Source organism: Granulicella rosea (assembly GCF_900188085.1).
GTDB classification, from domain to species: Bacteria; Acidobacteriota; Terriglobia; order Terriglobales; family Acidobacteriaceae; genus Edaphobacter; species Edaphobacter rosea.
This window is the reverse complement of sequence record NZ_FZOU01000001.1, coordinates 678,719-909,404: the sequence shown is the minus strand read 5'-3', so window position 1 is coordinate 909,404 and position 230,686 is coordinate 678,719. Positions and strand designations below refer to the sequence as shown.

191 protein-coding genes and 1 tRNA gene (2 of these 192 cut by a window edge) are annotated in these 230,686 nt (G+C 64.0%); 95 read left to right on the top strand and 97 right to left on the bottom strand.

Annotated elements, in window-relative coordinates:
- The 5 genes in view from CHB87_RS04090 to CHB87_RS21790 are tightly spaced (at most 14 nt apart) and all read right to left on the bottom strand, a layout consistent with a single transcriptional unit that may run on beyond the window.
- Window positions 1-142: the 5' portion of a hypothetical protein gene (locus CHB87_RS04090; protein ID WP_089407089.1), read on the bottom strand. The gene continues 1,175 nt to the left of window position 1, outside the view; 142 of the gene's 1,317 nt are visible here — the first part of the coding sequence; the start codon lies at window positions 140-142; its stop codon lies off the left edge, out of view.
- 14 nt (window positions 143-156) lie between these two features.
- Window positions 157-1,101, bottom strand: a complete 945-nt coding sequence (locus CHB87_RS04085) for a hypothetical protein (protein ID WP_089407088.1) — start codon at window positions 1,099-1,101, stop codon at window positions 157-159.
- A complete protein-coding gene (locus CHB87_RS04080; RefSeq protein WP_089407087.1) occupies window positions 1,098-1,577 on the bottom strand; it encodes a lytic transglycosylase domain-containing protein in 480 nt (159 codons plus the stop codon). Before CHB87_RS04080 ends, CHB87_RS04085 begins: the two co-directional genes overlap by 4 nt.
- The gene (locus CHB87_RS04075) at window positions 1,577-2,494 is read right to left on the bottom strand and encodes an AAA family ATPase (RefSeq protein WP_176441568.1); all 918 of its coding nucleotides are present in this window, start codon (window positions 2,492-2,494) and stop codon (window positions 1,577-1,579) included. The genes CHB87_RS04080 and CHB87_RS04075 overlap by 1 nt, the downstream gene beginning before the upstream one ends.
- Window positions 2,487-2,741, bottom strand: coding sequence for a hypothetical protein (locus CHB87_RS21790; protein WP_142988200.1), 255 nt, complete (start codon window positions 2,739-2,741; stop codon window positions 2,487-2,489). Before CHB87_RS21790 ends, CHB87_RS04075 begins: the two co-directional genes overlap by 8 nt.
- A 302-nt stretch (window positions 2,742-3,043) precedes the next feature.
- Between CHB87_RS21790 and CHB87_RS21785 the strand changes: the two genes are divergently transcribed.
- Both CHB87_RS21785 and CHB87_RS04065 read left to right on the top strand, forming a co-directional pair.
- Complete coding sequence (locus tag CHB87_RS21785; RefSeq protein ID WP_142988199.1) at window positions 3,044-3,361, top strand: helix-turn-helix transcriptional regulator; 318 nt, start codon at window positions 3,044-3,046, stop codon at window positions 3,359-3,361.
- Window positions 3,362-3,546: 185 nt separating this feature from the next.
- Entirely contained in the window at window positions 3,547-4,557 is a 1,011-nt protein-coding gene (locus CHB87_RS04065) for a tyrosine-type recombinase/integrase (protein WP_245817799.1), read from the top strand.
- 90 nt (window positions 4,558-4,647) lie between these two features.
- Here the strand turns inward: CHB87_RS04065 and CHB87_RS04060 are convergent.
- Window positions 4,648-4,722, bottom strand: a tRNA-Val gene (locus tag CHB87_RS04060).
- Between the two features lie 349 nt (window positions 4,723-5,071).
- On the opposite strand from CHB87_RS04060, the gene CHB87_RS04055 reads away from it, so the two are divergent.
- The 5 genes from CHB87_RS04055 to CHB87_RS04035 all read left to right on the top strand — a co-directional run bounded on the left by CHB87_RS04055 (window position 5,072) and on the right by CHB87_RS04035 (window position 9,027).
- Window positions 5,072-5,728 carry an RNA polymerase sigma factor gene (locus CHB87_RS04055; RefSeq protein WP_245817798.1) on the top strand — a complete coding sequence of 219 codons (657 nt, stop codon included), beginning with the start codon at window positions 5,072-5,074 and terminating at the stop codon, window positions 5,726-5,728.
- 62 nt (window positions 5,729-5,790) lie between these two features.
- Window positions 5,791-6,333, top strand: a complete 543-nt coding sequence (locus CHB87_RS04050) for an anti-sigma factor (protein ID WP_089407082.1) — start codon at window positions 5,791-5,793, stop codon at window positions 6,331-6,333.
- Between the two features lie 77 nt (window positions 6,334-6,410).
- The gene (locus CHB87_RS04045) at window positions 6,411-7,019 is read left to right on the top strand and encodes a DUF3106 domain-containing protein (protein ID WP_089407081.1); all 609 of its coding nucleotides are present in this window, start codon (window positions 6,411-6,413) and stop codon (window positions 7,017-7,019) included.
- A gap of 199 nt (window positions 7,020-7,218) precedes the next feature.
- Window positions 7,219-8,469 (top strand): TlpA disulfide reductase family protein, encoded by a 1,251-nt coding sequence (locus tag CHB87_RS04040; RefSeq protein WP_089407080.1) that lies wholly within the window; start codon window positions 7,219-7,221, stop codon window positions 8,467-8,469.
- A 75-nt stretch (window positions 8,470-8,544) separates the two neighbouring features.
- Entirely contained in the window at window positions 8,545-9,027 is a 483-nt protein-coding gene (locus CHB87_RS04035) for a DUF4188 domain-containing protein (RefSeq protein WP_089407079.1), read from the top strand.
- A gap of 56 nt (window positions 9,028-9,083) precedes the next feature.
- On the opposite strand, the gene CHB87_RS04030 is transcribed toward CHB87_RS04035, so the two are convergent.
- Window positions 9,084-9,902, bottom strand: coding sequence for a dolichyl-phosphate beta-glucosyltransferase (locus CHB87_RS04030; RefSeq protein WP_089407078.1), 819 nt, complete (start codon window positions 9,900-9,902; stop codon window positions 9,084-9,086).
- A 256-nt stretch (window positions 9,903-10,158) separates the two neighbouring features.
- Between CHB87_RS04030 and sppA the strand changes: the two genes are divergently transcribed.
- From sppA to CHB87_RS04000, 6 genes are all read left to right on the top strand, one after another.
- A complete protein-coding gene (gene sppA / locus CHB87_RS04025) occupies window positions 10,159-11,208 on the top strand; it encodes a signal peptide peptidase SppA (protein ID WP_089407077.1) in 1,050 nt (349 codons plus the stop codon).
- A 199-nt stretch (window positions 11,209-11,407) separates the two neighbouring features.
- Window positions 11,408-11,701 (top strand): HU family DNA-binding protein, encoded by a 294-nt coding sequence (locus tag CHB87_RS04020; protein WP_089407076.1) that lies wholly within the window; start codon window positions 11,408-11,410, stop codon window positions 11,699-11,701.
- Between the two features lie 68 nt (window positions 11,702-11,769).
- Window positions 11,770-12,216 carry a hypothetical protein gene (locus tag CHB87_RS04015; protein ID WP_142988198.1) on the top strand — a complete coding sequence of 149 codons (447 nt, stop codon included), beginning with the start codon at window positions 11,770-11,772 and terminating at the stop codon, window positions 12,214-12,216.
- Between the two features lie 204 nt (window positions 12,217-12,420).
- Window positions 12,421-13,575, top strand: a complete 1,155-nt coding sequence (locus CHB87_RS04010) for an efflux RND transporter periplasmic adaptor subunit (protein ID WP_089407074.1) — start codon at window positions 12,421-12,423, stop codon at window positions 13,573-13,575.
- Window positions 13,575-16,811, top strand: a complete 3,237-nt coding sequence (locus CHB87_RS04005; RefSeq protein WP_089407073.1) for an efflux RND transporter permease subunit — start codon at window positions 13,575-13,577, stop codon at window positions 16,809-16,811. The genes CHB87_RS04010 and CHB87_RS04005 overlap by 1 nt, the downstream gene beginning before the upstream one ends.
- Window positions 16,808-18,232, top strand: a complete 1,425-nt coding sequence (locus tag CHB87_RS04000; RefSeq protein WP_245817797.1) for a TolC family protein — start codon at window positions 16,808-16,810, stop codon at window positions 18,230-18,232. Before CHB87_RS04005 ends, CHB87_RS04000 begins: the two co-directional genes overlap by 4 nt.
- Before the next feature lie 27 nt (window positions 18,233-18,259).
- On the opposite strand, the gene CHB87_RS03995 is transcribed toward CHB87_RS04000, so the two are convergent.
- The gene (locus tag CHB87_RS03995; RefSeq protein WP_176441566.1) at window positions 18,260-20,170 is read right to left on the bottom strand and encodes an alpha-amylase domain-containing protein; all 1,911 of its coding nucleotides are present in this window, start codon (window positions 20,168-20,170) and stop codon (window positions 18,260-18,262) included.
- A 178-nt stretch (window positions 20,171-20,348) separates the two neighbouring features.
- Here CHB87_RS03995 and CHB87_RS03990 point away from each other — a divergent pair, with 178 nt between their 5' ends.
- From CHB87_RS03990 to CHB87_RS03980, 3 genes are read left to right on the top strand one after another with little or no spacing between them, the layout of a single operon-like run.
- Entirely contained in the window at window positions 20,349-22,157 is a 1,809-nt protein-coding gene (locus CHB87_RS03990; RefSeq protein WP_089407071.1) for a hypothetical protein, read from the top strand.
- Window positions 22,158-22,182: 25 nt separating this feature from the next.
- Entirely contained in the window at window positions 22,183-22,992 is an 810-nt protein-coding gene (locus tag CHB87_RS03985; protein ID WP_089407070.1) for an ABC transporter ATP-binding protein, read from the top strand.
- Window positions 22,980-24,701, top strand: a complete 1,722-nt coding sequence (locus tag CHB87_RS03980; RefSeq protein WP_089407069.1) for a hypothetical protein — start codon at window positions 22,980-22,982, stop codon at window positions 24,699-24,701. The genes CHB87_RS03985 and CHB87_RS03980 overlap by 13 nt, the downstream gene beginning before the upstream one ends.
- On the opposite strand, the gene CHB87_RS03975 is transcribed toward CHB87_RS03980, so the two are convergent.
- Entirely contained in the window at window positions 24,627-25,709 is a 1,083-nt protein-coding gene (locus CHB87_RS03975) for a hypothetical protein (RefSeq protein ID WP_142988197.1), read from the bottom strand. The genes CHB87_RS03980 and CHB87_RS03975 overlap by 75 nt on opposite strands.
- 208 nt (window positions 25,710-25,917) lie before the next feature.
- On the opposite strand from CHB87_RS03975, the gene CHB87_RS03970 reads away from it, so the two are divergent.
- Both CHB87_RS03970 and CHB87_RS03965 read left to right on the top strand, forming a co-directional pair.
- A complete protein-coding gene (locus tag CHB87_RS03970; protein ID WP_089407067.1) occupies window positions 25,918-26,853 on the top strand; it encodes a hypothetical protein in 936 nt (311 codons plus the stop codon).
- Window positions 26,850-28,160: a methyltransferase family protein gene (locus CHB87_RS03965; protein ID WP_089407066.1), complete on the top strand. Its 1,311-nt coding sequence runs from the start codon at window positions 26,850-26,852 to the stop codon at window positions 28,158-28,160. Before CHB87_RS03970 ends, CHB87_RS03965 begins: the two co-directional genes overlap by 4 nt.
- Here the strand turns inward: CHB87_RS03965 and pgeF are convergent.
- Entirely contained in the window at window positions 28,114-28,836 is a 723-nt protein-coding gene (pgeF, locus tag CHB87_RS03960) for a peptidoglycan editing factor PgeF (RefSeq protein WP_245817796.1), read from the bottom strand. The two genes, CHB87_RS03965 and pgeF, sit on opposite strands and share 47 nt — an antisense overlap.
- A 247-nt stretch (window positions 28,837-29,083) precedes the next feature.
- On the opposite strand from pgeF, the gene aroE reads away from it, so the two are divergent.
- Complete coding sequence (aroE, locus tag CHB87_RS03955) at window positions 29,084-30,676, top strand: shikimate dehydrogenase (protein WP_089407064.1); 1,593 nt, start codon at window positions 29,084-29,086, stop codon at window positions 30,674-30,676.
- A gap of 64 nt (window positions 30,677-30,740) precedes the next feature.
- Here the strand turns inward: aroE and CHB87_RS03950 are convergent, their stop codons facing one another.
- The 9 genes from CHB87_RS03950 to hfq all read right to left on the bottom strand — a co-directional run bounded on the left by CHB87_RS03950 (window position 30,741) and on the right by hfq (window position 38,534).
- On the bottom strand, window positions 30,741-31,181 hold the full coding sequence (locus CHB87_RS03950; RefSeq protein WP_089407063.1) for a TonB family protein: 441 nt from the start codon (window positions 31,179-31,181) through the stop codon (window positions 30,741-30,743).
- Window positions 31,182-31,525: 344 nt separating this feature from the next.
- Complete coding sequence (atpC, locus tag CHB87_RS03945; protein ID WP_342743538.1) at window positions 31,526-31,933, bottom strand: ATP synthase F1 subunit epsilon; 408 nt, start codon at window positions 31,931-31,933, stop codon at window positions 31,526-31,528.
- A 93-nt stretch (window positions 31,934-32,026) separates the two neighbouring features.
- The gene (gene atpD / locus CHB87_RS03940; protein WP_089407061.1) at window positions 32,027-33,460 is read right to left on the bottom strand and encodes a F0F1 ATP synthase subunit beta; all 1,434 of its coding nucleotides are present in this window, start codon (window positions 33,458-33,460) and stop codon (window positions 32,027-32,029) included.
- A 27-nt stretch (window positions 33,461-33,487) separates the two neighbouring features.
- Entirely contained in the window at window positions 33,488-34,579 is a 1,092-nt protein-coding gene (locus tag CHB87_RS03935; RefSeq protein WP_089407060.1) for a F0F1 ATP synthase subunit gamma, read from the bottom strand.
- Window positions 34,580-34,582: 3 nt separating this feature from the next.
- The gene (gene atpA, locus CHB87_RS03930) at window positions 34,583-36,130 is read right to left on the bottom strand and encodes a F0F1 ATP synthase subunit alpha (RefSeq protein WP_089407059.1); all 1,548 of its coding nucleotides are present in this window, start codon (window positions 36,128-36,130) and stop codon (window positions 34,583-34,585) included.
- A 63-nt stretch (window positions 36,131-36,193) separates the two neighbouring features.
- Window positions 36,194-36,736, bottom strand: coding sequence for an ATP synthase F1 subunit delta (gene atpH / locus CHB87_RS03925; protein ID WP_089407058.1), 543 nt, complete (start codon window positions 36,734-36,736; stop codon window positions 36,194-36,196).
- Complete coding sequence (locus CHB87_RS03920; RefSeq protein WP_089407057.1) at window positions 36,736-37,434, bottom strand: F0F1 ATP synthase subunit B; 699 nt, start codon at window positions 37,432-37,434, stop codon at window positions 36,736-36,738. The genes atpH and CHB87_RS03920 overlap by 1 nt, the downstream gene beginning before the upstream one ends.
- Window positions 37,431-37,898 carry a F0F1 ATP synthase subunit B gene (locus CHB87_RS03915; RefSeq protein WP_089407056.1) on the bottom strand — a complete coding sequence of 156 codons (468 nt, stop codon included), beginning with the start codon at window positions 37,896-37,898 and terminating at the stop codon, window positions 37,431-37,433. The genes CHB87_RS03920 and CHB87_RS03915 overlap by 4 nt, the downstream gene beginning before the upstream one ends.
- Before the next feature lie 333 nt (window positions 37,899-38,231).
- Window positions 38,232-38,534, bottom strand: a complete 303-nt coding sequence (gene hfq, locus CHB87_RS03910) for an RNA chaperone Hfq (protein ID WP_089407055.1) — start codon at window positions 38,532-38,534, stop codon at window positions 38,232-38,234.
- Window positions 38,535-38,801: 267 nt separating this feature from the next.
- Between hfq and CHB87_RS03905 the strand changes: the two genes are divergently transcribed.
- Window positions 38,802-39,923, top strand: coding sequence for a DegT/DnrJ/EryC1/StrS family aminotransferase (locus CHB87_RS03905; protein ID WP_089407054.1), 1,122 nt, complete (start codon window positions 38,802-38,804; stop codon window positions 39,921-39,923).
- Between the two features lie 28 nt (window positions 39,924-39,951).
- Entirely contained in the window at window positions 39,952-40,449 is a 498-nt protein-coding gene (locus CHB87_RS03900) for a hypothetical protein (RefSeq protein WP_142988196.1), read from the top strand.
- 2 nt (window positions 40,450-40,451) lie between these two features.
- Here the strand turns inward: CHB87_RS03900 and CHB87_RS03895 are convergent, their stop codons facing one another.
- The 4 genes from CHB87_RS03895 to nadA form a co-directional block, all read right to left on the bottom strand.
- Entirely contained in the window at window positions 40,452-41,729 is a 1,278-nt protein-coding gene (locus CHB87_RS03895; protein WP_245817795.1) for an SH3 domain-containing protein, read from the bottom strand.
- Between the two features lie 50 nt (window positions 41,730-41,779).
- On the bottom strand, window positions 41,780-42,934 hold the full coding sequence (locus tag CHB87_RS03890; protein WP_089407051.1) for a lactonase family protein: 1,155 nt from the start codon (window positions 42,932-42,934) through the stop codon (window positions 41,780-41,782).
- A 213-nt stretch (window positions 42,935-43,147) separates the two neighbouring features.
- Window positions 43,148-43,579, bottom strand: a complete 432-nt coding sequence (locus CHB87_RS03885) for a DUF2203 domain-containing protein (RefSeq protein WP_089407050.1) — start codon at window positions 43,577-43,579, stop codon at window positions 43,148-43,150.
- A 12-nt stretch (window positions 43,580-43,591) separates the two neighbouring features.
- Window positions 43,592-44,758 (bottom strand): quinolinate synthase NadA, encoded by a 1,167-nt coding sequence (gene nadA, locus CHB87_RS03880; protein WP_089407049.1) that lies wholly within the window; start codon window positions 44,756-44,758, stop codon window positions 43,592-43,594.
- 342 nt (window positions 44,759-45,100) lie between these two features.
- Here nadA and CHB87_RS22710 point away from each other — a divergent pair, with 342 nt between their 5' ends.
- The 5 genes from CHB87_RS22710 to CHB87_RS03855 are packed head-to-tail and all read left to right on the top strand — an operon-like array spanning window position 45,101 to window position 48,914.
- A complete protein-coding gene (locus CHB87_RS22710) occupies window positions 45,101-45,643 on the top strand; it encodes a Sec-independent protein translocase subunit TatA/TatB (protein ID WP_089407048.1) in 543 nt (180 codons plus the stop codon).
- Window positions 45,636-46,418 (top strand): twin-arginine translocase subunit TatC, encoded by a 783-nt coding sequence (gene tatC / locus CHB87_RS03870; protein WP_089407047.1) that lies wholly within the window; start codon window positions 45,636-45,638, stop codon window positions 46,416-46,418. The genes CHB87_RS22710 and tatC overlap by 8 nt, the downstream gene beginning before the upstream one ends.
- Window positions 46,418-47,410, top strand: a complete 993-nt coding sequence (locus CHB87_RS03865; protein ID WP_089407046.1) for a M28 family peptidase — start codon at window positions 46,418-46,420, stop codon at window positions 47,408-47,410. Before tatC ends, CHB87_RS03865 begins: the two co-directional genes overlap by 1 nt.
- Before the next feature lie 26 nt (window positions 47,411-47,436).
- Window positions 47,437-48,363, top strand: coding sequence for a TerC/Alx family metal homeostasis membrane protein (locus CHB87_RS03860; protein ID WP_089407045.1), 927 nt, complete (start codon window positions 47,437-47,439; stop codon window positions 48,361-48,363).
- 59 nt (window positions 48,364-48,422) lie between these two features.
- Window positions 48,423-48,914 (top strand): hypothetical protein, encoded by a 492-nt coding sequence (locus CHB87_RS03855; protein ID WP_089407044.1) that lies wholly within the window; start codon window positions 48,423-48,425, stop codon window positions 48,912-48,914.
- A gap of 2 nt (window positions 48,915-48,916) precedes the next feature.
- On the opposite strand, the gene nadB is transcribed toward CHB87_RS03855, so the two are convergent.
- The 3 genes from nadB to CHB87_RS03840 form a co-directional block, all read right to left on the bottom strand.
- On the bottom strand, window positions 48,917-50,452 hold the full coding sequence (nadB, locus tag CHB87_RS03850) for an L-aspartate oxidase (protein ID WP_089407043.1): 1,536 nt from the start codon (window positions 50,450-50,452) through the stop codon (window positions 48,917-48,919).
- A gap of 220 nt (window positions 50,453-50,672) precedes the next feature.
- Window positions 50,673-52,784: a glycine--tRNA ligase subunit beta gene (gene glyS, locus CHB87_RS03845; RefSeq protein ID WP_089407042.1), complete on the bottom strand. Its 2,112-nt coding sequence runs from the start codon at window positions 52,782-52,784 to the stop codon at window positions 50,673-50,675.
- 129 nt (window positions 52,785-52,913) lie between these two features.
- Complete coding sequence (locus CHB87_RS03840; protein ID WP_089407041.1) at window positions 52,914-53,873, bottom strand: glycine--tRNA ligase subunit alpha; 960 nt, start codon at window positions 53,871-53,873, stop codon at window positions 52,914-52,916.
- A gap of 92 nt (window positions 53,874-53,965) precedes the next feature.
- Between CHB87_RS03840 and CHB87_RS03835 the strand changes: the two genes are divergently transcribed.
- Window positions 53,966-54,307, top strand: a complete 342-nt coding sequence (locus CHB87_RS03835; protein WP_089407040.1) for a hypothetical protein — start codon at window positions 53,966-53,968, stop codon at window positions 54,305-54,307.
- A gap of 1 nt (window position 54,308) precedes the next feature.
- Here CHB87_RS03835 and recO read toward each other — a convergent pair whose 3' ends face one another.
- The 6 genes from recO to CHB87_RS03805 all read right to left on the bottom strand — a co-directional run bounded on the left by recO (window position 54,309) and on the right by CHB87_RS03805 (window position 57,555).
- On the bottom strand, window positions 54,309-55,070 hold the full coding sequence (gene recO, locus CHB87_RS03830; protein WP_089407039.1) for a DNA repair protein RecO: 762 nt from the start codon (window positions 55,068-55,070) through the stop codon (window positions 54,309-54,311).
- 3 nt (window positions 55,071-55,073) lie between these two features.
- Window positions 55,074-55,523, bottom strand: a complete 450-nt coding sequence (locus CHB87_RS03825) for a DUF1569 domain-containing protein (RefSeq protein ID WP_176441564.1) — start codon at window positions 55,521-55,523, stop codon at window positions 55,074-55,076.
- Window positions 55,524-55,668: 145 nt separating this feature from the next.
- A complete protein-coding gene (locus tag CHB87_RS03820) occupies window positions 55,669-55,929 on the bottom strand; it encodes a 4Fe-4S dicluster domain-containing protein (protein ID WP_089407037.1) in 261 nt (86 codons plus the stop codon).
- A gap of 117 nt (window positions 55,930-56,046) precedes the next feature.
- The gene (locus CHB87_RS03815; protein WP_089407036.1) at window positions 56,047-56,499 is read right to left on the bottom strand and encodes an NUDIX hydrolase; all 453 of its coding nucleotides are present in this window, start codon (window positions 56,497-56,499) and stop codon (window positions 56,047-56,049) included.
- Window positions 56,492-56,680: a hypothetical protein gene (locus tag CHB87_RS03810; RefSeq protein ID WP_089407035.1), complete on the bottom strand. Its 189-nt coding sequence runs from the start codon at window positions 56,678-56,680 to the stop codon at window positions 56,492-56,494. Before CHB87_RS03810 ends, CHB87_RS03815 begins: the two co-directional genes overlap by 8 nt.
- Entirely contained in the window at window positions 56,677-57,555 is an 879-nt protein-coding gene (locus tag CHB87_RS03805) for an inositol monophosphatase family protein (RefSeq protein ID WP_089407034.1), read from the bottom strand. The genes CHB87_RS03810 and CHB87_RS03805 overlap by 4 nt, the downstream gene beginning before the upstream one ends.
- 63 nt (window positions 57,556-57,618) lie before the next feature.
- On the opposite strand from CHB87_RS03805, the gene CHB87_RS03800 reads away from it, so the two are divergent.
- Complete coding sequence (locus tag CHB87_RS03800) at window positions 57,619-58,269, top strand: YdeI/OmpD-associated family protein (RefSeq protein ID WP_089407033.1); 651 nt, start codon at window positions 57,619-57,621, stop codon at window positions 58,267-58,269.
- Window positions 58,270-58,277: 8 nt separating this feature from the next.
- Here CHB87_RS03800 and CHB87_RS03795 read toward each other — a convergent pair whose 3' ends face one another.
- The 5 genes from CHB87_RS03795 to pheA all read right to left on the bottom strand — a co-directional run bounded on the left by CHB87_RS03795 (window position 58,278) and on the right by pheA (window position 63,551).
- Entirely contained in the window at window positions 58,278-59,207 is a 930-nt protein-coding gene (locus tag CHB87_RS03795) for a VWA domain-containing protein (protein WP_245817794.1), read from the bottom strand.
- Between the two features lie 102 nt (window positions 59,208-59,309).
- Window positions 59,310-59,756, bottom strand: coding sequence for a molybdenum cofactor biosynthesis protein MoaE (locus CHB87_RS03790; protein WP_089407031.1), 447 nt, complete (start codon window positions 59,754-59,756; stop codon window positions 59,310-59,312).
- Complete coding sequence (gene moaD / locus CHB87_RS03785) at window positions 59,747-60,004, bottom strand: molybdopterin converting factor subunit 1 (protein WP_089407030.1); 258 nt, start codon at window positions 60,002-60,004, stop codon at window positions 59,747-59,749. Before moaD ends, CHB87_RS03790 begins: the two co-directional genes overlap by 10 nt.
- 89 nt (window positions 60,005-60,093) lie before the next feature.
- The gene (gene lon, locus CHB87_RS03780; protein ID WP_089407029.1) at window positions 60,094-62,541 is read right to left on the bottom strand and encodes an endopeptidase La; all 2,448 of its coding nucleotides are present in this window, start codon (window positions 62,539-62,541) and stop codon (window positions 60,094-60,096) included.
- Window positions 62,542-62,723: 182 nt separating this feature from the next.
- Window positions 62,724-63,551: a prephenate dehydratase gene (pheA, locus tag CHB87_RS03775; protein WP_089407028.1), complete on the bottom strand. Its 828-nt coding sequence runs from the start codon at window positions 63,549-63,551 to the stop codon at window positions 62,724-62,726.
- 174 nt (window positions 63,552-63,725) lie between these two features.
- Here pheA and CHB87_RS21780 point away from each other — a divergent pair, with 174 nt between their 5' ends.
- Complete coding sequence (locus CHB87_RS21780; RefSeq protein WP_142988195.1) at window positions 63,726-63,875, top strand: lmo0937 family membrane protein; 150 nt, start codon at window positions 63,726-63,728, stop codon at window positions 63,873-63,875.
- An 86-nt stretch (window positions 63,876-63,961) separates the two neighbouring features.
- Window positions 63,962-64,297 (top strand): CsbD family protein, encoded by a 336-nt coding sequence (locus CHB87_RS03770; protein ID WP_089407027.1) that lies wholly within the window; start codon window positions 63,962-63,964, stop codon window positions 64,295-64,297.
- A gap of 45 nt (window positions 64,298-64,342) precedes the next feature.
- On the opposite strand, the gene CHB87_RS03765 is transcribed toward CHB87_RS03770, so the two are convergent.
- Window positions 64,343-65,212 carry a UbiA-like polyprenyltransferase gene (locus tag CHB87_RS03765; RefSeq protein ID WP_089407026.1) on the bottom strand — a complete coding sequence of 290 codons (870 nt, stop codon included), beginning with the start codon at window positions 65,210-65,212 and terminating at the stop codon, window positions 64,343-64,345.
- Between the two features lie 47 nt (window positions 65,213-65,259).
- Here CHB87_RS03765 and CHB87_RS03760 point away from each other — a divergent pair, with 47 nt between their 5' ends.
- Window positions 65,260-65,805 (top strand): RDD family protein, encoded by a 546-nt coding sequence (locus tag CHB87_RS03760; RefSeq protein ID WP_089407025.1) that lies wholly within the window; start codon window positions 65,260-65,262, stop codon window positions 65,803-65,805.
- 53 nt (window positions 65,806-65,858) lie between these two features.
- On the opposite strand, the gene CHB87_RS03755 is transcribed toward CHB87_RS03760, so the two are convergent.
- The 4 genes from CHB87_RS03755 to CHB87_RS03740 form a co-directional block, all read right to left on the bottom strand.
- On the bottom strand, window positions 65,859-66,629 hold the full coding sequence (locus CHB87_RS03755) for a BON domain-containing protein (RefSeq protein WP_089407024.1): 771 nt from the start codon (window positions 66,627-66,629) through the stop codon (window positions 65,859-65,861).
- Window positions 66,630-66,729: 100 nt separating this feature from the next.
- On the bottom strand, window positions 66,730-71,238 hold the full coding sequence (locus CHB87_RS03750; protein ID WP_089407023.1) for a translocation/assembly module TamB domain-containing protein: 4,509 nt from the start codon (window positions 71,236-71,238) through the stop codon (window positions 66,730-66,732).
- Complete coding sequence (locus CHB87_RS03745; RefSeq protein ID WP_089407022.1) at window positions 71,235-71,975, bottom strand: peptidylprolyl isomerase; 741 nt, start codon at window positions 71,973-71,975, stop codon at window positions 71,235-71,237. The genes CHB87_RS03750 and CHB87_RS03745 overlap by 4 nt, the downstream gene beginning before the upstream one ends.
- Window positions 71,976-75,257 carry a POTRA domain-containing protein gene (locus CHB87_RS03740; RefSeq protein ID WP_089407021.1) on the bottom strand — a complete coding sequence of 1,094 codons (3,282 nt, stop codon included), beginning with the start codon at window positions 75,255-75,257 and terminating at the stop codon, window positions 71,976-71,978.
- Between the two features lie 208 nt (window positions 75,258-75,465).
- Between CHB87_RS03740 and CHB87_RS03735 the strand changes: the two genes are divergently transcribed.
- From CHB87_RS03735 to CHB87_RS03725, 3 genes are all read left to right on the top strand, one after another.
- On the top strand, window positions 75,466-76,578 hold the full coding sequence (locus tag CHB87_RS03735; RefSeq protein WP_089407020.1) for a ThiF family adenylyltransferase: 1,113 nt from the start codon (window positions 75,466-75,468) through the stop codon (window positions 76,576-76,578).
- Between the two features lie 186 nt (window positions 76,579-76,764).
- Complete coding sequence (locus CHB87_RS03730; protein WP_245817793.1) at window positions 76,765-77,463, top strand: RNA polymerase sigma factor; 699 nt, start codon at window positions 76,765-76,767, stop codon at window positions 77,461-77,463.
- Window positions 77,460-77,759 (top strand): hypothetical protein, encoded by a 300-nt coding sequence (locus CHB87_RS03725; RefSeq protein ID WP_089407019.1) that lies wholly within the window; start codon window positions 77,460-77,462, stop codon window positions 77,757-77,759. The genes CHB87_RS03730 and CHB87_RS03725 overlap by 4 nt, the downstream gene beginning before the upstream one ends.
- A gap of 88 nt (window positions 77,760-77,847) precedes the next feature.
- Here CHB87_RS03725 and bshC read toward each other — a convergent pair whose 3' ends face one another.
- Window positions 77,848-79,452, bottom strand: a complete 1,605-nt coding sequence (gene bshC, locus CHB87_RS03720) for a bacillithiol biosynthesis cysteine-adding enzyme BshC (protein ID WP_089407018.1) — start codon at window positions 79,450-79,452, stop codon at window positions 77,848-77,850.
- Between the two features lie 78 nt (window positions 79,453-79,530).
- Here bshC and CHB87_RS03715 point away from each other — a divergent pair, with 78 nt between their 5' ends.
- The 5 genes from CHB87_RS03715 to CHB87_RS03695 all read left to right on the top strand — a co-directional run bounded on the left by CHB87_RS03715 (window position 79,531) and on the right by CHB87_RS03695 (window position 85,992).
- A complete protein-coding gene (locus tag CHB87_RS03715) occupies window positions 79,531-80,148 on the top strand; it encodes an NUDIX hydrolase (RefSeq protein WP_089407017.1) in 618 nt (205 codons plus the stop codon).
- Window positions 80,149-80,324: 176 nt separating this feature from the next.
- Window positions 80,325-80,543, top strand: coding sequence for a cold shock domain-containing protein (locus tag CHB87_RS03710; protein ID WP_089407016.1), 219 nt, complete (start codon window positions 80,325-80,327; stop codon window positions 80,541-80,543).
- Between the two features lie 115 nt (window positions 80,544-80,658).
- Complete coding sequence (locus CHB87_RS03705; RefSeq protein ID WP_089407015.1) at window positions 80,659-82,521, top strand: DNA polymerase/3'-5' exonuclease PolX; 1,863 nt, start codon at window positions 80,659-80,661, stop codon at window positions 82,519-82,521.
- A gap of 264 nt (window positions 82,522-82,785) precedes the next feature.
- Window positions 82,786-84,261 (top strand): GGDEF domain-containing protein, encoded by a 1,476-nt coding sequence (locus CHB87_RS03700; RefSeq protein ID WP_217897000.1) that lies wholly within the window; start codon window positions 82,786-82,788, stop codon window positions 84,259-84,261.
- A 21-nt stretch (window positions 84,262-84,282) separates the two neighbouring features.
- Window positions 84,283-85,992: a M1 family metallopeptidase gene (locus CHB87_RS03695; protein WP_245817792.1), complete on the top strand. Its 1,710-nt coding sequence runs from the start codon at window positions 84,283-84,285 to the stop codon at window positions 85,990-85,992.
- 6 nt (window positions 85,993-85,998) lie between these two features.
- Here CHB87_RS03695 and CHB87_RS03690 read toward each other — a convergent pair whose 3' ends face one another.
- The gene (locus CHB87_RS03690) at window positions 85,999-86,604 is read right to left on the bottom strand and encodes an HD domain-containing protein (RefSeq protein ID WP_089407013.1); all 606 of its coding nucleotides are present in this window, start codon (window positions 86,602-86,604) and stop codon (window positions 85,999-86,001) included.
- 238 nt (window positions 86,605-86,842) lie between these two features.
- Here CHB87_RS03690 and CHB87_RS03685 point away from each other — a divergent pair, with 238 nt between their 5' ends.
- From CHB87_RS03685 to CHB87_RS03675, 3 genes are all read left to right on the top strand, one after another.
- Entirely contained in the window at window positions 86,843-87,376 is a 534-nt protein-coding gene (locus CHB87_RS03685; RefSeq protein WP_089407012.1) for a helix-turn-helix domain-containing protein, read from the top strand.
- A gap of 97 nt (window positions 87,377-87,473) precedes the next feature.
- Complete coding sequence (gene uppS, locus CHB87_RS03680) at window positions 87,474-88,406, top strand: polyprenyl diphosphate synthase (protein ID WP_089407011.1); 933 nt, start codon at window positions 87,474-87,476, stop codon at window positions 88,404-88,406.
- Window positions 88,407-88,454: 48 nt separating this feature from the next.
- A complete protein-coding gene (locus CHB87_RS03675) occupies window positions 88,455-89,288 on the top strand; it encodes a phosphatidate cytidylyltransferase (RefSeq protein ID WP_089407010.1) in 834 nt (277 codons plus the stop codon).
- Between the two features lie 63 nt (window positions 89,289-89,351).
- On the opposite strand, the gene CHB87_RS03670 is transcribed toward CHB87_RS03675, so the two are convergent.
- Window positions 89,352-90,611: a glycosyl hydrolase family 28 protein gene (locus tag CHB87_RS03670; protein ID WP_089407009.1), complete on the bottom strand. Its 1,260-nt coding sequence runs from the start codon at window positions 90,609-90,611 to the stop codon at window positions 89,352-89,354.
- A gap of 371 nt (window positions 90,612-90,982) precedes the next feature.
- Between CHB87_RS03670 and CHB87_RS03665 the strand changes: the two genes are divergently transcribed.
- Window positions 90,983-92,170, top strand: a complete 1,188-nt coding sequence (locus CHB87_RS03665) for a 1-deoxy-D-xylulose-5-phosphate reductoisomerase (RefSeq protein ID WP_089407008.1) — start codon at window positions 90,983-90,985, stop codon at window positions 92,168-92,170.
- On the top strand, window positions 92,167-93,525 hold the full coding sequence (gene rseP / locus CHB87_RS03660; protein ID WP_089407007.1) for an RIP metalloprotease RseP: 1,359 nt from the start codon (window positions 92,167-92,169) through the stop codon (window positions 93,523-93,525). Before CHB87_RS03665 ends, rseP begins: the two co-directional genes overlap by 4 nt.
- Before the next feature lie 58 nt (window positions 93,526-93,583).
- On the opposite strand, the gene CHB87_RS03655 is transcribed toward rseP, so the two are convergent.
- A complete protein-coding gene (locus CHB87_RS03655; protein WP_089407006.1) occupies window positions 93,584-94,561 on the bottom strand; it encodes a phosphoesterase in 978 nt (325 codons plus the stop codon).
- A 70-nt stretch (window positions 94,562-94,631) separates the two neighbouring features.
- On the opposite strand from CHB87_RS03655, the gene CHB87_RS03650 reads away from it, so the two are divergent.
- Genes CHB87_RS03650 through CHB87_RS03625 form a run of 6 tightly spaced genes read left to right on the top strand, consistent with a single transcriptional unit; the run spans window position 94,632 to window position 102,256 of the window.
- On the top strand, window positions 94,632-95,609 hold the full coding sequence (locus tag CHB87_RS03650) for a CPBP family intramembrane glutamic endopeptidase (RefSeq protein ID WP_089407005.1): 978 nt from the start codon (window positions 94,632-94,634) through the stop codon (window positions 95,607-95,609).
- A 3-nt stretch (window positions 95,610-95,612) separates the two neighbouring features.
- Window positions 95,613-98,387: a penicillin acylase family protein gene (locus tag CHB87_RS03645; protein ID WP_089407004.1), complete on the top strand. Its 2,775-nt coding sequence runs from the start codon at window positions 95,613-95,615 to the stop codon at window positions 98,385-98,387.
- 32 nt (window positions 98,388-98,419) lie between these two features.
- A complete protein-coding gene (locus CHB87_RS03640) occupies window positions 98,420-100,117 on the top strand; it encodes a hypothetical protein (protein ID WP_089407003.1) in 1,698 nt (565 codons plus the stop codon).
- Between the two features lie 11 nt (window positions 100,118-100,128).
- Window positions 100,129-101,061: a polyprenyl synthetase family protein gene (locus CHB87_RS03635; RefSeq protein WP_089407002.1), complete on the top strand. Its 933-nt coding sequence runs from the start codon at window positions 100,129-100,131 to the stop codon at window positions 101,059-101,061.
- Window positions 101,061-101,444, top strand: coding sequence for a metal-sulfur cluster assembly factor (locus CHB87_RS03630; RefSeq protein ID WP_089407001.1), 384 nt, complete (start codon window positions 101,061-101,063; stop codon window positions 101,442-101,444). The genes CHB87_RS03635 and CHB87_RS03630 overlap by 1 nt, the downstream gene beginning before the upstream one ends.
- A 20-nt stretch (window positions 101,445-101,464) precedes the next feature.
- A complete protein-coding gene (locus CHB87_RS03625) occupies window positions 101,465-102,256 on the top strand; it encodes a class I SAM-dependent methyltransferase (protein ID WP_089407000.1) in 792 nt (263 codons plus the stop codon).
- Between the two features lie 223 nt (window positions 102,257-102,479).
- Here the strand turns inward: CHB87_RS03625 and creD are convergent, their stop codons facing one another.
- From creD to CHB87_RS03605, 4 genes are all read right to left on the bottom strand, one after another.
- Window positions 102,480-103,841: a cell envelope integrity protein CreD gene (gene creD, locus CHB87_RS03620; protein WP_089406999.1), complete on the bottom strand. Its 1,362-nt coding sequence runs from the start codon at window positions 103,839-103,841 to the stop codon at window positions 102,480-102,482.
- Between the two features lie 87 nt (window positions 103,842-103,928).
- Window positions 103,929-104,318, bottom strand: coding sequence for a transcriptional regulator (locus CHB87_RS03615; RefSeq protein WP_089406998.1), 390 nt, complete (start codon window positions 104,316-104,318; stop codon window positions 103,929-103,931).
- Window positions 104,315-104,923, bottom strand: coding sequence for a hypothetical protein (locus CHB87_RS03610; protein WP_089406997.1), 609 nt, complete (start codon window positions 104,921-104,923; stop codon window positions 104,315-104,317). The genes CHB87_RS03615 and CHB87_RS03610 overlap by 4 nt, the downstream gene beginning before the upstream one ends.
- A gap of 131 nt (window positions 104,924-105,054) precedes the next feature.
- Complete coding sequence (locus CHB87_RS03605; RefSeq protein ID WP_176441562.1) at window positions 105,055-106,383, bottom strand: glycerate kinase type-2 family protein; 1,329 nt, start codon at window positions 106,381-106,383, stop codon at window positions 105,055-105,057.
- 159 nt (window positions 106,384-106,542) lie between these two features.
- Between CHB87_RS03605 and adh the strand changes: the two genes are divergently transcribed.
- From adh to CHB87_RS03580, 6 genes are all read left to right on the top strand, one after another.
- A complete protein-coding gene (gene adh, locus CHB87_RS03600; RefSeq protein WP_176441561.1) occupies window positions 106,543-108,096 on the top strand; it encodes an aldehyde dehydrogenase in 1,554 nt (517 codons plus the stop codon).
- 92 nt (window positions 108,097-108,188) lie between these two features.
- Window positions 108,189-108,560 carry a DUF779 domain-containing protein gene (locus tag CHB87_RS03595; RefSeq protein WP_089406994.1) on the top strand — a complete coding sequence of 124 codons (372 nt, stop codon included), beginning with the start codon at window positions 108,189-108,191 and terminating at the stop codon, window positions 108,558-108,560.
- Between the two features lie 84 nt (window positions 108,561-108,644).
- Complete coding sequence (locus CHB87_RS03590; RefSeq protein ID WP_089406993.1) at window positions 108,645-108,836, top strand: Thivi_2564 family membrane protein; 192 nt, start codon at window positions 108,645-108,647, stop codon at window positions 108,834-108,836.
- 132 nt (window positions 108,837-108,968) lie between these two features.
- Window positions 108,969-109,163: a hypothetical protein gene (locus CHB87_RS03585; RefSeq protein WP_142988194.1), complete on the top strand. Its 195-nt coding sequence runs from the start codon at window positions 108,969-108,971 to the stop codon at window positions 109,161-109,163.
- Between the two features lie 54 nt (window positions 109,164-109,217).
- On the top strand, window positions 109,218-109,388 hold the full coding sequence (locus CHB87_RS22145) for a hypothetical protein (RefSeq protein WP_176441560.1): 171 nt from the start codon (window positions 109,218-109,220) through the stop codon (window positions 109,386-109,388).
- A 56-nt stretch (window positions 109,389-109,444) separates the two neighbouring features.
- Window positions 109,445-110,719: an MFS transporter gene (locus CHB87_RS03580; protein WP_089406991.1), complete on the top strand. Its 1,275-nt coding sequence runs from the start codon at window positions 109,445-109,447 to the stop codon at window positions 110,717-110,719.
- Here the strand turns inward: CHB87_RS03580 and CHB87_RS03575 are convergent, their stop codons facing one another.
- The 3 genes from CHB87_RS03575 to CHB87_RS03565 form a co-directional block, all read right to left on the bottom strand.
- Complete coding sequence (locus tag CHB87_RS03575; protein ID WP_142988193.1) at window positions 110,720-111,106, bottom strand: hypothetical protein; 387 nt, start codon at window positions 111,104-111,106, stop codon at window positions 110,720-110,722.
- 145 nt (window positions 111,107-111,251) lie between these two features.
- On the bottom strand, window positions 111,252-111,710 hold the full coding sequence (gene tsaE, locus CHB87_RS03570; RefSeq protein ID WP_089406989.1) for a tRNA (adenosine(37)-N6)-threonylcarbamoyltransferase complex ATPase subunit type 1 TsaE: 459 nt from the start codon (window positions 111,708-111,710) through the stop codon (window positions 111,252-111,254).
- A 136-nt stretch (window positions 111,711-111,846) separates the two neighbouring features.
- Window positions 111,847-113,499: an NAD(P)H-hydrate dehydratase gene (locus CHB87_RS03565; RefSeq protein WP_089407500.1), complete on the bottom strand. Its 1,653-nt coding sequence runs from the start codon at window positions 113,497-113,499 to the stop codon at window positions 111,847-111,849.
- 79 nt (window positions 113,500-113,578) lie between these two features.
- On the opposite strand from CHB87_RS03565, the gene CHB87_RS03560 reads away from it, so the two are divergent.
- Together CHB87_RS03560 and CHB87_RS03555 are read left to right on the top strand one after the other, a co-directional pair.
- Window positions 113,579-114,106 (top strand): MgtC/SapB family protein, encoded by a 528-nt coding sequence (locus tag CHB87_RS03560; protein WP_245817791.1) that lies wholly within the window; start codon window positions 113,579-113,581, stop codon window positions 114,104-114,106.
- A gap of 152 nt (window positions 114,107-114,258) precedes the next feature.
- Complete coding sequence (locus CHB87_RS03555) at window positions 114,259-115,266, top strand: tagatose 1,6-diphosphate aldolase (protein ID WP_089406988.1); 1,008 nt, start codon at window positions 114,259-114,261, stop codon at window positions 115,264-115,266.
- 71 nt (window positions 115,267-115,337) lie between these two features.
- On the opposite strand, the gene CHB87_RS03550 is transcribed toward CHB87_RS03555, so the two are convergent.
- Together CHB87_RS03550 and CHB87_RS03545 are read right to left on the bottom strand one after the other, a co-directional pair.
- The gene (locus tag CHB87_RS03550; protein WP_089406987.1) at window positions 115,338-115,733 is read right to left on the bottom strand and encodes a type II toxin-antitoxin system VapC family toxin; all 396 of its coding nucleotides are present in this window, start codon (window positions 115,731-115,733) and stop codon (window positions 115,338-115,340) included.
- On the bottom strand, window positions 115,726-115,986 hold the full coding sequence (locus CHB87_RS03545) for an AbrB/MazE/SpoVT family DNA-binding domain-containing protein (RefSeq protein ID WP_089406986.1): 261 nt from the start codon (window positions 115,984-115,986) through the stop codon (window positions 115,726-115,728). Before CHB87_RS03545 ends, CHB87_RS03550 begins: the two co-directional genes overlap by 8 nt.
- 192 nt (window positions 115,987-116,178) lie before the next feature.
- Between CHB87_RS03545 and CHB87_RS03540 the strand changes: the two genes are divergently transcribed.
- Together CHB87_RS03540 and CHB87_RS03535 are read left to right on the top strand one after the other, a co-directional pair.
- Entirely contained in the window at window positions 116,179-117,453 is a 1,275-nt protein-coding gene (locus CHB87_RS03540; protein ID WP_089406985.1) for a POTRA domain-containing protein, read from the top strand.
- Window positions 117,454-117,480: 27 nt separating this feature from the next.
- Entirely contained in the window at window positions 117,481-118,725 is a 1,245-nt protein-coding gene (locus tag CHB87_RS03535; protein ID WP_142988192.1) for a BamA/TamA family outer membrane protein, read from the top strand.
- A 1-nt stretch (window position 118,726) separates the two neighbouring features.
- Here CHB87_RS03535 and guaA read toward each other — a convergent pair whose 3' ends face one another.
- The gene (guaA, locus tag CHB87_RS03530) at window positions 118,727-120,286 is read right to left on the bottom strand and encodes a glutamine-hydrolyzing GMP synthase (RefSeq protein WP_089406983.1); all 1,560 of its coding nucleotides are present in this window, start codon (window positions 120,284-120,286) and stop codon (window positions 118,727-118,729) included.
- A 63-nt stretch (window positions 120,287-120,349) separates the two neighbouring features.
- On the opposite strand from guaA, the gene CHB87_RS03525 reads away from it, so the two are divergent.
- Entirely contained in the window at window positions 120,350-120,970 is a 621-nt protein-coding gene (locus CHB87_RS03525) for a hypothetical protein (RefSeq protein ID WP_089406982.1), read from the top strand.
- Here the strand turns inward: CHB87_RS03525 and CHB87_RS22140 are convergent.
- The 5 genes from CHB87_RS22140 to CHB87_RS03505 all read right to left on the bottom strand — a co-directional run bounded on the left by CHB87_RS22140 (window position 120,967) and on the right by CHB87_RS03505 (window position 126,880).
- Complete coding sequence (locus tag CHB87_RS22140; RefSeq protein WP_176441559.1) at window positions 120,967-121,137, bottom strand: hypothetical protein; 171 nt, start codon at window positions 121,135-121,137, stop codon at window positions 120,967-120,969. The two genes, CHB87_RS03525 and CHB87_RS22140, sit on opposite strands and share 4 nt — an antisense overlap.
- Window positions 121,138-121,205: 68 nt before the next feature.
- Window positions 121,206-122,156, bottom strand: a complete 951-nt coding sequence (locus CHB87_RS03520) for a hypothetical protein (RefSeq protein ID WP_089406981.1) — start codon at window positions 122,154-122,156, stop codon at window positions 121,206-121,208.
- On the bottom strand, window positions 122,156-124,714 hold the full coding sequence (leuS, locus tag CHB87_RS03515) for a leucine--tRNA ligase (protein WP_089406980.1): 2,559 nt from the start codon (window positions 124,712-124,714) through the stop codon (window positions 122,156-122,158). The genes CHB87_RS03520 and leuS overlap by 1 nt, the downstream gene beginning before the upstream one ends.
- A gap of 45 nt (window positions 124,715-124,759) precedes the next feature.
- On the bottom strand, window positions 124,760-125,098 hold the full coding sequence (locus CHB87_RS21775) for a hypothetical protein (RefSeq protein ID WP_142988191.1): 339 nt from the start codon (window positions 125,096-125,098) through the stop codon (window positions 124,760-124,762).
- Between the two features lie 36 nt (window positions 125,099-125,134).
- Complete coding sequence (locus tag CHB87_RS03505; RefSeq protein ID WP_089406978.1) at window positions 125,135-126,880, bottom strand: bifunctional metallophosphatase/5'-nucleotidase; 1,746 nt, start codon at window positions 126,878-126,880, stop codon at window positions 125,135-125,137.
- A 104-nt stretch (window positions 126,881-126,984) separates the two neighbouring features.
- Between CHB87_RS03505 and CHB87_RS03500 the strand changes: the two genes are divergently transcribed.
- On the top strand, window positions 126,985-128,565 hold the full coding sequence (locus CHB87_RS03500) for a carboxylesterase/lipase family protein (RefSeq protein WP_089406977.1): 1,581 nt from the start codon (window positions 126,985-126,987) through the stop codon (window positions 128,563-128,565).
- Window positions 128,566-128,632: 67 nt separating this feature from the next.
- On the opposite strand, the gene CHB87_RS03495 is transcribed toward CHB87_RS03500, so the two are convergent.
- Window positions 128,633-129,508: a deoxyribonuclease IV gene (locus CHB87_RS03495; RefSeq protein WP_089406976.1), complete on the bottom strand. Its 876-nt coding sequence runs from the start codon at window positions 129,506-129,508 to the stop codon at window positions 128,633-128,635.
- A gap of 152 nt (window positions 129,509-129,660) precedes the next feature.
- Here CHB87_RS03495 and CHB87_RS03490 point away from each other — a divergent pair, with 152 nt between their 5' ends.
- The 6 genes from CHB87_RS03490 (at window position 129,661) to CHB87_RS03465 (ending at window position 138,143) form a co-directional block, all read left to right on the top strand.
- Window positions 129,661-130,020, top strand: coding sequence for a hypothetical protein (locus tag CHB87_RS03490; protein WP_089406975.1), 360 nt, complete (start codon window positions 129,661-129,663; stop codon window positions 130,018-130,020).
- Window positions 130,021-130,128: 108 nt separating this feature from the next.
- Entirely contained in the window at window positions 130,129-130,674 is a 546-nt protein-coding gene (locus CHB87_RS03485; RefSeq protein WP_142988190.1) for a hypothetical protein, read from the top strand.
- 181 nt (window positions 130,675-130,855) lie between these two features.
- Entirely contained in the window at window positions 130,856-132,919 is a 2,064-nt protein-coding gene (locus tag CHB87_RS03480; protein ID WP_089406973.1) for an NHL repeat-containing protein, read from the top strand.
- Between the two features lie 132 nt (window positions 132,920-133,051).
- Window positions 133,052-134,191 carry a diflavin oxidoreductase gene (locus CHB87_RS03475; protein ID WP_089406972.1) on the top strand — a complete coding sequence of 380 codons (1,140 nt, stop codon included), beginning with the start codon at window positions 133,052-133,054 and terminating at the stop codon, window positions 134,189-134,191.
- 261 nt (window positions 134,192-134,452) lie between these two features.
- Entirely contained in the window at window positions 134,453-137,038 is a 2,586-nt protein-coding gene (locus CHB87_RS03470) for a TonB-dependent receptor (protein ID WP_089406971.1), read from the top strand.
- 22 nt (window positions 137,039-137,060) lie between these two features.
- Entirely contained in the window at window positions 137,061-138,143 is a 1,083-nt protein-coding gene (locus tag CHB87_RS03465; protein ID WP_089406970.1) for a hypothetical protein, read from the top strand.
- Window positions 138,144-138,399: 256 nt separating this feature from the next.
- Here the strand turns inward: CHB87_RS03465 and CHB87_RS03460 are convergent, their stop codons facing one another.
- The 6 genes from CHB87_RS03460 to CHB87_RS03435 all read right to left on the bottom strand — a co-directional run bounded on the left by CHB87_RS03460 (window position 138,400) and on the right by CHB87_RS03435 (window position 148,367).
- Window positions 138,400-143,046 carry an Lhr family ATP-dependent helicase gene (locus CHB87_RS03460; RefSeq protein WP_089406969.1) on the bottom strand — a complete coding sequence of 1,549 codons (4,647 nt, stop codon included), beginning with the start codon at window positions 143,044-143,046 and terminating at the stop codon, window positions 138,400-138,402.
- A 77-nt stretch (window positions 143,047-143,123) separates the two neighbouring features.
- Window positions 143,124-143,948, bottom strand: a complete 825-nt coding sequence (locus tag CHB87_RS03455; RefSeq protein WP_089406968.1) for a CheR family methyltransferase — start codon at window positions 143,946-143,948, stop codon at window positions 143,124-143,126.
- Window positions 143,935-145,188, bottom strand: a complete 1,254-nt coding sequence (gene cheB, locus CHB87_RS03450; protein ID WP_089406967.1) for a chemotaxis-specific protein-glutamate methyltransferase CheB — start codon at window positions 145,186-145,188, stop codon at window positions 143,935-143,937. Before cheB ends, CHB87_RS03455 begins: the two co-directional genes overlap by 14 nt.
- Window positions 145,189-145,231: 43 nt before the next feature.
- Complete coding sequence (locus CHB87_RS03445) at window positions 145,232-145,606, bottom strand: response regulator (protein WP_089406966.1); 375 nt, start codon at window positions 145,604-145,606, stop codon at window positions 145,232-145,234.
- Complete coding sequence (locus CHB87_RS03440) at window positions 145,594-146,196, bottom strand: chemotaxis protein CheW (RefSeq protein WP_245817790.1); 603 nt, start codon at window positions 146,194-146,196, stop codon at window positions 145,594-145,596. Before CHB87_RS03440 ends, CHB87_RS03445 begins: the two co-directional genes overlap by 13 nt.
- Complete coding sequence (locus CHB87_RS03435; protein WP_089406965.1) at window positions 146,193-148,367, bottom strand: chemotaxis protein CheA; 2,175 nt, start codon at window positions 148,365-148,367, stop codon at window positions 146,193-146,195. The genes CHB87_RS03440 and CHB87_RS03435 overlap by 4 nt, the downstream gene beginning before the upstream one ends.
- Before the next feature lie 226 nt (window positions 148,368-148,593).
- On the opposite strand from CHB87_RS03435, the gene cdd reads away from it, so the two are divergent.
- The 4 genes from cdd (at window position 148,594) to CHB87_RS03415 (ending at window position 152,331) form a co-directional block, all read left to right on the top strand.
- Complete coding sequence (gene cdd / locus CHB87_RS03430) at window positions 148,594-149,001, top strand: cytidine deaminase (RefSeq protein WP_089406964.1); 408 nt, start codon at window positions 148,594-148,596, stop codon at window positions 148,999-149,001.
- Window positions 149,002-149,146: 145 nt separating this feature from the next.
- The gene (locus tag CHB87_RS03425) at window positions 149,147-150,496 is read left to right on the top strand and encodes a thymidine phosphorylase (protein WP_089406963.1); all 1,350 of its coding nucleotides are present in this window, start codon (window positions 149,147-149,149) and stop codon (window positions 150,494-150,496) included.
- Window positions 150,493-151,005 carry a hypothetical protein gene (locus tag CHB87_RS03420; protein ID WP_089406962.1) on the top strand — a complete coding sequence of 171 codons (513 nt, stop codon included), beginning with the start codon at window positions 150,493-150,495 and terminating at the stop codon, window positions 151,003-151,005. The genes CHB87_RS03425 and CHB87_RS03420 overlap by 4 nt, the downstream gene beginning before the upstream one ends.
- Window positions 151,006-151,095: 90 nt before the next feature.
- Window positions 151,096-152,331, top strand: coding sequence for a NupC/NupG family nucleoside CNT transporter (locus CHB87_RS03415; RefSeq protein ID WP_089406961.1), 1,236 nt, complete (start codon window positions 151,096-151,098; stop codon window positions 152,329-152,331).
- Window positions 152,332-152,456: 125 nt separating this feature from the next.
- On the opposite strand, the gene CHB87_RS03410 is transcribed toward CHB87_RS03415, so the two are convergent.
- Window positions 152,457-153,797: a pilus assembly protein TadG-related protein gene (locus CHB87_RS03410; protein ID WP_176441558.1), complete on the bottom strand. Its 1,341-nt coding sequence runs from the start codon at window positions 153,795-153,797 to the stop codon at window positions 152,457-152,459.
- A 780-nt stretch (window positions 153,798-154,577) separates the two neighbouring features.
- Here CHB87_RS03410 and pncB point away from each other — a divergent pair.
- A complete protein-coding gene (gene pncB, locus CHB87_RS03405) occupies window positions 154,578-155,909 on the top strand; it encodes a nicotinate phosphoribosyltransferase (protein WP_089406959.1) in 1,332 nt (443 codons plus the stop codon).
- Window positions 155,910-156,050: 141 nt separating this feature from the next.
- Entirely contained in the window at window positions 156,051-156,995 is a 945-nt protein-coding gene (locus CHB87_RS03400) for a S1/P1 nuclease (protein ID WP_245817789.1), read from the top strand.
- A 69-nt stretch (window positions 156,996-157,064) separates the two neighbouring features.
- Here the strand turns inward: CHB87_RS03400 and CHB87_RS03395 are convergent, their stop codons facing one another.
- Entirely contained in the window at window positions 157,065-157,529 is a 465-nt protein-coding gene (locus CHB87_RS03395) for an REP-associated tyrosine transposase (RefSeq protein WP_089406957.1), read from the bottom strand.
- A gap of 173 nt (window positions 157,530-157,702) precedes the next feature.
- Window positions 157,703-158,206: a DUF2062 domain-containing protein gene (locus tag CHB87_RS03390; RefSeq protein WP_089406956.1), complete on the bottom strand. Its 504-nt coding sequence runs from the start codon at window positions 158,204-158,206 to the stop codon at window positions 157,703-157,705.
- A 75-nt stretch (window positions 158,207-158,281) separates the two neighbouring features.
- Between CHB87_RS03390 and CHB87_RS03385 the strand changes: the two genes are divergently transcribed.
- From CHB87_RS03385 to CHB87_RS03375, 3 genes are all read left to right on the top strand, one after another.
- Complete coding sequence (locus CHB87_RS03385) at window positions 158,282-159,076, top strand: lysophospholipid acyltransferase family protein (protein ID WP_089406955.1); 795 nt, start codon at window positions 158,282-158,284, stop codon at window positions 159,074-159,076.
- A gap of 86 nt (window positions 159,077-159,162) precedes the next feature.
- Window positions 159,163-159,975: a GNAT family N-acetyltransferase gene (locus tag CHB87_RS03380; protein WP_089406954.1), complete on the top strand. Its 813-nt coding sequence runs from the start codon at window positions 159,163-159,165 to the stop codon at window positions 159,973-159,975.
- A 17-nt stretch (window positions 159,976-159,992) separates the two neighbouring features.
- Complete coding sequence (locus tag CHB87_RS03375; protein WP_176441557.1) at window positions 159,993-160,754, top strand: lysophospholipid acyltransferase family protein; 762 nt, start codon at window positions 159,993-159,995, stop codon at window positions 160,752-160,754.
- Between the two features lie 91 nt (window positions 160,755-160,845).
- Here the strand turns inward: CHB87_RS03375 and udk are convergent, their stop codons facing one another.
- Together udk and CHB87_RS03365 are read right to left on the bottom strand one after the other, a co-directional pair.
- Complete coding sequence (udk, locus tag CHB87_RS03370) at window positions 160,846-161,493, bottom strand: uridine kinase (protein WP_089406952.1); 648 nt, start codon at window positions 161,491-161,493, stop codon at window positions 160,846-160,848.
- A gap of 103 nt (window positions 161,494-161,596) precedes the next feature.
- A complete protein-coding gene (locus tag CHB87_RS03365; RefSeq protein ID WP_089406951.1) occupies window positions 161,597-162,451 on the bottom strand; it encodes a purine-nucleoside phosphorylase in 855 nt (284 codons plus the stop codon).
- A 176-nt stretch (window positions 162,452-162,627) separates the two neighbouring features.
- Between CHB87_RS03365 and CHB87_RS03360 the strand changes: the two genes are divergently transcribed.
- The 5 genes from CHB87_RS03360 to CHB87_RS03340 all read left to right on the top strand — a co-directional run bounded on the left by CHB87_RS03360 (window position 162,628) and on the right by CHB87_RS03340 (window position 167,729).
- Window positions 162,628-163,695 carry a 1,9-bis(guanidino)-5-aza-nonane synthase gene (locus tag CHB87_RS03360; protein ID WP_089406950.1) on the top strand — a complete coding sequence of 356 codons (1,068 nt, stop codon included), beginning with the start codon at window positions 162,628-162,630 and terminating at the stop codon, window positions 163,693-163,695.
- Window positions 163,696-163,953: 258 nt separating this feature from the next.
- The gene (locus tag CHB87_RS03355) at window positions 163,954-165,666 is read left to right on the top strand and encodes a hybrid sensor histidine kinase/response regulator (protein ID WP_089406949.1); all 1,713 of its coding nucleotides are present in this window, start codon (window positions 163,954-163,956) and stop codon (window positions 165,664-165,666) included.
- An 87-nt stretch (window positions 165,667-165,753) separates the two neighbouring features.
- Entirely contained in the window at window positions 165,754-166,128 is a 375-nt protein-coding gene (locus CHB87_RS03350; protein WP_089406948.1) for a response regulator, read from the top strand.
- 4 nt (window positions 166,129-166,132) lie between these two features.
- Window positions 166,133-166,423: an Hpt domain-containing protein gene (locus tag CHB87_RS03345; protein WP_142988189.1), complete on the top strand. Its 291-nt coding sequence runs from the start codon at window positions 166,133-166,135 to the stop codon at window positions 166,421-166,423.
- Window positions 166,424-166,757: 334 nt separating this feature from the next.
- A complete protein-coding gene (locus CHB87_RS03340) occupies window positions 166,758-167,729 on the top strand; it encodes an IS5 family transposase (protein WP_089406913.1) in 972 nt (323 codons plus the stop codon).
- Window positions 167,730-167,929: 200 nt separating this feature from the next.
- On the opposite strand, the gene CHB87_RS03335 is transcribed toward CHB87_RS03340, so the two are convergent.
- The 4 genes from CHB87_RS03335 to CHB87_RS03320 all read right to left on the bottom strand — a co-directional run bounded on the left by CHB87_RS03335 (window position 167,930) and on the right by CHB87_RS03320 (window position 171,369).
- Window positions 167,930-168,886: a replication protein RepA gene (locus CHB87_RS03335; RefSeq protein ID WP_089406946.1), complete on the bottom strand. Its 957-nt coding sequence runs from the start codon at window positions 168,884-168,886 to the stop codon at window positions 167,930-167,932.
- 59 nt (window positions 168,887-168,945) lie between these two features.
- Window positions 168,946-169,248, bottom strand: coding sequence for a ribbon-helix-helix domain-containing protein (locus tag CHB87_RS03330; RefSeq protein WP_142988188.1), 303 nt, complete (start codon window positions 169,246-169,248; stop codon window positions 168,946-168,948).
- A gap of 273 nt (window positions 169,249-169,521) precedes the next feature.
- Entirely contained in the window at window positions 169,522-170,151 is a 630-nt protein-coding gene (locus CHB87_RS03325; protein ID WP_089406944.1) for a nucleotide-binding protein, read from the bottom strand.
- A 243-nt stretch (window positions 170,152-170,394) separates the two neighbouring features.
- A complete protein-coding gene (locus CHB87_RS03320; RefSeq protein WP_089406943.1) occupies window positions 170,395-171,369 on the bottom strand; it encodes a quinone oxidoreductase family protein in 975 nt (324 codons plus the stop codon).
- A 111-nt stretch (window positions 171,370-171,480) separates the two neighbouring features.
- Between CHB87_RS03320 and CHB87_RS03315 the strand changes: the two genes are divergently transcribed.
- Window positions 171,481-172,134, top strand: a complete 654-nt coding sequence (locus CHB87_RS03315; RefSeq protein WP_176441556.1) for a TetR/AcrR family transcriptional regulator C-terminal domain-containing protein — start codon at window positions 171,481-171,483, stop codon at window positions 172,132-172,134.
- A 73-nt stretch (window positions 172,135-172,207) separates the two neighbouring features.
- On the opposite strand, the gene CHB87_RS03310 is transcribed toward CHB87_RS03315, so the two are convergent.
- Window positions 172,208-174,817 carry a PP2C family protein-serine/threonine phosphatase gene (locus CHB87_RS03310; RefSeq protein ID WP_089406941.1) on the bottom strand — a complete coding sequence of 870 codons (2,610 nt, stop codon included), beginning with the start codon at window positions 174,815-174,817 and terminating at the stop codon, window positions 172,208-172,210.
- Window positions 174,818-174,931: 114 nt separating this feature from the next.
- Here CHB87_RS03310 and CHB87_RS03305 point away from each other — a divergent pair, with 114 nt between their 5' ends.
- The 7 genes from CHB87_RS03305 to CHB87_RS03275 all read left to right on the top strand — a co-directional run bounded on the left by CHB87_RS03305 (window position 174,932) and on the right by CHB87_RS03275 (window position 185,839).
- Window positions 174,932-176,098 carry a PDDEXK nuclease domain-containing protein gene (locus CHB87_RS03305; RefSeq protein ID WP_089406940.1) on the top strand — a complete coding sequence of 389 codons (1,167 nt, stop codon included), beginning with the start codon at window positions 174,932-174,934 and terminating at the stop codon, window positions 176,096-176,098.
- Window positions 176,099-176,233: 135 nt separating this feature from the next.
- On the top strand, window positions 176,234-177,493 hold the full coding sequence (locus CHB87_RS03300; protein ID WP_089406939.1) for an efflux RND transporter periplasmic adaptor subunit: 1,260 nt from the start codon (window positions 176,234-176,236) through the stop codon (window positions 177,491-177,493).
- A gap of 54 nt (window positions 177,494-177,547) precedes the next feature.
- A complete protein-coding gene (locus CHB87_RS03295; protein WP_089406938.1) occupies window positions 177,548-178,300 on the top strand; it encodes an ABC transporter ATP-binding protein in 753 nt (250 codons plus the stop codon).
- A 46-nt stretch (window positions 178,301-178,346) separates the two neighbouring features.
- Complete coding sequence (locus CHB87_RS03290; RefSeq protein ID WP_089406937.1) at window positions 178,347-180,866, top strand: ABC transporter permease; 2,520 nt, start codon at window positions 178,347-178,349, stop codon at window positions 180,864-180,866.
- A 240-nt stretch (window positions 180,867-181,106) separates the two neighbouring features.
- A complete protein-coding gene (locus CHB87_RS03285) occupies window positions 181,107-183,035 on the top strand; it encodes a TolC family protein (RefSeq protein ID WP_245817788.1) in 1,929 nt (642 codons plus the stop codon).
- Window positions 183,036-183,063: 28 nt separating this feature from the next.
- Window positions 183,064-184,452 carry a sigma-54-dependent transcriptional regulator gene (locus CHB87_RS03280; RefSeq protein ID WP_245817787.1) on the top strand — a complete coding sequence of 463 codons (1,389 nt, stop codon included), beginning with the start codon at window positions 183,064-183,066 and terminating at the stop codon, window positions 184,450-184,452.
- Window positions 184,442-185,839, top strand: a complete 1,398-nt coding sequence (locus CHB87_RS03275) for a sensor histidine kinase (RefSeq protein ID WP_089406935.1) — start codon at window positions 184,442-184,444, stop codon at window positions 185,837-185,839. Before CHB87_RS03280 ends, CHB87_RS03275 begins: the two co-directional genes overlap by 11 nt.
- A 19-nt stretch (window positions 185,840-185,858) precedes the next feature.
- Here CHB87_RS03275 and CHB87_RS03270 read toward each other — a convergent pair whose 3' ends face one another.
- Entirely contained in the window at window positions 185,859-187,238 is a 1,380-nt protein-coding gene (locus CHB87_RS03270) for an FAD-containing oxidoreductase (protein ID WP_089406934.1), read from the bottom strand.
- A 184-nt stretch (window positions 187,239-187,422) separates the two neighbouring features.
- Here CHB87_RS03270 and CHB87_RS03265 point away from each other — a divergent pair, with 184 nt between their 5' ends.
- Both CHB87_RS03265 and CHB87_RS03260 read left to right on the top strand, forming a co-directional pair.
- Window positions 187,423-189,300, top strand: a complete 1,878-nt coding sequence (locus tag CHB87_RS03265; RefSeq protein ID WP_245817786.1) for a glycoside hydrolase family 35 protein — start codon at window positions 187,423-187,425, stop codon at window positions 189,298-189,300.
- Window positions 189,301-189,489: 189 nt separating this feature from the next.
- The gene (locus CHB87_RS03260; RefSeq protein WP_176441555.1) at window positions 189,490-190,233 is read left to right on the top strand and encodes a glycosyltransferase family 2 protein; all 744 of its coding nucleotides are present in this window, start codon (window positions 189,490-189,492) and stop codon (window positions 190,231-190,233) included.
- A gap of 30 nt (window positions 190,234-190,263) precedes the next feature.
- Here the strand turns inward: CHB87_RS03260 and CHB87_RS03255 are convergent, their stop codons facing one another.
- The 11 genes from CHB87_RS03255 to CHB87_RS03205 form a co-directional block, all read right to left on the bottom strand.
- A complete protein-coding gene (locus CHB87_RS03255) occupies window positions 190,264-192,180 on the bottom strand; it encodes a tetratricopeptide repeat protein (protein WP_089406931.1) in 1,917 nt (638 codons plus the stop codon).
- A gap of 141 nt (window positions 192,181-192,321) precedes the next feature.
- Window positions 192,322-193,545, bottom strand: coding sequence for a peptidylprolyl isomerase (locus CHB87_RS03250; RefSeq protein WP_176441554.1), 1,224 nt, complete (start codon window positions 193,543-193,545; stop codon window positions 192,322-192,324).
- A 43-nt stretch (window positions 193,546-193,588) separates the two neighbouring features.
- Entirely contained in the window at window positions 193,589-195,682 is a 2,094-nt protein-coding gene (locus CHB87_RS03245; protein WP_089406929.1) for a PP2C family protein-serine/threonine phosphatase, read from the bottom strand.
- A gap of 12 nt (window positions 195,683-195,694) precedes the next feature.
- On the bottom strand, window positions 195,695-196,528 hold the full coding sequence (locus tag CHB87_RS03240) for a glycoside hydrolase family 25 protein (RefSeq protein ID WP_089406928.1): 834 nt from the start codon (window positions 196,526-196,528) through the stop codon (window positions 195,695-195,697).
- Between the two features lie 163 nt (window positions 196,529-196,691).
- Entirely contained in the window at window positions 196,692-197,882 is a 1,191-nt protein-coding gene (locus CHB87_RS03235; protein ID WP_089406927.1) for an alginate lyase family protein, read from the bottom strand.
- A gap of 22 nt (window positions 197,883-197,904) precedes the next feature.
- Window positions 197,905-201,858, bottom strand: coding sequence for an Ig-like domain repeat protein (locus tag CHB87_RS03230; RefSeq protein ID WP_089406926.1), 3,954 nt, complete (start codon window positions 201,856-201,858; stop codon window positions 197,905-197,907).
- Window positions 201,859-201,885: 27 nt separating this feature from the next.
- The gene (locus tag CHB87_RS03225) at window positions 201,886-205,362 is read right to left on the bottom strand and encodes a TonB-dependent receptor (RefSeq protein ID WP_176441553.1); all 3,477 of its coding nucleotides are present in this window, start codon (window positions 205,360-205,362) and stop codon (window positions 201,886-201,888) included.
- Between the two features lie 576 nt (window positions 205,363-205,938).
- Window positions 205,939-206,799 (bottom strand): sugar phosphate isomerase/epimerase family protein, encoded by an 861-nt coding sequence (locus CHB87_RS03220; protein ID WP_089406924.1) that lies wholly within the window; start codon window positions 206,797-206,799, stop codon window positions 205,939-205,941.
- A 20-nt stretch (window positions 206,800-206,819) separates the two neighbouring features.
- Window positions 206,820-208,145, bottom strand: coding sequence for a sugar porter family MFS transporter (locus tag CHB87_RS03215; RefSeq protein ID WP_089406923.1), 1,326 nt, complete (start codon window positions 208,143-208,145; stop codon window positions 206,820-206,822).
- Between the two features lie 21 nt (window positions 208,146-208,166).
- A complete protein-coding gene (locus tag CHB87_RS03210; RefSeq protein WP_176441552.1) occupies window positions 208,167-209,672 on the bottom strand; it encodes a glycoside hydrolase family 32 protein in 1,506 nt (501 codons plus the stop codon).
- A gap of 119 nt (window positions 209,673-209,791) precedes the next feature.
- Window positions 209,792-213,301, bottom strand: coding sequence for a TonB-dependent receptor (locus CHB87_RS03205; RefSeq protein ID WP_089406921.1), 3,510 nt, complete (start codon window positions 213,299-213,301; stop codon window positions 209,792-209,794).
- Window positions 213,302-213,454: 153 nt separating this feature from the next.
- On the opposite strand from CHB87_RS03205, the gene CHB87_RS03200 reads away from it, so the two are divergent.
- Both CHB87_RS03200 and CHB87_RS03195 read left to right on the top strand, forming a co-directional pair.
- A complete protein-coding gene (locus CHB87_RS03200) occupies window positions 213,455-214,603 on the top strand; it encodes a GntR family transcriptional regulator (RefSeq protein ID WP_089406920.1) in 1,149 nt (382 codons plus the stop codon).
- Between the two features lie 161 nt (window positions 214,604-214,764).
- Window positions 214,765-215,670 (top strand): carbohydrate kinase family protein, encoded by a 906-nt coding sequence (locus CHB87_RS03195; RefSeq protein ID WP_089406919.1) that lies wholly within the window; start codon window positions 214,765-214,767, stop codon window positions 215,668-215,670.
- Window positions 215,671-215,989: 319 nt separating this feature from the next.
- On the opposite strand, the gene CHB87_RS03190 is transcribed toward CHB87_RS03195, so the two are convergent.
- The 5 genes from CHB87_RS03190 to CHB87_RS03170 all read right to left on the bottom strand — a co-directional run bounded on the left by CHB87_RS03190 (window position 215,990) and on the right by CHB87_RS03170 (window position 227,077).
- On the bottom strand, window positions 215,990-219,514 hold the full coding sequence (locus tag CHB87_RS03190) for a carboxypeptidase-like regulatory domain-containing protein (protein WP_089406918.1): 3,525 nt from the start codon (window positions 219,512-219,514) through the stop codon (window positions 215,990-215,992).
- 216 nt (window positions 219,515-219,730) lie between these two features.
- Window positions 219,731-222,208: a beta-galactosidase gene (locus CHB87_RS03185; protein WP_089406917.1), complete on the bottom strand. Its 2,478-nt coding sequence runs from the start codon at window positions 222,206-222,208 to the stop codon at window positions 219,731-219,733.
- 78 nt (window positions 222,209-222,286) lie between these two features.
- Window positions 222,287-223,354 carry a glycoside hydrolase family 53 protein gene (locus CHB87_RS03180; protein ID WP_089406916.1) on the bottom strand — a complete coding sequence of 356 codons (1,068 nt, stop codon included), beginning with the start codon at window positions 223,352-223,354 and terminating at the stop codon, window positions 222,287-222,289.
- Between the two features lie 106 nt (window positions 223,355-223,460).
- Window positions 223,461-224,093 (bottom strand): response regulator, encoded by a 633-nt coding sequence (locus CHB87_RS03175; protein ID WP_089406915.1) that lies wholly within the window; start codon window positions 224,091-224,093, stop codon window positions 223,461-223,463.
- Window positions 224,094-224,098: 5 nt separating this feature from the next.
- Window positions 224,099-227,077, bottom strand: a complete 2,979-nt coding sequence (locus CHB87_RS03170) for a sensor histidine kinase (RefSeq protein WP_089406914.1) — start codon at window positions 227,075-227,077, stop codon at window positions 224,099-224,101.
- A 1,112-nt stretch (window positions 227,078-228,189) separates the two neighbouring features.
- Between CHB87_RS03170 and CHB87_RS03165 the strand changes: the two genes are divergently transcribed.
- Complete coding sequence (locus tag CHB87_RS03165) at window positions 228,190-229,161, top strand: IS5 family transposase (RefSeq protein WP_089406913.1); 972 nt, start codon at window positions 228,190-228,192, stop codon at window positions 229,159-229,161.
- A gap of 187 nt (window positions 229,162-229,348) precedes the next feature.
- On the opposite strand, the gene ruvA is transcribed toward CHB87_RS03165, so the two are convergent.
- Both ruvA and CHB87_RS03155 read right to left on the bottom strand, forming a co-directional pair.
- On the bottom strand, window positions 229,349-229,942 hold the full coding sequence (ruvA, locus tag CHB87_RS03160; protein WP_089406912.1) for a Holliday junction branch migration protein RuvA: 594 nt from the start codon (window positions 229,940-229,942) through the stop codon (window positions 229,349-229,351).
- A 32-nt stretch (window positions 229,943-229,974) separates the two neighbouring features.
- Window positions 229,975-230,686: the 3' portion of an MSCRAMM family protein gene (locus CHB87_RS03155; RefSeq protein ID WP_089406911.1), read on the bottom strand. It continues 650 nt past the right edge of the window; 712 of the gene's 1,362 nt are visible here — the last part of the coding sequence; its start codon lies beyond the right edge, outside the window; the stop codon is at window positions 229,975-229,977.

The following is a 230,686-nucleotide window of genomic DNA, read 5'->3' as shown; positions in this document are numbered from 1 at the left end:
CTTGGATATCGTCTGGAGACGCAGCGTCTGAGTTCTCGCCTGTCGGGCCGGTTCCGAGAGGCATGCTCCCGGTGCCTTCGAAGTTCAATCTCTCAGAGTCTACGTTTGCGTTGGTTTCTTTCTGATTTCTGATCTGCGTCATCGTCTCGTCTCCTTCTATCTGCCTTCCGAGCTAACCGGTGCTGTGAACGGCAACCGAATGAGGATAGGCCGATCGACCTGATCGGCCTGGGCTATCTGCAGGAACAGCTTTTCGGTGGACTGCTTGAAATTCGGCCTGTCGAACTCGACGACACCATCGACCCGGGCACCAGGTTCCATCCGAGTCGCACTCAGTTTGAAATCGCGAATCTCCAGTTGATCCGAGATGATTCCCTTGCCCTTCTTCTGCTTCTTCTTCGCTGGTTTTAGACCGGTCATTTGTATCTGCGGAGGCACAATCTCAACGGGCTCCGCCGACGCGTTCAAAATCGAATACGAGACCGCCATCTCATTGCCTCGTTGCTCGATCGTGCCGACCGATGTCTGCACTCGCTGTTCATCCCACTTCGTCCACGAAGGGGCACTCAAATGGGATTGCTTGCGAAACTCATCTTCAAGCGCGGATGTGCTCGTTGTCTCCGAGGGACGTTCCTGTGAGGAAGCATGGCTTGGCAATGAATCGCGTAGCTTAGCCGAAGAAGCGGCCGGCTGGGTTGGAAGGAAGAGACTGCGCGAGCCGCTATATTCGATGAGAAAGTCCACCGGACCGTTCTCAGCGCTGGTACCGTCGCTGATCAATTCCAGCGAGACATGCGATCCGGATTTCGTCGTGATCAAGAGATTCGACTGCGTAGGAGAAGTCGTAATGGGCTTTACGTACACAAACCGCGGTTCGCCCTCGTTGTGTTCAGCCTTGAACGATCCTGGATCTCCCAGAACGACCGACGTGACGTCTTCGGGAAGATGGATCGTCGATTCGAACTCTGGGCGAAGGTGAAGGCGTGTGACCTCGCCTGCACTCATCCTTACGTTCGCGATACGGGCTGCGACCGTCCGATCTTCGGCATACAAATGGAACGGAAGAAGATATCCTGCGAGGGCGAACCAAATGATCTTCATGGATGTTGTCTCCTCGACGGCAGGGCCGCCGCATATTTGCGTTGCATGTAGTGGCGCCGAACGGACAGAACATAAGCAGTGACGTCAGAGTTGCGATAGTGAAGCTGTCTGCGCCCGATCCAAAAATCTCCTGCATAATAGGCAGCGGCGACGAGCCGCAGATCACCGTGAAACTCCGAGATTAGAAATGCCAGATAGCGCGTGCCCGCCGCGATGTTCTGATCGATCTCGAAGGGCTGTAGCGCACCGAATCGTCGGGCGGTCGCGGGCATGAGTTGCATGAGACCCACGGCGCCCTTGTTCGAGATCGCGCGCGGATTCCAATCCGACTCCACATCGATGATGGCCGCCACGAACTCTGCGGGAACGTGATAAAGCGAGGCATAGCGTAATAGACAGTCTCCGGCATCGGCTTGAGCGAATGCCGCGTGATCGAAGTGGGTCCACAGGAACAACAGAATGGCGAACCATCGCATCAGGAGCCTCCTTCTGAATCCGTCATTGCCTTGGCAAAGCGCGCTCCATCGTCAAGCAGGCTCTTGAAGCCTTCGCGAAGAAGCAGGTGTCTACGATCTTTTTCCGTCTTCGCGAGAAACGGGAGGAGAACGTCGCGCAACTCCGTTGTGACATGGTCGGTACCGAGCAACCGGAGAGCGTTTGCGAAATCGATCATCTCGGAGACGGAGGGCGGCTTCTCCAACGAGTAATTGCGAAACGAGAGGGCAATTCCCGCCATCTCCCGATGAAAGGAAGGAGCGGCATCGGGTGTCCGGCTCGCGATGATCTGCGCTTCACGCTCCGGAGTCGGATGCTCGACACGCAGATAGAGACTGCGACGACGGATTGGATCGCCAAGCCGACGCTCTTCATTACTGGTCAAAACGACGAACGGAATGCTCTTCGCTTCAACCGTGCCGAGTTCAGCAACGGAAAGCTGCCACGCCGAAAGTATCTCGAGCAACATCGCCTCAAATCCATCGTCGACCTTGTCCAGTTCGTCGATCAGCAACACGCATGGCCGTTCGCATTCGAGTGCTCTCATCAAAGGACCCGGACGATAGAAGTCTCGCCCTTTGAGGTTTTGCAGAATCCCTTGCCAGCTCTCGTGCTGGTCTCTTGAGAACTCAAGATAAAGACGCTGGAGCCCTTGATCGAACTGCCCAATGGCCTTTTCTTCCGTCACGCCCCGATAACATTGCAGCCGCTCGATGTGGGTATCGGCTGCTGCTGCGACGGAGAGGGCGAGTTGGGTCTTGCCGCTGCCGGCTGGGCCTTCCAGCAAGAGTGGCTTCTTCAACTTCGCTGCCAGAAAGACGACTTGGGTGACCACCGGGTCGATGAAGTAGCCTGCGGCCGCGAGTTTCTGAGAGAGATCTTCCAGAGAGTCAAACATCGTCGCTCTCCTGAAGGATGAAGCCTGTCTTGGCCGGATAGGCCGCTCGCTGTTGTCCCCTGTAGACATAGGCCCACACATCCGCCAATGACGCGAAGATGCCCGCAGCCAACAACTCCAATGACATCCGGCACCAGAGTATCCCCGCCCAGGAGCGCCAGATCATTCCGCCGCAGGACCACGCCACTGACACATCGAGAACTGTCAGCAACACGGCGATCACGAGATATTTTTTTGTGTCTTCCATGTCTACCTCCTCTAACTGCGAGGCAAGCATGGGTCGATTCGCACACTCGGTCAAATCGCGGATGAAGCGGTTGACAGATCCTCACCAGCGATCAAGGCAGAGCTGCCAGGTGTCTGAGCTTCGGATGCGCAAGAGCAACTATCTCGGGAGCTCGGTGACAACGATGCAGTCTCGGGACGGGTGACCAAGCGGATTACTCCCAGGATATGAAGATGGTCGTCTTGGAATTGGACTGAATTCGCCTTCGCCTCAATGATCCTCCGCATAGAACTTCCTGAAAACCTGATCAAACGGAGGCTCGTATGTCCCTGAAAGCATCGGTCCAGCCATTTCAAATCGCAACTCAACTCGGTTCTGCAGATGGAAGTGCAGAGCGGAAGCCGCCTCAAGCTGTCGGGAGTGTTCAAGGTCTCGCTTACGATCCCCTACTCACAGCCGACGAGGTGAGGCGGCGGCTGAACGTCAGCATCGATTGGGTGTGGGACCACTCATCACGCAAGCTTCCGCGCTTGCCGGTGATCCAAATGAGCGACGGCACCCTGAGATATCGCGCGAGCGCGATTGAAGCGTTCATCGATGAACGCGAACGGGTGTCGGCGCGGCGCTCTGGAAGGCGATAAAATGAGATCGCCCACTGTTTTCCCCTACAGAAAACGAGAAGCCAATGGGTAAATCGAACCAAACGGGATCGATCCTTCTTCGCGGTAAGCGCTGGTACGGCTACTACCGTCGAAGTGTCGTCGATCCAACAACCGATCACGTCCGAGCCGTCAGAGTGGTAGTGCGACTCGGCCTTAAATCCCAGATGACGAAGCTCGCCGCGCGTGAAGCGTTGCGCGTCGAGATCGCCAAACAGACGGGCCAGCTTGCGGATGGCAGAGCCATGATGGATGGCGCCGCTACCTTCGAGTGGTTCGTTCGAAATCGCTACTTCCCGCTCAGGCAGGGGGACTGGCGGCCGGAGACGGCCAAGGAAAAGAAGGCGCAAATCGAAATCGATCTGATCCAGAAGTTCGGCCCGGAGTCGATGGAAAGCATCGACAAGTTTACGCTCCAGACGCATGTAAATGATCTGGCCGGGAAGTACTCTCAGGACAGAGTCAAACAGGCGCGCTCTTATCTGAAATCGATCTTCGATGAGGCGATCGAGCAGGAGTTTCTGACGAAGGACCCGACCCGAAAGCTCAAGATTCCCCGGAATCTCAGGCCGAAGGATAAGCAGGTACTCACCTGGGAGCAACTGCGGGCCGTTCTGGCGATGGCGGCAAGGCGGGACCGGCTTCTGCTCATGCTGGATATGACGGAGGCTCTTCGCCCCAGCGAACTATTCGCGCTTCGCTGGTCATCCTTCGACAACGAAAATACGTTGTCGATCAACGAAACCGTCTACCGCCGGCAGCTGCGGCCGTTCGGAAAGACAACGAAGAGTCTCGGGAAGGTTCATCTACCGGATGGGCTCGCCAGGGATCTTCGACAATGGAAGCTGGAATGTTCGGATTCGACCGCGAAGGCCTTCATGTTCCCGAACGCCGATGGCGGACTGCTCGATCCGGGCAACTACCGCAACCGGGTTCTCAAACCGCTCGCCGAGGCGTTGGAGATTCCCAAGCTGACCTTCCAGGTGCTCCGCCGCACGATGGCGACCCGGGCACAGAATCTGGGATCGGTGAAGGACATTCAGGCGCACCTGCGGCACTCTCGCGCGGACACCACCGCCAACGAGTACATGCAGGAGCTTCCAGAGAGCGTGCAGCAGATGGTAGGAACGGTCTATGAGATGCTCACCGTCAGCTCGACTTCGGGACGCATCATGTGATCGAAGCGCCAAAAGTTGGTGCCAAATTCGTTGAATGGCACCAAATGGCACCAAATCACTTCGAGCACTACTCGTAAGTTGTTGATTTTATGGTGGGCCCAGCAGGATTCGAACCTACGACTTCCACCGTGTGAAGGTGGCACTCTACCGCTGAGTTATGAGCCCGGACCGAACCGCGGCAGGAACTTCGTTGCTTCCCGGCGGATCGTCTTCTGTGTTTCAGCATACCACTCTCAGGCGGGAGGCGTCCAAAACCGGAGAACCCAACATCGAAACTACTTCGCCCCCACCCCCATTGCGGGTAACGATACAATAACCGAGCACCATGCCTGGCAGAGTGACCCCAAACCGGCCTCCCCTCGACCCTGCCGCTTCCGGCGGGGATGACGATCGCGCGCCCCGGTCTAACCCTGCGGGCGATGCGTCCGCCGAGTCCCACGAGTCTGTCGACGTCTCCGAGACAGAAATCTCGGATCTCGCGCAACCAAGCGACGAGGATGGGGTTACAGAGGATATGGCAACGCTGGCGCTCAATCCGGCTCACCTCGAAGACCTCGCCAACGCACAGTCTGGGCTGCACATCAATGGCGACTTCGGACAGATGGACGACGTATCGATCATGTTGGAGCTTCGCGCTGGCAACATGGCGGCCTTCGATGTGCTCATGCAGAAGTATCGCAAGCCGATCGTTCACTTTATGTATCGCATGACGCACAACCAGGCAGTCGCCGAGGAGCTTGCTCAGGAGGTCTTTCTTCGCGTCTACCGGTCGCGCGAGACCTATCGGGCGGAGGCTCGCTTCAGCACCTGGCTTTACCGCATTGCGACGAATCTCGGCGTTAATCATGCACGCGATACGCGACACGAACGCTCGGCCTCAACCGTCTATCTGGATGAGACCGACTCCGAGACCGGCACGACGCCGGATGTCGCCGACATGACGCCCGGGGCCGACTCCCGGATGCTGCGCGACGAGCGCATGGCGGCCATCCGCGAGCATGTCATGGCGTTGCCCGAACGGCAACGCATGGCGGTGCTGATGCATAAATACGAAGGCATGGACTACAAGCAGATCGGCGATGTGCTGAAGCTGTCCGAGTCCGCAACGAAATCGCTTTTATTCCGCGCCTACCAGACTCTGCGCGAAAAGTTGAAACCGTTTCTCGAATAGGTGCGAGTTTACCGCCGTCAAACCACGGCCGCTCACACCGGAACATAACAGGGAGAATCCCCATGAACACGAAATCGGCAACCTGCAAGACCATCCAGGACGCGATGCCCGACCTGCTGCTCGACCCGAGCGCGAAGGCAAATGCTACCCTCCTGGCGCATATCGACACCTGCTCGCCCTGTAAGGTGGAGTACACCGAACTGCGGAATACATTCGCCATGCTCGACGAGTGGACCGCGCCCGAGCCTTCCCCCTACTTCGATCAGCGCCTCGCCGTCCTGCTGCGTGAAGAGCAGGCGGCGCCGAAGCGCAACTGGTTCGAGCGCCTGCAGGACCGTATCCTGTTCAACACCGGCCGTCAATTCCGTCCGGCGGTCGCGGGCGTGCTGGCCCTTGCGCTCGCCGTCAGCGGTGGAGGACTCGCCGGCTACCGTAATTACGTCGGGCAAATCGGCAATACACAGGCCGAAGCGTCGGACGCGGTGAACGAACTGCAGATCCTCGACCGCAACGATAAAGCCTTCCAGCAGATGGATCTGCTGCTGCAGGACGAAGACGCCTCGGGTCCGGACGATACGCCGACGACTGCTCCGCCCACCAGCTAAACCGGCGCGGAGCGGTCTTCCGTCCCTGGCTAAAATATGTTGAAGTCTCATCTGCTGTAATCTGGTTCCCTGCCACTATGTCTCGCCTCGCTCCAATTCGGTCGATGCTCCGCGCCGCCTCCGTGGCTGCGATGCTGTTCGCCGTGTCGGTCGTCGCGCAGCCCCCGACGAAGATTCCGCCGCGCACGATGAATGCTCATCCCAGCAAGACTCCTCAGCCTCAGCATCTGGCGGAGTGGATGGACAGCCATCGCAACCTCTCGCCCGCCGCGCAGCAGCAGGCGCTGGAGCATGAGCCAGGCTTTCAATCCATGAAGCCGGATGTGCAGCAACGCATGCGCGACCGGCTGACCGAGCTGAACAACATGCCGCCCGCCCAGCGTCAGCGCGTGCTTGCGCGCACCCAGGCCATGGAAAAGCTCACCATGCCTCAGCGCCAGCAGGTGCGCGGGGCCATGCAGCAGTTGGGCGCGCTGCCCGAGGATCGCCGCAAGGTCGTCGCGCGCACCTTCCGCGATATGCGCGACATGCCGCCCAATCAACGCGAAGCCTACATGAACTCCGAGTGGTATCGCGGTCAGTTCAACGATCAGGAACGCGCAACGCTTTCGAATCTGATGGCCGTCGAGCCGATGCTTCCGCTGACACCGGCGGTACGCACGGCTCCGCCTGTCCCGCAGCGATAAATCCCTTCAGGGAGGGTCTTTGTCCGTCGCTTTCTTCTTTCTCCCAGAGCGAAACCCTTGACCCGCTCCCACGGAAGTCCTACCATCGCTTTATGAGCTACCGTCTCACACTTTGTTGTTGCAGCCGCCCCCAGCAGGCTCCGACAGACGTGCGCAGCACCCGCTAGCCAATCCTTTAAAAACAGAATCGAGCCTCGTTATGAAGCTGCTCCGCGCGCCCTTCCTCGCCGTGTCGTCCATGCTTTTCGTCGCCGTGTCAGCGCAGGGCCAGACCGTCTGGCGTGGGTCGGCGACCGTTCACGGCCAGCAGGTGCCCATCACGCTGGAGCTGAAGGGCTCCGGCTCGAAGCTCACCGGCACGCTGATCAACGGTCCGGAGCGCTCGCCCGCCAGCACGACCACCCGCGCCGGCCAGCATATCACTCTCACCTTCGCCGACTACGCTCGCACCCTCGAGCTCGACGAGGCTGCCGGCGCCCTCACCGGCAGCTTCGGCACGAAGACCGTCCGTTACCCCCTCACGTTGGCCAGATCCCGCTCCACACCCAGGACGCCGGTCGCCACGCCGCAGATCCTCGGCGACTGGGAGATCGCCACGCACAGCGCCAAGGGCGAATCCGCCTGGCAGCTTCATGTCGACCAGTCCAGCGCCGGCCTCCACGCCGTCATCCAGCGCATCGACGGCGACACGGGCAGCCTCTTCGCCGAGTCCGCGACCGACGGCTCCGTCCTGTTCTCGCACCTCTCCCCCGCAGGCCCCGCACTCTACACCCTCACTCCGAAGGACGACGGCACGCTCCTCGTCTCGAATCTTCTCCGCGCCGACCTGGGCGCCAAGGCCGACCAGCAGAACCTCGTCGCCCGCCGTCCCGCCGCCGCCCGCGCGGCCAATCTCGCCGCCCCGACACCTCCCGCCGAGCAGACGCGCATGAAGAATCCCAACGACCGCCTGGCCTTCAGCGCGCCCGACCTCAGCGGCCATATCGTCTCGAACACCGATCCGCAGTTCGACGGCAAGGTCGTCCTCGTCACGGTCGGCGGCTCGTGGTGCCCCAACTGCCACGATGAGGCGCCGGACCTCGAAGTCCTCTATAAGAAGCTGCACAGCCGCGGACTGGAGATCGTTAATCTCAGCTTCGAGGAGGACGATCAACTGAAAGACCCCGCTCGCCTGCGCGCCTTCATCGCCAGCACCGGCATCACCTATACCGTGCTGCTCGCGGGCGTGCCCGACCAGTTGAACGAAAAGCTGCCGCAGGCCGAGAATCTCAACTGCTGGCCCACCAGCTTCCTGGTCGACCGCACCGGCCACGTCCGCGAGATCCACGCCGGCTTCTCCGGCCCCGCCACCGGCCAGGCCCACACCGACCTCGTCCGCGAGATCACCGCCGACGTCGAACACCTGCTCGCCGAACCGGTTCCGACGCAGTCTGCCTCGCTCCGCCGGTAGCTCTTTCGCCGCCTCCTCAAGAGAGAGCCGCCCTGCTATCCTCCTCCCATACCTAAAACGGAGGAGGATAGCGGTATGGCAACGATCTACCCCGGCCGTCAGACTGCCCGCATGGAAGGCTCGTTCGTCGTCTTCCTCATCGGCGTGCGCATCAACCGCCTCCTGGCAATCAAAAGGTGGACATCCGTCACGCGGTCCATGGGCCCCATGCTGCGGGAACTCTACGCCCAGCCCGACCTGGGTTTTCTCCACGCCGAGACGAGCCTCGCCTGGCGCGGGGTGACCATGATCCAGTATTGGCGCTCCTTTGAGCACCTTCACGCCTACGCTCATGCACGCGACAAAGCACATCTGCCAGCCTGGGCGGCCTTCAACCGCAACGTTGGCTCCGACGGCAGCGTCGGCATCTGGCACGAGACCTACGCGGTCAATCCCGGCCAGTTCGAAACCGTCTACGCCAACATGCCCCGCTGGGGGCTGGCCGCGGCAGGAGAACAGGTCCCCGCCACCGGCAAGCGCAACGACGCAAAAAGTCGAATGGCTGCGCCGCTCGACTAAAGCAACGCAGCCATTCGACTTCCTTATCTGCTATTGCTGAACTTTGAGCTCCGCCCCTACCGCTGCGCCGTGGGCGAAACCACCTTCACCACGTGCGGCACCGGCGCAGTCACCATGTCGCTCGTATCCTTCATCGCGGCAATGGCCTTGTCGTACCGCCCGGCAACGGAGTTATAGCGAATGACCGCCATCTCCTCCAGCATCTTCATACCATCCTTCAGATAGCTCATACGGCTGCGCTCATCGTGGCCCCAGGTCACCGGAACCTCTTCGACCTTGAACTTCAGCTTGCGTGCGATGAAGAGCAGCTCCGGGTCAAAGCCCCAGCGCTCGATCGTCTGGAGACGGAAGATCACCTGCGCGGCCGGGCGCCGGAAGGCCTTGAAGCCGCACTGCGTATCCTTAAAAGGGAGCCCCATCACAGTGCGCGTAATCCAGTTGAAGCAGCGGCCGAAGAACTGGCGATATAGCGGCTGGTGAATCGTCTGCCGCGCCCGCTCCATCCAGCGCGACCCGATCGCCACATCGGCACCCGTGTCGATCGCCGCAATCAGCCGGCTCGCCTCCTCCATCGGGGCCGAAAGGTCGGCGTCGGTAAACATCACGATGTCGCCTGCGGCCTGCAGCAACCCGTTACGAACCGAGTAGCCCTTGCCCCGGTTCCCGGGATTCTTCACCAGGTGAAGACGGGGGAACAGCTCCATCCAGCGCGTCACGATCTCCGCCGTATTGTCGCGCGATCCATCGTCGACCACCAGCACCTCGGCGTCCCAGCGCTCAGTCTCCACGCACTGCATGACGCGCTCGAGGGTCGCCTCGATACGTGCGCTTTCGTTATACGCCGGAATGACGATGCTCAACCGCGGATGCGACATCTTTCAGGTACTCCCCGTGCAATCACTCTTCTTGTTGCCCGCCAGAGACCTTCGCATACCCAACCGAATCGCATGAAAAAGGCGGCATTTGCAACGAACAGCGACGATCATACTGCATTCATTAGACGCCTGCCTACAACAAAAGACCCAACCTTTCTACCACTCCTCGATCAATCTCTCCGATTTTGCGCCAGGTGAAGCGGTCCCGCCAACAATTCGCCGTGCCCTCCCCGCCCACCCTGCTACACTCCACATCATGACGGACGAATTCAACCCCACGCCGACCCCGCAGCAGCCCCCGCCACCCCCTCCGGTCCAGCCGTTCGCGTCGGCGTCTCCGTATCCGCCAACTCCTTATCCTCCCAGCCCTTACGCCGCCATGTACGCCCCGCGGCCGCGCCGTTCGGCCGGCTTCTGGCTCGCCATCATCGGCGGCTCCCTCGCGTGCTTCGGACTCTTCATCTGGGCCATCGTCTGGTCGACGGCGCACGCCTTCTCGGCCGACACCGCCTCCACCTCGGGATTCGGAGCCACCGAGCACATCGCTGTCGTCGACCTGGACGGCGTCATTATGGATGCCGACAAGATCGACACGCAGCTCCGGAAATTCGGCGACGACAGCTCCGTCAAGGCGATCATCCTCCATATCAACTCGCCCGGTGGCGGCGCGGCGGCCTCGCAGGAGGTCTACCACGAGGTCGTCCGCATCCGGCAGGAGAAGCACAAGAAGATCATCGCCTCGGTCGAGTCGGTCGGAGCCTCCGGCGCTTACTATATCGCCAGCGGATGCGACAAGATCTATGCCAACGACGCCTCCGTCGTCGGCTCCATCGGCGTCATCATGGAGTGGACCAACTACGGCGACCTCATGCGCTGGGCCAAGCTGAAGTCGGTCGTCATCCACGCCGGCGAGTTGAAGGACGCAGGCGACCCCACCCACGACATGACGCCCAAGGAAGCGGCCTACTTCCAGTCGCTGGTCGACAATATGTACGCGCAGTTTGTTCACGACGTCGCCGACGGACGGCACTCGACCGACGATAAGATTCGCCCGCTCGCCACCGGCCAGGTCTGGACCGGCCAGCAGTCGCTTCCCCTCGGCCTGATCGACAAGGTTGGCGGCTTCCGCGTTGCCCTGATGGACACCGCCAAAGAGGTGGGAATCTCCGGCGAACCGTCCATCGTCCGCCCCGCTTCGGCGAAGAAGGGACTTGCCGGTCTGCTCAACGGCGAGTCCGACGATCTTTTTCCAAATCCATCGAAACTTTTGGATCACGCTCCGGGTTTCTACTTCATGTGGAAGTAGGCCTGCTCTCGGAGACACGAAACGAGATGGAGGTTTTCGTTCACTAAAAAACGCTAACCTCCTTGAAATCAGTATTTTTTGTCGTCAAGTCCGAGACAAATTCGAGGTTTCGCGCGTCTTCCCCAATACGCAGCTTTATCTCAAAAAATGCGGATCTACCAGCCACGTCGCTGCGAGATCACGCGCGAAGGAGTAGATTGTGACCAAAGCAGATCTGGTCGACAAAGTGACCGCCCTTGGCGATCTCACACGTCGTGACGGGGAAATCATCGTCGACACCCTGTTCGACTCCGTCATCGGAGCATTGAAGTCCGGCGACAAGATCGAGATCCGGGGGTTCGGCAGCTTCCGCACTCGCCAGCGCAACTCGCGAATCGGCCGCAACCCCAAGACCGGCGCCAGGGTCGATGTTCCCGCGAAGAAGGTTCCCTTCTTCAAGCCCTCGAAAGAACTTCGCGACCTCGTCAATCCGCGGGAGCAGGTTCCCGCCTAAGTTCGAATCCAACGGATCGATTTCATAAAAAGCAGACGAATCTTCGCAAACTTCGCTGCGTCTAACAGTTGACCGTCACTTATAATCGCCAAACATTGGAGATTTTTCTCAATATCGTGTGGTTTTGCGTCTCCGCAGGCCTCCTGGCTCGCTGGATGCGCGCTGTCCGCAAAGGTGAAAGCAAGCTGGACTGGACGACCCTCGTCGCCGTCGGGCTGCTGCTGCTTCTCCTGTTCCCCGTGATCTCCATGACCGACGACCTGGTCGCGATGAGCACGCCGGGCGAGGTAGAACACCTGATCCGCCGCCACGAAGCCCCCCTGCATCTGGCGGCGGGCATACTTTTCGGCGCCTTGGTCATCGGCGCGCTGCTGCTCATCGTGGGCCTTTGCCGGATGACGGTCAGCCGCATCCGCCGGCGCAGCTTCGCGGCCCGGCTGCTGGCAGGCTTTGTCCGTGCCCGTGGCGTGCGTCCTCCGCCCCACACCCCTTTCTCCGTCGCATTCTCCGCATAAATTTCAGCATGAATCATGCCCACCTACACCAAAGCCCGGGTGTCGCGGTGGACCCTACAACACAGCTTTTAAAGCTGCAAAGGATCGAATGAGCGAGCGCGCCACAACTTCACACGCAATTTTTATGCCTCAACGTGTCTTCTGGAAGTGCATGTCATTTTCGTCCATTCCAACCCCGTCGAACCACAGCTCCGAGGTGATCGCATGAACTACAAGCTCTTCACAGCGACCATCGCGTCGATAACCTGCCTCACGCTCGCCACCGGCTGCAAGAAGCCAGCCAGCGACCCCGCCGCCGAGGCTCCGCCCAAGGTCACCGTCGAGCACGCCGGCGACGTGAACTTCATCCACGTCGAGCACCCTGAGCAGTTTGCGCTCGTCGGCGCGACCAGCGTCCAGACGACGAACAGCCTCAACGTCACCGGCTCGGTCAACCCGGACATCTCGCAGACCATCCCGGTGATCTCGATGGCGAACGGTCGCGTCGTCGACATCCACGCGCGCCTCGGCGACCATGTCCACAAGGGGCAGTTGCTGATGGAGGTCCAGAGCACGGACGTCTCCGGCGCCTTCGCCACCTATCTCAAGGCCGTCAACGACGAGCGCCTGACGAAGATCCAGCTCGACCGCGCCACCCTGCTTTACGGCAAGGGAGCGATTCCGAAGTCGCAGCTCGAGATCGCCGAGAACGGCGAAAAGGACAACCTCAGCGACCTCACCGCCGCCGAGCAGCAGCTCAAGGTTCTGGGCATCGACAAGAACAACCCGGGCGCCTCGGTCAAGATCTACTCCCCCGCCACCGGCGTCATCATCAGCCAGAACGTAACCAACGCTGCCGCGGCCGGCGTGGGGCTTGCCGGCTCGTCGACCGCCTTCACCATCGCCGATCTCTCTCACGTCTGGGTCATCTGCGACGTGTACGAGAACGACCTCGCCTCGGTCCACCTCGGCCAGAAGGCGGACATCAAGCTGAACGCGCTGCCCGGCCAGACCATCACCGGAACCATCTCGGATATCGGCGCCGTGCTCGACCCCAGCATCCGCACCGCCAAGGTCCGCATCCAGGTGCAGAACCCCAACATGATCATGCGCATCGGCGAGTTCGTCACCGCCACGCTGCACGGCACGCAGCCGGTCCAGCATACCGTCGTGCCGGCCAACGCCGTGCTGCATCTGCAGGATAAGGATTGGGTCTATCTCCCCGCAGGCAATGAGTTCCACCGCGTCGAAGTGAAGGCTGGACCGCTCGTCCCCGGCGCCGCCGGCGGACAGACCCAGCAGGAGATCAACGCCGGCCTCGAGCCCGGACAGCAGGTCGTCGCCTCCGCCCTCGCCCTGCAGAACGCGGCGGCCCAGTAATGATCTCGAAGCTCATCGACGCAGCTCTGAACAACCGCTGGATCGTCCTGATCGGCGCCATCGTCCTCTTCGGATGGGGCATGCTCAGCTTCCACAACCTCCCCGTCGAGGCCTACCCCGACGTAGCCAACAACTACGTCACCGTGATCACCCAGTGGCCGGGCCGAGCTGCCGAAGAGGTCGAACAGCAGGTCACCATCCCCATTGAAATCCAGATGGCGGGCATCCCGCACATGACGCACCTGCGTTCGACGACCCTCGCCGGGCTATCCAGCCTGACGATGATCTTCGACGACGAGAGCGAGAACGACTGGAACCGCGAAAAGGTGCTCGAACGCCTCTCGCAGGTCACCCTGCCGCCCGGTCTGCAGCCACAGATGGGCACCGACTGGAGCCCCGTCGGTCAGATTTACTGGTACACGCTGAAGTCCACCAACCCCGCCTACGACAACACCGAGCTGAAGACGCTCGAAGACTGGACGCTCGAGAAGCAGTTCAAGTCCGTCCCCGGCGTGGTCGACGTCGCCAGCTTCGGCGGCAAGCAGCGCAACTACCAGGTCAGCGTCAATCCGGACAAGCTGATCGACTACGGCCTGACCATCGGCCAGGTCGAGACCGCCATCACGAACAACAACATCAACGCCGGCGGCAGCTTCATCGAGCAGGGCACGCAGCAGATCAACGTTCGCGAGGTCGGCCTGGTCAAGAACGTCGCCGACATCGAGAACATCGTGGTGAAGGCCTCGGGCGGCACGCCGATCCGTATCCGCGACATCGCCACCGTCGCCCAGGGCAGCGCCATCCGGCTCGGCCAGATCGGCAAGTCCTGCCGCGCCGGCGCCACGCCCATCACCGAGACCGATCCCACCTCCGCACCGACCGATCCGTGCGTCGAGAAGGTCGGCAAGGACGGCAAGCCGGTCGTCATTGCCAAGGAAGACGGCAAGATCATCGACGACGCCGACACCATCGAAGGCTGCGTGCTGCTGCTCAAGGGGCAGGACACGCAGTTCGCGCTCGACGGCATCCACAAGAAGGTGGAGGAGCTGAACAACCATCTGCTGCCGCCCGGCGTGAAGGTCGTTCCCTTCCTCGATCGCTCGGATCTGCTGCACTACACCACGCACACGGTGCTGCATAACCTGACCGAAGGCATCATCCTCGTCGTGCTCATCCTGCTCATCTTCCTGGGCAATGTGCGCGGCGCGCTGATCGTCTCGATCACCATTCCCTTCGCGCTGCTCTTCGCGTCGATCTGCCTCGACCTGCGGCATATTCCCGCCAACCTGCTCTCGCTCGGCGCGCTGGACTTCGGCATGGTCGTCGACGGCGCGGTTGTAATCGTCGAAAACATCGTGCGCCATCTCGGCCGCCCGAACCCGAACAATCGCACCAAGATGGAGATCATTCGCGAGTCCGTTCACGAGGTGCAGCGACCGGTCTTCTTCGCGATCGGCATCATCATCACGGCCTATCTGCCGATCTTCACGCTGCAGGCGGTCGAAGGCCGTCTCTTCAAGCCCATGGCCTGGACGGTAGCCTTCGCTCTGCTGGGCGCGCTTGTCTTCTCGATGATCATTGCCCCGATCATCGCCACCTTCGTCTTCCGCAGCTCGGCGCGCGAGTTCCACAATCCTCTGCTCGTGTGGCTGACCAAGCGCTACCGCACCACCGCGTCCTACTTCATCGAACACCGCAAGGTGACCTTCTCGATCGCGGGCGTGCTGCTCTGCCTCTCGGCCTTCCTGCTCTTCTCGGGCGTCCTCGGATCGGAGTTCCTGCCGCATCTCGACGAAGGCGCCATCTGGGTGCGCGGCACGCTCGCGCCCAGCGAAGGCCCGACCGACTCCGTCGCGGTCACGAACAAGGCGCGCATCATCCTCAACGCCTTCCCCGAGGTCACCAAGGTCGTCAGCCAGACGGGACGGCCCGACGACGGCACCGACACGGCAGGCTTCTTCAACACGGAGTACTTCGTCGACCTGAAGCCCAAGGACGAGTGGCGGCCGGTCTTCCACGAGAACAAGCAGGAGCTGGTCAACGCCATGGACCGCGAGCTCGAGAAGATGCCCGGCATCGTCTGGAACTTCTCGCAGCCGATCTCGGACAACGTCGAAGAGGCCGTCTCGGGCGTCAAGGGAGAGCTCGCCATCAAGATTTACGGCGACGATCTGAAGACGCTCGAAGCGCTGGGCAACCAGGTTGTCTCGACCATGAGCAGCATCCCCGGCGTCCAGGATCTCGGCCTCTTCCGCGTCATCGGTCAGCCGAACCTCAACTTCACCGTCAACCGCGACGCCGCCGCGCGCTTCGGCATCAACGTCGCCGATGTGCAGGACGCGATCCAGACCGCGGTCGGCGGCAACGCCGTCAGCCAGGTACTGAAGGGCGACGCCCACTTCGACCTGAACGTGCGCTACGACAAGCCCTTCCGCAACACGGCGGAGGCCATCGCCAACATCCGTCTCATGGCGCCTTCGGGCGAACGCGTCTCGCTCGCCCAGTTGACCGACGAGAAGACCGAGGACGGCGCCGAGGTGATCTCGCGCGAAGAGGGCCAGCGCTATGTGGCCATCAAATACTCGGTGCGCGGCCGCGACCTGGGATCCACGGTCGAAGAGGCGCAGGCCAAGGTCGAGCACGACGTGAAACTGCCGCCCGGATACAAGACCACCTGGGCGGGCGAGTACGAGAGCCAGAAACGCTCGTCCCGCCGCCTGTCGATCGTGCTGCCCATTACGGTCATCATCATCTTCCTAATCCTCTATGTCATGTTCCACTCCGGCAAGTGGGCGTCGCTCATCATGGTGAACATCTTCATGGCTCCGCTGGGCGGTCTGCTGGCGATGCTCTTCACCGGCACGCACTTCAGCGTCTCGTCCGGCGTCGGCTTCCTGGCGCTGCTCGGCGTCGCGGTGCAGACCGGCGTCATCATGCTGGAGTACATCAACCAGCTCCGCGTCCAGGGACACAGCGTGGAGGAGGCGGCCATCGAAGGCGCCGTGCTCCGCCTGCGTCCTATCATGATGACCATGCTGGTCGCTACGCTCGGCCTGCTGCCTGCGGCTACCTCGCACGGCATCGGTTCGGACTCGCAAAGGCCCTTCGCCATCGTCATCGTCGGCGGCCTGATCGGCGCGCTGGTCATCAACGTCTTCCTGCTGCCGACGATCTACGTCTGGATCGCGCGGCCAACCGACGTTCTTCCCGAACCGGAAGCCGGATTCGAAGGATGACCCAACCCATGACCCACACCTTCGAAGGAACGCCCATGCCTACCACCCATCCGGAAGCCCCACGTCTCGACGTTGAGACGTGGGCGCGTCCCAGCTCATACCGCGGAGGGACGATCGCGACCCTTGCGATCGCCTCCGTCCTGCTCATCGCTCCGCTCCAGACGCGGATGCAGGCGCAGCAGACGAACTTCACCCCGGGCGTCGCCGCCATCCCAACCCCCACCTTCGCGCCCAACGCCCTGACGCTCCAACAGGTCATCGACGCGGCGAAGACCAAGAACCTCACCCTGCTCGCCGCTTCGCGCAACGTCGAAGCCATCCGCGCGCAGGAGCTGCAGGCCGCCGTCCGCGCCAACCCGACCTTCACCATCGCCGGTCAGACCGTCACGCTTCCAAACGACGGCTCCGAGGGCAATCCCCCGTCCTACTCCGCGCAGGTCAGCCGCCTCTTCGAGCGCGGCGAGAAGCGCCGCTGGCGCATCGACAACGCCAAGGCAACCACCCAGCAGACCGAGGCCCAGTACCTCGACCAGCAGCGGCAGGTCATCTTCACCCTCAAGCAGGCCTTCACCAATATGCTGATGGCCAAGGCCGCCCTCACCCTCGCGCAGGCCAATCTGAAGGAGTTCCGCCACGAGGTCGACATCAACAACGACCGCTACAAGGCGGGCGACATCGGCAAGCTCGACTTCGAGCGGCTCGACCTGCAGCTTGCCCAGTTCGAGTCCGACGAGGCCACCGCCCGCGTCAACCTCACACAGGCCAGCTATCAGATTCAAACTCTGATCGGCATCGCCACCCCGTCGGACGACCCCAACGCCTTCGACATCCGAGGCGAGATCGTACCGCCGAACCTGACGGCCGACAACAACCTGCCCGCGCTGATCCAGACCGCGCTGACGACCCGGCCCGACTACCTCGCCAGCCAGGCCGCCGTGCGCGCGGCGGACGCCAACGTGAAGCTGCAATTCGCCAACGGGACCACCGACCCCACCATCGAAGGCGAGTACGACCGCAGCGGCAACTACAACTCCTTCGGCTTCAACGTCAGCATCCCGCTGCGCCTCTTCGACCGCAACCAGGGCAACAAATCGACCAGCAAATTCCAGGCCCAGAGCAGCGTCTTCTCCCGCGACGCAGCCGCGGCCCAGGTACGGTCCGACGTCGCCCAGGCATGGGTGGGCTACAACACCTCGAAGGCGCTGAGCGAGCGATACAGCCAGCACTACATCGACGAGTCGAAGGATGTGCTCGAGATCGCCCAGTTTGCGTACGAGCATGGCGGCATCGCGCTGATCGACTACCTCGACGCTCTGCGCGACGCACGCTCGGTCGCCAGCAACGCCCTCGCCGCCTATAGCCAGACGTGGCTGGCGATCCACCAGCTCAGCCTCTCGACGGCCACCGAGGTCGCCCCGTAGCCTGCCCCGCGTGCCCCGCCGCCGGCGCTAGAACTTCGCGCTGCGTGCGGGGCCCGTGTACGTCGCCTTGACATAAGCTCGCACCGGCTGAGCCGCCTTGTCGGTCAGCATCGCGGTCAACTGGTAGTAACCTTCGGTGGCCGCCGTAAATTTCAGGTTGAGAGGAGTGACCGGACCCGAGACCCGCGGGCCAGGAGCACTGGATTTTGCCCCCGTGACGGAGTCGGGCAGAAGAACCTGAAGCGTGGCGGTCGGCGGATTTTCCTGATCGTCCAGATAGACCCAGACCTCGACCTCCGTGCCGGCGCCGGCCCAGATGCTGCCCGCCGTTCGCGGCTCCCCCGGAGTCAGCTTGCCGCCGTATCCCGGCGTTGCGGGGTTGGAGTCGCCCAGATCGTCGTCCATCTGGAACTCCTGCGTCGTGGGCTTCCCAGCCGGCCCGAAGCCGCCCTCAATCCCCACCCTGCCCCAGACGCTGTACGAGGTTGGCGGCACGGCGATCGACACCCAGCCGTCCTGATTCGTCCAGATATTGTCCGGCCTCGATCCGCTGTAGTCGTGCAGCTCGACATTCGGCCCGAAGTCGGTCGCGACCCAGGCGTCATGCCATGCGGACCCGTCGTTGTTCACGCCGACTATGGCTCGCGCGCTGCGTTCGAGGATCAGCAGTTGCTGCGATCCCTGAAACCGCACCTTGTAGGCGCCCGCTTTGAACTCCAGCTTCTGATGACACCATACGAGATTCTCCAGCCACGGCCGCGTCGCCAGCGTCGCCGGGTTCGCCGAAGTCCGATCCGCGTTGTAGTTGACGAAGAGATCCTCGTAGAAGAGCTGAGGATTGCCGTCGACCGTCATCGCGACCGCATACGCAATCTGCGCGCGCGGGTTGTCCGGGTCGATCGTTCCGGCGAGTTCGCTGCCGTTCTTCGCCCAGTCGCCCGTGCGCTGATCGTGGTCGTTCGAGTTGTCTCCGGCCGAATCCCAGTACCGTCCATGCCACGTGTCGTGATTGTTTACGAAGGGTACGGTCTTGTACCGATTCTGCTGCTGATAGTTCGGCAGGCTGCCCATGTCGAAGTAGCCGCCGGAGTAGACCATCGAATAAAGTCCGCCGCGAAGCGGATAGTCGAAGGCGCCGGAGCGATTCTCCACCGCCGCGACCCAGCCGTCGAGGTCGCCCGTCTGATAAGAGACGAATTCGCCGACGCAGAAGTACTCCGTTCCCGGCCCCATCGCGTTGTAGAGCAGGTCCTCGACGACCTCGGGCGGAAAGCCCTTCACATCGTCGAAGCGGAAGCCGTCGACGCCGGTCTGCCTGGTGAACCAGACGAACCAGTCCCTGGCCTCGCGACGCATGTAGCAGTTCTGGTCGGCGGCGCCGCTGTCGCTACACCGGCCCTGGTAGCAGATGTCCGGGCCGAAGCTGGCAAAGGGCCAGTCGCCGGAGAGGAACCAGTGCACCGGGTTCGAATGGAAGTCCATCCACGACTTGGGCCAGCGGCCCGACGCGGCAAAGCCCGCATACTGAAACGCCTTATAACGGTCGGTCAGGTCGGCGGGCGAGCTATTGTCGAAGCCGCCGCCATCGCAGTGGTCGATCACGATGTCCGGATAGACCTCCAGACCGTTGGCGTGCGCGATGGCGACGAGGCGCAGGAAGCTGTCCAGCGTGCCGAAGCGGGTCTGCACACAACCCTGCTGCAGCTTGCTCCCCAGGTCGTAGTAGTCATAGGGCGTGTACCCCATGTTCGAGATCGAGTCCTTCCCGCCGTTGGCGTCTCCCTTGAACGGCGGCGGCGTCCATATGCCGTCGAATCCCATGGCCGCGAGCCGGGGCGCGAGCGCAGCCAGGTAGGTATACCAATCGGTATAGGCGGTGTTCCAACAGTTCCACCAGAATGCCTCGAAGACAACTTTTCCATTCCATGGGTTGGACATAGAACACCCTCCTAACGATCGCTCTGATTGGGCCCGGATGGCATCATTATGAAGAAGATCCGTGAACCGCGGCGATCTCTTTCCACGGAAGCTGTGCAACGCTCGTCCCAAATGGGAGTTGCTGTCGCAAACATGGAAACCCGGCAGTCGAACGTTCGCGCTACACTCTAGCCAACCCATGAACGACACGTCCTACTCCGCGAGCAGGCCAGCCTCGACGACCGCGAACGCTGCGCCGTCTTGGAGCGCTCAGGACCTCGTCGCCGCCATCTCGCTTTTCCTTGCAACCGCCGCGGTGGTCCTCTGGCAGGTGCATCGCGTCGGCATTCTGTGGGATCTCAGCTACATTCTGGACAGCGCCTGGCGCATCTCGCTTGGGCAGGTTCCCTATCGCGATCTTCCCTTCGCGCATGCGCCGCTGACGTTTCTCGTGCAGGCCGCGATCATCAAGCTGCTCGGCCGAAACTACATGCACCACGCGCTCTACGCCGCCATCGCGGCCGGCCTGGGCACGGTGTTGACGTGGCGCATCGTCCTCCGCATCCTGAACGATCGGGCAGTCGCGCTGCTGCTGGCGGCGTCCGTCACCGTCCTGAGCGTCTACAGCATTCTGCCGATCCCCTTCTACGACTGCGACTGCGCGCTCTCGATTCTGCTCGCTCTCTATCTGCTGCAGCGGCTCGACGCCCGCGCCTACGCCGGGCAGACCATGGCCGTCGGCGCCGCGCTGGTTCTGCCCGTGTTTTTCAAACAGAACATCGGCCTGCCCTTCCTGCTGACCGCGCTCGTTGGCATTGGCGCGGTCGTCGCCGTGCGCAGGATCACGCGGGCGAAGCCCGGTCCGGACGATCTGCCTACCGTGAGCCTCCTGCTGGTGATCGCCGGAGCGGCTGCCACGCTGGCCCTCTGCGGCCTGATCCTGCAGTTCACCGCGGGCATCGGCAACTACTACCGCTGGACGGTGCAGTTCGCCGCGCAGCGCCGCATGCCCGGCCTGCGCGACATGCTCGCCGTCTACACGGAGCCATCCCTCCGCTGGACGCTGCCCTGCATCGTTCTGGCCCTGCTCTTCGCACATCTTCCAACGCCGCGAAACCCAGGCCGAAGCGATGGTGTGTGGCGAGACCCCGAAAACTCGCTGCTCGCACGCGTCGCGCCCGGCCTCGCCATGGTCCTCATGACGCTGCCGTTCCTCGCCACGCTGCTGTCGTTGTTCCAGAGCGCCGACGCCGACGACCGTGCCTCCAGCCTGCTCGCGCTCTGGCCGCTGCTGTTGATCCTGAGCAGCGTCCACGCGCTCTACGGCCTCGTCCGCAGACGCAGTCTGCATGCGCTGCTGCCTCTGCTGGCGCTCGCCGCGATCCACGGCACGATGCTCTCGCAGCAGCTCTGGGGCTCCACCTACGCGCTCTGGCCGCTGCTGATCTACCTGCTCGCCGGCATGATCGCCGGCCTTCCCGCAGCCGTGCCGAAGATCCCGCTCGCGGCAGTCGTCGGGGTCACGCTCATCGTCTGTGGTCTGCCCTACATCGCCAGCGAGGAGCGTCTCTCCTACTCGAACGTCCTCGAAGGCCCCGTCAACCGCTCAACCCTGCCCGAGCTTCAGGGGCTCTCCGTCCATGGCCCCTGGCTGCCCGCCTTCGACCAGCTCGTCCGCTTCACCGACGCCGAGATCCCGCAGGACGACGGCATCCTGCTCCTCAACGGCGAAGACCCGTTCTTCTTCGCCACCGGCCGGACTCCGCAGTTCCCCATCCTGCTCTTCGATCCCGCCACCGATCCCTATGCGCCCGAACAGACCGTCACCGAGGTCCGCGAAAACGGTATCCACTGGCTGATCGTCAAACGTCGCCTGCAGATCAAGGCCGATCCCATGCCTGACCGCGACCGAACCCTCGATCTGCTCAGGAAAGAGTTCGCGCCTTACCGCCAGCTCGACAACTACGACATCTACCGCCGCACGCCGACCCTCGCGCCGGTTCGATAAATGCAATAGACTCAATTCCAACACCATGGCCCCTTCGACTCACGCAGCGGTTCGCACCCTCGCCCTCACCCGCCGCTTCGGAGACTTCACCGCGGTCGAAGACGTGAATCTCACCGTCGCGCCCGGCCAGTTCTTCGGCTTCCTCGGGCCCAACGGCGCGGGCAAATCCACCACCATCAAGATGCTCACCGGCCTGCTGGCGCCGACCTCCGGGACGATCGAGATCCTCGGCCAGGACTTCGCCGCGCACACGGTCGAACTGAAGCGGCAGATCGGCGTCGTGCCCGAAGGCCTCGCGCTCTTCGGCCGCCTCACCGCGCCCGAGTACCTCCGCTTCGTGGGACGCATGTACGGCCTCGACGCGGCGACCACGAAGCAACGCACCGAAGAGCTGCTCGATTTCATGTCGCTCGCCGACCAGAACAAGAAGCTCATCGCCGACTTCTCGCACGGCATGCAGAAGAAGCTCGCGCTCTCGGCCGCCGTCATCCACGCGCCGCGCGTGCTCTTCCTCGACGAGCCATTCGAGGGCGTCGACGCCATCGCCTCGAACACGCTGAAGCTGATGCTGCAGGGCATGATCGCACGCGGCGCGACCATCTTCCTCACCTCGCACGTGCTCGAGATCGTCGAACGCCTCTGCACCCACATCGCCATCATCCAGCGCGGGCATCTCGTCGCGCAGGGCTCCATCGAGGAGCTGCGCGCCGGCGTGCAGGCTCGCCAGACCGGCGAAGCTCCCGGCGAGAGGCTGACCCTCGAGGAGATCTTTCTGAACGTCCTCGGCACAACCGGCGTCGCGCCGCCCGAGCAGGAGCTCTCATGGCTGGGCTAGCCGCCATCCGCAAACGCGACCAGTTCGCGGCGATCGCCTACCTGCGCTGGCGGCTCTTCGTCAACGGCTTCCGTCGGAAGGGGTCGAACGGCGAGCTGGTGGCGCGGCTCTTTCTCTACCCCATCGCCGCGCTGATCGCGCTGATGCCGATCCTCGGCTCGGGCTTCGGCGCGTACTACGGCATCGCGTACAACACGCCGCATGCGCTCGGCGTCGTCACCTGGGGCATGCTGGTGCTGACGATCGTGCTCAGCATCAACCTCTCGCCCGCCGCGCTGGCCTTCGACCCCGCCGCGCTGATCCGCTACCCGCTCTCGTTCCCGACCTACCTGACGACGCGCCTCTTCCTCGGCGTGCTCTCGCCGTCGACCGTCGTCTGCACGATCTCGCTGATCGCCGCGACGATCGGAGTCGGCATTGCACGGCCCATGCTCATTCCCATCGCCGCCCTCGCCTTCGGCCTGTACGCCGTCACGCTGATGCTGATGACCCGCATGGCCTTCGTCTGGGTCGACCGCTGGCTCGGCACGCGGCGCGGACGCAGCATCTTCACCGGCGTCATGTTCGCCTTCGGCCTGACGGCGCAGTTCTCGAACTTCTACTTCACCTCCGAGCACAGCCGCGTCCACCTGCAGGCGCTTGCCGCCCGGCTGCATCTTGCCGCGCACCTGCCCGCGCTGATCGCCCTCGGCCACCAGATCTCGGCGCTCTCGGTCTATCTGCCGCCGGGACTCGCTTCCACCGCGATCGACGTCAGCGTATTCGCACGCAACGGCTTCTCGCCGGAGGCGTTGCCCATGCTCGCCGGCATCGTCACCTTCGGCTGTCTCTTCCTCAGCGTCTTCGCCGCGCGCATGCTCAAGGAGTTTCGCGGAGAAAACCTCAGCGAAACCGCCCAAATCCCCGCGCCTGCCACCCATGCGGGCGCACCGCGCCTCGCCTCCGAGACCTGGGCTCCTTCGCAGGCACGGACGCAGGCGCCTGCCTCGCGCTCCCAGATTCTCTACGCCAACATCGTCAAGGAGCTGCTCTACCTCAAGCGCAGCGGCCCGCTCGTCTTTATCCTGCTCTCACCCCTGATCGTCATCTATTTCATGGCCGGACACCTGGGCGCGGACCCAGGCACCGCCCCGTGGGTCTTCCCCGCCGCCGCTGTATACTCGCTGCTCGGCATCTCGGCCGGCTCCTACAACTGCTTCGGCGCGGACCTCGCCGGCACGCAGATGTACTTCCTCGCGCCGGTGCGCCTGCGCGACATCCTGCTGGCCAAGAACCTCATCACCTTCGTCACGCTGGCCGTGCAGGTGCTGCTCACCTGGTTCATCGTCACGCTGGCGCTCCAGCCGCCCAGCCCGGTCATCACCATTGCGACGACGCTCTGGTTTATCTTCGCCGTGCTGGTCAACACCATCGTCGGCAATACGCGCTCCATCACCGCGCCCAAGCGGCTCGACCCAGGCAAGTCCGTCGGCCGTCAGGCCAGCCCGCTCAGCGCGTTCATGGGTATGGGCGTCCTGGTCGGCTGCGCGGCCTTTGGCGCCGGCGCCATCTGGCTGGCGAACCGGCTTCACCAGCCGTGGCTCTCGGTCGCCGTGACGGCCCTGCTGGCCGCTGGCTCCGTCGTCGCCTACCTGCTATCGCTTGACCAGCTCGAGACCACCGCGCTCCGGCACCGGGAAGCTTTCAGCGAAGAGCTCTGCAAGGTCTGACTCCCCCGCCTGCACGGTCTCCCGCAGACCCCAGCGCCCGCTGCTCCGTCCGCCCAGCCAGCAGGCAGCGCCGACGACCAACATCGGAGTTGTTTCCACGATCGAACGACGCTCAAGCGTCGCCGCCAGCAGGCAGCGCACGACCACATAGCCGATCATCCAGCCGGCGAATGGAGTCAGACGCCGCACAAACCCCATCGCCCCCGCGACCACATACCCAAGCCCCAGCAGACCCATCGCGATCGCAACGAAGCCGTGCCCGGAGTGCGCAAACGGCAGCACGAATGTCTCCGCCCCGTGGCCCGGAATCGTAGAAGACGGCTCCAGAAGCCGCGTCGCATGGAAGGTCCGCCAGTTGCCCACCGCCCACGGAAGCAGCGGCCCGGCAATCAGCAACCCGGCCACCGCGGCCGCTCGCACGGCGCGGCCCAAACCCCAGCGCTCCCGGCCATCCCACAGGATGCCGCCCACCATCGCCGCCGGCAGCAGCACGCCGTCCGGACTGAGCAGCATCGCCAGCGCGCCGGCGGCGGCCACCGGCAGCAGCCGCCGCCATCCCGGCGCACGCGCCAGCATCATCTGCCCGTATCCCCAGATGCCCAGCATCACCGCAAAGACCGACAGGCTCTCCGGCAGCGGCGTCGCCGCATACGCAGCCGTGAAGACACACAGCGCGCCCAGAGCCAGCGCAAGATCGCCCGCACGCTCGCCCGACCATCGCCACAGGAACCGCACCAGCAACGTCACGCCCAGCAGGTCGAGCGAAGACTGGAGAACCAGAACCCACTCCACATGTCCGCCCAGCAGTTCCAGCACCAGCCCGTACCCCGGCGTCGTCGCCGGTTCAGGGACGATCGCGCCGCCGCGCAGCAGATTCCGGCTCAGCTCCGGAAAGAGCCCAGCCTCCGAATCCGCCCCGCGCGCATGCTCGATCATCGTCAGCCGCAGCAGCCCACCGGCCAGCAGCAAGCCTGTCAGCGCCCACCGGCGCCTCGTCTCTCGATCCAATCCTCACCCCTCAATTCGAAACTTCGACTTTGCTGCTCTTTTTCGGGGAACCCCATGCTAACCCGGCTTTGCGTGTCCCAACAGACAAAATTCACGAGCCCGTCACACAAAGCTCCCAAATGGATAATTTTGAACAGGTTCATATTTTCCTTGCATTCCCGCACCGGCTGACGCAAAATTTGATCATGTTCAAAAATCGGAGGACGCCATGGCCGAATACAACGAATCAGACCCAAACCCAAGCTCCAAGAGCCGCAGGCTCGAACCAGCACAGAGGAATCTCCTCCTCATCATTCTCACGGTCACGGTCGGAAGCCTAACCTACCGCGGCCTCATGAACCACGGCCTTGGGCACAGCGGAGCGATGTTCGTAGGTCTGCCTGCAATCCTCGCGATGCTGCTGGCTGTGTCGCCGAAGGCGAAGACCGTCACCGGCGGCATCGTCAAAGGCATTACGCTCTTCCTGCTCATCGTCGCGCCGCTGCTGGGCGAGGGCTATCTCTGCATCCTGGTCGCCTCGCCGCTCTTCTACCTTGTGGGCATCATCGTCGGCCTGATCGACGACGCGGCACGCAGGAAGCGCGACGCCCGGCTCCGCTGCACCTGGCTGATCCTGCTGCCGATGTCCCTTGAGGGCGTCCTTCCCGGCTTCACCATTGGCCGGTCGCAGACGGTCGAGGTCACGCGCATTCTCGCCGCGACGCCGCAGCAGGTAGAGACGGCGCTCGCCCGCAGCCCGCGCGTCGGCACGCCGATGCCCCGTTACCTGCGCATCGGCTTTCCCCGGCCTATCGCCGCCTGGGGCACGGGTCTGAGCGTGGGCTCGCCGCGCACGATCCACTTCACCGGCGCGGAGGGCGACCCTCCCGGCGACCTCCGCATGCAGGTCGCCGAGCGCCGCCCCGGCTACCTCCGGTTTACCGGCATCGACGACTCCAGCAAGCTCACCCAGTGGATCCGCTGGGAGAGCTCCGAGGTCGCGTGGAGCGCGGTCGACCCCGCCCACACCGCCGTCACCTGGCGCATCCACTTCGCGCGCCAGCTCGATCCCGCATGGTACTTCATCCCGTGGGAGCGCACCGCCGTGCATGAAGCCGCCGTCTACCTGATCGAGGCCAACGCAACGCCGCAGGCCAGGCCATGAGCCCGGCTTACCTCCGTGCCGGCTCGCTCTACCTGCCGATCGTCGCGGCGATGCTGGCTGGCGTGCGGCGGCGCCCGGAGCCTCGACAGTTCGCGGCCTGCCTGCTCAGCCTGCTCTGGACGCTGCCTGCGCTGCTGCTGTTGCAGATTGCGAACCTGCATGCGCGGTGGTGGAGCTTTGCGACCGACGGCGCCACGCTGCGGGCCATGCCGCTCGAGCTGTACCTCGGCTGGCTCGTCCTGTGGGGCGTTCTGCCGCAACTGGCGATGCCACGCCTGCCGCTCGCCGTCTGCGCGGCTGTCATGGCGGCTCTCGACCTCGCCGTGATGCCGCTCTGCCGCCCGGTCGTCCAGCTTCGGCCGCGCTGGCTCGTGGGAGAGGCCGCGGCGGTCGTGCTGGTTCTCTGCCCGGCCCTGGCCATTGCGCGCTGGACGCTGACCGATACGCGGCTCAAACTACGCGCGACGTTGCAGGTCGCCACCTCCGCTCTGCTCTTCCTCTTCTTCCTGCCGGAGCTCATCTTCGCCACTCGGCCCCACACCGCAGGCTGGCGGCCAATGCTCGAACTTACCGGCTGGCGCGCGCAGCTCGCGGTCATGAGCGTGCTGCTCGTCGCCCTGCCGGGAGTCAGCGCAGTCTTCGAGTTCGCCGAGCGCGGCCAGGGCACGCCGATCCCCTACGACCCGCCCCGGCGGCTGGTCGCCAGCGGCGTCTACCGCTACATTGCGAACCCCATGCAGCTCTCCTGCACGCTCACGATGTTGCTGTGGGCGGCGCTGCTGCACAGCGGCTGGATGCTTCTCGGCGCATGCATCACCATCGTCTACAGCGCGGGTATCGCCGAGTGGGATGAGCACGAGGATCTGAACCAGCGTTTCGCGGCGCCGTGGCGGCAATACCGCGCCGAGGTTCGCAACTGGCTCCCGCGCCTGCATCCGTACATCTCCGGCCCGCCGGCAGCCATCTACATCGCCCGCACCTGCGGCCCCTGCAGCGAGCTGCGCGCCTGGCTCGAAGCACGCCAACCCTTCGGGCTCGAACTGCGCGACGCCGAAGAGCTACCTCAAGGCAGCATACGCCGCATCCGTTACCAGCCCAGAGACGGCAGCGCCCCGGTCGAGGGCGTCCGCGCCGTGGCCCGCGCGCTTGAACACCTCCACGTGGGTTGGGCCTTCGCCGGCGCCGCGCTGCGTCTACCGCTGCTCTGGCGAGCCGTCCAGCTCGTCATGGACGCCAGCGGCTTCGGCCCCCGCACCCTGTCTACTCCTGCTCCACAACACCCACCACGCTCATCATGCGTCCGGTAAACCCGTGCTCGGCCCGATGCGAAAAATACTTCCGCCGCCCGTCGACCAGCGTGCAGACCGTACACTCCCCCACGACGTGCACCGCGCCAGGCGGCAACCCAGCCGCCAGAAGCTGACGCCGATTCGCCTCCGCCAGGTCGACATGCCGCTCCGGCGTAAACAGCTCCGCCGCGTAGTCGAACTCCGTGCCGAACCGCTCGCGGACCTCTTCGCCGACCTCGTAGCAGCAGACGCCGATCGCCGGCCCCACCGCCGCGATCAGATCCTCGGGCTTCGAGCCGTACTCCGCCGTCATCCGCGCCACGCCCTGCTCGACGATCCGCGCCACGGTCCCGCGCCAACCCGCGTGAAAGCCCGCGACCACACGCTTCGCCGTATCCACCACCAGCACCGGCACGCAGTCCGCCGTCAGCACGCCCAGCAGCAGGCCGGAGACATTCGTCATCAGGCCATCTCCCTCGCAGACCGGATCGCCGGCGTCGTCGACCCGGCGGCTGAGGCTGGAGTGAATTTGCCGCATCGTCATCAGGCTGCCGCCGCCGGTCTCCACTACCAGCCGCCGACGATTCTCCTCCACCAGCGCCCGGTCGTCGTCCTTCGTGAAGCCGAGGTTCAGGTCCGCGCCGCCATAGACCGTCGACACGCCGCCTGCCCGCGTGCTGAACCCATGACGCAACCACCCGTATCGATCCCATCCCGGCGCCCGCACAAGACTCAATTCCGCCCCCATAAACACCTCATTCAGCACCCTAACACCGCCGCATGCATCTACCACTTCAGGGAATCGCCGTGCGTCAACCTTCCGCCACGCGCACCGTCTATCTCTCCATGCGCAACCGCCGTCGGCAGCGACTTTGCGATTCCATTTGCATCCTGCCTAACCGGCCTGTAATATACGCGATTGCATCGCCTGAGAAACTACATTGCCCAATCAAACCCTCCAGTATCTCCGCAGCCGCATCGGTAAGGTCTGCGTCGCCATCGTCGGCACGACGCCGGCGGAGTTGATCGAAAAGGCCTCCGTCGCCGTCAAGGAGACGCCGTTCCTCGAGCTTCGCCTGGACTACCTCGAAAAGCCGGCTGCCGCGCTGCCAAAGATCAAGCAGTTCATCGCGGAACACTCCGCCGCGACCATCGTCGCCACCTGCCGATGTATCTCCGGCGGCGGCAAATTCCAGGGCACGGCGCAGGATGAGCTCGACATGCTCGTCAAAGCCGCCGGCGCGGGCGTCCACATGGTCGACCTCGAACTCGGCTCGGCCGAGGCGCTCAAGCCGGCAGGCATCCAGAAGCTGCGCGATACCGGAGTCGGCATCATCGTCTCGTACCACGACTTCAAGGCGACTGGGAATCTCGATGCGGTCTACGCACGCATCCTCCCCTTCGATCCGCACTTCATCAAGATCGTCCCCACGGCGCAGAAGCTGACCGACAACCTTACCCTGCTGCGCTTCCTCGAACGCGTCGACCAACCGAACATCGTCGGCATCTGCATGGGAGAGTTCGGCATCATCTCCCGCGTGCTGGGCGTGCGCACCGGTTCGGCCTTCACCTTCGCCTCGGCGACCGTGGGCGAGGAAACCGCGCCCGGTCAGATCGCCGCGCGCACTCTGATCGAAACCTACCGGCTTGAAGACATCGACGCCTCCACCAAGGTCTACGGCGTGGCCGGCGACCCCGTGGGCAAGTCCATGTCGCCGATGATGCTCAACAGCGCTTTTCGCCGCGAGACGGTCAACGCCGTTTATCTTGCGCTGCAGACCAAGAAGATCGAAGACCTCGTTGAACTCGTCCGCGAGATTCCCATCCATGGCCTCAGCGTGACGATGCCGCACAAGCAGACCATCATGGCCCACCTGGAGCATACGGACCCGCTTTCGGCCAAGATCGGCGCCTGCAACACGGTCCTCCGCGCCCAGGACGGCAAGCTCTACGGCTTCAACACCGACGTGGCCGGCATCGTGACGCCACTCGAACGGCGGCTTACGCTCAAGGGCGCGAAGATTCTCGTGCTGGGCGCCGGCGGAGCGGCGCGTGCGGCCGTCTTTGGCCTGCGGGACAAGGGCGCCGAGGTCTTCATCCTCAACCGCACGCCCGAGACGGCGCAAAAGCTGGCCAGGCAGGCTGGCGCCAAGGTCATCAAGCGCGAGGCCATCGCGAAGTCGAGCTTCGACGTCATCATCAACACCACGCCCGTCGGCATGGCGGGAACGAAGTCGCCCGCGCTGCTGACCGCCGAGGAGTTGAAGACGCGCTTCGTCTTCGACCTGGTCTACAACCCGATCGAAACGCCGCTCATCCGGCTGGCGCGGCAGAATAATATCCCCGTCATTACGGGTGTGGAGATGTTTGTACTACAGGGCGCTCGCCAGTTCGAGATCTGGACGGGTAAGCCGGCGCCGGAGGAAGAGATGCTCCGCGTCGTGCTCCATGCGCTCAAGCAGCAGGCCGAGGCTGCTGCGGCATCTACTCCTGAAGCTCCGGTGAAGAAGGCAAAGACCGCGAAGGCCACCTGATCCCCACCGCCTCTGAGCCTGGGGAAGCTGTCCCCAGACTCTACTACATATGCAGCCGCTTCAGTTAGCGAGCGAGCACGACGTTCAGCTTGACCTGGATCGCAACCGGCTGGTTGTCGAGCGTAGCAGGACGGAAGCGGTACGCGCTGACAGCGGCAACGACCGACTCGTCGACCGAGGGATTCACGGACTTCACAACCTTGATGTCCTTCGGGAGACCCTTCTCATCCACCTGCAGCGAAAGCTCAACCTTGCTGTCTGCGGGAATCGTGTCGAGCGCGTGCGGCATGTAGCGAACGTCCGTGGTCGAGATGACGACAGGAGCAGTGACGCCGGTCGAGATGCGCAGGTTCGAGGTTGCGGCGGTCGCAGCAGTCGCATTCGAAGCGGCAGTGGCGGAAGGCGAGGTCAGGTGGGCCTGAAGCAGCGCAGGCAGCAGAGCGGCGTTGGCGACGGGAAGTACAACCGAGGAGAGAACTACACCGGCAAGGAGAGACATACGCATAGTGAAAGCTCCAAATGGTTTAGAGTAACCGTTACCAATTTAAGTCATTCAAGCTACGATTGTCCAGAAAAATCTTCAAATTAAATTTTCTCCCAATAAATGCTCATTCCTACTGCCGTCAAAATCCAACTTCTCCAAGGAAGTCCGTTTTTCGCACACAAGCAAAATGCCTCCGTCATGGAGGCATTTTTGCAGCGATTCTTTTGCCGGCCAACACCCGGAAGACGCGTTGGCCGACGGCGATCACAACGAGGCGAGTCCCAACCTTGGCGCCCCGATTTCGATAGAGCTTAAACGCAGAGATGCCCGGCCGAAGCCGGGCATCTCCAAAAGGTCTTAGCTCGTTACAGGCTCTTACCCTGCGCCGAGGCGATCATCTCGTCGGCCTGACGCATCAGCGTATTCGCCTCGTCATACATCGCCTGGTTGTCGCCAGCCTCGGCGTAGGTCTTCTCCGCCTGCTTCAGCAGATCCTCGGCCTTGCCCAGATTGATCTCGTCCGGATGCATCGCGGTCTCAGCCAGGATCGTTACCCGCTCCGGCAGAACCTCGACGAAACCCCACGCGACGAAGAACTTCTGATCGGCGGATGATCCACCATGCAGACGCACCTCGCCCGCGCCCAGCTCCGCCAGCAGCGGCGCATGACCGTACAGCGCCTCCAGGTACCCCGACATCGACGGCAGCTCCACCGCGTCTGCCGTCGCGTCCAACAGCACGCGCTCCGGCGTCACCAGACGAACCTGCAACACTCCCGAATTGTTTCCACCCTCAGCCATATCACCCAAACCGGAGACAGGGACCGGCACACCGCCAGTCCCTATTCCCTATTCTCTGTTTTCTTCCTACTTCATCTTCTCGGCAGCCGCGATCACATCCTCGATACCGCCCTTGAGGTAGAACGCCTGCTCCGGAAGCGCGTCGTGCTTACCTTCGATGATCTCCTTAAAGGAGCGCACCGTGTCCGCAACCTTGACGTAAGCGCCGGGGATACCGGTGAAGATCTCGGCGACATGGAACGGCTGCGAAAGATAACGCTGCACCTTACGCGCACGCGCCACGGTCGTCTTGTCCTCTTCCGAAAGCTCGTCGATACCCAGAATCGCGATGATGTCCTGCAGGTCCTTGTAGCGCTGCAGAATCTTCTTCACGCCCTGTGCCACATCGTAGTGCTCCTGACCGACAACGCGCGGAGACAGAATGCGCGAAGTCGAAGCGAGCGGGTCGACAGCCGGATAAATTCCCAGCTCGGACAAAGGACGCGAAAGCACGGTCGTTGCATCGAGGTGGGCAAAGGTCGTCGCCGGCGCCGGGTCGGTCAAGTCGTCGGCGGGCACATAAACGGCCTGCACCGAGGTGATCGAACCCTTCTTGGTCGACGTGATGCGCTCCTGCAGCTCACCCATTTCGGTCGCCAGGTTCGGCTGGTATCCGACGGCCGAGGGCATACGGCCCAGCAGCGTCGAAACCTCGGAACCCGCCTGCGTGAAGCGGAAGATGTTGTCGATGAACAGCAGCGTGTCGGCGCCCTCTTCGTCGCGGAAGTACTCAGCGACGGTGAGACCGGTCAGCGCCACGCGCAGACGCGCCCCTGGCGGCTCGGTCATCTGGCCATAGATCAGCGAAGCCTTGGACTTCGAGAAGTCCTTCAGATCGATAACGCCCGACTCCTGGAACTCGTGCCAGAGGTCGTTTCCTTCACGGGTACGCTCTCCGACGCCGGCGAACACGGAGAAACCACCGTGCTGCTGTGCGACGTTGTTGATGAGTTCCTGGATGATAACAGTCTTGCCGACGCCGGCTCCGCCGAAGAGGCCGATCTTTCCGCCCTTGAGGAACGGCTGGATCAGGTCGATGACCTTGATGCCGGTCTCGAACATCTCTTCCGACGTCGACTGCTCGTCGAACGCAGGCGCCTGCCGGTGAATCGGCATATGCACCTTGGCGTTGACGGGTCCGAGCTCGTCCACCGGCTGACCCAGCACGTTGAGCACACGGCCCAGCGTCTCGCGGCCCACCGGCACCATGATGCCAGCGCCCGTGTCGATCGCCTTCATGCCGCGAACCATACCCTCGGTCGCAACCATGGCAATGCAGCGCACGCGGCCTTCGCCCAGATGCTGCTGCACCTCGACGATGACGTCGAGCGGCTCCGGCACATTGAAGCCCTCGCTGACGATGCGCAACGCCCCGAAGATGCCGGGCATGTGCCCGTCTTCGAACTGAACGTCAACGGCCGGGCCGCTGACTGAAATAACTTTTCCAATATTCTCTGCCATAGTTTTCTCTCGTTCGCGTTCCGGCCCCTACAGGGCGGCCGCTCCGCTCACAATCTCGATGATTTCCTTCGTAATGGCTGCCTGACGCACCCGGTTCATGGTCAAACTCAGCGAATCGATCAGATCGCCCGCATTCTTCGTCGCTGCGTCGGTCGCCGTCATACGCGCTGCATGCTCGGACGCCACACTCTCCAGAAGCGCATGGAAGATCTGCGTCGTCACATACCGCGGCATCAGGTGGCGGAAGAGCCGCTCCGGCGCCTGGTCGAAGATGTAATCCACCTCGGCGGTGCCGAACTTCTTCGCTTCCTTTTCAATCTGCGTCTCCTCGGGCTCGTTGACGCTGATGCCCTCGGATGTGGCAGCCTTCGCCGCCGCCTCCCGCTGTTCGTCCGAAAGCACCTCGGACGCCGTGATCTCATGCGAGCCGAGCTTGCGGATCGGCAGCAGCTTTTCGACTACGATGCGCTGTGAGATGACCGACTTGAACTCGTTGTAGACCAGGTAGACCGCGTCGATCTCGGCCCGTTCGTAGCGCTCGATGATCGAGTGGCTCAGCTTCGAGACCGCCTCAAACTCCGTCTTCACCAGAAAGTCCGTGTGCTCGCCGGTCACTTCAACCTGCTGTGCACGGTGACGGATGGTCTCGAAGTGGGTGGAGAGATCGTTGTCGTAGTGCTCCTCGGTGCGCTCGTAGTTCGCTGCTGCGTACTTCTTCTTGTAGAACCCGATCGCCTTCTTGCCGACCGATTCGAGGTCCACGTTCTGCCCCAGCTTGACGCGCTCATCGATGAACTTCTGCGCCGCCTTGCCGATGTTGGAGTTGAATCCGCCCGCAAAACCCTTGTCGCCCGCGATCACCACGAGAAGAACGCTCTTCTCTTCGCGCTCCACCAGTAGCGGATGCATGATCTCGCCGGTCGCCTCGTTGTAGAGGTCGGTGCGGCGCACCAGCGATTCCAGCACGTTCGACAACATCTGGGCGTACGGCCGGGCCTGCAGCGCGCGCTCCTGCGCACGGCGCAGCTTCGCGGCCGAGACCATCTTCATGGCCTTCGTGATCTGCCGCGTGTTCTTCACACTGCGGATGCGACGCCGTAGATCGAGTACGTTAGCCATGGTTTACTTCGCCGCCGCCGTTTCCTTCTTCGACTTCAGACCTTCGAGGAAGCTCGTCTTGTATTCCTTGATCGCGGCATTCAGACGCGCCTTGATATCGTCATCGAGCGCCTTCTTGGTCGCGATATCGGTCAGAATCGTGGGCGCCGAGGACTCCAGATACGGGTAGTAACCATCCTCAAATGCCCGCAGATCCTTCACTTCGACGTCGTCCAGCAGGCCGTTGACGCCGGCATAGATGATCGCCACCTGCTTCTCGGCCGAGAGCGGCTGGAACTGAGGCTGCTTGAGCAGCTCGACCAGACGCGCGCCGCGGTTCAGCTGGTTCTGCGTCACCTTATCGAGGTCCGAACCGAACTGCGAGAACGCAGCCAGCTCGCGATACTGCGCGAGGTCCAGCTTCAGCGTCGCGCCGACCTGCTTGGTCGCCTTCAGCGCAGCCGAGAATCCGACGCGCGAGACCGACAGACCGACGTTGACGGCGGGACGGATACCCGAGTTGAAGAGGTCGGTTTCGACGAAGATCTGACCGTCGGTGATCGAAATCACGTTGGTCGGAATGTACGCCGAGACGTCGCCGGCCTGGGTCTCGATGATCGGCAGAGCGGTCAGCGAACCGCCGCCCAGCTTGGCCGAAACCTTGGACGAACGCTCCAGCAGGCGCGAGTGGAGATAGAAGACGTCTCCGGGGTACGCCTCGCGGCCTGGCGGACGGCGCAGCAGCAGCGAAATTTCACGGTAGCTGGCGGCGTGCTTCGAAAGGTCGTCGTAGATGATCAGCGCGTGCATGCCGTTATCGCGGAAGTACTCACCCATGGCGGTCGCGGAGAACGGGGCCAGGTACTGCATCGGCGCCGGCTCGGAGGCAGTTGCGGCAACGACGATGGTGTAGGCCATCGCGCCATGCTCTTCGAGGGTCTGGACAACCTGGGCAACCGACGAACGCTTCTGGCCGATCGCGCAGTAAATGCAGATGAGGTTGTTCTTTGCCGAGTTGATGATCGTGTCGAGCGCAATCGCGGTCTTACCGGTCTGACGGTCGCCGATCAGCAGTTCGCGCTGGCCGCGGCCGATCGGGATCATCGTGTCGATGGCCTTGATGCCGGTCGCCATCGGCTCCTTGACGGCCTGACGGTCGATGACGCCCGGAGCGAGGCGCTCCACGGGAAGCGTCTCAGTGGTGTTGATCGGTCCCTTGTCGTCGATGGGCTGGCCGAGCGCGTTCACGACGCGACCGATCATCGCCTTGCCGACGGGCACGGACATGATCTTGCCAGTGCGCTTGACCTGGTCTCCTTCGTTCAACTCGGTGTAGTCGCCCAGCAGCACGGCGCCGACCTGATCCTCATCGAGGTTCATGGCGAGACCGGCTACACCGTGGGGGAACTCGATCAGTTCGCCAGCCATGACCTTGTCCAGGCCGTGAATGCGCGCGATACCGTCGCCGAGCGAGATGATCGTACCGACCTCATCGACCGTGACCCGCGTCTCGTAGTTCTCAATCTGCTGGCGAAGCAGCTCCGTTATCTCATCCGCTTTGATCTGTGCCATATCTTCTCTTTACCCAATCCTGTCCAAACTTTTGATAAATCCCTGCGCCTGCGCTGTTTCCTGCTAGGCGTTGATCAGCTTCTGCTTCAACTGCGCGAACTGGGCTTTCACCGACCCATCGTAGATCGTCGAACCGATCCTGACCACCGCGCCGCCGAGCAATGAAGCATCCTGACTATAAGCCACGCGAACCTTTGCGCCGCCCACCAGCTTCGAGACCTGCGCCTCCAGCTCCGCGCGATCCTCGACCGTCAGCTCATGCGCGCTGACCACGGCCGCTTCGGAGAAGCCAAGCGACTCGTCCGCAAGCTCATGATACGCGGCGAGGATTTCGCCAAGCTCATTCAGATGCTCGTGATCCATTACAACCGCGACAAAGTTGCGCACCTCGCGGAACATCCCGATGCGCGAGGCGATCGCGTCCAGCACCTTCAACTTCTGCGCAGACTTGATCGACGGATCGGTCAGTACCTCGCGCAGCTCGCGGCTGCCCGCGAACGTTCCGGCGAAGTCCTGCAACTGCTGCTGCGCGGCGGCTACATCCAGATTCTTCGAGGCAGCGACGGCGGCAAACGCGCGTGCATACCGGGGAGCAAAGACGGCCATCAGTTCTGCCCACCCTTCGAGTCGTCCGCGCCCAGCCGGCGCGCGAAGTTTTGCACGATCAACCGGTCCGTCTCGGCCGTCACGACCAGCTTTCGTGCGGCCTGCTCGATCGCCAGCTCAGCCGCATACTGCTGCAACTGGCGCTGCGCGTGAACCGTAGCCGCCGAAATCTCCTGCTCGGCTGCCGCGAGAATCTTCTTCTTATCCTCTTCCACCGACGCCTTGATGCGCAGCTCGTCGGCGGCGGAGTCCTTCTCGGCCTGCGCCTTCATCTGGGCGATCTGGCCGTCGAGCTTGCCGAGCCGCTCTTCGACCGAGTTCAGCCGGGCGCTCGCTTCGGCGGTCGCCGCGCGGGCATCCACCAGATGCTTCTGAATCGCCGAGGTGCGATTGCGGAACGTCTTCGGCAACACCTTGACCAGGCCGAAGCCCACAAGCCCGACCAGAACGACGAAGTTGCCGATCTCGAATACCGTGGCGGCCTTCTCGACATCCATGCCGAGCATTTTGCCGAAGGCCTTGACCGCGGGCGAGTGCTTATACGCCTCGTCCTCGTTCTTCTCCTGCTTGTCTTTCTTCGGCTCCCGCGCCTCGGGCGTCGAGTTGCGACCGTCATCCTGCGCACGCAGCGGAGCCGCGACCGAGAACATAACGCCCGTCAGCAGCAGGGCTGCAAAAATTGACTTGAAATTCTTCATGACTGGGCCACTCCCGTTCCGGTTGCGCCGGCGGGCAGCACCGCACGCAGAATCTGCGCGCTGAGCTCTTCGCTCATGCCTTCGATCTGCTTTTTCGCGACCGCGGCCGACTGCTCGATCTCCTGCCGCGCTGCCTGCACGCGGCTCTGGGTCGCGGTGCGAACCTCGGATAGAGCCTGATCGCGCTCCGCCGTCCACTGCTTCAGTTTCTTGTCGCGGGCCTGGAAGATCTCAGCCTTGGCCGCGCGCAGCTTGCCTTCATAAACAGCCGTCTCGGCCTCGGCCGCGCTGATCGCGCCCTTGGCCTGTTCTACCGCGCCGGAGGTGCGCGCACGGCGCTCCGCCAGCACCTTGTCCATCGGACGGCGCACAAGCAGCCCGTAGGCCACCACGAGGAGAACGAACAGGACCATCGTCGGCACGGAGCCGAGCACAAGTCCACCAAGTTGATTCAAGATATCCATGGAATGGAGACAGCCGGGGACTGCCTTAGAACCTCATTGCATAGCCGCGACAGGTCGCACACGGCAGATTTTTTAGGTTGGAACAACTTTGGGTACCTTCAATTTTTAGCAAAGGGAGGGAGGAGTGTCAATCTGGACAATGCGGTTACCGAACAGTCGATACGATAGTCGAACACGCACGATCGCGCTCTACAAACTGTTTCCAGTTTGCAAAATCATCGGTTTGGAGGAACCTCCCCGCCATCGGCCCGCGGACTCCGGAGGCAGGCGCGACAAAAGGCGGTCTGCCGCGAGTACAGACCGCCTCTTGCCGGATTCCGTGGATGCGGCTGGCTATTCTCCGGGACCGGAGCTCGACTCGTGGGCGGACGCGTGAGCGTGTGCTCCGGCGTGCCGTGCATCCGGACGCCCGTCGCCGTGTCCGCCGACGCGACCGCTGACGACCGTCGAAATCGCGTGCTTGAAGATCAGCTGCTCCTGGCTGTTGTTCTCGAGCAGAACCGAGTATTTGTCGAAGGAGCGAATCTTTCCCGTCAACTTGACGCCGCTGACCAGGTAGATCGTGATGGGGCTCTTATCCTTGCGGACCGTGTTCAGGAACGTGTCCTGAATATTCTGTGCCGGCTTTGAATCCATAGTGCCGATCTCCTTACCGGTAGACTTCTCCGGGAACTGGATGTTGCGATGTTTTGCTATCTTCGCGATAACAGAGTGCTGCAGAAGAACCGGGGCCGCCGTACCGCCCAACCCGAGCCACCCCACAATACGAGCATCGTTCACGAATTTCAAGCGGCAGCGGCGGAAAATCCGTCCCTGCCGGACGCGATGTACCATAAACCTGTGGCGAATACACTCGTACCCGCGTCCCCTGCCCCTGCTTCCGGCAAGTCCCAACCCGTTTCGATGCTGGATTTCTCCCGGCAGTTCGCCGGCATACGCGAAGAGGTGATGCAGGCCATCGAGCGTGTCTGCGTCTCGCAGCGCTTCATCCTCGGCCCGGAGGTCGAATCGTTCGAGCGCGCCGCGGCGGCAGCCTGCGCCGCGTCCCACGCCGTCGGCTGCGCCAGCGGCACGGACGCGCTCTGGCTGGCCCTGGAGGCCGCGCGGATCGGCCCCGGCGACGCGGTCGTCACCACGCCCTTCAGCTTCTTCGCCACCGCCAGCTCCATCCTGCGCTGCGGCGCGCGACCCATCTTCGCGGACATCGATCCCCTCACCTTCAATCTCTCGGCCGATGCAGTGCGCGAGGCGATGGCGGGCGAGCCGGTGAAGGCGATCCTGCCCGTCCATCTCTACGGCCAGTGCGCGGACTGGGACGCCTTCGCCCAGCTCCAGCTCGACCACCCCGGCCTGCTCCTGATCGAAGACGCCGCGCAGGCCTTCGGCGCGACCTGGAACGGCATGCCTGCCGGCGCGCTGGGCGATGCAGCCTGCTTCAGCTTCTATCCGACGAAGAATCTCAGCGCGATCGGCGACGCAGGCCTGGTGACGACGCGCTCCGGCACGCTCGACGAGCGGATGCGCATGCTGCGCGCCCACGGCATGCGGCGGCGCTACTTTCACGACGAGGTGGGCTGGAACTCGCGGCTCGACACGATCCAGGCCGCGGTGCTGGAGATCAAACTCCGCTATTTGCCGGAGTGGAATCAGCAGCGGCGCAATCTGGCCGCGAACTACAACCAGCTCTTTCTCGCTGCCGGACTCACCGGTCCTACGGTTGCGGAAGGTATCGTCCTGCCGTGGACCGACCGCCGCGCCCAGCACGTCTTCCATCAATATGTCATCCGTGCGCCGCGCCGCGATGAGCTGCGGGCTTATCTGACCGAACGCAGGATCGGCACGGAGATCTACTATCCCCTGCCGCTGCACCTGCAGGAGAGTCTGCAGTCGCTGGGCTACAAGGCAGGCGACTTTCCCGAAACGGAACGTGCCGCCGCCGAGGTGCTCGCTCTGCCGATGTATCCGGAGCTGCGTACGGACGAGCAGGAGACGGTGGTCGCAGCGATTCGAGATTTTTACGCGTAGCGATCGAAGATTTTCAGGAGAACAGTCCATGGCTGGTCACCGGCACATTCGAATGCTCGTCGCTCTTGCAGGACTGGCCATGCTCGGCCCTGTCATCTCTGCACAGCAGCTCACCATCCGGCTCGTCCACGGCAAAACCGGAAAGCCGATGACAAATCGAAATGTCACCGTCACATTTTTGTTGGAGGAGCCAGGCAAAACAGGCCGGAACAAAGCAGGGCATACCGAAGAGTCGACCGACATTGTGCTCCACATCGACGGGACGGGTTCCGCACGAGTCGACGTTCCCGCAAACGCGACAACCTTCCTGCTTCGTGGAGGTCCGAAGATGGGCAAGGAGCCGGGGAGAATCCCCTATACCGACTGCAACATGACTGGCTCTCCACTGCTGGATGTAGCCACAGTGCTGCGTCAGGGCTTCGTCCCCGGCAATGAATGCAGCACCAGGCTGAAGATTGGAGCCGCACCCGGAGAGATCGTCTACTTCGCGATGCCGCTCCCCTGGTGGAAGCCCGACTTCCAGTAGCACTACTTTTTCTTCTTCCCCTTCGCATCCTTCTTCTTATCGACGATCGGGTCGGGATGCGCCTCCATCACCGGCGGCGCGCCCGGCTGGGTGACCCGGCGGACATAGTTGTTCTCCAGCCGGAAGGTCTTGGTGATGGTCTTGCCCGGCGTAATTAAACCGGTCTCCGGGTCGGGGACGACCGGGCCGGAGTCGGCCGAGAGCACGCGGTAGCTGAAGGTCGGCGCGGGCGCGGCCTGTGGAGAGCCCGGCTTGGCCGTCGGGTCCGGAGCCACCTTGATCGACATCGGCAGGAATCCCTCGATGTTGCGCTCTCGGAAACCGGTCTCGTAGCGATGCTTCTTCACGCTCCAGGTAAAGACGCGCACCTGGTCGAAGTCGTACGGCAGGCCGGCTTTGTACGGGCTCATCACGGTTACATAGATGGGGATGTTCTTGTCCGCCTGCTCGGCGTCGGGGTCGTTCACCGTTGTGAGCACGTACGCGCCGACGATGCGCTGGCCCTCGGCGTAGCGCGTCAGCGAGTCCGGCGCATCCACATCCATCATGCGGGCGAACATCCAGCCTGTGCGCCCCTGCGAGTCGCGCACCAGCCACCAGTCCTCCATCGTCGGCGGTGGAGGTACGGGCGCGTCCTTCGCGGCCGCGGCGCCAGGCGCGGGAACCTTCGTCGTCGCGGCTTCGTCGCCCTCCTTCGGCTTGATCGCCGCGTTCGTGCCGGCCGCCTGCGGAATCGCGCGCTGCGCCCGCACGCCCGGCGACTGCCCCGGCATCAGGCGTTCGAGCGTCGCGCGCGACAGCAGCTTCAGCTTCTCGCCCTCCTGCAGCCGGTAGAACTTTTCGGTCTCGCGACCGGGCTTCAGGTGAAGATAGACCTCGTCGCGCACGACCGCGGACGCGACCGCCGGATCGTTCTTATGCGCTTCCTTCAGCGCGTCGAACTCGCCTGGCACCTCGGCCGGCGCGAGCGCTCGCTCTTCGATCCAGCCAATCTCGCCCTTGGCCGTCTGCACCTTCACGAACTTCCGCGCGTGGTCCAGCACCTTCAGCTTGTCGCCGTTCTGCACCTGCCCGGTGCGGTTCGAGACAGCCGCCACCCGGTCGCGCAGATACCCCTGCTTCGACGTCACATAGACATACACATCCGGCGGCTTCGGCTTCAGCCGCGAACAGCCCGCCAGCGCTAGCGGCAATAGTGAAACAGACAGGGCCGCGAGCGCCAGCCGACGCCGCACAGCGGTAGAAACACCCAGAACCTTCAAACCTTGCACACGCCGCATCGATTTCTTATCCGTTTGCAGACTACCATCTGCATCGACGCAGGTAGCGATCAATGGGTGGTGGCAATCTGCAATCCTGCCCCGGTATTGGCCGAAGACGTGGCCTGCGAGGCCGTGCTGACCAGCGTTCCCGTGGTCGACGAGGAGAAGTCGTACATGACCAGATCGGTCGTGACGCCGCCCAGCCCCGCCAGCAGATAACTGCCCGAGTTGTCTCGCGCCATCGTCACCACGTAGCCCGAGGAGGAGACCGACGCGGGACTCAGCGCCGTCGGCACGCTGTTTTCAAACGAGTACTGCGAGATGCTGCCCGGCGTTCCCGTGGAGGCCGTGCCATAGTTGCCCACATAAAGAAAACCGTTCGTCTTCGACAGTTCGACCGAGTAGGGCGCGGTCCCTGCCGCGACCGGCGTGGTGCTGCCCGAGACCGTGGTCGTGCCCAGGGTGTAGGTCAGGACGCCCGCGCTCGATCCGCTCTCCGCAATATAGAGCATCGTGTCGGTGCTGTTGACGGTCACCGCATTGTGGTTGATGGTCGTCGTGCTGGGATTGATCGTGTAGGCGGAGGCCAGCGCGCCGGTCGAGGTGTTGAAGGTGTACACGGCGGTGCCGGCATTACCCAGCGCCGCAATCACGTATCCGGCCAGGGGCGAGAAGCGGATGCTCGCAAGCGAAGGCGTCAGGCCCGAGGTGTAGCTGTATGCCACGGACGACACGGAGGTCAGCAAGCCGGTGGAGGTGGCGATCTGATACTCGTCCACCTGCGCGTTGGCGGAATCGAGCGCCACCAGCCAGTTGCCGTCGGGCGAACACGCGATGCGCGCGACAGCCGCGGTGGCGAGCGCGGCGCCGCTGCTGATCTGCGTCAGCGCGCCGTTCGTGCCGATCAAATAGCCGTAGATCCCGCCTGTGCCGCCGACGTAAACGATCGTGTTCAACCCGGAGACGCAAACCGATAGCGGCGCGACGGTCGAAGCCAGCGTGTACGGCGAGCCGGAGATCGCCGTCAGCGTCCCCGAGCCGACCGTGTAGGCGCTCAGCGTGCTGGTCGTCGGGTTCAACGCGTAAACATAGTCGCCCGCCGTGGCGGTCGTCGAGGTCGACGTGCTGCTGGTGGAGACGAAGAAGCCCGCGCATCCGGTCAGGGCCAACATCGCAAGTCCAGCCATGGCTGTTCCCAGCCGCTTCATTCCCTGTACCTTCATGCCGTCAAAGCCTCTCAAGTTCATCCTCTCAAGTTCGAGCCGATCCCGCGCGGTCCGCCTTCATCTTCAGGTCTGTACCGTTGCCGCGGCAGGCTCTCCCGTTCGACGTAGCCGCGCTCGAAATGGCGCTCCGCCAATATTAAAGTTCCGTCGCGGAGACATCGGGCGCCACCTTGAATGTGACTCGCGCAGGGATCCGCTCTTGCTTTCGCGTTATTGAAGCCGCTGGCCGCGTCCGAATCCGCGCGTCAGATTCCGCCGCACATCCATCTCATCGTCGATCTCGCGCCAGTGCAGAATCTCCGTCTCGCCCAGCCGCCAGCAAAGCTGCACCACACGGCCCTCGGTGGCGCACGGCAGTTCGAGCGTTCCGGCCTCGAGATCGGTGATCTCGGCGCCGATCTCGGCGATCTCCTCGATGGTCGACTTGGTCTGCTGCGCGGCCTTGTCGTGCTCGGCCCGGCGGCGCGCGGCGGCGGGAACGTCGACGTGCAGTCCGCCCGAAAGGAAGATGCGCTGGTTCAGCCGCTGCATCTCCTCGTCCAGAACGCTGCCGCGCAGCGCCGCCTCCCGCGCCCGGCGCACCAGGGCGTCGAGCACGGGCACCAGCGTCTGAGCCTCGCTCAAGGTGAAAGTCTTGCTCACGGCATCTCCAAACTAAAGCCGAATCACCGGCGTCGCGGCCTTGACCTCGAGCATCCGGTCCAGCGCCACGCGCGCCCAGTGCTTGGTCTCGTCCGACACCTTGATCTGGTTCACCACCTCGCCCGCGACGAGGTTTTCGAGCGACCAGGCCAGATGCGCCGGGCTGATCCGGTACATCGTCGTGCACAGGCAGCCTGAATCGTCGAGCGTAATGACTCGTTTGCCCAGCGGGGCGAAGCGCGCCGCCAGCCGGTTGACGAGGTGGATCTCCGTACCGATAGCGAAGCTCGAACCCTCCGGCGCCTGCTCGATGATCTCGATGATGCGCTCGGTCGAGCCGAGGTAGTCGGCCTTCTGGCAGACCTCCCAGCGGCACTCCGGGTGGCAGATGACCTGCATGCCGGGTTCTTCGCGGCGAACGCGATCGACATGCTCAGGCAGAAAGCGCTGGTGGACCGAGCAGTGGCCCTTCCACAAGATGACCTTTGCCCGCGCCAGCCGCTCGGGCGTCGTGCCGCCGTTCAACATATAGGGGTCCCAGACGACCATCTCGTCGAGCGGTATGCCCATCGCCCAGGCAGTGTTGCGGCCGAGGTGCTGATCGGGCAGGAAGAGAATCTTTTCGGCGCGCTCAAACGCCCACTCGAACGCTCCGCGAGCGTTCGACGAGGTGCAGACCAAGCCGCCGCGCTCGCCGCAGAAGGCCTTGATGTCGGCGGCGGAGTTCATATAGGTGAGCGGCATCAGATTTTTGACGCCCAGCCGCTCCAGCGAATCCCAGCAGTCTTCCACCTGCCCGATCTCGGCCATATCGGCCATCGAACAGCCGGCGTTCAGGTCCGGCAGAATCACCTGCTGCCACGGCTTCGCGAGCACGTCCGCACTCTCGGCCATAAAGTGAACGCCGCAGAACAGGATGTACCTCGCGTCGGTCGAGGCGGCGATTTTAGAAAGTTTATAGCTGTCGCCGGTGAAGTCCGCGAACCGGATCACCTCGTCGCGCTGATAGTGGTGCCCCAGCAGGACGACGTCCGTGCCCAGCTTCGCCCGCGCCGCTGCAATGCGCGCGTCCATGGTGTGATCCGGCTGCGCCAGGTAGTTCTCCAGCGCACACGCCTCACCTGAGACCGGAGCGACGGCCGTTGCCGCCAGCTCTTCCAACTCCACGAGTCCGTTCACTCTACTCCGCCTTCAGTCTCACCGAGTCGTTCGCGCAAGGCGCGCTTTCCGCTCGTGAAACGGGGATGTTGAAAGCCGTTTCCTGCAAAAGGTTGCAGTGGATGCGCTACGTTCCGCCGATATATACGTCGGAACGCCAACCCACGGGGATGTTGCAACCCGTACTGACCGCGGCCAGATGGCCGCACTCAATTAGACCCCGCATACCGAAAAACGATGCACGTTCTACGCACACGCCCCCAGGCCACGCCGAATCCCTCTACAACGTCTATTTTACATCAGCGTGAATCCAGACCCGCCATTTGTTCCGTCAACCGGTAAGCCGTATCATGGGGTCTGCGTATGCCCAGCTTTCAAGACAGTGCCGTCATCTTCGTCATCGCGCTGCTGCTCTTCGGACCGAAGAAGCTGCCCGAACTCGCGCGCCAGATCGGCAAACTGATGGCCGAGTTCCGCCGCGCCTCGAACGAATTCCGCATGCAGATGGACGAGGAGCTGCGTCTCTCCGAGCAGGCCGAACGGCAGAAGCAGATCGCCGCCATGGAGGCCGCCGCGCCCATCGCCCCGGCGCTCGACATCCCCGAGCCCGAGCATCCGCATATGCCGACGCAATCGCTCGACACGGTTGCGGACTCCGAGGCGCCCCTGAGCTCCGAGACGGTAGCCGAGGCGGAGCTCGAGAACCGCATCCACGCGGCAGCGCCGGAACCTGCGCCGCTGCCGATCGCCACCTCCGGCGACCTGAACCTGATGCCGCCGGCTACCGGCCTGCCCGTCGGACGCTCCGGCTCGTCGACCTCCCTGTCGCCTGTCTTCGACGCAATTCCCCCGGCCCACGAAGCACACGAGCAAGACCAGAACGCCGAGGCGCACCTGCATGGCTGATCTCATCGACGACGTACGGTCGAACATCTCCGACCGCGCCGAACTGCCCGGCATGAGCCTGATGGAGCATCTGGACGAGCTGCGCAAGCGGCTCATCCGCATGATTCTGTTCCTGCTCGCCGGCTTCGGCGTCGCATGGCTCTTCCGCGTGCAACTGGTCAACTATCTTCAGAAGCCGCTGACCGACATCGGCCTGAAGATGACGATGACGCACCCCACCGACGCGCTGAACCTCTATATCAAGGCCTCGGTCGTCTTCGGCGCGATCATCGCGAGCCCGTTCATCCTTTATCAGGTGTGGCTGTTCATCTCGCCCGGCATGTATGCGCACGAGAAGCGCTACGTCTGGCCGTTCATGGGCGCGACGGTGACGCTCTTCCTCTCCGGAGCCTGGTTCGGCTATCGCTGGGTGCTGCCTGGCGCGATGGTCGTGCTCATTCAGGAGATGGGCAAGAACTTCACCCACATGATTACGATCGAGGACTACACCGGCTTCTTCCTCGCGATCATCCTGGGCCTGGGCATCTGCTTCGAGCTGCCGATCCTTATCTTCTTTCTCTCGCTCTTCGGCATCGTGGACGCGAAGTTCCTGCTCAAGCACATCCGCTACGCGATCCTGATCATCTTCATCATCTCGGCGGTCATCTGCCCGCTGCCCGACCCCATCAGCATGTGCATCTTCGCCTCGCCGATGCTGGTGCTCTACCTGCTGGGCGTGGGCGTCGCGTACTTCGTCCACCCGGACCACCGCAAGCGCAAGGAGCTGAAATCGTGATGCAGACCTCAAATGATCGGGTGCCCCATCCATCGACCGGCATCATCGGACGATGGGTGGGACGTACACTGCTCACGCTCGCGACGACCTTGGCTCTTCTCCCTTCGGCTCAGGCACAAAGACCTGCCGCGGCCCCGGCAGGTCACATCAGCGGCGCAGCGACCTACAACCTCACCAAAGAGTTCCTCGCCGCCGCGCCCAAGCGCTTCAACGGCTCCCCCGGCCACCTCGCGGCAGAAAACTTCATCAAGGCGCACTTCGCACCGGAGATCGCCGCCGGCCGCTTCGAGACCGACAGCTTCTCGGCCAGCACGCCCGCCGGCCAGCAGTCGCTACGCAACTACATCGTCCGCTACCCCGGCAAGAAGGACGGCGTCATCGTCATCGCCAGCCACTACGAGACCAACTGGCCGCTGCGCGACATCAACTTCGTCGGCGCCAACGACGGCGCCTGCACCTCCGCCCTGCTGATGGAGATCGGCGCCTACCTGCGCGCGCATCCGCCGACGGGGTATAGCGTCTGGCTGGTCTTCGACGACGGCGAGGAGGCGGTCAAGAACTGGTCGAACTCCGATTCCCTCTACGGCACGCGCCATCTCGCGGCCAAGTGGTCGCAGGACGGCACGCTCGGCAAGATCAAAGCCTTCATGGTGGCCGACATGATCGGCGACCGCGACCTGAACATCGATCAGGATCAAAACTCCACGCCGTGGCTGATCGACCTGCTCTCGAAGGCCGCGAAGAACACCGGCCATACCTCCAGCGTCTTCAAGAACGTCACCGCGGTCGAGGACGACCATCTGCCGTTCCAGAAGCGCGGCGTCCCGGTGCTCGACATCATCGACATCGAGTACGGCCCGCCGACGCAGGACCACCCCGAGGGCGGCTACCACCACACCGCGCTCGACACCATCGACAAGATCAGCCCGCAATCCCTCCAGACCGCGGGCGACCTCTTCCTCGAGATGATCAAGCTGATCGACCAGCGCTAGCCGTTTGCTTGCCTTACGATAGAAGCATGCCCGCAACCCCGCTCTCCCACTGGATCGGCTTTCATATCCTGCTGATCGTGCTGCTGGCGATGGAGCTGCTCTACGCTCGACGGCCCAGCAGGCGCGAGCCGGATGCGAAGCAGCAGCGCACCTCCATCGTCGCCACCATCCTGTGGATCGCGGCGGCGCTGGCCTTTGGCGGCTGGGTCTGGCAGACGCGCGACGGAGCCCAGGCGACACAGTTTCTCGCCGGTTACGCCATCGAAGAGGCGCTTTCGATCGACAACCTCTTCGTCTTCCTGCTGCTCTTCAAGCTCTTCCAGATTCGACCCGTGCTTCAGCCGCGCGTGCTCTTCTGGGGCGTCGCCGGCGCCATCGTCATGCGCGGAGGCTTCATCGCCGCCGGCCTCGGCCTGCTCGAACACTTCCACTGGATCAGCTACGTCTTCGGCGCGATCCTGCTCTTCGCCGCCATCCGCCTTGTGATGCCCGAAAAAGAGGAAGAGGAAGCCAGAACGCCGGGCTGGGTTTCCTGGCTCTCGCGCATCCACCCCGTCTCGATGAAGCAGGACTGCTTCTTTACCGTCGAAAACGGCCGCCGCGTCGTCACCATGCTCTTCCTCTGCCTGGTCGCGATCGAGTTGACCGACGTCGTCTTCGCGCTCGACTCCATCCCCGCCGTGCTCTCGATCACCCGCGACCCGTTTCTCGCCTATACCTCGAACATCCTCGCCGTCATGGGGCTGCGCAGTCTTTTCTTCCTGCTCGCCAACCTGCTCAAACAGCTTCGCTTCCTGCACTACGGACTGGCCGCGATCCTCGGCTTCGCCGCCTTCAAGATGCTCGCCGCGCGGATGGTCGAGGTCGGCCCGCTGGTGTCGCTCGCGGTCATCGTCGGGATGCTCGCGATCACCATCGGACTCTCGCTCGCCGTGCCCAAACGAGCCGCGTAACGACGGAAGATGACCGCAAATTCAGATTCGGCAGAGCTGACGCACGTTAGACTGAACGCATGTCGACAGCCTCCGTCCTGAAAGCCATGCGCCTGACGCATCTGTACATCGGCGTCTTCGTCGCGCCGGCCATCCTCTTCTTCGCGCTCACCGGCGCGCTGCAGACCTTTTCCTTGCACGAACCCGGCAAAGGCACGCCCTATAAGCCCGCCGCAAGCTACAAGCCGGCGCAGTGGATCGTCATCCTGGGCCAGATCCACAAAAATCAGACCCCGGTGGTGAACAAGCCGAAGCCGCCCGCGCCGAAGGCAGTCGACCACGCCAACGAGAAGAGTCAGGCGCCGGTAAGCGTAGCCAGCCCTGCCCCGCCGCCGGTCGCACCGCACAACCCCATGCCGCTCAAATACTTCTTCCTGCTCGTGGCGATCAGTCTCTTCGTCTCGACCTTCAGCGGCATCTACATGGCGTACAAGTATTCGCGCAACAGGATTGCTATCACCGCGCTGCTGATCCTTGGCGCGGTCATCCCGGTTCTGATGACGGTGCTCTAGCTCTACTGGAACCGCAGCCGCCCCTTTGCCATCACGGAATGTTTCGCCACGGGCCAGTGCCCCGTGAAGTCGCTACGGTAGTGAGCGCCGCGGCTCTCCTCGCGTCCCAGCGCCGACTCCACCATCACCGACGCGACCGTCAGCAGGTTGCGCGCCTCGACCTCTCGCCGGGTCACGCCCCGCGGGCAACCCCGAATCATCCCGTCCAGCCGCCCCTGCGCCCGCCGCAGCCCATCGCCATCGCGCAGCAACCCGGCATCCTCCCACATCAGCTTGCGCAGCTTCGCAATCCAGACCTCCAGCGCCGCCGGATCGACCGGCACAGGCGGCGCCGTCTTCCCTACTCCCTTATCTTGAGTCCCTGCTCCCTGCTCTTCGGCCATCGTCTCGGCGGCCGAAGCCCCAAAGACCAGCCCCTCCAGCAGCGAATTGCTCGCCAGCCGGTTCGCGCCGTGGACGCCCGTACACGCCGCCTCACCCGCCGCAAAAAGTCCGGGAACGGAGGTGCGGCCATGCAGGTCGGTCTTGATCCCGCCCATCAGGTAGTGCGCCGCCGGACGCACCGGAATCAGGTCGCGGTTGAGCTTCAGCCCGTACTTCGCAAGAAACGCCGAGATGCCGGGAAACCGCGCCGCCAGGTCTATCTCCACATGGCGCATGTCGAGATAGACCGGCCCGGCCAGCCCTTCGCGTGTGATCGCCCGAGCCACCACGTCGCGCGGCGCAAGCTCCAACTGAGGATGATACCGGCTCATGAAACGCTCGCCCGCCGCATTCACCAGCCAGGCGCCCTCGCCGCGCAGCGCCTCGCTCATCAGGAAGCGCGGCGCGCCCTCCTTCGCGAAAGCCGTCGGGTGGAACTGGTAGAACTCCATATCCTCAAGCTCCGCGCCGGCGCGATACGCCATCGCGATGCCGTCGCCCGTCGCGACCGCCGGGTTGGTCGTGTCGGAGTAGACCTGCCCCGCGCCACCGCTCGCCAGCAGCACCGCCCGCACCCGCACGGAGAAGAGCTTGCCATCGGCCCCCAGCAGCAGCGCGCCGACGACGCGGCCCTCCTCGACCGTCAGCTCGACGGTCGTCGTATCTTCCATCAACGTGATCACCGGGATGCCGCGCGCATGCTTCAGCAGCGACCGCGCAATCTCCCGCCCGGTCGCATCGCCATTCGCATGCAGTATGCGCGAGAGGCTGTGCGCCCCTTCACGCGTGCGCAGCAACTCGCCCGCCGCGCCGCGGTCGAAGCCTGTCCCCCACGCCAGCAGCTCGTCCACGCGCTTCGGTCCCTGCTCGACCAGCATCTTCGCGGCCTGCCGGTTCACCAGCCCGTCGCCCGCCGCGACCGTGTCCGAAAGATGCAGCGAGACATCCTCATCGCCGCCCATCGCCACGGCAATTCCGCCCTGCGCGTAAGCGGTGTTGGACTCCGCCAGCGCATCCTTGGTAACCACCAGAACCCTGCCCCGCCCCGCCAACCGAATCGCCGCACTCAGACCCGCAATGCCGCCGCCCACCACGAGAAACTCAAACCCATCCATGGGTTAATCCTACGCCTTCGACCGCCCACGATGGGCCGATGCGGAGGCGCTGGTTTGATCCCGCGAGCAAGGGAAAAGCAGATTCCCTGCGGGAATGACAAACAAGAAAGGCAACGGCGATCGATTCGCCGTTGCCTTTGCTCTTGCCCTTCTTGCTCTGTCTCTCTTGTTTGTCATCCTCGAAGAGGATCTGCTTTTCGCATCTGAATCGCAACAGACGCTAACCCGCCGTGACAATCTCCGAGAACTCCGCGATCCCGGAAAAGTCGGCCAAAACTTTCTGCAACAAGGCAAGCCGGTTGGCGCGAATCTCCGGCTCCGGGGCCATGACCATCACAGCCTCGAAGAACGCATCGACCTGCGACCGCAATGTCGCGATGGCTTCGAGCGCAGCCTTAAAATCGCCGGCAGCGCGCAGCCGCTGAACATTCCCCGCAAGGATCGCGGAGTGCTCCGCAAGCGCCTTCTCGGACGGGTCCGTCAAAAGGCTATCGTCGACCGAAGCGGCAGCCGCGACGGACTTCTCCGCCGCCTGCGCAAGAATATTCTTCATGCGTTTGAAAGCCGCGCTGACTGCCGCAAAGTCGTCACTCGAACGAACGGCGCTCACCGCCTCCGCCCTCGCAACGGCATCGCGCGGATCGTCAGCGCCAACGGCGAGCACCGCCTTCACCACGTCATACGCCTGCCCCTTCGCCTCGCGCAGGAAGAAGTCCAGACGCTCCGCAAAGAATGCCTTCAGTTTCGCCGCAACCTCATCCGAAGGAGAAGCCGCGGCAATCACCTCGCTCAGCGTCAGCGGAAGCTGCGAGTCGGCGAGAATCTTCACAATCGAGTTTGCCGCACGGCGCAGCGCGAAGGGGTCCTTCGACCCCGTGGGCTCAAGCCCAAGCGAGAACATGCCAGCAATCGTGTCGATACGATCCGCGATCCCGAGCAGGCAGCCCTCGGCCGTCGATGGAATGCGGTCCTCCATCGAGGCCGGCGTGTACTGGTCATAGATCGCGGCGGCGGTAGTCTCACTCAGTCCCGCGGCACGCGCATACAGCCCGCCGATAATACCCTGAAGCTCGGTAAACTCCTTCACCAGCTCGCAGGTCAGGTCCACCTTGGCGAGCTTCGCCGCGTCGAGCAGAGCTTCGGAATGGAACGCAAATCCTTTGCCCGAAACAGCCGCGCCGAGCTTACCGGAAACCGTAACAACCCGGCTCGACTTCACTGCGTAGCTGCCAAGGTCTTTCTGGAAGGTCACGTTCTCAAGCAGATCAACCCGCTCCGCGAACGGCGTTCGCTGGTCGAACTCCCAGAAGAACCGCGCATCGTTGAACCGCGCCCGAAGCACACGCGCATTGCCATGCTGGATCGTCACCGCCGCACGCTCATCCGGCACGGTGTTTAGTACCGCGAGGAAGTGAGCCGCGAGCTTGCCTTCCTTGTCCTCGACCGCGAAGTAGTTCTGGTGGTCGCGCATCACCGTGACGAGCACCTCTTCGGGCAGGGTCAGGTACTCGGGGTCGAAGGCGCCGGCGATCACTGACGGCCACTCCGTCAGGTGCGTCAGCTTGTCGACCAGCGCGTGATCCTCGCGCCAGCGGCAGCCCGCGGGCGACTGAATCGTCCGGCAGACATGGTCGAGCGCCTTGCGGATGGTGTGGCGGCGCAGCTCCACATCGGCCATCACAAAGGCCTCGTTCAGGGTCGCGGCGTAGCTTGCGGGCGACTTGACCTGAACCGGCGCCGGCCCCTGCAGCACGCGGTGGCCGTAGGTCACGTCCGACGCCGTATAGCCGCCGAACTCCACCGGCACAATCGCATGGCCGAGCAGCGCAACCAGCCAGCGCACCGGACGCACGAAGCGGTCCGGATTCGACGGACGGCCCGGACGCCAGTGCATATTCTTCGGCCAGTAGATCGCCGAAAGCTCCTTCGGCAACTCGGCCGCAATCACCTCGGCGGCGGTACGGCCGGGCTTCACGGTTGTCGCGGCGATGTATTCGCCCTTGGGCGTCTGGATGACCTTCAGCTCTTCGACCGCGATGCCAGCCTTCTTCGCAAACGCGATGGCCGCCGGCCCCGGTGCTCCGTCCTTGAACGCAATCTTCGTCGCAGGCCCGGTAAGTTCCTCGGCGACGTCGTCCTGCCTCTCGGCAACATGGTGGATGAGTACGGCGAGACGGCGCGGGGTGGAGAAGCTCTTCGCCGCCGCTCCTGCCGGGATGAGGCGTTCGCGTTCGAGCAGTGCAACGGTGCGGCGCAGCAACTCCGCCTCGGCGGCGGCGATCATGCGCGCGGGGATCTCTTCAAGACCGATTTCAAATAAAAACTCAGACATTTGTTATTCCCAATCTCACTAATTCCGGCTTCGCCGGAGATACACGGCGACCGATGAACCGCGCCAGCGACTCGAATGCCCACCCTAGAACCACGTCACCAAACTGCTCAATCATGCATTCGAGCATCGTTACACTTCCCTGGAAGGCATAGCCAACGCTTCACCCTGTGCCGCGTAAGCCTTGGCCACACCCACGACCAGAGTACGAATCCGCGCCATCACGCCCACGCGCTCGGTCACCGAAATAGCTCCACGAGCATCCAGCAGATTGAACAGGTGCGAGCATTTCAGCGCCAGTTCGTAGGCTCCAAGCACTGGGAAGCGCAGCTTCTTCAGTTCGTCCATCTCGACAATGGATTTGGCCTGTTCGAGCAGCCCCAGGCACTCGGCCTCATAGAGATTCAGGTGCTCCCACAGCTTCGGCACGTCGGCATAGTCGAAGCCATAGGCCGAGTACTGCTGCTCCTCCGGCAGACGAATGTCGCCATACGTGACCTTGCGACCAGTATCCGGCTCGACCGCCCAGACGATGTCGTAGATCGAATCCACATCCTGCAGGAAGCCCGCGATACGCTCCAGCCCATAGGTAATCTCGCCGCAGATCGGGTCCAGATCCATGCCGCCGCACTGCTGGAAGTAGGTGAACTGCGAGATCTCGAGGCCGTCCAGCATCACCTGCCAGCCGACGCCCCAGGCGCCGCCCACCGGCCACTCCCAGTTGTCCTCTTCAAACTTCAGGTCGTGTTCGCTCAGGTCGATCCCGATGGCCTCGAGCGATTCCAAATACATCTCCTGGATGCGCACCGGTGGCGGTTTCAGGATCACCTGAAACTGCGTGTGGCGGAAGAGCCGGTTGGGGTTTTCGCCGTAACGTCCATCGGCCGGCCGCCGCGAGGGCTGCGCATAGGCGATGCGGACCGGCTTCGGCCCCAGTACGCGCAGGAAGGTGTCGGGCGACATCGTACCCGCGCCGACCTCGACGTCGTACGGCTGCTGGAGCACGCAGCCCCGCTCCGCCCAGAAGGTCTGGAGCTTGAAGAGGAGTTGCTGGAAGGTCAGGGGTGTTTGCTTTTCTGCAACGGACTGCATCGGTTCTCCAATTACTATCGTCTGGTCGATTCTAAACGGATGAAGCTGTCCTTTATCGGCTTTCGATCGCGGGGCTATACATGAAGTGCAAAGTGATTCTTTTGATCGTCTCGGTCGGAATGTACGGCGTGGGTTGCAGAAGCGCTGAACTGAGGCCATCCCATTACCCGGCGGGGGTTCCCGCTAAAGCAATTTGGGCGGGAGGCGCCGATGGTGGCGCCTACATTTACTGCTCCATCGACGACGTTCATGACGCCAACGATTGCACCGTCTGGAACGATTCGACCGGCGAAATCGTGGAACAGGGGAAATACAGGCTCGTCCGCCACAATCGGGGAGCGAAAGCAGCGGAGCTGGATTATTCATTTGCGGACTTTGGGGGGACCATCGGTTTGAAGAACAATCTCGTACTCAAGCGCACTACGCTTCCCTGAATCACGCCCGCCCCAAAGCCCGCGCGCTGCGCAGCTGCCGTTCCAGATGCCGCTCCAGCGTGTCGATGGCGAACCGCCGCAGCTCCGCCCCGCGCACCTTCGGCCAGTCTTCCTGAGCTAAACCCGCGACCGTTCCGCGGAACATCCGCTGCGCCTCCGCGACCGACGCGGCAGAGAGCGGGTGGCTGTTCGCGCGGCGGTCGTCGTAGCAGGTCACGCCGTCGGCGTTCGGAGAATACCACACCGTCTGCCCGCGCAGGTCCTCCCCGCAGACGACGCACTTGCCCAGCTCCGGCATCCAGCCCATCAGGCGGTTCATCCACAGGCAGAAGTACGTGATCGGCATCCAGACGCGGCCGATCTGAAGCTCGTCCAGCACGGCCAGCGCCAGCCGGAAGACGGCGTCCTCGGGCGCCTGCTCGGGCAACGCCTCTTCGAGGATCTCGGCGATCATCTGCAGCGCCGCCGTGCGCGCGTAGTCGATCGGCCGGGTCAGCGGCGAGGTGATGATCTCGAAGGCATCCAGCCGGACGAGATCCTGCGCGATGTGATTTCGCGGGCGCTCCGCGTAGGTCGCGCGAACGTGCGTCATCGGCTCCAGCGCGCCACCGAAGCGGCGGCGGGATTTCATCGCATGGCGCGCGACACCCTTGATGCGGCCCTGCTCGCGCGTGAAGATGCTGACCAGCAGGTCGGCCTCGAGGAACGGCCACGAACGGAGGACGATCGCCTCGCCGATATGGGGGATGGTGCGGTCGGCCATGCGTCAGCGTCCAAACTGACGCAGGTGATGGTCGGTGTGCAGATAGCCCCAGCGCATCCAGTCCTCGGTGGTCATACGTCCGAAGAACGGGTGCGGCGCGGCAATCTCCCGGCGGTCGGCAAACTGCAGCATCTTCGCCTGCACACCCACGCGGTCGTCGACGTGCGAGACCGGCGCAGGGCAGCCGGAGATCTTCAGCTCCAGCGGAGCCGGTACGATCTTGGGCCACGCCGTAGGAACCGAGAGCGCCAGCCACTTGATGAACGGGCCGGGAATCGGCGGCTTGACCGGCGCAACCGAACGCTCGCCCAGCGGCGCCGAGAATGCCTCGCGCAGATGGCATACCATCTGGCCGACCGACATCCGGCCCCAGCGTGGAGCGTCCGCCGGAGTCAACTCGGCGAGGCGGCCCTGCAATTCGCGGAGATCACGCGGTTGAGCAAGCGTTTTCATGGGCGCTCCTTCGCCGCGGACAAATCCGCGTGGGAGACATTCTACGCATGGCGCCATACGACCCGCATCCTGAATTCCTTGCACATATTCCCGGAATGGAAAACGCGCAGCCACAAAGGGCTGCGCGTCCTGGAACAAGCGAAAACTAGCGGCCGAAGTGAGCGGCGTTCTTATCCTGGAAGGCAGCCCACTTTTCCGGCAGATCGTCGCCGGCGTAGATGGCCGAGACCGGGCAGACCGGAACGCAGGCGCCGCAGTCGATGCACTCGACCGGGTCGATGAAGAGCTGTTCGGAGTCGCCGTGCCCGGACTCATCCTTCTTGGGGTGGATGCAATCCACCGGGCAGGCGTCCACACAGGCTGTGTCCTTGGTGCCGATGCAGGGTTCCGCAATCACATATGCCATCTGGTAAATCTCCCTTATTGGTTCAAATCTCGCCGACTGAAACTGTCGTTAGAAGACGATTCTAGCAGGACTCAGCAGCCCCGCCCAACCCGAATCTTACGGTATACCTCTTCCCTGTCAACCAGGGCGCTTCGCGGCCGCGATCGCGTTCAGCCAATCGTGCAAATCCTCAGGAAATACGCGCTCTTCCGCAACTTCAAGCTGCGGAGCGGACCACCACCGCAGCTCCTTCATGATCGCGATTTCGGACTCAGTCAGTCCGATAAGACGAGGCTTTTCGCGCTCACAATCGGCCTTGAAAAAGTAGTCCGTATTGGCCCGCAACTCGCCTTCGTGCTCGAAGACATTCTCCTGAATCCGGATCGGTCCTTCGACCTCGAGCGTCAGTCCAAGCTCTTCCTGAAGCTCGCGCACGGCGGCCTGCATGGGCGTCTCGCCCGGTTCGATCTCGCCACCCGGCGCAGCCCAGAAGACGAACTCGCCGCCGGGCCGCGGGATGACGAAGCGGATCAGCAGCACCTCGCCCGCCGGGTCAAGCACCAGCACGCGAGCGGTATGGCGCCTACGCACGGGTCTGCCCGTTCGGCTTCTGCGCGATCAGCCACAGCCCCAACGCCAGCATCGCGCCGGCGGCAATGTAGTGGATGACAGTTTGCGGGCCGCCGCGTGGGACCCGGGAGAACACGTTGATGCCGCCAAGCAGAAGCAGAAGGAGCCCCAGCAACCGCTGCCGTACGACCCCGGACTTCACTGGCCCTCCGCGGCTTCGCGCCTCGCCTTGAACTCCGCAGGCGTCGGGATCGGCGTCAGCTCGCGGCCTGCGAACATCTCCTCGAACAGCGTCTTCATCTCGTCGAAGATCAGCCCGTTGGTCGCGAAGACCTCCCTGCTATCGAGCGTGAACTTGCCGCCGTCGAAGTGGCTGATCGTGCCGCCGGCCTCGGTCACCAGCAGCGAACCGGCGCTCGTGTCCCACGGATTCAGCTTGAACTCCCAGTACCCGTCCAGCCGGCCGCAGGCGACGTACGCCAGATCGAGCGCAGCCGAACCGGCCCGCCGCACCCCATGCGACCGCAGCGTGAACTCCTGATAGAAGTGGATGTTCGGGCTCTCGTGCCGCTTCTTCGACGGGAAGCCCGTGCCGGTCAGCGCCTCCTGCAGGTGGCGCGTCTTCGAGACATGAATCTGCCGCCCGTTCAGCCACGCGCCCTTGCCCTTTTCGGTCACGAAGAGCTCGTCGCGCAGCGGGTCGTAGACGACTCCGGCGACGATCTCGCCGTCCGCGTCCGGCGCCAGCCCCTCCGCGCGTTGTTCCAGCCCCAGCACGACGCAGAAGGCCGGGAAGCCATGCGCGAAGTTCGTCGTGCCGTCGAGCGGATCGACGTACCAGCGAAACTCGCCGTCCAGCCGGTCGCGCGTGCCTTCTTCGCCGTAGATTCCATGTTCGGGAAACGCCTCCAGCAGCCGCGAGACGATCAGCTTTTCGCTGGCGCGGTCAGCCTCGGTGACCAGGTCGACATCGCCCTTGTACTCGGTCGCGACGCCACGTTCGTAGAAGCTCTTGAGCAGCGCGCCGGCTTCGATGGCGATCTCGGCGGCAGTATTGGCGTATTCAAACGGTCCCATGCACTTACTTTACCTTTGGCGGCGAAGTTCGCATATCCTGTTGTGAATTGCGGGGGTAGACCGATGCCGACCGAAGTCCTCAATGCCACAGCTCTGAATTCCAAGATCGACGCCTATATCGACAAGGCGCAGCCCTTCGCCATCCCCATCCTGCTGCACCTGCGCAAGCTCATCCACAAGGCGTGCCCGGAGGTGAACGAGACCATCAAGTGGAGCCGTCCGTTCTTCGAGTACAAGGGCGTCATCCTGTGCAACATCTCCGCCTTCAAGGAGCACTGCAGCTTTGGCTTCTGGGGGCAGGAGATGGCCGCCATCCTGACCGAAGCCGGCGCCCTGCAGGATGGCGCGATGGGCTCGCTCGGCCGCATTACCAGCCTGAACGACCTGCCCGCCGACAAGCTCATGCTCGGCTGGATCAGGCAGGCCGCGGCCTCCATCGAAAAGGGCGAGTACGTCAGCCCGATGGCCTCCAGCAATCGCGTCGTGAAGGCCCCCAAGGAGGCCCTCACAATACCACCCGCCTTCGACGCCGCGCTGAAGACGAACAAGAAGGCCGCCGCGGCATTCGCGGCGTTCAGCCCAAGCTGCAGACGCGAGTATATCGAGTGGATCGCCGACGCCAAGCGCGACGCCACCCGCGACAGCCGGATCGCCACCGCACTGGAATGGATCGCCGAGGGCAAGCAGAGGAACTGGAAGTATCAGAACGGCTGAGCGGGAGTTCAGCGCTTCGCGTAGTACCCCGTCCGATACCGCAGCGTGTATTTGCCGCGCAGCGCCGGGTCCTTCATCCGGATCTTGATCGTCCGCAGCGAATCGTCGTGGCCGTGATCCGGCGCGTAGTAGCCCACGGTGTACTGCGTCCGCAGGTCTTCGGAGACCTTGGCGTAGGCCGGCGCCAGGTCCTTGGCGTCCTGGACGTAGTAGTACTTGCCGCCGGTGTCGTCGGCCATCTGGATCAGCGCGTGCTCGCCGCCGGTGTTGCGGCCGGCGTCGGCCCAGATGGGCACGACGATCAGCGAGTAAACCATGACGCCCGCGCGCTGGGCGCGTTCGATGGCCTGCGGATACCGTGTGCCGTTCTTAACAGTGTCGCCGCCATCGGTGATCATCACCAGCACGCGGCGGCGGCCGGCGGCCTCGGAGGTTGTCGCGAGGCGGTCCGACGCGAGATAGATGGCGTCGAAGACGGCCGTGGCGGAACCGCGCTCCAGTTGGTTCAGACCCTCTTCAATTCGCTTCTTGTCGCCGGTGAAGGAGACGATCTCGTGCACGGTGTCGGAGAACTCCATCAGATCCAGCTCATCCTGATCGCGGAGGAGCGCGCGGACGAACTTCTTTGCCGCCTCCTTCTCCAGATGCTCGTCGCGCAGCAGGCTGCCGCTGGTGTCGATCGCCATCACGATCGAGAGCGGCGTGGTGGACTCCTTGTCGAAGAAGGCGATCTTCTGCGGCTTGCCGTCTTCGAGCACCTCGAAGTCGTCGCGGGTAAGGCCTCCTACCGGTGCGCCCTTTTCGTCGGCCACGTTCAGCGCGACGTTGACCAGGCGGGATTGCGTGCGGATGGTCTGGGTAGGCAGATCCTGATTGAGCGACGGATCGTGGCGGACGATGGGAGCCTGGGCGTGGGCGCATGTGGCAACCGCGAACAAGCCCAGGGCTAAAGCCCTTTTCCATCGGGTACGCGAGTTCATGGGGCTAAAGCCCCATGCTTCCACCTGAAGCGCTTTGTAGCCCTCATTCAGCACGGTAGCTTATTCCTGCGCTCCAATCGCAATCTGCTCGGGAAACGGCTCGCCATCCGCCCACACGGCGCCATCGACAAACGTCTCCTTCTTCCAGATCGGCACCTGCTTCTTGAGCGTGTCGATCAGCCAGCGGCAGGCGTCGAAGGCGGCGCCGCGATGCGCGCTCGCCACCACGATCAGCACGCTCGACTCGCCGATCTCGAGCCGTCCCAACCGGTGCAGCAGAGCCACATCCCGCACGGCAAACTTCGTCACAGCCTCGGCCGCGAGCGCCTGCATCTGATCGAGCGCCATCTCCCGATAGGCCTCGTAGTCGAGATAGAGCGTCTGCCGTCCGCGCGTGTTGTTGCGCACGATGCCGTCAAAGACGCACACCGCGCCGTCCGCGCCAGCCTTGATCTCCGCCAGCACCTCGTCCGTCGGCAGCACGCTGTCGAGTATCTCTACGCGCATGGGCTGCCTCCGCTTACCGGTGGCAGCAGCGCGACCTCGTCCCCATCCTGCAGCATCGTGTCCATCCCCGCGTACTCGCGATTGACCGCCACGGCGAGCGAGCGCCACGGCGACGTCTGATTAGACGTGGTTTTTTGCAAAAGATTCACCAGCTCGCCGACGTTCGCCCCGCCGGGGAGCTCGACCTGCGTCTGGCTGGTTTGGAAGAGTTCTTTCAGAACCCCGAAGTAGAGGACATCGATATGCACCTAGCTATGGTATCAACCCTTAAATGGAGAAAGCCCCACGGCAGGCGCGAGACCTCCGCGCCGATCGTGGGGCAAGCCTCCGTTACAGTTTAGGCCGTCGCGCTCAGAACCTCTTCGCGCAGCTCCTCCGCCTTGACCACCTCGATAACCGTCTTCGGCAATGCAACCGCCAGGACGTCCTCGATGTGCGTCGCATAGTGGATCGCGATGCCAGCCGTCTGCTCCGGCGTCAGATCCTCGTCCACCTGCTGCTTGCAGTCGACCGGCAGAATGACGTCGCGAACCCCGGCGCGCTTGGCCGCAAGAAACTTCTCCTTGATGCCTCCGACCGGCAGTACGTTTCCGGTCAGCGTGATCTCGCCGGTCATGGCGAGCAGCGGCCGGATCGGCTGGTCGGTCAGCAGCGACACCAGAGCCGTCGCCATGGTGACGCCGGCCGAAGGTCCATCCTTCGGAATCGCGCCGGCCGGCACGTGGATGTGCAGATCGACGTCTTTGGTGAAGTCCGCGTCGAGGCCGAGCGACTCGGCGTTCGACCGAACCCACGTCAGCGCGGCCTGCATCGACTCCTTCATCACATCGCCGATCTGACCGGTGATGGTGAAGCTGCCCTTGCCCTTCATGCGGCTCGCCTCGATGAAGAGAATGTCGCCGCCCGCTGGCGTCCAGGCCAGACCGACCGCCACGCCCGCACGCTTCGTCCGCTCGGCGATCTCCGTGTCCACACGCACCTTGATGCCGCCCAGGAACTCGTGGATGATCTCCGGCGTGATGACGATCTTTGCGCCGTGACCCTCCGCGATCTTGCGCGCCACCTTACGGCAGACCGTGCCGATTTGCTGTTCGAGCTTACGTACGCCAGCCTCGCGGGTGTAGTGCCGAGCCACCAGAGCAGCCGACTCACGCGGGAACTCGATATTCTCCACCGTGATGCCGTTCTCCTTGATCTGCCGTGGAATCAGGTACTTCTCGGCGATCGCGACCTTCTCCTCCTCGGTGTAACCGGTCAACTCGATGATCTCCATGCGGTCGAGCAGCGGACCCGGAATCGTGTCGAGCTGGTTGGCCGTGCAGATGAAGAGCACCTTCGAAAGATCGAATGGCTGGTCGAGGTAGTTGTCCCGGAAGGTTGAGTTCTGCTCCGGATCCAGCGTCTCGAGCAACGCGCTCGCGGGGTCGCCACGGAAGTCGCGGCCCAGCTTGTCGATCTCGTCCAGCATAAACACCGGGTCCTTCACCTCTACCCGCTTCAGGTGCTGGATGATCTGGCCGGGCAGCGCGCCGATGTACGTCCGGCGATGTCCGCGGATCTCCGCCTCGTCGTGCATGCCGCCGAGCGAGATGCGCGAGAACTTGCGGTCCAGCGCACGTGCGATCGAACGGCCCAGAGAGGTCTTACCGACGCCCGGAGGTCCAACAAAACATAGGATCGGCCCCTTCATGTCCGGCTTCAGACGGCGGACGGAGAGGTAGTCCAGAATGCGGTCCTTCACCTTCTTCAGACCATAGTGATCCTCGTCGAGGAACTCCTTCGCCTTCAGGATGTCGACCTCACCGGCGCTGGTCTTCGCCCACGGCAGCACGGCCAGCCACTCCACGTAGTTGCGCGTGAGTGAATAATCCGCCGCTGCGGGGTTCATCCGGCTCAGACGCGCAAGCTCCTTCAGAGCGTCCTTCTTGGTCTCCTCCGGCATGCCGGCGGCTTCGATCTTCTCCCTCAGCTCGGCGATGTCCTTCTGGGTGTCGTCGAGGTCGCCCAGCTCCTTCTGAATCGCCTTCAACTGCTCGCGCAGATAGTAGTCGCGCTGCGAGGACTGCACCGAATCCTGCACCTCGGACTGAATCTTGTTGCGTAGCTGCTGGACTTCGAGTTCCTTGGCAAGATGCTGGTTGATGCGTTCAAGGCGCGCCACAACCCCTGCCAATTCAAGCAGTTCCTGCTTGTCGACCGTGGTAAGGAAAGGCAGCGAGGAGGCGATGAAGTCCGCCAGGCGGCCCGGCTCGTCGATGTTGATCGCGATCGTCTGCAGGTCGTCCGAAAGCGTCGGCGACGAGGTGACGATGGTCTGGAACTGACTCACGACATTCCGCTGCAACGCCTCCAGCTCCGGCGACTTCTCCGGCTCCGCCTCCTCGATGACCTCATACTCGGCCATCATGAACGGCTGCATCTGATTGAACGCGCCAAGACGCACGCGCTGGTTGCCTTCGGTGAAGACGAAGAGGCTCTGATTCGGCATCTTCACGACCTTGTGAACGGTCGCACGGGTGCCGATCGCATACAAATCAGGCGGGTTAGGGGTGTCGAGCCGCGCGTCGCGCTGGGCGACGACAAGAATCGTCTTCTCCTCGCCAAGCGACTGGATGAGCTGAATGGAGCTCTCCCGGCCCACGGTGAGGGGGAGAACGGCGTGCGGAAACAGTACGGTATCGCGTACCGGAAGTACGGGTACCGCGGAGCTGCCGCCCTCGATGTGGCTGACGACCTCTCCGGTCTTTGCTGTCGGCTTGATGACGCTTACGAAATCGCTTGGCATGTTGAGTGTCCTTCTATCAAGTTATCAGCTATTCGATGCAGCAACTTTACACGAAGTCGCAAACCGATGCTTCCGCTCAATATTTAGACGCAGATGAGACCGGGCGCAGCTTATCATTTTCCCGTTATCGGCGGGAGCGGGAGCAGGCTTGAATCCATCTGAAACAGGACTTTGGTCACGGCTCACGCCGCCGGGTAGCGCCCCAGTTCCTTGAACTGCTGCGTATGCCGCCGCAGCCCCTCGAGCGCGCCCTCGAGCTGCGGGATGCTCTCGAACCGCGCGTCCACGTAAAAGACGTACTCCCACGGGCTGCCGTGGACGGGGCGGGACTCGATTCGGGTCAGGTTCAGCCCTGCGCTGCGAAACTCCTCGAGCGCCTGCATCAGCGTTCCGGGGCGGTGCTCGACCGAAAAGGCGATGGAGACCTTATCCGGATGGGCCGGAACGGGCGCGGTGTCCCGTTCGAGCAGGTAGAAGCGGGTGTAGTTTTCGGCGTGATCCTGAATGTCGGGCACGAGGATCTCCGCCCCGTACTGCCGCGCGGCGAGCGCTGGAGCGACCCCGGCCGTATCGCGGAGTCCCTGCGCCATCAGGTGCTTCACACTGCCGGCGGTGTCGTAGAAGGGTACGGCTTCGATCCGCGGCGCGTGCGCGGCCAGCCAGCGGCGGCACTGCGAGAGCGCCACCGGATGCGAGAGCACCCGGCGGATATCCGCAAGCGAAACGCCCGGCATCGCGATGACATTGTGGCGGATGTGGATCAGGCTCTCGCGTCCGATGTGGATCGGATGGTCGAGCAGCAGGTCGTAGTGCTCGGCGACCGAGCCGTGCAGGCTGTTCTCGATCGGCAGGACGGCCGCGTCCACATCGCCCGCGATCACACGTTCGAAGACCTCGGCCGAAAGCGCGCATCCGACGATCTCGATCTGGCCTCCGGCGATGCCAGGCATAGCCAGCGCCGCCATATGACTGTTCGAACCGAGTTCACCCTGAATTGCAATCCGCCGCATTCCTGCACTCTCCCTCTACAAACTCAACCTGCATTTTACAGTCCTGTACAACTCGATGTTGATACCGCGCCTCTTACCACATGGCGCGGGTTGCCGTCGAACGGATCGACAGCCTGCAACAAGTTGAAGGCTTATGGCAGATTCGATTGCCGAGCCACCCACGGGAGATACGACATGCTTTGGACGATCACGGTAATCCTCTTCATCCTTTGGCTTCTTGGAATCGTCAGCGGTTACACGCTCGGCAGCTGGATTCACGTTCTGCTGGTCCTTGCGATCATCGTGCTGATCTTCAACCTGCTCTCCGGCCGTCGCGCGTTATAGCCTCGGCCGGCAGCACGGGGTGGACGCCGGGCTTGCGTCCACCCTTCTACTTCTTACATCGGATGTAACTCTGTTGGAGGCATAACGTGGCAAAAGAAAATGTAGAAGGCGCAATCGATAAGATCGTAGGCAAGGTAAAGCAGAAGACTGGCGAGGCGATCGGCGACCAGAAGCTCGCGAACGCGGGCGCGGCCCAGCAGGTAAAGGGTAGCGCGAAAGAAGCCGCCGGAAGCGTGAAGGATGCTACAAAGCGCGTCGCGAAGCCCAAAGCGACGAAGGCCAAGATCGAAGCGGAAGAGACCGGCGCGCATCTTCGCGACAATATCGTCGCGGGCGCGGAGCGGGCCAGCGAAGCCGTCAAGCATGTCGTGCATCGCATCGAACACCCGCATGATGAGCGGGATATTCGACAGGTACAGTAGAAAATTTCAAGTATGAGAAAGGCCCACCCTCAGCGGTGGGCTTTCTTATGCGCGATGCGCCAGCACCGCCGCCGCAAACGACAGAAAGAACACCACCGAGATAATCCCGTTCAACGTGAAGAATGCCGCGTTCATCCGGCGCAGATCGTGCGGCGAGATGATGCTGTGCTCGTATGCCAGCAGCAGCGTCACGACGCCGATGCCCGCGGCCGCGGGCCATCCCAGGTGAAAGAGCACGACCAGCCAAACCATGAACACCACCGCCAGCAGGTGCATTCCGCGCGCGAGCCAGAAGGCGCCTTCGAGCCCAAAGGCCTGTGGGACGCTGTTCAGTCCGACCTTGCGGTCGTGTTCGAAGTCCTGGCAGGCATAGAGCATGTCGAAGCCGCCGACCCACAGGATGACCACCGCCGTCAGCACGACGATGCGCGGATCGAGCGAGCCCCGCACCGCGACCCAGGCCGCCGAAGGCGCGATGCCCAGCGCGAGCCCCAGCACCAGGTGCGACCAGCGTGTGATGCGCTTCATATAGCTGTAGGCCAGCACCACGATCAGCGCGATGGGCGAGAGCTTGAGCGTCAGAGGGTTGAGCATCGCCGCACCCAAGAAGAAGATCAGCGAGCAGACGACCACGAAGCCGCCGACGAACTTCGAGCTGAGAGCTCCGGCGGGGATGGCTCGCATCGCCGTGCGCGGGTTCGCGGCGTCGAGCTCCGCGTCCGCCAGCCGGTTGAAGGCCATTGCCGCCGAGCGCGCCGAGACCATGCAGACGACGATCCACAGCAGCGCGCGCAGCGTGGGAACGCCCTGCGCGGCAAGAACGGCGCCGGTCAGCGCAAAGGGCAGGGCGAAGATGGAATGCTCCCACTTGATCATCTCGAGGGTGGTCGCGGTGCTTTTCGTCAGTGAAGCCATGCTTCTATGTTAGCGGATGGGCGAAGATTCGCTAAGATGGAGCCACGATGCCCAAAACCAGGTACTTCCACGCCCACGAGACGGCGCGTGTCGATTCATTGAACGGTCTGCCGCTGGCCGGGTTCCGGCAGCGCGCGTGGGCCTTCGTCATCGACCTCACCATCGTCTACGTGATCACCGCCGTTCTCATGTTTCCCTTCCACCATCACAGCAAGAAGGTGGAGACGCATGAGGCGGTCTCGATGCTGTCGCTCGTCGTGGAGATGGCGCACAAACTTGAAGAACTGGCCGAATCGGCCCTGTACTTCGCCATCGCTCTGAAGCTCGGCAAGGGCCAGACCATCGGCAAACGCATCATGAAGCTGCGCGTTATATCGCTGACGCACCACGAAATCGGCTGGTGGCAGGCGATCGAACGCGCCCTGGGTTACGGCGCGTCATTCCTCGAAGGCGGCTTCGGCTTCGTGCAGTTCTGGATCAACCGCAATCGCATGTGCGTTCACGACCGCATCGCGGAGACCATCGTTGTGGACGTGCGCGACGGGGCGAAGCGGCTGGAACTCGCGGCTGCGGACGAGTCGGGCATCGCATAAAAACAAAGGCTCCGCGCACTGCGGAGCCTCTTCCCTTCAAGCCCAGAACGAGGTCAGTTGCCGCCCGCCGCGCTCGCCACCTGCAGGTTGTTCGTCACCTTGAACACCCCCGGTACAGCGTTCGCACGGATGTTCGCCGTGTCTCTGTCCATCTTGCTGTCGACCACGCCGTTCAACGTGACATTACCGTTGACCACCGTGATCCGGATCGGCTTCGCCGGGTCGATCGCGTAACGGTTCAGCGTCGGAAAGCCGTAGATGGAGCGAGCCTCCGCGATGCGGATGCGGTCGTCGTTCGGCGAGAGCGGCGCGACTTCGATGTTGTCCACCACATCCTTCACGCCGGGGTAGTTCGCCACCAGACTGATCGCCGAGTCCTTGTCGACCGGGCCGTAGGCCGTGCCACCCAGCGTCACCACGCCGTCCTGCACACCGATCGTGAAGGAGTTGAACGCGGTCGTGCCGTAGCCTACGCGGTCGTAGCTGATCTTCTCGGCCAGCTTGTTGCGCAGCGTCGCGTCTTCGACCTGCGGCCCGCCAACCTGAATCATGTTCTGCACGCTCGCGACCGTCTTCAGATGGTGAATGCGCTTGTCGGCATCCTCCTTCTGGGCGTACACATCGACCGTTCCGGTCAGGGTGACGATACCGTTGTGCGCCACGCCTTTGACGTTGGCGAACTGCTTCTTATCGAGCGCTTTGTTTACATCGGCCTGCACGACCGGGTCGGCATTGACCTGCGCCAGCGATGGACGCGCGGCCATCAACCCAGCAGCCATCACGGCGGCGAATGCAAGTCTTGAAATCGTTTTCGTTGTAGACATGGAGATCTCCTTTGCCCGCGTTACTTCCTGTGGGAGTAAACCCACTTTCGAGCGGTTTGATGCGGCGCGGTTCAAGGAGGATTCCCGGCAACCGCCGGCGCTAGCGATAGCGCCGGCGGATCTTGTAGACGATCGAGAAGACGCCCGTCTCGTCGCGCGTCGCGACGATCGACATGCTGGGGTTCAGTTGATACTGCAGCGAGATCAACTGCTCCGCCGAAGAGTTGACGTTGGTCGCGTAGGTGAGGGTGAGTTGCCGCGAGAGCTGCTGCTGCACCGTGATGCGCGCGCTCGAGTTGCCGAGCGTGCCGACGAACGCCGGATCGATCTTCACGCTACCCACGCCGAAGAGCTTCGAGACGCGATTCGAGACCGTGGCGTTCAACGCGCCGCCCAGCAGCGAGCTGGTCGTTGGATCGGTGCCCGACTGCACCTGCTGCTCCTGATAAATCTGCGCCTCTTCCTGGGTGCGGCCGAGCGCAAGCAGTGCGAAGATGTCGGCCTCGCTGAGCGGCGGCTCCGAACGATAGGTCGGCTTGAAGTTGCTGGCCGTGCCGTGCAGGCCGACGGTGACGTCGTAGGTCTCGACCCGCGCCGTAGCGTCGAGGTCGATCACCGGGTCGATACGCACGGGGTTGGTGAAGTAGATATCGCCGCGCTGCAGTTGATACTGCGTGCCGGCAAAGGTCGCGCTGCCGTCGGTGATCTGGATCCGGCCGAGCACCGTCGGCTCCGCGATGGTGCCGCGGATGTTCAGGTTCACCGTGCCGGCCAGCTTCGCGTAGGAGTTCTGAAAGTCGAGCTGCGGCGAACTGGTGATCTTCACATCGAGCTGAATCTTGTTCGTCGCCGCATCCGGATCAGGCGGGGCCGAGACGCCGCCGGCGCTCGAAAACGCCGCGAAGTCCACATCCGCGCCGACGCCGAAGCGCGTCAGGAGAACATTGCCGCTCAGCACCGCGCTGTTCGGCCCGCCCTGCAGCCGCAGCGTTGCGTTCGCTGTCGCGCTCAAGCCGTAGTAGCGCACGCGCACGACGTCGGCTGTCGCATTGAGGTCCGCATAAAGACCCTTGCGATAGGTGATGAAGCCGCCGATCTTCACCTGTCCGCCGCCGGTCGTGGCGACCAGGTTCTGCACATTCAGACGGTCCTCGTTGAAGACCAGCGTGCCGTTCATATTGCTCAGGCCGTTGGGGATGCCGTCCATGGCGAGGTTCACGTTCTGGAAGTCGATCTTGCCCGTCAGGGCAGGGTCCATCACCTTGTTGCCTGCGCCGACCGAGAAGACCATCTTGCCGTTCGCGGTGATGTCCGGATCGAAGGTGTGGAGCAGCGCGAGGCTGACGCTACCCAGCGCCTTCACGTCCAGCTTGCCGCCCATTGGATCGGGCTTGCCCGTCTTTGCGTCGACCGCGCCGAAGACCTGCGCCGAGCCGCTGGCGCGCATGTCCGTATCCTGCCCCGTGATGTGTACCTGGTCGAGCGTCGCAAGGCCATTGCGCAGACCGATGCGCAGGCTCTCCGCCGTCTTCAGCGTGATGTTCTGCGAGGTGATCTCGAAGTTGTCGAACTGCGCCGAACCGACCAGCGCCGTCGGCGTCTTCGCCGGACCGGAGATGGTAATCGTGCCCGAGATGTTCGACTTTGCCTTGACGCCATCGGGTTGGAAGAGCGCCAGCGGAGTGCCGATGTCGAGCCCTGCAATGGTCAGCTTCGCCTGCGTCTGGTAGTCGCCCGCGAGGCTGGTCTGGCCGTTTGCCACGATCTTCGCGCCGACCAGCGTCGAGGTCAGATCGTAATAGACGAGGTCCTTCTCGCTGTGCGCATTCACCGTGGCTTCGCCGATCGGCCTGCCTTCGACCGTCGCATTGGCAAGCCGCACATTCGCCTTCAGCCCCGGCTCTTTCAACGTGCCATCCGCGTCGGCGACGAGGCTGGCGACCGCGTCCACATCCGGCATCGCCGTCGCAACCGTCTTGAACTTCGAGAGCACAAGGTTGTCGCCCGCAAGATGCGCGTGCACCTTCTCGCTGTCGAGGTTGTAGCCGCCGTTGCCCGCGATGCCGACGCCGTGCATCACAAGCGCGATCTTCGTGGCTTCGACCTGCCTGCCCTGCACGTTCGCATCGACCGAGACAGAGTCGTACGGCTCGCCATAAGCGACGCCGTTGGTCAGCGTGATGTTGCCGCCGCCCGCGAGCGTCTTCAGCAAACCTGCGGCATGCGCGTTTACATTGACGATGCCGGTCACCGGCACCTTCTCCTGCTGGCCCGCAATCTGCAGCACATCGACGACCTGCGCGTTGGCCAGCTTCACCGTCACGTCGGTCTGCATGCCGCCGTCCCAGAAGTACTCGGGCGTCTTGCGATGCATCACCACGCGCGGCTTGAAGGAACCGGCGACGTTCAGCACCGCGCTTCCCCGCTTGATGGTCGAGCTGCCGACCGCCAGCGCCGAGGGCGTGTACTCCGCGTCGGCCACCAGCGAATCGATCTGCACGTCAATCACGCTCGGCGGAGGTGGAGGCGCGACCGGCGCGCTCGACTTCATCATCTTCGCCAGCATGTTCTTCGGCTCGGGCGGCGGAGGCGTGGCAGGCGTCACCAGCTTGAATTCGAAGTTATTCGCGACGAGGTGCCCCTTCACATCGAGCTTCGCAATCTCGCCCGACGCCGTGCCGTGGAAGGTCGCTGAACCATGCAGCACGGCGGGGATCGCGGCCGCGCCCTTCGTGCCGTTCGCTCCTGTGAGCTCGAGCGTACGCAGCAACTGGTCGAATTCACCAAAGTCGCGCACGTTCATATCCACTTGTAGAGCGGTCAGCGGATCGCCGATGTTGACGCCCAGCACGCCGTTGGCGGTCAACGTGGTCGAGCGCGTCTGCAGGTCGAGCTTCTGGATATTCACGACCTCGCGCTTGCCGTCGTAGTGGCCCAGGATCTTGCCGCTCACCGGCACGTTCGAGTAAGCCGTCTTGCGGATAATGCCGGTCGGCGTCAGGTCGAGATCCGCATCGACCAGCACGGTGTCCGAGATGTCCGTCACCGCGCCGCCCCACTCTACCTTCACTGGGCCGGTGATCGAGGTGTCGAAGCCAAGGTCGCCGTAGCCCTTCGGCGCGGTGTCGTCCATGATCGTGCGCAGCGGGATGTGGTCGACCGTGACCGTGACATAGGCATGCGCGGGCGCGACCTTCGGCACGCTTGGCGTGGTGCTGGCGGTGGGCGTCGCCCCAACGGCGACGGCGGTCTTGTTCGCGGTCGTCGCGGCGCCGGCGACGGTGGGCGAGCTGGTCGGCGTATCCGCCGGCGCCTCGCCGAGCCAGTTCATAATCTTCATCTCACCGGCGACCTTGCCGCCGCCATTGGGCAGGCTCGCGGTCAAGGCGCTGAAGAGCAGCTCCGCCGGCGTAATGTTCAGCTGCGCGCCGGCGTCGATATCGTGGAAGCGAACGTACTGGTCCACGTACGCGGCGTTGTGCAGCTTCGCACTGCCGACGAGCAGATAGCCAGCCTGGCAATCGGGATCGGGCGGCAAAACCTTCGCGCTCGGCGCGGCCGCCTTCGGATGGCTGCGTTCCCAGAACCGAGGATGCCGCTGCGCCACGACCGGCGCCGTGTTGCAGCTATGCCCGGCGACGTTCAGGTCGATCGTGCCCGCGGCCAGCCCATCCACCGCGGCCATGATGGATATCTGCTTCAACTCGAGCGTGCCCGCCAGCTTCGCCTGCCACACCGGATTGGCGAAGTGGTCGAGCGAGGCCGACGCCGTCAGGTCGGAGTCCTGGCCGGTGTGAAAGTCGAACTTCGTCAGCGCGGCCATGTCGCGGCCCACCTCGGCTTCGAGATGCAGATGCGACTTGGCCTCGGGCTGCTTCGCCATCTGCGTGCGCAGGTCGCTCAGGTCGACCATCGCGACATAGCGCTCCGGCTTGTCGCTCGTGGGCGGAACATAATGCACCTCGGCGTCCAGGTCGTTCGCCGTCAGGTTGAACGGGATCGCGCGGTCGTTCAACAGCGCGACGCCGTCGACCAGCTCCACATGCCGCGCGCGCAGATCCATCAGCGTGTCGATGACCGGCTTCGTGCTCTTGGTCACGGTCTTCGGAACGGGCTGATTGGTCTTGCCGTCCTTGTCGACGATCAGGTGAACATGCGGGTCGTCGACATGCAGCAGGTTCAGCCCGACAGGCGAACCGACGCCCTTACCCTGCGCATGCTGCAGAATGTTGTTCAACTGCACCCGCACCAGAATGCGCTTCGCCGCAAGGTACGGCGCCTCGTTCGGGCCTTCCAGTCCGTGGATGACAAGCCCGTCGACCTCGACCGCAAGGCTCCACAAGCTGAGGCTGATGTGACCCAGCTCCACCCTGCCGCCGGTCGCGTCTTCCAGCAGGCTGACGACCTTGGCGCCCACGCGCTTCTGGAAGTCGTCCGTCGTCGTGTACCAGGAGACGCCGATCAGGGCGATCAGCAAGAGCAGCACAAAGCTTGTGACCGCGAGTCCCGTGACATGCGCGAGCTTGTTCAGAAAGCTGCGACGCTTCTTCGCCGCCGGTGTCGCTTCAGGCTCGTTCGATTCAGGAGTTGGCTTTGCGTCGAATATCATGGCGCCACCTCCTCCGGCTTGATCATCCGCACCGAGCCCTGCGCCTTCAGCGACTTCAGCCATTCGTCGAGCAGCGCGCCGACCTGCTGCTGCAGCAGAATCTCCTGAATGCGGTCGGAGATCGTATCGAGCGCTGGCGCCGTGGCCTTCTGCCGCGCAAACGACGGGACCAGCGTCTTGTCGTAGTACGCCTTGATCTCCTCCGGCGTAATGCGGATGCCCATCCGGAAGCGCAGCTCGATGAACTTGAGCACCACCATGCGCTCCTTCCACCGGTCGTGCAGCTCCTGCACGGTGAAGCCGTGCTCGTTGACGAACTTCGCCCATCCGGCGTCGGTGTCGCAGTGCTGCCCGCGGCAGGCCGGCATCTCTTTGCGCAGTTGATCGAGCTGCGCATCGACCTCAGCGTCCGAGGTGTCGTCGTCCGGCTGCATGCGCGCCTGCTGCAAGATCAGCGTGCGGTCGACGAGACGCTCGATGGCCTTGTCGCGGCTGAAGGCCTCGGTGTGCGCAAACGGCTGGAAGGCCTCGAACCGGCGCTCCTCGTCGATATCGCTTTCGAGCACCAGCTCACCATTCACGACGGCGACGACGCGATCGAGCACCACGCTCTGTCCCGCGCTCGCGGGAGCCGAAGGAGCCGCTGGCAGAGTCTGGGCCGCGCAGGGCAGGCACAGCGCCGCCAGGAGGATCGCCCTCATGGTCAGCCTTGCCGGATTGGGGATCGCTGTGCGCATTTAGAAGGACTGTCCGATGCTGAAGAAGAAGTTGAAGTGGCTTGCCTGGCCCACGTACGGCGGCCGGTTGCCGAAGTCGAGAATGACGGGATAACGCGGCGGATTCAGGTTGTACGGAAAGTCCACGCGGATGGGACCAACCGGCGTCTTATACCGCGCGCCGATACCGATTGCATGCGAGAAGTAGTTGAAGTTGCAGGTGCCGAAGGTCTGGCTGACGTTCTCGCAGGTCTGCTCGTTCGGCTGGTGAAACTTGGTGAAGCTGGGGAAGACGTCCGACACATTCTGGAAGACGTTGCCCATATCGTGGAAGAGTACGAAGCTGACGCTCGAGCCCACATACGGCAGCGTCGGCGCGGGCAGACGCAACTCGAACGTATTGACGAACGCGCCCGAACCGCCCACCGGGAAGCCGGTCTGCAGGTCGCGAGGCCCGGCGCCGTTGATGGGGAAACCGCGATGCGAGGTCGCGCCGCCGGCGTACAGACGCTCGGGCAGCGGCGTGGGCTGGCAGCTCGCATTGGTCTGCAGCAGGATGCCAACGCAGGACGTGCTGGTGGCGTTCGGATTGTCGCCGAAGGAGGTAATGAAGCCGAAGCGCGTGCTACGCGCGAAGACATACTTATGCTTGCCGAAGGTGTAGTACGTGGAGTTCGTCACATCCACGCGGTTGAAGTCGGTCTGCGAGCCGAACTTCGAGCTGGCGAAGAAGTCCTGCACCGAGGTATAGGAGCCCTTGTACGCATCGAGCGCGCTCGGCGTACGCGTATCGTGAAACCACGTAATGCCAGGCCCGCCCACGCGCACCGGCTGCGAGAGCAGCGGGATCAGGTTTGCCGAGACCTGCAGGCTATCCGGGTCGACCGCCACGCGGCGATACTGGAAGTCGTAGATGAATGTATCCTTGCGCGTCAGCTTCTCCGTCACGCGGATGTCGCCCTGCAACGTGGACGAGGCGAAGGTCGTAATGTTCTGCACGTTCGAGTAGCCGCCCGAAAGCTGCAGCGCGAAGCTCTTGCTGTTGCGCAGATGCGGGTTCTGGAAGGTGACGGTCGCAACCCGCTCCAGCAGGCCGTAGGTGCCGTGGAAGGCAAGCGTCTCATCTTTTCCGCGGAAGAGCAGACGCGTGACATCGAGCGTGACGCGCGGGCTGATGCCGGGCTTTCCCTCCTGGCTGGTCTTCGCATCGCCCACCAGCGTCTCGGACGCGGCGTTCAGCGTTGAGGCAGTCGGCGTACCAGTCTGCGCCTCGAAGCCGAAGCCGTAGGTCACATCCCAGCGCTTGGCCTCGGTCAACTGCACCAGCACGTTCTTCTGCTCGGCGTCGCCGGTGGGATTCTGCACCGCGGCCACGACCTCGTTGAAGACCGCGAGGTTGTAAAGATTCCGCTGCGTCTCGAGCAGCGCGCTCTGGTCGAGCGGATCCTCCGGATGCACGCGTAACTGCTGGTTCACTACGTCGGGCTTCACATGCTTGATGCCCGAAAGCAGCGTGTGCCCGATGAAGACCTGCTTGCCCTCGGAGACATTGAAGTTCACATCCGTCTTCGATGGATCCTGCCCTTCGACCTCCTGCTTCACCTCGATGCGCGCCTGGTCAAAGCCGTTCGAAAGGTAGTAGGCGAGGATCGCGTCGCGGTCTCCCGAGAGCGTGATCAGCGAGAAGGGCTGGCCGTCGCGGGCGTTCAACAGACCGTTGACGACATCCTGCCGGCTGGGGTCGACGCCATGCAGGTCGACGCCGCCGAAGGTCTGCTGTGGACCCTCCGCGACGGTGTAGACCACGCCGATCTGCGCAATCTTCAACGGCTTGCCGTTCACGGTCTCGGTGTCTTTCACCGAAGAGGTCACCTTCGCCTGGTTGAAGCCGTTCGAGCGGTAGAGCGCCTCCATCGACTTCTCATCCGACGTCACCAGCGACTGGCTATAACGGCCGCTGCGCAGGTAGGCGTCCGCCTTCTGCACCCGCAGGCTCTCCTTCAACAGCTCCGAACCGAAGTACTTGTTTCCCTTCACCTCGACCGTCAGCACCTTGTGCTTCAGACCCTTGTCGACCGTATAGAGCACCGTTCGCGTCGGCGCCTTTTCGTCCCCGATCACCTTCACCGCGACCGTCACGTCGAAGTAGCCCTGCTGCTGCATGAAGTCCTTGATATTGTGCGTGCCTTCGTTCAGCAGATCGTTGTCGATCGTACCCTCTTCGAAGATCGGCACCAGCAGATGCAGGCGGCTCTTCGAGACCTTCGCGCCCTCGACCACCACCTTCACGATCGGCCCCTGGCTGGCCTGGAACTCGTAGTTCAGCGTCTTCGCGGAGGGGTCGTAGGTGGAGCTGCGCAGCGTCGTCGTCGCCTCCAGCCGGTTGTTCTTCTGATAGAACTTGCGCATGTTGTCGAGCGCATTGCTCGTGGTCTGTCGATTGACCTTGCTGCGCTGCTTCAGCTTGCCCTTCTTGCGAAACTGCGGCTCCGTCACGCCGGGGTCGTCGCCCGTGATCTTCACGGCGCCGATGCGCGCCTGCGGGCCAATGTCGACCGTGTAGGTGACGTTGACCTGCTGGCCCGCGTCGTCACGCTCCGTCTTCGCGACAATCTTCGGCTGGTAGTAGCCGTTCTGCTGCAGCACGCCCTTCAGCGCGTCGGTACCCGCGGACACATCGGAGTCGTTGAAGGCCACGCCCGGATTCAGCTTGCTGCCGTACTCCAGCAGCGAGGTCAACTGGTCGCTCTTTACGCCGTCGATCTGCACCCGTCCGACGTAGTAGCGCGCCACGCCGGTGAAGATCAGCGTGACGGAGTCGCCATGCCGCTCGCCGCGTACGGCGATGTTCATGTAGCGGCCCGTGGCGAAGAGGCGCCGCGTCGTCTGCTGCACCTTCTGCGGGTCCAGCGGCTGCCCGGCCTTCTGGGTCAGCTCGCCGGTCAGGCGGTCGCTCTTCTCGAAGATCACGCCGTCATATTTGATGGCATCGACAGTAAGCCCCTTCCACTGCGCGAGGTTCGTCGCCAGCGGAGGCAGGGCCGGGCCGAGACCCTCCGGTTCCGCTGGCTTGTCGGGCGCATTCGGAGTCGCGGCCTGCGATGCCTGGGGAACGGTTGCGGGGATATTCGGCTGGTCGCCGGAGGTCAGCGTGGCAGGCGACCCGACCCCGCCGGGAGTGGACTGGGCATGCGCGAATCCAGCGCATCCGCTGGCCAGAAACAGACCCACCGCAGCCCATACGCGGCGACGCGACGGGCTGAACCGGACGTCTTCCTCGGCGTTGCCAGACCCCAGACGCATTTGTCCCACTCGGTTGACCGCCAATGTCTTGAACTGCTCCCACGTTGTAAATGCGTTGGTGCTATGCGCCTTAGGATGCGGAAAGCAGCCGCGGGGTCACCCCGCCAACTCCGGTCTTCGACCGGGCCGGCGCAAGTCCTTATACTAAGACTAATCGACTCCACCGGGACAGGGCTGCGGGGGAGTAGCAAGGCAGGCCTTCGTCACCATGTCGTCTCCCGTCGCCACCGCACCGCTCCAAGAAGCTCTTCCGCGTGAACCGATCCGCGAAGGGATCACAGACGAGATCAAAGACCGGTATTCGCGCCAGATCCTCTTCCCCGGCATCGGCGCCGAGGGCCAGCAGCGGCTCGCGCGGGCTCATGTCGCCATCGTGGGCGTCGGCGCGACCGGAGCGGCGGCCGCCTCCCTGCTGGCGCGCGCGGGCGTCGGCCACCTCACGCTCATCGACCGGGATTACGTCGAGTCGTCCAACCTCCAGCGGCAGATCCTCTTCGACGAGGCCGACGCCCTCGCCGCCCTGCCCAAGGCCGAGGCCGCACGGCGCAAGATCGCGCTCTTCAACTCCTCCGTCCAGGTCGACGCGCACATCGCCGACCTCGTCCCCGCGAACATCCACGAGCTGCTCGGCCCGGCGCACCTCGTGCTGGACGCGACCGACAACTTCGAGACCCGCTACCTCGTCAACGACCTCTGCGTCGAGACCGGCAAACCCTGGATCTATGCTGCCGCTATCGGCGGATACGCGGCGACCATGAACGTCCTGCCGAAGGGTTCAGCGTATGAGCCAACCGCCTGTCTCGCCTGCCTGTTTCCCAAGCCGCCATCGGGTCCGGTCGAGACCTGCGACACGGCCGGCATCCTCTCCACTGCCGTCAACTACGCGGCCTCCATCCAGGTGACCGAAGCCCTGAAGCTGCTGACCGGCCAGCCGGAGAAGATGCGCCGCACGCTGCTCTCGCACGATCTCTGGACCAACGAGTTCTCGCAGATCTCGACCGCGAAGCCGGGCCCCGGCTGCGCCGTCTGCGGGCGCCGCGAGTTCGCGCACCTGGCCGGCGTCGGACGCCCGCACATCACGCTCTGCGGGCGCAACTCCGTGCAGATCCATGAGCATCACCGGCCGGTCGACTTCGCCCGGATGCGCGAGCGGCTCGCCCGCCACACCGACCTCGAAGACCTGCGCTCGAACGACCTGCTGCTGCGCTTCCGCCGCGGTCCGCATACGGTCACGCTCTTTCCCGACGGCCGTGCGCTGGTGCAGGGAACCACCGACATCGCCCTCGCTCGGACGCTCTACGCTCGCTTCATTGGCTCGTGAAGCGCGGACGCCCAGAAGCTCCATGCGATACAACTATTTTGCGCAAAACTCACTCTGACAGACAGATGCACCATCCCTTTCCTCCGGGATACGCTACCATCTGGGTGGGGGTCGCTCCGGCGGCCTTCGCGGAGCGGTGTCCCGGTGAGCATAAGTTTGGAGATAGCCGCTCTGAGAATCGAGTCCATGAACCCTATTGAAACGCTGCCTGTCCAGGCTGTACCCGAAGTCGCTCCGGAGCAAGCCAAGCCCAAGCCTGGCCTGTTCAAGCGCAACCCGCCCATCGCCGGTGAGGCCGAGGCCATCGAGGCCGCCAAGAACGGCGATGCCGAGGCGTTTTCGAAGCTCTACGCGCTGCACAAGCGCCGCGTGTATACGCTCTGCCTCCGCATGCTGGGCAACGTCTCCGAGGCCGAAGACATGACGCAGGAGGCCTTTCTGCATCTCTTCCGCAAGCTCGGCAGCTTTCGCGGCGAGAGCGCCTTCTCCACCTGGCTGCACCGGCTGACTGTGAATCTTGTGCTCATGCACCTGCGCAAGAAGGGTCTGAATCTGGTTTCGCTCGAAGAGACGATCAACCCGTCGGAAGAGGACGCGCCGAAGCGCGACTTCGGCAGCCGCGACCTGAACCTGACCGGCTCGGTCGACCGCGTCGCGCTCGAGCGCGCCGTCGCATCGCTGCCGCCGGGCTATCGGATGGTCTTCGTACTCCACGACGTGGAGGGATTCGAACATAACGAAATCGCTACGATGCTCGACTGTTCCACCGGGAACAGTAAGTCGCAGCTTCACAAAGCTCGTCTCAAGCTACGTGAGCTTCTTCGCCAGGCCCAGCAGCAGAGCAGCCCCCTGGCCAACTCGGCCCCCAAGGAGGTCCTGCAGTGAGCGACCTGAATAACATCGACTTCGAAAACATGACAGCCGCCGACTTCGAAACCGTCCTCCCCGACCTGTTTGCCTCGGGCGATGGACGCGTCAGCGAAGACCCCCGGCTCCAGAAGTTCCTCGCGGCCAACCCCGACGCAGCCGCGCTCGTGCGCGATCTCGAAACCATCGCGACGCATGCCCGCAGCCTCTTCGACGAGCAGCCTGAGGTCGAGCCCAGCGACGACGTCTGGCTCAATATCCAGAAGAAGCTGAACAGCGAGGATGAAGGCGGCCCGGTAGCCGCAAACGCCTGAAGCGTTCGCCAGAACGAGCAAAAGCCCTCCAGTCCGGAGGGCTTTTGCTTTTGAAAGCGTCCAGATATCGGCGCTGCGTGGGTGGCGACTACAACCGCACCACCGCATGCCCGGCGCACATCTCAGCCGCCTCCTGAACGAAGCGATCCACCAGATCCTCGCCGTTTCGGGCAAGGAACCATACCCCGGCCAGCAGACGCTCCTGAGGGTGGGCGTTCGGGAAGAGATTCAGTGTCAACGCATCGGCGTGCTTGCGCAGGCTGGCTTCCTTCTGCAGTTCGAAGGTCGCGGCCATGCGGCGCAGGCGATTCATCTGGTAGCGCATCTTCGAGCCCGAAACAGCCGCCGAGCGGCCGAGGCTTTCGTCCATCGATGCCAGATACTCCGTCAGCACAGTCAATTCCGCGTCCATCGCGTTGCCGACGGCGGCGATCTTCCGCTTGCCTTCGATCGGCATGGCGCGCGCGCCCAGCTTCTGCGCCAATGCCTCGGACGTGGTCATCACATCGGGTAGCTGAAGTTCATGCTGGGCCAGCAGCGCGCCGATGGCCGGCTCGATCAACGTCGCTGAAAGCCGCGGCAGCACCGGCGTCAGACGCCCGAGAATAGCCTGATAGAGCACCGCGCTCTGGGCAAAGTAGGCGATCTCCGCCGGTCCGCCGATATAGGCGACCGTGGGCAGGATGACGTCCTGAAAGATCGGTCGCAGCAATGCGTTCGGACTGATGCGCTCCGGGGCATCCTCAAGAATCTGCAGCAGTTCGCCAGTCGTGAACGTCTGATTCCCCGCCTTCCAGCTACCGTCCGCCAGATGCCGCAGGAGAAGCCGCTGCCTGGTCGTCGCGTCGAGCAGGAAGAGCAGCGAGGAGCCGGGCTTCACCAGCACCTGGGCGTGGTAGCCAAGCGACTCCAGCTCCGCCGTGCGGGCGAGCAGCGCAGCCTCAAGCTCGCCGGCGCGCGCGATCGCAGCGCGCAAGGCGGACGCGCCCAGTGCGTGGAAATAGTGTCCGGCGGCATCCATCACCACCAGCCCATGCCCGGCGAAGAGCCGCGTCATCAGGCGGCCGAAGGCTCCGCCCAACGTCGGCGCATAGCCTTCGCGAGGCTCGTAACACTCCCGCAGCAGATCGCAGACCGGCGCCCAGCCAAGCAGTTCGCTGGCCTGGTCGAGCACCTGCGAGATCTCAGGGCCAAGCGGCGCCTCGCCGACCGGCGAGCCATTCGAGGTCAGCCCAACTCTCAGCGTCTCAACGGCGTGCTTCGAGAGCAGCGCCACCTGGTCGACCTCGGCCAGGTCGTGGTCGTCGGTCGCGAGCCAGAAGACCGGCACATGCGGCACGCCCGTCGTGCGTTCCGCCTCCGCCGCGCGCGCGATGGCGGTAGCAGCCTTCAGCAGCGTGAACAGCGGCCCGCCGAAGAGCCCCACCTGCTGGCCCGTAACGACGGCGCGCGCACCGGCGCGAAGACGTTCGATGTTCGCCAGCGTCGCCGGCGCCGCGCCAAACTCCGCAGCCTGCAGCGCGAGCGCGTCGGCCAGCTTCGCCGGTTCGGCGACCGCGACAGCCCGGCCCATCCAGCCGGAGAGCGGCTCCGAGCCGTACCAGCCACGAACCGGTTCAGCAGCCGCCAGGTAATCTCCGTAGAGCGCGGAGAGGTGCGGCAGCACGGACATGGGGAAACACTCAGCGCTCATATCTGAACCTTACTAGAAGTCATCAGGTTTTTGGATGCGCCTGCGCATACTCCCGACGCAGAATGATACCGTAGCCCCATGAGCGCTCTGAAAAAAGCCGCAAAGTCCAGCCTTCCCGTCAAAAAGCCCGCCAAAGCCGCGAAGCCGTCCACCAAAGCCGTTGTGCTGAAGTCGAGGGTCTCCTACAAGGGTAAGGTCTTCTCCGTCACCACCGACACGGTCACCGAGCCCGGCGGCGTCACCAGCACCCGCGACGTCATCCGCCATAACGGCTCGGTCATCATCCTTGCGGTCGATACGAGCAAAAATCCCGCCGATCCGACCATCCTCATCGAGCGCCAGTACCGCCACGCCGCCGGCCAGTTCCTGCTGGAGCTTCCCGCGGGGCGCATTGAGCCGGGCGAGGCGCCGTTGGCCGCCGCCAAGCGCGAGCTGATCGAAGAGACCGGCTTCCGCGCCAGGCGCTGGTCGAAGCTCGTCCGCTACTTCGCCAGCCCCGGCTTCCTCTCCGAGACCATGCAGGTCTTCCTCGCCGAAGACATCCGCGCCGGCGTCGCCCAGCCCGAGGAAGACGAGAAGATCGACCTGCTCCACATCCCCCTCTCCGAACTGATCGGCATGATCGAGTCCGGCAAGGTGCTGGACGGCAAGACGATCCTCTCCGTCATGCTCTATGCGGCCAACCGAAAGAAGTAAAACGCACCCATTTTCCGGCCAGCCGCGCATCATACGTCATGCAGGCGACATACGATAGCGAATTTTCCGGCAAACATGACTCGCAAGCCCGTCGGAAAAACCTTCTTTCTTTTGTTCGCGTCCTAACGACATGAGCCGAAGTACAGGCGCGAAAGGCAAGGAAAAGAGGGTTTCTTATGGCGCAATATAAAGGTCAGGTCAAATGGTTCAACAACGCGAAGGGGTACGGCTTTCTCGGACGCGATGGCGGTCCTGACGTCTTTGTCCACTACAGCTCGATTCAGTTGGATGGATACAAGAGCTTGAAGGAAGGCGACGAGGTTGAGTTCGACGTGATCCAGGGCTCCAAAGGACCGCAGGCGGACCAGGTGACCCGGGTCAAGGAAGCGGTTTGAGCAGACCCGCTCCTCAACACAGACTTCTCCCTCCACGAAGCCCTGAAAGAAGATGCATATACTGAAACGGTAGCCGGATAAGCGGCTGCCGTTTGTTTTTTGCCTCACCCTTTTTATGGACAACATCACACTCGCACGTCTGCTCGATGAGACCGCCGCATTGCTGGAGATCGACGGCGCCGACCCGTTCCGCATCCGCTCCTACCGGCGCGCCGCCGAGGCGATCGAGCAGCAGACCGCGCAACTGGCGCCGCTCGCCACGCCAGACGCCGACCCCAAGCTGCTGCTCGCCATCCCCGGCATCGGCAAGGGCATGGCCGCGAACATCCGCGACCTCGTCGCCACCGGCTCCATGCCGCTGCGCGACGAGCTGATGACGAAGTACAAGCCGACCATGCTCGAGCTGCTGCGCCTGCCCGGCATGGGGCCGAAGACCGTCGCGCTGGTCTGGTCCGCGCTGCAGGTCGGCGATATCGACGCGCTCGAAGCCGCCGCCAGAGCCGGCCATCTGAATACGCTCCCTCGCATGGGCGAGAAGTTCACCGCCAAGCTGTTAAAGGGCATCGAAGACTATCGCCGCAACTCCAGCCGCTTCCGCATCGACGAGGCGAAGGAGTTCGCCGAACGCATCGCCAAGCTGATCCTCGCCTTCCCCGGCATCGACCAGGTGACGCCAGCAGGCAGCCTGCGCCGCGGACGCGAGACCGTCGGCGACCTGGACCTGCTCGCCACCGGACCGGCCTGCGAGGCGGACGTCGTCGCCGCCGCAGTCGAGCACGTCGCCACCCTGCCGCTGATCGACAAGCTGATGGCGCGCGGACAGAATAAGGTCACCTTTACCCTGCGCAACAACCTGCAGGTGGACGTACGGCTGCTTCCGCGCGCGAGCTATGGCGCTGCGCTGCAATATTTTACGGGGTCCAAGCACCACAACGTCGCGCTGCGGCAGCGAGCGCTGAAGCGCGGCCTGACGCTCTCCGAATACGCGCTGCTGCGGCTCGAAGACAACGCCATCGTCGCCGCCGCAAGCGAGGAAGAGATCTACAACGCGCTCGACCTCGACTACATTCCGCCGGAGCTGCGCGAGAACTGCGGCGAGATCGAAGCCGCCGCCGCGCACACCCTGCCGAAGCTCATCACGCTGCGCGATCTGCGCGGCGACCTGCACATGCACACCGTCGAAAGCGACGGCACGGCCACCATCCTCGACATGGCCAAGGCGGCCATCGCGCGCGGGCTCGAATACATCGCGATCACCGACCACAGCAAGAACCTCGCCATGACGAACGGCCTGGACGATGTGCGGGCGCTCGCCCACATCCGGCGCATCCGCGAGGTCGACGCGGAGCTGGCCGAGCTCTTCGCCCAGGAAAAAGGCCCGCAGTGGCTGCGCTACCGCAATGCCAAGGCCGGCGACATCCGCCTCACCCACTACGGCGAGGTCATCGAACCGCAGCCGCCCACCGCGGCCTTCCGCGTCCTGCCCGGCATCGAGGTCGACATCCTCGCCGAGGGAGAACTCGACCTCGAAGACGCGACCCTCGCCCAGATGGACATCGTCGTCGCGAGCGTCCACTCGCGCTTCGACCAGCCGATCGACGTCATGACCGCGCGGGTGCTGCGCGCGCTCGAAAACCCCTACGTCAACATCCTCGGCCACGCGACCGGCCGCAAAGTGCTCAAGCGCGAGCCCTACGCCATCGACATCACCGCCATCCTGCGCCGCGCCGCCGAGCTGGGCGTAGCCGTCGAGCACAACGCAGCCCCCGCCCGCGCCGATCTGAACGACCTGCATCTGCGGCTGGCAAAGGAGTTAGGCGTGAAACTCGTCATCAACACCGACGCCCACGCCACCGGCGAGCTCGACCAGATGCACCACGGAATCGTTCAACTGCGCCGCGCCTGGCTGACGGCGGACGACCTGCTGAACACACGCCGGGCTGTGGATTTTCTGGCACTCTTGCGGAAAAGGCCGTAGAATCTCCGTACGGAATGAGTGAGCACCTCTCTCCCCAGGGCGCAACCCACTCAACCGAAGTGCCGGGGTCGAAGAGTCCACAGGCGTGAAGCCGGACCTATCGGGCGGCCAAAAAACCTGACAATTCAGCAGCTATCACCCAATCGCGCCTTCGTGCCGATAAAGGATACGCGCCCGTCGCACGAAAGTACCATAGAGCCGCTGCGGCTCTGTCATTAGCATGATGAAAGAAGAGCTGATTCGATCGCGATGCCGAAATCCGGCTTGCATCCTTTTGACTGCCTCAACAAGAAGGGTTCGAACCCTGTGCTGAACAAGACTCCGCTTCCGATCTCGCCCAACCAGCCCGACAATCATGTGCTGTCGGTGCTCGCCTCGCTACAGCGACTGGTTATCTTCGTCGCGGCGCTGATCTCCGGCGTGACTTTGCTGGCGTGGCTCATCGCGCCGCTGGGGCGTCACATGCCCGACGGCTGGCAGCTCATGAAGGCCAACACCGCGCTGTGCGGCCTGCTCTGCGTCGCGAGCCTCCTGCTCTCGCAGCCGCTACGCCCCCGGCGAGATCTGAAACTGAGCCGCGCGCTGGCCACGCTGGTCGCCTTCATCGGCTCGCTCTGCGTGATCGAGAATCTTTACGGTATCTCCTTTCACATCGACCGCCTGCTTGCGTCCGATCCGCTCGGCGCACACCCCGGCAGAATGTCCGCGCAGACCTCGTGGGGTTTTGTACTGCTGGGCGTCGTGCTGTGCTGCCTGCGCACGCGCAAGGGCTGGGTCTCGAACCTGGCCGACGTGCTCACCATGGTGAACTCCATGCTGATGCTCATCTATATCTCCGGCTACTTCTTCGGCGCGGCCCAGCTTCTGGGGCCCGAGTCGACGCACCGCGTCTCGCCGCAGACGCTGCTGGTGCTGCTCTGCCTCACCTTCACGACCTTCAACCGGCGCGCGGAGTACGGTTCCTTCGGCATTCTGCTGGGCGTGGGCATCGCCGGCGCGACGGCCCGGCTGGCGGCGCCGTTCGCCCTGCTGATGCCCTTCGTGCTGATGTCGTTACTGCTCGGCGTCAGCCGCCTGCACCTGCTTTCGCCCGTCTACGCGATGGCGGTGGCGACGTCGGTAGTCGCGCTGCTGGCCTTCTGCCTGGTGATTGTTCTCTCGCGGCGCGTGGCCGGGCTGGAGCACGAGGTCCGCGAGCTCTCCCTGCGCGACCCCCTCACCGGCGTCTACAACCGGCGCGGCTTCTTCCTGCTGGCCGAGCAGGCGCTGCGCGTCTCGCGCCGTTCGGGCGAGCCCTTCTCGCTGCTCTTCATCGACATCGACAACCTCAAGATCATCAACGACACGCTCGGCCACGAGACCGGCTCCGAGATCCTGCAGCGCATGTCCGCCCTGCTGTTGCAGAACTTCCGCGAGACCGACATCACCGGCCGGCTGGGCGGAGACGAGTTCGTCGTCGCCGGCAAGGCCACCGCCGCCGAGATCGCCGTCGCCACCTACCGGCTGCAGAAGATGGTCGACGCCGCCAACGTAAAGGCCGAGGGCGAACGCCCGCTCAGCTTCAGCTTCGGCCACGTCACCGCGGACCACCGCGCGCCGCAGACGCTGGAGTCCATCATCGGCCGCGCCGACAAGCTGATGTACGAGGCCAAACGCAATAAACGCGACATCTCCGGCGCTCACGCGCTGCCCACCCTGGTGCAGTCGAGTCCGGTCCTGCGCCAGTTCCCCGCACGCTGATTCGTGCATAAACTTAGGTCTGTGGACATTCCTTCGATCACCCGCCTTGCGTGCTTCGCTATTCTGGCCTCGGCCACACTTCCCGCGCAGACAGTGAAGCCGCCCGTCGCGACCCCGCCGGCGACAGTCGCGGCAACCGCGAATACGCCCGCCCCGCCTCCGGCCACGCCGAACCGCGCTCAGATCCTTCGCGGCGCCTATGGCCCCTACCGCGCCAACAACGACCTGCTCTATTACCACCTCGACGTCCGCGTCGACCCCGTCGCGAAGTCCATCGCGGGTAAGAACACCATCCGCTTCCGCATGCTCGCGGACGGCAGCCGCATCCAGATCGACCTGACGCCCGGATTGAAGGTTGACCGCATCCTGATGGGCGCGACCGAGCTGAAGTACACGCGCGACGAGGGCGCCGTCTTCATCGACTTCCCCCAGACCCTGCGCAAGGGCCAGACCTACACGATCGACTTCCACTACTCCGGCAACCCCGTCGCCAAAGGCCGATTCGGTGGTATGAGCTTCGAAAAAGATCCCACCGGCTCGCCGTGGATCTTCACCGCCTGCGAGGACGACGGCGCCAGCATCTGGTGGCCCAGCAAGGATCAGTGGCGCGACGAGGTCGAGTCGATGGACATCTCCGTCGCCGTGCCCAGCACGCTGACCGATGTCTCGAACGGCCGCTTCGTCGGCAAGACCGACCTTGGCGACGGCTACACCCGTTGGGACTGGCACGTCAGCTACCCGATCAACAGCTACGACGTGGCGTTGAACATCGCCGGCTACGCGCATTTTTCGGACACGCACAACGGCCTCGACATGGACTTCTACGCGCTGCCCGCCGATCTCGACAAGGCGAAGAAGCAGTTCGCTCAGGCGAAAGGAATGCTCGACGCCTTCGAGCACTACCTCGGCGAATACCCCTTCGCGCGCGACGGCTACAAGCTGGTGCAAGTGCCGTACGCCGGCATGGAGCACCAGTCAGCCGTCGCCTACGGCAACCAGTTCGACAACGGCTATCTGCACGTCGACTGGACCCACGTCGGCATCAGCCCGCGCTTCGACTTCATCATCGTCCACGAGAGCGGCCACGAGTGGTTCGGCAACTCCATCACCGCCAACGACGAAGCCGACATGTGGATCCACGAGGCATGGGACACCTATATCGAAAGCCTCTACGTCGAGTACCACTACGGCAAGCCGGACGCGATGAAGTACATCACCGGCTGGCGCGCCAAGGTCAAAAACCGCGAACCCATCGTCACCGAACGCGGCGTGGAGGCGACTCCGCCGCAGGACATGTACTTCAAGGGCGCGCTGATGATCGCGACCCTGCGCAGCATGCTGGACGACGACAAACCCGGCGCCGACGCGCGCTGGTTCGCGCTCCTGCACGACTTCTACCAGCACTTCAAGTATCGGAACATCGACACCGAGCAGGTAGTCGCCTGGTGGAACGAGCGCACTCACCGCAACCTGACGCCGGTCTTCAACCAGTACCTGCGCCACACGGCCATCCCTTGTCTTGAGCTGAACTTCGACCCCGCCACCGGCACGGTGAACTATAAGTGGCAGGCCGAGGAGCAGGGCTTCAACCTGCCCATCCGCGTCGGGACGCCCGGCCACTGGCAGGTCATCACGCCGACGCAGCAGTGGCAGGTGCTGAAGACGCCGCTGACGAAGGAGCAGTTCAGCGTCGCGACAGACCTCTATTTCGTCAACGTCAGCAAGACCTAACCCACCTCAGACGCCCGCCAGCCCAAGCTCCGCCGCATGCTCCTGCAGCGCCCGCAGACAGACCCCGATGTGCTCGTCGATCGACACCCCCAGCAGCTCCGCGCCGAGGGTCATGTCCTCGCGCTTCACGGCGCGGGCAAAGCCCTTGTCTTTCATCTTCTTCTTCACGCCCGCGACCTCCACGTCGTGGATGGACTTCGTCGGCTTCACCAGCGCGCAGGCCGTCAGAAAACCGGAAAGCTCATCGCAGGCAAACAGCGCGCGGTCGAGATGCGTCTCCGGCTTTACGCCTGAGTAGTCGGCGTGCGCAAGAATGGCGTGCAGTATCTCCTCCGGCCAGCCGCGCTCGCGCAGGTACGCGACACCAATGAACGGATGCTCCTCCGCCGCCGGGTGCCGCTCGTAGTCGAAGTCATGCAGCAGCCCCGCGCAGGCGTAACGGTCTACAAACTCGTCCGCTTCCGAACCCGGCAGACCAAGCCGCGCAGCCTCCAGCCGGCCGTACGCCGCAGTCGAAAACGAGACCGACAGCCCATGCTTGCGCAGCGATTCGCCCGCCGTCCACTCCTCCATCAGGGCCAGCGCAGCAGCCCGTGTATGCCCTTCGCTCATGCAAAACCTCCATCCCCATCATCCCCCAAACGTGGAATGTCGCTGAAATGTCATTGCCGGGGCGAATACTGTTTACTACCCTGGTTCCCACTTCGGGTTTCTTTGGCATTTCTAGGCGTATCGACTGAGATTCCCTTGACTCATCGGGCACCCGGTGTCATTCTAGGCTCATCTCCCGGCCGTTATCGGACGTGGGCTGCGGTACCTTGCTCTGGAATCCGCCCGCAATACACAATCTATGGCTACCATGATGGCGTCAGTTGAACAACGTGAGGTCCTGCGTTGCGACCATTGCAGCCTTGTGCAGTTCCGCACCGCTACGGCGACGTGCCGGCGCTGCAAGAAGTGCCTGGAAGTCCCGGTCCCCGTACCGGCGGCAGCTCCACTGGCGCTGGTGCCGACACCTGTCGCCGAAGATGGCGGACTCCAGGTCGCACATGCCGTCCGCGACCTCCGGCACGTCCGCAATCTCTCGCAGCGTCAGCTCGCGACGCGGATGGGCGTACCTCGCACCTATATCTCGAAGATCGAGAACGGCAAGGCGATGCCGACGCTCTCTTCGCTCGACCGCCTGGCCCGAGCGCTGCAGGTCGACATCTCGACCCTGCTGCGCGACGCCAACGGCCGCCACTCCAACGAGACGGCCATGCTGATGACCGACCCGTTCCTCGCCGAGATCGCCGCCTACACCTCGCAGCTCGATACGCTGCAGCGGTCGATCTTCCTGAACCACGTCCGCGAACTGGCCGCAGGCCGCCGCCGGACCGCCTAGCTTCAAACCACCTGCAACGGCGCGCCGTTCCTCTCTCCGGGGGCGGCGCGCTGGACTGTTTAGCGGGCATGTCTCCCATTGCACGGCTCAATCCGCTATGCTAGCGTCAGTACCTGCGAGGCCGCCGTTGCGTCAGTCTGTTCCCAGCCGTGTGCATGAGCTCTCCGCCGAGGAGGCTCTCATCTACCGGCAACTCGACCCACAGAAGATTCCTCAGCACGTCGCCATCATCATGGACGGCAATGGCCGCTGGGCGGGCAAACGCGCGCTCAAGCGCTTTCTCGGCCACCAGCAGGGCGCCGAATCCGTCCAGTTCGTCGTCGAGACCGCATCGCGCATCGATCTGCCCTGGCTGACGCTCTACGCGTTCTCGCTCGAGAACAACCTGCGCCGGCCGAAGGCCGAGGTCAGCTTCCTGATGAAGCTGCTGAAGAACTACCTGGTCGGCAACGTGAAGCGGATGAACGACAACAACGTCCGCATGGCCTACATCGGCCGCACCACCGGCCTGCCCAACGAGATTCAGGACACGATGCAGTGGGCGTCCGAGGAGACGGCCAAGAACACCGGCACCACCCTCACCCTCGCGCTGAACTACGGCTCTCGCTCGGAGATCGTCGACGCGACGCGCTCGCTCGTGCAGAGCCTGATCGACGAGGCGCACACCCGCGGCTGTTCGCTCGAAGACCTGCTGCAGGTGGATTCGCTCGACTCGCGCATCGACGAGGCGCAGCTTTCGGCCAATCTCTACACCGCGCACATGCCCGACCCGGATCTCGTCGTCCGCACCTCGGGCGAGCAGCGCATCTCGAACTTCCTGCTGTGGCAGATCGCCTACGCCGAGATCTTCGTGACCGACCGCCTGTGGCCGGACTTCCGCGGCATCCACCTGCTTGAAGCGATCCAGAACTTCCAGCAGCGCGAACGTCGCTTCGGCGGTCTGGGCGAAGGCACGGACGAGCATCTCGAAGGCCGGGACGACGCGTTGGAGACGCCCGAGAGCATCGCCGCCGAACTGGCGCGGGGCTAGCACCCGTCAATCTGACGGCGGACGATACGGTATCCTGCTGGAAGCCCAATGAAACGAATCCTCACTGCCATCGTCCTGATCGCCGCCGTCGTCTCCCTCGTCTTTTACGGCCCGGTCTGGGGTATCGCGCTGGCTGCGGCCTTGGTCGCATGCCTGGCCGCAATCGAGTACCGCGCGCTGGCGCATGAGACCGGCGTCCACATTCCGATGTGGTGGATCATCTCGGCCACGCTGATCGTCTTCTACTTCACCATCAAGCTGACGGAGTTCGAGCTGCCCGTGCTGTCGCTGCTGGCATTCGTGCTGCTGGCCTGGTCCGGCTTTCGCGCGCCCCTCGAACGCGTGCTGCCGGACGCCTCGCTCGGACTCTTTTCGCTTATCTATATTGTGTATCCGCTGACGCTGCTGCCGCTGATCCGCAACCACGAGGACGGGACCGGCCTGCTCATCTTCCTCTTCGTCTGCGTCTGGTCGGGCGACATCGCGGCTCTCTACATCGGCAAAAACTTCGGCAGGCGCAAGCTCACCCGGCTGAGCCCGAACAAGACCTGGGAGGGTTCGATCGCGTCCATCGTCGGCAGCGTGGTCTTCGGCATGGGCATCTATTACCTCGGCATCCACCTCTCGAACCGCGGCTGGACCGGCCTGCACATCGACATTCCGGCGTGGCAGATGTTGCTGCTGGCGATGATCCTGAACATCGCCGCCCAGCTCGGCGACCTGCTGGAGTCGGCGATCAAGCGCGGAGCCGGCGTCAAAGATTCCGGCACGATGCTGCCCGGACACGGCGGCATCCTCGACCGCATCGACGCTTTGCTGCTCGCCGCGCCGGTGCTCTGGTACGTGCTGTTGCTGAAAGACTGGCAGGGGTTGTTCCGCTAACATTGGACGAATACGCCCGGTTCCTCCACCAACGGAGAGACCGGGCGTCTCCGCCTGTTCGGGCTAGAACGAACAGGTCGGCACGGAACCCGACGTGGTAAAGGTGGACGTCGTCACGCCCGTGCCCGACGGCGTGATGTTCGAGTTATCCAGATAGACCGTTGCGTCCTTGTCGCCCGACTGCGTCGTGACATCGAGGCTGATGTTCGCAAGATAGACCTGGGCAAGGTTGCTGGAGTTGTATCCCGCGAGCTCTGTATAGGCGCCCGAGATCGACGAGACCGACTTGACCCCATTCACGAGGATGTCCTGAAACTGGGGCGTGCCCGAGGTTCCGCTGCAGCTTCCATAGGCCGCGTTCACCACGATCAGGTGCTTCGCATTGGTGATGCAGGTGTTTTGATAGGTGACCTGCTTCACCAGCCCGCCGCACTCGCTATCCGTCTTGATATTGATCGCGTTGGCGTCGCCCGAGGCCGTGCCGCTGTGATCGTTGCCGTAGACATAGTTGCCCGTGAAAAGCACGTTTGTTACACCATCGAAGGTCTGACTGCCGATCGACAGGCCATGCGTTCCGTAAAGCTTCGTTCCCTTCACCGTGATGTTCGAGGCCGCCGAGGCGTTCGTCTTGACCGCGATGCCGTCGTCGCCGGCCTCGATCGAGGAGTTGATCACCGAGACATTGGCGATGCTATCGATGTCGATGCCATCCGCATTGGCGCGAGTGGCAGGAGTCAGGATCGTGACCCCGTAGACCGTCGCGCCGTTGCCGCCCTGGATGTACAGATTCGGGTGTGCTGCCTGCTGAAGCGTGATCTGGTAGGCGATGAAGTTATTGGCGCTGTTCGTCTGCACCAGACGCGGCGTTCCGGAGATCGCGGACAGGTCGCCACGCCCGTCGATTGCGCCGGTTCCACCCAGAAACGAGTTCGTACCCTCGATGTAGATAAGCTCCGATTGGCTGGAGTAGCTGTTGTTCCCTTCGAGCGTCACACCGCTATCCACCACCAGTCCCTCGCCGTTGACCGTAAGCTTGTCGGAGTAGAAAGCGTTATCGGAGCCAGACGAGGCCAGCACGACGCTCTTGCCCGTTCCGGCACAGGCGTTCAGCGCCGTTTGAAGACGGCTCGTGTCGTCCGACGTAGGGGGCGACGAACGCTGAGAGGTCGAGAACTGCGCCGTGAGCGTCTGGCAAACGGCAGGGTAGCTCGGCGTGCCGACCGTGCGGGAGTCGCCGGTCGCGTAGGTCTGCGCCGCGGCGCCGAGGGTAAGGAAACAGGAAACGACACTGCAGCCAAGTGCGGTCTTGATCGTACGTTGCATGCATATTCTCCAAAAAAGTGGGTGAGACGCCCGGAGGGGAGCACTCCGGGAGGATTGCGGATGAGGTGCGAGACCTGATCGAACTCCTGCCGGACGGCCAATCCGGTGAGTCCGTGGTCTAACCATCTGTTCGTCACCGCTTCGAGCCCTATGCATAAAGCGGAGAAAATCTACCGGTATTCGCACGTCGATGTCAATAAAATTGAGAATCAAGCAGATAAATGAATAAAAACAAGGATCGAGGTCGGACCAGTCGGCCATCCTCATCGCTCTCTGCGCCACCCAATTCATCAGATCGGCCGCTCAGGCGTCCATCCGCCTTCTCGCTACGCGACAGAGCACCCAAGCCTCAAATCTGCGAAAATACCAAAGTGAAGAAGATCGCGATTCTCGGCTCGACCGGCTCCATCGGCGCATCAACCCTATCTATCTGCGAGTCGTTTCCCGACCGCTACCTGCCCGTCGCGCTGGCCGCGGGCTCGAACGTCGACGCAGCCTTCGAGCAGGCGAAGCGCTGGCGGCCAACGCTTCTCTCCATCGCGACCGAGGCCCATGCCGCCGAGCTCCGGGCTCGTCTGAAAAGCGCGGACATTCCCGGCGTCGAGGTCGTCTGGGGCACGGCGGGCACCGTCGCCGTCGCCACGCACCCGGAGATCGAGTTCGTCGTTTCCGCGATTGTGGGTGTGGCCGGGTTGGAGGCGACGTACGCGGCCGTGCAGGCGGGCAAGACCATCGGCCTCGCCAACAAGGAGTGCCTCGTCGCGGCGGGTGACCTCATCATCGCGGCCGCGCGCGAAAAAGGCGTGGCCCTGCTGCCGATCGATTCCGAACACAACGCCGTGCATCAGTGCATGCGGGGCGGCGCGCCGGCGGAGGTCAAGCAGGTCTGGCTGACCGCATCCGGCGGGCCTTTCCGCAACACCCCGGCGGCGGACTTCGCCGGCATCACCCCGGCGCAGGCGCTCAAGCATCCCACCTGGGTAATGGGACAACGCATCACCATCGACTCCGCGACCATGATGAACAAGGGCTTCGAGGTCATCGAGGCCTGCCGTTTGTTCGACTTACCGGCAGCGCAGGTGCGCGTGACGGTGCATCCGCAGTCGACCGTGCACTCGTTGGTCGAGTTCATCGACGGCAGCATCCTGGCGCAGATCTCGGTTACGGACATGCGCCTGCCGATCCTCTACGCGCTGGCCTACCCCGAGCGTCCGAAGTCGGACCTGACCTTCGACCTCAGTCTGCTCTCGCATCTCGACTTCAGCCAGCCCGACCTCGCACGCTTCCCTTGCCTGCGTCTGGCGTATGAGGCCGCGGACGCCGGGCCGTCTGCCTGCATTGCATTGAACGCCGCCGACGAGATCGCCGTAGCCGCCTTTCTTTCGCACGAGATACCCTTCCTCGGCATCCCGCGTACAATCGAGCGTGTGCTGGAGCTAACCCCTGCCGCTCGCCCCGCGTCTATCTCCGAGGTGCTTGCCGCCGACCGGATGGCCCGCACCGTCGCACGCGAGGTCATCGCCAGCCACAGCATCACCGAGGCGCACGTTTCCCTATGATCATCGCCATTATTCGTCTTCTGATCGTCCTTGGCATCATGGTGCTCGTCCATGAGTTCGGCCACTTTGCGGTCGCCAAGCTCTGCGGCATCCGTGTCGAGACGTTTTCCATCGGCTTCGGCAAGCGGCTCTTCGGCTTCCGCCGCGGCGATACGGACTACCGGCTCTCGCTCCTGCCGCTCGGCGGCTATGTGAAGATGGCGGGCGACAACCCTGGCGAGGCCCCCACGGGCGACCCCGGCGAGTTCAACGCGCACCCCCGCTGGCAGCGCGTGCTGGTCGCGCTCGCAGGGCCAGTCGCGAACTTCATCCTCGCGCTGTTCATCATGACCGTCGTCTACATGAACCACCATGAGACCGACGCCTACCTGAGCGGTGCGGCGCGCAACGACTACACGCTGGTGAACACACCCGCCGCGAAGACCGGCATCCACCCCGGCGACACCATCGTCCACTACGACAACGCCGAGAATCCGGACTGGGAGACGATCGTCACGCAGTCGCTGCTGAACGTCGGCCGCACGGTTCCGTTCTCCTATACGCACGACGGCCAGCGCTTCGACACCACCATCCTCGTCGCCGGCACCAAGGATGACGCCGTCAACGGCGATATTCCGGCGCTGCTGGGCCACATCGGCCTCGCGCCGCGCTACCAGGATGCGCCCGTGAAGGTCGACCGGGTGACGCCCGATACTCCCGCAGCCGCGGCCGGTCTGCAGCCGGGAGACCTGATCGCCGGCATCGACGGCATCTCCATCCACAGCGTTCCGGCCCTGCTCGCCTATCTGCAGGACCAGAACGGCAAGCCATCCGTCCTCAGCCTCGTGCGCAACGGCCACACGCTGCAACAGCCGATCACGCCGCAAAAGATGCCCGGCGGCGACGGCACCACCGGTTACCGGCTCGGCTTCAGTTACCTGCGCCCCCCGGTGAAGGTCGACAAGCTGGCCTTCCCCGCCGCGGTCTCCGAGGCATGGGCCTACAACCTGAAGAACGCGCTTCTGATCAAATCGGTGCTCAAGGGCCTGTTCCAGCGACGCGTCTCGCCGGCGGCGCTCTCCGGTCCGATCGGCATCGGCCAGCAGGTCGACTCCGCCGCAAAGCAGGGTTACTGGACGCTGATGGAGCTGATGGCGGTCATCAGCATCAACCTCGGCATCTTCAACCTGCTGCCGATCCCGATCCTCGACGGCGGCATGATCACCTTCCTGGCGGTCGAATCCGTTATCCGGCGCGACATCAACCAGCAGATCAAGGAGCGCGTCTACCAGGTCGCCTTCGTCTGCCTGCTGATCTTCGCCGCGATGGTCATCTTCAACGACATCTCCAAGCTGCCCGGGCATTTGAAGCTGTAGCCACTCCACAAACGTCCGTCATCCTGAATGCAGTTCAGGATGACGATCTTCTTATGCTCTAGCCTCGGCGCAGCTCCGCGACAATCTCCGCCGCAGCCCTGCGCGCATCGTCCGCCTGGTCAAGCGGGAAGCTGATCGCCCCCACCCGCGCATGGCCGCCGCCGCCGTAGCGCTCGCAGATCTTCGACAGGTCGATCAGCTCCGACACAGGCCGTGTCGTCCAGGGATTGGTTCCCACCGATATTTTCGTCCGAAAGCTCGACTTACTCAGGCCCACGGTATAAGTCGCGTCGGGATGTAAGTAGTACGGGATGAACTTACTGTAACCCTCGGTCGGTTTATCCGTGATGTCGAAGAAGATCGCGCCATCGACGAGCTGCGCGCGGGACCGGATGAGTTCGATCTCGGTCCGGTGCTTGGCCAGGAGCGGCTCCACCAGCTCCTGCAGGAAGGGCTGGTCGAGCACCTGCTGCAGGCTCATCTCGGTGAGCAGCGGAATGATGCGCGGCACAAGGTCCGGATCGCTCGAACTCTCGATCACCATGGTCAGCTTCATCGCTGGCTCGCCCATCTCGACCGCGGCCTTCGCGCTCTCGTACTTCGCTCCGTCGACGATGTCCGCCCAATAGATAAGATCTTCCAACCCACTTACATCGAAGCCGAACCTCGTCTTACCAATATGCGCGATAAAGCTGGTGCAGGAGGTATAAGTCGGATCGAAGAAATGCCGCATCGACTTACTCCCGTCAGCCTGCTGCGCCTCGAACTGGGCTAACTCCTCCGGCGTCTGAAAGGCGCTGCGATGGTGATCGAACCACCACGTAATCAGCGGCGAGGGAGAGTATTTGAAGTCCACGATGGCATTCTCCTCCGGCGAAAATGCCGACTCGTCGAACAGGCCGCCGGCCTTGTGCAGCAGCCCGCGATACTCGTACCCCGCGGCCGTGCCGATGCACTGGCGATGAAACCGCGTGAACAGCGAGGCCGAGCATGCGCCGTCGAAACACTTGTCGTGATAGAAGACCCGAAGATTCAAAGCAACTCCCTTGGCCCATATGCGGGCGACTCCTCCAGCATACCGGCAGCCAAGTATGATCGAAGCACCCATGTATTCGGAATCCCCCCAACCCCGGAAGCACCCGCTGCACAACCTCTTCATCGGCGACGACGGCCTGCGCGCCGGCTGGAGCGTCCTGCTCTTCTTCGCCTTTGTCGCCGGCTTTGCGACGCTCTGGCATATGCTCGTCCGCCAGCTTCACCTCATGCGCGGCATGGGAGCCCATGCGCCGATGACCTGGACTCGCGTTCTGCTCACCGACGGAGGCAACTTCGCCATCTTCGCGCTTGCCGCATGGCTGATGTCGCTCATCGAACGCCGCCGCTTCGGCATCTACGGCCTGTCCGCGCGGCGCTGGTTGGGCGACTTTCTGGCCGGCCTCGCCTGGGGACTGGCGGCGCTCTCGCTGCTCATCGGCTGCCTGTTCGCCACGCATCTGCTGGCCTTCGACGGAGTCAGCCTGCACGGCGCGAACGCGGTCGGCCTCGGCGCGAAATGGCTGCTTGCCTTCCTGCTCGTCGGCTTCTTCGAGGAGTTCCTCACCCGCGGCTACATCCAGTACACCGCCGCGCGCGGCATCCGCAGGCTGGTGCTGCGCGTGGCGCCCGACAGCCCGCACGCCGACACGATCGCCTTCTGGATCACGGCCATCCTGCTCTCCGCCGCGCTCTTCATGTACCTGCACACCGGCAATCCGGGCGAGACCTTCATCGGTATCCTCGCCGTCGGCGTTGCGGGCCTGACCTTCGTCTTCAGCCTATGGCGCACCGGCACGCTCTGGTGGGCGATCGGCTTCCACGCCGCGTGGGACTGGGCGCAATCGTACCTCTACGGCGTCGCCGACTCCGGCGGCATGGTCGCGGGCCACCTGCTCAACACGCACCCCACCGGTTCGCCCCTGCTCTCCGGCGGCACGACCGGGCCGGAGGGCAGCATCTTCGTCATTCCCACCCTGGCGCTGGTCTGCCTCGCGATCCACATCACCCTGCCTCGCCGCGGCGGCGCGGGCATTTACACTCAGCAGTAGAGCATGAGCTTCAGCGATCCTACCCCCGCGCACGATCCAGACTCCGCGCACGATTCGGAACCACGGCTCTTTACCCGCGCCTCCGCTGCGGAGCCGGAAGATCGGCCGAGGCGCCGAGGCCCCGGCAGCCTGCTGAAGATCGGAGTCGCCGCCGCCGTCCTCATCCCGCTGCTTGCGGCTGGAGGGGCGATCGGCGGACGCCACTGGCTTCGCCGCGCCGCAACCGACGCGCTGCCCCAGATCGACGGCTCGCTCGCCGTCCCCGGCCTCACCTCGCCGGTCACGGTCCAGCGCGACGCGCATGGCGTGCCCCACCTGCGCGCCGCCAGCATGGACGACCTCGTCCTCGCGCAGGGCTACACCACCGCGCAGGATCGCCTGTGGCAGATGGACATGATCCGCCGCCACGCCGCGGGCGAGCTGGCCGCCATCCTCGGTTCGAAGCTCGTCGCGCACGACCGCACCCAGCGTACGCTGCAGATTCGCGCCTCCGCCGATCGCGCCCTGGCCGCGCTGCCTGCCGACCAGCTCCACTGGCTGACGCTCTACGCCCAGGGCGTCAACGCGGCGATGGAGACCCAGCGCGCCAGCGGGCATCTTCCGGTCGAGTTCCGCGTCCTGCACTATGAGCCCGCGCCCTGGACGCCGCGCGATTCCCTGCTGGTCTCGCTTGCCATGTTCGAAGACCTGACCAACGCCTTCCCGCAGAAGCTCGCCCGCGAGGCGCTCTCCGCGCGGCTGCCGGCGCAGCTTGCCGCCGATCTCTACCCCGTCGGCTCCTGGCGCGACCATCCGCCCGCCGCCGGCGTGCTCGACCTGACCATCGAAGGCCCGCCCATCGAGGAGGTGCCGCTCGACGAGTCGCAGAATTTGTTCGCCCGGAACCAGCCAGTCGGCGACGCGATCGACCGCCTGCGCGAGCTGCACAGCAGCCTTGGCGCAAGCTGTCCCACCTGCACCTCCGGCTCGAACGACTGGGTCGTCGCCGGCTCGCGCACTGCCTCCGGTAAACCGTTGCTTTCAGACGACATGCACCTGCACCTCGGCGTGCCAGACACCTGGTACGAGATCGGCCTTTCGGGCCCGGACGACTTCGACGTCGCGGGCGTCTCGCTGCCCGGCGTGCCCTTCGTCGTCGTCGGCCACAACCGCCATATCGCCTGGGGCATCACCTACCTCTTCGCCGATGTGCAGGATCTCTACATCGAGCAGACGCGCGGCACGGGCGCGGCGACCGAGTTCCAGACTACGGACGGCGCCTGGCAACCGGTCGCGCATCACCCCGAGACGATCCAGGTGCGCGGCGGTAAGGATGTCTCGCTCGACGTGACGGCCACCGTCCATGGCGGGATCGAAACCCCGATCCTGACTCCAATCCTGCCCGGCGAGAGCCGCGGCATCGCTCTGCGCTGGACCGCATACGACCCCGCCCTCGTGCCCATGCCGCTCTTCGCCGTCGACAGCGCGCACGACTGGCCGAGCTTCACGGCCGCGGTCAGCGGCTTCGGCGGCCCGGCGCAGAACGCCGTCTACGCCGACGACCAGGGCCACATCGGCTACCACGCCATCGGCCGCGTGCCCATTCGCGGGCCGCACCAGCCCGCGCCGGCGGTCATCCCCGCCGACATCGCGGTGCCGAAGATCGAGCCGCCCATCGGCAAGACCATTCTGCCCTCGGACGAGAGTCCGCTTTCGCCAATCGGGATTGGATCGAACGAACCGAAGCCCGCGGTCGTCCCCATCGGCGCTCCGATCAGCTCGGTCCCCGTACAGGCCACGGCGGCGAACGAGTGGTCCGGCTACATTCCATTCGACCAGATGCCGCAGGTCTTCGACCCCGCGGGCGGCGTGCTCGCCACCGCCAACGCACGCATCACGCCCGACGACTACCCCTACCGGATCGCCGACAACTGGGCCGCACCCTATCGCAACGAGCGCATCTGGCACTTTCTGACCGCGCACAACAAGCTCACCGCGACCGACATGCTGGCGCTCCAGAACGACGTCTACTCCGACTTCGACCATGTGCTGGCGCAGCGCTTCGCCTATGCGATCGACCACAGCGCCGCGCTGGCTGCCCGCCCGGCCCGCGAGCAGAAGGGTCTGCGCCAGGCCGCCGATCTGCTGCGCAAGTGGAACGGCCGCATGGATGCCGACGCCGCGGCCCCGGCCATCGTCGCCGCCGCGCACCGGGCTCTGTGGCAGATCCTGCTCAGCACGCACGTCTCCGGCGCATCGCCCAAAGACGACCTCGGCGAGCTCTACCTCTGGAACCAGAAGGACTATGCGCTCGAACAGATCGTCGCGCACACGCCCGCGCGTTGGCTGCCCCCGGCCTTCAAGACATGGGACGACCTCATGGCCTCCGCACTCGACAAGGGCCTGAACGATGCGCACGCGCCCAGCGACCTGAGCACGTGGCGCTACGGCAAGGTTCATCCCTTCGAGATCGAACACCCGGTCTTCGAGGCCTCCACATGGCTTCGCCGGCTGCTTGGCTGGCCCATCGGCAGCGGCGCGCACCCGCTCTCCGGCGACCACTCCACGGTGAAGCAGGTCGACCGCAGCTTCGGGCCGTCCGAGCGTCTGACGGTCGATTTTGCGAACCTCGACGAATCGACCCTGAACGTGGTCATGGGCGAGTCCGGCAACCCGGCCAGCCCATGGTTCGCCGACCAGTTTCCCGCCTGGTACAAGGCCGCGACCTTCAAACTGCCCTTCAGCGAGCAGGCCGTGACGGCTGCCGCAACGCATAACCTGACGCTGACTCCCCGCTGACGGGCGCCCTGTATCCTAACCTTCAACCATCGATGCCTGCCCCTCGCACCAACCCGCGCCTGCACCTGGCCCTGATCCCGCTTGCGGCGCTCGTCGCAGTCCTGCCGCTGATCCTGCATGGCTGCTCCTGCGGGCACGACTTCGACTTCCACATCCTGAGCTGGATGGAGGCCGGGCAACAGCTTCTCCACGGCCACATGCCCCAGTGGGCCGACACCCCGGCATGGAACGCCGGCGAGCCGCGCTTCGTCTTTTACCCGCCGCTCTCCTGGCTGATCGGCGCTTTGCTGGGTCTGCTCCTGCCGTGGAAGTTTGCGCCCATCGCCTACACCTGGCTGGCCCTGACCGCGAGCGGCCTGGCTCTGCACCGGCTGGCGCGCGTCTACGCCGGACCAACGGCGGCGACGCTGGCCGCGATCCTCTACCTCGCGAATCCTTACATGCTCTTCACCGCGTACGAGCGCACTGCCTATGCCGAGCTGCTGGCCGCCGCATGGATGCCGCTGCTCCTGCAGGCCATCCTCGCCGAGGAGGTTACCGCACCGGCCATCGCCCTGCCGGTCGCGCTGCTGTGGCTGACCAACGCACCCGCAGGCGTGATGGGCTGCTACGCGCTGGCATTTCTCGGCGCCATCCGGCTGGCGCAGACGCCCGCAGGCAGACGCCTCAAGCTCGCCGCCAACGGATGCGGAGGACTGATGCTCGGCCTCTGCTCCATCGCCTTCTACCTGCTGCCCGCGGCCGCCGAACAGAAGTACGTGCAGGTCGCCATGGCCGTCATCCCCGGCATGCGCATCGCTGACAACACACTCTTCCACATCACCGGCGACGGCCCGCACGACGACGTGCTTCATACGGCCTCGGTCATTGCCGTCATCCTGCTCGCAGCCGCCATCCTTTCACTTGCCTTTTCATGGCTCGCCCCAAAAGTCCGTCATCCTGAGCGAAGCGAAGGATCCCCGTATTTGTTTTTCGCAAGGAGTAACCCAGCTTTCGCGCTGGGCGCTTTAACCGGCACCATCGCCCTGCTCCTCACCCCCATCGCGCTACCCGTCTGGCAGCACGCGCCCAAGCTCGCCTTCCTGCAGTTCCCGTGGCGCATCCTCGCCATTCTGGCAGCCGTCTTCGGCCTCGCCGCCGCCAAGGCATTGAATCCACTGCGTCTGAAACCCTTGTCCCTGACCGCCGTCGCACTGGCCGGGGCAGCTGCGTTGATCCTGCCCGCCTACCGCAACTTCGCCCAGCCCTGCGACCCGGCCGACACGGTCGAGGCGCGCCTGGCGCTCTTTCACTCCCCCGCCGGAACCGATCCCACCGACGAATATACCCCCGCCCCCGCCGATAACGACTCCCTGAAGCACGCCGACCCGCCCTACTGGCTCCTGCCTCCACAGGCCGCCTACGCCCAGCCGGTGCAGACGGCGCCTGGCCCCGCTCCGCGTCAACTTACGCTCAACCTGCCGCAGCCGGAGACGCTCGTTCTGAACCTGCGCGCCTACCCCTCTTGGCGTGTGACGCGCAACGGCCAGATCTTTCCCGCGAGGGTCGAACGCGCGGACGGCCTGCTCGCCCTGCCTCTGCCCGCCGGTCCGTCCAGCATCCTCGTGAAGGAGGCAAAACCGTGGCAGATGCCCGACCGAGCGGTCGGCGACGCCATCTCGGTCGTCAGCCTCGCGCTCTTCGCCCTCTACCGCGGACGGCGGCCAGCCGCATCGCGCGCAGTCGCGTAAAATCGAATGTGATGGCCCTCAACGTGAAAGACCTCCTCAGCTCTGGCGCCGCGCTCACCGATCAGGCTCTTGAACGCCTGCTTCCCGGCCCCGACACGCTCCCGCACTCCATCCACCGCGCCATGCGCCACAGCACCTTCGCGGGCGGCAAGCGGCTGCGTCCGATCCTCTGCATCGAAGCCGCGCGCATGGTCGCGGGAACGCTGCCCGAAGGCGTGGCCGACCTCGGCGCCGCGCTCGAGATGCTGCACACCTACTCGCTGATCCACGACGATCTGCCCGCGCTCGACAACGACGACCTGCGCCGCGGTCAGCCGACCTGCCACGTCGCCTTCGGCGAGGCGACCGCCATCCTCGCCGGCGACGCGCTGCAGACGCTCGCCTTCCAGACCATCGCCAGCCTGCCCGCCGCGCCCGCGACCGTCGTCGCCGTGCTGCGCGAGGTGGCGATCGCCGTCGGAACCGGCGTCGGCCGCGTGGGAGACCTCGAAACCTCGCTCGCCCCCGGCATGATCGGCGGACAGGTGATGGACATCGAAGGCGAGGGCGTAAAGCCCACCGCCGCCATGGTCGAGGCCATCCACCGCGCCAAGACCGGCGCGCTCATCACGGTCAGCATCGTCGCCGGAGGACTCTACGGCAGCGCGCAGCCCAGCGAAGACACGATCGCCCGCCTGCGCACCTTCGGCGAAAAGGCCGGCCTCGCCTTCCAGATCGTCGACGACGTGCTGGACATGACGCAGGACTCCGCCCAATTGGGCAAGACCGCCGGCAAGGACACCGCCGCCGACAAGGCCACGTGGCCCGCCGTCTACGGCATCGAGCGGTCGATCCAGGACGCAGAACAGCTCATCGCCGACGCCTTCGACGCGCTCACGCCCTTCGGCGAGGCAGCCGCGCCGCTCAAGGCGCTCGCCCAGTACCTGACGGCGCGCAAAAACTGATGAGCTTCACGGAAGACAACGTGATCGCCGCCCTGCGCGACTGCTACGACCCCGAGATCCCGCTGAACATCGTGGACCTCGGTCTGGTTCAGCGGATCGCCCTTGCGCCGGACCTCGACGTGCCCGGCGCGGGCATCGCCGGCGTGCCCCAGCGGCATCTGCTGACGCTCGACCTGATCCCCACCGGCGACGACGAGGGCAAGCAGGCGCAACTGACCGCGCAGATCCAGAACCGGCTCGCCGGCATCTTTGAGATCTCGCGGACGACCATCCATCTGCACGAGACGCCCGTGTGGACGCCGCAGCTCATCTCCCGCGAGGGCCGCCGCATCCTGAAGCTCGACCAGCCGCAGTTTCCCATCCTGAACAACCGCATCCGGTAGTGCGGGCTAAACTGGAGACAATGCCTCCCGCGAAACCCAGAACGCCGCGCAAGCCCAAGCTCGTCCCACCGCCCGCCCCCGCCTCCGAGCACCCGATCCATCCCTTCGATACGGCCTACGGGGTCGATACCAGCGGCCTGATCCCGCAGCGCGAGCTCCTCATCGGCCACCCCAACGACGAGCACATCACCGCCTACTACGGCGTCGCGCCCAGCATCCTGGATACGCTGATCGACCTGTGGCAGTTACTCAAACCGGCGCCGCTCTATCCGCTCGAACGCTACACCTTCGTTGACTTCGGCGCGGGCAAGGGACGCGCCATGCTCGCGGCCTCGCTGCAGCCGTTCAAGGCCGTCATCGGCGTGGAGATGAACCCCGCGCTCGCCGACATCGCCGAGGCGAACCTCGAAATCTTTCCGCTGCATGCAGCACCCCTTGCGCCAGCAAGGGTAGTTCAGATAGACGCGCTGGAGTTCGACCTGCCCAAAGGCCCCGTGCTCGCCTTCATGTTCCACCCGTTCGAGGCGCCCGTCCTGCGGCGCCTGCTGCGGCGCGTCGAGCACGCCTTCCACGACCGCGCGGGCGAGTTCGACCTGCTCTACGTCAACTCCGAACACGCGCCGGTGCTCGACCACAACCCGGCCTTTACGCAGCTCTTCTTCGGCAAGGTGGCGATGAGCACCGAGGACCATATCGCCGACCTCGCCGCCATCGCCGCGCAAAAAGAGTACGGCTCGACCGGCGACGAGGAGTGCGCCGTCTACCGCTTCACCGGCCGCAAGCCGATTGAGGCCAACCCCAATCTCGGTTAGGATGGAGAAGCGGGTTTAAAAGCGGGCAAAAGGGAGATTTTCGAATGAGTGCACACTCTGAAGCATCGTTTCTGGAGCGCTGGTGGGGGCTCCTGGTCATCGCCTACGGCGTCATCTTCGTCACATGCATCTGCTCGTGGATGCCGACCTGGTAAGAGTTCTTCGATAGAGTTTGCAAGCGAAGGGCACGGCTCATAAGCCGTGCCCTTGGCTTTTGTGACGACTACCCTACAATCTTGCCCGCACCTTCCCCCACTGGCATCGGCGAAGGAGCAGGCGCAGCAGCCTTGAGCAACTCACCGCCGGCCTTGTACCAATCCACCTTGCGCGTAACGACCATCACTGCGGCCAGCACAGCGAAGAGCAGCAGCGAGCCAAGGATGAGCGCGTTGTCCTCGCTGATCAGCAGACCGTACACCGCTGCATACAGCGTCGCCAGCATCGCGCCGAAGCCGACGCCGCGCGCGACGGCTCGCAGGACATACGAGAGATAAAATGTCAGCAGTCCAATGCATGCGACGCTCGCGATCATGTACGCCAGCGCGAACGCGATATGCTCCGAGAAACTGACCAGCAGCAGGAAGAAAATTGCCAGACCGAAGCCCACCAGCAGGTACTGCACCGGGTGGATCGGCAGCTCCTTCAACATCTCGAAGAGGAAGAAACCGCCGAAGGTCAGCACAACGAACAGGATGCCGTACTTCGTCGCGCGGTCGCTCAGCTTGTAGGGATCGATCGGCGTCAGCAGGCTCACATCCATCGTATCGATCGGCTTGGCCGAGACCATCTGAACCTGCGTTCCCGTGGCCAATGACGAAACATCCCATGACGCGGTAAACCCGTCGCGACTCACTGTCCTATTCCGTGGCAAAAACTTGCCGGCAAACAACGGCGAAGGCCACGCCGAACTCAACTCCACATGGTTGGAGTCGCCAACCGGCGCCATGCTGAACATCTCCGTCCCGTTCAGCGTCAGGTCGATGGCGAACTCCAGCTTACCGCTCAACTCCTTCCGCCCATGCAATGGAATCCGCAGATTCGGCTGCCATCCGAGCCCCGCTTCCCCGCCCTGCACCATAACCTCCGGCGCACCGTTCACCATCACCGCAGGCGTCCCGACGATGCCGCGAACGTCTCCCACGGACAACGCCAGGTATGGTTCTCCCCACTCAACCGTCCCCTTCGTCTCCGGCTGAACGATCTCCATCCCGCCGCTGAGATGCCCCACGTACTCGTACACCGTCACCGAGTACAGGCCATGCCGCAGCTGGTTCGGCTTTAGCCGTCCCCGCACGTCGAGAACGCGCGGAAAGCTCGTCGCCGTCAGCTTCTCGACGTGCTCGACTCGTTTCTTCGCACCCTCATCTCCATCCTCAAACGTCACCGTCGTCTGGGTATAAGGCCGCACCAGCACCGGCCCGACAATCGTCTGCGCGCCGGCATAGCTCGCGCCAATGCTCTTCAAGGCATCATCGCGATATTGCTGGCGGTCCGTGATCGCGCCGTTGACCATCGATAACACAATCAGGATTACACCCATGACCAAGCCAGTCACCAGCAGCTTCAACGCCATTGTCTTATTCATTGCGTCTCCTCAATATTGAATTTGCTTTGCATTGCAAAGTAATTCAGCGCGTAAAACTTTGCACTGCAAAGTTCGTCTTGAAAAAAACTAAGCCTTCGAAGGCGTAAGCCCACGCATCAGCACCGGCGCAGACTCATCTTCCTGAGCCATCTTCGCCGCGTCCTTCACCACCTGCTCGAGCGTCGTCAGGTATTCGAGATACCGCAGTCGCCCGGCGGAGGTGATCTTCACCACCGTCAGCGGACGGTTGCGGTCGTGGCCTTTGACGATCTCGACCATGCCCTCTGTTTCCAGCACCTTCAGGTGGCGGCTCAGGTTGCCGTCGGTCAGCGAGCACATCTGCTTCAGGTCGTTGAACGCCACGCCCTTGGGGTTGGTTATCAGCGAGGTCAGCACGCTCAACCGTGCGCGCTCGTGGATGACGCGGTCGAGCCCCTCATAGGCAAAGCGGCCCTCGGTCAGCGATACGTCGGTCATCGAGCGTCCTCCTGCGCGGAGAGGTACAGCACCGCCGCGACCATCATCTGCCCGACGCCGAAGCCGAGGCCCATCGTCCAGGGCGCGAGCGCCCGCGCATCGCCAAGCGCCAGGATCGCCAGCCCGCTGAGCAGATACCACGCTCCGGCTGCCGCCATCGGGCGCGGCAGGAAGCGGCACGACGAGAAGATGCCCACGCTGAAGACCACCTGCCACAAACCCGGCACGATCCAGATCACGCCCGGCACGCAGTACGTGAAGACGATCGTCATCAGCAGACCGGCGCCGAGCGCGGGCAGAAACTGCTCCACCGCCATGCGCAGCATCTCGTTCGACAGACCGGAGTGCATGCGCCGCGTGCGCCGGTACATCTGCCAGCCAGTCAGCGCGACCGAGACGACCGCCGTCAGCAGCCACAGGCTGAGGTAGCGCCGCATGTGCATCGGCGGATCGGGAATCCAGATCGCCTGCGCCGCCGCGGCCAGACCGGCGAAGGCGCTGGTCGCCACCAGCGTCGCCGGGCCGTAGCCGCGAAACTGCGTGCTCTGCGCCATCTCCCGGCGGATGCTGCCGATATCGCTCAACGCCTTTTGCAGGTCATTCATAGAGAGCCACTTTACAATGCAAAGTAGAGCAGGAGTGCGCGGAGAAGTCAATCGATCTTTCACTGGAGCGCGCAGGAAAAGACGTCTTCGAGAGCTGTAAGCTGACAGATCTCAGGCTCACAGCTCATGAATCATTGTTCGTTCACCGACAGCAGAATCCGCAGGTCGCGCACGTTGTTGCCCGACGGTCCGGTGACGACGGCATCGCCCAGAGCGGCGAAGAGCGGATAGCTGTCGAAGCCCGCAAGCGCCGCCTCGACGTTGAAACCGGCGGCGGACGCACGAGCGGCAGAGGACTCATCCGCGACGGCGGCGGCCGCCGGGCTGTGGCCGTCGATGCCGTCGGATCCGGCGCTGAGCACGGTCACGCGCTCGTCCGCGGCGGCGATGCGGCGCGCGCATTCGAGGACAAAGTGCTGGTTGCGGCCTCCGCGGCCGGGCGTGCCCGAGACAGGCACGGCGATCTCGCCCGCGCTCAGCAGGCAGACCTTCGCATGCTCGAGCCTCAGCCCGGCGAGGCGCGCCAGCAGATGCTCCGCCGCCTGGTCGAAGGGCTGCTCGTCGCAGGTGTTGTCGATGACGACGTGGTAGCCCAGGCCGACGGCGATCTCCGCCGCGAAGGCGCACATCTCGTCGCTCGAAAGCACGGTCTGGAGTGTGGCGTTGCGGAAGGCAGGGTGGCCGGCCTTGGGCGTCTCCGGAAGCGCGGGATCGGCAAACCAGGCAGCGACCCTCGGCGCGAAGGGTAGCGGGTTCGCGGCGAGAATCGCCTGGCAGTCGGCGACGGTGCTGGAGTCGGGCAGCGTCGGCCCGGAGCCCACCATATCCTCCATGCCCGAGGGCACGTCCGAGACGACCAGCGTACACTTCGCCGCCTTGCCCGCAAGCACGGCCAACCGGCCACCCTTCACCGCCGAAAGATGCTTGCGCAGGATGTTCATCTCGCGGATCGGCAGGCCGGAGTGCACCAGCACGCGGTTGAAGTCCGCGACATCAGCATCGGTGAAGCCCGCAGGGAGCGGCAGCTCCAGCATCGCCGACGACCCACCGCTGACGAGGAAGAAGACGAGCGTACGCGCATCGCAGCCGCGCAGCCTCTCGATCGCCCGCAGAGCCGCCGTGCGCGCGCTCGCGTCCGGAATGGGGTGCGAGGACTTCAGATACTCGACGCCCGGCCTCTGCGATGCGGGTATCTCCGGCGCGATCACCAGCGCATCCACGCCCTCCACGCAATCGAGCGCTTGAAGCAATCCCTCGGCCATCGGCGCCGCCGCCTTCCCGACCGCCAGCGCCAGAACCCGGTCATAGGCGCCCAGGTCGAAGGTCGAATCCCACGCCTCCAGAAGCCGGCCCCGGCGGCGGATGTTCATCTCCATCACGCGACGCACGTCGAGCCGCGCCATCGTGCGGGCGTGGATCTCGAGGATGGCGGAACGTCGGACGGCGCGTGTGTCGTTCATGCGGAAAGCCCTCACGCACAATCGTACGGGAACGATCTCGACGGTCGTACCCCGGCGGGTGTAGTCTTTCGTCCGCCAGGCCCAGCCCCTACCGGCTCCGCCCAAAATTTGGCAGCCTCGGTCGAGTAGAAACCCGATCAGGCAGAAAGAGTACGCACGATGGCTACCACCCTTCCACATCCGACCGCCGTCCACAGCCGCATCTCGCCCAGGAGCTACGGGATGCCTGTGAACCTCAAGAACTTCTACGGCAACTACATCGGCGGGCAGTTCGTCGAGCCGACCGCCGGCCAGTACTTCGAGAACGTCACGCCGGTCACCGGCGAGGTGCTGTGCCTCATTCCCCGCTCGACCGCCACCGATGTCAGTCACGCCATCGACGCCGCGCACGCGGCCAAGAACGCCTGGGGCAAGACCAGCACCACCGTCCGCGCGCGCATTCTGGAGCAGATCGCGCAGCGCATCGAGGACAACCTCGAATACCTCGCCACGGTCGAGACCTGGGATAACGGCAAGCCGATCCGCGAGACGCTGGCCGCCGACCTGCCGCTCTGCGTCGACCACTTCCGCTACTTCGCCGGCTGCATTCGCGCGCAGGAAGGCGGCATCTCCGAGATCGACCACGAGACCATCGCCTACCACTTCCACGAGCCGCTGGGCGTCGTCGCGATGATCATTCCGTGGAACTTCCCGCTGCTGATGGCGACCTGGAAGCTGGCGCCCGCGCTCGCCGCCGGCAACTGCGTCGTGCTGAAGCCGGCCGAGCAGACTCCGTTGTCCATCCTCGTTCTGCTGGAGCTGATCGGCGATCTTCTGCCGCCGGGCGTGCTGAACGTCGTCAACGGCTTCGGTCTGGAGGCCGGCAAGCCGCTCGCCAGCAGCAATCGCGTGAACAAGGTCGCCTTCACCGGTGAGACCACGACCGGCCGCCTCATCATGCAGTACGCCTCGCACAACATCATCCCGGTGACGCTGGAGCTGGGCGGCAAGAGTCCGAACATCTTCTTCGCCGATGTGATGAACGAGGACGACGCCTTCTTCGACAAGGCGCTCGAGGGCTTCACCATGTTCGCGCTCAACCAGGGCGAGGTCTGCACCTGCCCGTCGCGCGCGCTCATCCAGGAGTCGATCTATGACAGATTCATGGAGCGAGCCGTCAAACGGGTGCAGGCGATCAAGCGCGGCAACCCGCTCGACCGCGACACGATGATCGGCGCCCAGGCCAGCTCGGAGCAGTTGGAGAAGATCCTCAGCTACCTCGACATCGGCCGGCAGGAGGGCGCGAAGGTGCTGACCGGCGGCCAGCGATCGGATATCGGCCCCGACTTCGCAGGAGGCTATTACGTTGAACCGACCGTCTTCGAAGGACACAACAAGATGCGCATCTTCCAGGAGGAGATCTTCGGACCGGTCGTTTCGGTAACGACCTTCAAGGACGAGGCGCAGGCCATGGAGATCGCCAACGACACGCTCTACGGCCTCGGCTCGGGCGTGTGGACGCGGGACATCAACCGCGCCTACCGCTTCGGTCGCGGCATCCAGGCCGGGCGCGTATGGACCAACTGCTACCACCTCTATCCGGCGCACGCGGCGTTTGGAGGTTACAAGCAGTCCGGCATCGGACGCGAGAACCACAAGATGATGCTCGACCACTACCAGCAGACGAAGAACCAGCTCATCAGCTATAGCCCGAACAAGCTCGGCTTCTTCTAAACGAAAGGCAAACCGAGGCACAAACCGGGTGCCCCGCGATCGGCGCGGTCTCTTCGCGCCGATCGTGGGGGTACTCTCTGGAGGTCAAGCCCATGACGCCCGCACAGGTTCTCACCACCCCCGAAGCGAATCTCCTCATCGATCACCTTCGCCTGCTGCATGGGCCGGTCATGTTCCATCAGTCCGGCGGCTGCTGCGATGGCTCCTCGCCGATGTGCTATCCGCTGGGCGAGTTCATGCTGGGCGACAGCGACCACTTCCTCGGCACGGCCCACGGCGCAAACTTCTACATGAGCGAGTCGCAGTTCGAATACTGGAAGCACACGCAGCTTCTGCTGGACGTCGTCCCCGGCCGGGGCGGCATGTTCTCGCTCGAAAACGGCGAGGGCGTACGTTTTCTGATCCGGTCGCGCGTCTTCACCGATGTGGAGATCGACGAGCTTCGCATGGCGAACCTGATATAGTTCCGCCTCCCGTCCAACCGGAGACATCACGGACGCGTCTCACACCACAGGCCCGAATAAAAATTACAAGCCAAGGACGCCCGCATGCCTCTGCTTCAGATCGTCATCATTCTCATCGTCGTCGGAGTCCTGCTCGGCCTCGTCAACCGCTACATCCCCATGGCCTCGAGCATCAAGTCCATCCTGAACGGCGTGGTTGTGATCGCGGTCGTCATCTGGCTGCTGCAGCTCTTCGGCGTGCTCGGTTCACTGAACAACATTCACATCGGCCGGTAGACTACGCGACAACGCCCCGGCGTCGAAACTCCCGTCACCGCCTGCCGCAGTGCGATACGCTGGATGCGGTAGGCGGGAGTGCGCCGTGCCGGTTCCGGCTCCAGAGACAGACCACTCCCGCCCTGGAGACCCATGGGAACTTTGCGCCTGCTGCTCGCGATCGCCGTAATTCTGGCTCATATTCCAGGCGTCTCATATCGCGCAACCGGAGGCGAGACCTCCGTTCAGTGCTTCTACATCATCTCCGGCTTCTTCATCGCGATGATTCTCGACCGAAAATATAACAAGCCCGGCGATCTCAGGCTCTTTACTCGAACCGGCTGCTGAGAATCTTCAGCGTCTACTGGTTCTTTCCTCTTCCACCCTCTTGCGATTGTGCTGGTGGGCCACGCTCTCGCCCATCACACGCAACTCCCTGTCCAGACGATCGCCATTCTCGCGCTCTCGATCGCGGTCGCCTTCCTCACCGCTCGATACCTGGACGCCCCCATCGACCGGTTCCGGCAGATGCGCCTTCAACGCAGGCGCAGCCGGGCTGTGGCGAGCGTCTAACGAGCCGAGGCGACGATACCGAACCGCTGGAGCAACGAAAGCATCTAAAAGTAAGCATGTCCGATTCCCCCGCGCCAATCACCGCCCGCTCCATCTTCAGCCAGGGCTCCTACGCGCGCTTCTGGTTCGCGCGCATCTGCTCGACCGTCGCGTTCCAGATGACGGCAGTTGCAGTGGGCTGGCAGCTCTATGCCTTGACGCACAGCACCTTCGCGCTCGGCATGGCGGGTCTGGCGCAGTTCCTGCCCATGCTGCTGCTCACGCTCGTCACGGGGCAGACGGCGGACCGCTTCAACCGCAAGAACATCAACACCATCTGCCAGACGACCGAGGCGACGGCCATGATCGTCCTCGCCCTCAGCAGCCACCTGGGATGGCTCCATCCCGCGGGTATCTACACCGCGGTGGCGGCCATCGGAGCCTGCCGTGCGTTCGAAGGCCCGTCGACGCAGGCGTTGCTGCCCGGACTGATCCCGGAGAACATGCTGCCCACGGCGATCGCATGGTCGGCCTCGGCGAACCAGACCGCGTCGATCGTCGGCCCGGCGCTCGGCGGCCTGCTCTACGCTCTGGGTGCGACTGTGCCGTATGCGGCGTGCGCGGCTCTCTTCGCGACCGCGTCCATGCTGTCGTTTTCGCTGGTCAGCAGCCGCAGGACGCCGCCGCGCACGCCGGTCACGCTGGACTCGCTCTTCTCCGGCATCCGCTACATCGCCGAGCGCAAGAACATCCTCGGCGCCATCTCGCTCGACCTCTTCGCCGTGCTGCTGGGCGGCGCGACGGCGCTGCTGCCCGCCTATGCGCGCGACATCCTGCATACCGGCCCGTGGGGCCTCGGTCTGCTGCGGCTGGCCCCGGCCATCGGAGCGCTCAGCACGTCGATCTTTCTGGCGCACAACCCCATCCGGCGACAGGCCGGCCGGCGCATGTTCCTGGCCGTCATCGTCTTCGGACTCGCGACTGTCTCGTTCGCCTTTTCACGCTCCATCTGGCTCTCGATGGCGATCCTCAGCGTGCTGGGCGCGGCCGATGTCGTCAGCGTCGTCGTGCGCTCGTCGCTCGTGCAGTTGGAGACGCCGGACGCCATGCGCGGCCGCGTCAGCGCGGTCAACTCGCTCTTCATCGGCACGTCGAACCAGCTCGGCGAGTTCGAATCCGGCCTGACGGCGTCGTGGTTCGGCATCGTTCCCGCAACGGTCATCGGCGGTATCGGCAGCATTGCGGTCGCGCTGATCTGGATGGGACTCTTCCCCGGCCTGCGCAGACTGGAGACGCTCAGCGCCAATACCGCGCCTGCCGTCGAGCCGGAGACCGCCAAGACCACACCGTAACTAATGCACCGGGCCGGCTACGGAACCAAGCAGATACGCCGGGTCCGGCCAGTCCCGGCTGACGAGTCCGCGCTCGGTCAGCAGTTCGTAGATGGTCGAGACCAATCCGCCCGGACCGCTGTCTGTCGCGACGGTTGCGTCCGCGCCGCCATGCGGGCCGGCGTCGAAGCCGTTCATCTTCACGATCAGCAACGCCGGTTGCTTCGACCGGATCGAGTCGATCCAGTCCTGGCGCATCGTCTCTGGAATCGTGTGGCAGAGCACGACCAGGTCGCTCGTCAGCAGCGGCACATCGCCATGACTGACGATGTGGCCGTCGAAGGGATAGACCTTTGCCGTCGCGATCGCCCAGAAATGATGCAGCACCAGCGCTCGAGAGGAGAGCACGGCTTCATCGTTTCCGATCAACAGAACTCGCGCAAGCGTAGTCATTCCACGAGATTAGACCTCTTTCCTTCCAGGAGCCGTACGCTTCCAACCTACTTTTCCTGTCATCAAATTGTGGCCCGCAAAGCTGAAGTAGCCCGAACACTTACCGCCACCGCACCAGAAAGCTGCGCTCATCGCCTTCGAGCGGCGCCAGGGCGACCTCCGCATCGGCCCGGTCGATCACGCTCGCGAACTTGTCGCCCCATTCGACGAGCACCAGCGCGTCCGGCTGATCGATCATCTCCTCGAGATGCAGCGATGCCAGGTCGCGCTCGGTCTCCAGCCGGTAGAGATCGAGATGGTAGAGCCGCACCGGCTTGCCGAACTGCACGCCGTCGTACTCATGCACCAGCGTGAAGGTCGGACTGGTGACCTCCTCCGGCTCGCCCGCGCGCAACGCCTTCACCCAGCCTTTGACCAGCGTCGTCTTGCCCGCGCCCAGTTCGCCGCGCAGCACGACCAGCCGCGGCGCAGGCAGCAGCTCGGCGATGGTCTCCGCAATCGCCAGCGTGCCATTCACCGACCGCGTCTTGAACCGCTTCTCCCGCGTGTACTCGACCATTCCTACCTCACTCCAAATGTTTGGGTGCCCCATCCTTCGCGTCTTTGCGAAGGGTGGGACGTAAACAGACCGGGCCTGGACGGTATACATCCCACCCTTCCGATAAAGCCGGAAGGATGGGGCGCCCCGGCATTCTTTACTCGACCACTGACTTCACCGGCGGCCGCAGCCCGGCTACCCACACAAATCCATCCTCATCCGCCACGCGGTACCGGAAAGCATCGCTCAGATGCGCGAGCGTATCGGTCGCCAGCACCGTGTGCTCGTCCATCGCCTGCGCGGCGAAGTCCCCGGCGAGCCCATGCAGATACACCGCCGCCTCCACCGCCTCGGCCACGCGATCCGGAAACTGCGCGACCATCGCCGCGACGATGCCGGTCAGGATGTCGCCGCTACCGCCCTTCGCCATCGCCGGGTTGCCCGTCGTATTCACCGCGATACGGCCGTCGGGATGCGCGATCAGCGTGCGCCAGCCCTTTAGCACCAGCGTGACGCCGTGCTCCGTCGCAAACCTGCGCGCCAGCCCGATGCGATCCGCCTCCACCTCCGGCACCGTCAGCCCGGCGAGCCGGCCCATCTCGCCGGGGTGCGGCGTCAGAACGACCGGACGGCCCTCCGCCGCTGCCGCCTTCAACAGCTCCGTCTCCCCCGCGAAGGCGTTCAGCGCGTCGGCGTCGATCACCACCGGAACGGAGGTCTTCCGCACCATGCCCCGCGCGAACTCCGGCGCTCCCGGCTTCTGCGAAAGCCCCGGCCCGATCGCCAGCACCTTGATCCCCTTCATCAGCTCCTCCAGGCACTCATTCGCCAGATTTAGCGGAGAGGCGACGCCCCAATCCTCGCCCGAGCGTGGCGCAGGCGCCTGCTTCAGCCCGCGCACCATCAGCTCCGGCGTAATCCGCCCCACCGCCTCGACGATGCAATGCGGCACCGCCGCCGTCACCAGCCCCGCCCCCGCCCGCAGCGCAGCCAGCGAGGCCATCGACGGCGCGCCCGACGTGCCGTAGCTGCCGCCCACCAGCAGCACATGGCCGAACTTGCCCTTATTCGAGTTGATCCCGCGCGGCTTCTCGGCAATCGACTTCGCCGCGCCGCCCCAGTGCAGGTTCGTCTGCGAGACGACCGCCGCTTCCGGCGAGCCGATCTCCGCCACCACCACCGGCCCAAAGATAGCTGAGGTCAGGTGTCCGAAGACATGCGCCAGCTTGGGCGCGGTAAAGGTCACGACCGCATCCGCGCGGAAGGCGCCCGCGACGGTCTCGGCCATTGAGTCGGCATCCCAGCCGCTGGGCAGATCGACCGCGACGACCGGCACGGAGACAGCCTCCAACGTCGCACGAACCACCAGCGGCAGCCCACGCAGCGGCGGCTTGAACCCCGTTCCGACAACCGCGTCCAACAGCAGGTCGGCCTCGCCCAGGAGCTCGACCAGACCCTCCTCCAGACCTTCGGCGCCCTCGAAGAGCTCCTCGACGATCTCGTCCGAGGTGGCTTCCTTCAACTCGGCCAGCGCAGTCGCGGCCTCGCCCTTCACGTCTTCCTCGGCGCCCAGCAGCAGCACGCGGACGCCCACGCCTTCGCCTGCCAGCACCCGCGCCGCGACGAATCCATCGCCGCCGTTATTGCCCTTGCCGCACAGCACCATCACCCGCGCGGCCAGCGGATACTGCCGCAGACAGAACCGCGCCACCGCCTCGCCCGCCGACGCCATCAGTTCGCCGATCGGGACGCCTGCCTCCACCGACCGTTTGTCCGCCGCACCCATCTCCGCCGCTGTCAGAATCTTCATCTCTTCACCATAGTCAACCCGCCGTCCCATCACAAACGTTCCATCACAAACACCTGCAGCCGGGGACTAAGATGTGTAGATGCCGATGCCCTCCATCGCGACCGGTCTCTCCGAGCCAACCGGGCAAGGCCTCAAGCAGTTCTTCGAGCTTGGCTCGGCGTTCCTGCTCTCCGCCTGCATCGGAGTTGAGCGCGAGATCCGCAAGAAGGGCGCCGGACTGCGCACCATCACGCTGGTCGGCACCTCCGCCGCGCTCTTCCTGCTCATCTCCAAATACGGCTTCACCGACGTGCTCTCGCAGGGAACGATCGAGCTCGACCCTTCGCGCGTCGCGGCGCAGATCGTCACCGGCATCGGCTTCATCGGGGCCGGCGTCATCTTTGTCAAGCAGGATAGCGTCCACGGCCTGACCACCGCCGCCACCGTCTGGCTGGCGACCGCCGTCGGCATGGCCTGCGGAGCGGGTCTGCTCTGGCTGGCGCTCGCGACCACCGCAGCCTACTTCGTGGTGGCGATTCCCTTCCGTAGCCTGGCGTTCTGGCTGGTCCAGCGGTATCCCGATAAACGGCCACCCGTCGACCCGGCCGCCGTCCATCATGACGACTAGAGGTAAAGGTCCGGCGAAAACTCATTCAACTGGCACACTCTTTCCCTATTGCACGTTCGAGTCACCCTAAAGAGTCTTCCGCCTGTGTAGAATTTCGGAGTAGAGTATTTTCACTACTTGCAAAGCGAAAGATCAGGAGATACGAGAGAGCCATGAAGTTGACACCCGGAAAACTCGCAGGACTTAAGGCCGTCTCGGACGCCCGCGGCGTCGTCGCCGCAGCCGCCATGGATCAGCGCGGCTCCCTTCAGAAGTCCCTCGCCAAGGAGCGCGGCGGCATCGTCACGCACGAGGACCTCGGCCGCTTCAAGACGCTCGTCACGGACGTCCTCACGCGCCACGCCTCGGCCATCCTGCTGGACCCCGAGTTCGGCCTCGAAGCGGCGAAGAACCGCAACTCCGCCGGCCTGCTGCTCGCGTATGAGAAGACCGGCTACGACGCCGCCACGCCCGGACGTCTGCCCGACCTGCTCGATGTGTGGTCCGTCCGCCGCCTGAAGGAAGCCGGCGCCGACTGTATCAAGATCCTGCTCTACTACACCCCGTTCGAAAAGACCGCGGTCAACGACCTGAAGCACGCCTGGATCGAGCGCATCGGCGATGAGTGCATCGCGCACGACATCCCGTTCTTCCTCGAGTTCGTCGGCTACGACGCCGAGGGTGGCGACGAGAAGTCGCTCGCGTACGCGAAGAAGAAGCCGTCCATCGTCTCGGGCTCCATGGCCGAGTTCGGCAAGGAGCGCTACAACGTCGACGTCCTGAAGGTCGAGGTGCCGATCGAGATGAGCTACGTCGCCGGCACGCGCTCGTTCAAGGGCGAGGCCGCCTACACCCGCGCCGAGGCGCTGCAGCACTTCCGCGATGCCGAGACGATGACGCACAAGCCGTTCATCTACCTCTCGGCCGGCGTGTCGAACCCCACCTTCATCGAGACCCTCGAGCTCGCGGCCGAGTCCGGCACGAAGTTCAACGGCGTCCTGTGCGGCCGCGCGACGTGGAAGGAAGGCATCCCGATCTTCGCCAAGCACGGCGAAAAGGCCTTCCTCGACTGGCTCGAGACCGTGGGCGTCGAGAACATCGGCAACGTGAACGAAGCGCTGAAGGCCGCCAGCCCCTGGTATCTGAAGTACGGCGTCAACAGCCTGGCTGAACTGGGCTAAGCTCTTCCAGTTCCAAAGCGGAAGGCCGTGGCAATCCGCCACGGCCTTTTCTGTTGCGCACTTCGCGGCCCTCAGCGAATCAGTTCGACCTGAACCCCAAGCTGGAGCTTTTTCCACGCGCGATCCGTCGTCCAGACGACGGCGTTCATGCTCTCCGCCAAGGCGATGCAGGCGCGATCACCGAGTGAGAGACCAAGCGCAGACGTCTCCGGATACAGTTCCGCGGACCGCAATGCCAGCCCCTTATCGAAGGGGACGACAAATTGCAGGAGCGGCTGAACCGCGGCGGATGCTTGCGAAAACACCACGCCGTTGCGGATGAGTTTGGCTACGACCTCCGAGAAATTGACCGAGCCAATCCATATCGGAGCTAGCCCGTCCTGGAGTAACGTCATCACTCGATCTCCGCCAGGCTCATGTTGCAACATGGCCAGCACAGCAGAGGCATCCAGCACAATACTATCCACGCTCTTGCTCCCGCTGGAACTCCAGTCTTCGCTCCGCAATCAACTCATCGGATAGACTGCGGCTCGGATCCACATACTTCCTGACGATCGCCTGAGACTTGAGCAGCGCCTGCCGCATGGTCTGAATATGCAGTCCCTCATCGTCAAGACTCATGGTCAATATCTCGCCGCCTTTTAATCCCATCGCCCGCCGATAAGTGGCGGGTATCACGATTCTGCCATTCGCGCTCACTTGCGCCTTTTCTACGCTCATGGTCCACCTCTTTCCATATCATGCCACATCGCGGCACATCTGACATGCATGCTTAGACTGAGGGACTCGCAAGCGGTGTATCCCGTTGTAATATGAACCCATCACCAACAAACGGGCCTGTTCCAACCGCGCGAACCATCGCCAACGGCAGATCCATACCACTTCGCACGCCGCTCACTTCAGAGGATTCCGATGCGTCCGTTTCGCGTTCTGCCGCTCCTGCTCTGCCTTGCCGCACTTCCTGCCCGTGCCCAGTATGTCGTGAAGAAGGTCGTCTTCATCGGCGCCGCGCCCTATGAGGAGGCCGATCTGCAGGCCATCGCCGCGCTACCCGCCGGAACCGCTCTGTCGAAGGCCGACATGAAGACCGTCACCCAGCGGATCGTCGACACCGGCTACTTCGACGATGTGCAGAACACGCTCGACGGGCCGTTCAAGGCAGTCGAGGTCCGCTTCAAGGTGAAGCCAACCGACCAGACCAAGCTCATGCGTGCGGGCTTTGAAAACATCGTCTGGATGCAGCCGGAGGAGCTTTCCGCCGCGCTGGCCGCCAAGCTGCCGCTCTTCGCGCACGGGCTGCCGGAGGCCGGGCAGACGCAGGCGCGCGTGGACGCCGCGCTGACCGAGATCCTCGCCGCGAAGGGCGTGACCGCCACCGTCTCGCACGCCATCGTCGAACCCTCGACCGGCCACCCGCTGCGCGTGGTCGAGTACAAGGTCGAGAGTCCTGCCGTCGTGCTGCATGGCGCGCACCTCTCCGGCGTGGCGACCGAGATGGTGCCCGCCATCCGCGCCGCGTTGACCCGCAACAACGGCACGCGCTACAACGAAGGTCTCGCCGGCGTCACATCCGCGGCGCGGCTGCTTCAGCCCTACTCCGACCTCGGCTACATCGACGCGCGGCTCGACCACCTGACCCGCGCCGTCGTTCCTGGCGCCGATGAGAAGCACGTGCAGGTCGACATTACCGCCGCGGTCGTCGCGGGCGATGCCTACAAGGTCAGCGCGCTCAACTACGCCGGAACGCCGGTGGTCAGCGCGGAGGACTTCGCGAAGACCGTGAAGCTGAAGCCCGGCGACATCGCCTCCGGCAAAGCCCTCTTCGCCTCGCTCGCGCCCGTGACCGTCGCCTATCACGGCAAGGGATACATGGACGCCGTGGTCGACGCCACGCCGGTCGAAGACGCCGCCACCCACCAGGTCGCCTACACCGTCACCGTCATTCCGGGCGACGTATACAAGCTGCGCAACATCACCGTCAAAGGCCTGACGCCTGAGCTGACCGCGAAGTTCAACTCCCTGTTTCAGCTTCACTCCGGCGACGTCTACAGCGAGACCGCGGTCACCGGCTTTTTCAAGCAGCACATCGCCAATCCTCCGTTTCAGGGCTACGGCGGGGCCTACGACGCGGTGGCCGACCCGGACACGCACCTGCTCGACCTGACCGTTACCTTCTTCCACAACTAACGCCTTCGATACCCGGGAGAAGAGCGCATGAGAACTTTGCTACTCGCCGTCTTATCCGCCGTGCTGCTGCCGGCCGCGGCCGCCGCACAGAGCTACACGCCCAGGACGATCACCTTCACCGGCGCCCCGGCCTACAGCTCGCAGGATCTGCTGCAGGCCACCGGTCTCACCGCTGGAAAGCCCGTCTCGAAGGCCGACATCCAACTGGCCTTGCAGGCGCTTGACGACACCGGCCTCTTCGCGAACATGCGCTACAACGTCAGCGACGCGGCGCTCGTCTTCACCCTGACGCCGCAGCCCGACAAGCTGATGCTGCCCGCAAACTACACCAACTTCATCGTGCTGGACACGGACAAGATCACATCGCTCGTCCATGCGCGCGTACCGCTCTTCACCGGCAAGGTGCCGAATGTCGGCAATCTGCAGCAGGCCGTGCAGGACGCACTCACCGCTATCCTCAAGGAGAAAGGCATCGCCGCCCATGTGGACGCGATCCAGAATCACGACCGGCACGGCGAGACCATGGCCTTTTCCATCGCCGACCCGCCCGTTCACATGCGCTCATTGAAGGTCGACGCGGTCTCCCCCGCAGCCCAGGCCGAGATCGCGAAGATCGCCGCGACCTACGCCGGCAAGGACTTCGACCTCTCCTCCGGGCCTTACATCCAGGGCCGCCTCGCGGACGCCTACCGCGACCTGGGCTTCCTCGACATCGCCATCGACCCCGTCGCCTACGGCGCGCCGGTCGTGACGCCGGCCGCGATCCTGACCGACGTGACCACCACCGCGCGCGAGGGCAGACTATACCACCTCACCCGCTTCGAATTCCCCGCCAGCCCCATCGTTCCAGCGGGCGACTTCGCCAACGACGCGCAGATTAAGCCGGGCGGCGCCGCATCGCGCGTGCTCCTGCTTTCGACTACCGCCCGCGTCGACGGGGAGTTTCAAAAGCGCGGCTATCTCGACGCGAAGGTCACCCTGACCGAACACAAGGACGCTGCCGCCCACACCATCGGCTACACGTATGCCGCCGAACCCGGCGAGCAGTACCACCTCGAAGCCGTCCACACCGAAGGCTTCACCCCGCAGCAGCAGAAGGAGTTCGACAGCCGCTGGAAGATGAAGCCCGGCGCACCCTATGACGGCGAGTACGCCGAGTTCTTTATGGATCGCAACGCGGCCCTGTTTCAGGGCTATACCTCGAAGGCGCGGCTGGAGCCCAACCGCGCGGCGCACACCGTCATCGTCACCTACACGGTGACCAGGCGGTAGGCTACTCCCACTCGATCGTGCCCGGCGGCTTGCTCGTGATGTCGTAGACGACGCGGTTGATGCCGCGCACCTCGCTCACGATACGGCTGGAGATCTTCCGCAGCAGCTCGTACGGCAGGGGCGCCCAGTCGGCGGTCATGCCGTCCTCGCTCTCCACCGCGCGGATGACGCAGGTGTTCGCATACGTGCGCTGGTCGCCCATCACGCCGACGGATTTGACCGGCAGCAGCACCGCGAAGCTCTGCCACACCTTGCGGTAGAGGCCCGCCGCCTTGATCTCGGCGACGACGATCTCGTCGGCCTCCTGCAGGATCGCCACTCGCTCGGCCGTTACCTCACCCAGAATGCGGACCGCGAGGCCCGGCCCCGGAAAGGGCTGGCGCTCGATGATCTCCTCCGGCATGCCGAGGTCGCGGCCGATGCGCCGCACCTCATCCTTGAACAGGTCGCGCAGCGGCTCGATCAGCTTCAGCTTCATATCCGCCGGCAGACCGCCGACGTTGTGATGGCTCTTGATGGTCTGCGACGGGCCTTTCACGCTGCTGGATTCGATGACGTCGGGGTACAACGTGCCCTGCACCAGCCACGCAATCTCCTCGCCGCCAGCCTTTTCAGCTTCAAAGATCTTCTTCGCCTCATCGTCGAAGACCGCGATGAACTCGCCGCCGATGGCCTTGCGCTTCTGCTCCGGATCGGTGACCCCGGCCAGCTTCGCCAGGAACCGCTCGCTCGCATCCACGCCGACGACGTTCAGCCCAAGCTGCTCGGTCATCGTCTTCTGCACCTTCGCGAACTCGTCCTTGCGCAGCACGCCGTTGTTGACGAAGATGCAGGTCAGCCGGTCGCCGATCGCCTTCGCCACCAGCACCGCCGCGACCGACGAGTCCACGCCGCCGCTCAGCCCGCAGATCGCGTGGCCCTCGCCGACCTGCGCGCGCACCCGCTCCACTGTCGTCTGGATGAAATGCTCAGGCGTCCAGTCCGCCGTCGCGCCGCAGATGTCGAGCGCGAAGTTCCGCAGCAGCTCCATGCCCTGCCGCGTGTGGGCGACCTCAGGGTGGAACTGCACGGCGTAGATCTTCTTCCCTTCGTTCGCAATGCCCGCGACCGCGGTCGGCGTCCTGGCCGTCAGCTCGAAGCCCTCGGGCAGCGCGACGGCGTGGTCGCCATGCGACATCCACACGTTGATCTCGGACGGCAGACCGCTGAAGAGCGGCGTCTCGGCGACGATCGCGACCTCCGCATGGCCGTACTCGCGCTGCGCGGCACTCTCCACCTTGCCGCCGAGATGATGCGTGATGAACTGCAGCCCATAGCAGATGCCGAGCACCGGCAGTCCCATCGCCAGCACGGCGGGGTCGGCCGCGGGCGAGTCCGGATCGTACACCGAGCACGGCCCACCCGACAGAATTACACCCTTCGGGTTGAGCGCCTTCACCTGGTCGAGCGGCGTCGTGCAGGGCAGCACAACGGAAAAGACGTTGAACTCGCGAATGCGCCGTGCGATCAACTGCGTGTACTGCGAACCAAAATCCAGAATGACTATCGTCGAAGTGTCCATCGTCTTACCAGTGTAAAGCCGTGGGCCTTACACTACGAGAACACCCATCGAGGAAAGCCAGCCGTGACCGCCAGCTCCATCCGCTTCGCCATCGCCCTGCCCATCGCCGCGCTGCTGGTCTCGCTCCTGCTGCTCTTGCCGTATGCGTCCTCGCTTGCGGCGCAGATGAAGGCCGCCGTCTCTCCCATGACCGCCGCACCCGCCACGGCTCCTGTCGCGCATGGAGAGGAGGAACGCCGCTACGCACAGGTCGCCGCGCTGAACCTGCCGGCGCTGCTGGCCGAACTACCCACCGCGCTCGTCGGCGACGACCGCAGCTCCTGGTCGCCAGCGGGCATGGACTTCCGCGTCTGGCGCGCGCTCAGCTATCCGGTGGTGGGACTGTTCTTCTGGTGGCTGGTCGGCCGCGGCGCCGACGCGCTGCGCAGGCCCGCCGCCACATTGAGATGGCCGGAGACGGCCTTCGCGGCCTTACTCTTCATCGCAGGCGTCCTGTTCTGGATCGGCTGGTTCACCGGCACGACCGCCGAAGACCGCGCCGACACGAATCTGCATTGGATCGGCCTGGGCGTCCTGCTGTGGTTGCTGCTCGAAGCGATTCCGCTCACGGCCGGCGCGCTGCAGTTGCGCGAACGGCGCGCGAGCAGCCGCGCCCCGGGCGGATCCGGCAAACGCAGGCGTTAGTTCGGGTCCTTGGCCCGCGTATTCTGCACGCCGGTCACAATGCCCACGCCGATCAGCAGAATCACCACACCAATTACCCACTGGTCTGGAATGTGCATCAGGTGTGCAATGTAAGCAACTCCGATAATCAGAACCAGATACCCAACCGCATAGAGTCCAAACGACATACGAGCCTCCGCAAACGTAGTTTCAGCGACTTACGTTGAGATGCAGATTTTCGCTCGCCCACCGGCAATTATTTCTCCTCGTACGCACGCCACAAGGAAAGGTAGCCCACCAGCCGCGCGACGTGGAAGAAGTCCGACCCCAGCAGGTACAGCACCGCCACGCCCGCCCACCAGCACGCCAGAAACTCCTGCGTCTCGACCGTCTCGAACGGCAGCGGACAGGCCGAGAAGACCATCGCCAGCACAATCAGCGCAATCTTCACGATGCCCATGACCAGGTTGATCTCGACCAGCTTGCCCTTTAGCGGGCCGAGCCGCAACCCCGCCCTGAGGCTCGCCGCCGGGCCCAGGTCGCGCAGCATCGCCAGCAGCGGGGCGACCGAAAACACCCAGCTCACCGCCGCCCACAGGACGAACAGCACGATGGTCGACACGATGACGATCGCGCAGTAGAGCACGAGGTTCGGCTCCTGCCCCAGAGCGATCGGCGACTGGATCGCCACCCGAGCGGCCCACATCAGCAACCAGAACCACACCCCGAAGCTGCCCACCAGCGCTGCCGTGCGGATCGCCTGCAGGATCATCAGCGTCAGCGGACGCGCATGCAGCAGCGGGTCCGCGCGGCGCAGCACCACCGTCCGGCCGAACGACGACGCCACCACGAACGCCACGATCAGCACCGGCACGAGCCACGCCGCCAGATGCGCCAGATCGGGCCACACGACGCCCAGCGCGCCGGTGAACTTACCCACCACTCCCAGCGGATCGGCCGAGAGCGCCCCGACCGGGTCGAGCAGCAGCTTGCGATCCAGCCCCAGCCGAGCCGGATCCAGCGTGCCGTCGGTGTGGCGCAGCAGGATCGCCCGCACCTGCGTCACCGACACCCACAACGCGGGGATGCCGACGACCCAGCGCCAAAGCACCTCCAGCCCCGTGAGAGAAGGCCGCGACCAGCACGAACTCAGCGTATGGACGAACGACTGCGTCCCACGCACCGGCGTTGCGGAGTGAGCCGTCATTACTTCACGACCAGATTCACGAGCTTGCCCGGCACGACGATCAGCTTCACCAGCGTCTTGCCAGCGATGCGCGCCGCGACCTTTTCGTCCGCCTGCGCAGCCGCTTCGACCGCCGCCTTGTCGCTGCCAACCGCCAGCTTCACGACCGAGACGAGCTTGCCGTTCACCTGCACCGGAATCTCCATCTCGCTCTCGCGCGCCAGCTCCTCGTTCGCGACCGGCCACTCGGTGCGAAAGACCACGCCCTCGCCGCCGATGCGCTCCCACATCTCCGCCGCGAAGAACGGCGCGAAGGGCGCGAGCATCAGGATGAGATTGCGGAAGACCTCGCGCACCGCCGCGCCCGAGATCTCGCCCGCGTCCATCGCGGCCTCGGATGCGGCGATCTCATTGACCAGCTCCATGACCGCCGCGATGCAGGTATTGAAGTGCCAGCGGCCGCTGAAGTCCTGCGTGATCTTCGCGATGGTCTGGTGCAGCTTGCGCAGCAACTTCGCCTCCGCCGCAGAGCCGGAGGTCTCCGCGCGTGAGATGTCCGCATACTTCGTCGTCAGCCGATACACGCGGCTGAGGAAGCGCGAGATGCCCGCGACACCCTCCTCCTGCCACTCCAGGTCGCGGTCCGGCGGCGCCGCGAAGAGCGCGTACATGCGCGTCGCATCCGCGCCATAGCGCTCGATCATCAGGTCCGGGCTCACGACGTTGCCCTTGGACTTCGACATCTTCGCGCCGTCCTTGATGACCATGCCCTGCGTAAAGAGGCGCGCGGCGGGCTCGTCGTTGTCGATCAAGCCGAGGTCGCGCATCACCTTCGTCCAGAAGCGCGAGTAGATCAGGTGCAGAATCGCGTGCTCCACGCCGCCGATGTACTGGTCGATGGGGAACCAGTAGTTGGCCTTCGCCGAGTCGAACGGCGCCTGGTCGTTCTGCGCGTCGGTGTAGCGGTAGAAGTACCAGCTCGAATCGACGAAGGTGTCCATCGTGTCGGTCTCGCGCTTCGCCGGCTGACCGCACTTCGGGCAGGCAACGTTGACGAACTCCGGCACACGCCCGAGCGGCGAACCGCCCTGCTGGGTGATGTCCACCTGCGGCGGCAACAACACCGGAAGATCTTCGAGCGCGAGCGGCAACGGCTCCTCGGGCGAGCAGTCGCAGTAGACCATGGGGATCGGCGTGCCCCAGTACCGCTGGCGGCTGACGCCCCAGTCCTTCAACCGGTAAGTCACCGTCGCCGAACCGAACCCGCCGGCCTGAGCCAGCGCCGCCAGCTTCGGCTGCGCGTCGAGGCAGGCCTCGCCCGTCCACTCGCCCGACTCGATGAGCACAGCACCCTCCTCGGCAAGATACGGCAGCGGAAGCGCCTCCGCATCGGGATCGTCCTGGCTTGCAAGAGAGGCGGGCGCAATCACGCGCTTCACCGGCAGCCCGTACTTGGTCGCGAACTCGAAGTCCCGCTCGTCATGCGCCGGAACGCTCATGATCGCGCCCGTGCCGTAGTCGGCCAGGATGTAATTTGCAACCCAGATGGGCACAAATTCGCCGTTGAACGGATTGATGGCGAAACGGCCCGTCGGCACGCCGTGCTTCTCGATGGCGCCGATGTCGCCGGCCTCGCGCGCCTTCGCCTGCTGGGCGATCATCTCCTCGACGTTCGCGGCGAGCGTCGCATCTTCCGCGGCGAAGAGCTTTGTGATGGCGTGCTCCGGCGCAAGCTGCACCGAGGTCGCGCCGAAGATCGTATCCACGCGCGTGGTGAACACGGTAATCTTCTCGCCCTTGCCCGCGGAGCCCTCCGTGCGGCTCGCTCCCCCCTGCACGACGAAGTCGACCAACGTGCCTTCGCTGCGGCCGATCCAGTTGCGCTGCATGGTCCGCACCTTGTCGGGCCAGCCGTCGAGCTTGTCGAGGCCAGTCAGCAGCTCATCCGCGTACTTCGTGATGCGCAGGAACCACTGGGTCAGGTCACGCTGTTCGACCGGCGTATCCTCGTGGCGCCAGCAACAACCGTCAATGACCTGCTCGTTCGCGAGCACGGTCGCGCACTGCGTACACCAGTTCACCTTGCTCTTCTTGCGATAGGCCAGGCCCTTCTCGAACATCTTCAGAAAGAGCCACTGGTTCCACTTGTAGTAGTCGGGCAGGCAGGTCGTCACCTCGCGCGACCAGTCGTAGCTCAGCCCCATGCGCCGCATCTGCTTGCGCATGGCGGCGATGTTCGAGAGCGTCCACTCGCGCGGCGGCGTGTTGTTCTTGAGCGCGGCATTTTCGGCGGGCAGACCGAAGGCGTCCCAGCCCATCGGATGCAGGACGTTGTAGCCGCGCATCCACATGAAGCGCGCCAGCGCATCGCCGATGGCGTAGTTGCGCACATGCCCCATGTGCAACTGACCGCTCGGGTAGGGCAGCATCTCCAGGCAATAAAACTTCGGCTTGCCGGTCTCGTGCGTGTCGGCGGCGTAAAGGGTCGCGTCCGCGTCCCACGCTGCCTGCCACTTCGGTTCGATCTCTGCCGGGTTGTACCGGTCCTGCGGGAGTTCCACGTTCGTCTGCTCAGCCATAGATCTTCCATTGTAAAGAAGTGGCCGCGAACGCGCGTCGAAGAGCTACTCAACCCCGGCTTTCTTCGGATCGGTCACCCTGTAGTCGGCGGGACCTGGAATAGCGAGGGCGCCGGATCCATGCGTGATGATCGTGCCGTCGCCGAGCTTCTGCACCGAGCGCGTGATCTTGTCCGCCTTGTAAGGCTCGCCCGTCACCGGCGCCAGAATCGCCGCCATCACGGACTGGTTCGCGCCGATGCTCTGCTGCTGCGCGCCCATCGCTCCCTGGGCAAACTCCCCCGCGCCACCGCAAAGGCCGCTCCACAAAGCAGAACCCCACACCACCACGCACCGCGCATACGCCTCTCCGCGACCGAAAACATGCCTGCGTTGATTCCGCACCAGTATCCTTCCACGCAACCGCGCTGGCAAGCGAATTCACCGGACCGACACCTGCTCCTGCACGCGATTCGTCGCCGGCGGCGCAATCTGGGCGTGCTTCGCGAAGTACGCCATCAACGCCTCCAGATCGGTCCCGCTCACCACCCGGTCCGTGCCCTGCTTCAGCACATAGAACTGCTCCCCGCCGTCGGCCAGCAGACTGTTCACCGTCACCCGGTACTTCGCCGCAGGGTCCAACGCCTTGCCGCCGATCTTGATGCTGCCCGCGACGATCTTCGCGCACGGCGGCCCATCTTTGGATACGGTGTAGGTCAGGCCAGCCGAAGAGTTCAGCGTACGATTACTCACCGAAGCCTCCGTCCCCGCCGGAGCGCCCAGGTTGCAGCCCTTGAACTGCTCCTCCAACAACGTATGAAGCTGCTCGCCCGTCAGCGTCAGCGTCACCAGCAGGTTGCCGAACGGGTGTACCGCGAACAGTTCGCCGAAGGTCACCTTACCGTCCGGCACACCCTGAACCCCGGAAGAAAAAGGCACGTCGGACCGGATGCCGCCCGCGTTCATGAACGCGACCTGCGCCTGCGTGGCCTCTGCCTGCGCGTCCGCGATCACATCGCCCAGCGCGCTCTCGGAGTTGTCGTTCTGGCTCTTGCGGATGGTCGCCGTCACCGACCCCACCACGCGGCTCGTGATCGGCGCGACCAGTTTGGCGTACGCGTCCACGATTCTCCCGATCGCCGCATCCGGAATCACCGTCGCGTCCGTCCGGTCGACCAGCACGTTCCGCGCCGTCACCGCCGTGACGTCATGCGTCTTCGTGCTCAGGGTCACGTCGACATCCGTCACCAGCCGTCCGTAGGCCGCGGCGCTCGTCACCGGAATCGTCCGCCCGGCCTTGTTCGGCAGCATGCAGTTGTACGCCGTATGCGTGTGCGCCGAGAGCACCAGATCCACCGCGTCGTCGAACTGGCCGACGATATCGCGAATCGGCGAGCCTTCCAACCCGCCCGCGCAACTGTTGATCTCCGCCGTCTTCGTGCCCGGCGGCGTCGTCTGGAACCCGCCCTGGTGGATCAGCACGACGAAGCTCTCGATGCCCTGCTTCCGCAGCCGCCGCACGATCGCGTTCACCGTCTCGGCCTCGTCCGCGAAGCGCAGCCCAGCCACCTGACTCGCCACCACAATGGTCGGCGTATCCTTCAGGGTCAGGCCGATGAAGGCGACCTTGACCCCGCCATACGTCTTGATCGCATAGCCGGGAAAGATCGTCTCGCCAGTCCTGGCGTCATACACGTTCGCCGCGAGGTACTGAAACTTCGCGCCCTCGAACGGCACGGGCGTCCCTGCGACCGCGCCCTTGCAGGTATTTTCGTCCTTCGTCGAACAGCCGCCAACCTGCAGCCGCAGCAGCTCCTGCCGGCCCTGGTCGAACTCATGGTTGCCGACGCCGTTCAGCTCCAGCCCCATGCGATTGGCGATCTCGATCGTGTCCTCGTGGTGGAAGAGGGTCGAAATCAGCGGACTGCCGCCCGTCAGATCGCCCGCCGAGACGACGATATGGTTCGGATTCCCGGCGGTCAGCCGCTCGACATACCCGGCCAAAACAGCCGCGCCGCCCACCGGCGTCTCCGGCGTCTGCGGCCCGGACCGGTAGCTGCCCGGCGACTGAAGATTCCCATGCAGATCGTTCAGCGCGACAATCTTCAGATGCACCTCCTGCGCCCCCGCCGTGCCCAGCGCCGCCACCCCCAGCAGACACGCGCCCACGAACCGAACCAGACTCATCGCAACCCTCCGTATCCATAACTCTAACCGCAACCCCAGGAACTCGAACCGCAGCCCCGGCCAGCCCTCGTATCCCCGTGATAACGTTCAATCGGAGACACCCGATGCCCCACTTCCCGCCGAAGATTCTTGCCGTTGTCCTCTTGCTGGCCGGTCTGCCGCTCGCCCTTCACGCCCGCAAGCCGGACCCGCTGGTGGTGAAGACGCTGCCCGGAAAGATCCAGGGCGTCCTGACGCCGGACGGGCAGGTCCGCGCCTTCCTCGGCATTCCTTACGCGCAGCCGCCGGTCGATCAGCTTCGCTGGAAGGCGCCGCAGCCGGTCGCGCGCTGGAAGGGTGTGCGTCCCGCCACCGCCTTCGGCCCGCACTGCATGCAGTTCGGCGCCTACCCGGACATGGTCTTCCACGACCCCGGTCCGAACGAGGACTGCCTGACCCTGAACGTCTGGGCGCCCACAGGCGCCAAACCGGGCAGCCTGCCGGTCATGGTCTGGATCCACGGCGGCGGCTTCCAGACCGGCGGCTCGTCCGAACAGCGGCAGGACGGCCAGGTGCTCGCCCACCGCAACGTCGTCGTGGTCTCGATGAACTACCGCCTGGGCGTCTTCGGCTTCTTCTCCAGCTCCGAGCTGGCCGAGGAGTCCGGCCACAACGCCAGCGGCAACTACGGCCTGATGGACCAGACCGAGGCGCTCCAGTGGGTGCAGGAGAACATCTTCGCCTTCGGAGGAGACCCCGCCAACGTCACGCTCTTCGGCGAATCCGCCGGGTCGATGTCGGTCTCGGCGCAGGTCGCCTCGCCGCTCACCCGCGGCCTCATCGCCAAGGCCATCGGCGAGAGCGGCTCGCTCTTCGCCGGCGCGCCCGACAGCCAGTACATCCCGCAGCCGCGCGAAAAGCTGGAGGCCCGCAACGCTCGCTGGGCGGAGAACACCTTCGGCTCCGACCACCTCACCTACCTGCGCTCGCTTTCGACCGGCGACCTGATGAACGCCTTCAAGTCCGGCCGCAAGGCCCCGTTCATGGGCCCCGTAGTCGACGGCTACTTCCTGCCCGACACGCTCGAACACCTCTACGCCGACGGCAAACAGGCGCACATCCCGCTGCTCGCCGGGTGGAACGCCAACGAAAGCCGCACCAAAACGCCGCTCGCCGAGACCGCGCAGACCGACTTCGGCGAACAGGCCCAGGCCTTCCTTAGCGCCTACGGTCCCAGCGGCCAGAGCGATGCGCTCGGCGACAGCGCCACCAGCCGCATCGCGGACGACTATGCCAGCGACAGGTTCATCGTGTATGCGACCTGGAAGTGGATCGAAGCCCAGACAAAAACCGGCGGCGCCCCGGTCTACCGCTATCGCTTCGAGCTGGGATCGCCCGGCGACCGCAACCACCCGGCGGAGCAAGGCGCCTTCCACTCCGACGACATCGAGTACGTCTTCGGCACGCTCGACTCCCGACCCGGCGTCAAGCTGCGTCCCGAAGACCGCACGCTCTCCGACCAGATGGGCCGGTACTGGACCAACTTCGCCCGCACCGGCGACCCCAACGGACCCGGACTGCCGAAGTGGCCCGCCTACAGCGCCAGCCACAATGTCATGACGCTCGACGCGAACCCAAAGGCCCTGCCCGCGCCGCACGAAAACCGTTATCAGTTCCTCGACAGCGTCTGGGGCGAGTCGAAATAGTCGCTGTACGATGCTTGTCATCCTGAGCGCAGCGAAGGATGACAAGCGTTTTCTATCGGCCCATGAATCAACCAGCCGAAAGCGTCCGCAACACACTCACATTCCGCGCCTCATCCCCCGGAGCGTCGACCGGCGTCTCCGCGATAAACACCGAGTGATTGAACCGCGCATCGTGCAGCAGCCGCCGGAACGCAGCGGCGCCGATCGTCCCTTCGCCGATGTGCTCATGCCGGTCCAGCTTCGAGCCGCGCGCCGCCTTGGCGTCGTTGCAGTGCCAAACCTTCACCGCGTCGAAGCCGATGGTCGAACCCACCAGCGCCATCGTCTCCTCGTAGCCTTCGGCGGTCACGATATCGTAGCCCGCGACATGGACGTGACAGGTGTCGAGACACACCCCCACCGGCGCGCACCGCTGCAGCAGCTCAACCAGCTCCGCCACCTGCTCCAGCTTTCCGCCCAGCGAGAACTCCGCGCCGGCCGTGTTCTCGATCAGAATCTTGAAGTCCGCGCCCTGCCACGGCAGTCCTGCTATCGACTCCTCAATCGAGGCCGCCGCCAGCTTCAGCCCCTCTTCGCGCGTCAGTCCCTTCCAGCTTCCGGGATGCAGCACCAGGTACTCCGCCCCCAGCGCCAGGGAGCGCTCCACCTCGCCGCGAAACGCCGCAATGGCGTTCACCCGGACGCTCTCAGTCTGGCTGCAGAGGTTGATCAGGTAGCTGGCGTGAATCGAGATCGGCCCGATGTCGTGCAGCGCCCGCAGCTCGCGCATCTTCGCCGCGTCCTCCGGCTTCACCGGCGCGGCCTTCCAGGTCCGAGGGCTGCTCGAAAAGATCTGGAAGGTGTTCGCACCCGCCTCGACCGCCCGGTTCACCGCCGTCCAGCATCCGCCCGTCGTTCCCAGATGCACGCCAATCCGCTTCTTCGTTGTCTTCAAATCCGCCATCTCTCAAGGCTAACCCAAATGCCGGAATCTCCCTCGAACGGGTGATAGCCGCCCGCCATGAGGACTGTCTAAAGTTGGTCCAGTTGGTTTTCAGGGTCCGCGTACGTCGATAGACAGCTCAAGCGGTTAAAAACATCTTCCGGAGCGACATCATGACGGCCATCCAAACACTTCGCAATCTGTCCGGCGCACGCCTCTTTGCAGTCCTGCTTGCCCTGCCTATCGCGCTCTCGACCACCGGCTGCAGCTCGACCGGCATTCTCGCCCTCTCGCTCGGCCTGCACGCGCACACCCAGACGACCAGCGACTCCGACACGCCGCGCACCACCCACTTTGCCTCCATGCCGCAGTTCGCCGGCCACCCTCACCGCCGCGCCGCACGTCCTCTGCTGGTCGAGAGCGCGCATCACCAGTTGCGCAACGATCTCTACGCCAGCCGTCTGGCCGACATGAAGGAAAACGTCGCCACCGACTCCTTCACGCCGGTCGCCGGCGACGCCAACAACAACTAGCAAGCCCATCGAACCTGCGGCAGTTAACGCCGACTGTACGGCAGGTGGTCAGTCCACTGTTGTTTCATCTCCTCTCTCCTGTATGATTCCGGGCGGAGGAGTTTAGGGATGAAAACAGCAGGGAACCTTCTTTTGCTTGCGGCCGGATTGGCAATCGTGCAGCCGGCGCTCTCGCAGGTAAGTGTTTACGTGGATTTCAGCGCCAGCAAGCTGACCGGCAACTCTGCGGCGTACCCGGCCGCAGGCCAGTTGACCAACGTCCTCTACGGCCCCACCGTTGGCGTCACCAAATCTCTCGTCGGCGGACACCACCTGTTTCTCGCCGCCGATATCCGCGGAACATTCACCGGAGGCTCGGGCCAGCGCATGGATGGCGTCGTGGTAGGACCACGGGTCGCTATTCCGGTCAAGAAGTTCGCGCCCTACATCGAAGGCATGGTCGGTTTCGCTCGGTATAACGACGGACGCAACACCAGCGTCAGCTCCACCACCGACGCACAGATTCAGATCAACTCGGGTATCGACTATCAGGTCAGCAAGCAGTTCGACTGGCGCGCCTTCGAGTATGGCTACGAGCAGTTCTATGGCATTGGCGGCAACTTCAATCCCAAGACCTTCAGCACGGGCATCGTTTATCACATCGGTGGACGTTAACCTCTAGAACAGCCTCGACGCAACCCTGACTGACGAAAATTCGCCGGAAATTCTTCGCCAATTTACCGAACTTGCGCCAACGCCCAGCGAAGCTAGGCCCATGCGACTAAATGGTATGGGTGGAGTATGCTCTGGTTCCCGCGGCACTAAAGTGGGTGGTTTTTCCTTTCAACGGCTTGCAGTGAAGCGGGCAGGCCTGGGGCTTGCATTCGGCGCCGCGGCCCTGCTTTCGGGCTGCGCCACCGGCCCTCTGGCCGCGCCGTCCGTCGCCTCGACTGAAGGCATGAGCGGCCTCGTCCACGGCGGTCAGCAGCCGGTAACCGGCGCGACGATCCAGCTCTACGCCACCACCAGCGGCGGCTACGGCGGCGCGCCGACGCTGCTCGGCACGACCACCACGAGTTCGACCGGGGCTTTCACCTTCCCGAACGGCACGGCCGCGACCTGCCCCTCGGGTCAGCAGGCCTACCTGCTCGCCTCGGGCGGTAACCCCGGCATCGTCGGCACGGTCAACAATACGGCCATCCTCATGGCGGCGGCGCTCGGACCCTGCACCTCCCTCAGCTCCAGCACCGTCATCAGCGTGGACGAGGTGACGACCGTCGCCGCCGCCTACGCGCTCGCGGGATTTGCACCCGCCGGTGGCGCGGGCCTCATCGCCTCCACCGGCGCGGCCATGACCGCCGGCTTCGGAACCAGCCCCACCAATGTGCAGGGCCTTACGGACGCCTTCGCCAACGCGAACAACATCGTCAGCTTCAACACCGGTCAGGCCTATGCCGCGACCCCGGCTGCGGGCTCCACCGGCATCGTGCCGCAGGCGACCATTAACTCGCTGGCCGACATCCTGCAGGATTGCGTCAACACCTCCAGCGCCGGCAGCACGGCCTGCACCTCGCTCTTCACCGCCGCCAAGCCTCCGTCGGCGAGCGGTCTCTCCACCCCGGTCAACATCCTGCAGGCAGCACTCGACATCGCCCAGTATCCCGGCGCCAATCCTGCGGGACTCTTCAGCCTCATCAGCGCCAACGCCGCCTTCGGCCCCACGCTCTCAGCCGCACCCAACGACTGGACCCTTGGAGTCACCTACACCAGCTCGCAGTTGATCTCGGGCGTCGGCCTCGGCATCGACGCCAGCGACAACGTCTACGTCACCGGGACCCCTTCCGGCGCGGATAACTACCTCATCAACTTCACCGCGCAGGGCGCGCCCATCAGCTCCGCCAATCTGCTTGCCGGGAACACGTCGATCACTTCAAGCGACAGCCTGCGCCAGATCGCCTTCGACCCCACGGGCAATCTGTTCATCACCGATGGCGCAACCACCGGCGTCTACGAGTACAAGCCCTCCAACGGCTCCTCCACGCTGCTGAACTTCGACGTCGCGCCCGCCTCCGTCGCCAACGCCAACACCTACGGCATCGCGGTCGACAAGCTCGGCGACGTCTGGACCTCCAGCTACTCGAAGGCGACCTGCGCCTCGGTCACCTGCCCGCTGGTCGAGTTCCCCTCCGCATCCTTCACCACGCCGACGACCAGCTTCAGCGGCTTCACCGCGCCGCAGCCCACCGGCGCGCTCGGCGGCGCACGCGGCATCGCCTTCGACGTGAACACCGGCAACATCTGGATCACGGCGATCGACGACAACCTCGCCGAGGTCTTCAAGGTGACGCCGAGCGCGACGGGCGCAGCCACCGCAACCGCGTCTCCCATCCAGATCACCGGCCTGGGCAGCGAGGTCGGCGTACCGGCCAGCAACACCGCCTATGGCAGCATCTCGGTCGCGGTCGACAGCACCAGCCGCGGCTGGATCGTGATCGCCGGCGGCCCCGCGACGACCAAGAACGTCACAGCGGCCGTCCCGGCGGCGATCTACCCGGTCACGATCTCGGGCGGCGCCGCCACGGTCGGAACCGCGGTCACCGGCGGCGGCCTGACCACGCCGACCGCGGTCGTGGTCGACGGCAACAACAACCTCTTCGTCGCGAACACCGGCGGCAGCTCGGTGGTCGAGTACAGCCCGGCGCAGGCGGCGTTCCTCTCGCCCGCCAGCACCGGCTTCATCCCCAGCTCGACCGGAACGCTCTACTCGCCTTCGTACCTGGAGATCGACCGCTCGGGCGCCATCTGGACCCTGAGCAGCGGCAACGGCACGACGCACCCCGCAAACCTGATCCAGATCCTCGGCGTCGCCGCGCCGACCAACCCAGTGCTCTCCGCCGGCCAGTACGGCGTCAAGCCCTGACGCTTGACCCGCGTTGAACGCTTGAAAAGGGCGGGACTCAAGTCCCGCCCTTTCCAATTCAGTCCTCCAAACGGGCTTCTTTTTGTCCCGCAAATTCTCGATCCGCCCCTCCGATTCGTTTAAGATGGAGAGATGAGCGAAACAGCAAAGTACACCCGCAACAATCCCTACCAGGCGACCGTGACTGTCAACGAGTTGCTTACGGCGGAGGGCTCCGAAAAGGAGACGCGCCATATCGAACTGGCGCTGGAAGAGGGCATGCACTACACGCCCGGCGATGCCGTCGGCATCCTGCCCACGAACCGCGACGAGGCCGTGGAAGAGGTTCTCAAGGCGCTGGGCTTCACCGGCGACGAGCGCGTACTCGACCACTACAAGGTCGAGATCAGCTTTCTCGAGGCGCTGCGCAGCCGCCTCACCATCGGCGTGCTGACCCGCGGCGCGATCAACCAGTACGCCAAGCTCGCCCCCACCGTCGAGGGCCTGAAGCATCTCTCCGGCCTGGACAACAAGGCGCGCGCCGAGGAGTACTGCTACGGCCGCGAGTTCATCGACCTGGCCACGGAGTTCCCCGGCGTCATCACCGACCCGCAGCAGATGTTCCAGGTGGTCGGCCGCCTGGTGCCGCGCATGTACTCCATCGCGTCGAGCATCGCGCTGCACCCGGGCGCCGTGCAGACCACCGTCCGCGTAGTCCGGTACGATTCGCACAGCCGCACCCGCCAGGGCGTCGCCAGCGGCCACCTCGGCGAGCGCGCTCCGGTCGGCGCCACCATGCCCATCTTCCTGCATGGCAACAACAACTTCCGCCTGCCCGAGAACCCCGACACCCCGGTCATCATGGTCGGCCCCGGAACCGGCATCGCGCCCTTCCGCTCGTTCCTCGAAGAGCGCAAGGCGACCGGCGCCAAGGGTCAGAACTGGCTCTTCTTCGGCGAGCAGCGCAAGGCGCTCGACTTCCTCTACCAGGATGAACTCGAAGGCATGGTGAAGGACGGCATCCTGACGCATCTCGACACCGCCTTCTCGCGCGACCAGCAGAAGAAGGTCTACGTGCAGGACCGCATGCAGGAGAAGTCCGCCGAACTGTTCGAGTGGCTGGAGCGCGGCGCCCACTTCTACGTCTGCGGCGACGCCAGCCGTATGGCCAAGGACGTCCACACCGCACTGCTCGACGCCATCGCCAAGGGCTCGAACGGCACGCTCGAGCACGCGGAGGCGTACCTGAACCAGATGAAGAAGGACAAGCGGTATCAGTTGGACGTGTACTAGGCTTTGAGGTGGAAGCGCAGGGGTTCAGCCCTGCAAATCACGCGTTTCAACGAAGCGGCTTTAGCCCTGGGCCTCTTCGGAGATGCCCCGGGGCTAAAGCCCTTTCACGCTGAGGCTGCGTTCATGGGGCTGAAGCTCCATGCTTCCATCATTTCTCCCCAACACATGACATCTGTCACATCCGAACCTTGACAATCCCCACTGCCGCTGCCGCGCGGAGACATTCATTCTTGATCCTGTAACCGACACAGGAGAAACGGGATGAAGCTCCAAGCCACAGCAATCAGCTTGGCATTTACAGCAGCCCTTCAAGCCCAGCAACCCGCATGCGGCAAGCTGAGTGGACAGGTGCTGGACGCGACCGGCGCCATCGTCGTCGGCGCGACCGTACGGATCGACGCAGCGATGGCTATTCGCACGGATGCGCAGGGCCGCTTTACCACCGGCTGCCTCTCCGGCGAAAAACACCGCATCACCGTCACCTTCGAAGGCTTCGAACCCACCACCGTCCGCGCCGTCGCCGGCGCCGAGACCGCCATCCATCTGAAGCCGCTCAGCGTGAAGACCGAGATCGACGTGACCGAAGGCTCCGGCGTCGACTCCGACGACGTCGCCGGCTCGAAGACGCTCCAGAAGGAAGACCTGAAGCAGCTCGCCGACGACCCCGACGAGTTTGCACGCGAGCTGCAGGTGCTGGCCGCGGCAGCCGGCGGCGCGCCCGGCGCGGCTACCATCGCGGTCGACGGATTCCAGAATGGCGGACGCATCCCGCCCAAGTCCTCCATCGCCTACATCCGCGTCAACCCCGACCTCTTCTCGTCCGAGTACGAGCGCCCACCGTACCAGGGCGGACGCATCGAGATCTACACCAAGCCCGGCCAGGACAAGCTGCACGGCGCGCTCTTCACCACTCAGTCGGCCAGCTTCATGAACGCCGCCGACCCATTCTCAACGTCGAAGGCAGCGATCGGAAAACAGCGCTACGGCTTCGAACTGAGCGGGCCGATCAAGCCGAAGAAGGCCGACTTCGCCGTCGCGCTCGAACACCGCCAGATCGACCAGTTCGCCGTCGTCAATGCCGTGCTGGGCGACGGCAGCCAGTACATAGCGAATGTCGCCACGCCCAAGGCGCTGTGGTCCGGCAGCCTGCGCTTCGGCTGGCTGCTGACGCCGAAGAACAACTTCACCGGCACGTACACCGCGGGCGTCAACGAGCTTGGCAACCTCGGCGTGGGCGGGAATACGCTTGAATCCGCCGGCTATGGCAGCGTGCAGTCCGAGCACGCGTTGCGCTTCACCAACCTCCAGACCATCACCCCGCGCCTGCTGCACGAAAGCCGCGTCGGCTATACCTGGCGCTATCGCGACGACACGCCCAACTCCACCGCGCCGTCGCTGCAAGTCGCCGGTTACTTTACCTCAGGCGGCATCGTCACCGGCGCGCTGCACGCGCATGAGCGCGACCTCGAGGTTGACGACGACATCCTCTTCAGCACGAAGAAGCACAACTTCAAACTCGGCATCGAGGCGCTCGACCTGCGTCTGAGCGACTCGCTGCCCACGAACTTCAACGGCAGCACGCTCTACGGCGGCAGCGCCACGCAGACCGCGCTGCAGCAGTATCAGGCCGGCGCCGCCACCACCTTCACCCAGACCACCGGCACGGCCGCCACCACGCTCAACCAGCTTCGCGTCGTCCTCTACGGACAGGACCAGTGGAAGCTGCGCCCGCGTCTTTCGCTCTCGCTCGGCCTCCGCTACGCGATGGAGAGCGCGCCCGTCAGCCTCAACAACATCGCGCCGCGCGTGGGTCTGGCATGGTCGCCCGACAAAAAGCAGGCATGGGTCTTCCACCTGCGTTCGGGTTTGTTCTTCTCGCCAGTCGATACCGCGGATACGCTCGAAGCGCGACGACTCGACGGCACGCACCAGATCCAGCGCGTCACCTACTACCCCGGCACGATCGGCGCAGCCACGGTCGCAACCGTGCGCCAGCTTGCGCCCGGCTCCGGCCAGAACCCGTCGTGGCAATCGCACCTCGGCGTCGAGCACGACCTGAAGGGACATTGGCACGTGCAGGCAAACTTCTACCTTGCCCGCGCATGGAACGACTATCGCTCGCGCAACATCAATGCGCCTACCGACGGCACGCTCACCGGACCGCGCCCCTTCGGCCCCGCGCTGAACATCGACCAGTACCAGCAGACCGGCCACCTGAAGGGCAACGTCATCTTCCTCGGCGTCGACCAGCACAGCCTGAAGCGCCTGCAGATCTTCGCCGGCTACATCCGCATGGACCTGCGCTCGGACACCGATGGCGACGGCTCCTTCCCCCAGAACAACACCGACCAGGGCGAGACCGCGCGACCCACCTGGCAGAACACCCATCACGTCATCGCCTTCGGCAACCTGGTCCTGCCTCGCAAGGTCAACCTCTCCACGCAATTCGACGCCAACAGCGGCCCTGCCTACAACATCACCACCGGCTTCGACAACAACAACGACGGCGTCTTCAACGACCGTCCGCACTACGCCACCGCCGCAGACACTCTCGTCTACCACACACGCTTCGGCGCACTCAGCCCGACGGGCACAGGCCCAACCATCAACCGCAACGCAGGCGCCATGCCCTGGAACATCCACATGGACGTCAACCTCAGCCGCACCTTCCCGCTGACGAAGAAGGCCGACGGCCAGACCCTCGCCTTGAATCTGCGCAGCACCAACGTGCTGAACCACAACAACGTCACCTCCGTCGGCGGAGTCCTCGGCTCACCCTATCTCGGGCAGGGCTACGCCTCGGACCCCGGCCGCCGCGTCGAAGCCGGCCTGCGCTACGCCTTCTAACTTCCGTTCACAAGGAGACACCATGATCCGCCCAGCCATCGCCGCCCTCCTGACCCTCAGCCTCACCGCAGCCGCGCAAACAGCAGCATCCATCCCGCCGCCAACCACCGGCATCCTCACCCAGTACACCTACTGGCCCAATCAGTTCGTCGAGTTCGTCGGCGACGAGCTGCCCTACTCCATGCTCGAGGTCGACGTCGACCAGACCGGCAAGCAGCCCATCTACAACGTTGTCCTCACCCAGCGACCATCCGGCAAACGCATCACCTACTCGAACTCCGACGCGCTCGTCATGGCCGCAAAGTTCCAGGGCGGCGAGGCCTACAAGGTCGCCATGGCCTTCGAGTGGGACGGCAACTTCGCCGTCGGCAACACCGCCAGCATCCGCTTCACCATGGCCGACGAGAAGCCCTTCGAATTCCACTTCGTGCAGGGCTCGGACGTCTCCGAACAGGGCTCCGGCCTCACCGACCTGCACGAGATTCCTTTGCCGGTGCTTGCCTATCGCGAACTCGGCGCGGTCGCCGGCGAAGGCACCGCACTACAGATCGGTAACGTCTCCGCGCCCGCCGAGGTGTGGAAGGAGATCAGCAAACCGCCATACTTCGTCGGCTATCGCGGCGCCATGACCGTCGCCGCACACCGCATCGTGCTCTACCCCGGCACGGAGAGCTGGAAGATCGCGAGCGCGCCCACCACGCTCAACACGGGCTCTGCATGGGAGTTGGACGGGGACCGCGGCGCGCACCGCACCATCAGGATCGACAAGGTGGACGGCGCACACGTCACCGTGACCACCACCGACGCACGCAACCCAGGCATACGCGTGACCACCGTAGCCACGCGCACCGCAGATGCATGGGCCATCGAAAGCGCACGCTATGCTCCAGTCAAAGACGGCGACAAGCACAGCGTCACTCTGCAGTTCACACCCGCCTCGATCGACTTCATCGCCGGCAGGAAGACGAAGTTCGCCACCGCCAGCATCGCGGCCACGGGCGCCACGCAGGTCGTAACGATGAAGTCGCCCGACTGGGCCAAAGGCAAGAGCCTTACCGAAGAGACAGTCGCAAAAGACGGGGTCTTCACCGTCACCGCCAAGTAATTTGTAACTTTTACGGACATATACACCGTCCTTCCGATCGCAGCCTCATCGTCGAAGGCAGCGATCGGAGGGCAACCCTTCACCGAGGCGCACGCCTGGAGCACAGCACCCGTCCAAATGCTTGTCATCCTGAGCGTAGCGAAGGATCTGCGTTTGTCTTTGTTGTTGCTTGTTCTTCTTGCTTGGCGCAAAACGTAATTCGCTAAGCTGATAGCTTACAGCTCACGAAGACAGCCTTCCTCCTGGCTGAGCGAAACTACCGAGGCAAGGCAGGCAGCACGCGCCGCACATTGAACCCCATCGGCGCAGCCACGAACCCGGCTTCCAGCAGCGTCCGCGCCCACCAGTGTTCATGCACCGGCACGCCATTCACGCTCACGATCAGCATGCCGCCCTGCGCCTGGCTCTGCGCCACGAAGAACTCCGCCAGCACCTTCGCGGACTGCGAACGCATCGGCTCTTCTTCAGGCAGAAAGACCTGCACGTTCGGATTGCCGCGCCGCAGATAAGCCATCAGCGCGCCATCCGCAAGCACCACGCGAGCGCCCACGCTGCGCGTCAGCGAAGACGTGCTATCCGCAGCCGCGGGCCAACGCAGCAGCGCGCCATACGGGTTCGCGGGATCGGTCGCGGCAAGCTGTAGCATCTCCACCTTCTCCGGGTCGGAAGCCACGCGCAGCGAACGCAACAGGTCCACCGCCGCGGGCATCGCAAACTGCGTCGCGCCAAGATCGGCCGCGAAGTATCCGCGACGAATCTTGCCGCTCTCCTCGAGCGCCTTCATCACGTCATAGATGGCCGAAAAGCCGCCCGACAGATTCTCCGCATGCGCCGTCTCGCGAAAGACCACGCCATAGCGCGTCAGCAACTGCTGCGCGATCGCATGCGACCACGCCGTGGCGTTACGCCCAGGCTCGAACGCAGTTGCCTGCAACGCCCAACGTCCCTGCGCAGTCGGCGGCGTGGTGCGCCGCGAACGAAAGCCTGCCTGCTGGTTATGCACCTTGCGCGCCGGCTTGGCGCTCGTGCTTGCACGCTCGCAGTAAGCGCGCAGCGCATGCAGCGCATCGTTGGTCAGCAGGCCGCGCCACACAAGATTCCAGATCGCATCGATCGTCTCACCGGGATAGCCGCCGCCGACACCATCGTGCAGTTGCTGGAAGAAGCTCGCGCCGTTCGCCTGCAGATATGCGACGATCTTCCGCTCCTTCTCGCCATCGATAGCGGGCGCAGGCATCACAGGCCAAAGCGAGGTCAGCTTGTCCGAAAGATACAACGCCACGCGGCCATCGCGCTCGCCGATCGGATCGAGTCCACACCACATCACCTCGCCCGCGGCGATCAACGTATCGAGGTCCGCGGGCTTGTAGTTCAGAATGCGCGCGGGCAGTATCTCGGTCTCAAGGATGGACGCAGGCAGCGGCGCGCCCTGCAGATTTTCGATCACATCGAGCAGCGCATCGAGCCCGCGCCGTGGCTGCACCACACCCTGCCACCGCGTGAACAGCCGCGCCAGCGTACGCTGCTCGACCGGCTCGACCTCCTTGCGCAGCCGCGCCAGCGACTTGCGCCGAATCGTGCGCAGCACCTCGTTGTCGCACCATTCGCGATGCTGGCCTCCTGGCCGGAAGCCTCCTTCGACGATGCGACCAGCCTGGACCAGACGATTCAGGATCGCCTCGGTCGACGCCAGCGGCAGACCAAATCGCGTCGCGACCTCCGGCGTCGTGAACGGTCCATGCGTACGCGCATAGCGCCGCACCAGGTCGAGCGCTGCATCGGGCGCAGCCTCGAGAAAGGCAGTCGGAAGCCCCGGCGGCAGAGGCACACCCAGCGCATCGCGGTACCGCGCCGAGTCTTCGACCGCGATGAGCCGCTTCTCGCTCGCAACGCTTACTTCAAGAATGCGCCGAGCCTTGCGCAGACGCTCCGCCGTAATTGCAACCTCCGGAGTTACACATCGAATCAGCAACTCCGCGCGTGATAAATCTCCCAGCCGCAACAGCAGGTCGTGGACGCCATCCATGTTGCGCGCCTTGAAGGGATCGACCACGCACTGCAGCGTCTCCTCCGTCTCTTCGATCGCGTTCAGGTCGAGCAGCTCACGCAGATCGGCGTCGCCCAGCAGCTCGCGCAGCTGATCCTGATCGATCGACAACGCCTGCGCGCGACGTTCGGCCAGCGGCGCATCGCCATCGTAGATGTAGTTCGCCACATAGCTGAAGAGCAGCGCCGAAGCGAACGGCGAAGGCGTACGCGAGTCGACAGTATGCACCCGCAGCGAGCGGTTGCCGATCGATCGCAGAATCTCCATCAACGCGGGCATGTCGAAGACATCGCGCAGACACTCGCGATAGGCCTCAAGCAGAATCGGGAAGCCCGGGTAGCGACTTGCGACCGACAGCAGATCGTATGCACGTTTACGCTGCTGCCACAGCGGCGTGCGTCCATCGGCGCGTCTGCGCGGCAGCAACAGCGCGCGCGATGCAGCCTCGCGAAACTTCGCCGCGAACAGCGCGGTCGATCCAAGCTGACGCAGCACCAGCTCCGCAGCCTCCTCTGGTTCAAGCAACAGATGATCGACGGAGGGCGGCTCATCGGTCTCCGGGAAGCGCAGCACGAAGCCATCCTCGGACCACATCGTCTCAACCTCCGCGCCGTTGTTCGCGCGAATGCGAGCGGTCACGGCCATGGCCCACGGCGCATGCACGCGGCTGCCGAAGGGCGTCAGGCAGCACATGCGCCAGTCGCCCAGCTCATCGCGCACGCGCTCGATCACGATGGTCCGATCGTCCGGCACATGCGTCGTCGCAAGCTCCTGATCGGCAAGGTAGCGCATCACGTTCTCCGCCGCCTGCGGGTCGAGATCGTGCTCTGTGGTCAATGTCGTCAGAGCCACGTTACGAGGCATCTCGCGCAGTGTACGCACCAGCGCGCCGATGCGCCGGCCGAACTCCAGCGGCCGCCCCGCCTGGTCGCCATGCCAGAACGGCATCTTGCCCGGCGAACCCGGTGCAGGCGTCACCAGCACGCGGTCATGCGTGATCTCATCGATGCGCCACGTCGAAGCTCCAAGGATAAATGTGTCGCCCGTACGCGACTCGAAGACCATCTCCTCATCAAGCTCGCCCACGCGCACCGGCTTGTTATGCGTGCCCGCAAGGAAGACGCCATACAATCCGCGATCTGGAATCGTGCCGCCATTGAGGATCGCAATGCGCTTCACGCCCTGCCGCGGCGTAAGCCAGTTGCGCGTACGATCCCACGTCACACGAGGTCGCAGCTCGGCGAACTCGTCCGACGGATAACGCCCCGCAAGCATGTCGAGCACGCCATCGAAGACCGAGGGCGTCAATGCACAGAATGGCGCCGAAGCCCGCACCATCGCGAACAACGCAGCGTATGAGATGCCCGCGCCTTCTGCCTCGTCATCCTCCAACACCTCTGCGGCCGCGGCCTCCGGCGGGTGTGCGACGATAGCCACCACCTGCTGCGCAAGGATATCCAGCGGATTGCGCAGGAAGCGCGTCGACTCCACATGGCCTTCATGCATCGCACGCGTGACCGCGGCGCAGGCCACCAGATCGGCGCGGTACTTCGGAAAGATGATGCCGTTCGAAGGCATGCCGACCTGGTGCCCCGCGCGTCCGATGCGCTGCAGTCCGCTCGCCACCGAGGGCGGAGCCTCGATCTGGATCACCAGATCGATCGCGCCCATGTCGATGCCAAGCTCCAGCGAAGACGTACACACCAGCGCCTTGATGCGTCCGGCCTTCAGCAGCTCTTCGATCTCCGTGCGCTGCGCCGCAGCCAGCGAGCCATGATGCGCACGCGCCAGCGGCTCGCCCGCAAGATCGTTGATGGCGCCCGCGAGCCGCTCCGCGATGCGCCTTGCATTGACGAAGATCAACGTCGACGTACGCCCTTGAATGATCTCCAGCAGACGCGGATGAATGGACTGCCAGATGCTCGTGCGCTTCGGCCCCTGCGACGCCGGACCGCTTGGCTGCTCGTCGATCTCGCCGAGCTTTGCCATGTCCTCTACCGGTACTTCGACGCGTATGTCGAGCACCTTGCGCGCGCCTGCGTTCACGATGGTCACAGGCCGGAAGCGTGTGCCGGTGGGCTGCGACTCAAGCTCCACGGTCAACGGAGCTTCTGTAACCAGTTCAGGAACAATATCCGCCGGGCTCGTCTCGGCGCCGCCAAGAAAGCGCGCCACCTCCTCAAGCGGCCGCTGCGTCGCGGACAGCCCGATGCGCTGCACGCGCCGCCCCGTCAACGCTTCAAGCCGCTCCAGCGACAGCGCCATGTGCGCGCCGCGCTTGGTCGGCACCAGCGCGTGGATCTCGTCGATGATGACCGTCTCCACCGTGCGCAACTGCTCCGATGCCGCGCTCGTCAGCATCAGGTAGAGCGACTCCGGCGTCGTGATGAGGATGTCGCCGGGATGCCGGTTGAAGCGCGCGCGATCCTTCGGCGAAGTATCGCCCGTACGCACGCTGATCTCCGGCATATGCACCGGCACGCCCTCGCGCTGCGCCATGTTGGCGATGCCCGCCAGCGGCGAACGCAGGTTGCGCTCGACGTCCGCGGCCAGAGCCTTCAGCGGCGAAAGATACAGCACCCGCGCGCCCTTGCCGCGCGCTTCGGACGAGGCGCCGAGCATCAGCCGGTCCAGGCACCACAGGAACGCCGTCAGCGTCTTGCCCGTGCCGGTGGGCGCAAGGATCAGCGTCGATTCGCCACGCGCGATCGCGGGCCAGCCCTCCACCTGCGGGGCCGTCGGCCCGTCAAAGACCGCGCGGAACCACTTCGCGGTGATGGGATGAAACAGCGCCAGCGCCGCATCCTCACGGCTTGGGGCTGCTGGAATCTTCGTCTTACGTGCGGCTGGCGGCATCGTCTCCCTGGGCTCGCAGCCCTTGGGCCGCTCACACCGTTATACGATGCGCGTTCCCTATCGCGCGACCTGCTGCTTCATTTGGGTATAGGCCGGTAAAAATAGCAGCCCGATGCAAACTCCACGCGAAAAAGATTGGTCGAATCCTCCGCCTGCTCCGCGTTGCCCAGCATCAGGTAGCTGTCGCCCGCCATCTGCCGGTAGACGTCGCTGAAGACGCAACTGCGATCCTGCTGCGGAAAATAAAGCAGCACATTGCGCAGCAGCACCAGGTCGAACTGCGGCATCAGCGGCAGCGGCGCGCACAGGTTCGCGACCTTGAACTCGCACATCGCGCGCAGCTCGGGGTTGACCTCCCACTCATCGCCGTCGCGGGCGAAGTACTTCACCAGCATGCGCGCCGGCAGACCGCGATTGACCTCCAGCCGCCGGTACCGGCCCGTCCGCGCATAGTCGATCACCTGCCGCGAGATGTCCGTTCCGACGATCTTCACATCCCACTGCTTCAGCTCCGGGAAGTATTCGCTCAGCATCATCGCAAGGCTGTACGCCTCCTGCCCCGTGGAACTCGCGGCGGACCAGATGCGCAGCCTGCGCGCCGGCCTGCGCAGTTCGATCAGCCTTGGCAGGATCAGCGTTCGCAGCGTCTGGAAGGGCGCCACGTCGCGAAAGAAGCTGGTCTCGTTGATCGTCATGGCCTCGGCCACGGCGCGGTAAAGATGCTGTGGCCGATCCGCGCGCAGGATCGACACCAGATCCTCCACATTCGTCGCCCCGGCCAGCTTCGCCACCGGCGGCAGCCGCGTCTCGAACAGCGAGTTGCGCGACGGGTCGATGAGATTCGCCGACTGCGCCAGCACCAGCTCGCGCAGATAGGCGTAGTCCTGATCAGTACACGCCATAGGAAGCCTCCCTTCGCATCGCCTGCGGAGCCGTCTCGCCGACAGCGTTCAGGGCTGGTTCGCGCATGGCGCCCCGCCTGCCGACGTACACGCGACGCATCAACTCCCCGGCTAGCTCTCCCAGCGGCAGTGTCGCGGCTGCAATACCCGCGCGCGCCACCTGGCCGGGCATGCCCCACACAGCGCTGCTTGCCTGATCCTGCGCCAGCACCACGCCACCCGCACGGTGAATCGCCAGCGCGCCCTCCAGCCCATCGGAGCCCATGCCCGTCATCATCAACGCCAGCGTACCGGCGCCATAGAGCTTCGCGGCCGAGCCGAAGAGGTAGTCCACCGACGGCCGGCAGTGGTTCAAAGGCCCGCTGTAATGCAGCGTGATCGCCGCCGCGCGCGAACGCCGCCGGTCGGCCGAGGCGCCCAGCCCGACCTCCATATGCGCGTCGCCGGGCGCAATCCAGATCGTCCCCGGTTCAAGCTGCTCGCCGTGGACTCCTTCCTTCACCCGCATCGCGCAGCGACGCTGAAGTCGTTCGGCCAGCGCGCCGGTAAACAGCTTCGGCATATGCTGCACGACCAGCACCGGCACGGGAAAGTCCTTCGCCAGGCCGGGCAGCATCTGCTCCAGCGCCGAAGGCCCGCCGGTCGACACGCCGATCACCACGACCTCCACCCGGACCGGCATCACCGCACTCGCCGCAACCGGCCGCAGCACAGGCCGCGCAGGCATCGTGAGAACGGACGGCAGCGCCGGCCGCTTGCCCACCAGCTCCAGCGAGCCGCCGCTGGCCGCGACAGGCAGGGCAAGCGCGGCGATCTTCGGCATCAACTGCCCCATCAACAGGTCCAGCGCGCTGGCAAAGTCGCACTGCTGGCCTGGCTTCATCACGTAGTCCTTCGCGCCGTGGTGCAGCGCCTCAAGCGTCGATCGCGCGCCGACCTCCGTGTACGCGCTGCACATGATCACCGGCAGCGCGGAACCCTGTTCGCGCAGACGCTGAAGCACCTCGATCCCGTTCAGCCGAGGCATCTCAAGGTCCAGCAGCAGCACGTCGGGACGCAGCCGCGCCGCCGCCTCCAGGCACTCCATGCCGTCGCGCACGCAGCCGCAGAGCTCCATCGCCGGCAGGCCCGTGCCGATGCCGTCCGCGTGCAGGTCGAAGATCGTCTTCAACACCCGCCGCATCACGGCGGAGTCGTCCGCAGCCAGCACCCGCAGGGGCCGTTGTCTCAAGCTGTCCATCGTTCGCATCCCTCAGATCTCAGCACGTCGCCACACACTCTCTTCAGGCAGCTATGGGAAAGCCCAGCAGCACCAGCTTTTCGCGCAGGCTCTGCGGACCGAAGGGCTTCATCAGAAACTCGTCCGCGCCGTTGTCGAAGGCCTGGTGGATGAACGAGTGATCGGCCTCGGTCGTCACCATCATCACCTTCATCTCCGGGTGCAGACCGGCCGTGCGCAACTGCTGCACGCACGCGAGCCCATCCATCCCCGGCATGTTCACATCGCACAGCATCAGGTCGTAACCGCCCGCTTCGCGCAGCTTTTCAAGCGCCGCAAGACCGTCGCTCGCCTCCTCGCAGGCGATGTCCATCTTCTCCAGAAGCTGCCGCAGATACTGCCGCAAAAAGCTCGAATCGTCCACTATCAACGTACGCATGACATGGCCCCCCAATCGCCTGTCGCCGCTCCCAACGCATGCCGGAACAGCCCTGTGCCGCCCAGCCGCGCAGGCCGCAGCATGCCCGGATCAAGCCGGATCAACAAACCGTCCGGCATTCGAAACGCGCCGTCGAAGAGCGTCTTGCTCCGCTCGTCCAACGTCGCGGGATTCGCCGCCAGGATGCTGCGCGCGACCGTCACCACGCCGCCCACCGCATCCACCATCAGCCCGAAGCTCTCCCGGGCCGTCCCGTGCTGCTCCTGCTCGTCGTTCGGCCCTCTGTCGCCGCTCTCGCAGTCCTCGAGCACCAGCACCGCGCTCTCGCCCGCAAACGGCGGAAGCCCCAGCAGCGCGCGAAAGCTCACCGTCGTCAGCACCTCGCCGCGATACGGCACGATGCCCCCGATATACGCGGGAGCCAGCGGCACACGCTGCAGCAGCCTGCGCCCCAGCACCTCGCGGATGCGGTGCGTATCGATGCCGAAGCGCGCCGTGCCCGCTGTAAACGAGCACAGCGAGAGATACTCCTCCGGCTCCTGCGCGCCCGCCCGCAACGCCTTCTGTTCCTGCATTCCCGTGCGGATCATGCGACCGCCCCCCAGTGCTGCCGCTGCGCCGGCTGGCTCTGAAGCGGGCCAAGAAAGCCCTGATGCACCACCGTCAGCTTCTCCTTCACCATCGCCAGCCGCTGGTCGCAGACCTCCACATCCTCTTCCATCAGCGTGCCGTTCGAGACATCGAGCACGCGCCGCACGACCATGCCCACACGCTGCCCCGCCTGCGCGCCCAGCGGCCCTGGCCGGCGGCAGATCAGCACCGTCGCCAGCGTGGCGCTGCCCTTCGCCGCCAGATCCAGCAGCGTGCCGTCCATATCCTCCAGCGGCAGCAGCTCGCCGCGATACTGCAGCAACGCCTTGCCGCCCGCGAACTCCACCTGCCCCACCGGCACCGACTCGATCCGCTCCACCGCCTCGAGCGGCAGAGCCATCCGCTCCCGCCGGAACCCGGAGCTGGCGCCCTCACCCGCGCCTTCAAAGATCAGGAACGAACCGCTGCGGCTGCCCAGCTCCGCCACCGCGACGCTCGCCGTTGCCACGGGCTCCTCGACCTCCGCACGCACGCCCGCGCGCTCCGCCGTCGCCGCCACATCGAGAATCAGCGCCAGCGTGCCGTTGCCCAGCACCGTCGCGCCGGAGAACAGCCCGATCTCGCGCAGCACCGCCGAAAGCGGCTTCACCACAATCTCCTCCGGCGCGAGCAAATCGTCGACGATCAGCCCGAACCGGCAGCCCTCCGACTCCAGCACCGCCAGGTAGAACCCATGCGTCTCCTGCTGCATCCGCTCCTCGTGTCCGTCGAGCGTCAGCAGACGATCCAGCCACACCATCGGCAGCAGCCGGTCGCGCAGCCGGTAAAGCTCCGCGTCGCCGATGCGCTCGAAGGCCTGCGCCGCCTCGCGCCGCGGGATATACACCAGCTCCGCGAGCGCGCCCTGCGGCAGGCAGAAGCTCTGGCCGCCGCTCTGCACGATCAGCGCCGGCACGATCGCCAGCGTCAGCGGCACGCGCATCCGCAGCGTCGTGCCCACGCCCGCGCGCGACTCCAGCTCCACGCTGCCGCCCACCTTCTCGATGTTCAGCTTCACGACGTCCATGCCGACGCCACGCCCGGAGACGCTCGTCACCGTCGCCGCCGTCGAAAATCCCGGCAGAAAGACCAGTTGCAACACCTCGCGCTCCGTCATCGAGGCGACCTGCTGCTCCGTAATCAGCCCGCGCTCCAGCGCCTTTTCAAGCACCCTCGGGATCCGAATTCCCGCCCCGTCGTCGATCAGCTCCACCACCACCGACCCGCTCTGGTGATACGCCTTCAGCTTGATGACGCCCTCGGCCGGTTTGCGCGCCAGCAGCCGGTCGCCCGGCGTCTCGACGCCATGGTCGACCGCGTTGCGCACCGCATGCGTCAACGGATCCTTGATCGCCTCCAGCAGACTCTTGTCCAGCCCCGTATCCTGCCCGTAGAACTCGATCCTCACCTGCTTGCCGCAGGTCCGCGCCAGGTCGCGCACCATGCGCGGAAACTTGCCGAAGAGCTGTCCCACGGGCTGCATCCGCGCCTGCATCACCGTCTCTCGCAGGTCTGCCGTCACCGCGTCCAGACGCCGCGCCAGCTTGGGAAAGTTATCCGCGCTCAGCGTCGTCTGCAGAATCTGGTTGCGCGTCAACACCAGCTCGCCGACCAGATTCATCATCCGGTTCAGCACCTCCACGTCGATGCGCAGCGTCTTGTCGGCCGCCGCGGCCGCCTGCGCCGTAACCTGCGCGTCGACCGGTTCGGCCGCCTTCACCATGGGCGCGACCGGCTTCTGCGGCCCACCCTCGGCCAGCCCGTTCAGCAGGGCGATCAGCACGTGGTCGTCGTCCGTCTTGCGCTCACCCTCGCCGCCGGTCGTCTCGATCAACTGCAGAATGCCGCGCAGCCCGTCCAGCAACTGCAACAGCCCGCTGATGATCTCCTCATTCGCGATCAGCCGCCCCTCGCGCAGCGCGCCCAGCAGATTTTCGCCGCGATGCGCCAGCGTCTCCAGCCGCTTGAATCCGAGAAAACCGGTCGTCCCCTTGATCGTATGGACCGACCGGAAGATCTCGCCCAGCAGCGCGGCGTCGTCCGGATGAGACTCCAGCTCGGTCAGGCACCGCTCCATGCGGTCCAACCCCTCCAGACTCTCGGCCAGGAACTCTTTGGTCAACTCATCCATATCCGTCCTATCGGCGAACGGATGAAGCGCATGAGGCCATCTCACACCAAGGTCATGTGCCTTTCCTCACCCTTCCCACAGCCAGCGGTAGGAACGATAAGCCACAAAAGCCTGTCATCCTGAGCCCAGCGAAGGATCCGCTTTTGCCTTTGCTGTTGCATTTCCAGCCCCCGGCGCAGCGCAACCCCTTGACCCGCAACCCAACACCGACTAGCCTCACTCAGATATGACCGCAGCAGAGACAACCCAGCTCCAGCAGGCCGCCGAAGACGCCGCCCACCACTCCTACGCGCCTTATAGCCACTTCCACGTCGGCGCAGCCATCCTGCTTGAGACCGGCGAGACCGTCACCGGCTGCAACGTCGAGAACGCCAGCTACCGACTGACGACCTGCGCCGAGCAGACCGCCATCGCCCGCGCCGTCGCCCAGTATGGCCCGAAGATCCGCCTCCGCGCCGTCGCCGTGGCGAACCTCGCGAAGGTCGCCTGCCAGCCCTGCGGTGCCTGCCGCCAGACCATCCTCGAGTTCGCCGCGCCTGACGCAACCATCTTCTTCCCCGCCGAGAACGGCCAGACCGCCTCCTGCACCCTCACCGAGCTGCTGCCCGCGGCCTTCGTCCTCAAAGACCGCTAAGCCGGCCGCGGAAAGGGCGTTCGTTGGAAGCATGGGGCTTTAGCCCCATGAATCGTCTCAATGGAATGGACAGGGCTTTAGCCCTGGGCCCTCTCTGGAAGGATTCCAGCAGGATTCTTCTCAACACAGAAAGCAGTATCTATATATGAGCACCGAAAAGATCCATCCCATCGACGTCATCCAGCACAAGCGCGACGGCCTCATCCTGTCCGACGCCGAGATCGAAGGCTTCGTCCGCGCCATCGTCGAGCGCACACCCGAGAACCAGCTCGTCACCGACGCCCAGATCGCCGCCTTCCTCATGGCCGTCTTCCAGCGCGGACTCACCCTGCCCGAGCTCGCCACCCTCACCCGCGCCATGCGCTTCTCGGGCGAGGTCTTCGACGCTGCCCCGCTCCACACCTTCACCGTCGACAAGCACTCCACCGGCGGCGTCGGCGACAAGACCTCGCTCCTGATCGCACCCGTCGTAGCCGCCGCCGGCCTGACCGACCCCATGATCTCCGGCCGTTCGCTCGGCCACACCGGCGGAACTTTAGACAAGCTCGAAACCATCCCCGGCTTCGACACCCAGCTTTCGCTCGCCCGCTTCGCCGAAGTCCTGCGCGACTGCGGCGCCTCCATGATCGGCCAGACCCCCACCATCGTCCCCGCCGACCGCGTCCTCTACGCTCTGCGCGACCACACCGGAACCGTCGAAAGCCCATACCTGATCTGCGCCAGCATCATGAGCAAGAAGCTCGCCGAGAGCCTCAACGCCCTGGTCCTCGACGTCAAGACCGGCTCCGGCGCCTTCATGAAGAAGTACGAAGACTCGAAGTTCCTCGCCGAGCTGATGGTCGCCACCGGCGAAGCCTCCGGCGCCCGCACCGTCGCGCTGCTCACCAGCATGGACGAGCCGCTCGGTCGCTTCTCCGGCAACTGGGTCGAGGTCTGGGAGTGTGTCGACATCCTCCAGAACAAGCGCCACCCGCGCTCCTCCGACCTCATCGAGCTGTCGAACATCCTCTCCGGCTACATGCTCTACCTCGGCGGCAAAGCCGACTCTCCCGAGGCCGGCGCAAAGCTCTCCGATGAACTCCTGAAAAACGGCGAAGCCTATAAGTCCTGGCTCAAGATCGTCGCCGCCCACAAAGGCAGCGCGGAGCACTTCGCCAATCCCGCCGCCTTCCACACTCCCGGCGCCACCCGCGTCCTGAACGCCGAGACCTCCGGCTATCTCAGCACCATGGACTGCACCCATGTCGGCTGGGCCGTCCAGCGTCTGGGCGCCGGCCGCGCCAAACCCGGCGATCCCGTCAGCGCCAACGCCGGCATCGAGATGCACGCGAAGCTCGGCGAAAAGATCGAAGCCGGCCAGCCCCTCGTCACCCTCTTCGCCGACCGCGAAGACCAGCTCGCCGAGCCAGCGCGGATGCTGCTCGAAACCATGAAGATCGCCCCCGGCAAACCCATCCTCAACCCCCTCATCCGCGAGGTCATCGTAAAAAAATGATCTCGCTCGACAGCCCGGAATGGTCGAAGCTTCAACACGCCTATGGAGCCGCGTCGGACATTCCGGCGCTGTTGCGTGGCTTGAAGTCCTTTCCTCTTGACGATGGCTCCGCTGAGCCATGGTTTACACTTTGGAGCTCGCTAGCCCATCAGGGAGATGTCTATACCGCGTCGTTCGCCGCCGTTCCTCACATCGTGAGGATGCTGGAGGTAAACCCGGCGAAGGCCAGCGCCTCGTTCTTCTCCATGCCAGCATGGATAGAGATCTGCCGAAATAAAACCTCGTTCGAGATTCCGCCTGCGCTTGTGCAGGATTATCGCGAAGCACTCGGCAAGCTGCCCACACTCGTCGCCGCCGCCGCGGCCCGCGACTGGGATGCAGACCTCTTGTCGGGAGCGATGGCCGCACTCGCAGCCGCGAAGGGCTTTCCCGTCATCGCGGCCGCTGCCTTGGAACTAACGCCAGAGATCGCTAAGAACTTCGTCGAAGACTATCTCTTCGGAAAGTAGACGAAAATTTCTAGGCACAGCCGCCCTTCCCCATTACACTCAAGTTTCATCCAGCATTCACAGTTCAGCACCGGCAAGAGGGAGCAAACCTTGGGACGTTTCACCGGACTTCTCGGACTCATCACCTTTCTCGGTCTCGCCTACGCCTTCTCGACCGATCGCAAGGCCATCAAGCTGCGCACCATCGTCTGGGGACTTGGCCTGCAGATCGTCTTTGCCTTTGCCGTCATCAAGTGGGGCACCGGTCAGGTCATCCTGAAGACCGTCTCGGACTTCATCACCGGCCTGCTCGGCCACTCGGTCGATGGCTCCTCGCTCGTCTTCGGCAACCTCGGCGTCCCCGGCCCGCTCGGCGTCTTCGCCTTCGCCGTCCTGCCGACCATCATCTTCGTCTCGGCCTTCTTCGCCATCCTCTACCACATCGGGCTGATGCAGCAGATCATCAAGGTCGTCGCCTGGATCATGCAACGCACCATGGGCACCTCGGGCGCCGAATCCACCAACGTCGCCGCCAGCATCTTCATGGGACAGACCGAAGCTCCGCTGACCATCCGGCCGTTCCTCGCCGGCGCCACGCGGTCCGAGTTGATGACCATCATGACCTCCGGCATGGCGCACGTCTCGGGCGGCATCATGGCGGCCTATATCCTGTTCGGCATCAACGCCAAGGATCTGCTCTCCGCCGTCATCATGACCGCGCCCGGCACCATCCTCGTCGCGAAGATGCTCGTCCCCGAGACCGAGATTCCCGCCACCGCGGGCACCGTCAAGATGCCGCCCAGCGAGGAGCACGCGAACGAAAACTTCATCGCCGCCATCGCGCGCGGCACCATCGACGGCGGACAACTCGCCTTCAACGTCGCCATCATGCTGCTCAGCTTCGTCGCGCTGGTCGGTCTCTTCAACGCCATCATGCACGGCATCAGCGTCTTCGCCTGGGACCACGGCCACATCCCGTTCCCGGACTCGCTCAATCACGTCCTCGGCGTGGTCGGCGCGCCGGTCGCCTGGCTGATCGGCGTGCCGTGGCATGAGTGCCGCATCATCGGCAACCTGCTCGGCACCCGCACCATGATCAACGAGTTCCTGGCCTTCAACGGACTCGGCAAGCTGAAGGCCACGCTGGACCCACGCACCTTCACCATCGCCACGTTCGCGCTCTGCGGCTTCGCCAACGTCGGCTCCATCGGCATGCAGATCGGCGGCATCGGCGCACTGGTGCCGAACCGCCGCAACGATCTCGCCCAACTCGGCCTGCGCGCCATGCTGGCCGGCACGATGGCGAACCTGATGTCGGCCAGCATCGTGGGCATGCTGCTCAGCTAAGCGCCCGCCCATCAGTCTTGTCATCCTGAGCAACGCGAAGAACCTGCGTTTTGGACTGGCTTGATCGCCGGTTCGAAACGCAGGTCCTTCGCTTTGCTCAGGATGACAACTTCCGTTCCAATAAGCTACTCCACCACGCCCCAGGTCCCGATCGGCGGCCCGCCCGGCAGCGCGGTGTAATCGTTGGCAAACGCCGTCGTCTGCTTGTTCGTCCCCACCGTCAGCAGGACGAAGTCGATATCCTTCGCCACCAGCATGTTGTACCGCGCCTGCCCGGAGACCGCGTAGTTCACCAGCGCACTCGGAAAGTAGTCTGCGCCTTCGAGCTTCGTGTTCACCGCCAGGCTGCCCAGCAGCGTCGCTGGCGTTGTATTCTGCGGATCCTGGTAAAACAGAATACCGGCATACTGGCCCGTCGTCGGCGCCGACAGGTTTACCGCGCCCAGCGACACGCTCGACAGCAACGTGGTGATACTGCCGCACGGCCCGCGGTTGTAGAAGGTCACGCCGTTCCCCTGTACATTCGACAGCAGATCGATCGACAGCCCGCCGTCGCCCAGCAGCCCAGTCCCCAGCAGCCCGCAGTTCGTCGAACTCAGGTCGTACGTGCCCGGATTGAACGTCACATTCGCCAGCGGCCCCACCACGATGCCGCCGCAGTAGTGGCCGGGATTCAACGTCACCGAACCCAGCAGAATCGTCAACTGCGAGGCCGCGCCCGTATACGGACTCGCCTTGCTCGTGCCGCACGAGGTCGCCGCCGGCGGCGTCAGGTACGACAGCGGATCGGCCGGGGAAGGCATCGCAATCCCCGTCGTCGGCGCCTTCGGCACCGCGCACAGGAAGTTCTGATCCCCGCCCACGACCGAGAGATGCGGCGCATTCAAGACAGCCAGCACGTTGCACGAGAGCGCGTTCCACGCACTCGACTCATCCACCATGCCGCAGGTCGCGTTGACGGCAGCCAGCGCATCCACCGTAATCGCGTTGCCTCCCGTCTTATCCAGCGCATAGACGCAGTTGCCGTTCGACACCTTACCCGCCTCCGAACGCGCCGAGATGTTGAAGCTGCCAAAGCCCAGCACGCGCGCGAAGTAAAGCGGCTGAGGCTCCGTCACCGCGACCTCGAGCACATTCGTCTTGTTGCGGTTCGGGTCGCTCGTGCCCAGCAGGCAGGGCGGCGTGTTCAGCATCAGCGTCACGCCGGAGGTCGAAGCCGTCGAGCAGTTGGTCACGATGCTCGCGCCCGTGATGCCGTTCTCCGCCAGAGAACTCAACGCGGCGTTCTGCATCGCCGCGCAGTAGGTCTGGCCGGTGCAGTTGGGGTACTCGACCGCCGCGGCCACGGCGGCGGCATCGGCCGCCGACTGCAGCTTGCCCTTCGCATAGCGCACGTTGCCCACATCGAGCGCCAATCCCATGAAGCCGAGAATGACCACCATGCCCATTGAAGCGAGAATCGTCATCTCGCCGTTTTCTTCCTTAAAAAAGCGCAAAATGCCCATGGCTGGCTCCATTCAGGCCACGCAGCGGCTAAAACGGCGACAGACGTGGATTTAACGCGAGCAAACGCGCATCAACGCTGGGCGAACACCGCTGGTGGATTCAGATCGAAATGTGGATGGGTGGGCAAAGAAAAGCCACGGAGCCTCAACCGGCGAAGCGTCGTTTACGACGTTCGAAGGTGGAATCTCCGTGGATCTTTACGTTCTCTGTCCGTTACTGGGGAGGGCGAATTGAGAGCGCCGTTAAACGGGATCAGGACTTCAAGTCGGTTCATTGTTTCATCTCCGCACCGTCGTGTTCGGTGTTGGTTACTGCTCAGGAAACTGCCGGAAGAAAAACTTAACGAACAATCTAAGTTGGCTCGACCTTATCGAGTAACTATATTCGGGCGGAATACCACTTATAGGGGATGAAGAAAAGTAACCAGTTTGATAACCATCAAGTTAACAGGCGGAGACCGCGCGTTCGCACCCGTGTTCCGTTGAGGTCGCAATCTATTTTCGACAATTCAAATTATCGACAGGAGCAAAAAGAACACGTTTTCCCGACGCTAATTTGTGATCCTGCGAAGCCGGACAGAATTTGCCTGAATTTGCCTGAAAAGGGCGCACCTCCCCGGTTTTTCCAGGCGATGCAGTCAATCACCCTTGGGTAAAGCCAAATGTGGTTACCCAAGAGCTTACGAATGGGGCGCGAGGTTGTAGTTGTCCTCCACCCCTCCTCCGGCGCATCATCCTAATATGAACGTCAACTTCGCCGAGCGGGCGCACAACCACAACTGGAAACTCGACCCCATCGTCCGGTCGCTGCTCGACACCGACTTCTACAAGCTGCTGATGCTGCAGTTCATCTGGAAGAATTTCCCCCACGCCCACGTCACCAGCGAGGTGACCAACCGCACCGTCAAGGTGCGTCTCGCGGACCGCGTCGGCGCCGCCGCCCTGATCGACCAGATGGAGCACGTGCGCGGTCTGCGCTTCCGTCGCAGCGAGCTCGTCTGGCTCGCCGGCAATACGTTCTATGGCACGCGTACGATCTTCGAACCGGCCTTCCTCGACTGGCTCGAACACGACTTCAAACTCAGCGGATACACCGTCTCCGAGCACGACGGCCAGCTCGTCCTGCGCTTCTCGGGCGAGTGGGCCGCCGTCACCATGTGGGAGGTCTACGCCCTTGCCATCGTCAGCGAGCTGAAGACCCGCGCCGCACTCGCCGAGTTGAGCGAGCTCGAACTGGACGTCCTCTACGCCCGCGCCAAGACGCGCCTGTGGGACAAGATCGAGCGCCTGCGCGGCGTGCCGGGGCTCTCCGTCTCGGACTTCGGCACGCGCCGCCGCCACAGCTTCCTCTGGCACGAGTACACCGTGCAGGCGCTGCGCGTCTCGCTGAACGGCGCGCGCAACCAGGGTCTCGAGAGCTTCGCCGGGACGTCCAACACCGCGCTTGCCTACAAGCACGACCTCGAAGCCATCGGCACCAACGCGCACGAGCTGCCGATGGCGCTCGCGGCCATGGCGTCGGCCGGTACGGACGAAGATTTGCGCGCCTCGCAGTACCGAGTTCTGGAGCTTTGGCAGCAGAGCTACGGCGGCGCCCTGCTCATCATGCTGCCCGACACCTTCGGGACCACCCAGTTCCTGCAAGGAGCGCCCTCGTGGGTCGCCGACTGGACCGGCCAGCGCATGGACAGCAAAGACCCCGCTATCGCCGGCGACGAGTACATCCAGTGGCTCACGGAACGCGGCAAAGACCCGCGCCAGAAGCGCCTCATCGCGTCGGACGGCCTCGACGTCGAGGACATCGTCCGGCTGCACCGCTACTTCGACGGCCGCATCCGCTTCAGCGCAGGCTGGGGCACGCTGCTGACGAACGACTTCCGCGGCTGCCACCCGCGCGGCGAGGATACGCTGGAGCCGTTGAGCCTGGTCTGCAAGCTGACCAGCGTCGAAGGCCGCCCCTGCGTCAAGCTGTCGGACAACCTGCACAAAGCCACCGGCCCGGTCGAGGAGATCGCACGCTACCGCCGCGTCTTCGGCAGCGAAGCCAGGGTCGGCTCGGAAATACTCGTTTGATCCACTCGTCTCAGCTCGGCGCTTGTTCTTGTCTTTCTTGTTGTCATCCTCGAAGAGGATCTGCTTCTGTCTTTGCCTTTCGCTCCTCGTTATACTGTCCCCATGACGAATCTGCGGAACGCGTTGCGTTGGAGTGTAGCGGTGGCATTGGTGCCCTTGATGACAGTGCAGCAGAGCTTTGCCTGGGGCGCGGTCGGCCACAAGATGCTCAGCCGTATCGCCGCCCAGAACCTGCCCACCGACGTGCCGCTCTTCCTGCGCGACAAGCAGGCGCAGGACACGATGGCCGCGCTCGCCTCCGAGCCCGACCACTGGCGCAGCCGCGCCGAGGACGAGCTCAACGCCACCACCACGCCCGAGCACTTCATCGACATGGAGTGGGCCGACCTGGCCGACATCCCCTGCACCCCGAACGTGGACCACTGCCCCGCCAACGGCCTCACTCTGCCGCGCAAGCGCTTCGATTACATCCGCGCGCTCCAGAAGGCGCAGCTCGCGCATCCGGACATGAAGCTGACGCCCGAGAGCGTCGGCCTGCAGCCCTGGCAGGTGATCGAGGTCTACGAGCGCATCAAGATCGGCCTGCGCGAGTACCGCAAGGCGCTCGCCGCGCACGAGGACACCAAGCCGCTTGAGACCGAAGTCCTCTTTGAGGCGGCATGGCTGGGCCACTACGTCGGCGATGGCTCGCAGCCGCTGCACGCCACGATGCAGTACAACGGCTGGACCGGCCCCAACCCCAACGGCTACACCACGGAACATAAGATCCACTCGCAGTTCGAGACCGTCTTCGTCACCGCGAACATCAAGCCGGCGGACGTCGACAAGCTCGTCGCCGCCGCAAAGCCCAAGGTGCTCGACGACGTCTGGAGCGACTATCTGCTGTTCCTCCGTGACTCGAACGCGAAGGTGGAAAAGGTCTACCAGCTCGAAAAGACCGGCGCCTTCACCGACGCCGGAACGCCCGAGGGCAAGACCTTCACCGAAGCCCGCCTTGCCGCCGGCGCCGAAGAGCTTCGCGACCTGATCTACACCGCCTGGGTCCGCAGCGCCGACCCGGTCGAAGAGTACAAGGGACCGCAATAGGCTGTAGCAGTTTAGGGTGGAAGCATGGGGCTTTAGCCCCATGAATAAGGCTCATAGAAGAACAGGGCTTTAGCCCTGGGGTTTGAATGCCAGGTGAGCGGGTGCATCGTCCACCTGATCGCAATGCCGTGCGGAGGAGAACGGAAACTCCTCCGCCCTCTCCGCCAGCCGCTTTCTCACAGGATTCCGTTCCAGATAATTCGAATGATGACGGTAGTCCATCGCATCCTTGATGCGGTGCTCCGCGAAGCTCTTCTCCCACACTTCGAGCTTGCTCTTGAGCCGAAATGAAAACCCACCCTTGATATATTGCAAGGCCTTTTCAAGCGGCACATCGACGGCTGGCGTGAGGATCAGGTGAATATGATCGGGCATGATGACGAACGCGTGAAGTCGAAATCTGCCCTTGGCTCGATTCTCCTGCATCACATTCATCAGCAGCAGAGCATTCTGCTCGACCTGAAAGAGCCGGCGGCGACTGGCCGTGACGGAGGTCACGAAGAAGGTGCGAATCTCCTGTGGCGCAAGCGGCATTTGTGCAGTCTAAGGCTGAAAGGCCCAGGGCTAAAACCCTTTCTTTCCACCTCAAAATTCATGGGGCTGAAGCCCCATGCTTCCACCCCTTCGTCGGTTCATCCACAGAGCTCTTTGCGGAATGGAAGCGCCGTGCTTCGGCCCTGCGACCTTCACGCGCGGGGAAAAGTGCTTTAGCCCTGGGGATCCGCCCGATGCATCCTTACCAGCGCCCGCTTCAACAGGGGCGTCAGCGCCAGCGCGATCAGCGGTGCGGCCACGACCGCGAACACCGCCCAGACGATCAGCGCATGCCATTCCCACGACCACAGCAGCTTGGTCGTCTCCCAAGGATGCATCCGGACTCCGCGCAGCATCTCGTGCCGATCCAGCGGCATCTTGCCTGTGTGGAAGATCCTGTCGCCGATGCGGATGAAGACATAGAACAGCGCCAGCTCCAGCGGATACACGATGTGATTCGCGATCTGCGACGCGATCAGGTTCAGCCGAAACACGAATGCGACCACCAGGCACACCACCGTCGTCGACCCAAGTAGCGGATTCACCCCAATCACGCATCCTATGGCCAGCGACCATGCGAGGCTCTGCGGGGTCGCGCCCGTCTTCAGCAGGTTCGTCAGCGGCGTCAAAATGCGGTCGCGGGCGAAGCCGCTTACAGAGGTAGAGATCGATTGCATGCGTACTGCCTCAGGATAGACTGAACCCAGTTGTTTTGCTTGCAGGTTGGATGTCGTTTTAGATCGCGAGGATATGTGGCTTTTGTCCGTTCCGTAGCACGGAGTTTCAAACTCGCCGGGTATTTTTTCATCTACTCGGTGGAGTTGATCGTTAAGCGCCCCGCCACCCGCGAAGCTCGCGCCGACTGGCTGCATCGCTTCTGCGCCCGCGTGCTGAAGGGGATGGGCATCACCACCACCGTCATCGGCAAGCCGCCGGAGCGCGGAGCGCTTATCTCGAACCACCTCGGCTACGTCGACATCGTCCTCTACGCCGGGCTGCATCCGTGCGTCTTCTGCTCGAAGGCCGAGATCGCCAAGTGGCCCGTCCTCGGCTGGATGGCCAAGATGTCGGGCACCGTCTTCGTCGAACGCGGCGCCGGCGGCTCCGCGCAGAAGGCGAAGGAAGGCATGAAGGCCGCGGTGGACACCGGCCTGCCGATCACCTTCTTTCCCGAAGGCACCACCACCAACGGCAAGGAGCTGCTGCCTTTTAAATCCGGACTGCTCTACCAGGTGCTCGCGGCGGATGCACCCGTCACCGCCGCCTTCGTCACCTACACCTTCACGCAGGACAACGGCCCCGGCATTACCGTCGAGGACAACCTCAACTACTGGGGCGAAACGCCGATCCTCGGCCACATCTTCCGCTTCGTGGCGCTCAAGGGAGTGCATGCGGAGGTCCGCTTCGCGCCCCATCCGATCCAGTTCGTCGCCGATCTCGACCACCGCAAAGAAGCCGCGAACGAGGCTCGCGAGGCCGTCCGGGCGCTGGCCGCGGAGGCCGGTCTCGACTTCCCCCCGGTCTCGGTCGAGATTCCCACAGCATGATTCAACCAATCTTCACCACGTAGAAAACATCTGTAACAATCCACACCGCAGACTGACCCTCGTAGGCCCCCATACGAGGAGATCCGATGCTCACTGCCAGCCCCGCTCCAGTGGATGTTCTGCTCGAAGTACGAGCCGATGTTTGCGATCAGCCCGTCAAACGCGATGTGCGGCTCGAGGCCGGCGCCTACGTCGTACGTCTCGCTCGCTCGGAGAAGGACCGCTTCGCCGCCTACCGCCTGCGCTTCCTCGTCTTCAACCTGGAGCTGAACGAGGGTCTGGAATCGGCCTACGTCAACGGCTATGACACCGACCTTTACGACCAGGTCTGCGATCAACTGATCGTCGAGCACCGCCCCACCGGCGCCGTCGTCGGCACCTACCGGCTACAGATGGGCGACGTCGCCCGAGCCAACTTCGGCTACTACAGCGAGCAGGAGTTCGACTTCGCCCCGTACGAGCCCATGCGCTCGCAGATCGTCGAGCTGGGCCGCGCCTGCATCCATCGCGACCACCGCAGCACCGAGGTCCTGCATCTGCTCTGGCGCGGCATCGCACGTTACGTCATCGCCAACGGCGGTCGCTACATGATGGGCTGCTGCTCGCTGCAGTCCACCGAGCCGCAGGAGGGCTGGTCGGTCTTCCAGTCGCTGAAGAGCTGCCTGATCGAGCCCGAGCTGATGACCGTCCCCACCGAGTTCTACGCGCTGCCGAAGACGAAGGAGGCGCTCAGCGAAGAGCGTCCGCCCAAGCTGCTGCGCGCCTACATGACCCTTGGGGCGAAGATCTGCAGCGCGCCGGCCATCGACCGGGAGTTCAAGACCATCGACTTTTTGACCATCCTCGACCTGCAGGCGCTGCATCCTAGGATGGCAGCGAGGTTTCTCGACGGATGCTGACGGCGGTTCGTGCAAGCGTGAGATTGGCCTGGTTCATCGTCCTGCTGCTCGCCGCCATCGTCGACGGCACGCTCTTCGGTCCGCGCAACCGCGCCCAGGGCGCGCTCTGGTGCCATCGCTGGGCTTTGCGCATCGTGCGCGGCATCGGGGTGAACTACACGGTCACCGGAACGCTGCCCACCTCTGGCCCGGTGGTCGTGGTCTCGAACCACCTCAGCTACCTGGACGCGATCCTCTACAACGCCGCCACGCCCTTCGTCATGGTCTCGAAGTCCGAGGTGCGCCGCTGGCCCTTGATCGGCTGGATCGCCGCGCGCGCAGGAACCATCTTCATCCAGCGCGCCAACGTCGCCGGCGGACGCACCCAGACCCGCGACGAGGTGAACGCCGAGATGGACGATGCGCTCCGCCTCGCGCCCGCCGTGCTCTTCTTCCCCGAAGGCACCAGCACCGGCGGCGCGGAGGTTCTGCCCTTCCGTCGCGGACTCTTTCACTCCGTGCTCGAACACCACGTGCCGGTGCAGGCCGCCGCCATCCACTACACCCTCAACGAGCCGAACCCCGGCATGACGGTCGAGGACGACGTCTGCTACCACGGCAAGCACGACTTCCTCACGCACCTCTACCGCTTCCTGGGCCTGCGCGGCTTCCACGCGCACCTGCACTTCGGCGAGATCATCCCCGGCGCGGACCATTACGCCATCGCCGAAAACGCACACGCAGCCGTAGCCGCAATCTACGCCGAGTTGCAGCAAGAACGAGCAGTCGCACACGTCTGAACATCTTTCGGTGGAAGCATGGGGCTTAAGCCCCATGAATTCTTCGAACCGGTTGGAAGGGCTTCAGCCCTGGGCATTCCTTCAAACGGACCTATCGCCGGGGATGCAGCCCAGCCTTCCTCAACCCGCTCAGCACCTGCTCCACCGACCAGTCCAGCGACTCCGTACCCTCGACCACCAGGCTCGCATTCGCCGCCGAAGGCACGACGTACAGGTCCGCCATCGGTCGCGCCGTAGCCTCATACTGGTTGCGCACACACTCCTCCGTCCGTCCGCGCTCCCGCACATCGCGATGAATGCGCCGCGTCAGACACAGGTCGTGCGGTGCGTTCACGTAGACCGAAAAATGATAGAGCCGCCGCAGGCTCTCGTAGTGCAACGCCAGGATGCCCTCGACGATCAGGACATCGCCCACCGTCACCGGCTCCGTGCGGTCGGGCACGCGGGAGTGCGTCGCGAAATCGTAGATCGGCCCTTCGACCGGCCTACCCTCCGCCAGCGTCTCCACCTGCGCGACCAGCAGATCGGACTCGAGCGAGTCCGGGTGGTCGAAGTTGCAGAGCGCCCGCTCCTCCGGCGACAGATGCGACATATCGCGGTAGTAGTAATCGAGCGGCAGCAGCGTCGCCCCCAGCTCCGAGGCAAGCTCGCGCGCCAGCGTAGTCTTGCCGGAGCCGGAACATCCGGCAACACCGAGAACGAGCGGACGGCGAGGAAACGAAAGCTGGGCGTCGGGCACGACTTTAGATTACCCGTTGATGAACATCTTGCAAACGGTATGGTCTTGTTTCAAATGAAGGGTGGAAGCATGGGGCTTCAGCCCCATGAATCCACCGGAACCCCTACGCCGGAATCTTCGGAATGATCGCCGTCAGCAGCCCCGTGAACTGCGCCTCCGCGCCGCGTCCCACGCCCAGCACATCGTCGTGGTTGATCTCCACCGGCAGCACGCCCGCCGCCATGTTCGTCACCAGCGAGAAGCCCAGCACCTCGATCCCCATGTGCCGCGCGACGATCACCTCGTGAACCGTCGACATCCCCACCAGGTCCGCGCCCAGCGCCCGGAAGGCGCGAATCTCCGCCGCCGTCTCGAAGCTCGGCCCCAACACCGCGAGGTACACGCCCTGCATCAGGTCGTAGCCCTGAATCGCCGCCTGCTCGATCGCCAGAGCCTGCAGCCGCGGAGAATACGCCGTCGTCATGTCGAAGAACCGCTGCCCCGCGCCCGGATGCGTCGCAAAGCGCGGCTCGTTCACCCCCGAGGCGGCGTTCATCCCCGTCAGGTTGATGTGATCCGAGATCCCCACGATCGAGCCCTGGCGATACGCCGTATTGATGCCCCCCGCGGCGTTCGTCACCACCAGCGTCCGGATGCCCAGCAGCCCCAGCACCCGCGTCGGGAACGTGACCGCCGACATGGCATGACCCTCATACGCATGCGCCCGCCCCTGCAGCACCGCGACCGCCACTCCGCCGATCGTCCCCAGGATCAGGTTGCCCGAGTGCCCCACCACGGTCGAACGCGGAAAGTGCGGAATCTCCGCATACGGAATCACGGTGGGATTCTCCACCTGCGTCCCGAAACTGCCCAGGCCGGAGCCCAGAATGATGCCCACCACCGGCTGAATCGGGGTCAAAGCGCGAATGTGGGCGACGGCGGCGGTAGCCTGCGCGAAGAGGTCGAGCGTCTCGGTCATGTGTCTATCTTCCTTCGACAACCATCCTAACGCCAAGGCTGCGCAAGGCTCGCCGAAAAGGCGCTTGGGATGAAACGTTCCGAATCGATGCCAGCCATAGCCCAGCCCGCCGATTTGCTTCAAAATTCATACTTCCGGTGCGCCCAGAGGAACCAAACTGGTATCCTAATGGAGATATGCCAACTAAACAGGAACTTCTTCAAGCTCAGATTCAACACGTCGACATCAAGCAGCACGACGTCGTCGCCCTCGTGGACGCCATGGAGAACATGGCCTACTCCGCGCGTGATCTCAACCGCGCCGCCCGTATCTACGACATGATGCTGCGCGACACCGAGTGCGGCGTCATCCTCTGCATCGCGGGCTCGATGGTCTCGGCCGGCATGCAGCAGGTCTTCATCGACCTGATCCGCAACCACATGGTCGACGCCATCGTCTCCACCGGCGCGAACATCGTCGATCAGGACTTCTTCGAAGCGCTCGGCTTCCGCCATTACATCGCGGGCGACGAGTACAAGTACGGCGCGCTCGACGCCCAGCTCCGCGAGCTGATGATCGACCGCATCTACGACACCTTCATCGACGAAGAAGAGCTGCGCATCTGCGACGAGGTCACGCACAAGATCACCGACTCGCTCGAGCCGCGCCCGCACAGCTCGCGCGAGTTCATCCAGGCGATGGGCAAGTACCTGAAGGACAACGGCCGCACGCCCGAGAACGGACACAAGGACTCCATGGTCCTCGCGGCCTACGAACTCAACGTGCCGATCTTCGTCCCCGCCTTCTCGGACTGCTCGGCCGGCTTCGGTCTCTGCGCTCACCAGCATGCCCGCCAGGGTAAGCCGATGGTCTCGATCGACTCCGCCAAGGACTTCTACGAAATCACCAAGCTGAAGATCGAGAATCCCGTCACCGGCCTGCTGATGATCGGCGGCGGCACGCCCAAGAACTTCGCGCAGGACATCGTCGTCGCCGCCGAGATCATCGGCGTCGATGCCGACATGCACAAGTACGCCATCCAGATCACGGTGGCCGACGTTCGCGACGGCGCGCTCTCCGGCTCGACCCTGAAGGAAGCCAGCTCCTGGGGCAAGGTCGACATGGTCTACGAGCAGATGGTCTACTCCGAGGCCTCGATCGCTCTGCCCCTCATCGCCGGCTACGCCTATCACAAGAAGGGTTACGAGGCTCGTCACGGCAAGAAGTTCGCCGAGATCCTCGATAACGTTCCAGTGACCGCTTAAACTCTTTTCGACCGCAGCAAAATGGCTCGAAACCTCCGGCCCCGGCCACGATGTTTCGGGCCATTTCCCGTTTCGGGCGGTTATACTGCGATGGTCGGATCGTAAGGACAGCAGCAGAGCGGAGTCATCCCCGGCAAGTCCGAGAAGAGATGCCCGCGAAGACCGGCAGTGTCTCCCACGACAATAACTTCCCTCGTTCGGATTCAATCCCTTACGTGGGATCGTGCGTTACTATCAACAGACCACGAGACCGCCGTTATGCACATTGTCATTATTTTCGGCTATCTCATCCTCAGCGCCGCCGCCGGCGCCCTGCTCTCGCTTTACCTGATGGCGCGGCGGACGATCGACCACCTGCGCGCGCAACTGGTCACGGCCAAAGAGGCCCAGCAGACGCAGAACTCCCTGCTCCTGCAACGCTCCGAACTCGACGGCATCAAGGACGAGTTCATCTCGACCGTCTCGCACGAACTGCGCACACCGCTCACCAGCATCCGCGGCGCGCTCGGCCTGCTCTCTGCCGGTCTGCTCGGCGCGATGGACCCCAAGGCCCAGAACCTGCTGCGCATCGCCGTCACCAACACCGACCGGCTCATCCGTCTGATCAATGACATTCTGGACCTCGAACGGATGGAATCCGGCCGCGCGCCGCTGCACATCCGGCGCTGCTCGCTGCGCGAACTCGTCCTGCAGGCGCTCGAAACCATGCAGGCCATGGGCGATGCGGCCGGCGTCCGGCTCGAGCCCGTGCTCATGAGTTCGCCCGATACCATCTTCTTCGACGGCGACCCCGACCGCATCCTGCAGGTCCTCACCAACCTGCTCTCGAACGCCATCAAATTCTCGCCCTCGGGCGCGCTCGTACAGATCAGCTTCGAAGGCAACGCCCAGACGGTGCGGCTTCGAGTCTCCGACCAGGGCCGCGGCATCCCGCTCAACAAGCTCGACACCATCTTTGACCGCTTCCAGCAGGTCGAGGCCGCGGACGCACGCCAGAAGGGCGGCACCGGCCTTGGCCTCGCCATCTGCCGCACCATCGTCAACCAGCACGGCGGACGCATCTGGGCGCTCGCGAACGAGACCGCCGGCGCCTCGCTCTGCATGGAGCTGCCGCGCAACAGCCGTCCGCTCGAAAGCTCGGCCGTCCCCCATACCACCATCACCACGCCGGCCGGCGACGCGACCGTACTCATCTGCGACGACGATCCCGGCATCCGCGCCGTCGTCTCCGAGCACCTGCTGCGCCAGGGCTACCAGATCCTCGAGGCCGAAAGCGGCGAGCGGGCCATCCAGCTCGCGCACGAGCATGAGGTCGAGGCCATCCTGCTCGACCTCTACATGCCCGGACTCAGCGGATGGGAGACGCTGCAGCGGCTGAAGCACTCGCCCGCCACCGCCAGCATTCCCGTCGTCATCCTCTCCGTCCTGCCCCCGGCGACGCCGCCGCCCGGCCTGCACACCAACGGCGCAAAGCCGGCCGCACCCAGGCCCGAGGGCTGGGTGCAAAAACCGTTCAACGAAAACCTGCTGCTGGCTGAGCTTTCGCGCGTGCTGCACACCGGCGACGGTCCCGCCTACGTCCTGCTGGTCGAGGACGACGTCGACCTGGCAGCCGTCGTCGTCGCGGGCTTCGAGGACGCGAACGTTCAGATCGACCACGCCCGTACCCGCCAGCAGGCCATCGAGCACTGCATGCTCTCGCGGCCGGACCTGATTATCCTCGATCTCAAGCTGCCGGATGGCGACGGCTTCTCGCTGGTCAACTGGCTCCGTCAGCAGCCCGACCTGCGCACCCTGCCGCTGGTCGTCTACAGCGGCCGCGAGGTCTCGGACAGCGAGATGTCCGCGCTGCGCCTCGGCCCCACCCAGTTCCTCACCAAAGCCACCGTGCAGCCGAAAGAGGTCGAGGAGCTGGTCATGACTATCGTCCAGCGGCTGCGCCATCCCGCCCCCGCCGTGACTACACCTTAGAAAACATTGACCTGGCCGAGTCCGGCGTTCGACAATCGACTCGTATACCTCCTCCCCTCAGGGAAATTTCCAGGAAAGCTGTTGCCCATGCGCCGTGTACTGATCATTGACGACGAAGACGACATCCGCGAGGTCGCCGCACTCTCGCTCGAAGCGACCGCCGGATGGGACATCCTCACCGCCAGCTCCGGCCGCGCAGGCATCGCCACCGCCGAAACCGAACGCCCCGACGCCATCCTGATGGACGTGATGATGCCCGTCATGGACGGCCCCACCACCTTCAAAGAGCTGCAACTGAACCCCAAGACCGCCGGCATCCCCGTGCTGCTGCTGACCGCCAAGGTCCAGGGCGTCGACCAGCGCCGCTTCGCCAACCTCGGCGTCGCCGCGACGCTCTTCAAGCCCTTCGACCCGCTCACCCTCGCCGCCCAGATCTCCGAAGTTCTCGGATGGAAAGACTAGCCCGTTGAGCGCTGACGCCGCAGCCCGCACCGCAGCAATGCTCGCCGCGCTCTGGCAGAAGAACCAGCCCCTCATGCTCGAACGGTTGGACCTGCTCGACCGCGCCTCTACCCACCCCGAGCTTCACGAAGAGGCTATCGCCGTGGCGCACAAGATGGCGGGCACGCTCGGCATGTTCGGCTTTCCCGAAGGCACCGCGATCGCACGCGAGATCGAGCTGGCGCTCGAAGCCGGCAATCGGAACATCAGCCACTTAGCGGCAAGGCTGCGCGCCCTGCTCTTCCCAACCCGATAACTCTACGGAAAAACCGTCTTTGCCTTTCTGGCTTTGTCATCTTCGAAGAGGATCTGCTTCTCTTCCACCCGCCACACAAGCCCGTCATCTCGACCGGAGCTCAGCGGAGTGGAGAGACCCCCGCATTGGCTTTGTCTTTGTCCGTGCCAACGCTCTAAGGAACCTCTGAAGAAGTCCATGGCTTGAAAGGGCGGGACTTCAGTCCCGCCGTAAGAGCGGTGATTGCAATGCGGCTTTAGCCGCCGAGGGAATGTTCAGACCTCCTCTAAGGATTCTCTGATTAAGTTCCCCACTCCACGGCGGATTAAATTACGTTGTGGATGTGGGGGTGCGGATGAAACAGCAGACCTTGGCTTTGGCGGCTGGATTTGAGCGTTTTGGGCGTCAGACGCGGCGTTCGGAGTTTCTCTCGCAGATGGATGTGGTGGTTCCGTGGTCCGAGTTGGTGGCCTTGATTGAGCCGCACTACCCCAAGGCGGGCAACGGCCGCCCTCCGGTCGGTCTGGAGCGGATGCTGCGGATTTACTTCCTGCAACAGTGGTTCAACCTATCCGACCCGGCAGTCGAGGACGCGCTCTACGACTCGCTCACGATGCGCTCGTTCGTGGGCATCGACCTGGGTCGCGAACCGGCTCCGGATGAGACCACCGTGTGCAAGTTCCGTCACCTGCTGGAGCGCCACGGTCTGGGCCGGAAGATGCTCGCCGTGGTCAACGGCCACCTGGAACGTCACGGATTGAAGATCGGCACGGGCACGATCGTGGACGCGACCATCCTGCATGCACCGTCGTCGACCAGGAACAAGCAGGAGCAGCGCGACCCGGAGATGCACCAGGTGAAGAAGGGCAACCAGTGGTACTTCGGCATGAAGGCCCATGTGGGCGTGGACGCGGACACGAAGCTGATCCACTCGGCCGAGGCCACGGCGGCCAACGTGGCCGACAACCGCGTGCTGGCCGATCTTCTGCACGGCGAGGAGACCGAGGTGTGGGGCGATCAGGCGTACCAGGGCAAGACGGAGGTCATCGTCGCACGCGCTCCGCAGGCGGTGGATCGCACGCACCGGCAGTACCGCACCAAGCTGGTCTGCTATCCGGCCATCCGCGAGGAAAATCGGGTGAAGTCGAAGACGCGCTCACGGGTGGAACACGTCTTCGCGCTGATCAAACTGAAGTTCGGCTTCGCCAAGGTGCGGTATCGCGGGCTGGAGAAGAACCGCAACCGCCTGCTGAGCCTGTGCGCGCTGACCAACCTGCTCACCGCACGCCATCACCTGATGGCAGTCGCCGGGCAGAGCTGCGCCTAAAACCGCACACACCATCAGAAATGTCCCACAAACAACACCAGGTAGCCAAAATCGGTCAGAATCTTGCCGCGACCGATCCGCTGGATACTTGTTCAGAGAATCCCTAGTTCCCTGCCCGGCATATGTCGGGAACGTATGCGCGGTTTCCTGCGATAAAAAATGTCGGGAACGTATGCGTAGCCGAAATTTGGCGAGTTGGTTTAGTCGAACTGCGGCGCGTCCGGCACACTGCTCTGACCTGGCAACAGGCGAATTCCCTGCCCACTGTCGGACTCCTGGATGCTGGGCGCGGATTTGCGAAAGGCCAGCCGCACGATCTCCATCTGCTTCAGGAACTCGCGTTTGAACTCGTGTCTTCCCTGCCGGGTGTCGGCGTAGTTGGCGCCGAACTGGAGCTGCAGTTTGACCCAGGGGATGTCGGTCGGGCGGTTCAGATATTTCAGGCGGTAGTTGAGCCAGAGATAGATATCGAGCGCGAGCGGGCTTTGCGTCTGCTGGCGGATCACCTGCACGACGCGCATGTCGAAGGGCACCGGCCGATTGGTGATCTCCTTGAAGAACGGGTCGCTCAACAGAATGGTGGAGCTCCAAAGGCCTGGCTGGCTGGACTTCGCGCCCTTGTCCTTCTCTTCCCACCAGAACTCGGCCTCTTCGATCATGCCGACCTGCCGCAGGCTCCACGAGCGGCCATTGTCGTAGGTGACCGAGAGCGTGGAGGAGGCCATGCGCTTCATCTGGTCGCGCAGCCGCGTGATGGTGCCGGTCTTGCCGCCGGTCAGCGGAAGGTTGAGCTGCATCATGAAGTCGGTGAGCGAGTGCCCCAGCTCGAGCGAACGCGACTTCTTGAACAGAGCCTCGCGCGTCATCCACATGAACATGAGGCGCGGCAGAACGCCGAACGGAAGGCCCACGTCGGACGGCGACATGATCGTCAGGCGGAAGTTGTTCGCTACGCGCGAGAACTCGTTGCTGGCGATCTTGCGGTAGGGAAAGCAGGCCTGTACAAGCATGCGCGCGATATAGCCGCGCTCTTCGTCGGCGGGATCGCGTTCGGAGATGGACGCCATCAGCTCGATGAGCTCGTGCGTGCGCTCGTCGGTGACGGCGTGACCGGCGAAGAGTTCTCCGGCGGAATCCTTGTCGAACGGCTTCTTCATGAACTTCCCTCTCTACATGTCGTCATATCGCCATGACGACGTGTATACATGACGACTTGTCACGCTATTGGCGGCAAACCGTATTTGCGGAAGAGATCGTTGAGTCCTTCCTGGATGAGTTCCTGCATGGTCTTCTCGTGGTCGAGTCCGATGCGCTTGAGCTGGCGGGAGACGGCCGGCTCGAAGAATCCGGTGACGGGCTTCTTTCCGATGCGCGAGGGCGGCGCGCTCGACACCGCGCGCAGCGTTGCAACCGGCGTGGGCCGCTGCTCCGGGGCGGCCACGGCGGCAAGCGCGACGGGACGCGAGTAGGAGTGGCCGGCGGCGTTGCTGAGGGCTTCCGCCATGGAGGCTCGTTTCATCTCTCTTCTCCTTTGAATCCGCGAGCGAGCCCGCGCGGTGATGCAACATGTATACATTACTACTACTTGGCATGTATCCACCTGATTTTGTCGCCAGGGGGAATCTTGGTGAGCACATGCGCCGGGGCGACATGGCGACTACAGTACATGTAGACATGGTACGGAGTAGACATGTCCTATCTGCAACATGTCTACTTGGGTTTTCTCGTCTCTACTCAGTAGGCATGTCTTAGTGCCGACATGTAGACATGATCTTATGTCTACATGTCGAGGCTAGGTAAAGGATTTTCCCAACTGCTTGCGGACCCATTTGTAGAAGAGGAAGGCCTCCTCCGCCGCCTTGCCGGTCGGCTCGTATTCCTGCGCGACCTGGCCGTTGACGAGGCAATGATAGTAGGCCGCGCGCATGGTCAGGTGTACGGGGGCGACGGGCGCATCGTAGGTGTTGATCGCGGCGATCGCCTCCGACGCCAGCGCGCCTCGGACCGGCACGGCGTTCAGAACGACAGAGAAGGGTTTCTTCGCCAGCCGGGCCAGCTCGATCGAAGAGCTGATGGCCTTGAGGTCGAGCAGGTGGGGCCGGCAGGGGATGAGGACGAGATCCGCCGAGCGCGCCGCCGCAAGGGAAGCGCTCTCGGAGTTGGGCGAGGTGTCGATGACGGCCAGCTTCGCGCCATGCTTCCTGGCCTCGTCGAGAATCACGTTCAGCCGGTTCACCTGGGCTGGCTGTACGACGGGCTCGGCCTCGTCGCGCAGGTCCTTCCAGGTGGCGGCGCTTGCCTGCGGGTCCAAGTCGACGATGACGGTGGTCTTTCCGTCTCGTTCCGCGGCGACGGCGAGGTGGAGGGCAAGGGTCGTTTTGCCTACCCCGCCCTTCTGGGAGATGATGGCGACGGTTTTCATATCTACATGTAATAAACCAATCAAGACCACATTGCAACATGCCGTCATGTATACATGTTGCATTGATCCGCCGCACAGTTCGTAAGCCGGCGCCAGAACCTTCCCAAAACCGAGAATCCCAGCCAAAACCAACGGTTTCAGGGGCTCCGGGAGAGAAGGGAATAGGTGCGTGAAAGCGCAGGAATGGATGCGCAGCACCTTCGACGCAGATCGTCGTGCAAGTCCGTCGGGGCAAACTCGCCATCAGTCGATGGTGAATACCACGCGCGGTCTGCCCGTAGCCTTGTCCCAAACCCTTTCGACCTCCGAGAGCGGGACGACCTGGGTTGCGACCTCCAGGCCCGCCGGTCCGACCGCTGCAAAGACGTTGGCGATGGACTGCGCCAGCCCCTCGCGGCTCACGCTTCCGATGCCGCTTCCCATGAGCGTGATGGCGGCGGAGCGCAACGCCGCGGCGGGCAATTCGATGCTCGCCTCGCCGCTTGAGCTGCCTACCTGCACGAAGCGGACGGGCTTGTCTTCGACAACCTTCGCAAGAGCGCCAATGATCGTCCTCGCGCTCTCGCCCCAGAGATAGTCGATCACGACGTCGATGCCGCCGGAAAAGCGATCCGTCAGCGCCTCCCCGTAGTCGCGAACTCCGGAGGGATGCGCCGCGTCCAGGGCGAAGGGAATGACCGCATCCGCGCCAAGCTGCTTTAGCTCTTCGAGCTCCTGTGCGTTGCGACCCGTTGCGATGACCTTTGCCGCGCCAAGGTGCTTTGCCAGTTGCACGGCGACACGACCGGCCGTGCCGGTGGCGCCGTTGACGAGCACCGTCTCTCCGGCCACGAACCGCGCCCGCTCGACGAGGCTGGCCCAGGCGGACATGCCGGGGTTGGCGATGGCGGCGGCTGTGATGTCGTCGAGTCCGTCGGGGATCTCGACGCAGCGTCTGGGGTGAATGGGGCAGAGCTCGGCGAGCGATCCGAACGGCGCCTCGGGCATGGCGAAGTAGACGCGGCGCCCATCCTCGGCGAGCCCGACGCCGTCCGTGCCGGCGACGGCTGGAAAGATGCCTGTGGAGCTGTAATGCGCGCCAGAGGCTCTGGACCTGGTCAGGTTGCTGAGCGCCGCGGCCCGCACCGCGACGAGGATCTCGCCCTCTTTGGCGGTGGGTTTCTGGAACTCTCCATAGATGGGCGACTTGCCAACTGCGGTGACGATGGCTGCCTTCATGTTGTATCTCCCTGTGAATTTCTAGCCGGAGCAGGCCGGCTAGAATCGAACAATGTTAAAAATATCTAACACTGTTCGATTATGGGATGTCAAATACGCTATGCTGGATTCATGAAGATCAATCGAGAGATGGTCACGCAGGCGGGGTTGAAGCTGCTGAACGAGATCGGCCTGGAACAGCTCACGCTCCGCCGGTTGGGCACGGAGCTGAACGTGCAGGCAGCGACGATTTACTGGCACTTCAAGAGCAAGGAGGAGCTGCTGGATGAGATGGCGACAACGGTCCTTACCGAAGGCGCGGCCAACCTGCTGCCGCGGCGAAACTCCTCCGGCTGGAGGGTCTGGGCTTCGACGTATGGCGAAGGACTTCGGAAGACGCTGATGGGGTATCGCGACGGCGCGCGCATGGCGAGCGGCACGCGGTTGACGACGACCGAGCCATTGAAGACGACGGAGAAGATCGCCGCGCAACTGGTCGCGTGCGGCTTCACGGTGCGTGGGGCTGTGGTGTTATTGAGCACGATCTACAACTACACGCTCAGCTTTGCGATGGAGGAGCAGGCCGTATTTCCAACGCCGGGGAAGCGATCTTCGTCTTACTCGATCGAGGGCCGCAATGCGCGTCTCGACCCCGAGATCTTTCCTTACCATCGGCAGGCTTCATCGATCCTCTTCGACCGGTATGACCGCCGTTATCGTGAGGGTCTGGAGCTGATTCTGAAGGGCGCTGAGTGGCAATCCACGGAGATTCCTGCCGCACGATAGTCGCTTTCAAGCTGCCTGAGCCGCTCCTGCGGCTGCTGAGGGAGAGAGCGAAACCTTGCGTCCAAGCCCCGCTTTATGCGGCAGCGTTCATCTTGAGCGCGAGCACGGTCATATCGTCGTGCTGCGGGGCGCCGGCGGTGAAGCGGTCGGCCGCGTTCAGGATGCTGTCGACCGCAGCCTTTGCCGTGCCGTCGAAGGTGTGGGCGGCTGCGGCGATCATCCCGTCCTCGCCCCACTCCACATCTTCGGCGGTCATCGCTTCACTGATGCCGTCGGTATAGAGCAGCAGCAGATCGCCGGGCGCGAGCTGGATGCTTTGCTCGGTATAGCGCGCGATGGGCAGCAGCCCGACGACCGGCCCGTCGGCCTCGATGCGGCTCTCCCGCCATGCGCCGGTGGCGTCGCGTCGCAGCACGACCGGCGGATTGTGCCCTGCGTTGACGCACCGCAGACTGCCCTCCGCCGGGTCGAGCACGCAGAAAAAGAGGCTCGCATACTTGCTCGCGGCCGAAGCCTCGTAGACCAGATCGTTGATCTTGCCCATCATCCGCGCGAGGTTCCGGGGGTCGTCCAGCATCAGACTGCGCAGCGAGGCGCGGAGGCTCGCCATCAGCAGCGCGGCCGAGATGCCCTTGCCCGAGACGTCTCCGATGGCGATACCGAGCCTTCCATGCGGCAGCGCAAAGACGTCATAGTAGTCTCCGCCCACCTCCTGCGCCGGACGGCACGCGCCCGCAATAGAACCCCAGCTTACCTGCGGCAGCGTTTGCGGAAAGAGTCGCTCCTGCACCTCGCGCGCGATCTCCATCTCACGGTTCATGCGTTCGCGTTGCGCGGCGGCGCTGGCGAGCGAGTGCGCGAGTTGGCTGACCTCGATGGCCATGCCGGTCTGCGTCGCCAGCACCTGCAGCATGCGTATGTCGGACCTGGTGTACGCAGCCTCGGACTGCTTGCCGCCCAGCGTCATGATGCCGATCAGACCGTTGCGGCCCGCGATCGGCAGCAGCAGCTCCACGCCCAGCTCATCCAGCACATGCCGCTCGTCGGGCTCGGCGAGGAAGTACCATGCATCGGCGTCCTCGCGGAAGAGCCGTACCGGTCCCTGCGCGCGCATCAGGTTCCGGATGGTCGACGAGCGTTCTTCAAAGACCGCGCCCTGCAGCGAGCCAGCCAATCCGCTCGTCGAACCGGCCAGCCGATAGCTTGCACCCTCGCGCAGGAAGAAGCCGATCTGCGCCACGTGCAGCGTATCGGAGACCCGCTGCGAGACGGTCTGGAGCATCGGCTCGATCTCGGTGAAGCGGCGCACGTCGTCCGAGAGCTCCTTGAAGACGCGCTCCGAGTCGTAAGCCTCGCGAAAGAACCTGCGGTCCAGCCAGTCCTGCGTGCGTCTGCGGAAGAGCACCCGCAGCCCCAGCGCGAGGACGAGAAAGATGGGAATCTGCACCAGCTCCGAGCGCTCGATCTGGGTCTCGGTCGCCAGCGGAACCAGCAGCCGGTAGCTGAGGATCGCGAGCAGCAGCGCCTGCACCGCCCAGATGCTCGCGCGGGCCAGCGCATACCGCGTGCCCAGCCGCAACAGGAAGCGGACGTCCATCGCGCGTTGCACGACGACTGTGTAGGCCAGCGTGAACGGAAGCAGCAGGAAGAGAATGCCCGTCAGGTAGCGCAGCCAGAGATCGTTGTGATTCGGCGAGTAGCCCAGCGCGGGCATCAGTTGCAGGACGAAGAGCGGCGCCCCCAGACCGATGGCCGTACCGGTGAGCAGCACGCGCAGACGGCGCCGCGCATCCTGGCTGGAGGCGGTGCGAACCTTGTCCGCGACCAGCAGCAAATAGAGCAGGACGCACAGCAGGCTGAGCCAGTTGGCGATGTGGCTAGCCCAGTGGATGAACGCGATCCACGCCGGCGGGACGCCGCCCAGCGCAAGCCGCGCGTAGGTCTGGTAGAAGCCGAGCGAGGCGCAGGCGGTCAACGGCGCAAGCACGACCCACTTCAGCCAGGGCGCCCGGCGGTCGATGCGCGAGCGCTCCGGAAAGTAGATGCCGAAGGGAAGCAGCAGCGCCGGGCCGAAGCTCTGGAAGGCGAGGTAGTAGAACTCACGAAAGTAGAGCCACGCGCCGCTGTCGCGGTCGGGCCGCACGTACAGGACGATGGGCACGCTGAGCAGCGCCAGCAGCAGCCACGCGATCGGCTCATCCGGCTTGACGAAGACGACCCAGTAGCCGACGAACATGCAGAAGAGCGGCAGCAGCTCGAAGAGCACCAGCCTCTGCCATAGCAGCGCGCGTTCATGCGAGCCCGGCGGCGCGGCGCGGCGCGCGACCAGCCGGATGCTCGCGGAGTGGCGCGATCCGTCCGTCCGCAGGTAGCCCACCTGCACGCTCTCGCCCGGAAAGACGTCGGCGATGTCCGCGTTCCACTGTTCGAGGCCGGTGTAGGCGACGCCGTTCAGCAGCTCGACCCTGGAATGCTCGGGCAGGCCGGCGGCGCGCGCCTCCGGCTGCAGCCAGTAGACCTCGTGCGTATCCGGGTCCATGCCGAAGGGCGTGCGCGTGAACTGCTCCGGATGGAAGCGGTCGCCGAAGCCGTTGCGCACGCTGCCGCCCCAGAAGCTCAGACCGGTCAGCATGGTCAGGGCGAGGAGCAGGCGCAGCAGCGTGGCATAGGGCGAGGTGGTCATGGAGGTCTTGCAACGACCATATCTGGCCTATAAGTTCGGCACAAGAGGGTTCGAGAAAAGCGGACGAGGCGATGGGAGTTGCGGGCAGCTGTCGCTTATGCTGGAGAGACCGATATGAGCAAGCGCGCAAAGCCAGTTCCGCTGTACGACGAGATCCGGACCCTGGTTTTGTCCGCCCGGCAGACGATCGCGCGCGGCGTCGACCTGCTGCAGGTGCGGACCAACTACGAGATCGGCCGCCGCATCGTCGAGCAGGAGCAGCACGGCAAAGGCCGCGCCGAGTATGGAAAGGATCTTCTCAACGACCTCTCGGCCCGGCTTGCGGGCGAGTTCGGGAGCGGCTTTTCGCGCAGCAACCTGGAGTACATGCGCAGGTTTTATCTGGCTTATCCCGATCGCGCCCTGCCGGAATCCCAGGCTTCGCTAAAATCCCAGGTTTCGCTAAAATCCCAGACGCTGTCTGGGAAATTGTCCAGTGAATCGGTGAAGGGCGCGGCCGGCCAGAAGGTTCTGGGTCAGGCTGGAGCTTCACTGAAATCCCAGACAGCGTCTGGGATTTCGCTTGGGATACAAAGTCCCTTCTCCCTGAGCTGGTCGCACTACGTCTTCCTGATCGGAATGAAGGAGGCGGAACGCGACTTCTACGAGATCGAGGCGACGGAGCAGAACTGGACCCTGCGCGAGCTGAAGCGCCAGTTCAATGCGGGCCTCTACGAGCGCCTTGCGCTGAGCCGGGACAAGGCTTCGATCCGGGAGCTCGGCCGCAAGGGACAGCATATCGCCAGACCGGAAGACCTGTTCAAGGAACCCTATGTGCTTGAGTTTCTCGGCCTGCAGGAGCAGGCTGCCTACTCCGAGTCCGATCTGGAATCGGCCATCGTCACGCACATCGAACGCTTTCTTCTCGAGCTCGGAAAGGGATTCCTGTTCGAAGCGCGGCAGAAGCGGTTCACCTTCGACGAAGAGCACTTCTTCGTCGATCTGGTGCTCTACAACCGGCTGCTGCAGTGCTATGTCCTGATCGATCTCAAGATCGGCAAGCTGACCCATCAGGATCTCGGTCAGATGCAGATGTATGTCAACTACTTCGACCGTTACGTGAAGACCGAGAGGGAGAACCACACCATCGGCATCGTTCTGTGCAAGAAGAAAAACAGTGCGCTGGTCCGAATCACGCTGCCTGCGGACGCGAACATCCACGCCAGGGAGTATCGGCTTTATCTGCCGAGCAAAGAAGAGCTGCGGGAAAAGTTGGAAGAATGGGCGGACATGCAGGGGTAAGACCTCGGTGTCCACCACCGCACAGCGACTGTCCGCAAATGGACACCCGGCGGCGAGCCATTCCGGACGAAATCGCGAAATTGCTGGGGTTTTCGACGATTTCGGTTTGGCACGCCAAGTGCCTTTATCGCTGGCATGGATATCTCACGGCCCGACCTCAAACAACAGAAGCTCCGCCGCCTTATCGCCGTCTCCGTCTCCGTGGCCGTGGTGCTGGCCGCCGGCGTGTTCTTCATTCTGCGGCTGAAGCCCGCGGTCCCCACCGTCGACGGCCCGGTGTGGACGGACACGGTCAAGCAGGGCGCGTTCCTGCGCCAGGTGCGCGGCCCCGGAACGCTGGTCCCGCGCGAGGACCGCATCCGGCTGATCCCGGCCGAGACCGAGGCGACCGTTATCCGCATCCGCGTGCTGCCCGGCGCGCATGTCTCGCCCGATACCGTGGTCATGGATCTCGTCGATCCCGAGGTCCAGCAGCAGTTGCTCGACGCGCAGTTGCAGTTGAAGGCCGCGCAGGCCGACCTGCAGAACACGCGGGCTCGCCTGCAAAGCGACCTGATGACCCAGCGCGCGGGCGCAGCGACGGTCTCGGCCGATCAGAAGCAGGCCGCGCTGCAGTCCGAGACGGATAAGAGCCTTTACGATCTCGGCGTCATCAGCGGCCTGTCGTACTCGGCGTCCAAGGGCAAGGCCGATGAGCTGCAGCAGCGCAACGAGATCGAACATCAGCGCTACGACCTGAACTCGAAGGCCATCGCCACGCAGGTCGCCGTGCAGCAGACACGCATCGATCAGGCGTTGGCGGTGCTCGCTCTTCGCCAGCGGCAGCAGGCGGCGCTCAGCGTACGCGCCGGCATCGACGGCGTTCTGGTCGACCTGCCGCACCAGGTGGGCGAGCACGTCGCCATCGGGACGACGCTGGCGAAGGTCGTCCAGCCCGACCAGTTGAAGGCGACGTTGAAGATTCCCGAGACTCAGGCGCGCGACATCCAACTGGGTCAGCCGGCGGAGATCGACACGCACAACGGCGTCATCCCGGGCAAGGTCATGCGCATCGACCCCGCCGTGCAGAACGGCACCGTCACGGTCGACGTGGAGCTCGCCGGCGCACTGCCGCAGGGCGCGCGGCCGGACCTCTCGGTCGACGGCACCATCGATCTCGACCGCCTCTCGAACGTCCTCTACATGGGCCGTCCCGCGCTCGGCAACGAGAGGTCGACGATGAGCCTGTTCAAGGTCTCGCCCGATGGCAGGACCGCAACCCGCGTCCAGGTCCAGGTGGGCCGCGCCTCGGTCAACAGCATGGAGATCGTCAGCGGACTGCAGGCCGGCGACGTTGTCGTCCTTTCCGATATGTCCCGCTGGGAGAGCGTCGACCGCGTTCGCCTCCAGCAGTAAGTCCATCTTTTCGGCCGCAGCATCAACAGATTAAAGAGTTCAAGGGAGCCACACATGAGCAAAGAAGCCAAGTCCTCCAGCCTCATCCAGATCGACGGTCTCACCAAGGTCTTCTTCACCGACGAGGTGGAGACGCACGCCCTCTCCGGCATCCATCTCTCCATCGCGCGCGGCGAGTACCTCGCCATGTCCGGTCCGTCGGGCTGCGGCAAATCCACCCTGCTCTCCATCCTCGGCCTGCTCGATACGCCGAGCGGCGGGCAGTACAACCTGAACGGCCTGCCGGTCGCGAACCTTACCTTTGCCGAGCGCTCGCGCATTCGCAACCAGGAGATCGGCTTCATCTTCCAGAGCTTCAACCTGATCGGCGATCTAACGGTGTTCGAGAATGTGGAGCTGCCCCTGACCTATCGCAGCGGCATGGCGGCCTCCGAACGCAAGGACCGCGTGGCGCGCGCGCTCGATCGCGTCGGCATGGCGCACCGCACGCGTCACTATCCGGCGCAGCTCTCGGGCGGACAGCAGCAGCGTGTCGCCGTAGCCCGCGCCCTGGCCGGCTCGCCGTCCATCCTGCTGGCCGACGAGCCCACCGGCAACCTCGACTCGAAGAACGGCGAGGCCGTCATGACCCTGCTGGCCGAGCTGCACGCCGAAGGCTCGACCATCTGCATGGTCACGCATGACGTTCGCTTCGCGGCGCACGCCCAGCGGCAGGTTCACCTCTTCGACGGCAAGATCGTCGCCGAGGGCGAGCTGCAGCAGTTGCTCGCGGAGCTCGAACAGCCGCCCGTCCGGATCGCGCGCTAGCTGCCACACGACAACGCACAGCAGACACCAAGATCAGGAGCACGCCATGGAATCCGCCCTCAAAGACCTTCGCTACGCCTTTCGCCAGCTACTCCGTTCGCCCGGCTTCGCGTTGACCGCGATCCTTACGCTTGCGCTCGGCATCGGCGCCAACACCGCCATCTTCTCGCTGCTCGACCAGGCGCTGCTGCGCACGTTGCCGGTCCGCGACCCGGGCTCGCTCGTCGTTCTGGAGGACACGGGCAGGAGCTGGAAGGGAAGCATGAGCGACCATGGTGGAGATCAGGCCGCGTACTTCTCGTACCCGATGTACAAGGATTTGCGGGATAAGAATCAGGCGCTCGACGGCCTCCTCGCCACCTCGCCGACCAACCTCGGCTTCCTGCGCAACGGCTCGTCGAAGCTGGTCTCGGCCGAGGTCGTCACGGGGAACTACTTCACCGTGCTCGGCGTGGGGCCTGCTCTTGGCCGTGTGCTTACCCAGGCCGACGACCTGCAGAAGAACGGCAGTCCGGTCGCCGTGTTGAGCTACGACTTCTGGAAGAACTTCCTCGGCGCGGACCCCGGCGTCGTCGGCTCGAACGTCTCGATCAACGGCCAGCCGTTCCAGATCGTCGGCGTCGCCGCACAGGGCTTCCATAGCGCGATATGGGGTGAGAATCCCAATGTCTTCGTGCCCATGTGCATGGTTCCCACGGTGCTGCCCAGCGTCGACGATCGCCTCACCGCCCGGTTCAACCGGTGGTTGAACATCGTCGGCCGGCTCAAGCCCGGTCACTCGCGTGCGCAGGCCGAGGCCTCCATCGATCCGCTCTGGCATGCGCTGCGCGCGGAGGAGCTCAAGAGCCTCGGCACGGTGTCGCCGCGCTTTACCAAAGACTTTCTCGGCAGCCGCATGCGCCTGCTTCCGGGCGCGCGCGGCTTCTCTTACCAGCGTGAGAACTTTCAGAAGCCGCTGCTGGCTGTGATGGGTATGTCTCTGCTCGTGCTGATCATTGCGTCGGTCAACGTGGCCAGCCTGCTGCTGGTGCGCTCGGCCTCGCGCGGCCGGGAGTTCTCGCTCCGCTTCGCGCTGGGCGCGGAGGCCTCGCGCGTCGCGCAGCAACTGCTGATCGAAGGCCTGCTGATCGGCGTGGCCGGCGGCGCGGTCGGCATGCTGTTCGCACCGCTCGCCATCCGCGCGCTGGTCAGCCGTCTCGCGGGCGATCAGACAAGCGTGGCATTCACGACCGAGATCGACCTGCGGCTACTGGCCTTCAACTTCGGCATCGCGCTTGGCGTCAGCGTGCTCTTCAGCCTCGCGCCGATTCTTCAACTGCGCAAGCCCGATCTGACGCTCGCGCTACGCCAGCAGAGTGGAACCAGCACCGGCGGCATGCTGCGCCTGCGCCGCGTCGTCGTCTGCCTGCAGATCGGCCTCAGCGTCGTGCTGCTAGTCGCGGCAGGTCTGTTTGCCAGGACGATGCAGCAGCTCCGCGCGGTCGACGTAGGCTTCAACACGGCGCATCTCGCGACCTTCCACATCGACGCCACGCTCGCGGGCTACAAGAACGAGCAGATCCCCGCCATCTACCAGCGCGTCATCGAGATGCTCGCCGCATTGCCGGGCACGCAGGGCGTGGCCGCAACCAACGATGCCGAGCTTGCCGGCACCAGCGGAGGAGGTTCGGTTGAGGTCACCGGCTACGTCGCGCCACCCGATACCTCGATCATCATCGAGGCCGAAGGCGTCAACACCGGCTACTTCGCCGCACTGCAGGTGCCCCTGCTCACCGGACGCCTCTTCACCGATGGCGACACCGTTGGTCATCCGCTCGTCGCCGTGGTCAACGAGAGCTTTGCGAAGACCTTCTGCGGCGGCGTGCAGACCTGCGTCGGCAAGATCTCGGACGCGCCCATCCCGGATGTAAGCAACAATCGCGTCAAGGTGGAGATCGTCGGCGTCGTGCGCGACGCAAAGCACCTGGGCGTACGCGACCCCGTCAAGCCGACGCTCTTCGCACCGCTGCGCCAATACACGGTGCCCAGCGATATCTACCTCTACGTGCGCACGACCGGCGACCCCGCGCAAGAGCTCACCGTCATCCGCAAGGCCATGCATCAGCTCGACCCGGCACTCGCGCTCGACAACCTGCGCACCATGGACACGCAGATCGACGACAACCTGCAGAACGATCGCATGATCGCGCTGCTGGCCATCGCCTTCGGCGCTCTTGCAACGCTGCTGGCCGGCGTCGGTCTCTACGGCGTGCTGGCCTACTCGATCGCGCAGCGCACGCGCGAGATCGGTCTGCGCATCGCGCTCGGCTCTTCGCGTCTGGCGGTTGTGCGCCTGGTCCTGACGGAGCTGATGCGGCTGGCCGCGCTCGGCATCGTCATCGCCATTCCGCTCGCGTTCGGACTCAGCAAACTCGTGCAGTCGCAGCTCTTCGGCGTCTCGGCCGCGGACCCGTCGATCCTGCTCTCGGTCACCGCGCTCATCAGCCTGGTCGCCCTGGTCGCCGCGCTGATACCCGCTCGCCGCGCGGCTTCGGTGCAACCTATCATCGCCCTGCGCACGGAGTAGCGGGTTCGCGCAGACTGCTCGTCATCTCGACCGGAGCCACGGACGGCTTTATCGTCCGTGGCGGAGCGGAGAGACCCCCGTATTTCGCTTTTGCGGTTGCTTGTTCTCGTTGGTAGCAGCCGTCACGAAGATCACTACAGCGCAGCGGATGAAGCCGCACATTGCAAGTCGAGCCTATACGGCAAGGCATGAAGCCATGCCCTTAAGCAAGACGGAGTAGTACAGGAAGGCCGTGCCGTCATGAAGATTCAAAATGTAACCGCTACCGTTGCAATGATGCTGGTCCTCATGCCGTCGCCGACGGTATATGCGCAGCAGCAGATCCCCGCGGCCCCGCAGCCGCAGGTGCTCGCGCAGACCGTGCAAAGCAAGCCGGTCTCGCTTGACCTGCCGCACTCCTGGAACCCGCTCAACGCCTACCGCACCGCGCATGTGCAGGCGCCGAACCTCGCCAACTCGCCGCGCATCGACTCGCTCGTCCACGACGGCGTGCTGGAGCTATCGCTCAAGGACGCCATCTCCCTCGCGCTCGAGAACAACCTCGACCTCGCCATCGCGCGCTACAACATCCCCATCGCCAAGGCCGATGTGCTGCGTACGCAGGCCGGCGGAACCTTCCTCGGCGTCAACACGGGCGTCGTGCAGAACACGCCTGGCGGCGGTGTGGGAGGCTTCGGTTCAGGTTCGACCGGCGCTGGCGCTGGCGGAACCTCGGGCGGCGCTGGCGGCGCCGGCGCTGGTGCATCGGGCCTCGTGCAGTCGACGCTTGGCAACGGTTCGACGGTATCGTCCTACGATCCGAACATCTCCGGCACGATCGGTTATTCGAACTCCGTCACGCCGCTTTCGAGCGAGGCCATCTACGGCGTGCCCACGCTGCACACAGGCGACTTCGCCGGACAGCTTCAGTACACGCAGGCCTTCGCCACCGGCACCAGCGTCAACTTCGGCTTCAACTCCGACCGGGTCACCTCGAACAGCCCGTACTCCTTCCTCACGCCGGAGCTGGACAGCTCCTTCCAGGTGCTTGTGCATCAGCACTTACTCTCCGGCTTCGGACTCGGCCCGAACCTGCGTTACCTGCGTATCGCGCGCAACAACCAGAAGATCTCGGATCAGGCCTTTGAGCTGCAGGTCATCTCGACCGTCACGCAGATCGCCAACATCTACTGGGACCTCGTCGCCGCGTACGAGGACGAGCAGGTGAAGGTGCGTTCGCTCGACTTCGCGCAGCAGACGCTTGACTCCGGCCGCAAGCAGCTTCAGCTTCAGGCCATCCCCGCGCTCGATGTGCTGAAGGATGAGGCCGAGGTCGCCAACCGCGAGCAGGATCTGACCATCGCGCGTTCGCAGCTTCAGTTTCAATCCCTGCTCATCAAGAACGCGTTGACCAAGAACCTCGATGATCCTATCCTCGAGGCCATGCCGGTGCGTCCGACCGACCTGAGCGCCAACGCCCTGAACGATGCGGCGCCAGTCGTCGGCGACGACCTCGTCGTGCAGGCGCTTGCGCATCGCATCGAGATCTCGGAGTCGAACATCGACCTGCAGAACCGGCAGATCAGCCGCAACGCCGTACGCAACGCGCTGCTCCCGCAGGTGGACCTGGTGGGCTACTACGGCGGCACGGGCCTGGCTGGGTCCAACAACCCGCTCTCTACCACACCCTCGACCGCGCCCAGCGGATACAGCGGCGCGTTCACCAATACCTTCAACGGCTCCGCGCCGAACTACTACGTGGGCGTCAACGTGAACATCCCGATCCGCAACCGCGTCTCGAAGTCCGACCAGGTACGTTCGGAGCTCGAATCCCGCCAGGCCGAGCTGCACCTGCAGCAGCAGCGCAAGCAGATTCGCATCGAGGTGCGCAACGCGCAGTATGCGCTTGAACAGAGCCAGGCCCGCGTCACCGCCGCAACCAAGGCGCGCGACCTGCAGCAGCGGACCTTCACCATCACCGAGAAGGAGCAGGCGCTCGGCGCCGGTTCGGCCCTACAGACGCTGGCCGCGCGGCGCGATCTTGCGGCGTCCGAGTCCGCACTCGTCGCCGCACGCACCGCGTACCAGAAGGCGCGAGTTGAGCTGGAGCGCTCGACCGGCCAGACGCTCGAAGCGAACGCCATCTCGATCGACGCCGCGCGATCCGGCGTGCCCCCGGCAGGGAACTAGATGGCCTATCATCAAAGTTGGTGAACCTTTGGCATCCGTATCCTCCAAGCCGCCTCTTGCCCGCCTGCTCGTCGCGGACGATCAGGTGCATATCCTCGAAGCCCTTCGGCTGCTGCTGAAGCCGGAGGGCTACGCGCTCGACATGGCCGCAAGCCCCGCCGAGGTGCTCGAAAAGCTCGGACAGCACGAGTTCGACGGCGTGCTGATGGACCTGAACTACAGCCGCGACACCACCTCCGGGCGCGAGGGGCTGGACCTGATCTCGACCATCCGCAAGCTGGATGCGCACCTGCCCGTCATCGTCATGACGGCATGGGCCAACGTCGAGCTGGCCGTCGAGGCGATGCGGCGCGGCGCCAGCGACTTCGTCCAGAAGCCCTGGGAGAACGCGCGCCTGCTCACCATCCTGCGCACCCAGCTTGAGCTCTTCCAGCTTCAACGCAGGGCGCAGCGGCTGGAGGCGGAGAATCGCCTGCTGCGCACCGAGGGCATGCCGGACTTCATCGCCGACGCGCCGTCCATGCGGCCGGTCGTCGAGTTGATGGCGCGCATCGGCCCGTCGGACGCCAACATCCTCATCACCGGCGAACACGGCACGGGTAAGGAGGTCGTCGCGCAGACCCTGCACCGGCTCTCGCGGCGAGCCGACCGCAGCCTCATCGCCGTCAACACCGGCGCGCTGCCCGAAGGAACCTTCGAGAGCGAGCTCTTCGGCCACGTCAAAGGCGCCTTCACCGATGCCCGCGCCGATCGCATCGGACGCTTCGAGCTGGCCTCGGGCGGCACGCTCTTTCTCGACGAGATCGCCAACATCCCCGTGCGCCAGCAGGCCAAGCTGCTGCGCGTGCTGGAGACCGGCGAGCTGGAGCGCGTCGGCTCGTCGACCACCCGTAAAGTCGACGTGCGCATGCTCTCCGCCACCAACGCCGACCTGCGCGCTGAGGCCGCCGAAGGACGCTTCCGCGAGGACCTCTTCTTCCGCCTGAACACGGTCGAGATCCATCTGCCGCCGCTGCGCGAACGCCGCGAAGACCTGCCGCTGCTGGCCGCGCACTTCCTCTCACGCTACGCGACGCGTTATCGCAGGCCGCTTGCGGGCTTCGAACCCGCGACGCTGGAGCTGATGCTGCAATACCCCTGGCCGGGCAACGTGCGCGAGCTCGACCACACCATGGAACGAGCCGTTCTGATGGCGCGCGGCAACTATCTGCAGCCATCCGACCTCGGCCTGCAGCCTCGCGCCGTGCCGCAGATGGACGCGGCGCAGGCGCTCGACAACCTCAGCCTCGAAGCCGTTGAGACGATCCTCATCCGCAAGGCGCTCGGCAAAGCCAACGGCAACATCAGCCACGCCGCGGACGCGCTGGGTCTGAGCCGCGGCGCGCTCTACCGGCGCATGGAAAAGTATGGCCTCTGACGCCCCGCACGATGCCACGCAACTGCCTCTGGCCCGCGGCGCCGGCCTGCTCAGCTTCGAACGCCGGCTGCGGCTCGGACTGCTGCTTGGCGCGGTCGCCATCGTGCTTCCCACTGGCCGGCTCGCGTATCTCCACTACGGTTCGAAGCCGATCGCACTGGCCGTCGCCGCCGCTCTCTCGGCCCTGCTCGCGGTGCTTATCACTCTTCTACTCGGTCAGCTTGTGCGGCCTTTGCAGACGCTTTCGAACGTCGTCGCCGCGCTGCGGGAGAACGACTATTCGTTTCGCGCGCGGGGCGCCCGGCGGGGAGATGTCGTCGGCGATCTCGCCCTTGAGATCAACGCGCTGGCCGGCGCATTGCAGGTGCAGCGCTCTGCCGCGCAGGACGCACTGACCCTGCTCGAACGCGTGTTGACCTCGATGCAGTCGCCCGTGCTGGCCTTCGACCCCGAAGGCCGCCTGCGTCTGCTGAACACCGCCGCCCGCGAGGCCTTCGCGCTCGGCCCAGCCGACCCGATCGGGCGCACCGCGCACGAACTCGGCATCGACGCCCTGCTGGAGGTCGCCGACGAAGGCCTTTACCCAGAGGCTCTGCCGGGCGCAGTCGCCGCGCAGCCCACGCGCTGGTCGATTCGCAGAACGACCTTCAGGCTCCACGGTGTTCCGCACGATCTGCTCGTACTTTCGGATGTCGCCGCCGTCTTGCGGGAGGAGGAACGAAGCGCGTGGCAACGTCTCATCCGCGTACTCAGCCACGAGATCAACAACTCGTTGACGCCGATCCAGTCCATCGCCGGCAGTCTGCGCACGCGCGTCGACGCGACGCTCGAAGCCGATGCGGCGGAGGACTTCGACCGCGGCCTGTCGATCATCGAAGAGCGTTCGGCCTCGCTCAACCGCTTCCTGCAGGCGTACCAGCGGCTCTCGCACCTGCCTCCGCCGAAGCTGAAACGGACACCGCTGCTCGATCTTGCGACGCGCGCGGCAAGGCTTGAGACGAGGCTTGCGGTGACGATTGCGCCCGGACCGGCGGTCGAGCTGCAGTGCGACGCCGACCAGATGCAACAGGCGCTCATCAACCTGATTCAGAACGCGGCGGACGCTGCGCTCAGCCCCGAGGCCAGCGCGCCCGGCCGGACGCCCGCCGTCACGCTCTCCTGGGAGCTTCACGGCGCGGAGCTCAGCCTGCGCATCGAAGACAATGGCTTGGGGATCGAAAATCCGTCCAATCTCTTCGTGCCGTTCTATACGACCAAGCCGAAGGGAACCGGCATCGGACTGGTGCTCGTGCAGCAGATCGCCACGGCGCACCACGGCTCCGTCCGGCTGATGTCTCGACGGGATGGCAGGGGCGCGCTCGCGGAGATGCTGATGCCGGTTGCTTGACGGCCTCTGAGTGCGGGAGTCAGACGAGCGGCTTCAGATCCTCAAGCATCGTAGGGATCAGCTCCGACACCGTCGGATGGATATGCACTGCATGCGTCAGCAGAGTGTACGGCTTCTTCGCATACATCGTGTCCAGGATGCAGTGAATGGCCTCGTCCCCACCGACGCCGAGGATCGCCGCGCCCAGAATCAGCTCGCTCTCGGCATCGACGAAGACCTTCATGAAGCCCTGCGATTCGCCCTTCTCGACGGCTCGCCCCACCTTCGTCATGGGGCGCGTTCCGACGAGAATCTTCTTGCCCGTCCCGCGCACCTCGGCCTCGGTCATGCCGACCTGGCCGAGCGGTGGGTCGATGTAGAGCGCGTGGCATTGGATGCGGTCGCTGACCCTGCGCGCCGCGCCGTCCAGTAGGTTCTCCGCGACGATCTCGAAGTCGTTGTACGAAGTGTGGGTGAAGGCGCCTCGCCCGTTGCAGTCGCCCAGCGCGTAGATGCCGGGGACGTTCGTGCGCAGCTCGTCGTCCACCACGATGAATCCCCGCTCGTCCGTGGCGACGCCTGCGGTTTCGAGGCCAAGATCGTCCGTATTGGGCCTGCGTCCCACGGCCATCAGCACGTGCGATCCGACGATCTCCGGCTCTTCATCCTTGCAGTCCACCTGCACCGCGATCGCGTCGCCACGCTTGCTCAGGGCGATGCATTCCGCATGCAGGCGAATGCGAACGCCCTCGGCTTCGAGGATGCCCTTGATCGCCTCCGAGATATCTTCGTCCTCGTGCGCGACCAGCCGTGCGCCGCGTTCTACCACCGTCACCTGCGCGCCAAACCGCCGATACATCTGCGCGAACTCCAGTCCGATGTAGCTTCCGCCGATGACGACCAGATGCTCCGGCAGCACATCCAGCTCCAACAGAGACGTGTTGTTCAGCGTGGCGACCTCATCGATGCCGCTCAGCTTCGGCGACGACGCGCGTCCACCGACGTTGATGAAAATCCTATCCGCCGAGATGACATCGCCGCCCACCCGCACCTCGGTCGGCGAGACGAATCGCGCATGCTCATGAAAGACCGTGCATCCCTTCATCCCGCGCAGCCAGCCCTCGACGCCGTTGCGCGACTTCAACAGCACACGCTCCTTGCGCGCCTTCACGGCCTTCATGTCCACGCGGATCTCGCCGCCGATGACGACCCCGAACTCTGCGCCTCGCCGCGCCTGCTGCGCCGCGTACGCGCTCGCCACCAGCGTTTTGGTCGGGATGCAGCCCGTGTTGACGCAGGTCCCGCCGAAGAGATGGCGCTCGACCATGGCGACGGTCTGACCCGCTGCGGTCAACCGTCCGGCAAGCGATGGACCGGCCTGGCCGGCTCCCAGAATGATGGCGTCGTAGTGCTGATTCATGCCGATTGTTCCACGCTTAAAAACTTGTTGAAGATGCTGTTTTGATTAAGGGCACGGCTTCAGCCGTGCCGGAGAAGCCTGATGAGCGATGCGGCTTTAGCCGTTGAGGTACGGTTTCCGTGAACTCTTCCAATCATCCTAGCGCAATGCAGGACCGCCGCCTCGATCGGCTAGAATGTTGCGCATGTCCAGAAACGGTTTTCGCCGGTGCGCTCTCGCGTTCGCGCTCTTGACCCTGTGCTCTGCTTCCTTGCTTTACGGCCAGACGAAGCCTGGTCTCGTGGTCGAGGGCGACCACTTCACCCTCGACGGCAAGCCGTTCAAGGTGATGTCTGGCGAGCTGCACTATGCGCGGATTCCGCGCGAGTACTGGCATGCGCGGCTGAAGATGGCGCGCGCGATGGGGCTGAATACGATTGCGACCTATGTCTTCTGGAATCTGCACGAACCCTCGCCCGGCGTATACGACTTCAGCGGCCAGAACGACCTCGCGGCGTTTATCCGCGCCGCGCAGGAGGAGGGTCTCTACGTCATTCTGCGCGCCGGCCCGTACGTCTGCGCGGAGTGGGAGCTGGGCGGGCTACCTTCGTGGCTGCTGGCCGATCCCGCATCGGCGGCGGCGCTGCGGTCGGACGATCCCGCCTTCATGGCGCCCGTCGAGCGCTGGATGAAGCGGCTCGCGCAGGAGGTGGCGCCGCTGCAGGTCGGCAATGGCGGCCCGATCCTCATCACGCAGGTGGAGAACGAGTACGGCGGCTTCGGCTCGGACCACGTATACATGCGGCACATGCGCGATATCCTCGTGCGCGCCGGGTTCACGGCCTCCATGCTCGACACGGTCGATGGCTTCAACGATCTGGCGAAGGGTGAGATTCCCGGCGTCTTTGCCGGGGTCAACTTTGGCCTGGGCAGCTCGAAGAAGGGTATGGACGCGGCGGCGGCCTTCCGGCCTGGCGCGCCCATCTTCGTCACCGAATACTGGCCAGGGTGGTTCGACTCCTGGGGCCACCCGCACCAGACGCGCTCGACCTCCGTGCAGCTCGACGATCTGGCGTACATGTTGAAGCACGGCGCGGGCGTAAATCTGTACATGTTCCACGGCGGCACCAGCTTCGGCTTCATGTCCGGCGCGGACAGCTCGCACGGCAACTACCTGCCGGATACGACAAGCTACGACTACGGCGCGCCGCTCGATGAATCCGGTCGCCCGACGCCGAAGTTCTACGCGATGCGCAAGATCTTCGCCGAGTATGCAAGTTGCGGAGACAAGCGCGGCGAGGCCTGTCTGCCGCCGGTTCCCGCCTCCGGCCCGGTGGTCGCGATCCCCGCGCTGGCGCTCAAGGAATCGGCCTCTCTGTGGGAGAACCTGCCCGCGCCCGTCGAGAGCGAGCACACGAAGACGATGGAGGAGATCGGCCAGTCGTACGGCTATCTTCTCTATCGGACGAGCCTGCCGTCGGCCACGCATGGGACGCTGGCGCTCGAAGAGCTTCACGACTACGCGCAGGTATACGTCGACGGCAAGCTGGCTGGAACACTCGATCGGCGGGAGAAGCGCAACACGCTGGCGCTGACGACCACAGGCCCCGCGCGGCTGGACATCGTGGTCGAAAATACGGCGCGCATCAACTATTCGAAGGCGATCCGCACCGAGCGCAAAGGCATCACCCAGCGGGCGACGCTCGACGGCAGGGAACTGACTGGATGGAAGTTGTACCGTCTGCCGATGACCGCGCTGCCGGAGCGTTACGTCACAAGCAAAGCCTCGGGGCCTGCGTTCTTTCGCGCCAGCTTCACGCTTGCCGCCGTAGGGGATACGTTTCTCGACACGCGCGCTTTGGGCAAGGGCGCGGTCTGGGTAAACGGGCATGCGCTGGGCCGCTTCTGGAATGTGGGTCCGCAGCAGACGCTGTACCTGCCTGCGCCGTGGCTGCGCACGGGAGCCAACGAGATCGTCGTCTTCGACCTGATGCCGGGCGAAAAGCCTGCGGTGGCTGGGCTGCAAAAGCCGATCCTCGATGCGCCCGTGGCGGACCAGAGCGGAAACCGCGTGCAGCAGTAAGCGTCTTTGTCGGCGGTGCAGCGAATACATGAGGCGCACGCAGCTTTTATCCGCGCGCCGAAGCCGAAGCGGGACAGCGAATCCCGTATCGGGTCGCGCCCGCGCAAGACCTCGCCACGTGCGAAGTAAGTCTTCGCCGATCGTCCGCCGCTCCGCTATGCTCAACCCCATATCGAGCGGAGGCAGGTCGTGCAGCAGGGATCCGTGCAACAGGGTTTGTCGAGCGTCGCCGTACTCATCCCGGCATGGCAGCCGGAGACAGTGCTGATCGCGCTCACCGAAGAACTGATGAGCGCGGGATTCGGCGCGGTGATCGCGGTGGATGACGGCAGCGGCTCCGCGTTCGAAGGCGTCTTTGCGCGGCTTCGGCTGCGTGGCGTGCACGTGCTGCGCCATGCCGTCAACCTGGGCAAAGGACGCGCGTTGAAGACCGGCTTCAACTATCTGTTGACCGATAAGCCGGAGCTGCGCGGCGTCGTGACCGCCGACGCGGACGGCCAGCACGCCGTGGCGGACATCGTTCGCGTGGCGCTGCGGTTGATCGAAGACGACACCCAGCCGGTGCTCGGGGTGCGGCAGTTCTCTGGCGCCGTGCCTTTGCGCAGCCGGTTTGGCAATCGGCTGACGCGCGGTCTCTTCGGCTTTCTTACGGGTGTAAAGCTGGGCGATACACAGACCGGTCTGCGCGGCCTGCCGATGGCCCTGCTGCCGGGCCTGGTGGCGCTCGACGGCGAGCACTACGAGTACGAGATGACGATGCTTGCGCACCTGTGCCGCGACGGACGCAGACCGGTCGAGGCGCCGATCGAGACCATCTACCTCGAAGACAATCGCGGCTCGCACTTCGACCCGCTGCGCGACTCCGCGCGCATCTACCTCGCGCTGGCAAGGTCGTCTCTGTCGTCGATCTTTCACCGGTCGAGGGCTGTGTGAATCCGCTCTCGGCGCTGTCGATGGCTCAGCTTATCGCGCATGAACGTTGAGCCGCTTCTGCGACTCCGACCAGGCGAGATTGTTCTTTGCCAGTTGGAAGTCGGGCTTGAGCGCGAGCGCGCGCCGCGCCGCGTCGATCGCCTCATCCCAGCGATGCATCGCCTCGTAGTTGGCGGCGATGTTGTTCCATGCGACGGCCGAGCCTGGGTCGGCTTCGAGCGCGGCCCTCGCCGCCGCGATGCTCTCTTCGAACCTGCCCGCCTGGTTCAGGCTCAGCGAACGATCGACCAGCTCGCCCGCATGCGCCCGCGGAGCTTGCTGCGCCGCCAATAACAGCTCGCGCTCCATGGGCCGCGCGGGGTTCAGTGCGATGGCTTTGCGCTCTTCCGCAATCGCCTCTGCAAGGCGGTTCTGCGCAAGCAGCCAGCGCCCATAGAAGGCGTGTCCCTGGTCATCCTCCGGTGCCAGCGAGATCGCTCGTTGAAAGTGCCGCTCGGCCTCCGCCGCGCGGTTCATCGCGCCGCACACGACGCCGAGGTTGATCTCGAGCGTCGCGTAGTTCGGCGTGTATTGCGCCGCATCGTTGAAGTACCTCAACGCCTGCGCATACGCGCCCTTGTTCATCTGCGTCAGGCCGTAGATCATCAGGCCGCGCCCGTTGTGCGGCGACTTCTGCACGTCGTCGAGCCACAGCGTCTCCTCGGTCGACCACACGCGATTGCGCGCATGCACGCCCCACGCATAGCCGCCTAACGCAAGCACGGCAAGCGCAACCAGCGCGGGCCGCGGACGTTGCAGCGACGAAGGCCCAAGCGCATGTTGCAGACCCAGCCACAGCGTCCACGCGACGGCCGGGACAAGACCCGCGAAGGAGAAGAACATGCGATGGTCGTTCTCCACCTCCGAGAGCGCATAGACCGAGGTGGGAAGCTGCGTCGCGACGAACCAGATCAACCCATACGCCACGGGATACCACCGCCTGCGCCGCGACGTCGCAACGATCGCCGCCGCCAGCAGCGCGACGAACGCGAAGCCCAGCGCGGCCTGTGCGTTCCACGCGTGAAACGGTGCAAGGTCGGAGTCGACGTTCAGATGCAGCGGTAGAAACAGCGCGCCGAAGTAGCGCAGCCACACCCATGGCTGCGTCATCCGGTACTCCCACGGCGAAAGGATGGAAGGCGCAAAGCTCTTCGGCGTCATGGCCGACTGCAGACACAGCGCCGCCGCCGTCACCGTCAGCGAAGGCAGCATCGCCAGCGCGCTTGTTCGCCAGCGTCCACGACCCTCCGGCGCCTCGAAGAAGAAGACATAGAACAGCAGCAGCACGGGGAAGACGGCCGCCGGCGGCTTACACAGCAGCGCGGCGACAAGCGGCAGCAGGTACGCGCCCGTGCGACGCAGATGCGGTCGCCGCGCATACGCCAGCAGGCCCGTGACACAGCCCAGCGTGCAGAAGAGGTCGCCGCGCTGGATGACGTAGTTCACCGTCTCCGCCATCGCGGGATGCAGACCGAACCACGCCGTCGTCAGCAGCGCGACGCCAGCCTGAGCCTCGCCGGCGGCTCTCGCGAACAGCGTCTCGTACCAGAGGAAGAGGCATCCCAGCAGCAGCAGGAACCACAGGAAGGTGGTGAGGTGGAACCAGAACGGCACGTAGCCATGTCCCAGCGCGTAGTCCAGCGCAAGCGACGCCGAAACCAGCGGCCGGTAGGTCCGGTTCGCGGGCAGCACGCTGAACGTGCCCGCGTCGGCGAAGAAGCGCGGCACGTTGCTCAGTCTGCGGATCGCGGGGTTGTCCGTGACGGTGTGGAAGTCGTCGAAGTGAAAGGCATTGTCGAAGGAGTTCGCATAGGCAAGCAGCGTCGCCAGCAGCAGCGCGAAGAGAAGCCAACGATTGCGCGACGATCCCGCCGTCGTCGCGGGTCTGGAAGCCTGCCGATCTGCCACTGGGCCTGTCTCCGCGCGCGGAGCGAAACCGCTCGCTGAAACATTCTGGCAGAACTCCCGGCCGCGGCGGCATGGCTTTCGCCGTCTTCGTCGCGACAGTCCCGAAATGGTTCTTGCGAGTTTCGTCTTGAATCCGCGCGGCTACCGCACGATCGTGACCCGCCGAATTACGACCGGCGTCACAGGCCGGTTGTGGGCGTCGCGCGGAACTCTTGCGATCTCGGAGACGATCTTCACCGACGCATCGTCGCACTGGCCGAAGATTGTGAAGTGGTCGTCGAGGCCCGAGTGCCGGGGCGCGTCCGTGATGAAGAACGAGCTGTCGTTCTCGTCCGGGCCGCTGTTCGCCATGGCCAGCCGTCCGGGCCGGTCGAAGTTCAGCCCCGGCACAATCTCGATGGAATACTGGATACCGATCTCGCCGCCGCCGGTCGAACCGCCGGGATAGTTCTGGTTCTGAATCATGAAGTCCGGCAGCACACGGTTGAAGAGCAGCCCGTTGTAGAAGGGCTTGCCCCGCATCGTGACGTGGGTGTGCGGCATCGTCCAAGCCTTCGTGCCCTCGGCGAGCCCGATGAAGACCCCGGTCGCGACCGGCGCCTCCTTCTCGAAGAGTCTGCAGGTGAGCGTACCCATGCTGGTCTCGATCTTCGCGGTCGGCCCAGTCGGTTCGGGCGCGGCGATCGTCGACACCGGCGGCGGCGTGGGCTGCGGCACGACGCTCGCGACGGGCACATCCGGCGCGACCGGCGGCAGCGGCTGATCCGGCTGCACGATGCTGATCTTGTTGATCGCCACCGGGCTGGACGGATGATTGTCCGTCGTCAGCATCAGGTGCGAGATCTTCGCGGCAAGCTCCACCGTCGCATCGTCGCACTGGCCGAAGATCGCGCCACGGTCGTTCTCGTCCATCTCCGCGTCCGCGTGAACGCTGATGACGAAGGAGGAGCGACTGATCTTGCCCTTGCGGATCGCCATCGCGAGACGGCCGGGACGATCGAAGGCGAGCCCCGCGGTCTTCGCGCCCGGCAGCGGCTCGCCGGCCGTGCCCAGACCCCCGCCGACGCGGTCCCCGCCGGTGACGGCGTCGGTCAGGCCATAGATCGCGGTGCCGTCGTAGAACGGCTTGCCGGGTTGCGGCACGCCGGTCAGCGGATCCTTCCACACCTGCGCGCCCGTGGCGAGCGAGATGAAGTTCGCGGTCAGCTCCGGCGCCTGCGCGGCATAAAGACGACAGACGAGGCGGCCCATGGTCGTGTCGAAGACCACCGTCGGGCCGGTCGGTGTGGGCGCGGCGCGATGCGTCCTGGCCGCGCTCTTGCCGCTCTGCGCCAGCGACAGGTGCGCGGAAAGCGATAAGGCCACGGCGACAAGACTCAGGCGACTGCACAAAGAGGGCATAGTGTTGTTATAGCAAAGCGGGCGGCGGCAGCCGGGTCGTGACGCGGGCGAAGAGGATGGTCATGTCGTCCATCTGCTCGGTCTCGCCGATCCAGCCCTGCACCCGCTCCAAGGTTCGCTGGGCAAGTTCGTCCAGCGGCAGGCTGCGGTGCTGTGAGACGAATTCAAAGAGACGCTCTTCGCCGAACTCGCCCGACTCGTTCTCGGCCTCCGTCAGGCCGTCGGAGTAAGCCACCAGCAGGTCGCCCTGAGCGAAGCCCAGGTGCGTCTCCTGGTAGGCGAGCCCGTTCAGCAGACCGACCACCGGGCCGCCCCGGTCGAGCGAGGAAAACGTGCCGTCGGCGGACATCAGCCACGGCGCCAGGTGCCCGCCGTTGGTATAGGTCAGTTGGCGCGTCGCGCCGTCGTAGAACGTGAGGAAGAGCGTGGCGTAGCGTTCGGGCTGCGTGCTCTGGAAGAGCTGCCTGTTTAGCAGGCTGACCAGCCGCGCGGACGAGGGCGCGCCGTGATCCGCCGCCTCCGCGCTGAGCCCCAGCGACCGCACCGCAGCGTGCAGCGACGCCATCAGCAGCGCCGCGGACATGCCCTTGCCGCTGATATCGCCCAGCGCTAGGCAGAACTGCCGGCCCTCGCAGAAGAAGTCGAAGTAATCGCCGCTGACCGTGCGCGCGGGGATGCAGACCGCATGCACCTCCAGACCGTCAAAGGCCATCGGCGAATGCGGAAAGAGGTTGCGCTGCACATCCTGCGCAATGGCCAGCTCGCTTTCGAGCCGCTGCTTTTCGCGCTGCTGCGCCAGCAGCTCCACCATGCTGGCGGCCATGGTGTTGAAGGAGTTCGAAAGCGCTCCAAGCTGGTCGTTCTTGCCCTGCGGCATGCGATACGCGAAGTTGCCGCGATCGATCTCGACCGTACCCTCATACAGCTCGGCGACCGACCGGGTGATCGTCCGGCCGAGGCCGATCGCCATGAACAGGGCGAGCAGTTCGATGATGCCGAAGAGGATTGCCGTTCCGATCAGGAACAGCCGCACATACTTGCCGATGCCGGCCGAGGCGGCGAAGAGACGGTCATAAAGGACGGTGGGACGGGACTCGACCAGCACGATCGCCTGCCCGGCAGAGCCGCCCTCCCAGTCTCGAACCGTCATCGGCGCGGAGAAGAAGACGCGTGTGTCCAGCAGGAACTTCGCCGCGGGCACGGCGCCGCCGCTCACGCGTTCAAACTTGCTGGAGGGAGTCCAATCGTTAGAGCCGGGATCGCCGATGTCGATCTCCTCGCTCTTCTCGTCGGGCGACTTGTGAATCGCGAGCTTCGAGCCTTTCTTGTCGCCTGTCTGGCCGAGCCCGATCGGGAAGAGCGTGATCCTTCCCAGCCCCTGGCCCATCGCCCGCAGCGCCTGCGACGACAGCGGCATGGAGCCGAGGACGAGCGCCTTGCGCTGGCCGAGGGCGACCTCAATGGCCGAACAAAGATAGAGCTGTCCGTCCAGATTGACGACCCCGCGAAACCCGGAATGAAGCCAGTCGGGCGAAGCCTTGCCCGCGAAGGGACTGCGCGGCGTGGGGCCGGTCGAGAGATCGCGCCACGCGCCGCCGCTCATGGTTGCCAGCGCGATGCGGTCCGAGGCAGGCGTCTGTCCGTTGACCAAGGGCGACTGTGCAGGCAGCGTGCCGGCCAGACTGAGCATGGCGAATCCCGCCGCCTCCGTGTTCACCTGTTCGACGGCCTGATCGATCAGCCGCAGCGCGGAGGTGGTCGCGTACTGCCCAGCAAAGAGATAGCCCGCCATGAACGTCAGCGTTCCGAAGAGCAGGATCGGCGCAAGCCCCAGCAGCAGATACGTGACGATCAGGCGATTGCGCACGCGCCAGAGCAGTCGGCGCGTCGCCACTCGCCATAGCACCACCAGACTCAGCGGCGCGACAGCCACGATCCCGATGGTAAGCAGCAATCTGACCAGGGCAGGCGCTGGCCGCAGAAGCAGGTCGACCAGCAACAGCGCAAGCACCGGCGGAAGCAGGCGCGCAAACCAGCGGCCCGCCCAGCCATAGGGAGCCAGGGCGCCGGTCCAGCGGCGATGGATTGCTTGGATGCGCACGCGTCTAATGTATCAGCCTGCGGGCGGGGCGGGGATCGTCAGAGCTTCGAGTTGTGCAAGCGAGCCGTTGAAGACGTCGAGGTCGAGTACATTGGGGCTGATAGCGGGGATCTTGCCGAAGGCGGAGAACTGCCAGAAGGTCCAGTTGGGATTGTCTTTGCCACCCCACAGGGCGGGCATGTGGAGCGGCGTTCTGCCGTCGAGCTTCAGGGCATACTCGTCGAAGCTGGCCGCCTCGCCGGAGTCGGTCTTGCCCGGCTGGCCGGGAAGCGGAACCGGCGTGTGGACGCAGGGGTACTGCGAGAGCCAGAGCGGGTTTGCGGCAAAGGGCATGTTGTCGCCCACCGCGCTCGGATCGCCCAGCTCGCCGGTCCAGAAGTTGCCGGTGTAGAGAATCGGCGTGACGCCGCTCTGGGCCGCGGTGTAGACGATCAGCTCCCGCACCAGCGCCAGCGCGCCGGCGCGGTCGGCGGTGATCAGACTCTGCCAACGGCCAGGGTTGTCGCCGTTCTCCAGATCGAGCACGGGAGGCAGGTCGCCCGGCTGCAGAGGCCCGAGAAGGTCGAGAAAGTGATCGATCTGGCTATGGATGTCGTCCATCCAGTTCGCCTGGGGCATGGTCGCCAGCGGCGGTCCGATGAAGTGATAGCCGCCACGCAGAATTCCGGCGTCCAGCATGGCCGGCCAGTTTTCGGCGAAGCGCGTATCGGCATACCAGGGCTTCGTGGGGTCGCATCCCTGCGACACCTTCGCGAAGGCAAACTGAATGCCGGCGTCCGAAGCGGCGTCCCAGTCGATGGCGCCGTTGTTATGCGAAACGTCGATACCGTGAACGCGACCGTCCATCTTTCACCTCGGAATGTAATCCATCGGCCCTGCGAGGGCGGTAGTTCTCTATGACAACGGAGGCCCGGAAGTGCGATTCGAGACCGGCAGCAGTGATGTGGGGATACTAGCAGCGCCCCGCGCAGGCGACAACTCCCAATCGGGAGCCGCGACGTTCCCGCGGCTAAGGCGCAACGCGGCTGCGCAGGATGAGCATCTCGGCGGTCTCCTTGCCTTTGAGGCGATCGGCGGCGGCGAGATAGGCCGGCTCGTGAAAGCGTGCGGCGGCCTGCAACAACGGCAGCCTGAGTTCGTCGCCGTTGAAGCCCGTAATGTCTTCGTGGCTCCAGCGCTCTTTGTTCAGCGCGAAGGGAATCAGGTAGTCCAGCGCGGCGCGGATTGAGCCTCCGCCGGGCGCCTGGTACTTCCACAGATCGACGCCGACGGCGGCGCCGTAGTCGGCAAGGCGCATCAGCGCTTCGAGATTGAAGACGGAGTAGCCGAAGGACTTTGTACGCCCGAGTTCGAGCGGCTGCTTGCCATCGGCGTCGATCTGCGGCGCAATGCGCCTGGTTCGAGCAGCCAGCAGCATGGCGCGCGCGTCCCCCTGGCGGCCGAGAAACAGCGCGATGCCGACGGCCTGGAAGTCGTACCAGCTTGCATGGTTGTTCTTCGCGTCGGCCTCGTCGCGGCCGTTGTCGCTCTTCGTCAGCCATGTGTAGTAGTCGTTGAACCAGCCCCGTATGCCGTCATCGTCGACCGCGGTCCAGCTCTTCGAACCCTCGATCATCGCGACCGCATCGGTCACGTCGGGCAGCCCGCGCGCGTCGAGAATGCCCCGCCCGCGGCCTCCGTTGACCCCCAGCACGGCCTGCGCATATTGCAGGTTCGGATTCATCTTCGTCTTCGGATCGAGGAACCAGGCGCGCAGCAGCAGCGTGGCTCGAGCCGCATACTCCTCGCGCCCGGTCAGCACATAGCCCAGCGCCAGCGCATGGACGGCCTCCTCCATCTTGAAGAGGTATTCATGGTCCGGGATGGATTGGATCTGCGGGTTGGACTGCCCGTCGCGCCGCACATACGGCAGGTGGTTGGGGGTCGCGGGGTTGGGCCAGAAGTACCGCGCGAGGCTCATGTAATCGTGCTTGTCGCCGCTGGGCGGAGCCTGCGGCTTCGCCGTCACGGTGAAGGGTCCGGCGTGCATCGCGGAGTCGGCCTCCGCAAGCGCCGCCTTGACTGCGGGGCTGTTCGGCTGCTCGCGCAGACGGAGAAGCTGCTGGCCATCGAACTCGAAGGTCTTGGGCGGAGTCTGGGCGATTGCCTGGATGGCCGACAGCGAGATGGTTGCAGCAGCCAGCCATAGTTTGAGACGCATGTCATACCTCGAACGAAGCAGGTTAGGGCGTGTTGACCGTGAGGGTGTAGGCGAGCGAGTGCGTGACCGGCGTGGCAGCGCCCGCGCTGGTGAAGGATACCGTGACGCTCTGTGTACCCGCTGGCGTAACCGATGTGACCGTGTGGGCGACGCATCCGGTCAGGCCGGTCGCGGCATAGAGCGCGGCGACGGCGGCCAGCAGCAACTGTGCCCTGCGCGCCTTCGTCGTGAAGCGGCGTCCGCAGAGAACCAGCAGGCCGAGCGGTAGAAAGAGCGCGTAGACCGTCCGGCTGGAGCCCTGCGTATGCAGGCTGATCTGCGAAGGGGATACGTCGGTGTAGACCTGCAACAGCACGCCGACCGGAGTGTTGCCGCTGAAGCTAATCGACGTCGGTTGAAAGCGGCAGACCGAGTTGCTGGGCAGGTTGCTGCACGAGGGCGTGATGACGCCGGCGAAGTTGAAGATGGGTGTTAGGGTAATGTTGGCCGTCGCGACGCCACCCTGCGCGATGGCGAGGCTCGAGCTCGAAGACGTCAGCGCGAAGTCCGCCGCGGGCTGCAGGATCGCCGATGTCGACCCGGTGAAGTTGCCGTCGCCGCTGTAAACGGCGGTGAAGCTGTTGCTCGCGAAGGTAAGGGTCGAGGTGGTATAGACCGCTGTGTTGTTGGTCAACGTCGACGTTCCGAGCAGCACGCTGCCCGCGTAGAAGCTCACCGTGCCGGTCTCGCCCGTTGCGGTGGACGAGGCGACCGCCGCCGTGAAGGTGATCGTCGGATTGGTCCCCGGCGCGCTTGCCGCGATGGTGAGGCCGGTCGTGGTTGTGGCCTTGACGACGGTGAAGCTGACGCTGGCGCTGCTGCTGGCGTAGATCGAGTCCCCGCTGAAGCCTGCCTTGACGACGTGCGTTCCCACGCCGAGGTTGAGAGTCAATGTAGATGCGCCCGTGCCGAAGGCGATCGGCGTGCGCGCCTGACCGTCGACCGTCACCGTCACCGTGCCGGTGGGTGCGCCGCTGTTGGATGAGAGCGTAACAAGCGTCGAGAGCACGACCGGCGTACCGAATCCGATGGTCGAGGTGGTCGGCGAGGTGATGGTGATGGCGGTCGTCGTGCCGATGAGCTGCGCGCCTGTGCCGGCGAGCAGAGCCTGCACGGAGCCGCTGTTCGCCGCATTCGTCGTGAAGGTATCGATCTGGCTGTAAGCGCCCCGGCTTGTCGGCGCGAAGGTCGCGTTGAGCAGGCAGCTTGCGCCCGCCGCGACGGTCTGGCTCAGCGCGCAACCGTTGGCCGAAGCAGCCGCCACGGTGAAGACGCCGGTCGCATTCGAGACCAGCGTCGCGCCCGTAAAGCTCAGCGCCGCATTGCCCGTATTCGCCACAGAGATGGACGCGCTGCTGTTCTCGCCGACATTGGTGATCGGAAAACCGATGGCGCCCAGCGAACGGTTGAGCGCGATCGCCGCCGTCGCCTGCGAGTCCGCGACGTAGAGGCTTGCGTTGGGACCAATAGAAAGATCGGCCGGCGACTTCAGGCCTGAAACGAGCGTGTTCACCGTGGTCGTACCCGCGAGTACCTCCAACACCTGCAGGCTGTTCGTATCGGCGACGTAAAGGTTACCGGCTGCATCCACCGCGAGGCCTGCCGGCTTCACGCTGGTTGTGCCGAAGCTCACCACGGTCTGACCCTGGCCGGCTATCCATTCCACCACGCGGCTATTGCCCGTATCGGCCACGAAGAGATCGCCCGCGCCATCGACCGCGATGCGCGTGGGCTGAGCAAGACCGCTGAAGGGAAGCACGCGCTGCTGGCCGCCGGCGACGATCTCCACGATGCGGTTGTTGCCCGTATCCGCGATGTAAAGATTGCCGACGCCATCGACCGCCACGCCCTGCGGCGCGGAGAGTCCGGCGCCAAGGCTGCGCACGGCGCCGCCGACCGGCAGCTCCGCGATGCGGTTGTTGCCCGCATCGGCGACGTAGAGATTTCCCGCGCCGTCGATCGCCGCCTGGCCCGGCTTGCTCAGACCGGTCATGACGGTCGTGCTCGTGTTCTTTGCGATGTTGATCGCGACTAACTGGTTCGCCCTGGCATCGGCCACGTAGACATTGCCGGAGTCGTCCGCCACGATACCCTGCGGCGTCAGACCCGATCCCAGCGTCGTCTGCGTGCCGGGGTCGACCGAGAGCTGCGCCGCTGTTCCAGAGCCGCTGAGCAAAGCCGTGGCGAGGCCTGCGCCCAGCACCATCGCGCCGTCGCGCGGGCCCGACTGCGTGGGTGTGAACTGCACGTTGTAGACGCACAGCGTGCTCGCGGGGATCGACGCGACAGCCGTGCAGGCCGTGCCGCCGACATCGCTGAACTCTGTCGCCGTCGTGCCTTCGAGCTTGAAGCTGTCGGTCTGCATCGCTGGCGCAGTGAAGGCCACAGGCTGCGTCGTGCTCGATCCAACAGCTGTTGCGGGGAAGGTACTGTCGAGCGTGTACTGCCGCAGCACGGAGTTATCGATCGAATAGACATGCCCGAGGTTGTCGCCGATGAAACGAAGGCTCGGGCTGACGGCGGTCTGCAACGCAGGACAGCCATCGCCGATTGTGTCGACGGACTTGGGGCCGCTGGTCGCGGTCGTCCCACCGCAGTATGTCCCTGCCGCCGGCGCAGCGACCGCGGTCGTCCCCGTCAGGCCGAGACCGCTGAAGAGCGTTGCAATGCCGGTGATGGGGTTGATCTGCCAGACATAACGATTCGTGTTGTCGGCGATATAGAGATTGCCCGCCGCATCGATGCCCGCGCTCTGCATCAGCGCAATGCTGAGTTGCGTGGCCGCGACGTTGGTCGCGCCGCCGGTCAACGCGCCACCGCCCGCGACGGTGTAGATATCTCCGACGACGGGGTTCGACACGTTGGGAATCGTACCGCCGGCGTAGATCACGCGCAGCCGCCCGTTGCAGCTATCGGAGAGGTAGAGGTTGCTGTTGGCGTCCATGAACATCGCATACGGAGAGTTCAGTTGCGCCGCCGTCGCCGGGCCGCCATCGCCGCCGAACGAACCTCCGGCAGGGCATGCGATCACCGGTGCAACCGTGTTGCCCGCGATGGTCGTGATGATGCCGGTGGCGGCGTTGATCTCGCGGATATTGTTGTTCGTGTTCGCGGTCGTGGCGCCTGCGGCGTTGCCGTCCGAGATATAGAGGTTGCCGCTGGGGTCGACGACGACGTCGCGCACATTCTCAAACTGCGCCGTGCGCGCGTTGGCTCCATCGCCCTTGAAGCCCGCGGTCGAGCTGCCGGTGATGCTGTAGATGTAGCCCACCTGCGGCGCGGTCACGGTGCTGTTGAGCGTCGTGATGAGGGTCGCGACCGCCGCGCCGCCGGCATAGATGACGCGCATGCCTTCGCCGCCGCCGAGGTTGGCGAAGAAGATGTTGCCGTTCGCGTCGACCGAGATGCCGCGCGGCTGGATGTAGCTCTCGGTCGCGGGGCAGCCATCGCCGTTGGTGGCGATCGCAACCGTTCCGGTTCCCGCGCTGTTGCAGTAGAGCGCCTTCGGCGTGCCGGTGGTCGCAAGCACAGCCGCCGCCGCGCCGGCGATGGTGTAGATGCGGCCGGGCACGGGTACGAAGTTCGAAATCGCCGGGCTGGCCGCGACCAGCAGCGAGGTCAGCGGCGCGCCGCCCTGGTAGATCACGCGCAGCAGCTTATGGCCGTAATCCGAGATATAGACGTTGCCATAGACGTCGATGGCGGAGCTGCTGGGCGTGCTCAGGCTCGCCTGCGTGGGCACGCAGCCGTCGCCGACATGTGTCCCCGTGAAGGTGGGAATGTCGTTGGCGCAGGCCGTCGCCGTGCTTCCCGTTGGGATGCCCGCGTAGACCGAAAGAAAGGGTGCCTGCGCGGTCGTCTGTGCCGTTGCCTGCGTTGCGACCGCGAAGAGCGCGAGGGTCGCCAATCCACCGATGAACATCTTTGAAATCCGCATGCTTGAATCCTCGTGTCACAATCGCGTCTAGAAATGCAGCAGCAACGACAGTTGCAACCTGCGTCCATTGGTGCCGACCACGCCGTTCGTTCCCACAGTCGAACGGATGGTGCCGAAGTTGCCAAGCGCCGAGGTTGCCGACGCAAGCTGCGTGTTCGGATTGGCGAAGTTCGGCTGATTGAACAGGTTGAAGGCGTCTGCTTTGAACTCCAGGTCGCGGCCCTGCGTCAGTTGAAAGAAGCGGCCAACCGAGCCGTTGGTCGTGATGAAGGCCGGCCCGTAAAGCGAGTTGCGGCTTACGTTGCCGAAGGTTCCCGGAGTCGGATTGACGAAGGCGGCTGTGTTGAACCAGGACGCAACCTCGGCCGCGCGCGACCTTCCGGGCGCGGGGTAGGGACTTACACCCGGCACAAGGTTAGGTCGCTGCGGACGCTCGTCGGTGTAACTGAGATCTCCCGCAAGATAGATATTGATCGGGTTGCCGGAGCGCGCGTTGAAGATGCCGCCCAGGCGCCAGCCGTTCGCCAGACCCTGCATGAATCGAGGCCCGAAGCGCACCGACGGTGTAAGCCAGACAAAGCCGCCGTTGAAGATATGCGTCGCCTGGAAGTCCGATGGCCCATACTGCGAGCGCAGATTGAACGGCATCGGCACGTTCGCGGTGTTTGTCTGGCCATTACTTTGTATGTCGAGCGAACGCGAATAAGTATAAGACGCCAGCGCGGAGAGGCTCTTGCGCGAACGTTGCTTGTAAATCACCTGCATGCCGTTGTAGTTCGAGGTCCCGACACTCGCATTATCCACTACACCCTGACCGCCGTAGTTATAACCCGGATACACGACGCGCGCCTGATAGGACGACGATGCGGTCGATGCATCGGCGCAGTAGACGGCCGGGTTACTGGCGAAGTATCCGCCGGAGCAATCGTAGATAGCGGGATTCAGATCGAATTGAACGATCTGATGACGCCCCAGCTTACCGACATAGTTGATCTCGAGCGTCGCCGAGTTCAGCACGCGCTGCTGAATGCCGATATTGAACGCTTCGGTGTAAGGCGTCGTTAGATTCTTATCGGCGAAGTTGACCGAGTAAGGGCCGGCGAACTGTGGGTTGCCCTTCACATAGTTCGCGGGAATGGGATTCTGTCCAAGCAGCGGATTCGAAAAGCTGCCGTTCGGCTGCGCATAGGTTACGCCGTAGTGATACGGTTCGCCGACGCCTACGATGTTGGCGTTGATGGCGTCGAAGAAGATGCCGAAGCCCGCGCGGATCGAGGTCTTGCCGTTGCCGAACACATCGTAGGCAAGACCCACGCGTGGCGCGAAGTCGTTGAAGCGGTTCGACACAATGCCCTTGCCCAGGCCGTGGTCGCCGACATAGGCCATGCTGGGCGGAGCCCCAGGAAAGACCGCGGATTGATAGCCGGGGATGAAGGTCAGCGACTGGCCGTCGGGCTGATACCACTGGAACGGAAGCTCATAGCGCAGACCCGCGCTCACGGTAAGTCGAGAGCTTGCACGCCAGTCATCCTGGCCGTAGAAGTAGAAGACATGCTGCTGCGCGGATAAGTTGGTGAAGTTACCGAAGGTCTCGGTGTAGATAAGTCCAAGTAGAAAATCTCCAAGCGATGTCTCGGTATTCTGCTGCTCGGATTCGATAAACGGCGATTGGTCGAAGCGATGAATATACTGTAGCTCCAGATATTGCGCGCCGAATTGTAAGTTATGGTTGCCTTTAGTCCAGGAAAAGTTATCGCTCGCCTCATAATTTGCGTTAAGCGTGTAAGAACGAGCGGAGGTCGCGCTGCCCAGGGTGAACTGGTTCGTCGCCTCCAGCCGCGGCAGCGAAGGCGAGCCGGGAATAATCAGCGCCGAGCCGAGAGCTCCTAACGTCGTCGGATCGGTCGGATCGATCGAGTACTTATAACGCTTATACCCGGTGCGAAAGATATTCAACTTATTGCTGCTCAGCACCCAGGTATCTCCGACGCCGCCGAAGGCGATGCCGCCGGTGTTTCGGTCCTGCTCATAGTTCGCGATGCCTTGTCCCTGGCTGACACTGTTCGACGTGATGTCGTTCACGCTCGTCATGTAGAAATGGGCGTCCAACGTGTGCGCGCCGAGGTTCAGGTCGATGCGCGCCATGCCGTTGTAGTCGTTGCGCGGCTGCTTGGCGGTCGAGAGCGCCTGCGGCGGCGCATTGCCGATGCTCGGCTGATTGGGCACCGGCACATACTGGCTCAGGAAGTTCACCGCAACCGGATTGAAGCAGTTACTCGGAATCTCAGCGTTCGGCAGGTAGCGCTTCGTCGTGGCCGCGTTATTGGAGTTCATATAAGCGGTCAGGGCGGTGACGCAGGGCGAGGTTCCCGTACCACCCTGCTGTGCGTAAGTCGAGTTCAACTGGCTGATCGCGGTCGCGCCGTAGGTGCTCGAATAGACCGGATTCTGCAGCACCTGGTTCGGGTTCGAACCGGCTGGAAAGGAGGCCAGAAAGTTCGCGCAGGTCTGGCCGGCGAAGTAGGTCGAGGTGCACGGAAGACCGACGCCCGGCGAGATCAGCCCGCGCTCGGCGTATGTCGGCGTCTGCGCGATGGCGACCACCTGACCGGCCGAGCGAAGGTCCTGAAAGGTGAGGAAGAAGAACGCCTTATCCCGCTTGATCGGGCCGCCGAGCGTCGCGCCGAACTGGTTCTGAACCAGATGCGGGTTCTGGTGCGAGATCCAGTCGGTCGCATCGAAGACGCTATTCTGCAGGTACTCCCACAGCGTGCCGTGGATCGTATTGGCGCCGCGCCGGGTGATCGCGTTGAAGACCGAGCCGGCGTTGCGGCCGAACTCCGCCTTGTAGTTGTCGAGCAGCACGCTGACCTCGGACATGGCGTGCGGCGGCGGAAAGTTGAGGCCCGTATTGTAGAAGGCGTTGTTCCACAGAAAGCCGTCGAGCAGGAAAAGGTTCTGGTTGTTGCGAGAGCCGGAGACGTTGAAGGTCGGACCGGCCGTATCGCTGGTGAAGGTCGTCGGCGCGTTGACGCCGCTGACGCCGGGCAGCAGCGCCGCCAGCGCCACGACATTCTGCCCGTCGATCGGCAGCTCCTCGACCAGCTTGTTGTCGATCACGGTGCCGATGGTCGCCGACCGCGTATCGACGGTCATGCCCGCCGCCTCCACCGTCACTGACTCCGACGCCGTGCCGACCTCCAGCCGCGCGTCCAGCCGAACGTTCTGTTCAGCGTCCACGGCGATGGAGCTGATGACGTAGTTCTGGAAGTTTGGCGCCGACACGGTCAGGTTGTACGTGCCGACCGGGACGTCCGTCAGGAGATACTCGCCCTTGCCGTTGGCATTCGCGGTGAAGGTCGTGTTTTGTTCGGCGGAGGTCAGCGTCACGACCGCCGTGATGACGACATTGCCCTTTGCGTCCGTGATGTTGCCGGCGACGGTTCCAGTGCTGCGAGCCTGGCCGAGAGCGTTCGACGCGGCGCCGAAAAGCAGCGCGAGCACGCACAGGGTGACAGCGATAAAAGGGTTGGAGCGACGCGATGCCGGCCTGGCGCTGCATGCTCTGAGTGCCGATAAAAATAGCATTCCTACCTCACTTGGTCTTGCGTCCGCACGGGGGCGCAGTCGGCCGGGAGGTCGGATCGCCCCAGGTCAACACCCTCGCAAAGTCCCGTTTCCATAGCCGGATCACACTCGGCGACGCGAGACCTTCTTGGCAAGTGTTGAACGGTTTCTCACTGGGGGCCGCGCTGCCGTGTCTTTGATATCAATGACATGCAGGACGGATAGAGAATGTGACAAACGTCCTGAAGGGGCCGGAGAGGATCTTGTATTTAAGGATGGGGCCAAGAGCCGGGGCAGAACTCTGCCAGAGGCAGAGAATCGCGACGGAAGGCGAGCCGCTTTTACCGTCGATAACCTTGTATTGGCTTTGGCTCTTATCGTTGCTTGCTCCAGCCTGAGACCGTAGCACGCTTTGCCTGGGAGAGGTCACCCTTGTGGCGCCGACGACCTGCCAACAATCATGACGCAGATAACGTGGCGCCTTCTGAAAAATGCGGCAGACGCTGAACCTGCTTACACAGCGACGGAAGCCTTCCTGAGCGCCCGAAGGTAACCCATACCCTCGACAGCCAACCGTTCCGCCGATACATCCAGCTCGGCCCATAGCGCGCCTGGAGCCTTCGGCTCGGTCGGGGAATAGCCGAAGCCTTCGATCATCAGATAACCGTCATAGCCGACCGATTCCAGCGCGCGCACGATTGCAGGAAAGTCCACATGGCCCTGACCCAGCAGGCCTCGATCGTTCTCGCTGATGTGCATATGCTTCAAATGCGATCCCAGCAAGGCGATCGCCGCAGGTATACTGCGCTCCTCGATGTTTGCGTGAAAGGTATCGATCGTCACGCCGACACGCGGATGTCCCACTGCTTCACACAACCGCTTCGCCTCAGCCGCGGTGCGCAGGAAGAAGGTCTCGGAGCGATTGACCGGTTCGATCGAGAGCGTAACATTATGCTTTTCGAGATGGCCGGAGACTACTTGAAACGCCTCGACTGCCCAGCGCCATTCGTCTTCCGTCGGCCGATGCTCGGGCAGATAGCCGATGGGCGCGAAGAGAGGACCGCCAAGCAGCCGGCTACCCATCGCAGCCGTGGCCTCCACACACTCCATCAGATGAGCAATGGAGCGCGTACGTGTGGCCGCATCCGGACTGATGGGGTTGATCCCCGCAGGCAGAATCGCGCAGACGGTGCAGTCAAGTTCCGTCTCCGCAAAGGCCCTGCGAATTGCGGCGACCGGCAGAGCCGATGGGTCGAACATCGGCGCCTCCAATGCAGCGAAGCCCTGTTCCTCCAGCCACGGTAGAAGCTCAAGATGCTTGGCTGTGAAGTCCGCCGTCCACGCGAATGCGCTGATGCCGATCCTGTCTGCCATATCGTTCTCTTGCCTCGGTCTTAGTGAATTCCAAACTGTGCCTGGATCTGTTCGAGCGATCGGCCCTTGGTCTCTGGAAACACAAACAGCACCAGCACAAACTGCAGCGCCATCATACCCGCGAAGAACGCGAACGGCGTGCCTTGCGAGAATTTGTCCACCACGACAGGGAAGTAGCGCGTGATCAGCGCCGCGCTGATCCAGTGCGCGGACGAACCGAGACTCTGCCCCTTGGACCGCACTCGGTTCGGAAAGACCTCCGCAATGTACACCCAGATCACCGAGCCCTGCGAGATCGCAAAGAAGACGATGAACATCACCAGCAGCCAGACCAGCAACGCCTGGTGCGTATGCGTGTAGAAGATCGCCGCCACGCCACCGAGCGCGAACACCATCCCCACCGATCCGATCAGCAGCAGAGTCTTGCGACCCATCCTGTCGATCAGGCTCATGCCCAGCAACGTGGCGAGCATGTTCACCAGGCCGATGCCCACCGTCTGCAACGCGGCGGAGTTCGAACTGAAGCCCGCCGAAGCGAAGATCGAGTTCGCGTAATAGAGAATTGCATTGATGCCCGCAAGTTGATTGAGCAGGCCGATCGAGATTGCGAGGAAGATCGGCAGAGCGTAACGTCTGGTGAAGAGAGGCTCTTCCTTCGCTCCGCGCTCCATGTGCACCGAGTCCATAATCTCCTGGAGTTCGGCCTTGGAGTTAGGCGAACCCATAAGCTCCAGCACCTTCAAGGCTTCGTCCGTCCGGTTGGTCGTCACCAGCCAGCGCGAGCTGCGCGGGATGCCATAGAGCATGATGAGAAAGAGCACCGAAGGCACAATCGCTACGCCAAACTCCCAACGCCACTCCGCGGCGCCGAGGTGCTGCGATGCGATGATGTAGTTTGAAAGATACGCCAGCAGAATACCCGCGACGATGTTGATCTGAAACATCCCCACCATGCGACCGCGCCACTTCGCCGGCGCAAGCTCCGCGATATACACCGGCCCCAGCACCGACGAACCGCCGATGCCCAGTCCTCCGATCAGGCGAAAGACCATCAGTGCATTCCAGCTCCAGGCAAAGGCGCAGCCCACCGCAGAGATCGTGTAGAGGATCGCCATAATGCGCAACGCCTCACGCCCGCCGATCTTCTGCCCCAGCTTGCCCGAAACCATCGCGCCAATCACCGTGCCGACCAATCCGATAAAGACGGTAAGACCGAGCGTCGACGGCGTGAGGTGAAAGATCTCCGTAAGCTGTTGCGTCGTGCCCGCGATGACGGCTGTATCGAAGCCGAACAGCAGTCCGCCGAGCGCGCCGACGGTCGTTGCCTTTATAAGGTAGCGATTCAAGTCTCTTCTCCGATCGAAGTGCTAAGTACGTGCATGCGCTGTGAGACGATTGGGTGAGATCGGCGCGATCCTCCACGCATCGAGCTTGATCCCAGCGGCGCCAGTCGCAAGAATCTTCACATCCGGCGCGATCTTTTCGTCATAGTAGAAGCGCTTCGTATAACCGATGCGCTCGCCAAGAATCAGCTCCACTACGGAGCCATCCACGAATCCATGCACCGTGGGCGCATCGTTCGGCTTCAGCGCTATCTCGCGTCCCGCCACGAGGAATGCATGCTTCTCCGGCGAGTAGAGCACACGCAGCACCTCGCTTGCGCCAGCCGTCATCGTCAACTGCATCGGGCTACCTCGCAGACCCGTGCAGAGCAACTCGCCGGTCGCCTCAGGCAGCGTCTTCAGCACACCCGCATGTGTCTTCTGCGCCGGCAGCGTGGCCGCACGCAATACCGCCGCCTGCGGCAGAGACGTGATGCGTAGCGTTCCATCCGCATCGAGGTGCAACACACGCGGCAGACTCATCATCCCCGACCAACCCGCATCGCGCATCGCGGCCTCACTGCGCTTCTCCGGAATCCAGCCCCAAAGAATGCGTCGGCCGACGGCATCGAGCTGCGTCTTCGGCGCGTAGAACGCTCCGAGATCAAGCTCGCCTGTCTTCGTCTCTTCGAACGTCATCGTCGCTGCATCGAGTCTGCCTGACTGCCAGAAGACCTTATCGAGCGTGGAGTAAATCAACACATGCCCCCCATCGAGCGCGAAGAACTCCGGGCACTCCCACATCTCGCCATCGGGACAAGGGTTCGCCGTCTTGACGCCGTTCCACTTACCGCTCGTCAGCTCATGCAGATACTCCCAGGTCTTCATGTCCTTCGACCGATACAGCAGCACGCATCCCCCCGTAAGCGCAATGCCCGAGCCAACCGTCATGTAAAACCATTCGCCCTGCTTCCACACCGAAGGGTCGCGAAAGCCCGTAATCTTCAACCCCGGCGGGGGCAATGGGACGATCGGCTCCGGCAGCTTCGTCCACCTGATAAGTTGCGAGTCGTCCGAGTAGGCCAGACACTGCGACTCCTGAATACGATCCTCGCCATCCTTAATCGTCGAGAGCTCCTTGCTACTCTCCTTCGTCCCGGTGTATACGGCGTAAACACGTTTGCCCACCTGGATGCACGAACCCGAAAAACAGCCGAAAGCATCCGCGCTTCCGGGGGTAGGGGTGAACGCCAGCGGCAGATGCTTCCAGTGCAGCATGTCCTCGCTCACGGCGTGATACCAGCTCATGTCGCCCCATGTCGCGGCCAGCGGGTTGTACTGGAAGAACATGTGGTATTTGCCATTGAAGTAGATGGGTCCATTCGGATCGTTCATCCAGTTCTTTGCCGGCAGCAGATGAAACTGCGGGCGCATGGGGTCGGCGGCAAGTCTTGCTTCCAGTGGCTCGGTCTCCGCCAGCATAGCGCGCGGCGCAAGCGCAAGCGCGGTGACCGTAGCAAAGAAATCACGTCGTGTAAGAGAGAACCTCATGCTCATGGCAAGCTCCTGCAGTGGAAGACCACGTCATATTGTAACTAAAGTTGAACATATAAAAGCAAAGTGATAGCGGCGCGCCGGCGAGCCTCTGCCGATACGCCGCATCTCTCAGGTTAGAACGAGAAACGCAATGCAGCCTGCAGGTTACGCGGAGGATTCAGTTGGCCGGTCACCGTGCCGTATCCTCCATCGTTGAGGTTCGTATCCGGAGGTGCGAACTGCGTCCGATTGAACAGGTTGAACGTCTCGAGGCTGAACTTCCCGACAAGCCGCTCATACACCTTGAAGCTCTTGTTGATCGAGAAGTCGAAGTTAGCCGCGCCGCTTGAGCGAAGGTTCGAATCCACGCGGCGTTCGTTTCCAAACGTGTAGTCCGCCGGGATCGTGAAGCAGGCCTTATTGAACCAGCCATTGATCCGGCTCTGCTGCGATCCGCCCACGTTCTTGTTGCAGCCAGCCATTACATTCGGACGAATCGGCCCCGAACCGAAGTAGTTGCTGAGTGAGTTGCCGCTGGTCGAGAAAGGAAGCGGCAAACCGCTGTGGAAGGTTGTGATGCCGTTCACGCGCCATCCGCCCACCACCGCATCCACCACTCCGCCGCTGTTGCCGAGATACTTCTGGCCCTTGCCGAAGGGCAGGTCCACGCCATAGTTGATGACGAGGTTATGAGTGAGGTCCTGCATGCTAATAGCCTTCTCGGCATGCAGATTGGTGTTGTCCTGTACGACACCCTGACCGCCCTGTCCATCCTGGAAGCTGCTCGTATTCTCCGTGTTGCTCAGCAGCTTGGCATAGGTGTACGCAATCTGCACCAGGCCGCCATGACCGAAGCGCTGGTTGAAGGTGGACTGCAGCGCCTCGTAGGTCGAGCTGCCCAGCCGCGGCACCACCTGGTTGACGCTCGTGTACTGCGGGAACGGCTTCAGCAGATAGCCCTTGGCGATGGTCTGGCCGCCCAGCACGCCGCCTGCGGGAATCTTGCCGTACAGCGGATTCGCCACCTGCGTCAGCAGGTCCGCGCCCTTCGAGTCGTACTGGTCGGGTAGCTGGTTCAGGTTCAGGCCCGTGCCGGTGTAACCCTGCGAAAGCGTAAGGTGTGTGCCCTTCGCGCCGGCATAGGAGATCGTCATCGAGGTCTTGCTCGTCAGTGCGCGCTCGAAGCCGAAGTTCCACTGCTGCACATAACCATACGGCTGGTCCGGAATGCGTGCGCCGATGCCCTGGCCAAGCTGGTTGTAGAGCGCCGCCGCCGTGCGACCGGAGGGCAGAAGAATACCGTTCGGAAACGGGTTGGCAATGGTCGTGTTCACCGTCGATCCCGGCAGGTTGTTCAGGCTGGTGGTCGCGCTGTTGATCGGCGAGTTGCCCGGCGAGTCCGCCGTGATCTCGGCCGGCAGGAAAGAGACGCCATAACCTCCGCGCACAACACTCTTGTTATCCAGACGATAGTTCATTCCGACACGTGGCGAGAACAGCTTCCAGTGCTGGCTCTCTTCGCGACGCGAGGGATACTGGCTGCTTGCCACATATGCCAGTCCGCCAACGACCGGTGTGCTCGCGCCGGTATACGGATTCGTCACGCTGCCCAGCGTCGTAGGCAGGTTCGTCTGCAGCACCGTGTCGAGGTTGTTGACCTCGGAGTAGCTGCCTGGCTGATCCCAGCGCAGACCCAGATTTGCGGTCAGCTTGCTCGTCGCCTGCCAGGTATCGGTCACATAGAAACCATAGGAGTGCAGCACCGCATGCCAGGTGCCTACCTCGTTGATGCCGGTGCTCGCCGGCACACCCAGCAGGAACGAAGCCAGCGCATTGCCGCCGCCAACGCCTGCGACTGGACTCTGAGTAAACGCAGCCGTCGTACCGAAGCCGACGCCCTGGTTGTTGCCGAAGTTCGTCCACAGGATCTGACGGCCGATGCCGCCGACCTTCACCGTATGACGCCCTTTCACCTTCGTCACACTGCCGCTTACGCCGTAAACCGTGTTCAGCCAGTAGAGCTGCGAGAGGTTCACGCCCAGGCTGTAGCCCGGAACGCCGATATTCGGCAGCAGACCCTGATGGTTGTTCACCTGCTGCGCCTGCAGCGCGCCGTAGTTGGCGTTGATCGAACTCTGGTTGAAACCGTTCGAAAGCGGCGTCTGGAAGTTGTAGTTCTCCAGCCACGACAGGCGAAGATCCGCAATGGTCGATTGGTTGAAGACATGGTTGTCGCCGGCGACCGCTTCGGTTGTCGTATTGCCGGTGGGTCCCGAGCCGACCTTCGTACCCAGGGGATCGCTGTTGCCGTTGTGCGGATTCCAGAAGGTGTAGCGCGCGAAGAGCTGGTCAGCCTTTCCGAGGTTGTAGTCCAGTCGTGCGTTGAACTGGTTCTGAGCGCCGGTGATCGGTGCGCTGGCCACGTAGTTGTTGATCAGACCGGCACGGTTAGGCAAAGGAGCTTCCAGCGCAAGAATCTTCGCGGCGGTGGGGTCGATCAGGTTGGGGCAGATGACATTCAGTACGCCGTTGCACGAGTACTGGACACCTGTGACCGGGTTGTAGATGTTCGCGACGCCGGAAAAATTGCCCGCGACCTGCGCCGCCGTGGGCAACGTATAGGTGGAGCTGCCGGCCGTCGAGAGCGTCTCGCGCTCGAAAGAAAAGAAGGCGAACAGCTTGTTCTTCAGGATCGGTGCGCCGATGTTGAAGCCATACTGATTCTGGTGCAACGGCTGACGCGCAAGGCCGTTGTGATTGAAGAACCATCCATTGGCGTCGAGCGCCGTATTGCGGAAATACTCGTAAACCGAGCCATGAATATCGTTCGTGCCGCTCTTGGTGGAGATTTGAATGACGCCACCGGCGAAGCCGCCGTATTCGGCGCTGACATTGTTGGTCTGGACGCGAAACTCCTGCACGGCATCCTGTGTGGGTACAAGGGAGTTGACATTGTTCTCCGGCACGTTCGAGCCCACGCCGTCGATGAAGAACAGGCTCTGGCCGCTGAAGCCACCGCCGATCTGGTAGTTGCCGTAAGCGATCGCCTGCGTCTGCGCTCCGGCCTGGAAGTTGCCCGAGCCGCCGTTCGCCATCGTATTGCCGCTGGTGCCGCCGCCGGGCACCACGCCTGGGACGAAGTCGAGCAGGTTGTTGACGTTGCGCCCATTCAGTGGAGACTCCAGCACCTGGCGGCCTTCGACCACGCCGCCCAGCGAAGCGCTGTCGGTCTGCAGCGGCGCCTGCGTCGCCTCGACCGTCACCGTCTGCGTCACATCGCCCACCTGCAGCGAGATATCGACGCGCACCGTGCCACCGATGGTGACCTCGACGTTGCTGCGCGTGCTGGCCTTGAAGCCCGCGTTCGTCACCGTCACCTCGTAGAGGCCGGGATTCAGGTTCAGAAAGCTGAACGTACCGCCGCTTCCTGCCGTGATCGTCTGCGCAGCGTTCGTCCCGATGTTCTTCAGCGCGACCGAAGCGCCATCGAGGTTCGCGCCCGTCGCATCGGTCACCGTGCCGACGATGGCGCCGTAGTTGGTCTGGGCCAGAACGTTACGCCCGGTCATCCATGCGATGAACCCGAACAGCAGCAGCAGCGAGATCCTTGCGAACCTCAGGTTGTGGTTTTGTCTGGTTGACATGCGTCTCCTCCTCCAAATTGCAGCCTGGTCTTTGTAGGTTTTTCAGTAGACAACTGTCAAGATATTCATCTAGTTCAATTCAACAAAGTTGACTATACATATTTTTAAGCCCAAAATACTTTTCTGTATGTTGAGATAAAGACCGGAGAAAAGATGGCAACCGTGGACGATTCCAGCGTGGCAGCGACTCCGGCAGTTACGGGCGAAAAGCGCGGCCAACCCAAGTACCTCCAGATCGTCGAAAGCCTGCGCGCCAGCATCGAAGCCGGCCGATATCGCAACGGCGTTCGTCTGCCCAGCGAGGCGGAGCTGGTCCGCCGCTTCAACGTCAGCCGCATGACGGTCGTCAAGGCGATGCAGCACCTTCAGCAGGCCGGGTTGCTCACGCGGCGCACCGGCTCCGGCACGTATGCGTCGGAAAACTCGGGCAATCAAAAGCCCGTCTTTGGCCTGCTCATCCCCGATCTCGGCCAGACCGAGATCTTCGAGCCCATTTGCAAGGGCATGGCCGCGTCGCCCAACGCGGGCGGACATTCGCTCTCCTGGGGACACTCCGTCGCGCCCTCGGCCAACAAGGAGGACGAGGCCGAACACCTCTGCCAGCAGTATGTCGATCAGCGCGTCTCCGGCGTCTTCTTTGCGCCCGTGGAGTTCGGCCAGCGCCGCGATCAGGTCAATCGGCGCGTGTTGAAAATGCTCAAAAGCGCCCGTATTCCCGTGGTTTTGCTCGATAAATGCGTGCTGGATTATCCCGCGCGCTCGGACTACGATCTGGTCGGCCTCGACAACCGGCGCGCCGGCTACCTGATGACCGATCACCTCATCCGCCAGGGCGCCAGGCAGGTTGGCTTCCTCGCGATCGAGGGTTCGGCCGAGACCGTCGACGACCGCATCGTCGGTTATCGCGAGGCATGCTATGCCCATGGGCGGGAGCTGGATCGCCGGCTGGTGCTGCGCGGCGACCCAGGCGATGCCGCCCTGCTCTCGGGGGCGATTGCGAGTCACGGCATCGACGCGCTGCTCTGCGCCAACGACCATACGGCGGCGCTCGCCATGCGCACCCTGCTCGGCCTGGGCCTGCGCATCCCGGAAGATATCCGCATCGTCGGCATCGACGATGTTCGCTACGCCGGTCTTTTGCCCGTGCCGCTCACGACCTTTCACCAGCCCTGCCTGGATATCGGCGCCGCTGCGCTGGCAGCGATGCTCGACCGGATCGCCAATCCACACCTGCCCGCGCGATCGATTCTCCTCAACGGTTCGATCGTCGTACGCGAGTCCTGCGGCGCTCCGAAGGCCTGATCTCCTCCATTCGCTCCAGTCCAGCCCGCTGCAAACTTCGCGGGGAAGCGGCATCAACTTTTCGTTTCGTCAAATTTATCTAGACAGCTTATCGACAAATGGCATATACATAATGCTGCTCGCGAAATCTGCGGAGTCGAGCGAAGGGTGGGAGGGTCAACATGCTGGTTTGGAGCGTGGGCGAGGTGTTGTGGGATGTATTTCCGGACCAGGAACGATTCGGCGGAGCGCCGCTCAACTTCTGCGCCAACATCCAGCGGCTGGGCGATCATGCGCTTCTTCTGAGCGCTGTCGGCGACGATGAACGAGGCCGTCTGGCGCTCGACCGCATGCGCGCACTCGGCCTCGACACGGAGGGCATCGCGGTCGCCGCGGAACTGCCCACCGGCGCGGCCATCGTCGGAACAAACGCCGAGGGCGAGCCCTCCTTCGTCATCCCACGCCCAGCCGCCTTCGATGCGCTCTCACTCGACGAGACGACGTTTGCGAAGGCCCGAACCTCGCATGTGGACTGGCTCTACTTCGGCACGCTGCTCCAGACCGACGAGGCCATGGAGCGCGGCATCGCGGAGCTGGCCGCTCAACTGACCACAGCCCGCTGCTTTTACGACATGAACCTGCGCACGGGCCAATGGACTCTGCCGTTGGTGCAGCGGCTCTCTCACCTCGCCTCCATCCTGAAGCTGAACGAGTCGGAGGCGCAGACTCTCTTCGGGCTGACGAACGGCGAGACCACCCCGTTCGTGCTGGAGACCTTCTGCCGGGTCTGGGCGCGGACGTACGGGATCGACGTGATCTGCGTCACGCTGGGGCCGGACGGTTGCCTGGTCTATCAGGCCGCGGATGAGACCTTTACCCGGACGCCTGGCTATGCGGTGACGGTGCGCGACACGGTCGGCTCCGGCGACGCCTTCGCCGCCGCCTTTCTTCATGGCTATACACAGGGTTGGTCGGCGCTCGAATCCTCGCGTTTCGCGAACGCACTGGGCGCGCTCGTAGCCAGCCGAGCCGGCGCCACGCCGGACTGGACCCTCGCCGAGGTGCAGGCGATGAGCAAGCCTCGCTGATCGAATCAGGCGCGAGGCGACCGAGAATGCGACGGTAAACTGCGATGACCTGCCAACAGGGACCAGCACGATGCTGGTCCCTGTTTCTTGCCACTTAGAGCAGATTACCTTTTGCTGGCGGGCAGCCCCAACTGTCCGTCATCCTGAGCGTAGCCGAAGGACCTGCTTTTGTTCTTGCTGTTGCTTGTTTTCCGCCTCTGACTGGAGCAAGAACAGGCAACAACAAAAGCCCAAAGCAGGTCCTTCACTCCGTTCAGGATGACAAGCATTGCGGGCTGCTGCTCGAACTAAAGGTAATTCACTTAGTAAGCACACGTAGTTAGAAGTAATACTTTGCGCTGAACTGAATACTGCGCGATCCAAGTTTCTGCTCCGCAAAGCCTGGGTTATTGCTCGACGTGGGTAGACCCGTTCCTGCCTTGTCGTACTCCAGGTAGAGATCGTTGTCATATTGGATGAAGGCGTAGTTCGGGTGGTTGAGAAAGTTGAACGACTGAGCACGCAACTCGAAGCGCTGCGCATCTCGCAGCTTGAAGGTCTTGAAGAGGCCGATCTCGTCGCTGTGGAAGCGTGGGCCGTGAATGTAGGGCAGGCGATAGGTTCCGATCTGTGGACTGGTGGAGCTGGTTCCAATGGCCGGCGCCTGAAAGCACGCGGCATTGAAGTATTGACCGGACTTCAGGTTCTTGCGTGGATCGCAGATGAGGGTGGGCGCCGCTGCCTCGTCCGGCGTACCGGTGATGGTGCGTGAGTCGAAGTTCGGAGCGCTGTAGTTGTTGGCGGCGTCCGAGACGCCGTAGAAGTTGATCGTGCGGTTGTGGATGCCGTCGTAGGTGTTGCCCTGCGGGTTGGCCGAGATGCCGATGGGCGAACCGGAGGCGACCTGCTCGATACCCGATATCTCCCAGCCATCGAGTATGCCGTTGACCACCTTGTGATTGCCGAGGTGGTTCTTGCTCACTGGCGGCAGCTTGATGAGGTAGGAGACGTTGACGGCCTGGCTCTGGTCGAAGGGAACGGGGTTATAGCAGCGACGCATGTTGAAAGGATCTTCGCAGTTATAAGCGAGCGTCTTACCATAGGTATAAGTCGCCCAGAAGTTGAAGAAGCCGGTCTGACGCGAGGCCGTCACCTGAAGCGAGTTGAAATAAGAGCTCAGATTATGGACGACGGTGCTCAGTGCGCCGAGGTTCTGATAGGGCCGGCAGAGCTGATCGTTGTAAGTGCCGGGGGCATAGCCGATCGCCTGCCCCGCGCCGCCGGGTAACTCGCAGCCTTCCGGGACGACGTTCTGCGCGGTGTAACCGGCGAGGTTATGAGATGAATTTCCCGTGTAGGCCGCTTGAAAGTGAATACGCTCGGGCAGCTCCTGTGCAACGGCCAGGTTATAGGAGTAAGTGACCGGCGTCCGGGTGTCGTGCTGGCTTGCGATGCCGTAGACGGTTGGGTACTGACTGGACGCGGGCAGCGACGAGGCCTGCGAGAGCGTCGTATCCGCATAGAGTGAGGTGAAGGTCTCATTCGGCGGCGCCTGCACCGCCGAGAAGGCGTTCTGCCCCGGATCGGAGTAGAAGTTCGTGCCGACGCCTCCGCGTACGACGGTCTTGCCGTCGCCACGCAGGTCGTAGGCGAAGCCGGCCGACGGCGCGATCTGGAAGCCGAGCGAAGGCGATCCGCTCAACGTCACATTCGGATTGGTCATGTGGTTCGTCAGACCGCTGGTGTTGCCCACCGCGCCGGATGCGTTATAGAGCGAAGGGTCGAAGATGACGTTGCGGCCGTTGACGTCGTACCAGCGCGCGATGTGGTCGATGCGGAGGCCGTAGTTGACGGTCAGGCGGGGGTTGGCCTGCCAGAGATCTTCGACAAAGAAGTCGAAGCGCGGCAGCAACATCTGCGCCATGAAGTTCGCGCTCGATTGCGAGTAGGAGTTGATGGCGCCGACGAGCAGATCGGCAAACGGATTGCCCGTACCCTTGTCGTAGTTATAGTAGGAGGTCGTGACGGAGCCGTTATCCTGGCCCGTGGTGCGTTTGTTGAAGCTATCGCGCTCGTAGTAGACGCCGGCCTTAAGGATGTGGCTTCTCAGGATCTTCGAGATCTGATCGCCCGCCACCAGCGTTTGCTCGACGGTGGAGTAACCCGGCAGATCGCCGCCACGCACATACAGCGAGCCGGCGTGAGCGCTCTGCGAGAAGGAGAAATTTGGCACGACGTCGCTGCCGGTGTTGTAGATGTTGCCATAGGGATAACCAAGCGCGGTGCGGCTGACGGCGGAGGTGTTCGTGAAGTTCGTGCCAAGCACCAGGCGAGTGAGGGTGAAGGTGACCTCGTTCGTGAAGGATGCAGGCAGCGTCGTCGACAGGCGCGAGGTGATCGAGTTTGAGTGGTTATCGCTCGAAACCGGCGCGGGATACGGCGTCAGGGTGAAGTTGTTGTAGAGGCCGTACGGGAAGGGAACGGATTCGCCCTCGTGGTTGTAGCGTGCGCTGAGATGGTTCTTCGCGGTGAGGTTGTAGTCGACGCGGCCTGTCTCCTGGTCGCGCGGCTCCGACTTCAGATAGCTCTTGATGTAGTTGTAGCCGCCGAAGACGCTGGGGTCTGCGTTGGGCAGCGGCAGCAGGTTGAGAAGAATTTTGCCGCCGGGATCGATCGCCGAAGACTTCAGCACGCCGGGCGAAGAGCAGTAGGTCTGGTTGTAACCGGAGGCGCACGGCGCCACGCCCTGATAGTAGTCCAGCTTGCCGAGCGAGGCGAGATAGGCGCTGTTGCTGAAGTCTCCCGTACGCATCGCCGCCGTGGGCACGATGGCCTCGCGGATGTCGATCAGCGGATCCTGCACGTTCTGGATGGACTTCTCGAAGCCGAAGAAGAAGAACAGCTTGTCGCGATTGCGGTTGAAGCTGGTTCCGGGGAGGAACACCGGACCGCCGATATTGCCGCCGGGGTAGTAGAAGCTATCGTCGGGCTTCTGCAGGCCGAGAGACTTCACGCGCCAGTCCGTCGTATTCAACGCATGGTTGCGCGTGGTGAGATAGACCTCGCCGTGAAACTGTTTGCCGCCGGATTTGGTCTCGGTCTGCACGACGACGGGGCCGTTCGGCTGGTCGGAGGAGTAGGCCGCGGTCTGGATCTTCGACTCCTGGATCATGTCGACGTTGGGCGTGACGGCGGAGGCGCCGGCGGTCTGCACATCGGTGACCGGCGCGCCGTCGCTGACGATCTGCACCTGGTCGAAGCGGTTGCCGTTGACCGAGAAGGCGCTGGAGTTCTGGGTGAAGCCCGCGACCGGCGCGGAGTAGCTGTTGCTGTTGAAGTTGCCCGCGTTGGCCGCGCCCGGAACCAGGCCGAGCAGCTCGATGGCGCTGCGGCCCTGGATGTTGAGCTTCTCGATCTGCTCCGACGTCAGCGTGTAGGACTGTTCTCCCGAGGTGGTGGGCGCGATCTGCTCTTCGGTGCTCACGGTGATCGAGGCCGAGTTCTCCGCGATGGAGAGCTTCAATGCAGGCAGGTTGAGTTGATCGTTGATGTGCAGCGCGATGCCGGTGCGGCGGATGCTCTTGAAGCCTGCCGCGTTGATCGTCACCTGGAAGCCGCTCGCGGGCAGGTTCACGAAGGTAAAGAAGCCGGCGGCATTGGTCGTCTGCGTCTGGGTGGTCTGGTTGGCGGTGTCGAGCAGCACGACCTCGGCGTTGGGGATGGCGGCGCCGGTGGTGTCCTGCACAGTGCCGGTGATGGTGGAGGAGCCAACCTGCGCGCCTGCCGAGAGGCATACGGCAAGCGGCGCCAGAAGTTGCAGGACGTTCGAGAGCTTACGTTCACGGCCCGGAGAAAAGCTATTCATCGTTTTTACCTTTCAGTTGCATCCTGACGGCGTCCGCGCGGTTCCGTGCAGCGGGAACGCCGGTTGCATGGTCAACGGCACTCTATGCGTTGCGAATAACGGTGCGAATCCGCCGAAAGTTGGATCGGTGCAAGAATCTTTCGCTCATGTTGCGAAAAACAGACGCGGAGAGTCGCCCGCGTAACGCTTCGCGTCTGCTGGCGACAACTCCCCGTCTTATGGATGCGGTGCGGAGCCCGGCGCCTGCAGGTTGAGCCGGTACCGCGGCGTAAGCGATACGCCGCGCAGGACGCTCGACGGCGCGTCGGGATTGAACTGCGCCCGCGCCGCGTCTTCGAGAAAGATGCCGGGCGACTTCGGCAGCGGCAGGATGCGCAGTTCGAAGCTGTGCGCTGCCGTGCGCCATGCGGGATCGACCTCACGCAGTCCGACGCTCCAGGGCTGCCCATTCCAGAAGTTGTCATCGACGAGTGTCCCGCCCCGGTAAAGGCGTGCGACGTCGCCCTGATAGTCCAGGGTGAGAAAGGCGTCGGCGACGTGGCTGTCCGCGGGAATGGGCGAGAGCTCCAGCTTCCATGCGCCGGCCTGCTCGAAGTCCTTGTCATCCGGCGCGAGCGGCAGCGAACGCTTGCGCCATGCGACCGTCGGGCCGGTCTTCGGCGGGTTCAGCGTGCCGGCGGGATGGATCTGCGTCGCCTTCGCGGTCAGGGTCACCGCGGGCAGCGTCGCGCGGTAGCGATGGAAGAGAGGATCGGTCTCCGGCTGCGCGACCGCCTCGCCCTTCGGCGACAGCTTCGAGCCGAAGACGCCGAGTTCGAAGGCTGGATCGCCGGTCGAGTCGAGCGTCCATTGCGAGCCATCGGAGAAGGCATCCGCCGAAGTCGAGAGCAGCAGGGAGGGATCGTCGACGCGCCAGACGTTCTCGGCCTGCGAACCCGGCAGAAGGACGAGATGCATGTGGCCGCCAAGCCCCAGCTCCGCCGTGCCGCCGTCCGGCAGGATCAGGCGTTCGAGCGCGGCGGTGTGCTTCTTTTCGACCGCCGCGCTCGTGGTCGTGACCTGCGTGCCGGCGGGGAAAGCGAACTCCGGCCGGATGCCGGGAATGGCGAAGAAGAAGAGGTACGTCTCGCCGCCAGTCTGCACGCGCTTGAAGAGCTGCGCGGTGCTGTAGCGCAGGGTCGCGCCTCCGACGGGCAGATTCACCGGCCATATACCGTAGGCGCCGGCGCTGAGATCGATCGGCGTCTCCGGGATGCGAAGCTCGCCCGAGGGCAGCTTCAGCGCGATCTGAAAGCCTGCGCGCTCAGGCATCGCGAGACCGCGCACGTAGTTGCTGACGAAGACGAAGCCCTGCTCGCCGTTGGTCCGTGCCGAGACGCGCGGTACGCCGGCATCCTGCGGATTTGCGGGAACCTTGTCCGGCATACGGGGAGTCATGGGCGCGAGCGAAGCGCCGAAGTCCGCCAGAAAGTAGTGGACGAGCTTCAGCTTGCGCAGCGATTCGCGCACCTGGCCGTACTCCCCCAGCGGCGCCTGGAAGTCGTAGCTCTTGACCGGCAGGTCGGTGGGATAGCCCGTGATCTGCGACTCCTGCAGGGTGATGTCGCCGCCCTCGGGATTGCGACCGCCGTGGAACATGTAGTAGCCGAGCAGGTTTGCGCCGCTGCCGAGCATGATGGGTGCGATCGCCGCGACATCGTCCGCCGATACGACCGGTCGGCGGAAGTAAGTATCCTCGATGCCGTCGCCAACCTCCGCCGTGAAAAAGGGCGTGCCGCGATACTTCTCGGCCGCGCTCTGGCCGTGGCCGCCCAGCATGCCCATGCTGCCGGCGGAGCGGTTGGTGAAGCGGAAGGCGTAGACCTCGTTCGCGGGCAGGCTGTGCGGGGAGTCGCCCCACGGCGCGTCCGGGTAACCGCCGAAGACGGGCAGCACGGAGTCGAGCGGGATCGCCGCGCCATCCCAGCCCGTGACCGTGTAGAGCGGCACATCCAATCCGTCGGCGATCGCCATCTGCTTGAGCGTGCGGATGTGCTCGTCTCCCTTGCCCGGGCCGCTGCCGCGATACTCGTTCTCGACCTGCAGGCCGATGACCGGACCGCCATCCTTCCACAGCTTGCCCCTCAGTTGCGCGGCGATCTGCAGATAGAAGCTCTGCACCTCCTTCAGGTAGACGGGGTTGTTCTGGCGCGTGGGCCCAGCCTTCAGCACCCAGTCCGGCAGGCCGCCGTTCCGCACCTCCGCATGCGCCCACGGGCCGATGCGCGGATAGACATACATGCCGTGCTTGCCGCAGAGCTCGACGAAGCGGCGCAGATCCCGCTGGCCGCTCCAGTTGAACTGTCCCTCGGTCTGCTCGTGGTGAATCCAGATGATGTAGGTGGAGACGACCTGCACCCCGGCAGCCTTCATCTTCAGGATCTCCTGCTCCCACTGCGACTCGGGATAGCGGGAGAAGTGGAACTCGCCCATAACCGGCGTCCACGGCCTGCCGTTGAAGGTGAGGTATTGCGAGTTGACGCCGATCACATCGCCCGCAGGATTCTTCGCCGTACCGAGTCGAGCCTGTACCGGCTGCGGCCTGGGCACGGGCGCGGTGGCATCGATCGAAATCGTGTTCTGCGCGCAGGCGGGAATCGTGGCAAGCGTCAGGGCGGCGAGGTAGAGGCGTAGGGCGCGGGGCAACGTGTTCATGGGTTCTTTCCAAGAGTTACAGGCTGAAGTGGCGCAAAGGCAAATACGAAGGCGGGACTCTCCGATGCCGATTCTCAATTACTGCATGCAGGCGTCGAATACATGCAGCGCGGGGAGCGAGTTGCCTTCATCGTCGAAGAGACCGCGCCGCGCCAGTGGACCACGCACGGCGGGCTCCCACCAGAAGATGCCACGTCCCAGGCCGTTTGGCGTTGCGAGCACCACGGGCACGAGCGCTTCGAGGAAGGCGCGCTGACCTTCGGGCGTCTCCGGGTATGGACCCGGCTTCTTCACGTAGTTATCGGGCTTCCAGCTATAGGCCGTCTCGACCAGGATGATGGGTCGCTTGTAGTGTGTCGCCATAAAGTCTAGGTTGTCCTTGAGATCCGCGAGGCTGCCCTGCCACCACGGGTAATACGACTGGCCGATGACGTCGAAGGGCACGTGCGCGGCGAGGACGTGCGAGAAGAACCATTCGGTCGTCGTCTTGTTGCCGCCCTGATCGATGTGGATCATGATGCGCGGTTTGTGGGCCGGATCGCTGGCCTCATATACGCCGCGCACGCCGGCCTTGAGCAGGTCGGTGAAGTTGTCCCAGTTGTCGGGCAGTTTGCCGTCGGGCCACATCATGCCGGAGGTGATCTCATTGCCGATCTGCACCATGTCGGGCGGCACGCCGGCGTCGCGAAGCTGCTGCACGGTGTCGCGCGTGAAGGTATAGACCGCGTCGACGAGCTGCTTGTGCTTCAAACCCTGCCAGGCCGCGGGCGTGCTCTCATGCGCGGGGTCGGCCCAGTCGTCGGAGTAATGGAAGTCGAGCAGGAAGCCCATGCCGAGAGCCTTCGCCTTCTTCGCCTCGGCCAGCGTGTAGGCCAGATTGTTGGGCAGCGTCTTCGGATCGTTGAAGATGCGCAGCCGCACCCAGCCGTAGCCATGCGCGTGCAGCGTATCCAGCCCCGGCGCGGCCTTGCCGGCATCGCGGAAGATCGTGCCTTCCGCCTCCGCCTGCGGCAGAAAGGAGACATCCACCCCAAGCGCAAGGTGCGGGCAGGGAATCTGCGCCCGCGCGCAGGGCAGGACGCCCGCAAGGGAGACCGTGAGTGCAGCGGCGCGAACGATCCAGACGATGCGAGGAAAGAGCTTCACATTAACCTTTCGGCGCGCCGGTCGACCCGGACTTCGCCGCAAAAGAACTATAGAGAGTTGGGAACAACGCGCGAATCCATCGAAAGTCGGAGTGGACTGCGATTTATCAAAGATGCACCAGACCGCGCTTCAACCCTTCGACCACGGCCTGGGTGCGGTCGCTGACATTCAGCCGCATCAGGATCACGCTGACGTGCGACTTCACCGTGGCCTCCTTGATCTCGAGCTGCTCGGCGATCTCGCGATTGCTCTTGCCCGCGAACATCAGTTGCAGCACCTCCTGCTCGCGCGCGCTCAGGTTCGACCCCGGCAGTCGCGAGGAGAGCGCCTCCGTCACGATCTGCGGCAGAAAGCGATGCCCGCTGTGGACCCGCAGCAACGCGCGAATGAGCAGCTCGTGCGGCATGCCCTTGATCAGATAGCCCATGGCGCCGGCGGCCAGCGCCTGATGAATGTCCTCGTCGCCCTCATAGGTCGTCAGCACGATGATGCGCGCCCTGGGCGACTGGGCGCGGATCAGCCGGATGGCGTCCACGCCGCTGCCGTCGGGCAGACGCAGGTCCATCAGGGTCAGCTCCGGCTGCTCGACCGTGAAGAGCCGTACGGCATCCGCAACCGAACCGCCCTGCCCGACCGTGGTCATGTTCGGCTGCCCGTTGATGATCGCTGCGATGCCGACGCGCATGATCGGGTGGTCGTCGACGATGAGGATGCGGATCTTGCCGCCAGCCTGTTCCATGCGTTTCAACTCCTTCCGGCGGGGACGCCCCGGACCGTTCTGCGCAGCCTCAGTTGGATGCGCGTTCCGTGGCCGAGGGAGCTGGTGAGCTCGAACTGTCCGCCCAGCCGCTGCATCCGCTCGCGCATGCCGATCATGCCATAGTGGCCCTCGTGCGGGCTGGCCGCAGCCGTCTGCGGCATGCCGCAGCCCTGGTCCGCGATGGTGAGGGTGAGCTCTTCTCCCTGCGTCTTCACCGCCAGCTCCACCTCCTTCGTCCCACTGTGCTGCACGGAGTTGTAGATCGCCTCACGGACGGTCATCAGAATCTCATGCGCGGCGGAGGCGCTTACCGTCAGCTCCGTTACGTCGTGCCGTAGGTCGACATGCGTGCCGAACTCGCGCGCCGTCTGCTGGGCGACCCCGGTCAGCAACTCGATCAGGTCCACGTCGTTCTCGCGCTCGTGACGCATGTTCCAGACCGCCCGGCGCGCCTCGTCGATCGTGGCGCGGGCCTGCAGCCGTGCGTAGTCCAGCAGCTCGTTGCCCGGCGCGGGCGTATCGGCGGGCAGGCTGGCCACGGCTTCGAGCAGGGTGGAGATGCCGGTGCAGCCCTGGATCACCGTATCGTGCATCTCGCGCGCCATGCGGTTCCGCTCCGCCAGAACCGCGGCAAAGCTGGCCTGAATCCGCCGGACTCGCAGGCGGTAGGCGAGCGCCGCGGTCGCGCCCAGCAAGCACGCGGCCAGCGTGAAGAACCACCACGTCTGATAGAACGCCGGCAGCTTGACGAATTCGAGATCGACCTCCGTGATCTCGGAGGGGCGCGCGGTGTCGAACGCGACCACGCGCAACTTATAACGCCCGGCACGCAGGTTGGTGTACGTGGCCACACGGTCCGAAGCAGGCGAGTTCCACGCCGTGTCGAAGTTCTCCAGCTTGTAGCGAAAGCGCACACCCTTTTGAGACAGCAACGATCGCGCCGTAAAGGCGAAGCTGAGCCGCGCGACGCCCGAACCCACCTTGAGCGCGGAGGAGACAGGCACGCTGCGCCCATCCTCCAGAATCTCTTCGATCGAGACGCGCGGCGGCATGCCGGACGCCGGATGCGCCTCCCCGACACGCGCCGCGCCGCGCGTCGTCGCAAACCACACGCTGTCGTCCGGCGCGAGCCAGCCGGCGGGCTGGCGTCCGCCGTACATCTGTGCGCCGTCCGCGCGGAACGGCATCGCGTAGACCGTGACGCTGAGCAGCGTGTCCGTGTGTGGCGCAATCGCGCGCATCTCGGCCTCGGGAATCGAGGCGACCGTGTTCGGACCGCTGAGCCAGAAGACGCCGCGCCGGTCCTGCAGAATCTGGTAGATGCTGTTCGAGGGCAGACCCTGCTCCACCGTGAACCGATCCAGCACGCCATCGCGATAGCGGAAGAGGCCGTGGTCGCGCGTGCCAAACCAGAGCGCGCCGCTGCGATCCTCGAGGATCGACCATACCTTCTCGGTAGCCAGCCCGAGCGTGGCTGCATCCTGCGCAAACTGTCCGTGGCTCCAGTGGCTCAGGCCGCGATCGGTGCCGATCCAGATGCTTCCGTTGCGGTCTTCGATCAGGCTCCGCGTACTGAAAAACGCGAGTCCGTTGGCCTCGGTAAGCTGATGCACCCCTTCGCCGCCGATTCGGCTGACGCCCTCGTCGGTCGCGATCCAGATATCGCCTCCGCTGGCTTCGAGAAAGCCGCGGATGAAGTTGTTGGTCAACTCCCGAGGCGCGGTGTAGTGGGTCCATGCACTGCCGCGCCGGCGGTAGGCGCCGCTGCCATCCGTGCCCAGCCAGAGATCGCCGTTGCGCGCGGTGAAGAGATTGCGCACCGTGCTGCCGCCCAGCTCGGGATAGGTGACCTGGCTCGCCACGCCGCCACGCACCCGGTACAGACGCTGCGCCGCCACCCACACATCGCCCCGAGCGTCGCCCGAGATGGTCTCGAAGTCGGGATCGCCGCCCTCCGGCAGCTCCACGACACTGACCGGCGTCTTGTTCAGACGCACCAGGCCGGCCTGCGTGCCGATCCAGATCTGCTGCTGGGCATCTTCGAGAATCGAAAGCACGGTGTCGCTCGGCAGCAGACCGGCGCTGCGCATAGGGCTGAGCCGCCCCTCGCGCCAGGTCCATAAACCGTCGCCGATCGTGCCGATCCAGAGCGCTCCATCGCTCGCCTCCAGCAGGCTGCGGACCGTGGCGTGAATCTCCTCAACGCCTTCGAAACGGCCTGCGCGCAACCGCTCCAGACCGCCGACGGTGCCGACCCAGATCGTGCCGTCGCGACCTTCGAGGATCTTCTTCACGCGGCTCTTGCTATAGGCGCCGGGCAGCCGAAACTCCTGGGCCTGCTCCGCGCCCTCCTGCGCGATATCGACCGCGATCAACCGCGAGCCGCCGGCCCATAGGCGATGGCTGCGATCTTCGAGGATCGAATGCACGGCCAGCGCGGGGATGGCGGCGGTCCCGTCGACGCGGCGCAGGCGGCCATGCGCGATGACGAATAAACCATCGTCCGTCCCGACCCACACCCGTCCAAGATGATCGATCGCCACGCTGCGTACGAACTCATCGGTCAGCCCCTGCGCACGCGTGAAGATCTCCGTGGAGTCGCCTGCAATATGCAGCAGACCACCACCCTCCGTTCCCGCCCACAGGCTGCCGTCGGGAGCGATCGCCGTGCAGAAGATGCTGTGCGCGGCGAGCATCTGCTTCGACGCCACGCCGAAGGCCTTCATGTGCGCTCCGTCGAAGCGCGTCAGGCCGCCCGTGGTGCCGATCCAAAGTAAACCGTCGCGCGATTCGGCAAGAGCCTGTACGGTATCCTCCGGCAAGCCGTCGGAGACCTGCCATAAAGTCCGCGCATAGCTGAGGTCCGCACCGGCATGCACGGGAGAGGACGCCGTCGACCCACAGGCACAGCCGGCCGCGCACAAGAGCAGCAGCGCGATCGATACCCGAATAAAGGTTCCCATGCCGCCACCATCCTACTCGATCGACGGCCTATCGGAATTGGAACGAATAAGTCCGATAAGGAAGCCTCTGTCTCTCTGACCCTGTAGGAGCCCGAAAGAAATGTCAGTTTCCCGTGATGAGTTGGACTCTCAGAGCAGGATCGTGCGGAACCGATCGTGGACTTCATGCGGCAGATCATCACGGCATAGATTCCCTGTGTAGCTCAGCATGCCTGGCCTTGCCGAACACCATCGCCGAGCCTGCGGCAGCGGCGCGGAGAAGCATCGCTGCTGGGCGAATTGCGATGGAAAAGAACGCCGTGCAATGTAACTTGAAGTGTGTCGGAAAGACGCTTCAGGTGGCCTCGCGACAAGGCAGCGCATGGTTGGGGCTATCCAGATGGCCCGCAGCCGCTTCTGGGTGGCCTGAGGGGCTTTATGGCGGTAGCGAGGATGGTCAGTCTGGATCAATGCGTGGTAGGTGCTGCAATGTTGGTGCCTCGCTCCGGCCTCGTTTGACGGAATGTTTCGATCCACATTTGAGAGGCCTCTACTACAAGCGGAGTTAAGTTTTTAATACAAGGATTTAACTACAAGTGTGCTGCTAAGCATCGATATATCAAATGGATACGACTGCTTCTGTCGGCCTTGTATGCGTGGAAATCGACGGATTGTCGGCCTCGTATGCGTGAATTCGGTTGAAAAGCGGCTCTTCGCCGTAAGCAAGATATGCGTGGAAAAAGGGCGATATCCACAGTTCGACGGTGGAAAACTCTGCGTGCCAGCGTCGCAACTGAGTTGATCTGCTTCCCTCTCCCTATATGGGCCTGTTTTCAGGCAATCCGAAGGTGCGCTGCGTCGGGAACGTATGCGTCAACTGTTGTCTTATGCGTCGGGAACGTATGCGCGCAGCAGTTGATCTAGGTAAGGCGAGGGCTGACCTGCACCACCTCTGGTGCAAAACTTGGAGCTGGGTGAGAACGTCGGGAACGTATGCGCGGAGAGGAAGTGGATGGTGTCGGGAACGTATGCGTGGGATGCGGAAAGAAAGGAACGCGACCGCTCTAGGGATTCTCTGATTAAGTTCCCCACTCCACGGCGGATTAAATTACGTTGTGGATGTGGGGGTGCGGATGAAACAGCAGACCTTGGCTTTGGCGGCTGGATTTGAGCGTTTTGGGCGTCAGACGCGGCGTTCGGAGTTTCTCTCGCAGATGGATGTGGTGGTTCCGTGGTCCGAGTTGGTGGCCTTGATTGAGCCGCACTACCCCAAGGCGGGCAACGGCCGCCCTCCGGTCGGTCTGGAGCGGATGCTGCGGATTTACTTCCTGCAACAGTGGTTCAACCTATCCGACCCGGCAGTCGAGGACGCGCTCTACGACTCGCTCACGATGCGCTCGTTCGTGGGCATCGACCTGGGTCGCGAACCGGCTCCGGATGAGACCACCGTGTGCAAGTTCCGTCACCTGCTGGAGCGCCACGGTCTGGGCCGGAAGATGCTCGCCGTGGTCAACGGCCACCTGGAACGTCACGGATTGAAGATCGGCACGGGCACGATCGTGGACGCGACCATCCTGCATGCACCGTCGTCGACCAGGAACAAGCAGGAGCAGCGCGACCCGGAGATGCACCAGGTGAAGAAGGGCAACCAGTGGTACTTCGGCATGAAGGCCCATGTGGGCGTGGACGCGGACACGAAGCTGATCCACTCGGCCGAGGCCACGGCGGCCAACGTGGCCGACAACCGCGTGCTGGCCGATCTTCTGCACGGCGAGGAGACCGAGGTGTGGGGCGATCAGGCGTACCAGGGCAAGACGGAGGTCATCGTCGCACGCGCTCCGCAGGCGGTGGATCGCACGCACCGGCAGTACCGCACCAAGCTGGTCTGCTATCCGGCCATCCGCGAGGAAAATCGGGTGAAGTCGAAGACGCGCTCACGGGTGGAACACGTCTTCGCGCTGATCAAACTGAAGTTCGGCTTCGCCAAGGTGCGGTATCGCGGGCTGGAGAAGAACCGCAACCGCCTGCTGAGCCTGTGCGCGCTGACCAACCTGCTCACCGCACGCCATCACCTGATGGCAGTCGCCGGGCAGAGCTGCGCCTAAAACCGCACACACCATCAGAAATGTCCCACAAACAACACCAGGTAGCCAAAATCGGTCAGAATCTTGCCGCGACCGATCCGCTGGATACTTGTTCAGAGAATCCCTAATCCTGCACGATCGTTCCCTGATGAAAGAGAACCCAGCCCTCCGGCGTGCGCTTTGCCAGTCGCATCGCCCATCGCTCTCCTTACCGGATGCTCGCCATGGCCGCGCGGAACAGCAGCTCGAAGTCGTTCTTCACGCTCGGATCGCGCGTGATGGCCGTCTCGACCGCCTTCTGCGCCACGGGTCTTGGATAACCGAGGTTGACCAGCGCCGACAGCGCATCCTCGCCTGCGGGGCCGTGATTGACTTGGGTGGAGACGGGCGCGGTGGCGAGGTCGTCCAGCTTATCTTTCAACTCCAGCACGATGCGCTCGGCGGTCTTCTTGCCGATGCCCGGCACCTTCGTCAGCATGGCGTGGTCGCTGGCGCGAATGGCCGAGACCAGGCGGTCGAGCGCGATGCCGCTGAGCACCGTGATCGCCAGCTTGGGGCCGATGCCCGAGATCGAAAGCAGCCGCTCGAACATGCGCTTTTCGAGCTTGTCCGTAAAGCCGAAGAGCGCGAGCTGATCCTCGGCGACCTTGGTGAAGATGTGGAGCTGGGCCTCGGCGCCCTCGGCCGGCAACGCCGTGAAGGTAGCCACCGAGATGGCGACGTCGTACCCGACGCCGCCGCACTCGACGATGGCCTGGTTGGGAGACTTCGACAGAAGACGGCCGCGCAGATGAGCGATCATGTGCTCGATTGTAGCGTCTTGCGTTCCGCCGGTTACTCGTCGTCCTTGTCCTTCGACACCGGCACGTCCGGCAGGCTGAAGACCACGCCCGCGTGGTCGCCATCGGCAAGCGTGACCTTCTGCTCGTCCGGCCCAAAGGCGCGCAGCGTCTTGGTGTTTGGAATCTCGATGCCGAAGAGCTTCTTCGAGCCGCCGGTCGCCTCGCTGACCTGCGCGCCGCGCACCTTCAGGGTGTAATCGCCGTTGGGCACGTAGTCGAAGCGGAAGCTGCCATCGGGTTGAATCGTCGCCGACTGCACCTTCAGGAGCGAGGTCTCGTGCTCGTCGCGCAACTGCACCGTACCTGTGTTCGCGGGTGTGCTGTCGCTCTTCGCCAGCACCTTGCCCGAGAGCGAGTGCAGCGTGCTCAGTGGCATGACGAGGTCGACGCCCTTGCGGTCTTCGTGGGCCGTCACCGAGACGGGCTTCGCATCGGACTCGCGCGCGACATTGCCGCTGAAGACGGCGAGCCGCATCGCGCCGCCGGTCATCGCGGAGCCCGCGCTGGCGTTGCTCGCAGTCAGCGTAGCCACCACGATGTAGTCGCCCGGCGTGAGGCCCGCGAGGCGATAGTCGCCGCGATCGTCGGTCATGTGATTCGCCTGGAAGATCATGTCGCTCATGCTGGGGATGTCGCCTTCCGCGATTCCGAGACCGGCTGCAACCTTGGGCTTGTCTTGCTTCACAGGATGCGCGGTGAGCTTC

What these genes read in the sequence shown, in the direction of transcription:
- CHB87_RS03350 (WP_089406948.1), top strand. Translation starts at nt 165,754, where the DNA reads ATGCGCCGTGTACTGATCATTGACGACGAAGACGACATCCGCGAGGTC.
- pncB (WP_089406959.1), top strand. Translation starts at nt 154,578, where the DNA reads ATGAACGTCAACTTCGCCGAGCGGGCGCACAACCACAACTGGAAACTC.
- CHB87_RS03490 (WP_089406975.1), top strand. Translation starts at nt 129,661, where the DNA reads ATGACGGCCATCCAAACACTTCGCAATCTGTCCGGCGCACGCCTCTTT.
- CHB87_RS03340 (WP_089406913.1), top strand. Translation starts at nt 166,758, where the DNA reads ATGAAACAGCAGACCTTGGCTTTGGCGGCTGGATTTGAGCGTTTTGGG.
- CHB87_RS03520 (WP_089406981.1), bottom strand. Translation starts at nt 122,156, where the DNA reads ATGACGGCTCACTCCGCAACGCCGGTGCGTGGGACGCAGTCGTTCGTC.
- CHB87_RS03275 (WP_089406935.1), top strand. Translation starts at nt 184,442, where the DNA reads ATGGCCTCTGACGCCCCGCACGATGCCACGCAACTGCCTCTGGCCCGC.
- CHB87_RS03200 (WP_089406920.1), top strand. Translation starts at nt 213,455, where the DNA reads ATGGCAACCGTGGACGATTCCAGCGTGGCAGCGACTCCGGCAGTTACG.
- CHB87_RS03500 (WP_089406977.1), top strand. Translation starts at nt 126,985, where the DNA reads ATGCCCCACTTCCCGCCGAAGATTCTTGCCGTTGTCCTCTTGCTGGCC.
- CHB87_RS04005 (WP_089407073.1), top strand. Translation starts at nt 13,575, where the DNA reads ATGATCTCGAAGCTCATCGACGCAGCTCTGAACAACCGCTGGATCGTC.
- CHB87_RS03760 (WP_089407025.1), top strand. Translation starts at nt 65,260, where the DNA reads ATGCCCAAAACCAGGTACTTCCACGCCCACGAGACGGCGCGTGTCGAT.
- CHB87_RS04080 (WP_089407087.1), bottom strand. Translation starts at nt 1,577, where the DNA reads ATGCGATGGTTCGCCATTCTGTTGTTCCTGTGGACCCACTTCGATCAC.
- CHB87_RS03210 (WP_176441552.1), bottom strand. Translation starts at nt 209,672, where the DNA reads ATGAGGTTCTCTCTTACACGACGTGATTTCTTTGCTACGGTCACCGCG.
- CHB87_RS03595 (WP_089406994.1), top strand. Translation starts at nt 108,189, where the DNA reads ATGACGCCCGCACAGGTTCTCACCACCCCCGAAGCGAATCTCCTCATC.
- CHB87_RS03630 (WP_089407001.1), top strand. Translation starts at nt 101,061, where the DNA reads ATGAGCTTCACGGAAGACAACGTGATCGCCGCCCTGCGCGACTGCTAC.
- CHB87_RS03865 (WP_089407046.1), top strand. Translation starts at nt 46,418, where the DNA reads ATGCAGACCTCAAATGATCGGGTGCCCCATCCATCGACCGGCATCATC.
- CHB87_RS04010 (WP_089407074.1), top strand. Translation starts at nt 12,421, where the DNA reads ATGAACTACAAGCTCTTCACAGCGACCATCGCGTCGATAACCTGCCTC.
- CHB87_RS03705 (WP_089407015.1), top strand. Translation starts at nt 80,659, where the DNA reads ATGGACAACATCACACTCGCACGTCTGCTCGATGAGACCGCCGCATTG.
- CHB87_RS03800 (WP_089407033.1), top strand. Translation starts at nt 57,619, where the DNA reads ATGCCGACCGAAGTCCTCAATGCCACAGCTCTGAATTCCAAGATCGAC.
- CHB87_RS03240 (WP_089406928.1), bottom strand. Translation starts at nt 196,528, where the DNA reads ATGGACGGTCGCGTTCACGGTATCGACGTTTCGCATAACAACGGCGCC.
- CHB87_RS04055 (WP_245817798.1), top strand. Translation starts at nt 5,072, where the DNA reads ATGGCAACGCTGGCGCTCAATCCGGCTCACCTCGAAGACCTCGCCAAC.
- CHB87_RS03590 (WP_089406993.1), top strand. Translation starts at nt 108,645, where the DNA reads ATGCCTCTGCTTCAGATCGTCATCATTCTCATCGTCGTCGGAGTCCTG.
- CHB87_RS03390 (WP_089406956.1), bottom strand. Translation starts at nt 158,206, where the DNA reads ATGCAATCGATCTCTACCTCTGTAAGCGGCTTCGCCCGCGACCGCATT.
- CHB87_RS03670 (WP_089407009.1), bottom strand. Translation starts at nt 90,611, where the DNA reads ATGCAACGTACGATCAAGACCGCACTTGGCTGCAGTGTCGTTTCCTGT.
- CHB87_RS04040 (WP_089407080.1), top strand. Translation starts at nt 7,219, where the DNA reads ATGAAGCTGCTCCGCGCGCCCTTCCTCGCCGTGTCGTCCATGCTTTTC.
- CHB87_RS03325 (WP_089406944.1), bottom strand. Translation starts at nt 170,151, where the DNA reads ATGAAAACCGTCGCCATCATCTCCCAGAAGGGCGGGGTAGGCAAAACG.
- CHB87_RS03270 (WP_089406934.1), bottom strand. Translation starts at nt 187,238, where the DNA reads ATGAATCAGCACTACGACGCCATCATTCTGGGAGCCGGCCAGGCCGGT.
- CHB87_RS03495 (WP_089406976.1), bottom strand. Translation starts at nt 129,508, where the DNA reads ATGGCGGATTTGAAGACAACGAAGAAGCGGATTGGCGTGCATCTGGGA.
- CHB87_RS03605 (WP_176441562.1), bottom strand. Translation starts at nt 106,383, where the DNA reads ATGAACGACACACGCGCCGTCCGACGTTCCGCCATCCTCGAGATCCAC.
- CHB87_RS03750 (WP_089407023.1), bottom strand. Translation starts at nt 71,238, where the DNA reads ATGATATTCGACGCAAAGCCAACTCCTGAATCGAACGAGCCTGAAGCG.
- tsaE (WP_089406989.1), bottom strand. Translation starts at nt 111,710, where the DNA reads ATGGTCGAGTACACGCGGGAGAAGCGGTTCAAGACGCGGTCGGTGAAT.
- CHB87_RS03805 (WP_089407034.1), bottom strand. Translation starts at nt 57,555, where the DNA reads ATGGGACCGTTTGAATACGCCAATACTGCCGCCGAGATCGCCATCGAA.
- CHB87_RS03320 (WP_089406943.1), bottom strand. Translation starts at nt 171,369, where the DNA reads ATGAAGGCAGCCATCGTCACCGCAGTTGGCAAGTCGCCCATCTATGGA.
- CHB87_RS03710 (WP_089407016.1), top strand. Translation starts at nt 80,325, where the DNA reads ATGGCGCAATATAAAGGTCAGGTCAAATGGTTCAACAACGCGAAGGGG.
- CHB87_RS03615 (WP_089406998.1), bottom strand. Translation starts at nt 104,318, where the DNA reads ATGACCGACGTATCGCTGACCGAGGGCCGCTTTGCCTATGAGGGGCTC.
- CHB87_RS03230 (WP_089406926.1), bottom strand. Translation starts at nt 201,858, where the DNA reads ATGCGGATTTCAAAGATGTTCATCGGTGGATTGGCGACCCTCGCGCTC.
- CHB87_RS03580 (WP_089406991.1), top strand. Translation starts at nt 109,445, where the DNA reads ATGTCCGATTCCCCCGCGCCAATCACCGCCCGCTCCATCTTCAGCCAG.
- CHB87_RS03395 (WP_089406957.1), bottom strand. Translation starts at nt 157,529, where the DNA reads ATGCCGCTTGCGCCACAGGAGATTCGCACCTTCTTCGTGACCTCCGTC.
- CHB87_RS21785 (WP_142988199.1), top strand. Translation starts at nt 3,044, where the DNA reads ATGTCCCTGAAAGCATCGGTCCAGCCATTTCAAATCGCAACTCAACTC.
- adh (WP_176441561.1), top strand. Translation starts at nt 106,543, where the DNA reads ATGGCTACCACCCTTCCACATCCGACCGCCGTCCACAGCCGCATCTCG.
- CHB87_RS04030 (WP_089407078.1), bottom strand. Translation starts at nt 9,902, where the DNA reads ATGTCGCATCCGCGGTTGAGCATCGTCATTCCGGCGTATAACGAAAGC.
- CHB87_RS03985 (WP_089407070.1), top strand. Translation starts at nt 22,183, where the DNA reads ATGGCCCCTTCGACTCACGCAGCGGTTCGCACCCTCGCCCTCACCCGC.
- CHB87_RS03555 (WP_089406988.1), top strand. Translation starts at nt 114,259, where the DNA reads ATGAAGTTGACACCCGGAAAACTCGCAGGACTTAAGGCCGTCTCGGAC.
- CHB87_RS04045 (WP_089407081.1), top strand. Translation starts at nt 6,411, where the DNA reads ATGTCTCGCCTCGCTCCAATTCGGTCGATGCTCCGCGCCGCCTCCGTG.
- glyS (WP_089407042.1), bottom strand. Translation starts at nt 52,784, where the DNA reads ATGTCTGAGTTTTTATTTGAAATCGGTCTTGAAGAGATCCCCGCGCGC.
- CHB87_RS04075 (WP_176441568.1), bottom strand. Translation starts at nt 2,494, where the DNA reads ATGTTTGACTCTCTGGAAGATCTCTCTCAGAAACTCGCGGCCGCAGGC.
- CHB87_RS03640 (WP_089407003.1), top strand. Translation starts at nt 98,420, where the DNA reads ATGCCTGCCCCTCGCACCAACCCGCGCCTGCACCTGGCCCTGATCCCG.
- ruvA (WP_089406912.1), bottom strand. Translation starts at nt 229,942, where the DNA reads ATGATCGCTCATCTGCGCGGCCGTCTTCTGTCGAAGTCTCCCAACCAG.
- CHB87_RS03315 (WP_176441556.1), top strand. Translation starts at nt 171,481, where the DNA reads ATGAAGATCAATCGAGAGATGGTCACGCAGGCGGGGTTGAAGCTGCTG.
- guaA (WP_089406983.1), bottom strand. Translation starts at nt 120,286, where the DNA reads ATGGACACTTCGACGATAGTCATTCTGGATTTTGGTTCGCAGTACACG.
- pheA (WP_089407028.1), bottom strand. Translation starts at nt 63,551, where the DNA reads ATGCGGCGGATTGCAATTCAGGGTGAACTCGGTTCGAACAGTCATATG.
- CHB87_RS03290 (WP_089406937.1), top strand. Translation starts at nt 178,347, where the DNA reads ATGGAATCCGCCCTCAAAGACCTTCGCTACGCCTTTCGCCAGCTACTC.
- tatC (WP_089407047.1), top strand. Translation starts at nt 45,636, where the DNA reads ATGGCTGATCTCATCGACGACGTACGGTCGAACATCTCCGACCGCGCC.
- CHB87_RS03890 (WP_089407051.1), bottom strand. Translation starts at nt 42,934, where the DNA reads ATGAAGGTACAGGGAATGAAGCGGCTGGGAACAGCCATGGCTGGACTT.
- CHB87_RS03915 (WP_089407056.1), bottom strand. Translation starts at nt 37,898, where the DNA reads ATGGATATCTTGAATCAACTTGGTGGACTTGTGCTCGGCTCCGTGCCG.
- CHB87_RS03265 (WP_245817786.1), top strand. Translation starts at nt 187,423, where the DNA reads ATGTCCAGAAACGGTTTTCGCCGGTGCGCTCTCGCGTTCGCGCTCTTG.
- CHB87_RS03380 (WP_089406954.1), top strand. Translation starts at nt 159,163, where the DNA reads ATGCTCACTGCCAGCCCCGCTCCAGTGGATGTTCTGCTCGAAGTACGA.
- CHB87_RS03445 (WP_089406966.1), bottom strand. Translation starts at nt 145,606, where the DNA reads ATGCGTACGTTGATAGTGGACGATTCGAGCTTTTTGCGGCAGTATCTG.
- CHB87_RS03635 (WP_089407002.1), top strand. Translation starts at nt 100,129, where the DNA reads ATGGCCCTCAACGTGAAAGACCTCCTCAGCTCTGGCGCCGCGCTCACC.
- creD (WP_089406999.1), bottom strand. Translation starts at nt 103,841, where the DNA reads ATGAATAAGACAATGGCGTTGAAGCTGCTGGTGACTGGCTTGGTCATG.
- CHB87_RS03755 (WP_089407024.1), bottom strand. Translation starts at nt 66,629, where the DNA reads ATGTCTACAACGAAAACGATTTCAAGACTTGCATTCGCCGCCGTGATG.
- CHB87_RS03300 (WP_089406939.1), top strand. Translation starts at nt 176,234, where the DNA reads ATGGATATCTCACGGCCCGACCTCAAACAACAGAAGCTCCGCCGCCTT.
- CHB87_RS03650 (WP_089407005.1), top strand. Translation starts at nt 94,632, where the DNA reads ATGTATTCGGAATCCCCCCAACCCCGGAAGCACCCGCTGCACAACCTC.
- CHB87_RS03935 (WP_089407060.1), bottom strand. Translation starts at nt 34,579, where the DNA reads ATGGCTAACGTACTCGATCTACGGCGTCGCATCCGCAGTGTGAAGAAC.
- CHB87_RS03195 (WP_089406919.1), top strand. Translation starts at nt 214,765, where the DNA reads ATGCTGGTTTGGAGCGTGGGCGAGGTGTTGTGGGATGTATTTCCGGAC.
- CHB87_RS03995 (WP_176441566.1), bottom strand. Translation starts at nt 20,170, where the DNA reads ATGTCCAACCCATGGAATGGAAAAGTTGTCTTCGAGGCATTCTGGTGG.
- leuS (WP_089406980.1), bottom strand. Translation starts at nt 124,714, where the DNA reads ATGGCTGAGCAGACGAACGTGGAACTCCCGCAGGACCGGTACAACCCG.
- CHB87_RS03460 (WP_089406969.1), bottom strand. Translation starts at nt 143,046, where the DNA reads ATGCCGCCAGCCGCACGTAAGACGAAGATTCCAGCAGCCCCAAGCCGT.
- CHB87_RS03440 (WP_245817790.1), bottom strand. Translation starts at nt 146,196, where the DNA reads ATGATCCGCACGGGAATGCAGGAACAGAAGGCGTTGCGGGCGGGCGCG.
- lon (WP_089407029.1), bottom strand. Translation starts at nt 62,541, where the DNA reads ATGCCAAGCGATTTCGTAAGCGTCATCAAGCCGACAGCAAAGACCGGA.
- CHB87_RS03285 (WP_245817788.1), top strand. Translation starts at nt 181,107, where the DNA reads ATGAAGATTCAAAATGTAACCGCTACCGTTGCAATGATGCTGGTCCTC.
- hfq (WP_089407055.1), bottom strand. Translation starts at nt 38,534, where the DNA reads ATGGATTCAAAGCCGGCACAGAATATTCAGGACACGTTCCTGAACACG.
- CHB87_RS03745 (WP_089407022.1), bottom strand. Translation starts at nt 71,975, where the DNA reads ATGCGCACAGCGATCCCCAATCCGGCAAGGCTGACCATGAGGGCGATC.
- CHB87_RS03895 (WP_245817795.1), bottom strand. Translation starts at nt 41,729, where the DNA reads ATGCGGCGTGTGCAAGGTTTGAAGGTTCTGGGTGTTTCTACCGCTGTG.
- CHB87_RS03820 (WP_089407037.1), bottom strand. Translation starts at nt 55,929, where the DNA reads ATGGCATATGTGATTGCGGAACCCTGCATCGGCACCAAGGACACAGCC.
- CHB87_RS03675 (WP_089407010.1), top strand. Translation starts at nt 88,455, where the DNA reads ATGAAACGAATCCTCACTGCCATCGTCCTGATCGCCGCCGTCGTCTCC.
- cheB (WP_089406967.1), bottom strand. Translation starts at nt 145,188, where the DNA reads ATGGACAGCTTGAGACAACGGCCCCTGCGGGTGCTGGCTGCGGACGAC.
- CHB87_RS03990 (WP_089407071.1), top strand. Translation starts at nt 20,349, where the DNA reads ATGAACGACACGTCCTACTCCGCGAGCAGGCCAGCCTCGACGACCGCG.
- CHB87_RS03735 (WP_089407020.1), top strand. Translation starts at nt 75,466, where the DNA reads ATGTCGTCTCCCGTCGCCACCGCACCGCTCCAAGAAGCTCTTCCGCGT.
- CHB87_RS03335 (WP_089406946.1), bottom strand. Translation starts at nt 168,886, where the DNA reads ATGAAGAAGCCGTTCGACAAGGATTCCGCCGGAGAACTCTTCGCCGGT.
- CHB87_RS03950 (WP_089407063.1), bottom strand. Translation starts at nt 31,181, where the DNA reads ATGCGTATGTCTCTCCTTGCCGGTGTAGTTCTCTCCTCGGTTGTACTT.
- CHB87_RS03560 (WP_245817791.1), top strand. Translation starts at nt 113,579, where the DNA reads ATGCCGATGCCCTCCATCGCGACCGGTCTCTCCGAGCCAACCGGGCAA.
- CHB87_RS03535 (WP_142988192.1), top strand. Translation starts at nt 117,481, where the DNA reads ATGAGAACTTTGCTACTCGCCGTCTTATCCGCCGTGCTGCTGCCGGCC.
- CHB87_RS03970 (WP_089407067.1), top strand. Translation starts at nt 25,918, where the DNA reads ATGGCCGAATACAACGAATCAGACCCAAACCCAAGCTCCAAGAGCCGC.
- CHB87_RS03485 (WP_142988190.1), top strand. Translation starts at nt 130,129, where the DNA reads ATGAAAACAGCAGGGAACCTTCTTTTGCTTGCGGCCGGATTGGCAATC.
- CHB87_RS03790 (WP_089407031.1), bottom strand. Translation starts at nt 59,756, where the DNA reads ATGCGCGTAGAGATACTCGACAGCGTGCTGCCGACGGACGAGGTGCTG.
- CHB87_RS03715 (WP_089407017.1), top strand. Translation starts at nt 79,531, where the DNA reads ATGAGCGCTCTGAAAAAAGCCGCAAAGTCCAGCCTTCCCGTCAAAAAG.
- CHB87_RS21780 (WP_142988195.1), top strand. Translation starts at nt 63,726, where the DNA reads ATGCTTTGGACGATCACGGTAATCCTCTTCATCCTTTGGCTTCTTGGA.
- CHB87_RS04000 (WP_245817797.1), top strand. Translation starts at nt 16,808, where the DNA reads ATGACCCAACCCATGACCCACACCTTCGAAGGAACGCCCATGCCTACC.
- CHB87_RS22710 (WP_089407048.1), top strand. Translation starts at nt 45,101, where the DNA reads ATGCCCAGCTTTCAAGACAGTGCCGTCATCTTCGTCATCGCGCTGCTG.
- CHB87_RS03355 (WP_089406949.1), top strand. Translation starts at nt 163,954, where the DNA reads ATGCACATTGTCATTATTTTCGGCTATCTCATCCTCAGCGCCGCCGCC.
- CHB87_RS21790 (WP_142988200.1), bottom strand. Translation starts at nt 2,741, where the DNA reads ATGGAAGACACAAAAAAATATCTCGTGATCGCCGTGTTGCTGACAGTT.
- bshC (WP_089407018.1), bottom strand. Translation starts at nt 79,452, where the DNA reads ATGAGCGCTGAGTGTTTCCCCATGTCCGTGCTGCCGCACCTCTCCGCG.
- atpA (WP_089407059.1), bottom strand. Translation starts at nt 36,130, where the DNA reads ATGGCACAGATCAAAGCGGATGAGATAACGGAGCTGCTTCGCCAGCAG.
- CHB87_RS03410 (WP_176441558.1), bottom strand. Translation starts at nt 153,797, where the DNA reads ATGACGATTCTCGCTTCAATGGGCATGGTGGTCATTCTCGGCTTCATG.
- CHB87_RS03185 (WP_089406917.1), bottom strand. Translation starts at nt 222,208, where the DNA reads ATGAACACGTTGCCCCGCGCCCTACGCCTCTACCTCGCCGCCCTGACG.
- CHB87_RS22140 (WP_176441559.1), bottom strand. Translation starts at nt 121,137, where the DNA reads ATGTCGTTTGGACTCTATGCGGTTGGGTATCTGGTTCTGATTATCGGA.
- CHB87_RS03855 (WP_089407044.1), top strand. Translation starts at nt 48,423, where the DNA reads ATGTCGACAGCCTCCGTCCTGAAAGCCATGCGCCTGACGCATCTGTAC.
- atpH (WP_089407058.1), bottom strand. Translation starts at nt 36,736, where the DNA reads ATGGCCGTCTTTGCTCCCCGGTATGCACGCGCGTTTGCCGCCGTCGCT.
- CHB87_RS03455 (WP_089406968.1), bottom strand. Translation starts at nt 143,948, where the DNA reads ATGGCGTGTACTGATCAGGACTACGCCTATCTGCGCGAGCTGGTGCTG.
- CHB87_RS04065 (WP_245817799.1), top strand. Translation starts at nt 3,547, where the DNA reads ATGACGAAGCTCGCCGCGCGTGAAGCGTTGCGCGTCGAGATCGCCAAA.
- CHB87_RS03540 (WP_089406985.1), top strand. Translation starts at nt 116,179, where the DNA reads ATGCGTCCGTTTCGCGTTCTGCCGCTCCTGCTCTGCCTTGCCGCACTT.
- CHB87_RS03645 (WP_089407004.1), top strand. Translation starts at nt 95,613, where the DNA reads ATGAGCTTCAGCGATCCTACCCCCGCGCACGATCCAGACTCCGCGCAC.
- CHB87_RS03475 (WP_089406972.1), top strand. Translation starts at nt 133,052, where the DNA reads ATGAGCGAAACAGCAAAGTACACCCGCAACAATCCCTACCAGGCGACC.
- CHB87_RS03905 (WP_089407054.1), top strand. Translation starts at nt 38,802, where the DNA reads ATGCTGGATTTCTCCCGGCAGTTCGCCGGCATACGCGAAGAGGTGATG.
- CHB87_RS03235 (WP_089406927.1), bottom strand. Translation starts at nt 197,882, where the DNA reads ATGCGTCTCAAACTATGGCTGGCTGCTGCAACCATCTCGCTGTCGGCC.
- CHB87_RS03900 (WP_142988196.1), top strand. Translation starts at nt 39,952, where the DNA reads ATGGCTGGTCACCGGCACATTCGAATGCTCGTCGCTCTTGCAGGACTG.
- CHB87_RS03565 (WP_089407500.1), bottom strand. Translation starts at nt 113,499, where the DNA reads ATGAAGATTCTGACAGCGGCGGAGATGGGTGCGGCGGACAAACGGTCG.
- CHB87_RS03585 (WP_142988194.1), top strand. Translation starts at nt 108,969, where the DNA reads ATGGGAACTTTGCGCCTGCTGCTCGCGATCGCCGTAATTCTGGCTCAT.
- CHB87_RS03965 (WP_089407066.1), top strand. Translation starts at nt 26,850, where the DNA reads ATGAGCCCGGCTTACCTCCGTGCCGGCTCGCTCTACCTGCCGATCGTC.
- CHB87_RS03545 (WP_089406986.1), bottom strand. Translation starts at nt 115,986, where the DNA reads ATGAGCGTAGAAAAGGCGCAAGTGAGCGCGAATGGCAGAATCGTGATA.
- CHB87_RS03765 (WP_089407026.1), bottom strand. Translation starts at nt 65,212, where the DNA reads ATGGCTTCACTGACGAAAAGCACCGCGACCACCCTCGAGATGATCAAG.
- rseP (WP_089407007.1), top strand. Translation starts at nt 92,167, where the DNA reads ATGATCATCGCCATTATTCGTCTTCTGATCGTCCTTGGCATCATGGTG.
- CHB87_RS03685 (WP_089407012.1), top strand. Translation starts at nt 86,843, where the DNA reads ATGGCTACCATGATGGCGTCAGTTGAACAACGTGAGGTCCTGCGTTGC.
- CHB87_RS03470 (WP_089406971.1), top strand. Translation starts at nt 134,453, where the DNA reads ATGAAGCTCCAAGCCACAGCAATCAGCTTGGCATTTACAGCAGCCCTT.
- uppS (WP_089407011.1), top strand. Translation starts at nt 87,474, where the DNA reads ATGCTAGCGTCAGTACCTGCGAGGCCGCCGTTGCGTCAGTCTGTTCCC.
- CHB87_RS03610 (WP_089406997.1), bottom strand. Translation starts at nt 104,923, where the DNA reads ATGAATGACCTGCAAAAGGCGTTGAGCGATATCGGCAGCATCCGCCGG.
- CHB87_RS03220 (WP_089406924.1), bottom strand. Translation starts at nt 206,799, where the DNA reads ATGGCAGACAGGATCGGCATCAGCGCATTCGCGTGGACGGCGGACTTC.
- CHB87_RS03740 (WP_089407021.1), bottom strand. Translation starts at nt 75,257, where the DNA reads ATGCGTCTGGGGTCTGGCAACGCCGAGGAAGACGTCCGGTTCAGCCCG.
- CHB87_RS03825 (WP_176441564.1), bottom strand. Translation starts at nt 55,523, where the DNA reads ATGAAAACGCTTGCTCAACCGCGTGATCTCCGCGAATTGCAGGGCCGC.
- recO (WP_089407039.1), bottom strand. Translation starts at nt 55,070, where the DNA reads ATGGCCGACCGCACCATCCCCCATATCGGCGAGGCGATCGTCCTCCGT.
- CHB87_RS03295 (WP_089406938.1), top strand. Translation starts at nt 177,548, where the DNA reads ATGAGCAAAGAAGCCAAGTCCTCCAGCCTCATCCAGATCGACGGTCTC.
- CHB87_RS03305 (WP_089406940.1), top strand. Translation starts at nt 174,932, where the DNA reads ATGAGCAAGCGCGCAAAGCCAGTTCCGCTGTACGACGAGATCCGGACC.
- CHB87_RS03625 (WP_089407000.1), top strand. Translation starts at nt 101,465, where the DNA reads ATGCCTCCCGCGAAACCCAGAACGCCGCGCAAGCCCAAGCTCGTCCCA.
- CHB87_RS03690 (WP_089407013.1), bottom strand. Translation starts at nt 86,604, where the DNA reads ATGAGCGAAGGGCATACACGGGCTGCTGCGCTGGCCCTGATGGAGGAG.
- CHB87_RS03425 (WP_089406963.1), top strand. Translation starts at nt 149,147, where the DNA reads ATGAGCACCGAAAAGATCCATCCCATCGACGTCATCCAGCACAAGCGC.
- CHB87_RS03205 (WP_089406921.1), bottom strand. Translation starts at nt 213,301, where the DNA reads ATGTCAACCAGACAAAACCACAACCTGAGGTTCGCAAGGATCTCGCTG.
- CHB87_RS03360 (WP_089406950.1), top strand. Translation starts at nt 162,628, where the DNA reads ATGCCAACTAAACAGGAACTTCTTCAAGCTCAGATTCAACACGTCGAC.
- CHB87_RS03170 (WP_089406914.1), bottom strand. Translation starts at nt 227,077, where the DNA reads ATGGGAACCTTTATTCGGGTATCGATCGCGCTGCTGCTCTTGTGCGCG.
- CHB87_RS03420 (WP_089406962.1), top strand. Translation starts at nt 150,493, where the DNA reads ATGATCTCGCTCGACAGCCCGGAATGGTCGAAGCTTCAACACGCCTAT.
- CHB87_RS04050 (WP_089407082.1), top strand. Translation starts at nt 5,791, where the DNA reads ATGAACACGAAATCGGCAACCTGCAAGACCATCCAGGACGCGATGCCC.
- nadB (WP_089407043.1), bottom strand. Translation starts at nt 50,452, where the DNA reads ATGGATGGGTTTGAGTTTCTCGTGGTGGGCGGCGGCATTGCGGGTCTG.
- CHB87_RS03505 (WP_089406978.1), bottom strand. Translation starts at nt 126,880, where the DNA reads ATGAGTCTGGTTCGGTTCGTGGGCGCGTGTCTGCTGGGGGTGGCGGCG.
- CHB87_RS03165 (WP_089406913.1), top strand. Translation starts at nt 228,190, where the DNA reads ATGAAACAGCAGACCTTGGCTTTGGCGGCTGGATTTGAGCGTTTTGGG.
- CHB87_RS03920 (WP_089407057.1), bottom strand. Translation starts at nt 37,434, where the DNA reads ATGAAGAATTTCAAGTCAATTTTTGCAGCCCTGCTGCTGACGGGCGTT.
- CHB87_RS04085 (WP_089407088.1), bottom strand. Translation starts at nt 1,101, where the DNA reads ATGAAGATCATTTGGTTCGCCCTCGCAGGATATCTTCTTCCGTTCCAT.
- CHB87_RS03365 (WP_089406951.1), bottom strand. Translation starts at nt 162,451, where the DNA reads ATGACCGAGACGCTCGACCTCTTCGCGCAGGCTACCGCCGCCGTCGCC.
- CHB87_RS03730 (WP_245817793.1), top strand. Translation starts at nt 76,765, where the DNA reads ATGAACCCTATTGAAACGCTGCCTGTCCAGGCTGTACCCGAAGTCGCT.
- CHB87_RS03310 (WP_089406941.1), bottom strand. Translation starts at nt 174,817, where the DNA reads ATGACCACCTCGCCCTATGCCACGCTGCTGCGCCTGCTCCTCGCCCTG.
- atpD (WP_089407061.1), bottom strand. Translation starts at nt 33,460, where the DNA reads ATGGCAGAGAATATTGGAAAAGTTATTTCAGTCAGCGGCCCGGCCGTT.
- CHB87_RS03190 (WP_089406918.1), bottom strand. Translation starts at nt 219,514, where the DNA reads ATGAATAGCTTTTCTCCGGGCCGTGAACGTAAGCTCTCGAACGTCCTG.
- CHB87_RS03465 (WP_089406970.1), top strand. Translation starts at nt 137,061, where the DNA reads ATGATCCGCCCAGCCATCGCCGCCCTCCTGACCCTCAGCCTCACCGCA.
- sppA (WP_089407077.1), top strand. Translation starts at nt 10,159, where the DNA reads ATGACGGACGAATTCAACCCCACGCCGACCCCGCAGCAGCCCCCGCCA.
- CHB87_RS03435 (WP_089406965.1), bottom strand. Translation starts at nt 148,367, where the DNA reads ATGGATGAGTTGACCAAAGAGTTCCTGGCCGAGAGTCTGGAGGGGTTG.
- CHB87_RS03330 (WP_142988188.1), bottom strand. Translation starts at nt 169,248, where the DNA reads ATGAAACGAGCCTCCATGGCGGAAGCCCTCAGCAACGCCGCCGGCCAC.
- CHB87_RS03980 (WP_089407069.1), top strand. Translation starts at nt 22,980, where the DNA reads ATGGCTGGGCTAGCCGCCATCCGCAAACGCGACCAGTTCGCGGCGATC.
- CHB87_RS04035 (WP_089407079.1), top strand. Translation starts at nt 8,545, where the DNA reads ATGGCAACGATCTACCCCGGCCGTCAGACTGCCCGCATGGAAGGCTCG.
- CHB87_RS03175 (WP_089406915.1), bottom strand. Translation starts at nt 224,093, where the DNA reads ATGGAACAGGCTGGCGGCAAGATCCGCATCCTCATCGTCGACGACCAC.
- CHB87_RS03860 (WP_089407045.1), top strand. Translation starts at nt 47,437, where the DNA reads ATGCCCGCAACCCCGCTCTCCCACTGGATCGGCTTTCATATCCTGCTG.
- CHB87_RS03840 (WP_089407041.1), bottom strand. Translation starts at nt 53,873, where the DNA reads ATGCAGTCCGTTGCAGAAAAGCAAACACCCCTGACCTTCCAGCAACTC.
- cdd (WP_089406964.1), top strand. Translation starts at nt 148,594, where the DNA reads ATGACCGCAGCAGAGACAACCCAGCTCCAGCAGGCCGCCGAAGACGCC.